General features: G+C 39.5%; 202 protein-coding genes, 7 tRNA genes, 1 other RNA gene and 8 pseudogenes (2 of these 218 cut by a window edge). 111 read left to right on the forward strand and 107 right to left on the reverse strand.

Annotated features, from left to right (window positions below):
• A protein-coding gene (locus tag H3299_RS08195; RefSeq protein ID WP_210276089.1) for an autotransporter outer membrane beta-barrel domain-containing protein crosses the window boundary here: on the reverse strand, positions 1-2,362 show its 5' portion. Its footprint begins 1,313 nt before the window's first position; 2,362 of the gene's 3,675 nt are visible here — the first part of the coding sequence; the start codon lies at positions 2,360-2,362; its stop codon lies beyond the left edge, outside the window.
• Positions 2,363-2,718: 356 nt separating this feature from the next.
• Positions 2,719-2,895: a DDE-type integrase/transposase/recombinase gene (locus H3299_RS08200; protein WP_182417214.1), complete on the reverse strand. Its 177-nt coding sequence runs from the start codon at positions 2,893-2,895 to the stop codon at positions 2,719-2,721.
• Between the two features lie 529 nt (positions 2,896-3,424).
• On the opposite strand from H3299_RS08200, the gene H3299_RS08205 reads away from it, so the two are divergent.
• The 3 genes from H3299_RS08205 to H3299_RS08215 all read left to right on the forward strand — a co-directional run bounded on the left by H3299_RS08205 (position 3,425) and on the right by H3299_RS08215 (position 5,849).
• The gene (locus H3299_RS08205; protein ID WP_182417215.1) at positions 3,425-4,312 is read left to right on the forward strand and encodes a hypothetical protein; all 888 of its coding nucleotides are present in this window, start codon (positions 3,425-3,427) and stop codon (positions 4,310-4,312) included.
• Positions 4,313-4,770: 458 nt separating this feature from the next.
• The gene (locus tag H3299_RS08210; RefSeq protein WP_182417216.1) at positions 4,771-5,217 is read left to right on the forward strand and encodes a MarR family winged helix-turn-helix transcriptional regulator; all 447 of its coding nucleotides are present in this window, start codon (positions 4,771-4,773) and stop codon (positions 5,215-5,217) included.
• A gap of 191 nt (positions 5,218-5,408) precedes the next feature.
• Positions 5,409-5,849, forward strand: a complete 441-nt coding sequence (locus H3299_RS08215; RefSeq protein WP_182417217.1) for a hypothetical protein — start codon at positions 5,409-5,411, stop codon at positions 5,847-5,849.
• A gap of 35 nt (positions 5,850-5,884) precedes the next feature.
• Here the strand turns inward: H3299_RS08215 and thrC are convergent, their stop codons facing one another.
• Positions 5,885-7,282 (reverse strand): threonine synthase, encoded by a 1,398-nt coding sequence (thrC, locus tag H3299_RS08220; protein ID WP_182417218.1) that lies wholly within the window; start codon positions 7,280-7,282, stop codon positions 5,885-5,887.
• A gap of 361 nt (positions 7,283-7,643) precedes the next feature.
• Here thrC and H3299_RS08225 point away from each other — a divergent pair, with 361 nt between their 5' ends.
• The 15 genes from H3299_RS08225 to H3299_RS08295 all read left to right on the forward strand — a co-directional run bounded on the left by H3299_RS08225 (position 7,644) and on the right by H3299_RS08295 (position 24,935).
• Complete coding sequence (locus H3299_RS08225; protein WP_182417219.1) at positions 7,644-8,216, forward strand: hypothetical protein; 573 nt, start codon at positions 7,644-7,646, stop codon at positions 8,214-8,216.
• A gap of 291 nt (positions 8,217-8,507) precedes the next feature.
• A complete protein-coding gene (locus H3299_RS08230; RefSeq protein ID WP_182417220.1) occupies positions 8,508-9,113 on the forward strand; it encodes a L,D-transpeptidase in 606 nt (201 codons plus the stop codon).
• Between the two features lie 295 nt (positions 9,114-9,408).
• A complete protein-coding gene (locus tag H3299_RS08235) occupies positions 9,409-11,037 on the forward strand; it encodes a CTP synthase (protein WP_182417221.1) in 1,629 nt (542 codons plus the stop codon).
• A gap of 268 nt (positions 11,038-11,305) precedes the next feature.
• Positions 11,306-12,148: a 3-deoxy-8-phosphooctulonate synthase gene (kdsA, locus tag H3299_RS08240; protein ID WP_182417222.1), complete on the forward strand. Its 843-nt coding sequence runs from the start codon at positions 11,306-11,308 to the stop codon at positions 12,146-12,148.
• A gap of 83 nt (positions 12,149-12,231) precedes the next feature.
• Entirely contained in the window at positions 12,232-13,506 is a 1,275-nt protein-coding gene (gene eno, locus H3299_RS08245) for a phosphopyruvate hydratase (protein ID WP_182417223.1), read from the forward strand.
• Positions 13,507-14,081: 575 nt separating this feature from the next.
• Positions 14,082-14,861, forward strand: coding sequence for a tetratricopeptide repeat protein (locus H3299_RS08250; RefSeq protein WP_182419708.1), 780 nt, complete (start codon positions 14,082-14,084; stop codon positions 14,859-14,861).
• 553 nt (positions 14,862-15,414) lie between these two features.
• The gene (locus tag H3299_RS08255; protein WP_182417224.1) at positions 15,415-16,332 is read left to right on the forward strand and encodes a metal ABC transporter substrate-binding protein; all 918 of its coding nucleotides are present in this window, start codon (positions 15,415-15,417) and stop codon (positions 16,330-16,332) included.
• Complete coding sequence (locus H3299_RS08260; RefSeq protein WP_182417225.1) at positions 16,329-17,189, forward strand: manganese/iron ABC transporter ATP-binding protein; 861 nt, start codon at positions 16,329-16,331, stop codon at positions 17,187-17,189. Before H3299_RS08255 ends, H3299_RS08260 begins: the two co-directional genes overlap by 4 nt.
• Positions 17,186-18,049 carry a metal ABC transporter permease gene (locus tag H3299_RS08265; protein WP_182417226.1) on the forward strand — a complete coding sequence of 288 codons (864 nt, stop codon included), beginning with the start codon at positions 17,186-17,188 and terminating at the stop codon, positions 18,047-18,049. The genes H3299_RS08260 and H3299_RS08265 overlap by 4 nt, the downstream gene beginning before the upstream one ends.
• Complete coding sequence (locus H3299_RS08270; RefSeq protein WP_305852515.1) at positions 18,036-18,878, forward strand: metal ABC transporter permease; 843 nt, start codon at positions 18,036-18,038, stop codon at positions 18,876-18,878. Before H3299_RS08265 ends, H3299_RS08270 begins: the two co-directional genes overlap by 14 nt.
• Before the next feature lie 191 nt (positions 18,879-19,069).
• The gene (recJ, locus tag H3299_RS08275) at positions 19,070-20,875 is read left to right on the forward strand and encodes a single-stranded-DNA-specific exonuclease RecJ (RefSeq protein WP_182417227.1); all 1,806 of its coding nucleotides are present in this window, start codon (positions 19,070-19,072) and stop codon (positions 20,873-20,875) included.
• 169 nt (positions 20,876-21,044) lie between these two features.
• Positions 21,045-23,156 (forward strand): S9 family peptidase, encoded by a 2,112-nt coding sequence (locus tag H3299_RS08280; protein WP_182417228.1) that lies wholly within the window; start codon positions 21,045-21,047, stop codon positions 23,154-23,156.
• A 66-nt stretch (positions 23,157-23,222) separates the two neighbouring features.
• Positions 23,223-23,540: a hypothetical protein gene (locus H3299_RS08285; protein WP_182417229.1), complete on the forward strand. Its 318-nt coding sequence runs from the start codon at positions 23,223-23,225 to the stop codon at positions 23,538-23,540.
• Positions 23,541-23,648: 108 nt separating this feature from the next.
• The gene (locus tag H3299_RS08290) at positions 23,649-24,569 is read left to right on the forward strand and encodes a DMT family transporter (protein ID WP_246708044.1); all 921 of its coding nucleotides are present in this window, start codon (positions 23,649-23,651) and stop codon (positions 24,567-24,569) included.
• A gap of 102 nt (positions 24,570-24,671) precedes the next feature.
• The gene (locus H3299_RS08295) at positions 24,672-24,935 is read left to right on the forward strand and encodes a hypothetical protein (protein WP_182417231.1); all 264 of its coding nucleotides are present in this window, start codon (positions 24,672-24,674) and stop codon (positions 24,933-24,935) included.
• Between the two features lie 64 nt (positions 24,936-24,999).
• Here H3299_RS08295 and H3299_RS08300 read toward each other — a convergent pair whose 3' ends face one another.
• The 4 genes from H3299_RS08300 to H3299_RS15790 all read right to left on the reverse strand — a co-directional run bounded on the left by H3299_RS08300 (position 25,000) and on the right by H3299_RS15790 (position 28,436).
• Positions 25,000-26,274 (reverse strand): NAD(P)/FAD-dependent oxidoreductase, encoded by a 1,275-nt coding sequence (locus H3299_RS08300; protein WP_182417232.1) that lies wholly within the window; start codon positions 26,272-26,274, stop codon positions 25,000-25,002.
• A 325-nt stretch (positions 26,275-26,599) separates the two neighbouring features.
• Complete coding sequence (locus tag H3299_RS08305) at positions 26,600-27,316, reverse strand: YafY family protein (RefSeq protein ID WP_182417233.1); 717 nt, start codon at positions 27,314-27,316, stop codon at positions 26,600-26,602.
• Positions 27,317-27,424: 108 nt separating this feature from the next.
• Positions 27,425-27,685 (reverse strand): hypothetical protein, encoded by a 261-nt coding sequence (locus tag H3299_RS08310; RefSeq protein WP_182417234.1) that lies wholly within the window; start codon positions 27,683-27,685, stop codon positions 27,425-27,427.
• A gap of 535 nt (positions 27,686-28,220) precedes the next feature.
• A complete protein-coding gene (locus tag H3299_RS15790) occupies positions 28,221-28,436 on the reverse strand; it encodes a hypothetical protein (protein ID WP_371739385.1) in 216 nt (71 codons plus the stop codon).
• Positions 28,437-28,641: 205 nt separating this feature from the next.
• On the opposite strand from H3299_RS15790, the gene H3299_RS15795 reads away from it, so the two are divergent.
• Together H3299_RS15795 and H3299_RS08325 are read left to right on the forward strand one after the other, a co-directional pair.
• Positions 28,642-28,809 (forward strand): LysR family transcriptional regulator, encoded by a 168-nt coding sequence (locus H3299_RS15795; protein WP_371739837.1) that lies wholly within the window; start codon positions 28,642-28,644, stop codon positions 28,807-28,809.
• Positions 28,810-29,236: 427 nt separating this feature from the next.
• Positions 29,237-30,277 carry a GlxA family transcriptional regulator gene (locus tag H3299_RS08325; RefSeq protein ID WP_182417236.1) on the forward strand — a complete coding sequence of 347 codons (1,041 nt, stop codon included), beginning with the start codon at positions 29,237-29,239 and terminating at the stop codon, positions 30,275-30,277.
• Positions 30,278-30,334: 57 nt separating this feature from the next.
• Here H3299_RS08325 and H3299_RS08330 read toward each other — a convergent pair whose 3' ends face one another.
• The 18 genes and pseudogenes from H3299_RS08330 to H3299_RS08415 all read right to left on the reverse strand — a co-directional run bounded on the left by H3299_RS08330 (position 30,335) and on the right by H3299_RS08415 (position 47,667).
• Positions 30,335-31,138, reverse strand: coding sequence for a biotin--[acetyl-CoA-carboxylase] ligase (locus tag H3299_RS08330; protein WP_182417237.1), 804 nt, complete (start codon positions 31,136-31,138; stop codon positions 30,335-30,337).
• Between the two features lie 34 nt (positions 31,139-31,172).
• Positions 31,173-32,666 carry an NADH-quinone oxidoreductase subunit NuoN gene (gene nuoN / locus H3299_RS08335; protein WP_182417238.1) on the reverse strand — a complete coding sequence of 498 codons (1,494 nt, stop codon included), beginning with the start codon at positions 32,664-32,666 and terminating at the stop codon, positions 31,173-31,175.
• A 14-nt stretch (positions 32,667-32,680) separates the two neighbouring features.
• Entirely contained in the window at positions 32,681-34,216 is a 1,536-nt protein-coding gene (locus H3299_RS08340; protein WP_182417239.1) for an NADH-quinone oxidoreductase subunit M, read from the reverse strand.
• A complete protein-coding gene (nuoL, locus tag H3299_RS08345) occupies positions 34,216-36,198 on the reverse strand; it encodes an NADH-quinone oxidoreductase subunit L (RefSeq protein WP_182417240.1) in 1,983 nt (660 codons plus the stop codon). The genes H3299_RS08340 and nuoL overlap by 1 nt, the downstream gene beginning before the upstream one ends.
• Before the next feature lie 6 nt (positions 36,199-36,204).
• Positions 36,205-36,513 (reverse strand): NADH-quinone oxidoreductase subunit NuoK, encoded by a 309-nt coding sequence (gene nuoK, locus H3299_RS08350; protein ID WP_182417241.1) that lies wholly within the window; start codon positions 36,511-36,513, stop codon positions 36,205-36,207.
• A 13-nt stretch (positions 36,514-36,526) separates the two neighbouring features.
• Positions 36,527-37,141, reverse strand: coding sequence for an NADH-quinone oxidoreductase subunit J (locus H3299_RS08355; protein WP_182417242.1), 615 nt, complete (start codon positions 37,139-37,141; stop codon positions 36,527-36,529).
• A 202-nt stretch (positions 37,142-37,343) separates the two neighbouring features.
• Complete coding sequence (gene nuoI / locus H3299_RS08360; protein WP_182417243.1) at positions 37,344-37,835, reverse strand: NADH-quinone oxidoreductase subunit NuoI; 492 nt, start codon at positions 37,833-37,835, stop codon at positions 37,344-37,346.
• Between the two features lie 12 nt (positions 37,836-37,847).
• Positions 37,848-38,885, reverse strand: a complete 1,038-nt coding sequence (nuoH, locus tag H3299_RS08365) for an NADH-quinone oxidoreductase subunit NuoH (protein ID WP_182417244.1) — start codon at positions 38,883-38,885, stop codon at positions 37,848-37,850.
• 27 nt (positions 38,886-38,912) lie between these two features.
• Positions 38,913-40,991, reverse strand: coding sequence for an NADH-quinone oxidoreductase subunit NuoG (gene nuoG / locus H3299_RS08370; protein WP_182417245.1), 2,079 nt, complete (start codon positions 40,989-40,991; stop codon positions 38,913-38,915).
• Positions 40,992-41,045: 54 nt separating this feature from the next.
• Positions 41,046-42,351, reverse strand: a pseudogene (nuoF, locus tag H3299_RS08375) (NADH-quinone oxidoreductase subunit NuoF).
• A 64-nt stretch (positions 42,352-42,415) separates the two neighbouring features.
• On the reverse strand, positions 42,416-43,063 hold the full coding sequence (nuoE, locus tag H3299_RS08380) for an NADH-quinone oxidoreductase subunit NuoE (RefSeq protein ID WP_182417246.1): 648 nt from the start codon (positions 43,061-43,063) through the stop codon (positions 42,416-42,418).
• Entirely contained in the window at positions 43,063-44,253 is a 1,191-nt protein-coding gene (locus tag H3299_RS08385; RefSeq protein WP_182417247.1) for an NADH-quinone oxidoreductase subunit D, read from the reverse strand. The genes nuoE and H3299_RS08385 overlap by 1 nt, the downstream gene beginning before the upstream one ends.
• Before the next feature lie 2 nt (positions 44,254-44,255).
• On the reverse strand, positions 44,256-44,702 hold the full coding sequence (locus tag H3299_RS08390) for a GFA family protein (protein WP_182417248.1): 447 nt from the start codon (positions 44,700-44,702) through the stop codon (positions 44,256-44,258).
• On the reverse strand, positions 44,699-45,310 hold the full coding sequence (locus H3299_RS08395; protein ID WP_182417249.1) for an NADH-quinone oxidoreductase subunit C: 612 nt from the start codon (positions 45,308-45,310) through the stop codon (positions 44,699-44,701). The genes H3299_RS08390 and H3299_RS08395 overlap by 4 nt, the downstream gene beginning before the upstream one ends.
• 9 nt (positions 45,311-45,319) lie before the next feature.
• Positions 45,320-45,898: an NADH-quinone oxidoreductase subunit B family protein gene (locus H3299_RS08400; RefSeq protein ID WP_182417250.1), complete on the reverse strand. Its 579-nt coding sequence runs from the start codon at positions 45,896-45,898 to the stop codon at positions 45,320-45,322.
• Positions 45,889-46,254, reverse strand: a complete 366-nt coding sequence (locus H3299_RS08405) for an NADH-quinone oxidoreductase subunit A (protein ID WP_182417251.1) — start codon at positions 46,252-46,254, stop codon at positions 45,889-45,891. The genes H3299_RS08400 and H3299_RS08405 overlap by 10 nt, the downstream gene beginning before the upstream one ends.
• Before the next feature lie 780 nt (positions 46,255-47,034).
• A tRNA-Asp gene (locus H3299_RS08410) sits at positions 47,035-47,111 on the reverse strand.
• 479 nt (positions 47,112-47,590) lie between these two features.
• Positions 47,591-47,667 (reverse strand) — tRNA-Asp (locus H3299_RS08415).
• 224 nt (positions 47,668-47,891) lie between these two features.
• Here H3299_RS08415 and H3299_RS08420 point away from each other — a divergent pair.
• From H3299_RS08420 to uraH, 9 genes and pseudogenes are all read left to right on the forward strand, one after another.
• Positions 47,892-47,967, forward strand: a tRNA-Val gene (locus tag H3299_RS08420).
• Between the two features lie 41 nt (positions 47,968-48,008).
• Positions 48,009-48,084, forward strand: a tRNA-Val gene (locus H3299_RS08425).
• A gap of 279 nt (positions 48,085-48,363) precedes the next feature.
• Positions 48,364-48,789, forward strand: a complete 426-nt coding sequence (locus tag H3299_RS08430; RefSeq protein WP_182417252.1) for a hypothetical protein — start codon at positions 48,364-48,366, stop codon at positions 48,787-48,789.
• 101 nt (positions 48,790-48,890) lie between these two features.
• Positions 48,891-49,646: a competence/damage-inducible protein A gene (locus H3299_RS08435; protein ID WP_182417253.1), complete on the forward strand. Its 756-nt coding sequence runs from the start codon at positions 48,891-48,893 to the stop codon at positions 49,644-49,646.
• 144 nt (positions 49,647-49,790) lie between these two features.
• Complete coding sequence (locus H3299_RS08440; protein ID WP_182417254.1) at positions 49,791-50,390, forward strand: DUF4291 domain-containing protein; 600 nt, start codon at positions 49,791-49,793, stop codon at positions 50,388-50,390.
• 379 nt (positions 50,391-50,769) lie between these two features.
• Positions 50,770-52,446 carry a hypothetical protein gene (locus H3299_RS08445; RefSeq protein ID WP_182417255.1) on the forward strand — a complete coding sequence of 559 codons (1,677 nt, stop codon included), beginning with the start codon at positions 50,770-50,772 and terminating at the stop codon, positions 52,444-52,446.
• 743 nt (positions 52,447-53,189) lie between these two features.
• Entirely contained in the window at positions 53,190-53,432 is a 243-nt protein-coding gene (locus tag H3299_RS08450) for an Imm74 family immunity protein (protein WP_182417256.1), read from the forward strand.
• A 513-nt stretch (positions 53,433-53,945) separates the two neighbouring features.
• Positions 53,946-54,371, forward strand: a complete 426-nt coding sequence (locus H3299_RS08455) for a hypothetical protein (RefSeq protein WP_182417257.1) — start codon at positions 53,946-53,948, stop codon at positions 54,369-54,371.
• 302 nt (positions 54,372-54,673) lie between these two features.
• Positions 54,674-55,000, forward strand: a pseudogene (gene uraH, locus H3299_RS08460) (hydroxyisourate hydrolase).
• A gap of 70 nt (positions 55,001-55,070) precedes the next feature.
• On the opposite strand, the gene H3299_RS15670 reads toward uraH, so the two are convergent.
• Positions 55,071-57,968 carry a DNA translocase FtsK gene (locus H3299_RS15670; protein WP_246708045.1) on the reverse strand — a complete coding sequence of 966 codons (2,898 nt, stop codon included), beginning with the start codon at positions 57,966-57,968 and terminating at the stop codon, positions 55,071-55,073.
• Between the two features lie 449 nt (positions 57,969-58,417).
• Here H3299_RS15670 and H3299_RS08470 point away from each other — a divergent pair, with 449 nt between their 5' ends.
• From H3299_RS08470 to H3299_RS08485, 4 genes are all read left to right on the forward strand, one after another.
• A complete protein-coding gene (locus H3299_RS08470) occupies positions 58,418-58,942 on the forward strand; it encodes a DUF1134 domain-containing protein (RefSeq protein WP_371739838.1) in 525 nt (174 codons plus the stop codon).
• A 113-nt stretch (positions 58,943-59,055) separates the two neighbouring features.
• Entirely contained in the window at positions 59,056-59,862 is an 807-nt protein-coding gene (locus tag H3299_RS08475; protein ID WP_182417259.1) for a hypothetical protein, read from the forward strand.
• Positions 59,863-60,129: 267 nt separating this feature from the next.
• The gene (gene fumC, locus H3299_RS08480; protein ID WP_182417260.1) at positions 60,130-61,521 is read left to right on the forward strand and encodes a class II fumarate hydratase; all 1,392 of its coding nucleotides are present in this window, start codon (positions 60,130-60,132) and stop codon (positions 61,519-61,521) included.
• A 185-nt stretch (positions 61,522-61,706) separates the two neighbouring features.
• Positions 61,707-61,783 (forward strand) — tRNA-Arg (locus tag H3299_RS08485).
• Positions 61,784-62,051: 268 nt separating this feature from the next.
• Here the strand turns inward: H3299_RS08485 and H3299_RS08490 are convergent.
• Entirely contained in the window at positions 62,052-62,396 is a 345-nt protein-coding gene (locus H3299_RS08490) for a hypothetical protein (RefSeq protein WP_182417261.1), read from the reverse strand.
• A gap of 104 nt (positions 62,397-62,500) precedes the next feature.
• Here H3299_RS08490 and H3299_RS08495 point away from each other — a divergent pair, with 104 nt between their 5' ends.
• The 3 genes from H3299_RS08495 to H3299_RS08505 all read left to right on the forward strand — a co-directional run bounded on the left by H3299_RS08495 (position 62,501) and on the right by H3299_RS08505 (position 64,787).
• Entirely contained in the window at positions 62,501-63,010 is a 510-nt protein-coding gene (locus tag H3299_RS08495; protein WP_182417262.1) for a hypothetical protein, read from the forward strand.
• Between the two features lie 14 nt (positions 63,011-63,024).
• Entirely contained in the window at positions 63,025-63,750 is a 726-nt protein-coding gene (locus tag H3299_RS08500; protein ID WP_182417263.1) for a hypothetical protein, read from the forward strand.
• A 464-nt stretch (positions 63,751-64,214) separates the two neighbouring features.
• Positions 64,215-64,787: a hypothetical protein gene (locus H3299_RS08505; protein WP_182417264.1), complete on the forward strand. Its 573-nt coding sequence runs from the start codon at positions 64,215-64,217 to the stop codon at positions 64,785-64,787.
• 50 nt (positions 64,788-64,837) lie between these two features.
• On the opposite strand, the gene H3299_RS08510 is transcribed toward H3299_RS08505, so the two are convergent.
• Both H3299_RS08510 and H3299_RS15800 read right to left on the reverse strand, forming a co-directional pair.
• Entirely contained in the window at positions 64,838-64,990 is a 153-nt protein-coding gene (locus H3299_RS08510; RefSeq protein WP_371739839.1) for a hypothetical protein, read from the reverse strand.
• Positions 64,991-65,033: 43 nt separating this feature from the next.
• Positions 65,034-65,158, reverse strand: a pseudogene (locus H3299_RS15800) (deoxyguanosinetriphosphate triphosphohydrolase); the annotation flags it as partial.
• A gap of 244 nt (positions 65,159-65,402) precedes the next feature.
• Here H3299_RS15800 and H3299_RS08515 point away from each other — a divergent pair.
• From H3299_RS08515 to H3299_RS08530, 4 genes are all read left to right on the forward strand, one after another.
• Complete coding sequence (locus H3299_RS08515) at positions 65,403-67,424, forward strand: site-specific DNA-methyltransferase (RefSeq protein WP_182417266.1); 2,022 nt, start codon at positions 65,403-65,405, stop codon at positions 67,422-67,424.
• Positions 67,425-67,428: 4 nt separating this feature from the next.
• Positions 67,429-70,074, forward strand: coding sequence for a DEAD/DEAH box helicase family protein (locus tag H3299_RS08520; RefSeq protein ID WP_182417267.1), 2,646 nt, complete (start codon positions 67,429-67,431; stop codon positions 70,072-70,074).
• Positions 70,075-70,162: 88 nt separating this feature from the next.
• Positions 70,163-70,306, forward strand: a complete 144-nt coding sequence (locus H3299_RS15805) for an ADP-ribosylglycohydrolase family protein (protein ID WP_210276161.1) — start codon at positions 70,163-70,165, stop codon at positions 70,304-70,306.
• An 811-nt stretch (positions 70,307-71,117) separates the two neighbouring features.
• On the forward strand, positions 71,118-71,684 hold the full coding sequence (locus tag H3299_RS08530) for a recombinase family protein (protein WP_182417268.1): 567 nt from the start codon (positions 71,118-71,120) through the stop codon (positions 71,682-71,684).
• 236 nt (positions 71,685-71,920) lie between these two features.
• Here the strand turns inward: H3299_RS08530 and H3299_RS08535 are convergent, their stop codons facing one another.
• The 5 genes from H3299_RS08535 to H3299_RS08555 all read right to left on the reverse strand — a co-directional run bounded on the left by H3299_RS08535 (position 71,921) and on the right by H3299_RS08555 (position 78,119).
• Positions 71,921-73,216, reverse strand: a complete 1,296-nt coding sequence (locus tag H3299_RS08535; protein ID WP_182417269.1) for an McrC family protein — start codon at positions 73,214-73,216, stop codon at positions 71,921-71,923.
• A gap of 11 nt (positions 73,217-73,227) precedes the next feature.
• Positions 73,228-75,549 carry an McrB family protein gene (locus H3299_RS08540; RefSeq protein WP_182417270.1) on the reverse strand — a complete coding sequence of 774 codons (2,322 nt, stop codon included), beginning with the start codon at positions 75,547-75,549 and terminating at the stop codon, positions 73,228-73,230.
• A gap of 332 nt (positions 75,550-75,881) precedes the next feature.
• Positions 75,882-76,616 (reverse strand): hypothetical protein, encoded by a 735-nt coding sequence (locus H3299_RS08545; RefSeq protein WP_182417271.1) that lies wholly within the window; start codon positions 76,614-76,616, stop codon positions 75,882-75,884.
• Between the two features lie 206 nt (positions 76,617-76,822).
• The gene (locus tag H3299_RS08550; protein WP_182417272.1) at positions 76,823-77,917 is read right to left on the reverse strand and encodes a site-specific integrase; all 1,095 of its coding nucleotides are present in this window, start codon (positions 77,915-77,917) and stop codon (positions 76,823-76,825) included.
• Positions 77,918-77,936: 19 nt separating this feature from the next.
• Positions 77,937-78,119, reverse strand: a complete 183-nt coding sequence (locus H3299_RS08555; protein WP_182417273.1) for a helix-turn-helix domain-containing protein — start codon at positions 78,117-78,119, stop codon at positions 77,937-77,939.
• Positions 78,120-78,678: 559 nt separating this feature from the next.
• Here H3299_RS08555 and H3299_RS08560 point away from each other — a divergent pair.
• Positions 78,679-79,374 carry a helix-turn-helix domain-containing protein gene (locus H3299_RS08560; protein ID WP_182417274.1) on the forward strand — a complete coding sequence of 232 codons (696 nt, stop codon included), beginning with the start codon at positions 78,679-78,681 and terminating at the stop codon, positions 79,372-79,374.
• A gap of 108 nt (positions 79,375-79,482) precedes the next feature.
• Here the strand turns inward: H3299_RS08560 and H3299_RS08565 are convergent, their stop codons facing one another.
• Positions 79,483-79,827, reverse strand: coding sequence for a hypothetical protein (locus H3299_RS08565; RefSeq protein ID WP_182417275.1), 345 nt, complete (start codon positions 79,825-79,827; stop codon positions 79,483-79,485).
• A gap of 296 nt (positions 79,828-80,123) precedes the next feature.
• Here H3299_RS08565 and H3299_RS08570 point away from each other — a divergent pair, with 296 nt between their 5' ends.
• The gene (locus H3299_RS08570) at positions 80,124-80,438 is read left to right on the forward strand and encodes a conjugal transfer protein TraJ (RefSeq protein ID WP_246708047.1); all 315 of its coding nucleotides are present in this window, start codon (positions 80,124-80,126) and stop codon (positions 80,436-80,438) included.
• A gap of 812 nt (positions 80,439-81,250) precedes the next feature.
• Positions 81,251-81,415 (forward strand): hypothetical protein, encoded by a 165-nt coding sequence (locus H3299_RS08575; protein ID WP_182417276.1) that lies wholly within the window; start codon positions 81,251-81,253, stop codon positions 81,413-81,415.
• A gap of 339 nt (positions 81,416-81,754) precedes the next feature.
• Here the strand turns inward: H3299_RS08575 and H3299_RS08580 are convergent, their stop codons facing one another.
• The 4 genes from H3299_RS08580 to H3299_RS08595 form a co-directional block, all read right to left on the reverse strand.
• Positions 81,755-83,800: a UvrD-helicase domain-containing protein gene (locus H3299_RS08580; RefSeq protein ID WP_182417277.1), complete on the reverse strand. Its 2,046-nt coding sequence runs from the start codon at positions 83,798-83,800 to the stop codon at positions 81,755-81,757.
• A gap of 29 nt (positions 83,801-83,829) precedes the next feature.
• Entirely contained in the window at positions 83,830-86,073 is a 2,244-nt protein-coding gene (locus H3299_RS08585) for an AAA family ATPase (protein WP_182417278.1), read from the reverse strand.
• A gap of 804 nt (positions 86,074-86,877) precedes the next feature.
• The gene (locus tag H3299_RS08590) at positions 86,878-87,150 is read right to left on the reverse strand and encodes a hypothetical protein (RefSeq protein WP_182417279.1); all 273 of its coding nucleotides are present in this window, start codon (positions 87,148-87,150) and stop codon (positions 86,878-86,880) included.
• 10 nt (positions 87,151-87,160) lie between these two features.
• Positions 87,161-87,583, reverse strand: coding sequence for a helix-turn-helix domain-containing protein (locus H3299_RS08595; protein WP_182417280.1), 423 nt, complete (start codon positions 87,581-87,583; stop codon positions 87,161-87,163).
• A 97-nt stretch (positions 87,584-87,680) separates the two neighbouring features.
• On the opposite strand from H3299_RS08595, the pseudogene H3299_RS15810 reads away from it, so the two are divergent.
• From H3299_RS15810 to H3299_RS08610, 5 genes and pseudogenes are all read left to right on the forward strand, one after another.
• A pseudogene (locus tag H3299_RS15810) lies at positions 87,681-87,833 on the forward strand (hypothetical protein); the annotation flags it as partial.
• 23 nt (positions 87,834-87,856) lie between these two features.
• A complete protein-coding gene (locus H3299_RS08600; RefSeq protein ID WP_182417281.1) occupies positions 87,857-88,699 on the forward strand; it encodes a hypothetical protein in 843 nt (280 codons plus the stop codon).
• 13 nt (positions 88,700-88,712) lie between these two features.
• Positions 88,713-88,967 carry a tyrosine-type recombinase/integrase gene (locus H3299_RS15815; protein WP_371739840.1) on the forward strand — a complete coding sequence of 85 codons (255 nt, stop codon included), beginning with the start codon at positions 88,713-88,715 and terminating at the stop codon, positions 88,965-88,967.
• Between the two features lie 610 nt (positions 88,968-89,577).
• Positions 89,578-89,885: pseudogene (locus H3299_RS15675) on the forward strand (IS1595 family transposase); the annotation flags it as partial.
• A gap of 42 nt (positions 89,886-89,927) precedes the next feature.
• Positions 89,928-90,585, forward strand: a pseudogene (locus H3299_RS08610) (IS1595 family transposase).
• Positions 90,586-90,787: 202 nt separating this feature from the next.
• Here H3299_RS08610 and H3299_RS08615 read toward each other — a convergent pair.
• The 10 genes and pseudogenes from H3299_RS08615 to H3299_RS08655 form a co-directional block, all read right to left on the reverse strand.
• The gene (locus H3299_RS08615; protein ID WP_182417282.1) at positions 90,788-91,522 is read right to left on the reverse strand and encodes a hypothetical protein; all 735 of its coding nucleotides are present in this window, start codon (positions 91,520-91,522) and stop codon (positions 90,788-90,790) included.
• Between the two features lie 21 nt (positions 91,523-91,543).
• Positions 91,544-92,098 carry a DUF4123 domain-containing protein gene (locus H3299_RS08620; protein ID WP_182417283.1) on the reverse strand — a complete coding sequence of 185 codons (555 nt, stop codon included), beginning with the start codon at positions 92,096-92,098 and terminating at the stop codon, positions 91,544-91,546.
• A gap of 133 nt (positions 92,099-92,231) precedes the next feature.
• Positions 92,232-92,849: a hypothetical protein gene (locus H3299_RS08625; RefSeq protein WP_182417284.1), complete on the reverse strand. Its 618-nt coding sequence runs from the start codon at positions 92,847-92,849 to the stop codon at positions 92,232-92,234.
• 17 nt (positions 92,850-92,866) lie between these two features.
• Complete coding sequence (locus tag H3299_RS08630) at positions 92,867-93,517, reverse strand: hypothetical protein (protein ID WP_182417285.1); 651 nt, start codon at positions 93,515-93,517, stop codon at positions 92,867-92,869.
• 15 nt (positions 93,518-93,532) lie between these two features.
• Positions 93,533-94,285: a hypothetical protein gene (locus H3299_RS08635; protein ID WP_182417286.1), complete on the reverse strand. Its 753-nt coding sequence runs from the start codon at positions 94,283-94,285 to the stop codon at positions 93,533-93,535.
• 248 nt (positions 94,286-94,533) lie between these two features.
• Positions 94,534-95,736, reverse strand: a complete 1,203-nt coding sequence (locus tag H3299_RS08640) for a type VI secretion system tip protein TssI/VgrG (RefSeq protein WP_182419712.1) — start codon at positions 95,734-95,736, stop codon at positions 94,534-94,536.
• A 99-nt stretch (positions 95,737-95,835) separates the two neighbouring features.
• A pseudogene (locus tag H3299_RS15730) lies at positions 95,836-95,973 on the reverse strand (hypothetical protein); the annotation flags it as partial.
• Complete coding sequence (locus tag H3299_RS08645) at positions 95,922-96,797, reverse strand: type VI secretion system tip protein TssI/VgrG (protein ID WP_182417287.1); 876 nt, start codon at positions 96,795-96,797, stop codon at positions 95,922-95,924. The gene H3299_RS08645 and the pseudogene H3299_RS15730, both read right to left, overlap by 52 nt.
• 223 nt (positions 96,798-97,020) lie before the next feature.
• Complete coding sequence (locus H3299_RS08650) at positions 97,021-97,536, reverse strand: Hcp family type VI secretion system effector (protein WP_182417288.1); 516 nt, start codon at positions 97,534-97,536, stop codon at positions 97,021-97,023.
• 1,148 nt (positions 97,537-98,684) lie between these two features.
• Positions 98,685-98,825: a transporter gene (locus H3299_RS08655; protein WP_182417289.1), complete on the reverse strand. Its 141-nt coding sequence runs from the start codon at positions 98,823-98,825 to the stop codon at positions 98,685-98,687.
• A gap of 228 nt (positions 98,826-99,053) precedes the next feature.
• Between H3299_RS08655 and H3299_RS08660 the strand changes: the two genes are divergently transcribed.
• Positions 99,054-99,710, forward strand: a complete 657-nt coding sequence (locus H3299_RS08660; RefSeq protein ID WP_182417290.1) for an IS1595 family transposase — start codon at positions 99,054-99,056, stop codon at positions 99,708-99,710.
• A gap of 171 nt (positions 99,711-99,881) precedes the next feature.
• Here the strand turns inward: H3299_RS08660 and H3299_RS08665 are convergent, their stop codons facing one another.
• The 4 genes from H3299_RS08665 to rtcR form a co-directional block, all read right to left on the reverse strand.
• Entirely contained in the window at positions 99,882-101,849 is a 1,968-nt protein-coding gene (locus H3299_RS08665; RefSeq protein ID WP_182417291.1) for a hypothetical protein, read from the reverse strand.
• A gap of 262 nt (positions 101,850-102,111) precedes the next feature.
• Positions 102,112-104,199, reverse strand: coding sequence for a hypothetical protein (locus H3299_RS08670; RefSeq protein ID WP_182417292.1), 2,088 nt, complete (start codon positions 104,197-104,199; stop codon positions 102,112-102,114).
• Between the two features lie 212 nt (positions 104,200-104,411).
• Positions 104,412-106,070 (reverse strand): SulP family inorganic anion transporter, encoded by a 1,659-nt coding sequence (locus tag H3299_RS08675; RefSeq protein ID WP_371739841.1) that lies wholly within the window; start codon positions 106,068-106,070, stop codon positions 104,412-104,414.
• A gap of 321 nt (positions 106,071-106,391) precedes the next feature.
• Entirely contained in the window at positions 106,392-108,008 is a 1,617-nt protein-coding gene (gene rtcR / locus H3299_RS08680) for an RNA repair transcriptional activator RtcR (protein ID WP_182417294.1), read from the reverse strand.
• A 266-nt stretch (positions 108,009-108,274) separates the two neighbouring features.
• On the opposite strand from rtcR, the gene H3299_RS08685 reads away from it, so the two are divergent.
• Positions 108,275-109,834, forward strand: coding sequence for an RNA-binding protein (locus tag H3299_RS08685; protein WP_182417295.1), 1,560 nt, complete (start codon positions 108,275-108,277; stop codon positions 109,832-109,834).
• Between the two features lie 976 nt (positions 109,835-110,810).
• On the opposite strand, the gene H3299_RS08690 is transcribed toward H3299_RS08685, so the two are convergent.
• Positions 110,811-111,104 (reverse strand): hypothetical protein, encoded by a 294-nt coding sequence (locus H3299_RS08690; RefSeq protein WP_182417296.1) that lies wholly within the window; start codon positions 111,102-111,104, stop codon positions 110,811-110,813.
• A gap of 452 nt (positions 111,105-111,556) precedes the next feature.
• Between H3299_RS08690 and H3299_RS08695 the strand changes: the two genes are divergently transcribed.
• The 4 genes from H3299_RS08695 to H3299_RS08710 are packed head-to-tail and all read left to right on the forward strand — an operon-like array spanning position 111,557 to position 115,384.
• A complete protein-coding gene (locus tag H3299_RS08695) occupies positions 111,557-112,594 on the forward strand; it encodes a sulfate ABC transporter substrate-binding protein (RefSeq protein ID WP_371739398.1) in 1,038 nt (345 codons plus the stop codon).
• A 13-nt stretch (positions 112,595-112,607) separates the two neighbouring features.
• Positions 112,608-113,471: a sulfate ABC transporter permease subunit CysT gene (gene cysT / locus H3299_RS08700; RefSeq protein WP_182417298.1), complete on the forward strand. Its 864-nt coding sequence runs from the start codon at positions 112,608-112,610 to the stop codon at positions 113,469-113,471.
• Positions 113,464-114,315, forward strand: coding sequence for a sulfate ABC transporter permease subunit CysW (gene cysW / locus H3299_RS08705; protein ID WP_182417299.1), 852 nt, complete (start codon positions 113,464-113,466; stop codon positions 114,313-114,315). Before cysT ends, cysW begins: the two co-directional genes overlap by 8 nt.
• A 37-nt stretch (positions 114,316-114,352) precedes the next feature.
• On the forward strand, positions 114,353-115,384 hold the full coding sequence (locus H3299_RS08710; protein ID WP_182417300.1) for a sulfate/molybdate ABC transporter ATP-binding protein: 1,032 nt from the start codon (positions 114,353-114,355) through the stop codon (positions 115,382-115,384).
• 56 nt (positions 115,385-115,440) lie between these two features.
• Here the strand turns inward: H3299_RS08710 and ade are convergent, their stop codons facing one another.
• From ade to H3299_RS08735, 5 genes are all read right to left on the reverse strand, one after another.
• Positions 115,441-117,237, reverse strand: coding sequence for an adenine deaminase (ade, locus tag H3299_RS08715; protein WP_182417301.1), 1,797 nt, complete (start codon positions 117,235-117,237; stop codon positions 115,441-115,443).
• A gap of 69 nt (positions 117,238-117,306) precedes the next feature.
• The gene (locus H3299_RS08720) at positions 117,307-118,803 is read right to left on the reverse strand and encodes an NCS2 family permease (RefSeq protein WP_182417302.1); all 1,497 of its coding nucleotides are present in this window, start codon (positions 118,801-118,803) and stop codon (positions 117,307-117,309) included.
• A gap of 322 nt (positions 118,804-119,125) precedes the next feature.
• Positions 119,126-120,916 carry an adenine deaminase gene (locus H3299_RS08725; RefSeq protein WP_182417303.1) on the reverse strand — a complete coding sequence of 597 codons (1,791 nt, stop codon included), beginning with the start codon at positions 120,914-120,916 and terminating at the stop codon, positions 119,126-119,128.
• 469 nt (positions 120,917-121,385) lie between these two features.
• Entirely contained in the window at positions 121,386-122,543 is a 1,158-nt protein-coding gene (locus tag H3299_RS08730) for an aldo/keto reductase (protein ID WP_182417304.1), read from the reverse strand.
• Between the two features lie 441 nt (positions 122,544-122,984).
• On the reverse strand, positions 122,985-124,046 hold the full coding sequence (locus H3299_RS08735; RefSeq protein WP_246708048.1) for an alpha/beta hydrolase: 1,062 nt from the start codon (positions 124,044-124,046) through the stop codon (positions 122,985-122,987).
• A gap of 175 nt (positions 124,047-124,221) precedes the next feature.
• Between H3299_RS08735 and H3299_RS08740 the strand changes: the two genes are divergently transcribed.
• The 5 genes from H3299_RS08740 (at position 124,222) to H3299_RS08760 (ending at position 129,756) form a co-directional block, all read left to right on the forward strand.
• Positions 124,222-125,139, forward strand: a complete 918-nt coding sequence (locus H3299_RS08740; RefSeq protein ID WP_182417305.1) for a LysR family transcriptional regulator — start codon at positions 124,222-124,224, stop codon at positions 125,137-125,139.
• 138 nt (positions 125,140-125,277) lie between these two features.
• Positions 125,278-126,306 carry an alpha/beta hydrolase gene (locus tag H3299_RS08745; RefSeq protein ID WP_182417306.1) on the forward strand — a complete coding sequence of 343 codons (1,029 nt, stop codon included), beginning with the start codon at positions 125,278-125,280 and terminating at the stop codon, positions 126,304-126,306.
• A gap of 131 nt (positions 126,307-126,437) precedes the next feature.
• Positions 126,438-127,634, forward strand: coding sequence for an MFS transporter (locus H3299_RS08750; protein ID WP_182417307.1), 1,197 nt, complete (start codon positions 126,438-126,440; stop codon positions 127,632-127,634).
• Between the two features lie 82 nt (positions 127,635-127,716).
• On the forward strand, positions 127,717-128,070 hold the full coding sequence (locus H3299_RS08755; RefSeq protein ID WP_182417308.1) for a cyclophilin-like fold protein: 354 nt from the start codon (positions 127,717-127,719) through the stop codon (positions 128,068-128,070).
• A 282-nt stretch (positions 128,071-128,352) separates the two neighbouring features.
• Entirely contained in the window at positions 128,353-129,756 is a 1,404-nt protein-coding gene (locus tag H3299_RS08760; RefSeq protein WP_182419714.1) for a Do family serine endopeptidase, read from the forward strand.
• A gap of 64 nt (positions 129,757-129,820) precedes the next feature.
• Here H3299_RS08760 and H3299_RS08765 read toward each other — a convergent pair whose 3' ends face one another.
• Positions 129,821-130,525, reverse strand: a complete 705-nt coding sequence (locus H3299_RS08765) for a glutathione S-transferase family protein (protein WP_182417309.1) — start codon at positions 130,523-130,525, stop codon at positions 129,821-129,823.
• A gap of 321 nt (positions 130,526-130,846) precedes the next feature.
• On the opposite strand from H3299_RS08765, the gene H3299_RS08770 reads away from it, so the two are divergent.
• Positions 130,847-131,002: a hypothetical protein gene (locus tag H3299_RS08770; RefSeq protein WP_182417310.1), complete on the forward strand. Its 156-nt coding sequence runs from the start codon at positions 130,847-130,849 to the stop codon at positions 131,000-131,002.
• Between the two features lie 87 nt (positions 131,003-131,089).
• Positions 131,090-132,037 carry an endonuclease/exonuclease/phosphatase family protein gene (locus H3299_RS08775; protein WP_182417311.1) on the forward strand — a complete coding sequence of 316 codons (948 nt, stop codon included), beginning with the start codon at positions 131,090-131,092 and terminating at the stop codon, positions 132,035-132,037.
• Between the two features lie 115 nt (positions 132,038-132,152).
• Here the strand turns inward: H3299_RS08775 and H3299_RS08780 are convergent, their stop codons facing one another.
• Entirely contained in the window at positions 132,153-133,583 is a 1,431-nt protein-coding gene (locus tag H3299_RS08780; protein WP_246708221.1) for a M48 family metalloprotease, read from the reverse strand.
• Positions 133,584-134,046: 463 nt separating this feature from the next.
• Positions 134,047-134,589 carry a DUF924 family protein gene (locus H3299_RS08785; RefSeq protein ID WP_182417312.1) on the reverse strand — a complete coding sequence of 181 codons (543 nt, stop codon included), beginning with the start codon at positions 134,587-134,589 and terminating at the stop codon, positions 134,047-134,049.
• A gap of 329 nt (positions 134,590-134,918) precedes the next feature.
• Between H3299_RS08785 and H3299_RS08790 the strand changes: the two genes are divergently transcribed.
• Positions 134,919-135,563: a TetR/AcrR family transcriptional regulator gene (locus H3299_RS08790; RefSeq protein WP_182417313.1), complete on the forward strand. Its 645-nt coding sequence runs from the start codon at positions 134,919-134,921 to the stop codon at positions 135,561-135,563.
• A gap of 161 nt (positions 135,564-135,724) precedes the next feature.
• Entirely contained in the window at positions 135,725-136,744 is a 1,020-nt protein-coding gene (ilvC, locus tag H3299_RS08795; RefSeq protein ID WP_182417314.1) for a ketol-acid reductoisomerase, read from the forward strand.
• A 111-nt stretch (positions 136,745-136,855) separates the two neighbouring features.
• Here ilvC and H3299_RS08800 read toward each other — a convergent pair whose 3' ends face one another.
• The 3 genes from H3299_RS08800 to H3299_RS08810 all read right to left on the reverse strand — a co-directional run bounded on the left by H3299_RS08800 (position 136,856) and on the right by H3299_RS08810 (position 137,922).
• On the reverse strand, positions 136,856-137,098 hold the full coding sequence (locus tag H3299_RS08800) for an Imm74 family immunity protein (protein ID WP_182417315.1): 243 nt from the start codon (positions 137,096-137,098) through the stop codon (positions 136,856-136,858).
• Positions 137,099-137,257: 159 nt separating this feature from the next.
• Positions 137,258-137,572, reverse strand: coding sequence for a hypothetical protein (locus H3299_RS08805; RefSeq protein ID WP_182417316.1), 315 nt, complete (start codon positions 137,570-137,572; stop codon positions 137,258-137,260).
• 8 nt (positions 137,573-137,580) lie between these two features.
• Positions 137,581-137,922, reverse strand: coding sequence for a BA14K family protein (locus tag H3299_RS08810; protein WP_182417317.1), 342 nt, complete (start codon positions 137,920-137,922; stop codon positions 137,581-137,583).
• A gap of 283 nt (positions 137,923-138,205) precedes the next feature.
• On the opposite strand from H3299_RS08810, the gene H3299_RS08815 reads away from it, so the two are divergent.
• From H3299_RS08815 to H3299_RS08830, 4 genes are all read left to right on the forward strand, one after another.
• Positions 138,206-139,111, forward strand: a complete 906-nt coding sequence (locus tag H3299_RS08815) for a PhzF family phenazine biosynthesis protein (RefSeq protein ID WP_182417318.1) — start codon at positions 138,206-138,208, stop codon at positions 139,109-139,111.
• Between the two features lie 355 nt (positions 139,112-139,466).
• Positions 139,467-139,739 (forward strand): metal/formaldehyde-sensitive transcriptional repressor, encoded by a 273-nt coding sequence (locus tag H3299_RS08820; protein ID WP_182417319.1) that lies wholly within the window; start codon positions 139,467-139,469, stop codon positions 139,737-139,739.
• A 96-nt stretch (positions 139,740-139,835) separates the two neighbouring features.
• Entirely contained in the window at positions 139,836-140,861 is a 1,026-nt protein-coding gene (gene dmeF / locus H3299_RS08825) for a CDF family Co(II)/Ni(II) efflux transporter DmeF (protein WP_182417320.1), read from the forward strand.
• 74 nt (positions 140,862-140,935) lie between these two features.
• Positions 140,936-141,880, forward strand: coding sequence for a metallophosphoesterase (locus H3299_RS08830; RefSeq protein ID WP_182417321.1), 945 nt, complete (start codon positions 140,936-140,938; stop codon positions 141,878-141,880).
• An 80-nt stretch (positions 141,881-141,960) separates the two neighbouring features.
• On the opposite strand, the gene H3299_RS08835 is transcribed toward H3299_RS08830, so the two are convergent.
• Positions 141,961-143,118, reverse strand: a complete 1,158-nt coding sequence (locus H3299_RS08835; protein WP_182417322.1) for a DNA recombination protein RmuC — start codon at positions 143,116-143,118, stop codon at positions 141,961-141,963.
• A gap of 330 nt (positions 143,119-143,448) precedes the next feature.
• Between H3299_RS08835 and def the strand changes: the two genes are divergently transcribed.
• Genes def through truA form a run of 3 tightly spaced genes read left to right on the forward strand, consistent with a single transcriptional unit; the run spans position 143,449 to position 145,662 of the window.
• Positions 143,449-143,973 (forward strand): peptide deformylase, encoded by a 525-nt coding sequence (gene def / locus H3299_RS08840; RefSeq protein ID WP_182417323.1) that lies wholly within the window; start codon positions 143,449-143,451, stop codon positions 143,971-143,973.
• Positions 143,973-144,896 carry a methionyl-tRNA formyltransferase gene (gene fmt / locus H3299_RS08845; RefSeq protein ID WP_182417324.1) on the forward strand — a complete coding sequence of 308 codons (924 nt, stop codon included), beginning with the start codon at positions 143,973-143,975 and terminating at the stop codon, positions 144,894-144,896. The genes def and fmt overlap by 1 nt, the downstream gene beginning before the upstream one ends.
• Before the next feature lie 22 nt (positions 144,897-144,918).
• A complete protein-coding gene (truA, locus tag H3299_RS08850) occupies positions 144,919-145,662 on the forward strand; it encodes a tRNA pseudouridine(38-40) synthase TruA (RefSeq protein WP_182417325.1) in 744 nt (247 codons plus the stop codon).
• A 15-nt stretch (positions 145,663-145,677) separates the two neighbouring features.
• On the opposite strand, the gene H3299_RS08855 is transcribed toward truA, so the two are convergent.
• Positions 145,678-146,346 (reverse strand): hypothetical protein, encoded by a 669-nt coding sequence (locus H3299_RS08855; protein WP_182417326.1) that lies wholly within the window; start codon positions 146,344-146,346, stop codon positions 145,678-145,680.
• A 232-nt stretch (positions 146,347-146,578) separates the two neighbouring features.
• Here H3299_RS08855 and H3299_RS08860 point away from each other — a divergent pair, with 232 nt between their 5' ends.
• Positions 146,579-147,796 (forward strand): YeeE/YedE family protein, encoded by a 1,218-nt coding sequence (locus H3299_RS08860; protein WP_182417327.1) that lies wholly within the window; start codon positions 146,579-146,581, stop codon positions 147,794-147,796.
• An 82-nt stretch (positions 147,797-147,878) separates the two neighbouring features.
• Here H3299_RS08860 and H3299_RS08865 read toward each other — a convergent pair whose 3' ends face one another.
• From H3299_RS08865 to H3299_RS08890, 6 genes are read right to left on the reverse strand one after another with little or no spacing between them, the layout of a single operon-like run.
• Positions 147,879-148,865, reverse strand: coding sequence for a Rieske 2Fe-2S domain-containing protein (locus H3299_RS08865; RefSeq protein ID WP_182417328.1), 987 nt, complete (start codon positions 148,863-148,865; stop codon positions 147,879-147,881).
• Entirely contained in the window at positions 148,862-149,932 is a 1,071-nt protein-coding gene (locus H3299_RS08870) for a DUF3419 family protein (RefSeq protein ID WP_182417329.1), read from the reverse strand. The genes H3299_RS08865 and H3299_RS08870 overlap by 4 nt, the downstream gene beginning before the upstream one ends.
• Positions 149,933-149,965: 33 nt before the next feature.
• Complete coding sequence (locus H3299_RS08875; protein ID WP_182417330.1) at positions 149,966-151,249, reverse strand: F390 synthetase-related protein; 1,284 nt, start codon at positions 151,247-151,249, stop codon at positions 149,966-149,968.
• Positions 151,249-152,088, reverse strand: coding sequence for an MBL fold metallo-hydrolase (locus H3299_RS08880; RefSeq protein WP_182417331.1), 840 nt, complete (start codon positions 152,086-152,088; stop codon positions 151,249-151,251). The genes H3299_RS08875 and H3299_RS08880 overlap by 1 nt, the downstream gene beginning before the upstream one ends.
• Positions 152,085-153,080 carry an NAD(P)-dependent oxidoreductase gene (locus tag H3299_RS08885; protein ID WP_182417332.1) on the reverse strand — a complete coding sequence of 332 codons (996 nt, stop codon included), beginning with the start codon at positions 153,078-153,080 and terminating at the stop codon, positions 152,085-152,087. The genes H3299_RS08880 and H3299_RS08885 overlap by 4 nt, the downstream gene beginning before the upstream one ends.
• Before the next feature lie 54 nt (positions 153,081-153,134).
• Complete coding sequence (locus H3299_RS08890; RefSeq protein ID WP_182417333.1) at positions 153,135-154,142, reverse strand: 3-oxoacyl-[acyl-carrier-protein] synthase III C-terminal domain-containing protein; 1,008 nt, start codon at positions 154,140-154,142, stop codon at positions 153,135-153,137.
• Positions 154,143-154,358: 216 nt separating this feature from the next.
• On the opposite strand from H3299_RS08890, the gene H3299_RS08895 reads away from it, so the two are divergent.
• Together H3299_RS08895 and H3299_RS08900 are read left to right on the forward strand one after the other, a co-directional pair.
• Positions 154,359-154,979: a LemA family protein gene (locus H3299_RS08895; protein WP_182417334.1), complete on the forward strand. Its 621-nt coding sequence runs from the start codon at positions 154,359-154,361 to the stop codon at positions 154,977-154,979.
• A gap of 14 nt (positions 154,980-154,993) precedes the next feature.
• Positions 154,994-155,899 (forward strand): YgcG family protein, encoded by a 906-nt coding sequence (locus H3299_RS08900; protein WP_246708049.1) that lies wholly within the window; start codon positions 154,994-154,996, stop codon positions 155,897-155,899.
• A gap of 33 nt (positions 155,900-155,932) precedes the next feature.
• Here the strand turns inward: H3299_RS08900 and H3299_RS08905 are convergent, their stop codons facing one another.
• The 6 genes from H3299_RS08905 to H3299_RS08930 all read right to left on the reverse strand — a co-directional run bounded on the left by H3299_RS08905 (position 155,933) and on the right by H3299_RS08930 (position 160,803).
• On the reverse strand, positions 155,933-156,934 hold the full coding sequence (locus H3299_RS08905) for an ABC transporter ATP-binding protein (RefSeq protein WP_182417335.1): 1,002 nt from the start codon (positions 156,932-156,934) through the stop codon (positions 155,933-155,935).
• Between the two features lie 24 nt (positions 156,935-156,958).
• Complete coding sequence (locus tag H3299_RS08910; protein WP_246708050.1) at positions 156,959-157,753, reverse strand: ABC transporter permease; 795 nt, start codon at positions 157,751-157,753, stop codon at positions 156,959-156,961.
• The gene (locus tag H3299_RS08915; RefSeq protein ID WP_182417336.1) at positions 157,753-158,565 is read right to left on the reverse strand and encodes an ABC transporter permease subunit; all 813 of its coding nucleotides are present in this window, start codon (positions 158,563-158,565) and stop codon (positions 157,753-157,755) included. Before H3299_RS08915 ends, H3299_RS08910 begins: the two co-directional genes overlap by 1 nt.
• Positions 158,566-159,363, reverse strand: a complete 798-nt coding sequence (locus H3299_RS08920; protein ID WP_182417337.1) for an alkaline phosphatase family protein — start codon at positions 159,361-159,363, stop codon at positions 158,566-158,568.
• A 94-nt stretch (positions 159,364-159,457) separates the two neighbouring features.
• The gene (locus tag H3299_RS08925) at positions 159,458-160,519 is read right to left on the reverse strand and encodes an ABC transporter substrate-binding protein (RefSeq protein ID WP_182417338.1); all 1,062 of its coding nucleotides are present in this window, start codon (positions 160,517-160,519) and stop codon (positions 159,458-159,460) included.
• Positions 160,520-160,727: 208 nt separating this feature from the next.
• Positions 160,728-160,803: transfer RNA gene (locus tag H3299_RS08930), tRNA-Ala, on the reverse strand.
• A 631-nt stretch (positions 160,804-161,434) separates the two neighbouring features.
• On the opposite strand from H3299_RS08930, the gene H3299_RS08935 reads away from it, so the two are divergent.
• From H3299_RS08935 to H3299_RS15820, 4 genes are all read left to right on the forward strand, one after another.
• Complete coding sequence (locus H3299_RS08935; RefSeq protein ID WP_182417339.1) at positions 161,435-161,719, forward strand: hypothetical protein; 285 nt, start codon at positions 161,435-161,437, stop codon at positions 161,717-161,719.
• Positions 161,720-161,877: 158 nt separating this feature from the next.
• Positions 161,878-163,002 (forward strand): Mrp/NBP35 family ATP-binding protein, encoded by a 1,125-nt coding sequence (locus H3299_RS08940; RefSeq protein WP_182417340.1) that lies wholly within the window; start codon positions 161,878-161,880, stop codon positions 163,000-163,002.
• Positions 163,003-163,063: 61 nt separating this feature from the next.
• Positions 163,064-163,252 carry a hypothetical protein gene (locus H3299_RS08945; RefSeq protein ID WP_182417341.1) on the forward strand — a complete coding sequence of 63 codons (189 nt, stop codon included), beginning with the start codon at positions 163,064-163,066 and terminating at the stop codon, positions 163,250-163,252.
• A gap of 9 nt (positions 163,253-163,261) precedes the next feature.
• On the forward strand, positions 163,262-164,035 hold the full coding sequence (locus tag H3299_RS15820; protein ID WP_315973308.1) for a lytic transglycosylase domain-containing protein: 774 nt from the start codon (positions 163,262-163,264) through the stop codon (positions 164,033-164,035).
• 76 nt (positions 164,036-164,111) lie between these two features.
• Here H3299_RS15820 and H3299_RS08955 read toward each other — a convergent pair whose 3' ends face one another.
• Entirely contained in the window at positions 164,112-164,885 is a 774-nt protein-coding gene (locus tag H3299_RS08955; protein ID WP_246708051.1) for a transporter substrate-binding domain-containing protein, read from the reverse strand.
• A gap of 433 nt (positions 164,886-165,318) precedes the next feature.
• Here H3299_RS08955 and H3299_RS08960 point away from each other — a divergent pair, with 433 nt between their 5' ends.
• Positions 165,319-166,368, forward strand: coding sequence for an ornithine cyclodeaminase (locus tag H3299_RS08960; protein WP_182417342.1), 1,050 nt, complete (start codon positions 165,319-165,321; stop codon positions 166,366-166,368).
• 148 nt (positions 166,369-166,516) lie between these two features.
• Entirely contained in the window at positions 166,517-167,449 is a 933-nt protein-coding gene (gene ctlX, locus H3299_RS08965) for a citrulline utilization hydrolase CtlX (protein WP_182417343.1), read from the forward strand.
• A 307-nt stretch (positions 167,450-167,756) separates the two neighbouring features.
• On the opposite strand, the gene H3299_RS08970 is transcribed toward ctlX, so the two are convergent.
• Positions 167,757-168,173: an Lrp/AsnC family transcriptional regulator gene (locus H3299_RS08970; protein ID WP_182417344.1), complete on the reverse strand. Its 417-nt coding sequence runs from the start codon at positions 168,171-168,173 to the stop codon at positions 167,757-167,759.
• Between the two features lie 171 nt (positions 168,174-168,344).
• Here H3299_RS08970 and H3299_RS08975 point away from each other — a divergent pair, with 171 nt between their 5' ends.
• The 7 genes from H3299_RS08975 (at position 168,345) to H3299_RS09005 (ending at position 179,544) form a co-directional block, all read left to right on the forward strand.
• Entirely contained in the window at positions 168,345-169,118 is a 774-nt protein-coding gene (locus H3299_RS08975) for a transporter substrate-binding domain-containing protein (RefSeq protein WP_246708052.1), read from the forward strand.
• A gap of 268 nt (positions 169,119-169,386) precedes the next feature.
• Positions 169,387-169,824 carry an amino acid ABC transporter permease gene (locus H3299_RS08980; protein WP_246708053.1) on the forward strand — a complete coding sequence of 146 codons (438 nt, stop codon included), beginning with the start codon at positions 169,387-169,389 and terminating at the stop codon, positions 169,822-169,824.
• A gap of 225 nt (positions 169,825-170,049) precedes the next feature.
• On the forward strand, positions 170,050-170,751 hold the full coding sequence (locus H3299_RS08985) for an amino acid ABC transporter permease (protein WP_246708054.1): 702 nt from the start codon (positions 170,050-170,052) through the stop codon (positions 170,749-170,751).
• Complete coding sequence (locus H3299_RS08990) at positions 170,748-171,512, forward strand: amino acid ABC transporter ATP-binding protein (RefSeq protein ID WP_371739412.1); 765 nt, start codon at positions 170,748-170,750, stop codon at positions 171,510-171,512. Before H3299_RS08985 ends, H3299_RS08990 begins: the two co-directional genes overlap by 4 nt.
• 86 nt (positions 171,513-171,598) lie before the next feature.
• Positions 171,599-173,266, forward strand: coding sequence for a M20/M25/M40 family metallo-hydrolase (locus H3299_RS08995; RefSeq protein ID WP_182417346.1), 1,668 nt, complete (start codon positions 171,599-171,601; stop codon positions 173,264-173,266).
• 180 nt (positions 173,267-173,446) lie between these two features.
• Positions 173,447-175,951, forward strand: coding sequence for an ATP-dependent helicase HrpB (gene hrpB, locus H3299_RS09000; RefSeq protein WP_182417347.1), 2,505 nt, complete (start codon positions 173,447-173,449; stop codon positions 175,949-175,951).
• A 461-nt stretch (positions 175,952-176,412) separates the two neighbouring features.
• Positions 176,413-179,544, forward strand: coding sequence for an autotransporter outer membrane beta-barrel domain-containing protein (locus tag H3299_RS09005; RefSeq protein ID WP_182417348.1), 3,132 nt, complete (start codon positions 176,413-176,415; stop codon positions 179,542-179,544).
• A 442-nt stretch (positions 179,545-179,986) separates the two neighbouring features.
• Here H3299_RS09005 and H3299_RS09010 read toward each other — a convergent pair.
• Positions 179,987-180,060 (reverse strand) — tRNA-Gln (locus tag H3299_RS09010).
• A 210-nt stretch (positions 180,061-180,270) separates the two neighbouring features.
• Between H3299_RS09010 and H3299_RS09015 the strand changes: the two genes are divergently transcribed.
• Positions 180,271-181,170, forward strand: a complete 900-nt coding sequence (locus tag H3299_RS09015) for an MBL fold metallo-hydrolase (RefSeq protein WP_182417349.1) — start codon at positions 180,271-180,273, stop codon at positions 181,168-181,170.
• On the opposite strand, the gene H3299_RS09020 is transcribed toward H3299_RS09015, so the two are convergent.
• The 5 genes from H3299_RS09020 to H3299_RS15735 form a co-directional block, all read right to left on the reverse strand.
• A complete protein-coding gene (locus H3299_RS09020) occupies positions 181,155-181,940 on the reverse strand; it encodes a DUF1499 domain-containing protein (RefSeq protein WP_182417350.1) in 786 nt (261 codons plus the stop codon). The genes H3299_RS09015 and H3299_RS09020 overlap by 16 nt on opposite strands.
• Positions 181,941-181,942: 2 nt before the next feature.
• Positions 181,943-182,695, reverse strand: coding sequence for a polysaccharide deacetylase family protein (locus H3299_RS09025; protein WP_182417351.1), 753 nt, complete (start codon positions 182,693-182,695; stop codon positions 181,943-181,945).
• A gap of 152 nt (positions 182,696-182,847) precedes the next feature.
• On the reverse strand, positions 182,848-185,523 hold the full coding sequence (ppdK, locus tag H3299_RS09030; RefSeq protein ID WP_182417352.1) for a pyruvate, phosphate dikinase: 2,676 nt from the start codon (positions 185,521-185,523) through the stop codon (positions 182,848-182,850).
• Positions 185,524-185,727: 204 nt separating this feature from the next.
• Positions 185,728-186,624, reverse strand: a complete 897-nt coding sequence (locus tag H3299_RS09035) for a DMT family transporter (protein ID WP_182417353.1) — start codon at positions 186,622-186,624, stop codon at positions 185,728-185,730.
• Positions 186,625-186,628: 4 nt separating this feature from the next.
• On the reverse strand, positions 186,629-186,760 hold the full coding sequence (locus H3299_RS15735; RefSeq protein ID WP_256434226.1) for a hypothetical protein: 132 nt from the start codon (positions 186,758-186,760) through the stop codon (positions 186,629-186,631).
• A 109-nt stretch (positions 186,761-186,869) separates the two neighbouring features.
• Between H3299_RS15735 and H3299_RS09040 the strand changes: the two genes are divergently transcribed.
• The 5 genes from H3299_RS09040 to H3299_RS09060 all read left to right on the forward strand — a co-directional run bounded on the left by H3299_RS09040 (position 186,870) and on the right by H3299_RS09060 (position 192,003).
• A complete protein-coding gene (locus H3299_RS09040) occupies positions 186,870-187,736 on the forward strand; it encodes a LysR substrate-binding domain-containing protein (protein ID WP_182417354.1) in 867 nt (288 codons plus the stop codon).
• Positions 187,737-187,880: 144 nt separating this feature from the next.
• Entirely contained in the window at positions 187,881-188,834 is a 954-nt protein-coding gene (locus tag H3299_RS09045; RefSeq protein ID WP_182417355.1) for a choline ABC transporter substrate-binding protein, read from the forward strand.
• A gap of 652 nt (positions 188,835-189,486) precedes the next feature.
• Positions 189,487-190,233: an ABC transporter permease gene (locus H3299_RS09050; protein ID WP_371739842.1), complete on the forward strand. Its 747-nt coding sequence runs from the start codon at positions 189,487-189,489 to the stop codon at positions 190,231-190,233.
• Positions 190,234-190,264: 31 nt separating this feature from the next.
• Positions 190,265-191,296 (forward strand): glycine betaine/L-proline ABC transporter ATP-binding protein, encoded by a 1,032-nt coding sequence (locus H3299_RS09055; protein WP_182417356.1) that lies wholly within the window; start codon positions 190,265-190,267, stop codon positions 191,294-191,296.
• A gap of 383 nt (positions 191,297-191,679) precedes the next feature.
• A complete protein-coding gene (locus H3299_RS09060; RefSeq protein WP_182417357.1) occupies positions 191,680-192,003 on the forward strand; it encodes a metalloregulator ArsR/SmtB family transcription factor in 324 nt (107 codons plus the stop codon).
• Positions 192,004-192,172: 169 nt separating this feature from the next.
• Here the strand turns inward: H3299_RS09060 and H3299_RS09065 are convergent, their stop codons facing one another.
• Positions 192,173-192,460 (reverse strand): GNAT family N-acetyltransferase, encoded by a 288-nt coding sequence (locus H3299_RS09065; protein ID WP_182417358.1) that lies wholly within the window; start codon positions 192,458-192,460, stop codon positions 192,173-192,175.
• Between the two features lie 399 nt (positions 192,461-192,859).
• Positions 192,860-193,759, reverse strand: coding sequence for a phosphoserine phosphatase SerB (serB, locus tag H3299_RS09070; RefSeq protein ID WP_182417359.1), 900 nt, complete (start codon positions 193,757-193,759; stop codon positions 192,860-192,862).
• Here serB and miaA point away from each other — a divergent pair.
• The 3 genes from miaA to H3299_RS09085 all read left to right on the forward strand — a co-directional run bounded on the left by miaA (position 193,758) and on the right by H3299_RS09085 (position 195,368).
• Positions 193,758-194,702 carry a tRNA (adenosine(37)-N6)-dimethylallyltransferase MiaA gene (miaA, locus tag H3299_RS09075; protein ID WP_246708055.1) on the forward strand — a complete coding sequence of 315 codons (945 nt, stop codon included), beginning with the start codon at positions 193,758-193,760 and terminating at the stop codon, positions 194,700-194,702. The genes serB and miaA overlap by 2 nt on opposite strands.
• A 10-nt stretch (positions 194,703-194,712) precedes the next feature.
• Positions 194,713-194,964 (forward strand): hypothetical protein, encoded by a 252-nt coding sequence (locus H3299_RS09080; RefSeq protein ID WP_182417361.1) that lies wholly within the window; start codon positions 194,713-194,715, stop codon positions 194,962-194,964.
• Between the two features lie 80 nt (positions 194,965-195,044).
• Positions 195,045-195,368: a hypothetical protein gene (locus H3299_RS09085; RefSeq protein ID WP_182417362.1), complete on the forward strand. Its 324-nt coding sequence runs from the start codon at positions 195,045-195,047 to the stop codon at positions 195,366-195,368.
• Between the two features lie 108 nt (positions 195,369-195,476).
• Here the strand turns inward: H3299_RS09085 and H3299_RS09090 are convergent, their stop codons facing one another.
• Positions 195,477-195,824: a hypothetical protein gene (locus tag H3299_RS09090; RefSeq protein ID WP_182417363.1), complete on the reverse strand. Its 348-nt coding sequence runs from the start codon at positions 195,822-195,824 to the stop codon at positions 195,477-195,479.
• 500 nt (positions 195,825-196,324) lie between these two features.
• Between H3299_RS09090 and H3299_RS09095 the strand changes: the two are divergent.
• The 3 genes and pseudogenes from H3299_RS09095 to H3299_RS09105 all read left to right on the forward strand — a co-directional run bounded on the left by H3299_RS09095 (position 196,325) and on the right by H3299_RS09105 (position 199,471).
• Positions 196,325-198,122, forward strand: a pseudogene (locus tag H3299_RS09095) (acetolactate synthase 3 large subunit).
• Positions 198,123-198,214: 92 nt separating this feature from the next.
• Positions 198,215-198,787: an acetolactate synthase small subunit gene (gene ilvN, locus H3299_RS09100; protein WP_182417364.1), complete on the forward strand. Its 573-nt coding sequence runs from the start codon at positions 198,215-198,217 to the stop codon at positions 198,785-198,787.
• A 354-nt stretch (positions 198,788-199,141) separates the two neighbouring features.
• Positions 199,142-199,471 (forward strand): DUF2262 domain-containing protein, encoded by a 330-nt coding sequence (locus tag H3299_RS09105; RefSeq protein ID WP_182417365.1) that lies wholly within the window; start codon positions 199,142-199,144, stop codon positions 199,469-199,471.
• A gap of 85 nt (positions 199,472-199,556) precedes the next feature.
• Here the strand turns inward: H3299_RS09105 and H3299_RS09110 are convergent, their stop codons facing one another.
• Both H3299_RS09110 and H3299_RS09115 read right to left on the reverse strand, forming a co-directional pair.
• Positions 199,557-201,137 carry an alpha/beta hydrolase-fold protein gene (locus H3299_RS09110; RefSeq protein WP_182417366.1) on the reverse strand — a complete coding sequence of 527 codons (1,581 nt, stop codon included), beginning with the start codon at positions 201,135-201,137 and terminating at the stop codon, positions 199,557-199,559.
• 5 nt (positions 201,138-201,142) lie between these two features.
• Positions 201,143-203,344 carry a TonB-dependent siderophore receptor gene (locus tag H3299_RS09115; protein WP_182417367.1) on the reverse strand — a complete coding sequence of 734 codons (2,202 nt, stop codon included), beginning with the start codon at positions 203,342-203,344 and terminating at the stop codon, positions 201,143-201,145.
• A gap of 145 nt (positions 203,345-203,489) precedes the next feature.
• Here H3299_RS09115 and H3299_RS09120 point away from each other — a divergent pair, with 145 nt between their 5' ends.
• Both H3299_RS09120 and H3299_RS09125 read left to right on the forward strand, forming a co-directional pair.
• Positions 203,490-204,365 (forward strand): helix-turn-helix transcriptional regulator, encoded by an 876-nt coding sequence (locus tag H3299_RS09120; protein ID WP_182417368.1) that lies wholly within the window; start codon positions 203,490-203,492, stop codon positions 204,363-204,365.
• Between the two features lie 172 nt (positions 204,366-204,537).
• Complete coding sequence (locus H3299_RS09125) at positions 204,538-205,557, forward strand: hypothetical protein (RefSeq protein WP_182417369.1); 1,020 nt, start codon at positions 204,538-204,540, stop codon at positions 205,555-205,557.
• A 75-nt stretch (positions 205,558-205,632) separates the two neighbouring features.
• Here H3299_RS09125 and H3299_RS09130 read toward each other — a convergent pair whose 3' ends face one another.
• From H3299_RS09130 to H3299_RS09160, 7 genes are all read right to left on the reverse strand, one after another.
• Entirely contained in the window at positions 205,633-206,862 is a 1,230-nt protein-coding gene (locus tag H3299_RS09130; protein ID WP_182417370.1) for a cytochrome b/b6 domain-containing protein, read from the reverse strand.
• Between the two features lie 277 nt (positions 206,863-207,139).
• A complete protein-coding gene (locus tag H3299_RS09135; RefSeq protein WP_182417371.1) occupies positions 207,140-208,246 on the reverse strand; it encodes a serine/threonine protein kinase in 1,107 nt (368 codons plus the stop codon).
• 156 nt (positions 208,247-208,402) lie between these two features.
• Positions 208,403-208,723, reverse strand: coding sequence for a ribbon-helix-helix domain-containing protein (locus H3299_RS09140; protein ID WP_182417372.1), 321 nt, complete (start codon positions 208,721-208,723; stop codon positions 208,403-208,405).
• A gap of 37 nt (positions 208,724-208,760) precedes the next feature.
• Positions 208,761-208,952, reverse strand: coding sequence for a DUF4169 family protein (locus tag H3299_RS09145; RefSeq protein ID WP_182419723.1), 192 nt, complete (start codon positions 208,950-208,952; stop codon positions 208,761-208,763).
• A gap of 57 nt (positions 208,953-209,009) precedes the next feature.
• Positions 209,010-209,570: an SspB family protein gene (locus H3299_RS09150; protein ID WP_182417373.1), complete on the reverse strand. Its 561-nt coding sequence runs from the start codon at positions 209,568-209,570 to the stop codon at positions 209,010-209,012.
• Between the two features lie 390 nt (positions 209,571-209,960).
• Positions 209,961-210,331, reverse strand: a transfer-messenger RNA (tmRNA) gene (gene ssrA, locus H3299_RS09155).
• Between the two features lie 50 nt (positions 210,332-210,381).
• On the reverse strand, positions 210,382-211,188 hold the full coding sequence (locus H3299_RS09160) for an NADAR family protein (protein ID WP_182417374.1): 807 nt from the start codon (positions 211,186-211,188) through the stop codon (positions 210,382-210,384).
• Between the two features lie 167 nt (positions 211,189-211,355).
• On the opposite strand from H3299_RS09160, the gene H3299_RS09165 reads away from it, so the two are divergent.
• On the forward strand, positions 211,356-212,150 hold the full coding sequence (locus tag H3299_RS09165) for a thymidylate synthase (RefSeq protein WP_182417375.1): 795 nt from the start codon (positions 211,356-211,358) through the stop codon (positions 212,148-212,150).
• A 14-nt stretch (positions 212,151-212,164) separates the two neighbouring features.
• On the forward strand, positions 212,165-212,665 hold the full coding sequence (locus H3299_RS09170; RefSeq protein ID WP_182417376.1) for a dihydrofolate reductase: 501 nt from the start codon (positions 212,165-212,167) through the stop codon (positions 212,663-212,665).
• Between the two features lie 14 nt (positions 212,666-212,679).
• On the opposite strand, the gene H3299_RS09175 is transcribed toward H3299_RS09170, so the two are convergent.
• From H3299_RS09175 to H3299_RS09185, 3 genes are all read right to left on the reverse strand, one after another.
• Positions 212,680-213,468: a MerR family transcriptional regulator gene (locus H3299_RS09175; RefSeq protein ID WP_182417377.1), complete on the reverse strand. Its 789-nt coding sequence runs from the start codon at positions 213,466-213,468 to the stop codon at positions 212,680-212,682.
• A gap of 203 nt (positions 213,469-213,671) precedes the next feature.
• Complete coding sequence (locus H3299_RS09180; protein WP_182417378.1) at positions 213,672-215,384, reverse strand: thiamine pyrophosphate-dependent enzyme; 1,713 nt, start codon at positions 215,382-215,384, stop codon at positions 213,672-213,674.
• 320 nt (positions 215,385-215,704) lie between these two features.
• Positions 215,705-216,361 (reverse strand): antibiotic acetyltransferase, encoded by a 657-nt coding sequence (locus H3299_RS09185; protein ID WP_182417379.1) that lies wholly within the window; start codon positions 216,359-216,361, stop codon positions 215,705-215,707.
• A 195-nt stretch (positions 216,362-216,556) separates the two neighbouring features.
• On the opposite strand from H3299_RS09185, the gene H3299_RS09190 reads away from it, so the two are divergent.
• Genes H3299_RS09190 through H3299_RS09200 form a run of 3 tightly spaced genes read left to right on the forward strand, consistent with a single transcriptional unit; the run spans position 216,557 to position 219,893 of the window.
• Positions 216,557-217,129, forward strand: coding sequence for an SCO family protein (locus H3299_RS09190; RefSeq protein ID WP_182417380.1), 573 nt, complete (start codon positions 216,557-216,559; stop codon positions 217,127-217,129).
• 4 nt (positions 217,130-217,133) lie between these two features.
• Entirely contained in the window at positions 217,134-218,003 is an 870-nt protein-coding gene (locus H3299_RS09195; RefSeq protein WP_182417381.1) for a 50S ribosomal protein L11 methyltransferase, read from the forward strand.
• Between the two features lie 51 nt (positions 218,004-218,054).
• A complete protein-coding gene (locus tag H3299_RS09200) occupies positions 218,055-219,893 on the forward strand; it encodes an aminopeptidase P family protein (protein WP_182417382.1) in 1,839 nt (612 codons plus the stop codon).
• Positions 219,894-219,901: 8 nt separating this feature from the next.
• On the opposite strand, the gene H3299_RS09205 is transcribed toward H3299_RS09200, so the two are convergent.
• The 4 genes from H3299_RS09205 to H3299_RS09220 all read right to left on the reverse strand — a co-directional run bounded on the left by H3299_RS09205 (position 219,902) and on the right by H3299_RS09220 (position 223,455).
• Positions 219,902-220,855, reverse strand: a complete 954-nt coding sequence (locus H3299_RS09205) for an L-threonylcarbamoyladenylate synthase (protein WP_182417383.1) — start codon at positions 220,853-220,855, stop codon at positions 219,902-219,904.
• Between the two features lie 111 nt (positions 220,856-220,966).
• Positions 220,967-221,629 carry a ribonuclease HII gene (locus H3299_RS09210; protein ID WP_182417384.1) on the reverse strand — a complete coding sequence of 221 codons (663 nt, stop codon included), beginning with the start codon at positions 221,627-221,629 and terminating at the stop codon, positions 220,967-220,969.
• A 133-nt stretch (positions 221,630-221,762) separates the two neighbouring features.
• Entirely contained in the window at positions 221,763-222,122 is a 360-nt protein-coding gene (locus H3299_RS09215) for an MmcQ/YjbR family DNA-binding protein (protein WP_182417385.1), read from the reverse strand.
• Between the two features lie 148 nt (positions 222,123-222,270).
• Complete coding sequence (locus H3299_RS09220) at positions 222,271-223,455, reverse strand: PA0069 family radical SAM protein (RefSeq protein ID WP_182419724.1); 1,185 nt, start codon at positions 223,453-223,455, stop codon at positions 222,271-222,273.
• Positions 223,456-223,737: 282 nt separating this feature from the next.
• Between H3299_RS09220 and H3299_RS09225 the strand changes: the two genes are divergently transcribed.
• Positions 223,738-224,601, forward strand: a complete 864-nt coding sequence (locus H3299_RS09225) for a siderophore-interacting protein (protein ID WP_182417386.1) — start codon at positions 223,738-223,740, stop codon at positions 224,599-224,601.
• Positions 224,602-224,677: 76 nt separating this feature from the next.
• A complete protein-coding gene (locus H3299_RS09230; protein ID WP_182417387.1) occupies positions 224,678-225,436 on the forward strand; it encodes a siderophore-interacting protein in 759 nt (252 codons plus the stop codon).
• 103 nt (positions 225,437-225,539) lie between these two features.
• Here the strand turns inward: H3299_RS09230 and H3299_RS09235 are convergent, their stop codons facing one another.
• Positions 225,540-226,253, reverse strand: coding sequence for a L,D-transpeptidase (locus tag H3299_RS09235; protein ID WP_182417388.1), 714 nt, complete (start codon positions 226,251-226,253; stop codon positions 225,540-225,542).
• 653 nt (positions 226,254-226,906) lie between these two features.
• On the opposite strand from H3299_RS09235, the gene H3299_RS09240 reads away from it, so the two are divergent.
• From H3299_RS09240 to ftsZ, 4 genes are all read left to right on the forward strand, one after another.
• On the forward strand, positions 226,907-227,827 hold the full coding sequence (locus H3299_RS09240) for a D-alanine--D-alanine ligase (RefSeq protein ID WP_182417389.1): 921 nt from the start codon (positions 226,907-226,909) through the stop codon (positions 227,825-227,827).
• A 20-nt stretch (positions 227,828-227,847) separates the two neighbouring features.
• Positions 227,848-228,723, forward strand: coding sequence for a cell division protein FtsQ/DivIB (locus H3299_RS09245; protein WP_182417390.1), 876 nt, complete (start codon positions 227,848-227,850; stop codon positions 228,721-228,723).
• Positions 228,720-230,048 (forward strand): cell division protein FtsA, encoded by a 1,329-nt coding sequence (ftsA, locus tag H3299_RS09250; protein ID WP_182417391.1) that lies wholly within the window; start codon positions 228,720-228,722, stop codon positions 230,046-230,048. Before H3299_RS09245 ends, ftsA begins: the two co-directional genes overlap by 4 nt.
• A gap of 150 nt (positions 230,049-230,198) precedes the next feature.
• Positions 230,199-230,686, forward strand: the 5' portion of a protein-coding gene (gene ftsZ, locus H3299_RS09255; protein WP_182417392.1) for a cell division protein FtsZ. It continues 1,396 nt past the right edge of the window; the window shows 488 of its 1,884 coding nt (coding positions 1-488); its start codon is at positions 230,199-230,201; its stop codon lies off the right edge, out of view.

Here is a 230,686-nt window from a genome sequence, read left to right on the forward strand (position 1 = left end):
TCATATCCGCAACGGTATGTTTAGTATCGGTTAAGTCAACAGCTGTACCACCAGTCGCAATTGACACAAGTGTGTCGCCATTGACTACGTCACTTGGCAGTGTCCAGTTATAATTTTCAAAATTATAAATACCTGATACAGTACCACGATAGCCAACAAGATTGAGCGTATTACCAGAAAACACATCAGCAATACTTATAGTATTGTCGCCATTCAAGCTATAACCACCATAGATAGAACCATATTTGGTAACCTTGCCAGCACTGTCACGTTCGCCAATCGTGATGTCTCCACCTTCCAGTGTAACAACGTTGCCTGTAGCCGAACCGCCAACGCCATCAACTGCGTCATTAATAGTTCCTTTAGCCCCTCCATGGCTATAACCTCCGTAGATATCGCCCCAGATTAACGAAGTGCCAGAAACACTGACCTCGTTGCGGTTAACATCGCCGCCAGTGCCGCCAGTGCCAGTGCGGCCAGTGTCAAAGCCAGCGCCGCCAGCGCCGCCAATACTCAAACCACCATAAACCGAACCGCCACCCATACCACCTACACCGCCGCCGCCAGAGCTGGCAGGGCCAGAGCCGCCAGCGCCGCCAGAGCCGCCCTGCGATCCAGTCAAATGCACATCCGTTAATGTAACTGTATTGCCGCTAACATTGCCGCCATTGCCGCCATTGCCGCCATTGCCGCTATTGCCATTGCTATCGCCATAACCGCCAGTGCCACCAATGCTCAAACCACCATAAACCGAACCACCACCCATACCACCTACACCGCCGCCGCCAGTGGTGCTAGAGTTGCCAGTGCCAGAGCCGCCAGTGCCGCCCTGCGATCCAGTCAAATGCACATCCGTTAATGTAACTGAATTGCCGCTAACAGCACCGCCAGTGCCGCCATTACCGCCAGTGCCATTGCCATTGCCAATGCCGACGCCGCCAGTGCCGCCGATGCTCAAACCACCATAAACCGAACCACCACCCATACCACCTACACCGCCGCCAGCGCCATTGCCGCCAGTGCCGCCCTGCGATCCAGTCAAATGCACATCCGTTAATGTAACTGTATTGCCGCTAACATTGCCGCCAGAGCCGCCAGAGCCGCCATTGCCACCATCGACATGGCCATAGCCGCCAGCGCCGCCAATGCTCAAACCACCATAAACCGAACCACCACCCATACCACCTACAATGCCGCTGCCATAGCGAGAGCCAGAGCCAGAGCCGCCCTGCGATCCAGTTAAATGCACACCCGTTAATGTAACTGTATTGCCGCTAACAACACCACCAGAGCCACCAACGACGACATTGCCATTGCCAATGCCAATGCCAGAGCCGCCAGTGCCGCCAATGCTCAAACCACCATAAACCGAACCACCACCCATACCACCTACACTGCCGCCGCCATAGCCAGTGCCATTGCCAGCGCCAGAGCCGCCCTGCGATCCAGTCAAATGCACATCCGTTAATGTAATTGTATTGCCGCTAACATTGCCGCCAGTGCCGCCATTGCCGCCAGTGCCGCTAACGACATTGCCGCTAGTGCTAGTGCCGCCATCGCCAAAGCCGCCAGCGCCGCCAATGCTCAAACCACCATAAACCGAACCACCACCCATACCACCTACACCGCCGCCGCCATGGCCATAGCCATAGCCAGCGCCAGCACCGCCCTGCGATCCAATTAAATGCACATCCGTTAATGTAACTGTATTGTCGCTAACATTGCCGCCAGAGCCGCCAGAGCCGCCAGAGCCATCGCCACCAGCGCCGCCAATGCTCAAACCACCATAAACCGAACCACCACCCATACCACCTACACTGCCGCCGCCATTACTATAGTTAGTGAGAGGCGCGCCATCTGGCGCTTTGTTGTCGGCGCCATCAATTCCGCCCCAATCATACTCGATGTTTTGCATGATGATTGTATTATTAATAATACCTTTACCGTCGCTCCCGTTTGTGTTTTGTTGATTTCCAGCTGTACCAACACTGACCCCACCATAGATAACGTAAGGAGCCACTGGATCAGAAAGATTTGCTTGCGTGCTCCACACCTGACGGCCACCGGTGGCTGTTAAATCTGCACCATCAGCTGGCTTAATTGTTATTATATTGCCTGTATAAATATTTTGGCCTGCACCGCTATCATAACCAAAAAGGCTTTTATAGGAACTGCTATTACCCGTTGGGTCTTGATGGAGTTTAGATGAAGCATCATCTGGACTACCAGTATAAACAATATTATTCTCTGCAACGGCTCCTGATAAACCTACGGTTGCGATTACAGCTGTACTAACTGCTATAGTTAAGGCAAAGCGCGATGCCGAGCATTTTAAATTAAAGCATTTATCTAAACGAGCCATAATGGAATTTTTCTCTCTTTAAAAAATAATAATACCCGATATTACTGGTTATAAGCCTTATAATTGCTGAACCTAAATATTGAGATAACTTAAAACGGTAATTTTATTAAAAGTAAATAACAAAGGTTACAATTTTCAGTGAAGTCCTTATAATATATGCTTTTTACATGCTTATATACCAAATATAGAAGATATAAACTAATTAGATCATTCTAATTTATCATTGAAACGGGCATATAATATTCTGCCTACTTGAAATATTTGAACCCCATCCAAATTAATTCTACGCTAAAATTAGCTTTATTAAAATTTAGGACCTTGTCGCAAATTATAGTTCGCTTGGCCGTCTTGAATGATTAAATTTTACCACTTTGTGAAATTGGTCTTTTAAGCCGAGAATGATCGCTTTCAATGCCTTGTTGTAGTTTCTTGATCGCATAATGAATGTGCTTTTTAGAAAACACATTATCTCCAGTCAATGACTGCAAGGCACTAGGAAAAGCTTTTGCTTTATCTGTTCCAATTTTTGCCAAGGGGGATTAAACTGCAAAGAGCCGATCATCTATGAAAGCCTTGCTAAAAAAGCGTATGGCCGCACCTTTATCCCTCGATGCTTTTGTCAAAAAATCAATGGAGACGCCGTGTTTATCATGAGCTAAGATAGAGATATTTCCGCAAATCTAACCCTTGGCCTTTAACCTTGATAGTGGTCTCATCAATACGAACTGAACCGCAATGAGCTTTTCTAAAATTCCGCAAACATTTTTCTTGTTTGGCGCATATTTTAATATCCCTATAGCTTAAACAATAACGCAGATACTTGTTTGTAGCCTGAATAATGATCATTGCGTCAAAGTGCCGAACTATTAAAATCATTCCTTGCACAATGAAATAATTTATTCTTTAATCTTTCTAGCATCTATGTCTCCCTAAAACAGGAAAGCATAGTCTCAATCTTTCATATTTTTTACGTTAACTGAGAATTACAATTAATATTTGCGACAAAGCCTTATTGTTACAGCAATAAAGGCGAAATTTGGTAATTGTAACGAGAGGTAGAAAATGGCAAATTTGTTTGAAGTTCATGATGAAAGGACGGAAGAAAATTTCTCTGGCCCAATGGTTGAAATTACGGATAGTTCCAATCGAGATATTTACAAAAAAATATCAGCGCGTTTCAATCTTCGAGGATTTGAAGATTATTCAGATAAAATAGACGAGTATGAATGTAATTCTATACAGATTTATACTGAAAATATTTTAAAAAATAAGTTTAAATTTAACCCGAATTTCAGCCATATAAAAAATAAAGAAAAAATTGAATGTTTCACTATTGCTGGTGAAGGGAGTTTTGCCCCCGATTTCAATATGATTACAGAGTTTAACCAATTTCCAAATGTAAAAAGTTTTTTAGCAGGATTTAAGTTTGGAAAAAATATTACATCACTTTTTCCTTCACTTGAAGCGTTATGTATAATGGGTTGGCGGTTTAGTAAGTTTAAAACACTTGGTGATGCATGGCCTAATCTTCGGTATTTAGCGCTTACAGGTTTTAGTGATGATCTTGAAATTTTTGCAGGCCGCGATTTAAGACGTATTAACTTACAAGAATCTACTCAAGAAGATTTTGAAAAATTTTCATTATTTCCTAATCTAAAAGCTCTTGGATTTACCTTTCCAAGAGGTGAGGCAGATATTTCAGCACTTTCTGATATGAATTCACTGGAAGCACTCAATATTGAAGGTGGTAAGAAGCTTTTTGGTTGGAAAAATTTTTATAGTTCCACTTTAAAGCGTCTTTATGCGAATTATTGTCCATTAGAAAATTTAAAAGAACATTTTCCAAATCTTGAAGATTATGCAATTAACTTTCGAATGGATGGGCCAAGGGTCAATCAACAAAGAGGTGGTGATATGGGTAAACTGCAATTGTGTTATACAGAAAAATAAATATTATATTTTATAAATTATTATCAAGATTTAGAATAGCTTTGTCTTTTATTAAAAGGATGTTTTTTCAAGCCTGCAAACTAATTTGCATAAACTTTATTTAAATATAGTCAATCATATATTGTTCAAACATCATATTAAAGCGGCTCATTGTAGCTTCCCAATTTGGGATAGGACATTGTCCATTTTTGCAAGCTGCTATGATCGCGCGCATATCACTTTTACAGCATCAGCAGTTAAGAATGTCTTTTTCTTTTTGCTAGCAAGGCAAATGACATTAACTAAAGTTTTAAGCACCTGATTTTAATGGATATATAGACAGTAAACTGCAGTTATAAAGTTTCTTATAGATCCTTCTTGAGTTTTATTCTCAATTAATTCGCTAATACCAAGTTGTTGGCAAATTAATTAGCCAATTTTTGATTGACAATACATTGTCATTATGACAATATATTACCATGAATAAAAATTTAGATCCCATGAGTAGTTTTGCGATAAGCTTGTTTCGCGCCCACCAAGCCTTGATGGATTGTGGCGAGGCAATTGCAAACAAGCATGATATGAGTGCGGCAAGATGGAAATTTCTTGGCGCGCTAGCATTAGCACAAGCACCATTAACCGTTCCGCAAATTGCACAAGATATGGGACTTACCAGACAAGCAGTGCAACGCTTGGCCGATGAGATGAATGAGCTTTTATATGTAGAAGTTCATATAAACCCAATTCATAAACGGTCAAAACTTTATAGCCTAACCAGACTTGGTGAAGAATTATATAACCGCATCAATGATGATTGGTTAAAGATCGCAGAGCAATTACAAGCAAAATTCAGCCCACAAGAAGTGAGCCAAAGCATTAATAATTTGGATAAGTTTTGCAAGGCGTTTGAGGATTTAGCAAAATGAAATAATCGATTAGGGCTAATCGCAATCACTATTAATAAAAGTCTGATGTTGGCATGAATTAACAACTTAGCCAACGCGATAAATATAATGTTAAAATTCCGCTGAGTTAAAAATGACAGTCGCTTTATAAGCGTGCGAATAATATCGCATCGCTGCTTGTTAAGCTCGCCCTCAATATAGGATATTAAAAAATGAAGAAAATTGCCCTCTGCCATAGATTGGCGGCAATGATGAGTTGCGCCTTATTGCTAGCGTTTTGGCTTTCCACCATATTATCAGAAATTTTTGGCAGCCTAGCCTGCATTATTGCCGTAAAATACTTAATCAGCTATGCTATTTTTCTGCTTATTATATGCTTTATGATGACAGCTATAACCGGTATGAAATTTTCACAAAAATCAAATAATCCAATCATAAAAAAGAAGAAAATACGCATGCCATTTATAGCATTAAATGGCCTATTTATTTTAATGCCATCAGCATTTTTCCTAAAAAATGCGGCCTTACATCAACAATTCAATACAGTTTTTTGGTTTGTACAAAGCATTGAGCTTATCTTCGGCGCAATCAATATTATTTTAGTATTCCAAAATATCAGCTTTGGCATAAAGTTAAAGAAACAGCGCAGCTAAATAAAAAGCCCGGCTTTTTACCGGGCTTTTATAATTTACGCTAAAACACGTGATGTCTTTTTAATATAAGCCTTCAAAGCATTTTCATCATTTGGAAGCACCTCAAAATGCTCCTTGCGCTCCATCAAATCATCAAGCCAAATGGGTAATTGTGGTGTGACTGATGCCGCGGCTTCCACTGCTTCAGGGAATTTCGCCGGATGCGCCGTTGACAAAATCACCATTGGAACATTGGCATCAGCAAACTGGCGCGATACTTTAACCGCAGTTGCCGTATGAGGATCCGCAACATAATTATTGCTTTGGTAAATATCATGAATAAGGGTTGCTGTTTCCGGCATAGTGCTGCTACCAGCGGCAAAAAGCGCGGATATTGCCTGCATTTGCTTTTCTTCCAAGGTAAAAGCACCTGATTGCTTTAGCGAATCCATTTGCCGTTTAATAGCAGGTGCATCACGGCCATTGCTTTCAAACAATAGGCGCTCAAAATTTGACGATACCTGAATATCCATAGATGGCGATGTGGTATGGATAATGCCTTTTGTCTCATAGACGCCCGTTTTTAATGTGCGCGCTAAAATGTCATTATCATTGGTAGCAATGACCAGTTTAGCAATTGGCAAGCCCATGCGAGAAGCAACAAAGCCTGCGAAAATATCACCAAAATTACCTGTGGGCACTGCAAAGGATACAGCACGATCTGGCGCACCAAGGGAAACAGCCGCTGAGAAATAATAAACAACCTGCGCCATAATGCGCGCCCAATTAATGGAATTAACACCAGAAATAGCTAATTCATCGCGGAATTTATGGTCGTTAAATAAAGCTTTTACCAAAGCCTGACAATCATCAAAATTGCCTTCAATCGCAAGAGCATGAACATTTGCGGCTTTACTGGAAGTCATCTGGCGTTGTTGTACAGGAGATACACGCCCTTTGGGGAAAAGAATAAAAATATCAGTACTTTCACGATTGGCAAAAGCTTCAATTGCCGCGCCGCCAGTATCGCCTGAAGTCGCGCCAATAATTGTGGCACGCTTGCCATTTTCGCCCAATATGTGATCCATCAACCGCGCAAGTAATTGCATTGCAACATCTTTAAATGCCAATGTTGGACCGTGAAATAATTCTAAGATGAATTCATTGCTTGAAGTTTGCACTAAAGGGCAAGTTGCTGGGTGATGGAATGTTGCATAAGCTTCATCAACCATCATATCAAAAACACTGCGCTCAATCTCGCCTTCAACAAAAGGCCACAAAACTGCTTTGGCTATTGCTGAGTAAGATTTTCCGCGTAAAGCACGAATGGCACCTGGTGAAAATTGCGGATAAGTCTCTGGCACATAAAGGCCGCCATCATAAGCAAGCCCTGCCATAACCGCATCTTTAAACCCAAGAATGGGAGCCTCTCCCCGTGTGCTTATATATTTCATATTATTTAAAAGCTCCTGATATAATTTTCATCAAAGATATCAATTAGCTTGGTTCTAAAGCCAAGCCCCGTCAACTAAAACTCGGTTTAGCACAAGTTTACCTTGTGCTTCCACACCCAATTATAAAAAAACACTATTGAAAATAATTTTTCATAAATATCAAGCGCAACAAGCGACCAAATTGCAACCATTAGACAAAAAAAGAGCTTAGTTTTACAAATGTATGATTATTTGCTGTTATTTTTGCCGAAGAATCGATAAAAACCTTGAAAAATGCCATAAATTGCATAAAAAGTTCATAGCGGCGTTTTGGCAGTGCTATAAAAGCCACCAAATAATAGTTTTTTGGAAAGATAATTTTATGATAAAAGCAGGATTGTCACGTTTTGTTTCGAGCAGCGCTGTTATTTTAGCCGCTTGCACTTTTATAGGTGGCTGCACCTCTAATAAGGTTGCAAGTGAACCAACCATCACTGCAGAAGAATTACGTGCTTGGTGCCCAGCTGTTACTATGGATACCGACACTGCTTTTTATAATACCTATACACGCGGTGGCGATGGCAAACCTGACCAAGTAATTTATCAAGCAAATTTTGCTAATGTTACTCGTACTTGCCAATATCCAGCAGGACAAATTTCGATGACTGTTGCTGCAGCAGGACGCATTGTACCAGGTCCCAAATTTGCAGGCGGTACTGTAACTATGCCAATTTTGGTAAAAGCAGTCGAAGGCAACCGCGTTATCTATTCAAAAAAATATAGCTATTCTGTTCCAATTACGAGCCGTACCGAAGCAACGCAATTTATCTTCAAAGACGATCAAGTCTCGTTCCCAACACCACAAGGCAAAAATGTTAAGATATTTGTTAGCTTTGACGTTAAAGCGCCTGCACGCGCTGTAGTTGATACTTTTGGTTCGGTTGTGACTGAATAAGCTAATCCAAACCCAATAATTGACAAAGCAGTCAAATGCGTTTCATTTGGCTGCTTTTGTTGTCTAAACGGAAGTAAATCAGCCTAAAAACGCAATTTTTCAATATTATCGTCGTTAATAGGATTTATTCCATTTTTACAGTGAGCGGAACACAGTAGCTTTACTGTTGCAACAATGCCATAGATAATGAAATTATCTTTTTATACCAATATGATGATTGCATATTTATAGTGTGCGAATTATGGTTGGGCAATCTCCAATCATTGCCCACACCACTGGACTATATGCGTCATGATCAAGCATCTTTTTTTAACTGGCCTTGCCAGTATTATCCTTTCATCAACTGCTTTTGCAGCGCCTGCAACATCAGCATCAACCGGTGATGCTGCAGTATCACAGGTTAAGATTCCTGCAGTTAATAGCTATAATGTCAATGAAAAATATCGCGCTCAAACCGTTGATTTTTCAGGCTACAAACCAGGCACTATTGTTATTGATCCTAAAAATTATTTTCTTTATTATGTTGAATCATCAACCAAAGCACGCCGCTATGGTATCGCAGTTGGTAAGCAAGGTCTTGAATTCCAAGGCTCTGCCAAGATTAAATTTAAGCGCGAATGGCCACGTTGGATCCCAACCAAGGATATGGTAAAGCGCAATCCAACGCATTATGGCAAATTTGCTAATGGCATGGATGGCGGCCCTGGTAATCCACTTGGTGCGCGCGCTCTTTATTTGTGGCAAGGTAATAAAGATACATATATCCGCATTCATGGTACAGTACAGCCTTGGACAATTGGCTCTTCTGCTTCAAATGGTTGTTTCCGCATGGTCAATGAAGATGTGCTTGATCTTTATGACCGCGTGGAACTTGGTAGCGAAGTCATCGTTTTATAAATTCCTGATGCAAAAACACTTTACTGCATTTAACAAAAAGCGGGTTTTTCCCGCTTTTTGTTTTTCAATTAAACATATTTGCACTCACTAAACCTATCACCATAAACTGCACAATCAAATTAAATTAACTTATAAAGTTGATAAGCAGCAAGCTTATTGCCACTAACTATAATTTTAACAAATAATAAATTGGACCATGGCATTTTAGACCATTCAAAAAAACGCAGTTTATAAATGTTAAATTGTCTATTTTCCCCTAGCAGAATCATAAAAAAATCATTATCAAAATAATCCCATGGCGCGATATGTTTTCATTACTGGCGGCGTGGTTTCTTCCCTTGGAAAAGGCATAGCCGCAGCAGCATTGGCTGCACTCTTACAAGCACGCGGATACCGTGTACGGATCCGTAAGCTTGACCCTTATCTTAACGTAGATCCAGGCACGATGTCGCCTTACCAACATGGTGAGGTCTTTGTGACGGATGATGGTGCAGAGACCGATTTAGACCTTGGTCACTATGAGCGTTTTACGGGACGCTCCGCCAACAAACATGACAATATTACCACTGGTCGTATTTACCGCAATATTATTGAGCGGGAACGGCGCGGTGATTATCTTGGTGGCACAGTTCAGGTCATCCCGCATGTTACTGACGAGATTAAGAATTTCGTCACATCGGGTAATGATGACTATGATTTCGTATTATGCGAAATTGGTGGTACTGTTGGTGATATTGAGGCAATGCCTTTCCTTGAAGCTATTCGGCAATTGCATAATGAATTGCCACGTCAAAGTGCAGTTTTCGTGCATTTGACGTTGATGCCCTATATCCCAGCTGCTGGCGAACTTAAAACCAAACCAACCCAGCACTCGGTTAAAGAGTTGCAGGCACTTGGTATTGCTCCCGATATTCTTTTGGTGCGGGCAGATCGTCCTATTCCAGAAGCTGAACGGCGCAAGCTTTCACTCTTTTGTAATGTTCGTCCAACTGCAGTTATTCAAGCTCTTGATGTTACGTCTATTTATGATGTGCCTATTGCCTATCATAAAGAAGGCCTTGACAATGAAGTTCTAGCAGCATTTGGCATTGATCCAGCACCTAAACCTCGGCTTGAGCGTTGGCAGGAAATTATGACTCGTACCCATAATCCTGAAGGTGAAGTAACCATTGCCATTGTTGGTAAATATACTGGCCTTAAAGATGCCTATAAGTCGTTGATCGAAGCGTTATCCCATGGTGGCATGGCTAACCGTGTGCGTGTAAACTTGGAATGGATCGAATCGGAAGTATTCGAGAAAGAAGATCCAAGCCCCTATCTTGAAAAAGTGCATGGCATTTTGGTTCCAGGCGCATTTGGTTTGCGTGGTGCTGAAGGCAAAATTGCTGCAACTCGTTTTGCGCGTGAGCGTAAGGTGCCGTTTTTTGGCATTTGCTTTGGTATGCAAATGGCATGTGTAGAAGCTGCTCGTAATCTTGCTGGCATTACTGATGCATCATCAACCGAATTTGGTACAACGGCCCACCCTATTGTTGGTCTTATGACCGAATGGGCAAAGGGCGAAGCTTTAGAAAAACGATCTGCGGCAGGTGATCTTGGTGGCACAATGCGCCTTGGTGCTTATGAAGCACGCTTAAAAGAAGGCACGCATATTGCCAGCATTTATGGCAAGCCGCTTATTTCCGAGCGTCATCGTCACCGCTATGAAGTCAATGCTGATTATAAAGAACAACTTGAACAACATGGCTTGGTATTTTCTGGCATGTCACCTGATGGTCTCTTGCCTGAAACGGTGGAATATGCTGATCATCCTTGGTTCATTGGTGTGCAATATCACCCAGAGCTAAAGTCACGGCCATTTGAACCGCATCCACTTTTTGCGTCTTTCATCGCCGCTGCGATTGATCAAAGTCGTTTGGTCTAATTTTATTTAAGCCAATTCTTTTAGGCTTTAAGATTTTATCAACTTTAAAAAGCGGCAGAAATTGCCGCTTTTTTTATTGGTTCTATGGCTAACATTTTCAGCTTTACAAACTCATCGCTTTTAGCTTCAAATCTTTTATTAAAGCTTTGGCGATTGGCATCACAGCAAGTGTGGGAAAACCCTTCATTAAAATGAATATAGCCTTTTAAATGTCATGGGAACGTATTATGTTAGCCTTGAAAAAATCGAAAAGATTTATGGAGCAGGTATGCAAAACCCTAATTCCACTATTCAAGTTGGAAATGTAACATTTGATAATCACGCACCTTTAAGCCTTATTGCTGGCCCTTGCCAAATGGAAAGCAGAGATCACGCTTTTGACATGGCTGGTGCGTTAAAAGAAATCACTGATCGTTTGGGAATGGGGCTTGTTTATAAATCAAGCTTTGACAAAGCCAACCGCACCTCGCTTAAAGCCCAGCGCGGCTTGGGTCTTGAACAGGCACTTGAAATATTTGCTGACCTTAAAAAAGAATTTGGCTTCCCTGTTTTAACCGATATTCACACTGAAGAACAATGCGCGGCAGTTGCCCCTGTTATTGACGTGTTGCAAATTCCCGCATTTTTATGTCGCCAAACCGATTTATTGATTGCAGCAGCCAAAACTGGTCGGGTTATCAATATTAAAAAGGGGCAATTTTTAGCTCCTTGGGACATGAAAAACGTTCTTGCCAAGGTAACTGAAAGCGGCAACCCTAACGTTATGGCTTGTGAGCGCGGTGTTTCCTTTGGTTATAACACGCTCGTTTCCGATATGCGCTCCTTGCCGATTATGGCAAGTTTTGGCGCACCAGTGATTTTTGATGCCACCCATTCGGTGCAGCAACCTGGCGGGCTTGGTGGCTCATCTGGTGGGCAGCGCGAATTTGTTGAGACTTTGGCACGCGCAGCAATTTCCATTGGTGTTGCCGGTGTCTTTATTGAAACGCATCAAGACCCAGATAATGCGCCATCCGATGGGCCTAATATGATTAAATTATCTAATCTTGAAGCCTTGTTGGAGCGTTTAATGGCATTTGATGCTTTAGCTAAAAAGTTTCAAAACCAATAAGGCGCAACCATAATAACCCATTATTATGACCATAACCGTCATTTTAACTTAAAAGAGCCAATCAATTAAAAAGGATTTTCCTAATGACTGCTATTATTGATATTGTCGGGCGTGAAATTTTAGATAGCCGTGGCAACCCAACAGTTGAAGTTGATGTTTACTTGGAAGATGGCTCTTTTGGCCGTGCAGCGGTTCCATCTGGCGCATCAACTGGCGCTCACGAAGCGGTGGAATTGCGTGATGGCGGCAGCCGTTATCAAGGTAAAGGCGTATTGAAAGCCGTTGCCGCAGTTAATGGTGAATTGCTTGAAGCTTTGGGCGGTATGGACGCTGAAGATCAAATTTCTATTGATGAAACCATGATCGCCTTGGATGGCACACCAAACAAAGCACGCCTTGGCGCAAATTCCATTCTTGGCGTTTCGCTTGCAACTGCAAAAGCTGCGTCAATGGCGTGCAACTTGCCACTTTATCGCTATGTTGGTGGTACTCAAGCCCATATTTTGCCAACCCCAATGATGAATATTATCAATGGTGGTATGCATGCTGATAATCCAATTGATTTCCAAGAATTCATGATTATTCCAGTTGGCGCACCAAGCTTGAGTGAAGCTGTGCGTTATGGCGCTGAAATCTTCCATACTTTGAAAAAGCGTTTGAAAGGTGCTGGACATAATACCAATGTTGGTGATGAAGGTGGTTTTGCACCCAATATTATGAGTGCAGAAGCTGCTCTTGAGTTTATTGTGGAATCAATTGAGCAAGCCGGCTTTAAACCAGGCACTGATGTTGCCCTTGGTCTTGATTGTGCATCAACCGAATTTTATAAAGACGGTCAATATGTTTATAGCGGCGAAGGTAAAAGCCGCAATGCACAAGAGCAAGCTGAATATTTGCAAAGCCTTTGCAATGCTTTCCCAATTATTTCAATTGAAGATGGCATGGCCGAAGATGATTGGGACGGCTGGAAATATCTTACCGACCTTATTGGTAAAAAATGCCAGTTGGTTGGCGACGATCTTTTTGTTACCAATTCAGCTCGCTTGCGCGATGGCATTAAAATGGGTGTCGCCAATTCAATTCTTGTTAAAGTTAACCAGATTGGCACATTGAGCGAAACCCTCGATGCCGTTGAAACAGCCCATAAGGCCGGTTATACTGCGGTTATGTCGCATCGTTCTGGTGAAACTGAAGATGCAACAATTGCTGATCTTGCAGTTGCAACCAATTGCGGTCAAATTAAAACTGGCTCGCTTGCGCGTTCCGACCGGCTCGCTAAATATAACCAGCTTATCCGCATTGAAGAAGAACTTGGCAGCCAAGCTCGTTATGCTGGTAAAAGCGCATTTCGCTTCTAATCAAATATTACACCATTAAAGTTTAAAAGCGGGGGAAACCCCGCTTTTTTGTAATAATACCTTAATGCATTATAAACTGCATTTTCGACTAACTTGCTTACATATTAATAATAAACCCATTAAATAACAATAAGTTGCCTTAATCCATCAATGCCCTATTGATTCGCTTTCAATTACATTACGAATCGCTAATTAAAGGATTACCTAATTATTAAAGCAACCTATGGTTTTAAGCGCCAAACAGCATAAATTAACTATAAACCCATAGGATTTTATGGCTGAATAGCTATAATTTTGTGTTGTTTGTGCAACAGAGTCATTTTAAGCAACATAGCAGATAGCGCAACGCACAATTTTGCCTAGTTCCCGCCACAAAAACCAAGCAAGATGAATATATCGCAAGATATAAGATTGTAATCTTGTGAAAAAAACAAACAAAAATATATATCTTAGGTAGCAATGAAGTTTGTGTTTTTGAAAATAGTCTAATTTTACTCATAGATAAAACACAAACCTAAATTATAATAGTTCAAAAGAAGCATAAAACTATTAGAGATGTTGGAAAGCAGTATATGATGGTTTATTTCAAAAAACAGACATTACCGGTTATCGGTGTCATCCTTGCATTAGGGATGTCGTCTGCTTTTGCGCTTGACCCATCAATTGACACTTCTAACGAAAATCCTTTTGAATTTTTTAAAACTGGCGTTACCGCCTATAAAAGTGGCCATAAGGATGAGGCGATCAAGTCCCTGCGTTATGCCGCCGATATGGGCCATACAGGTGCTAAGTGGAAGCTTGCCCGCATGTATGCAGATGGTGATGGCATTCATGAAAACGATACTGAGGCTTATGATTTATTTACAAAAATTGTAAATGACTCTATTGATCCTGGCTCGCAAAACGAAACTTATGTTTCTGATGCTCTTGTTGCCCTTGCTGATTATAATCGCAAAGGTATTCCCGGGAAATTGCGAGCTGATAAGGCAAAGGCGCGTAGCCTTTATGTGCAGGCAGCCTCCAATTATGGTAACCCTGAAGCACAGTATAAGCTTGGGCGTATGCTGATTGACGGTGAAGGCGGAGACAAAAATCCGATGCAAGCAGCGCGCTGGTTCCAGCTTTCTGCTCGTAAAGGTAATCCTGCAGCGCAAGCTATGCTTGGCAATATGTTATTTCAAGCTGGTAAAACGGTACGTGGTTTAGCGATGATGACTGCCGCTTATGACCGTGCATTACCTGAGGACCGTGAGTGGATCCAAAAAATGCAGGAAAGCGCTTTTGCTATTGCAGGTGAGTCAGACCGCCGTACCGCGATTACTCTTGCTAATGACTTAATTAAAAAAGGCCAATAGGTTTTTATATAAGCGCTGAACAACATCGCCCGAACCATTTTTCTGGCATTTGGAATACTCAAGACGGTTTCTTCTTTTATTGGATTTTCAAAATACATCAATATTGATGAAAATTGTTGCTTGCAACAACGGTTCCCACCTGTGTTATCGATACGCAATTGCGGTGCGTTGTTCAATTTAGTCTCATTTTTAAAAAACAATTGGATTAGCAATTTACAAAAGCTTCTTGCTATAAATTGCAATTAAACCGACTCATCAACGCCTTTAAACCCAGTTCACATTTTATTGAGCCACGCTTATGAAGCATCATCCGCAAATGAGCGCCCTGCTCTACAAGAGTTATATTGCGAATGGTTTTGCGCTAAGCAATCTTTTATAGACTGCGTTAACTGGTTGATTTATAACTATTTTACAAACTCATATTCAAACTGTGATGCGGCTTACTAGCCATTTCAAACTGCATCAATATGCGCCTTAAAGTTGGCGCTTGCATAAATGTTGAAAATTTTCTACATATTGTAAATGCAAATCATTAGCAATAAGGACTCATTTGATGAAAAAACTACTTCTTATGTTGGCGGCTGCCTCAAGCCTTGTGCTTATTAATAGCGCAGCTTTTGCTGAAAAATTTAAAGCCGTAACCACCTTTACAGTTATTGCCGATATGGCACGCAATGTTGCCGGCGATGCTGCAGATGTTGAATCTATTACAAGACCCGGTGTTGAAATTCATGAATATGAACCAACCCCTGGAGATTTGCGCCGCGCCCAAGGTGCGGATCTTGTTTTATGGAATGGCCTTAACCTTGAATTATGGTTTGAAAAATTCTTTGAAAATGTCAAGGATAAGCCAAGCGTTGTGGTAACTAATGGTGTTGTACCAATGAGCATTAGCGAAGGCCCTTATGATGGCAAGCCAAATCCTCATGCTTGGATGTCGCCCACTAATGCGCTTATCTATGTTGATAATATTCGTGATGCTTTTGTAAAATACGATCCTGATAATGCTGAAATCTATAAGGCCAATGCCGAAAAATATAAGCAAGAAATTCGCGCTGCAATTGATCCTATCCGCGCTGAATTTGATGCATTGCCAGAAAGCCGCCGCTTTCTTGTCACCAGTGAAGGCGCATTTAGCTATCTTGCCCGTGATTTTGGTTTGAAAGAATTTTACATTTGGCCAATTAATGCCGATCAACAAGGTACGCCTCAGCAAATCCGCAAGGTTATTGATGAAGTTCGCACCAATAAAATTCCAGCCGTATTTTCAGAAAGCACTATTTCAGACAAGCCAGCCAAACAAATTGCTAAAGAAACAGGTGCGCTTTATGGTGGCGTATTATATGTTGACTCCTTGAGTGAAGCTGATGGTCCTGTGCCAACCTATATTGATCTTTTGAAAGTAACCAGCGCAACCGTTGCCAATGCTCTTAGTGAAAAATCTTCCAAGGAAGGCGAAACAAAGAAATGAATAATACCGGAATCGTTATGAGTGATGTCACCGTCACTTATCGCAATGGTTTTACTGCTCTTAAAAACGCAAGTTTTGATAGCCCAGAAAAAAGTATTACTGCTCTTGTTGGGGTCAATGGTGCTGGTAAATCAACATTGTTTAAAGCGATTATGGGATTTGTACAAGTGAGCCGTGGGACCATATCGGTCCTCGGCCTTCCTGTTAAAACAGCCCTTAAACAAAACATCATTGCTTATGTTCCGCAAAGCGAAGAAGTTGACTGGAGTTTTCCTGTTCTTGTCGAAGATGTCGTTATGATGGGGCGTTATGGCCATATGAATTTTCTGCGCATTCCCCGCGCAATTGACCGCAAGGCAGTTGATGATGCATTAAAGCGTGTTAACATGCTGGAATATCGCAAAAGGCAAATTGGCGAATTGTCAGGCGGACAAAAAAAACGTGTATTTTTGGCACGCGCCATAGCCCAAGAAGCAAAAGTAATTTTACTTGATGAGCCTTTTACTGGTGTTGATGTTAAAACCGAAGATCAAATCATCACCCTATTGCGGCAAATGCGCGATGAAGGCGCAGTGATGTTGGTTTCAACCCACGATCTTGGTAGTGTCCCGGAGTTTTGCGACCGTACAGTATTGGTTAAGAAAACCATTCTTGATTTTGGACCAACAGAAAAAGTTTTTACCCCGCAAAATTTGGAAAAAGCCTTTGGCGGCGCACTCCGCGCCCGTGGACTCGGCAGCATGGGCGAGCATAATATCCATATTTTAAGCGATGATGAAAAGCCGCTAATATTTGCATCCAATAAGGTACACGCTAATAAAGACAGCGATGAAAGTGATAAGGAAACAGCAAGATGATTGATCTTTTGCTTGAACCTTTTACTTATGATTTTATGTTTACAACCGTTTACGTTACCTGCCTAATAGGAGCATTATGCGCGTTTTTATCGGCATTCTTGATGCTCAAAGGCTGGTCTTTAATGGGAGATGCGCTATCCCACTCTATCATTCCAGGTGTCGTAGGCGCCTATATGCTTGGTCTACCATTTTCGCTTGGTGCATTTTTTTCTGGTGGTCTCGCGGCCGGTGCTATTTTGTTTCTTAATGAGCGAACAAAGCTAAAAGAAGATGCAATTATTGGCCTTATCTTTACCTCGTTTTTTGGGATTGGGCTTTTCATGCAATCCAAAGCATCTATTCCCATTAAACTTGATGCAGTCATCCTTGGCAACCTTGGTAGTATTGCCACAGAAGATATTATTCAATTGGTCATTATCGGCGTTGTTTCCATTGCCATTATGCTGGTCATTTGGAAAGATTTATTAGTCACATTTTTTGATGAAAATCATGCCCGCTCTATTGGTATTAACACAAAATTGTTGAAAATTATTTTCTTTACGCTTCTTGCAGCATCAACCGTTGCTGCGATGCAAACCGTTGGCGCATTTCTAGTTATTGCTTTAGTGGTTACCCCTGGCGCGACCGCTTATTTATTGTCAGACCGTTTTTCACGGCTTTTGCTTATTGCCATTGCCATCGGTATTTTCACCAGTTTTTTCGGCTCGTATATAAGCTATTTTTTAAACGTACAGCCCGGAGGATTTATCGTTCTTTTGCAAACGGCTTTATTTATTATTGCCTTTTTCTTTGCGCCCAAGCACGGCTATATTGCTGCACGACTAAAAGCCAAACAGGCATTGGAGGATGATCATGCTTGATATCCTATTAGAGCCATTTCAATTCGACTTTATGGTCAAAGGCCTATTGATTACGGTTATCGTTTCCATTCCAATGGCGTTTTTATCATGCTTTTTAGTGCTAAAAGGTTGGGCATTGCTTGGTGACGCACTTTCACATGCAGTTTTCCCCGGAGTTGTCATTGCCTATATGGTGGGTTTACCTTTTGCGGTGGGTGCGTTTAGCGCCGGTATTTTGACCGCTATGGTTACTGGTTTTTTACAAGCCAATAGCCGCGTTAAACAAGATACTATTCTTGGCATTGTTTTTTCGGGCATGTTTGCCCTTGGGCTAGTTCTCGTTACCACGATAGAAAGTGATGTTCATCTGACCCATATCCTATTTGGCAGCTTACTTGGTGTTAGCTGGAATGATGTTTTATCAACCCTTGGCATTTCTGTCTTTATTACTGTTATTTTAAGCATCAAATGGCGAGATTTCCAACTATTTATCTTTGACCCGATTGAGGCGAAAGCGGTTGGTCTTACTTTATGGGTTTTACATTATGGTTTGCTTATCATGATATCGCTTGCAATTGTGGCAGCGTTAAAAAGCGTTGGCATTATTTTATCGATTTCACTCCTTATTGCACCAGGTGCTATTGCCTTTTTATTAACGCGTAAATTATCACACATGGTGTTAATCGCCGTAAGTCTTGGGGTTGTGGTAAGTTTTTGCGGCATTTATGCAAGCTTCTTTTTTGACAGCAGCCCCGCCGCAACAATAGTGTTTTTTGAAACAGCTATTTTTATTCTTGTGTTTATTTGGCAAAGTTTAAAAAATCGCCGCAATACATTAATCGAGGAATAATTTAAAAGGCATTTTTGAAAAAACACTTGTTGTTTTATAAAATGCCTTTTGAATCTATAAAAAACTAAGATTTCACTCTTGCTCTTGTTTTCAATCAAAAAACACAATTTAAGCGCTCATCAATTTGATTTGTAGTTACGAAATATTCTAAACCACTTCACAGATGGAATAATTTACACTACATATAAATTATGAAGAATATAGATATTGCTGATAAGAAAAACTGCTTTTTAGGTGTTGAACGCTCGGTACTTGGCTATCGCTGGGTAGATCGTTTAAACAAGGCTAATTTAAACGCTGTTTTAGCAATGACGCAAAAATATGGCATTCCTGACATGCTAGCACGTGTTTTGGTAGGGCGCGGCATTGAAGAAGGCGATGTCAATCAATTTCTTGATCCAACCTTGCGCGATTCTATGCCTGATCCTTCCAGCTTTACTGATATGGATAAGGCCGCAACACGCATTGCCGATGCCATTATCAAGCGTGAAAAAGTTGCAATTCTTGGTGATTATGATGTTGACGGCGCATGTTCATCTACCATATTGGCACGTTTTTTACGTAGCTTTGGTCTTTTAGTTGAAATTCATATTCCTGACCGTATTGTCGAGGGCTATGGCCCCAATGATGATGCAATGGCACAACTTGTTCATAATGGCGCAAGCCTCATTGTCACGGTTGATTGCGGCTCTTTAAGTGAAGGGCCTATTGCGGTTGCTGCCGATCTTGGTGCAGATGTGGTGGTGCTTGATCACCACCAAATGGGCGATGTTTTGCCAAGCAAGGCATTAGCAGTAGTTAATCCCAACCGCCCTGATGATTTTTCTGGCCATGGGTTTTTATGTGCGGCAGGGGTGGTTTTCATCACTCTTGCAGCTATTTCCCGTAATTTACGCGAGCGCCAATTTAAAGGGCAAATGCCCGACCTGTTGGCATTGCTTGACCTTGTCGCCCTTGCCACCATTTGTGACGTTGTGCCGCTGATCGGGGTAAATCGTGCTTTTGTGGTTAAAGGCTTACAAGTCGCCCGCAGCATGAATAATGTTGGGTTTGCCGCTCTTGCAAAAGCTGCGCGTATTGGTGAACCATTAAACACGTTTCATCTTGGTTTTTTAATTGGTCCACGCATTAATGCAGGCGGTCGCATTGGCAATTCTGCCCTTGGTAGCATTTTGCTTGGTACCGATAATGGCGATCAAGCAACACAAATTGCCCTTGAACTTGAAGGCTTAAATAGCGAAAGACAAGCATTAGAAGCGGTGCAGCTAGAAGAAGCAGAAGCGCAAGTTTTATTTGAGCTATCGCAGCAAACCACCGAGCCATCGGTGATTGTTGTCGCAAGCCCTGACTGGCACCCCGGTATTGTTGGGCTTTTAGCATCACGTTTGAAAGAACGTTATCAAAGACCAGCCATTGCCCTTGCCATTAAGCCAGATGGGTCGGCAACTGGCTCTGCACGCTCTATCACTGGTTTTGATGTGGGCGATCTTATACGCCGCGCAGTTGAAGAAGGTTTGATTGAAAAGGGCGGCGGCCATATTATGGCGGCGGGCCTTACCATTAATGCCAGCAAGATCAATGATTTTAGAATTTGGTGTAATGCAGAAGCCAATAAGCGCGTTTTAACCTTACGCCAATCAGCAACTCTTGCCATTGATGGTGCAATTTCTGCAAGTGGCGCAACCAATGATTTTATCAAATTGCTAGAAAAAGCTGGTCCTTTTGGTGCTGGCAATGATCAGCCTATTTTTGCAATTCCATCCCACTGTCTTGTTGATGTGCGTGAGGTTGGAAAGGGACATATTGCTGTAACTCTTGCCAATGCTGAAGGAAGAAAACTCAAGGGCATTGCGTTTCGTAGCGCCAGTTCTGACCTTGGCACATTTTTATTGGCTAATCGCGGCAATTACATTCATATGGTTGGCAATTTATCACTTAACTATTGGAATGGCTCCTATTCTCCGCAAATACGCATTATTGACGCTGCCCCTGCCTGATAATGTCAGTGACAAACGCTTTAGCTTTGCACATAAAGTGCTTGTGAAACCTGTACTTAATCCCCATCTATAAAAATAATAATCATTGCAAAGGGCAATGATTATTCTTAAAGTTTTATAGACATTGCATTTTTTCATATAAATTTCTGTTCACCCTATAAGGTTTATCATGGCAAAAACATTTCCAGCTATTGCAGCACCTGAAACCGCAAAAATTGCACAAAAATCTGTGCATCATGGCATTGAAAAAATTGATGAATATGCATGGCTACGCGCAGATAATTGGCAAGAAGTGTTTCAAGATCCATCAAAGCTTGATCCAGCTATTTTAGCGCAATTGCAGCAGGAAAATGCCTATCAGGCCGAAATGATGACCGGCACTGAAGAATTACAAGCCAAGCTTTTTGCAGAAATGAAGGGCCGCATCAAGGAAGATGATTCATCAGTTCCTGAAAAAGATGGTGAATTTGCTTATGGTTCAGCCTTTGCAATTGGTGGCGAGCAACCTTATTTTTTCCGCACCAAACGTGATGGTGGCGACCAATCTATTTATCTTGATGGCCATAAGGAAGGCGAAGATAAAGCTTATTTCCAGCTTGGCGGCGTTAGCTATGCGCCAGACCATAAAAAATTTCTTTGGAGCTATGACGATAAGGGATCAGAATTTTACAATATTAAAATTCGTGATTTTGGGCACGATAGTGACCATGATGAAATTTTGTCGCACACCAGTGGTGATGGGGTTTGGGATGCCAATGCACAAGGTTTTTTCTATAGCAAATTAGACGAAAACCACCGCGCAAGCGAAATTTTCTATCACCGTCTTGGCACACAGCAAAGCGAAGATAGACTTATTTTTAAAGAAGAAGATACCCGCTTTTTTGTGCAAGTTTCAGGCTCTGCCTTGGAAGATTATATTTTTATTAATCTGCATGACCATGAAACATCTGAAATATGGTATTTGCCAGCCAATGATCCATCAGCACAACCAAAATTAATTAAGGCGCGCGAAACCGGTGTTGAATATGAAATTATTCCAGCCGGCGAGCAATTCTATATCTTGACTAATATGGATAAGGCGCGTGATTTTAAAGTGATGGTAACACCATCAGCGCAGCCAGAGCCAGAAAATTGGCAAGACTTCATTCCCCATGAAGAAGGCCGTTTGATTGTTGGCTTTGATGCTTATGAAAATTATCTTTTATGGCTAGAAACCCAAAATTGCTTGCCTGCAATTAAGGTTTGGAACCGTGCAACCAAAGATGTTCATTCCATTGCCTTTGATGAAGAAGCCTATTCCTTGGGGCTGCATGGCGCAGTAGAATATGATAGCGATATCATCCGCTTTTCCTATTCATCACCAACCACACCGCGCCAGCTTTTTGAATATGATTTGAGCTCGCGTGAGCGCAATTTGCTTAAAGAGCAAGAAGTACCATCAGGACATAATGCCAGCGATTATGTTGCCCGCCGTCTAATGGCTAAAGCGCATGATGGCGAATTGGTACCATTAACCCTGCTTTACCGCAAAGATATTGCCCTTGATGGCTCTGCGCCATGTCTTTTATACGGTTATGGTGCTTATGGCATGAGTATGCCTGCAAGTTTTAGCACTACGGTTCTATCACTGGTTGATCGCGGTTTTATCTATTGTGTAGCGCATATTCGTGGTGGCAAAGAAAAAGGCTATCATTGGTATGAGAATGGTAAGTTAAAGAATAAAACCAATACATTCCATGATTTTATCACTGCCGGCCGCTATTTGGTTGAAAATGGTTTTACGTCCCATGAAAAATTAATCGCTTTTGGTGGTTCTGCTGGTGGTATGCTGATGGGGGCAATTGCCAATATGGCACCCAATGATTATGCCGCCATTGTTGCATCCGTGCCTTTTGTTGATGTGTTAAACACCATGCTTGATGCAAGCCTGCCCCTCACCCCACCAGAATGGTCGGAATGGGGCAACCCAATTGAATCTAAAGATGATTATGAGTTAATTGCTTCTTATTCGCCTTATGACAATGTTAAGCAACAAGCCTATCCGCCAATTTTGGCACTTGCTGGCCTAACGGATCCACGCGTTACCTATTGGGAGCCAGCCAAATGGGTTGCACGCTTACGTGAACGCAAAAGTGACTATAATCCTGTTTTATTCCGCATTAATATGGATGCAGGACATGCTGGCGCATCGGGGCGTTTTTCACGGCTTGAAGAATGGGCCTATATGTATTCTTTCATGCTAAAAATTGTCAATTATGACATTTTGGCAGAAAAAATCTAATTATAACAATTAAGCTAAACCTATTTTTTGGGATATTTTAGCTCATAAATTAAAGGAGAAAGTGCAATGATAAACAAAATAAAAGTAATTTTTATAAGTATCTTCGTTGCACTTCTTCCGCTAACGTCTTTTGCAGCAGCGCCAGATAGGCAAAATGAATTTTTAGGCAAGCGCTGCAATACACCGCCCAAAGGCAGCGGCATTGTTGCCGGTTTTTTCCGTGGTTGGGAACAAACACCATTTCAATATTATGGCTCTGGCTATATGCCGGTAGAACGCTATCGCTGTTTTCAAACTATGAATGAGTGTAAAACATGGCTTTTCACCATGAATTATTATTATAATGAAAAAACACCTGATGCCTCGCTCTGCACGCAGTTTTAAGCGCATTTTCAGCAAAAATTAAAACAACTTTTGGGTTAAATTAATACCCAAATATAAAGATTAAAAAGTCACCGCTTCCACTCTCTTAATTAATCCATGGGATGCCGCATGTCTAAAGACTATTATTATGGCCTTGGTGCTGTTTTCTTCGCGGCACTTTTATGGGGAACAACAGGAACGGCTGCGGCTATGGCACCACAAGTTGGGCCTATTGCCATTGGTGCTGCGGCTATGGGGCTTGGCGGATTAATCCAAGCTTTTATGGCACGCAAAAAAATATCTGCGCAACTATCTGCCCTCAAACACCATTGGGTTTTATTATTGGCAGGAGGCATTTCAGTTTTGGTTTATCCGCTTGCTTTTTATGCTTCTATGCGGCTTGCCGGCGTTACTATTGGTACGGTTATTTCCATTGGTTCAGCACCATTATGCTCGGTTTTTATCGAGCGTATTTTTGAAAAGCACCCAATTTCCATGCGCTGGCTCATTGGCATTAGTGTTGGTCTTATTGGCATTATTTTACTTTGCCTTGCGACACAGCATGGCGCATCTACCCATAAGGGCGATGAAAATGCCCTGCTTGGTATATTTTTAGGGCTCGTTGCTGGGCTTACCTATGCTGGCTATTCTTGGACATCCCGTCAGCTTATGCAAAAGGGCATAGCCTCATCGGCAGCTATGGGCGCAACCTTTGGGCTGGGTGGCCTTATGCTCATGCCAATACTTTTGGCAACTGGCGCACCTTTCTTGCTATCATGGCAAAATTTTTCGGTAGGGCTTTATATGGCTCTTATCCCAATGTTTTTAGGATATCTGTGTTTTGGCTATGGGCTTGCACGCATTAAAGCAAGCCTTGCCATTACCATTACACTGATGGAACCAGTTGTTGCGGCATTTTTGGCAGTGCTTATTCTTGGGGAGCGCTTACCACTTATCGGCTGGCTCGGCGTATTACTAATTCTTGCATCATTGGTGTTTGTAACCTTACCCAGTAACCTATTTAATAAAAAAACAAAAACCGCATCTTGATATTTTCATAATTATGCGATTGGCAAGACCATGATTTCACCGTCGATATTTTAAAAAACTAAAAGCATATTTTTAAATATAAACGGTTAAGGATAAACCGCCATGAGCGATGAAAATTCTCAAAACCTATCGGCAAAAGAAAGAATAATAGCTCTACGCAATATTATTCAACAAAATAATGCTGAAAAGCTGTTTTTGATAGATAACCCAGATAAATTTGATAGCTATAGTATTAATTTTAACTATCGCGGCGGCACAATCACTTATTGCGATTGGCGTGGTCCTGAAATACGATTTGAAACCAATAACACCGACAAATTAATCAGCTATTATTTGCAATTAATAGCTAATTATAAAAAAGATTAGCAGCGATAAGGTACAATACATTATTGCTGCAGCTATATATATTACCCTTTAAAGCGGCAAAATGCTACATTTGTTGCTCGTCAGTCCGGCGGGTTTCACGTTGGGTAATAAGACGAGCGGAACGGCGGCCTGAAATGGAAAGCCACAACCAATTTAAGGCAACGGCTAACCGACTTTGCGCGCCAATTAAGAAATAAATATGGGCAACACCCCAAATCCACCATGCAAGAAAACCGGTGAGCCGAATTTTACCAAAATCAATCACCGCAGAATTGCGGCCAATGGTTGCAAGATTGCCAAGGTGGCGATAATGAAAAGCGGGCGGCGGCGTCAAATTTTTGCGGCGATGATTAATAACCTTTGCAACATATTCGCCCTGTTGCTTGGCGGCAGGTGCAATACCGGGAACTGGATTGCCATTTATTTGCTTTACCGATGCCGTATCACCAATAATGAAAATTTCTGGATGGTTCTCCACCGAGAGATCATCCTTAACAAAAGCGCGACCAGCTCGATCTTTTTGCGTATTAATCCAATCAGCAGCATCTGATGCTTTAACCCCTGCCGCCCAAATAATTGTACGGGCAGGTATAGCTTCATCACCAATGGCGACACCATCTTCATGACACTCGGTTACTGGTTTGCCCGTGCGCACATCAACGCCCATTTTTTCCAAGGTTTTCTTGGCATATTCAGATAATTCTTCAGGAAAGACTGGTAAAACACGGCTACCTGCTTCAACAAGCAAAACCTTAGCTTTGGTTGTATCAATATTGCGGAATTCTTTTGGCAAAGTTTTATGGGCAAGTTCAGCAATAATACCGGCAAGCTCAACACCTGTTGCACCGCCGCCAATAATCACAAAAGTAAGCAGCGCTTCACGCAGTTTAGGATCTTTTTCCATTTCAGCTTTTTCAAAAGCCACCAACATGCGCCGTCTTATAGTTGTTGCGTCTTCAAGATCTTTAAGACCGGGTGCAATATCTTCCCACTCATCTTTACCAAAATAGGCATGCCGCGCGCCAGTTGCTAAAATTAACGTGTCGTAGGATAATTGCTTACCATCCGATAGACTAACTTGACGTGCTTCCTTATCAATTGCTGTTACCTTACCAAGATAGGTGGTAATATCTTTACGCTTGCGCAGTAAATGACGAATAGGCCACGCAATTTCTGATGTTGCAAGAATGGTAGTTGCTACCTGATAAAGCAGTGGTTGAAAAAGATGGTGGTTACGTTGGTCAATCACGGTAATCACAGTATTTGGGCATTTTATTGCTTTGGCTGCAGAAAGCCCCGCAAAACCGCCACCCACAATAACCACACGATGATCAGACATTACTTACTCCTTAAAAAGGCAATTCCAAAATAGCAACAATTAATGCCTTTAAGCTACTATGTAGCTCTAATTTATTCGGGGTATATTAGCAGACAATGAAAAAATAAAAATCATTAAATTTTGATTTCAATCAAATAATATTGAAAACTAAATTGTTTTCAATAAAAATCTGTTGTTGTTTTGAAACACTATAAATCGCACTAAAATTTATCATCGAATAAGGCATAAAATCTATTTAACCTGCCCTATAACACTACCATTACATTAAAAAACAGGCCGCACTGGGCGCATGGTCAAATTATAGCCAAAAATGATTCACCTTTGATTAAAACTGCTCCAGTTTGAAATCCTCGCAGCTTTCTTTCATCATTTCTGCCCAGTCGCGAAATAATTTACTGCGGCTTTGGGGATAGCTTTGTGGCAATGCATTACAGCTCAAAATCCTATCGGTTCTAAAATGCCTAAAATCATCGCGTTCCTCGCAATGGGCCAAGATGATACGGCTTTTTGCAAAAAAAGCTAATCCAAAAGGCCAAATAATCCGTTTGCTAAATTTACCATGGGCATCACAATAGGTAATCGCAAGTTTTTTATGATCGCGAATGACTTTGCGCAATAATGTGACTACTTCCATAGTTTCGGGCTGGTTAAACCGCGTATCAGGCGGAACATGTAGTGCAACAGCTTGCATTGAATCGGCTAAGGCTTTGGGCAAACAAGCCGCAATTTTTGCCATGGCAGAGCGCGCATCTTGCAACAATGCGCCCTCGCCCAAACTTGCAACCAAGCGCGACCCAAGCACCAAGGCTTCCAATTCGTCATGGCTAAACATTAAGGGCGGCACATGAAACCCAGGGCGTAAAACATAGCCAAGCCCTGCCTCGCCCTCAATTGTTGCACCTTGCGCTTGCAAACTTGCAATATCGCGATAAAGCGTCCGCAAACTTACCTGTAATTCATTGGCAAGCACAGCTCCCGTTACAGGATAACGGTAACGACGCAACAGGTCTAATAGAGCAAGTAGACGTTCTGATTTGGTCATAAAAAGCTAAATGGCAAATGAATAATCGGTTTAAAAAATGAAATTGGACCATATCACCCAATATCCAGAAATTCTATAGCTACTTAGACTAGAATGTAGCAAAAGCAATTATGGACATTGATAAGGGCTTAAACCAGCCATGTCGTGACCCGTTTGGGTATTTTTAATTGTAACAACGGATTTTGGATTAAACTTGCAAAGCATTCGCCGATATTTTCCAAACATATCGCTTGTAGCATCTGTTAAATTAATTTTTGGTCCTAACTCTTTACCATTAACATCATGTGAAACAATACGGTAAGTTCCTGATACAGTTGAACATGCAGAAATAAAAATAAAGATTAATAAAACACTTATATTTTTCATCATATACACCACCATTACACAACAAAATAATAAATAAAAGGTCTTGCCTATTTAAACGGGTTTAACCTTAGCTATTGTAGCAAGATTTTTGCTTTATCGTAAGATAGGTTGTTAAACATCCATTCTCATTCTTTAAGATGCAGATGGAACGTCTTTTCAGGAATGCTTTTGAATTTGCTGAGCCTTACTTTTGCTAATCCCCAAAAACCTTCAATACCCTTGATATAAACACGCCCCTTTCAAATTCGTCTTTGCAAATGGTTAACATGGAAATGTCGGTAACCAAAATCAACCAAACCATTATATCCGCGCCACCCATTAGAGTTTATGATCAAGGCAATATCCACTTTTCTTGCGCCATAAAGCCCTGTAAGGTAGCTTTTGAGCAGTTTGGTACAATTTCAGTATAAACTTACCCCCTCGTTCAAATGTACCCAAAACTATTGTTTTACCAAAAGAGCCACGCCCATGTTTGCCTATTAGACGACGAGAACCGAATAGTTTTTCATCAACTTCAACAATACCAAACACGGGACGTTTAAGCTTCACAAGCTAGATAGATGGGTTCGCGCAGCCCCTGATAAATGTGGTTAATGATATTAAGGTTTAGCCCAGTCAATCGTGAGGTTTGAAATCCAGTTAAATCAACCACAAAACAGCGAACAACATCACTAATTTTCTGTTTTAAAATTCTACTACAAATGGAAAGCTTATTTTCACGTCTTATCATAGCCTTATGACGAATAATTGTCATTTAACTAGGCAAGACCCTATTATATTTTTTTTAATTTATTAATCGACTACATAGAATAAAAATTCTAAATATTATGACTATGTCATTTAAATTCTTTATATTAATAATTATAAATATATCGCAATTTAAATTCTAATGGAAACGCAAACATACGCATTACTTTAAGACAAGTTGAATATTCTATAGCTAATGCGGAAACTGGTACATTAGTCTTGCGTCTGAACCTTTTAAGGTGTCCTCGCCATTAATACCAACTGCGATTGCCAATCTTGAGGAAGAATTGCAAGCAAAATTGCTCATTCGACGGCATGCTCAAAGGCTGGCTTTAACTCCAGCAGGTAAAAAGGCGCTTATTCAAGCAAAAAAATATTGATGAAACTGAAAACTTTATAATGTAACGGATGATATAACAAACTAGTTGCGCAAACAAATTGTCGTAGGCTGCATGGTGACCTTTGCGCCGATGAATATGCCGAAAGTTAGCAAAGGATTATAAAGAGGCGACAACCTCATCACCCATTTGAGCGTTAATCTCAAATAAAGACATATGCTGATACCTGATAGTTATCAGTAAAAAATATAAAAAGACAATCACTCTGTAAAAAAACAAATAGCGGCTAGCTATCCACATGCGATAAATCACCGCAATCTCAATCAAAAAATCCCACAATCACAGACTTACTTGAATTTGTATGGATAGCTTCGGTACTTATCGAGAAATAAAACTATTGCAATTTAGAATTATTCGATTGAATATATCTATCCAACTCGCAAACGAGATAGTTATGGAGAGATTGTGCATGGAGAGGCAAAATCATATCGCCGATCAACAAACAGCAACTCCCAAAGCTGCAAATAATAAATCCCTTAAGCAGCCAAGATTTTCAATTGGATTTATTCTTGCTAACGACTTTGCCTTGAGCGCATTTGCAAATTTTATTGATGTTTTAACCCTTGCCAATAATAAGGTTGCACGCATTAATCAAACGTCGTGTCATTGGTCTGTTTTATCCAATTCCCTGAACCCAATTTTTTCAAGTAGTGGTATTGGCGTACAACCCAACCAGACACTCATTGCCCCACAAAATTTTGATTATATAATTGTGGTTGGCCGTTACACTGATAGCTTAAGCGAACTTGATAGTAGCTATGTTGATTATCTCCATCTTACAGCACAAAGCAAAATTACGCTTGGTGGTATCGGTACTGGCAGCCTTATCATCCATGCTGCGGGTCTCATGGAAGGTTATCAAACTTGCCTTAGCCCATTGCGCGGTCAAACTTTTTTAGAAAAATATAGTGGTTTGCGCTCTGTTGTGGATAAAAGCTTTATCATTGACCGAGACCGCTTAAGCACCGATAGTGCGGCAGGTACCAGCCAACTTGCTTCCTACATTGTAGCAAAACATATCGGGCGAAGCGAAGCACGTAAGGCTTTGCATACATTGGCGGCTAATGAACCGTTCCCCCCAGATAAAACGCAGCCAACTATCCCCCAAGAATGGCATAGCGATAACCCTGTCGTTGCGAAATCATTGCATATGATGCAGCAAAATATTGATTGTCCATTATCTATAGATGATATAGCCAAAACAATAGGCCATAATAAACGGCAAATAGAGCGCCATTTTCAGCAAGCCCTTGCAACTTCACCACAAGCGGCATTTATTGATATGCGGCTTAATTTTGCCCGCACACTTATTGAAACCACCAACAAGCCCCTTGCGGAAATTGCAATCCAATGTGGCTTTTGCGACTCATCGCATTTAAGCCGCATGTTTCGCCGTCGTTTTGGTAAAAAGCCCTTTGACCTGCGTGCTAAAAACAAGGATATAAATTAAACCTTGGAAATCTAGCAAAAAGACACTCGATTTTAAAGATGCTAACTGACTTTTTGATTATTGTTTGGCGGAAAATACTTGGTTGGTAAAATGCACTTCACCGGCAGATATTGTTTTGCGCACGCCATTATCTTGGTAAATAACCAACTGGCAATTTTCATCAATGGTTTCAAAAACGCCAGTGATTAATTCACCATTGACCATGATATTAACCCGCCCACCCAGATTAGCAGCATGTTGCAGCCATTTATCGCGAATTGCGCTAAGGTTTTTTCCCTTATCCCATAATTTATAATTGGTTGCCCATGTATCCGATAGGCTTTCAAACCATTGTGCTGCATCAATATTATAGCCAATATTGTGCAAGGCGGCAGTAGGGTAAGGCATATTATCGGGCGAGCTGACAATATTGCCACCAATACCAATAATGATTGCGTGATTTTGGTTTGGTAAAGTCACCAGTTCCAATAAAATACCAGATAATTTGGCATCGCCCACCAAAAGATCGTTGGGCCATTTTAATTTGACAGGTTCATTGAAAATGCCAAAGCCTATTGAGCGTTTGTGTTGTTCTAACGCTTCGATTAATGAGACGCCGGTTACAAAACCTAATGTTGCGGCATTATGCGGCGCAAAATCATCCACCAATAATAGTGAAACAAAAAAATTACCTTTGGGACTAACCCATTGGCGACCACGCCGCCCACGCCCTGCTAGCTGCTCATCTGCAACTATCCATAATTTTCCTTGGTCGCCGTTCTTTGCAAACTCAGTGGCTAGTTGATTGGTTGAGTCTAAAAGTTCATAAAACTCAACCCGATAACCAGCTTTTTTTGCTTGCGAAGAAAGGCGAACAACCATTTGAAACTTTACTTAATTATTGTCTACTTAGTAATTATTGTGCCATGAAAAGGGATTGTGCGGCTGTTGCTGCCCATGGTGTAATCCATACAGCAAAGAACACATAGAACAATCCAAATACACCGCTCAAGAATAAAACAATGCGTAATTCACTTGGCAAAGCTAAGAAGCCGCCCTTGGATTCATCAAACCACATGACTTTGATAAGGCGCAAGTAGTAAAAAGCACCAACCACAGATGCCATCATACCAATGACAGCGAGTGGCACCAAGCCAGCACCAACGGCCGCTGAGAATGTGTACCATTTACCAAAGAACCCAGCTAAAGGCGGAATGCTGGCAAGTGAGAACATATGCATGGTCATGATTGCTGCCATAAAAGGATTGCTCCAAGCAAGGCCCGCAAGGTCACTGATTTCTTCAACATTACCATCGCGATTACGCATAGCTAGAATAAAGGCGAATGCACCAAGCGTCGTAACAAGGTAAATCGTCATATAAATGATGATACTTTGTACACCAGCTGTAGCAATTTCCAAAGACCCTGCTCCAGCAGCAGCAGAAAGACCAACAAGCGCGTAGCCCATATGGGTAATAGATGAATAAGCCATTAGGCGCTTAATGTTCTTTTGGCCAATACCAGCAAAAGCACCAAGGATCATCGACGCAATCGCAATGAACACAAGAATTTGCTGCGCTGCAGGCATAATGCTTGATTGTGCACCAATATGGTCTGGACTAAAGCCCATAACCACAATACGACCAATAAGCGCAATAGCTGCAACTTTTGGAGCACCGGCAAAAAAGGCAGTTACAGGTGTTGGCGAACCTTCATAAACATCGGGCGTCCACATATGAAATGGAACAGCAGAAATTTTGAATGCAAGACCCGCAAGCACAAATACCATACCAAAGATAAGACCAAGTGGCGGATGACCACCTGAGAAGCTTTGGGCAATTTCCATGAAACCAATATGTCCAGTATAGCCGTAAACCAGTGAAATACCATAGAGCAACATGCCTGAAGACAAAGCACCCAAAACGAAATATTTAAGACCAGCTTCAGATGAGCGGGCATTATCACGGTTAAAGGCTGCAAGCACATAAAGGGCAAGAGATTGCAATTCCAAGCCCATATAAAGTGATAGCATATTGCCAGCTGAAATCATGAGCATCATGCCAACAGTTGAAAGCAAGGCTATGATTGGAAATTCAAACTTATCAAAACCGTAATTCTTGGCATAGCCAACCGACATAACCAGTGCGACAAGCGCACCAATCACGGTTAGAACTTTCATGTAACGACTATAACTATCCATAATCAAGGCATCGCCAAACACGTTACCATAGGGCGGAAACACCACTAATAATACAAGAGCCGCAGCCAAAACAACAACGGCAAGCGTGGTTATCATTGTATAAGATTGCTGTTTTGAATATACGCCCACCATGAGCAACACAAGAGCACCCACTGCGATCACTAGCTCTGGAAGCATGAGCGTCAATTGAGCCATCAAATCAATCTGCATCAGATTTGCCTCTTCTATTGCATCAATGTTGCACTTGAAGCGATTGCCTGCAGTGCATCATTATAATTGGTAATAAGGTTGTTTACGGCACCTGAAATAACATTCAAGATAGCCATTGGATAAATACCGAAGAAAATAGTCAAAACAACCATTGGGTAGAGAAGGAATTTTTCCCGTGGCGATAAGTCTAGCAAAGCCTTCAAGCTTTCTTTTTCCAGCGGACCAAAAATGACCCGGCGGTAAAGATAAAGCGCATAAGCAGCCGAGAGAATAACCCCAGAGGTTGCAAAAACTGCAAACCAAGTATTGACTTGGAAAAGTCCAATCAGCGTCAAAAATTCACCAATAAAGCCCGAAGTACCCGGTAAGCCGACATTGGCCATGGTGAAAATTAAAAATACGGTTGCATATTTTGGCATGTTATTGACAAGACCACCAAATGCCGCGATCTCGCGAGTATGCAGGCGATCATAAATGACACCCACACAAAGGAAGAGTGCACCTGATACAAAACCATGCGAAATCATCTGATAAATCGCACCTTCAACGCCTTGGGCATTGGCGGAGAAAATACCCATTGTCACATAGCCCATATGAGCAATTGATGAATACGCAATGAGCTTTTTCATGTCCTCTTGCGCAAGAGCGATCACCGAGGTGTAAATAATTGCGGCAACTGACAAGAAAAAAACGAAATTTGCAAAATATTCTGATGCAACTGGGAACATAGGCAGCGAGAAACGCAAGAACCCATAGCCACCAAGCTTCAACAAAATACCTGCAAGAATAACCGAGCCTGCCGTTGGTGCTTCAACGTGTGCATCTGGCAACCAAGTATGGACTGGCACCATTGGCATTTTAACTGCAAAGGACGCAAAGAAAGCAAGCCATAACCACGTCTGCATGGAAGCAGGGAAATGGTGATTGTTTAACAATTCAACAATATCAAGTGTACCAGCATTCCAATACATTGCCATTAAGGCAACAAGCATGAGAAGCGAACCAAGCAAGGTATAAAGGAAAAATTTTATACTTGCATAAACGCGGCGCTGACCACCCCATACGCCAATGATGATAAACATTGGAATAAGGCTACCTTCAAAGAAGATATAGAATAGCACACCATCAAGCGCACAAAATACACCAATAACCATTGTTTCTAGAATAAGAAACATAATCATATATTGCTTTACACGCTTTTGAACTGTTTCCCAACTAGCAAGAATACAAAATGGCATAAGAAATGCGGTAAGCACCACAAATAAGATGGAAATACCATCGACACCCATATGGTAGCTAATTGCTGGTTTACCTTCAGAATTGGTAAGCCAAACAAGTTTTTCAACCATTTGGAAGCCTGCATTGCTGCGATCAAAACCTGCCCAAACGACAAGCGAAAGTACAAATACAAAAATAGTGGTTAATAGCGTTACATTACGAATATTGCGCTTGGCAGCCTCGCCATCTTCTTTAATCAAGAGGATAAGCAATGCGCCGAGTAACGGCAGGAATGTAACCGTTGAAAGAATTGGCCAATAATGCTCACTCATCAGTTTACACTCCAAAATGTTCCAAACATCATCCAAGTGATGAGGGCTGCAACACCGATAAGCATCGCAAATGCATAATGATAGAGATAGCCGGTTTGCATGCGTACAGCGACCTTATTGGTAATAGTAAGAACAAGACTGGCAAGACCATTTGGTCCTAGTCCGTCAATTATTTTTCCGTCAACGACCTTCCAGAAGAAACGGCCAATGGCAAAGGTGGGACGAACAAAAATAGCGTCATATAATTCATCAATATACCATTTATTGAGCAGGAATTTGTAAAGGCGTGGCATTGCTGTTGCAAGTGCCTTTGGAACGGCTGGCGAAATGATATAGAACCAAAAAGCAAGAACGAAACCAAGAGCCATAACAATAAAGGGTGACCATTTTACCCAAACTGGCACGCCGTGAGCATCATGCATCACATGGTTGTGCTCGGAAGTAAATAATGCACCTTTCCAGAAAGCGTCATAATGATCGCCGAAGAAATAAGGCATAAAGATAAAGCCCGCAAGCAAAGCGCCAACTGCCAAAACAAACAATGGCGCTAACATGACAGGCCCAGATTCATGCACATGATGCATAACGTCAGCCGTTGCGCGTGGTTTACCGTGGAAGGTAAGGAAAATCAAACGCCATGAATAGAAACTGGTCATAAAGGCGGCAATGACAAGAAGCCAGAAACCATAGCCTGATGCAGCATTATGGGCAGCATAAGCCGATTCAATAATTGCATCCTTGGAGAAGAAACCAGCAGTACCAATAACGGTTCCTGGAATACCAACGCCAGTCAAAGCGATTGTACCGATAATCATCATCCAATAAGTGGTTGGAATATATTTACGCAAGCCACCCATGTGACGCATATCTTGTTCATCAGACACAGCATGGATCACTGAACCTGCACCAAGGAACAATAATGCCTTGAAGAAAGCATGAGTGAACAAATGGAATACTGCCGCGCCATAAGCGCCAACACCAAGAGCCACAAACATATAACCAAGCTGCGAACAGGTTGAATAAGCAATAACGCGCTTAATATCATTTTGCACAAGGCCAACAGTTGCCGCAAAAAATGCAGTTGTCGCACCAATAAAGGTAATGACTGTCAAGGCTGTAGGCGAAAGCTCAAAGATTGGCGACATACGTGCAACCATGAACACACCAGCCGTCACCATGGTAGCCGCATGGATAAGAGCAGATACTGGAGTTGGGCCTTCCATCGCGTCTGGCAACCAAGTATGCAACAAAAACTGCGCTGATTTACCCATTGCACCAATGAATAACAATAAGCAGGTAATCGTCAATGCATTGGTGCGGTCAACTTCCCAGCTTAAGAACGTAAAAGTATTAGCATAGTCGCCACTACCCGCACGGGCAAAAATATCTTCAAACCCAACAACACCGAAAATCACAAAAATGCTAAACATGCCAAGTAGGAAGCCAAAGTCACCAACGCGGTTCACCACGAAAGCTTTCATGGCTGCCTTGCTAGCTGAAGGTTTTTGATACCAAAAGCCAATAAGCAAATAAGATGCAAGACCAACGCCTTCCCAACCAAAAAACATTTGGACGAGATTGTCAGACGTGACCAACATCAACATCATAAAGGTGAAGAGCGAAAGATAGGCAAAAAAGCGTGGACGGCTTGGATCATGGTGCATGTAACCGATGGAATAGATATGCACAAGCGCCGATACGGTATTAACAACAACCAACATAATTGCGGTTAGAGTATCAACCCGAAAAGCCCAATCAAAGTCCAATCTACCTGATAAAATCCAGCTAAGCACCTCCACATGCTGGGTTTCACCATTTGCATTCATTGCAATTGTAATAAATGCAACCCAAGACAATATGGCAACAACAACCATCAAGCTACAGGTGACTAATTCACTTGCACGCGCACCGATGCTATTGCCAAAAAGACCAGCAATGAGAAAACCAATTAGTGGAAGGAAGACGATTGCGTCAAATAACATGATGCGTCAACCTTTCATCATATTGACATCTTCCACCGCGATAGAACCGCGATTACGGAAGAATACAACAAGTATGGCAAGACCAATTGCTGTTTCTGCAGCAGCAACTGTTAGCACGAAAAGTGCAAAGACTTGGCCTACCAAATCATTTAAAACAGCAGAGAATGCTACGAAATTTAAATTAGCCGAGAGCAAAATAAGCTCTACCGACATTAAAATAATAATAACATTCTTACGATTTAGAAAAATACCGAAAACGCCAATCGTGAACAAGATCGCCGAAACGGTCAGATAGTGAGCAATTTCTATATGCATTTTTTTCTTCCCGTTAAATACCTTTATTGGATTCGACTTTTTTAATCTCAATGGCAGTTTCAGGTGTACGTGCAACTTGGGCAGCAATTGATTGGCGCTTAACATTAGGGCGGTGACGCAATGTCAAAACAATTGCCCCAATCATAGCAACCAAAAGCACCAAACCGGCTAATTGGAAATACAATACATAATCAGTATAAAGTATTTCACCAAGCGCTTGTGTATTGGTTTTAGCAACATCACTTGCCGCTTTTGCAGCAATGGCAACATCTGGAATGATCGAGTTCGAAGTAAAAACAACCACAAGCTCAATAAGCAAAATAAGACCGACAAGCGCACCAATTGGTGCATATTGCAATGCACCGCGCTTTAATTCGGCAAAGTCCACATCAAGCATCATGACCACAAACAAGAACAATACCGCAACGGCACCGACATAAACCACAAGCAAGATCATGGCCAAAAATTCAGCGCCGGTGAGCAAAAATAATGCTGCGGCATTGAAAAAAGCCAAAATGAGGAAAAGAACCGAATGAACGGGGTTACGTGCCGCCACCACCATTACGGCACTTGCGATCAAAATGAACGAGAACAGATAAAAAAACGCAACCACAGGACCAGTTAGCATGGGGTTCCCCAAGATAATTCAACGCAGTGACGTGGAATGAAAGCGCCACGTCTTCGCCTGAAAGAAGCTAAATTAAAGCTTCCGATGACAAGAGGGTCAAACTTTTGCCCCTCGAAAAGCTGCCTAAACAGCCTTAAATAAAACCCTATAACCGCATACAAAACAAATAGTTACAATGTGATATTAAGGTTATACTAAATTATTAACGATACGGTGCATCAAGCGCAATATTGCGAGCAATTTCGCGCTCCCAACGATCACCATTAGCGAGCAACTTTTCCTTATCATAATAAAGCTCTTCGCGGGTTTCGGTCGCAAATTCAAAATTTGGTCCCTCAACAATCGCTTCAACTGGGCATGCCTCTTGGCAAAAACCACAATAAATGCACTTTACCATGTCAATATCGTAACGCACTGTACGCCTTGTACCATCATTACGGCGTGGGCCAGCTTCAATGGTAATAGCTTGTGCAGGACAAATAGCTTCACATAATTTACAAGCAATGCAGCGTTCTTCACCATTTGGATAACGGCGCAGCGCATGTTCACCACGAAAACGTGGTGAAATACGACCTTTTTCATAAGGATAATTGATGGTTGGCTTTGGTGCTACAAATTGCTTGCAGGCAAGAAAAAAGGCACTTACCAATTCAAGTAGCAATAAAGATTTAGCAGCTTGGAAAAGACTTGACATTATCTTAAACTCCTATGCCAGACCAGTAATTTTTAAGAATGCAGCCGTAAGCACGACCATTGCAAGTGAAATAGGCAAGAAGACTTTCCAACCAAGACGCATGAGCTGATCATAGCGATAACGTGGAACGAAAGCTTTAACCATCGCAATCATAAAGAATACAGCGCAAACTTTGAACAAGAACCAGAACACACCCGGTATCCAATTGAGCCACCAAACATCAAGCGGCGGCAACCAACCACCCAAGAATAAAATCGTAGTCAAGGCGCACATCAAAACAATCGCAACATATTCACCAAGCATATAAAGAAGATATGGGCCTGAAGAATATTCAACCATGTGACCAGCCACAAGTTCAGATTCTGCTTCGACCAAATCAAAAGGTGGGCGATTTGTTTCAGCAAGTGCTGAAATAAAGAAAATCACGAACATTGGGAAAAGACCTAACCAATGCCAATCAAGAAATGATGCAAATGGCAAACCAGCCATAGTGCCGATACCATCTTTTTGTGCAAGCACAATTTGAGTAAGATCGAGCGAACCTACGCAAAGTAGCACAGTCACAATCACAAAACCAATGGACACTTCGTAAGATACCATTTGCGCGGCAGAGCGCAATGCACCAAGAAATGGATATTTGGAGTTTGATGCCCAGCCGCCCATAATAACACCATAAACTTCTAACGAAGAAATAGCGAATACATAAAGCATGCCGACATTAATATCAGCAACTGCCCACCCTTCATTAACTGGAATAACCGCCCAACCACAAAGGGCAAGGCCTGCCGAAATGAATGGAGCAAGAAGGAAAATACCTTTATTTGCGCCGGCTGGAATGACAGGTTCTTTAACAATAAACTTAATCAAATCCGCAAAAGATTGGAAAAGACCAAATGGACCAACAACATTGGGACCGCGACGCAATTGAACCGCTGCCCAAATCTTACGATCTGCTAAAAGCAAGAATGCAATGATAACCAACAGCGCTACAATAAATAATAGCGACTGCCCGATTGGCAACAATATCTGCATCAAGAAGAAATCTAACATTTTATATCACTCTTCCTCTTGTAACCATTATTCTGCTGCTTGCGGAATGCGACCGCTTGCAAGCGCCGAACACTCAGCCATAATAGCAGATGAGCGTGCGATCGGATTGGTAAGATAGAAATCTTGTATAGGTAAAACGAATTTTGCTGAACCAAGGGTTTTAAAGCCATTAGCCAAAGTGGTAATATCTTTAACGTCACCCACCAGAATATCATCAATGGCGGCAAAGTGTGGATACTCATTATAAAGCTTACGTCTTAAAGCACCAAGTGAATCATAAGGCAAACGCACACCCAAAACATCAGATAATGCGCGTAAAATTGCCCAATCTTCTTTTGCTTCACCAGGAGCAAAAGTTGCACGATTGGTCATCTGTACGCGGCCTTCAGTATTAACAAAAATACCTGATTTTTCAGTGTAAGCTGCACCGGGCAAAATAATATCTGCATTATGCGCGCCATTATCGCCATGGCTACCAATATAAATTGTGAAGCCTTTTTTAGCATTCAAATCAATTTCATCAGCGCCAAGCAAGAATAACACTTCGCTATCACTTACTACGTCTTTTGCCCTTGCATTATCTTCGGCAACAAAACCAAGATCAAGTCCGCCAACGCGTGAGGCTGCAGTGTGAAGGACATTAAAGCCATTCCACTCGTCATTAACCGCACCAATAATTGTAGCAAGCTTTGCAGCCGCCTTTGCAATATTAGCACCATTCTCGCCGCTAAGTGCACCCTGACCAAGTATAATCATAGGTTTTTGAGCAGTTTTCAATTTTTCAAGGAATGAAAGCTTGCCATCAATAAGTTGACTGAGTGTTTCTTCCCCTGCCCCAAGATATTCGAAAGGATAGCGCATTTCACCACGCTCGCCAATCACAGCAATTGGATAATCGCTCTTTCTTTGGCGTTTACGAATACGGGCATTAAGAACCGATGCTTCAAAACGTGGATTACTACCAATGATAATCAATGCATCGGACTGCTCAATACCGGCAATCGTTGTATTGAAAATATAGCTAGCGCGACCCGCTTTTGGATCATGGGCTGCGCCATCTTGGCGGCAATCATAATGGGTGGAACCAAGCGCATTAAGCAATGATTTTAGCGAATAGATTTCTTCAACTGTCGCAAGATCACCAGCAATAGCACCAATTTTGGTGGCATTTGCCTTATCAATCGCAACTTTAATCGCCGCAAAAGCTTCTTGCCAACTTGCTGACATTAACCGACCTTGGCCATTGCGAATATAAGGGCGATCAAGACGCTGGGTTTTTAAACCATCCCAAATGAATCGGCTCTTATCTGAAATCCATTCTTCATTAATCGCTTCATTAACCCGTGGCATAATACGCATAACTTCGCGTCCACGCGAGTCAACACGGATAGCTGAACCAACCGCATCCATAACGTCAATAGTTTCAGTCTTGCTAAGTTCCCAAGGACGTGCATTGAAAGCATATGGGCGTGATGTCAAAGCACCAACAGGACAAAGATCGATAACATTGCCCTGAAGCTCTGATGTCATTGCCTTTTCAAGATAGGTGGTGATTTCAGCGTCTTCGCCGCGACCAATAAGCCCCAACTCAGAAATACCTGCAACTTCGGTGGTAAAGCGCACACAACGTGTGCAGTGAATGCAACGCGTCATCACTGTCTTTACTAACGGCCCAATATATTTATCTTCTACCGCACGCTTATCTTCTTGATAACGTGAGAAGTCACGACCATAAGCCATTGCTTGATCTTGCAAATCACACTCGCCGCCCTGATCGCAAATGGGGCAATCAAGCGGGTGGTTGATAAGAAGAAATTCCATGACGTTTTCACGCGCGCGCTTTACCATAGGTGTTTTTGTAAAGATCTGCGGTGGCTCACCATTAGGACCGGGGCGCAAGTCTTTTACGCCCATTGCACAGGAAGCCTGTGGCTTAGGTGGCCCACCTTTTACTTCAACCAAACACATGCGGCAATTGCCGGCGATAGACAAACGCTCGTGAAAACAAAAGCGGGGCACCTCGGCTCCGGCCTCTTCCGCTGCTTGTAGCAACGTATAGTGATCGGGAACCTCGATCTCCTTGTCGTCAACTATGATCTTTGCCATCGTTTTTCCAAACCGGCGGCCTCGCCGCCTATCCTAGAAATTAAACCAAAAAAACTATTCAGCAGCTTCAAGCGCAATATTACGGCTTTGCACTGCATTATGGGTATATTCATCAATCCGCTTTTCAATTTCAGGGCGGAAATTACGAATAAGCCCCTGAATAGGCCAAGCAGCAGCATCACCGAGCGCACAAATCGTATGCCCTTCAACCTGCTTAGACACATCAAATAAAAGGTCTATTTCGCGCTTTTGCGCGCGCCCTTCAACCATGCGCCCCAAAAGACGCATCATCCAACCAGTACCTTCACGGCATGGTGTACATTGGCCACAGCTTTCATGCTTAAAAAATGCTGCAATACGCCAAATAGCTTTAATAATATCGGTCGATTTATCCATAACAATCGCGCCGCCAGTACCAAAAGAAGACTTAACTTCCCTTAAACCGTCAAAATCCATGATCACATCGATCATGGCTTCGCCGCGAACGACAGGACAAGATGCACCGCCTGGGATAACGCCTAAGAAATTATCCCATCCACCACGGATACCACCGGCATGTTTTTCAATAAGCTCACGGAAAGTAATGCCCAAAGCTTCTTCAACGGTGCATGGTGTATTTACATGACCTGAAATCATGAATAATTTGGTGCCCACATTATTAGGACGACCAATAGCTGCAAACCATTCTGCACCGCGGCGTAAAATTGTTGGCGCAACTGCAATGGATTCAACATTATTAACGGTTGTAGGGCAACCATAAATACCCATATTAGCTGGAAATGGCGGCTTCAAACGTGGCTGGCCTTTTTTGCCCTCCAAGCTTTCAAGCAGCGCAGTTTCTTCACCACAAATATAAGCACCGGCACCATGATGCACAATAATATTGCAAGGATGGCCATGTTTTGGATTTTTACCCAAAAGTCCTGCATCATAGCATTCATCAATAGCTGCTTGCAGCGCTTCACGTTCGCGAATATATTCACCGCGTACATAAATAAAAGCAGTATGAGCGCCCATTGCAAAAGTTGCTATAACACAGCCTTCAATCAAAGTATGTGGATCGTGACGCAAGATCTCTCTATCTTTACACGTACCAGGTTCGGACTCATCGGCATTGACAACCAAATAATGAGGGCGACCATCACTGACCTTTGGCATGAATGACCATTTCATGCCAGTCGGGAAACCCGCACCGCCACGGCCACGCAAACCAGATGCTTTCATCTCATTGATGATCCAATCACGACCTTTTTCGATAATGCCTTTGGTGCCGTCCCAACAGCCACGAGACATTGCACCTTTAAGAGATGTGTCTTTTAATCCGTAAATATTGGTGAATATGCGATTTATCAGCTAGCATGTCTCACCTATTCCTTTCCGTCCGTAACCATCGGCTTTTAAAGCAATCTCACTCATTAGCATAACTACTCTTTAGGCTTTACAGCTTGAGCTTTTACCTGATCACCATCAAGCAATGACGTTAATCCTGTGATTGGTTCTGATGACTTGCGTGAATTTTGCGGCCCAACAGGGACTGACGCACCTTCACCACGCTCAAAAGCATCAATAATTTCTTCTAAACGCTCTGGTGTTAGGTCTTCATAGGTATCTTTGAAAATCATCACCATTGGTGCATTAACGCAAGCGCCTAAGCATTCGACCTCTTCCCATGAAAGCGTGCCGTCTGCATTGGTTTCAAATGCATGTTCGTTGATCTTATTCTTGCAAAGTTTGATCAGTTCACCTGAACCGCGAAGCATGCAAGGAGTTGTACCACATATTTGCACATGGGCTTTTGTACCCACTGGCTTTAACTGGAACTGCGTATAAAATGTTGCTACTTCCAAAACACGAATATAAGCCATACCGAGCAAATCAGCGATATACTCAATTGACGCGCGTGTGACCCAACCATCTTGCTCTTGCGCACGCATGAGCAAAGGAATAACCGCCGATTGCTGGCGACCTTCTGGATATTTAGCAATGGTTTTTTCAGCCCATGCCATATTTTCAGCATTAAAAGCAAATGTATCGGGCTGTACAGATTCATCAGCGAGACGGCGAACAGACATTAGCGATCAACCTCTCCAAAAACAATATCAAGGGAACCAAGGATAGCAGCAACGTCTGCAAGCATGTGACCCTTACACAAGAAATCCATTGCCTGTAGATGTGCATAACCCGGCGCACGTAATTTAACACGATATGGCTTATTGGTACCATCTGCGACGAGATAGACACCAAATTCGCCTTTTGGCGCTTCCACTGCTGCATAAACTTCACCCGCAGGAACGTGGAAACCTTCAGTAAAGAGTTTGAAGTGATGAATAAGCGCTTCCATTGAACGCTTCATATCACCGCGTTTTGGCGGGGTAATTTTTTGATCAACACTCGAAACAGGGCCAGTCTTTTCTGAACTCAACAAGCGCTCGACACATTGGCGAATGATACGGACTGACTGGCGCATTTCTTCCATGCGGACAAGATAACGATCATAACAATCGCCATTTTTACCGACTGGAATATCAAATTCCATCTCTTCATAGCATTCATAAGGTTGGCTTTTACGTAAATCCCAAGCCGCGCCCGAGCCACGCACCATAACTCCAGAAAAACCGTAAGCCCATGCATCTTCAAGCGAAACCGTTGCAATATCAACGTTACGTTGTTTGAAAATACGATTAGGTGTAATAAGCGCATCCAAATTACCAAGCGCTTCAAGAAACGGATCAAGAAATGCGCCAATATCTTCAACCAACTGCTCTGGCAAATCTTGATGAACACCACCTGGACGGAAATAATTGGCGTGAAGACGAGCACCACAAGCGCGCTCATAAAATACCATCATTTTTTCGCGCTGCACAAAGCCCCAAAGTGGTGGCGTTAAAGCACCAACGTCCATGGCTTGCGTGGTAACATTAAGAAGGTGGTTCAAAATACGACCAATTTCGGAAAAAAGCACACGAATGAGCTGGCCACGCTTTGGCACCTCAACTTTGAGCATTTTTTCAATGGCGAGCACATAGGCATGCTCTTGATTCATTGGCGCAACATAGTCCAAACGATCAAGATAGGGACCTGCTTGCAAATAGGTCTTAGTTTCCATCAACTTTTCTGTACCGCGATGCAGAAGCCCAATGTGCGGATCAACCCGCTCTACCACTTCACCATCGAGCTCCAATACCAAGCGCAACACGCCGTGCGCTGCTGGATGCTGCGGACCAAAATTGATATTAAAATTACGGACATTGACCTCAGCCACGATCAAATCCCTCCGTTTGAAAAGAGCGCCTCAATGTCCTTACCGGTCATCTTACGCGTTTCATTTGCAAATTCATAAAAATGCGGTTTTTCGTCGTAATAAATTTCACTTTTCAATTCAAAACCACTTTGATCGTCAAATGCAGCAGCACTTAAATAGACCATTGATCCATCACGCATACGCCAACCAAGCGAACTTCCACATGATGAACAAAACAGCCGCTCGCCCCAAGAAGACGATGGATAAACTGAAAATTCAACATTACCCAGCACTTCAATCGCTGGATCAACCGCTAGGGACATAAAAACGCCACCAGACATTTTCTGGCACATATGACAATGGCATATGCCGACATCTATACCAGATAGCTTTGCCTTAAAATGCACATCACCACAAAGACATTTACCCTCGCGAATGAAAGTGCTTTCTTCTGGCTGACCTAGATTCATTTGCGCTCTCCTGCTTTTTCATCACCAGGCAGAACATAATCTGTACCTTCCCAAGGCGACAAAAAGTCAAAGCTGCGCATTTCTTGACGAAGAACAACGGGTTCATAAACTACCCGCTTTACTTCATTATCATAGCGACATTCTACAAAACCAGTGGTTGGAAAATCTTTACGCAATGGGTGTCCTTCAAAACCATAATCGGTCAAGATACGACGCAAATCTGGATGATCTGAGAACAAAACGCCATACATATCGTAAACTTCACGCTCATACCAATCCGCACCTGGATAGACACTGAAAGCTGACGGCACATCTTCATCTTCACTGACCTGAACCTTAACGCGAATGCGCAGATTCTGACGTGGTGACAAAAGATGATAAGATACATCAAAGCGCTTTTCACGCGATGGGAAATCAACGCCACTAACGTCAATAATACAGATGAATTGACACTGCACATCGTCACGCAAGAATGTCAATACACCAAGCAGCTCGGCAGGATCAACCAAAAGATTTAACTCACCATAAGCAATCTCTTGGCTCAACACCTTAGAACCTATACGCTCAGCAAGATAGCTATTGAGATCTTCAATTGCTTCAGAAGCCATAATACTCTCCTAGCGCTCGATCGAACCGGTACGGCGTATCTTCTTCTGCAATAGAAGCACACCATAAAGCAGCGCTTCAGCAGTAGGAGGACAACCAGGAACATAAATATCTACAGGAACAATACGATCACAACCACGCACAACCGAATAGGAATAATGGTAGTAACCACCACCATTTGCACATGAACCCATTGAAATCACATAACGCGGCTCAGGCATCTGATCATAAACTTTGCGCAATGCGGGAGCCATTTTATTGGTAAGCGTACCAGCAACCATCATAACATCTGATTGGCGCGGTGAAGCGCGCGGAGCATAACCAAAACGCTCATTATCATAATGCGGCATTGAACAATGCATCATCTCAACTGCACAGCAAGCAAGACCAAAGGTCATCCACATCAATGAACCAGTACGCGCCCAAGTAACGAGCGCATCTGTCGATGTAACCAAGAAACCCTTATCAGAAAGCTCGGCATTAATATCCTGGAAGAACTTGTCGTCAGCACCAATAAGCTTGCCAGTATTAGGATCAATAATTCCTTTAGGCTGCGGCGCGACCAAAGTCTTATTTCCGGTCAATTCCATTCCAGAGCCCCTTTCTTCCATTCATAGATAAAGCCTACAGTCAAAACGCCTAAAAACAGCATCATTGACCAAAACCCGAACATCCCGATATCGCGGAAAGCAACCGCCCACGGGAAAAGAAAAGCTACTTCAAGATCGAAAATAATGAATAGAATTGAAACAAGATAAAAACGAATATCAAATTTCATGCGCGCATCATCAAACGAGTTGAAGCCACATTCATAAGCAGATAATTTTTCTGGATCGGGCGAACGATAAGCCACAATATAGGGCATAATCAACAAAGCACCTGCAATCACCAATGATACTATAATAAATATCAATACAGGCAGGTAATTCATCAGAATATCAGGCATATCCTTTAACACCTTTTCAAACGAGGCAACGCCATTAAACACTTTGCATTTAAGAAAACAGCTCAGTGCACCAAAGAATCTCTTTAGACATTTTCCTCGCCCAAACAGCTTCAAGGGCATGCTGCGCGAAATTTGTCGCAAGGGTTAACGCAGAGTACACAAACAAGCAATAGTTTTATCACAAAAAAGATAATTTATGCGACATTTTGCTTACTGTTAACAGATGAAACAGAATTATCTAAAAACCCTACTTCACAACTCAACTTTTCCCTAACACCATAGAATTTACGGTATTTTTGCTATAATATCTTTCAATATGGTTTCTCAAACTAAAGATACAAGACACTAATCTTCACTTTATTGAGAAGCCACCATATTTTCGCCAAAACTAGCAAATTTAAGCAAAAATCATGATGCAACCATAGAATCATTCTAACACAAGTTCAACTCAATTTGTTACAATTTAGATGATAGTCACAGCATAGGTAGCTGCTCATTTTGCATTCCCTTGCAAATATCACCACCCGATGGAGTAATGACAAATTAAATAGAACAAGTGGAATTACCAGAGTTAAATCTAAACGCTTTTACAAGAGCAAGATGAGCGGATAGCATTAAGCGCTAAATAGAAATCACCACAAAACATTAACTGAACAAGCAAAGCTACAATGAGCCAATATTGCAACTAAAGCAAAAAGTAACAAAGCTAGCATGAACCAGAATCATAACATATTATTTTATGTAGGGAAAATTAATAGCGCCACTAAACTTAAAGTTTAGTGGCGCGAGTGACGGGACTCGAACCCGCGACCTCCGGCGTGACAGGCCGGCACTCTAACCAACTGAGCTACACCCGCGCATTTGACGAAACCGTTAGTTACTGAACTTTCTTATTATCGAATTTTCATCACCATTTCATCTGGCGTGAGCGGTGTCTAAGACGTTCAAACAAAGAAGTCAAGCGCTTTAATTGAAATAATTTCAATTTATCCATTTTTTATTGTTAAATGCCACAGTCAGCCAAACGGCCACTACCTCACCCCATAACAAAAGGCATAAAATACTAAGAAAGCCTTTTGAATAATAATGACTTTCACCAAAACGTTAAATGTAGACAGGAATGCAGTTTGCGAGGATAGCAAAAAACAACCAAGATAAAATGAATGAGAATTAACCTATATAATAGGGCGCAAAAAGCAGGCAAAAACACCAGCCAACTTAAGCCAATAGATAGTAAAACTAAACATAAAGGAAAAGAGAACAATCAGCCATTGATTAAACAGTGCAGCAAAGCCACCAAACCCAATTAATCAAAAAACATTTTTGAAAGGTTAAGTGGCGCGAGTGACGGGACTCGAACCCGCGACCTCCGGCGTGACAGGCCGGCACTCTAACCAACTGAGCTACACCCGCGCACTTATCAACCAAGCCAATAAACTATTTAAACAACAGCTATTTGTTTGGCGTTGGCACCGTTTAAAAGGTTAAAATGGATTCGTCAACCACATATTTTAGAAAATCGACACAAATTTCACTTTTCTTCGTTTTTTTCTAAAATTTACAAAAAAATGCAATTTTTCATTTTTTTTGCTTGCACTTTGCAAAACTATCAATTAGAGAGTGCCTACCCTTAACGGGGGCGATTAGCTCAGTTGGTAGAGCGCTTCGTTTACACCGAAGATGTCGGGAGTTCGAGTCTCTCATCGCCCACCATTATTTCTTATTATAAATGTAAGAAATAGAAAGTTATAAAAGGGCGATTAGCTCAGTTGGTAGAGCGCTTCGTTTACACCGAAGATGTCGGGAGTTCGAGTCTCTCATCGCCCACCATTATTTCCACTTTGAAATCTTAGAGTAATTTTACTACCAGCTGCTTCGCAATAACTTGGCTTTATATCCGCTTGTTTAGTTACAATGGTCAATTTCCATAAGGTTTAAAAATAAATCTACAGCAGCTAGTTTTTTCGTTACTTAAGCAAAAGCGTAATATCCTGCTTAAAGCCTAACTTTAAACACACTATTATCTACTTAATTTCTTATTTGATTCTTTAAATAGAGTTTCATAATTTAATGAATATGATGGATATTTAAACAGATGAGGAATTTACAGTGAAAAAACTCGGCTTTCTTTTTTCAGCGCTCGCAGTTTTAACTGCCTGCAATAGCACGTTACCAGCGCAACTATCACCTGATAATACGTCAGCAGAATTTGAAAGCCGTTTTTATGATGGTGGTGACATTCAACCGCAAACTTTAACAAGGGCTGCCGGAATTGCCCAAAGACGAGGCTTTGATTATTTCACCCTTGAGACAAAACGGCCAGAATCATCAAGCAGGCCACGTTTTACCGTAGATTATGGTCGCAATCCCAATGGCTTTGGTGACGCTGGTGCATCTACCCCCAACGGATTGAATGCTGGAATAACTGCTGGTGGCGCGACAAGAACCCATTGGTTAGTTCGATTCTATAATGGTAATGACCGCCCAAGCCATTTAAATGTCTATTCAACCAAAGAAATATTAAACCGCCGCTAATTATCACGGGACTATTGGGGGCAGTTTGCCCTCACATCATGTAACGACAAAATGGCAATAACAAACAGAATCAATTTTATTGAGCTGCATAGGAAATTACCATGAACAATAACTCAACTTATTCATATACAGCTGCCATGCTTGCCATTGGCGACGAATTGCTTTCAGGCAGAACAAAAGACAAAAATATTGCGCTCCTTGCTGAAACTTTAACTCAAGTCGGAATTGAATTAAAAGAAGTACGTATTGTCGGCGACGAAGACACTGCAATTATTGCTGGCATTAATGCTCTTAGAGCCCAATATGATTATGTGTTTACCAGTGGCGGCATAGGGCCAACCCATGACGATATTACCGCAGAATCAATATCAAAGGCTTTTGATCTTCCTTGTATTTTCAATCCCGAAGCCGAATTGATTCTTAGTGATTATTATAAAGAGCGTGATGTGCCTTTTACCCCTGCCCGCCGTTTGATGACAAGAACACCGCAAGGAGCAAGCTTAATAGCAAACTCGGTGTCAGCAGCACCCGGCTTTAAAATTAGCAATGTTTTTGTACTTGCCGGCGTTCCCAATGTTTTTAATGCGATGCTCAATGCAATTTTGCCAAGTTTAGATAAAGGTACACCTTTTCAATCCATTTCAATTAACTGCCCCTTTGGTGAAGGTGTCATCAGCCAAAAACTAGGCGAAATACAAAAAGCCAACCCACAAACAATTATCGGTTCTTACCCCAAATTTTCAGAAAATAAAGAAAATCCGTTTTCTGTTGAACTCGTCATAAAAAGTAAGGATGCAACTGCATTAGATAAAGCAAGTGCGGAAGTATTAAGCATGATCAAAGAGTTAGAAAAATAAGACATATTTTTTTTAAAATACTGATTTTACATTTATATATTGCGATATTTATGATGTTCTATAGAATTTAAAAGCAAGTTAGGGCAAAAAATCTAACTTGCTAAACTAAACAATAATAAAAATAGTTAAAAAAATTTAATAATAATGAACAAACGACAAATTCGTGCAATTTTTAACCAAAACACTATTCGTGTATATCAAGCTTTTAATAATGGTATTGCTGATGCAGCAATCAAAAAAGGGACTTTTAGCTCTCCCCCCTTTAGCCTTACCCGTATGACATGGATTAAACCATCCTTTTTGTGGATGATGTATCGCTGTGGCTGGGCGGAAAAAGATGTTGGGCAGCAACGGGTTTTAGCAATTGATATTACCAGAGAGGGGTTTGAATATGCGCTTTCCCACTCCTGCCTTAGCCATTTTGACGCTGAGCATCATCAATCCCATGACGAGTGGAATCAACAGTTAAAAATTAGCCCTATACGCATTCAATGGGATCCTGAGCGCGATATTTACAGCAAACCGCAAGACCACCGCTCACTGCAAATTGGCATATCTGGGGCAATGCTTGAAAAATATGTTAACGAGTGGATTGTTGCCATTAGCGATATTACGTCGCAAGTAAAGCAAATGAAAAAGCTACTCGATGCGGGTAAAGAAGACGAACTATTGCAACAATTACCGCAAGAAGCTGTTTATCCATTGCCACAAAAAATTCAAAAAATAATTAGCATGGATAACTAAGTTTAAATATGATCTTTAAGACGAAAAATAATAACATCTATTTTTGTCTGCAAAAGATGTCTTTTAGGTCGAGCAACTAAAAATTAGCCCGCGCCCTTATCTCCATCTATCAAATTAATTAGATTTAACGGTAAGCCGCAGAATTATGAAACCATTATTTTTGGCCAAGTTAATTTATTATATAGGTAATTAATGCCTTAATATTGGTTTATAAAACCGTTGCAGCTTGAAAATAGGTATAAAATTGTTTTAAAAGCAATTTATTATCATAGTAAAACCATATTAACATGGAAATGCAAAAATTCAAATAATGAGATTAGAGTATGAGGCTCATCTCCATTATTTTCGTATATCCATTACTTCTAAATGAGAGAACAACATGGCATCTGTTGGCAATTGGCTAAAAAGATTTATATTGCGTAGTTTTATCTACCTGTTTGGGATAATCATTGTTTTGGTTGTTATTGGCGGGGTTGCTTTTGTTGTTGCAAGACCGCAGATTAATGATTTCGTTAATAAAGAAATCAATAAATATGGCGTTGAATTAGAAAGCTGGAGCATTGGATTAACCGGCAAGGCTAATCTTTATAAAGTACGAATTCCCCTTTCTGATGGAACAATTATTACAGTTCGGGAAATATCTGCCCGTCCACCTGTTAGCAGTTTTAAAGGCGTTGCCGATCTTTATGATGTAAAGGTTGAGCATGGTGGAGTAAGCTTGCAAATTCCGCAGCTTCATGTCGATGGCATTGTACAAAATGGCAAGGATGTGACAATTCAGTCAAAAAAGTTGCAAATGTTGATGCAAATTGGCCTGTCCTCTATACGCGCAAGTGATATTAATCTTGTTTCTAACTTAAATGGTGCACAGGAAACAGCAACTATAAAAGGTTTTAAGCTTGATAATCTTGATAAGGGAAAAATCGCCTTTATCGGTTTTGATTCAATGCAAACCACATCAAACTTCACACAAGGTGAACTGTCCGGCTTACGCATAGAAAGCGGTGCCGCTAGTGCAAAAAATATTGATGTTGCTTCAGCCTACAGTTTCTTAGAAAATACTCTTTCACAAAATCAATCCGTAGTGGATTTATTTGGCCCTCTAAATCTTTCGAACGTAAAGTTAGATGCAGGATTAAGCGATGGCAAAGAGTTTCATGCTAGTTTAGGCGCACTTAAAACTGAAGGCTTTTCCTTGCGCAACTTGGGACAAAACCCTATTGGACAAGCCAAAGCTGCAATGGCTGTTTTAAAAAATAGCAATGCGAGTAAAGAAGAGCGCAGTACTGCAACCAAAACACTTGTGCAATTGCTTCAAAATATCGCAAAAATAAATGGAAGGTTAGAAAATCTTGTCGTTGATACAGCAAGTGGCAAATTGTCCGTTGGATCATTTGAAATAACCCCAAGCAGTTGGAACAGTGTCATTCCAGAATCGCTTTTGATCAAAGCTGACAACGTTCTTTTTGATTTAGCCGACTTGCCAAGTAAAGAAATCCAGACACTAAGAGATATGGGGTATGCCCAGATGGATCTTTCCTTTGTCATGAGCCTAAATTGGAACCGTGATGACAATTCGTTAAATATTAACGAATTAAGTTTTACCGGCAAAGATATGGGACAAGCCCAAATATCAGGTAAATTTAAAAACGTCGCCCCCGCATTTTTTTCGGGTGATTTGCTTCAAATGACTATGGTGGCTTCAGGCATTACCTTGCAAAGTTTAGATATTGCATTTAGCGATTATGGTGCATTTGAACGGATCATTAAATCTGGTGCACCATATGGCGGCGTGAGTGAAGCCAATCTGCGTGCCGACATACGTGAAATCGCAGTTAAAAGCCCACCAGCACTTTTGAAAAACCATAAGGATGCAAATGCGATTTCTGAGGCCTTAGGAAGCTTTGTGGACAACCCTGGCACCGTTAATATCCATATCGTTTCAAAAGCACCGGCTGGGCTTAGCCTACTTGATTTATTAATTTCGCAGGCGGACCTACCTGCAATTTTAGATAAGCTTGATTTTAGAGTGACATCAACAGGCAAACCTCATTAATTAGCCTGTCAATTTAATTACATGGAAAGCGGAGTGATACAAAATCACTCCGCTTTTTTATTTTTTTAAATATTCAATGTTACACAATGTAATTGTTTTAATTGATGGCTTACACTAACCCATCATTTGCAACAAAATATTACAGGTAGAAGATTGCGATATTGCTTTTAAAAACACTTTTTGCCGAATTATTCTAACATTCGCTTGAAAATGAATATGACTAACTACGCAAGTTTAATGCTAGTTATTATTTCGCGGTTTCTCCTTATCACAAAAGCGTATGTTTAAACTCGTTTTCCATTTTTTGATGCGTATATAATACGTTTTTAAAAGATCAGCTTTGAATTTTCTAAACCAAACTTTGACCAATCCACAAAATCGACCAAAGCATTAGGCCGGCGCGCTCCATCTAAATTTATTATCAAGGCAAAATCTACTTTACCACATATTACGCCCTGTAACGTTCTTTCGAGCAATTGGCACAATTTCGTTATAAACTTGTCCATCTTGTTTAAACATACCAAAAATTGTTATTTGTCATTAAGCCCCCGTTTGCGTTTTTACGACGAGTATGGAAGATTTATCTGGACTAGCAAGAGCTGTTATTATTCAATTACTTTGTCTACTAAATATTTAAACCAATATGGAGTTGTCCAATCTGATTGATACCGCTAATGTAAATAAAATCATTACAATTGATCTTTAAATGGATATAGAAACAATATTTTTGTAAGAAGAAACTAATGATTATTCAAATATCACGAGGTTCTTTAAGGGTAAAATTAGCAAATAAAATAGCTTATATTGAAGGCGAATTATGCTTTCCCCCAACGGAAAATTTTGAATTTATAGTTTACGTTAACAGCATAAAGAATTGGGAAAAGCCTTTTGATAATATAGAAATTACTGAAGAGGAAAAAGAACAACTTATAAATGATATAAAAAATGAATTTAGACAAAAAAGAGGAAAAGTTGTTTTTGATTAAACCTTTTCATATTAACTTAGATTTTTTTAAATTCGTACTTTGGTGTAAAATGTTTTCCTTATCTTTGCAGCCCAATATCTCATATGCGGAGCATTGCTAAAAGCTAGCAAGCAGATAATTACAAAGATATTCGTAGCCTTATATCCATCACTACACAACGGTGAATTAATTGCGGTAGGAATTAATTTTCAATATGAAACTGATTGAAATGATAATCGATTACTAGGGGCAGATCCCATTAAGTTGAACGAAATAGTATTTATCGATTAAATGAGGGAGTAAATACTCATTTTCAAACTGGTTAGATATGTGAAAAGATATTACATTTTTATTAGCTTTTTTAATCATGATAAAAATTTAATCTCAATCGGCATATAACTAATCATGAAGGACTACATATCAAGATAGAAGTTCTTAACGGAAAAAGCGGCGAAAAATGCACGATAAATATTTTATTGAAAATTGAAATGGATATAACGTAGCTTCTGATTGCTGATGATAGTGTGGATTATAATGACTGACGTAGACTATATTTGCCTTATTTTTTCTGATGCTAATAAAATATTAAAAAAATATATTGGCTATGACATAAGTATTTTTTCAAAAATAGATCAAGTTAAAAAATTCCATGAAATATGTAGGATAGATGATTATTCTTCTAAAAGCGATATAGAATTACTGGATAAATTAAATATTAAAAAATATTTAATTGGGAACGTATTTATATACACAGAGGATTATTCCCTTGATAATAATATTATATTTGAAATAAATTATTCTTTAATTGAGGTTTTTGTTCGTCAGTTTCATAAAAATTTCAATACTCCTTTTTTCAAAGATAAGACTATATTTATTTGCCCCAACACACAAAAACTTTTACTTTATTTTGCAGAAGGTTGGTGGTTCTATTATGATTTACCGTTGGAATTTTCAGAATAATTTTTACACATGACATGATAATTAAAAACCCAAATGAAATAATTGAGAATGTGCATAAGGCGCAATTTTCATCGCGAAACTTTATAGGAACATGTTGAAGCAGTTTTTTCATCTCAAGTAATTTTTACGTTGGTCAAGATTTTTGTATCAATAGGTTATAATGGTTAATAGCGAGCACATTTATTTAAAAAATTTAATTAATCAGAGATTAGGCGACACATGATAAAATTAGTAACATCAATAATTGGTCTTTTCTTCTGTTTATAACCGGCCTAGTTTTAGCTGCCGATAATCCACTTAGTGTGCATGTTTTAAACTTAACTGCCGCTCTGCCCTCGCCTAACATTGAAGTCAACGTTAAAAAATTAAATGGTGATAAATGGGAACTTTTAAATAGCGCAACGGCCAACAAGAATAGCCGTATCACCGCCCTTTATCCTCCTAGAAAAGAAATTTTTTCTGGAATTTACAAGGTGACATTTCAAACTTAAAAATGGTTTAAAGAAAACAACCGAGAAGCATTTTTTCCAAAAGTGCCAGTTATCTTTACCTTCAATGAAAAAGTCGATCATCCTCACATTCCATTACCGCTAAGTCCCTTTGGATGTTCTACCTACCGAGGTAATTGATTATTTTCAGATAAAATAAAAAAGGCGGGGCATGAACCCCGCCTTTTTTTATTTAAAAATCATTTTAATCTTAATGATTATTGATTAAAATTTCACGCTTGCCAACATGGTTTGCCGCGCCAACAAGGCCTTCTTTTTCCATGCGCTCAACAAGGCTTGCGGCTTTATTATAGCCAATACCGAGGCGGCGTTGAATATAAGAGGTGGAGCATTTTTTGTCACGCATAACCACTTTTACACCTTGCACGTAAAGCTCTTCAGCATCATCACCAGCATTAGCAACGAGTTCTGCGATATTGTCGCTATCATCTTCTGGCTCATCTTCTTCACTGTCGGTAACCGTTGCAAGATAATCCGGTGTGCCTTGGGTTTTAAGATGGGAAACAATATGTTCAACTTCGCTATCTGAAACAAATGCACCATGAACACGCACGATGCGGCCGCCGCCAGCCATATGTAGCATATCACCTTGGCCAAGAAGCGTTTCTGCGCCTTGCTCGCCCAAAATGGTGCGGCTATCGATTTTAGATGTTACTTGGAACGAAATACGGGTTGGGAAGTTGGCCTTGATTGTACCAGTAATAACGTCAACGGATGGACGCTGGGTTGCCATAATCAAGTGGATACCAGCGGCGCGTGCCATTTGGGCAAGACGTTGGATAGCCCCTTCAATTTCTTTGCCAGCAACCATCATCAAGTCCGCCATTTCGTCAACAATAATGACGATGTAAGGCAATGGATTAAGATCCATAGCTTCTTCATTGTAGAGAAGCTCGCCAGTTTCTTTATCAAAGCCTGCTTGTACTGTGCACATAATGGTTTCACCATTTTTAAGGGCTTCAGTCACACGTTCATTAAAACCATCAATGTTACGAACGCCTAATTTTGCCATCTTGCGATAACGATCTTCCATTTCGCGTACGGCCCATTTAAGCGCGGTCACTGCCTTTTTAGGATCTGTTACAACAGGGGTAAGCAAATGCGGAATACCATCATAAATGGAAAGTTCAAGCATTTTAGGATCAACCATGATCAAACGGCATTGATCAGGAGTAAGATGATATAAAAGCGATAGGATCATCGTGTTAATGGCAACAGATTTACCAGAACCAGTGGTACCTGCAACCAAAAGATGCGGCATTTTTGCAAGTTCTGCAATGACCGGTTCACCACCAATATTTTTACCAAGAGCTAAAGCAAGTTTAAACTCTGATGTTTCAAAGGCTTTTGACTGCACGATTTCGCGTAAGAAAACCGTTTCACGTACAGCATTTGGCAATTCAATACCAATGACGTTGCGGCCAGGTATAACCGCAACACGAGCCGATACAGCTGACATTGAGCGGGCAATATCATCAGCAAGACCAATAACGCGTGAGGATTTTACACCAGGAGCTGGCTCAAATTCATAAAGTGTAACGACAGGACCTGGGCGGACATGAATAATTTCACCCTTGATGCCGAAATCTTCCAAAACGCTTTCTAAAAGTCCAGCGCTACGTTCTAAAGTTTCTTGTGAGATTACCGCACCATCTTTGTAAACAGGTGGCTGCAACAAATCAACGGATGGGAATGTGTAATCATGACCGGTTGCTTGCTTAGTTATCCGCAAGCCCGACTGTAGGTCGGTAACGTGACGAGGTGTAATCGCCACACTCTTAGTTGGCATGTGCTCTGGCTCATCGGCCTTTACATCATCTTCAATGGTTTCAACTTCAACCATATTGGTTGCAGTTTCAATATCTTCATGGCTTTCCGCTTCGATGGCGATGATGTCGTCATCTGCGGCTAAAGTCTGTTCAACAAAGGCTGCGTCAGAAAGGGGATTTTCAACGGCAACAATATGATCTGCTGCTTTTTCGTGTTTTTCAATGCTTTCAGCCTTTTCGATGCAATCCATTGCATCAAAATCCATATTATTATCATTGGCACTAGCAAATGCATGAGAATACTGAATAGCTTGATCTTCTGTTGATGCAACTTCTAATATTTCAGATGCTGGCACATCAATAAGGGCTGCACCTTCATTAACAGCTACGGTCTCAATATCTATGTCACCAACAACATCTTCGTTAAACTCATTTGCTGGAATTGCGACTTGAGATTCAGCTTCAATATTTGCGACTGCGGCTTCTTGATTGTCAGGTACATGAATTGCGGCTGCTTTAGCCTGTTCAACAGCTTCCATACGGCCAGATTTTGAAAACTTGCATTCAAGCACACGGAAAAGCTCGGTAATGGATGGTTGCGGTGCTTGCGGCTCATTTTCAAGCTCTATCTGTGCCTCTGCAACCATATCAGTTTGTTGATTGCTTGGTTCAATATCAAATGGACCAAATTCGAAAAAGGCGAAATCTGAAATGGCTATTGGCTCGGATTTGACAGCCTCAATCTTATTATTCGCAACTGGTGCATTAGTTGTAACAGGGGTTGTAGTTTCAACTGTTGCCGGTGTTTCGATGGTGTTTATTTTATTCGCAAGCATGGTATCACTTTCCGGCCGTTCGAGTTGTATTGATTGATTAACAAGTGGTGATTGGGCTTCAGTCGTTGATTGAACCTCAACGGTAATAATTTCCTTCGCATTTTCTGGGGCTTGACTGATATTCAACAAATCAGCGGTTGGAAGTTCGGTTTTAAGTAAAGATTCAAAATCTTCCTCACCTGGCTCGATTTCACTGCCGCCAATTATAATCGGCTTTTTTTGCTGACGCTCATAAATAGCTTGCAATTGTTCAGCATAAGCAGGATCGCTTTCAGCTTTTTTACGAATAATTTCGATATCTGGCGTGCGCGTAAAACGAACATTTTCCGCCAATGCAAAGGCCTGCCGCCAAATGGGTGGATAATCTGCCAGCGATTCTAGCAAAAGTGGTTTTGAAATAGGTTTTCCATCCGACTTTTGGGTCGGATCAGCCTTAATTGTTTGTTTGTAACTATCATAAGTAAAAGATTTTATATTACGCATAACACTCAAATACACCATGTTTCAGCCAGAATCGTCAGGCTTAATAAACTTATCGATTTTGGTTGATTGCCAACAATCATCAAGCTGCACTGTAATGGGCGAAAGTTAATAAGTTTTTGCCATAATGATTTTCATTGGCACTTTCCTACAAGAAAAATGCAGTGTGGTTTTTTGCCAACAGATAGTGTGGTTTTTTGCCAACAGATGTTGAATGACGTAATTTTCAATCAAGTTAAATAAAAGTTCAATTCTTAAGGATTTGAATATTTTTCAACGTTAATATCATTCAAATAGTAACCATATACATCTTGATACAAGGTGAAAGACAGCAAAGGAAAGTTTCAATGTTCCATGCCATTTTATCCTTTTTTTCTAGACAAAAGGGCTTTTTGCACTTGCGGCTTTTAAATCCTATTGCTGCGATACTTATATTCTTATCCTGTGCGAGCATAGCAACACCAACAGTGGCGCAAAATCGCAATAATAGCAGCGAGCATTATACCGCGCAGGAAATTATTGATTCAGGTCATCGTTTTTTTGGTGATACATCGGGTGGACTTGCCACCGCAATTCAAAATATTTTTTCACGCCACGGACTTCCTAATGGCTATATTCAAGGTGAAGAAGGCTCAGGTGCTTTTATTGGCGGTTTAACCTACGGTGAAGGAGCACTTTACACAAAAAATGCTGGTGATTATCGCATGTTTTGGCAAGGCCCATCTATTGGTCTTGATTATGGCGGCCAAGGCTCACGCGTTATGATGCTTGTCTATAACCTTGATAATGTGCGTAATATTTGGGGGCGTTACGGCGGTGTTTCAGGTTCTGCCTATCTTGTTGCTGGCGTTGGCTTTAATGTATTGAAGCGTAAACAAGTGCTTTTAGTACCTATCCGCACTGGGCTTGGGGCACGCCTTGGTGTTAATATTGGCTATTTAAAATTAACGCCAAAGCCAACATGGAATCCATTTTAAGAATGGTGGCTGACATTAACAACCTTCACTGGCAAATTTACCATAAATTTACATAACATTTATGGAAATTATCAAGCCACTACAAGTCTTATTTCAATTAATGAGTAGCTTCTATGATTTGGGTACAATCCATTTTATTTTTCATTTTTGGTAGTGCCGTTACCGGTTTTTTGGTGATGCTTGTTTTTCCGTTGGTTTGGCGAAGGGCACTTTTCCTTGCCAATAAAGCGGTGCGCATGGAAGTGCCCGTTTCATTAAATGAAGTTGAGGTAGAGCGCGATTTTTTGCGGGCTGAACATGCAACAACTGTGGCAAGGTTGGAAGAACTGCTCAAAATATCTGAAAATCGTTATGCAGAGGCTTTACTTCATGCGAGCAAAATGCGCGAGCGTAATTATTACCTCGCATCTTTTGAACAACAAACGCAGGAATTAATAGATTCAAATAAGCAGCTTAGTCATGAAATAGTTACTTTGAAGCAAGAATTAAATGTCGCAAAATCTGCGCTGCTTGAACAAAAAGCTTTGACAATTGGATCAACTATGGCTGAAAGCAACGATAACGAGACCTCAGCAACGGTTGAAAACTTTAACAAAAACCTTTCCACTGACAACCAACAAGATTTTAAAAAACTAAATCTACGTGGTGAAGGTGATATGCAAAGTCTCACGGCATTAACCGATCAAGAAATATCCCATTTTTATGAAGAAAATAAAAAACTATTGGTAGCCAAGGAACAAACGCTGAATGTATTGCGCGAGCAAATTAAAACTATGGCTGCAATATTAGTTGCCAATGTAGCCGCTAACGAAGGAGCAGACTCGCCAATTTTCGGACTTATATCAAAAGATGAAAATGCAAATAGTCTTGCTAGATTGATTAAAAGGAATTCGGCTAATGTTTCTAACAAAACAGCTTAGGCATTTTGGGTTTAGAATAATATTGCCAATTTTTCCTAAAGGACAGCTTAAGCATTTTTTAAGTTCAAATAATCATTATCATAACCATTTTAACCATGATAATGATTAAATCGATTAAAATATATATAAGTCATCAAAATATTGTACGATGTCTTGCCAATGATAGCGTGTAGCAAGTACAAGAAAACTATCGCGCCTGTTTTATGCAGTGCGCCATAAGCACTTACACCGGTTTCCCGGCCATGTAAAATCAGAAGGATTGCAAAAATGAGCAAAACCCGTACAGAAACTGATACCTTCGGACCGATTGAAGTTCCCGGCGACCGCTATTGGGGCGCACAGACAGAGCGTTCAATCCACAATTTTGAAATTGGTACCGAGCAACAACCTTTGCCGCTTGTTCATGCTTTAGGGCTTGTTAAACAAGCTGCTGCTGAAGCCAATATGGTTGCTGGCAAATTATCACCCGAAATTGGACGCGCTATCATTGCTGCTGCCGAAGAAGTGGTTGATGGCAAGTTTGATGATAATTTTCCATTGGTTGTCTGGCAAACAGGCTCTGGCACACAAAGCAATATGAATGCTAATGAGGTTATTTCAAACCGCGCTATTGAAATGCTTGGTGGCGAAATGGGCACAAAAAAGCCCGTTCACCCAAATGACCATGTCAATATGAGCCAATCTTCAAATGACTCATTTCCAACAGCAATTCATGTTGCAACCGCCATTGAAACAGTAACGCGTCTTTATCCGGCGCTTGACCATCTTATCTTGGCACTAAAAACAAAAGAGGATGAGTTTAACGACATTATCAAAATTGGTCGTACCCATACACAAGATGCGACACCAGTCACCTTGGGGCAAGAATTTTCAGGCTATCGCGCTAGCCTAGAACATGGCAAATTGCGTGTTGAAGAAGCGTTAAAAAGCGTGCTTTATCTTGCGCAAGGCGGCACCGCCGTTGGTACGGGTCTTAATGCGCCGATTGGGTTTGATAAAGAATTTGCCGCGCAAATGACAACCATCACTGGCATTCCGTTTAAAACCGCAAGTAATAAGTTTGAAGCCTTGGCAAGTCATGGTGCGATTACTTATTTCCATGGCAGCTTAAATGCTTTGGCAACTGATTTGTTTAAGATTGCCAATGATATTCGGTTCTTAGGTTCCGGCCCTCGTTCTGGCCTTGGTGAATTGAGCTTGCCTGAAAATGAGCCGGGTTCATCAATCATGCCGGGCAAAGTCAATCCAACCCAGTGCGAAGCGCTTACAATGGTTGCATGCCAAGTCTTTGGTAATAATACAACTGTTACTGTTGCATCATCACAAGGGCATTTTGAGCTTAATGTTTATAAGCCAGTTATTGCTTATAATGTTTTGCAATCTATTCGTTTGCTATCAGATTGCATGCGCTCCTTTGCCGATCATTGTGTTGATGGTATCGTTGCTAATCGCGCTCGCATCCAAGATCTTATGGAACAATCCTTGATGTTGGTCACGGCATTAGCACCTGCTATCGGCTATGATGCGGCTGCAAAAATTGCAAAAACCGCCCATAAAAACGGCACCACCTTGCGTGATGAAGCACTAAAAAGCGGTCTTGTAAGCGAAGAAGATTATAATCGTCTGGTTCGTCCAGAGGATATGATCCACCCTAAATAAGCAGCTTGCTCATTCTATTTAACAAATTGACAAGCAGAAAGTCTATTCAATGAGGCTTTCTGCTTTTTATTTATCTTATCAATCGTTACATTTATTAATAAAATTGGTTTTATATAAAATTGCTAGTTGAAGGCTACGCTTTGATAGGTTAGAAAGCAAAAATTGATTTTTCAGGAATCAATTACGCACCCGTAGCTCAGCTGGATAGAGCGTTGCCCTCCGAAGGCAAAGGTCACAGATTCGAATTCTGTCGGGTGCGCCATTAAAATATAATAAAATCAATATTTTAAGGCATTATTTACTGTATTTTTTTTCGTTCAATTTTAAATTTGTAGCAGTTTTGTAGCAATTGGCGTGAAAATGTGTTTTAAACCAGCGCATTGATCCTTTTGAGCGCAGTTAAATTTGTTATTATTTTCACTTGTTTTAAATGTACTTGATAGGCTTGAAGAGCGAATCTTTAACGAAGCTTCGCCGACAATTGACTAGCTTTTATCATGGAAGTGGTTTGACCATGAAAAAAACGCGCCTTACTCCCCTTCATTATCGCCATCATATTTACCAGCTTTATAATTTTTTTCAATTTGCTTAAATGCGCTGGTGGTTAGCGTGTTAACTTCATAAGCGCATTGCTGGTCTTCCATAAATTCATGGTTGGCAACAATTTCAATATAAGGCTTGGCTTTTTCACTTGCAGGATTTTTATAATAATAAGTGCAGACCTCTTCTTGGCAAAATTTAACTAAAACATTTTGCTTGTTTAATTTAAAGCTTTTGAGCACTTGTGCAATTGGCTTGCAATCTTGCGCATGTGATGATGTTATTAAAAACGTTGATATACTGGCTATAAGCACTGCTGTATAAATCTTTTTCATTTAAGAGCCCCCATAATTCAGATGTAATTTAATGCGTTTACAAATCAGCTATTTTCACCGTAACTTAAGCCATAGAAAAAGTCATTTTAATTGGAGGATGTTTAATGGCAAAGTTTAATATATCTTTTAAGATATTGGGCGCATTGTTTGTTACAGCATTTTTATTGATAAGCCCAGCGCAAGCACAAAAATTTGAAAATTATCCAGCCACTCAAATTTATAAAGGCAAGCAAGCCAAATTGCAGCTCACCAAGGATAATGGTGGCTTAACCTTTAAAACAAGAATTACTGAAGCTGCCAAAAAGGGTGTTAATTTTGCTGGACAATATAGCATTGTTGAAATTGGCTGCGGCTCGTCCTGCCTTATTGCGTATGTGGTGGATTTAAAAAGCGGCAAATTATTTAGCTTTCCTCTTGGTGGGGAGGAAAATTATCAAATGCAATTGCAATATAAGCCCAACAGCCGCCTTATCAAAGTGGTGTGGAATGATATCAATGCCGCCCAAAATAAAGCTTGTGTGATTGAATATTTGGAAATGCAAAAAGATAAATTTAAAACCATAAACCGCACAAGAATGCCATCTGATGGTTTCTGTGATGCTTATGTAGATTAATGAGAGATAAACAAATGATAAAAGTTGACGATAATTATATAATAAATTCAATACAGAGATATAAAAATGAGTTATCGCTGAATAGTGATAGAGCGCATTCTTTTGATTACTGTTTTAATTATTTTAAAAGAAACTGTAATACCTCCAGATATTCCTTTGCAGATAATATGGAATTAAGTTCCTTACATTTAGGTTTTTACCTAGCAAGTTGGGGAATGTATCGAGGTTCAAGTTATTTATTACAAAATAGTCTCTCAATTTATGAAAAAGTTATTGAATATTTTGATGTTTTGAAAAAAAACCATTTAGAGTTAAATCATTTGTCACCATGGGATATAGACGTAAGTAGCTATAATGAAGATAGCATAAAATTTTTATTAAATCTTCATAAGAATATAAAAGAGTGCTTAAAAATAAATACAAAAGAACCTTCAGATATTTTGATTACAAAAATTATGCTAGGTGTGTTTGGAAATGTACCAGCTTATGACGCTTATTTTAAAAAAACTTTTAAATTGATATCTAAAGATCTGAATTACGATTGTGCATTTACTTCGTTTAATAGTAAATCATTAAAAGTAATTAAAAAATTTTATGATAAGCATAAACAATCCATAGACACGATAGCTCAAACCTATACAACAGTAGATTTTAGTTCAAAGAAAAAAACAGATATAAATTACACAAAAGCAAAAACTATTGATATGTTTGGATTTATGTGTTCGTTTCAAAATAAGTGATATTTATTGTTAGACTCAATCTATTTGGGGCGATGATCAAGCAGACGCATGTAGTTCGTGGTTTATTTGATATATTTCAAAATGTTGCTCAACTGACTATAATTTCGCGTATTACCCCTGTTGGACTTTGTTGCGAGTAGATACTTTTCACTACGAACATCATTAGATTTATTGGAAGCGCATAACTCCTGTATAAATTGGATTGTTATTATTTACATAAAAATGCATAAAATTGGAAGATTACGATAGAGCTTTTAAAGCACTGTTAAATTTCGGATTGACTAATGTGTTTTGTCACTTATAGTAACCTTATAGTTTTGAAAGCTACATTATTTTGCTACAAGCTTTGAGTCCAAATCTCATAAATTCATAAACGCAAATCAAATAATCAAAATTTCTGAAAACGAATAAGTAAGCGCTTACAGTGTTTGCCTTCAAGTCGTTTTAATTTAATGAGGTAAAATATGACATCTTCAAAAGATGATAAATGGAATGAGCCTTTTAATCCAATGATTGAAGAGGAGTTTTTAAAAAAATATAATATAAAAAAAACAACTAAAAATACTCTATTTATTGATATGGATGGTGTGCTTGTTGATTTTGATAAAGGTTATGAAAACTATTTTGGCTATAAACCGACTAAAGTTGATGACAATGTCGATTGGGCGTTGGTGAATGGTGTAGAAAGTTATTATGCGAATATTCCGCCTATGGAAGATTTTAAGGAATTATGGGAGGGGATAGCACATTATAACCCTATTATTTTGACTGGTGTTCCTAAAGAAGTGCCGTCGGCTGCTGATGATAAAAGAAAATGGGTTGATAAACATATTGGTAAAAGCCAATTAATGATTACCTGCTTGTCAAAAGATAAAAGCCTTCATATGAAAAATAAAGGTGATATTTTAATTGATGACTGGACAAAATACCAACATCTTTGGATTGAGCGCGGTGGACGCTGGATCACACATATGAGTGCAGAACAATCACTTGCTGAATTAGAAATGTCTATTTTAATGGACGATATATTTGTGTAACAATTATTGTACTCTGTTCAATAGGATTGAATAGTAGCTATTCAATCAACTTACTGATCATAAATTGAGCCAATATCAGGCATAAATAAGCGTTGATATTTTTTAGACGCATAGTAATCTGTTATGCCTGCAATATAATTGCAAACAATACGATGTTTGATGCCTTTTTCGTTCTCATAGAGTTCAAGATGATATTCACCCATAAATAAAGGATTTTCACAAAAGACATCAAAAAGTTGACGGATTAATTTGCGCAACTTCTAAACTATGCGTCAATCGATTACGGTAAAAATCACTTTCACGATGCTTAAAACCTGTCTTTTTCCTTGTAATCTTCTAAAAGCAGAGGAATTTATCACTCTTGCGCGGTCAAAATGGGCAACTTCTTATAATAATTGGTCTTTAAAGGAAGGAAGCTCTCTTCCTTCATAAGATTTGCGCATTTTCCACAGTTTCATAGCAATTCCTTTGATTTGATAGAGGGTACTTTAATGAATTGTATTCATTATATAATCATAAATAAAACATGATGACAAATGCTTTTTAAATGTATTTTTATGAGTTTTTATCATATATAAATGATGATTAATTGAAGCCATTATTTAAGGGTTAGTGATGCAAACAGAATTAATTAATGCTCTAAACATTGTGTTAAAGCAATTTCCAGAATATTGGGAAGCTGACAAGTTGCACCGTACAATGGTGATTGAAGATATTCAAAATAAAAAGCCTGAATTGATAAAAGCATTCATTCAAAATGAAAAAATAAAATCTCTTTACGGTATTGATATTGGAGGTGTTTTAGTTTTTGATTTTAATGGCTTAATTTCTATCCTTAAATATAAAGAATATTGGGCAGATAGCTTTACAAAATATCGCAATAAAATTGGCTTAACGACAGATGGGCGTTACCTTGAATATAATTCCGATGTTGTATTAGATTTTCCTTATAAAGATTGTGTGCTTGAAGGTGGAATGAGCACAGAAGAGCAAGGTAAGAATGAAATTTATTATAATGAAATTATCGCTAAGGATGAAATTGACCGCCTTTTTGGACCCAAAGTTTTGACCAATGCGAAGCGCTATAACAAAGATGGTGTTGAAGAAAGTATCACTAATTTTAATGATGAGGATAACTTAATTATTAAAGGCAATAACTTAATTGCGCTACATTCATTGAAACAACGCTATGCTGGCAAGGTGAAGCTCATTTACATCGATCCACCTTATAATACAGGCAATGACGGCTTTAAATATAATGACCGCTTTAGCCGTTCTACTTGGCTAACATTTATGAAAAATCGGCTTGAAGTGGCAAGAGAATTGTTAAGCGATGATGGTGTCATATTTGTGCAATGTGATGACAATCAGCAGGCATACTTAGTTATTTTGATGGATAGTATTTTTGGGCAAACGAATAAAATTAATGTAATTAGTGTTAAAATGTCAGAGGCAACGGGAGTTAAAATGTCCCACGCTGACAAAAGATTTCCAAAATTAAAAGAATACATTTTATTTTATAAGAAAGAAAACTTAACATTTTTAAATCCTGTAAAAATACCTATCGACGCTTGGAACAATGAATATAAAGAAATTATTTTGAATGTTAACAAAGATGATTTGGAAACAATAAAAGAAATAATGGAAAAAAATAAATCAACTATAGATGAAGTAAATCTTGTAAATGAGATTGTCTCTTTAGCAAATATAAAAAGTCTTTCCAGCTATTTTAATGAAAATGATATCAGTAAAGACCAACAAGATAAATTTAAATGGGAGAATTCTTGGCGCATAATTCAAGCAGTCGGAGCAGGAAGTATTAAAGAGCGTGCCATCAATGCAAGAACAAATAATGAAATATCTGCTTTACTTACATCAACTGGTAAACTAAATATTTTTAAAAATAATTTTGATGAAACTTCAAAAGATCCAAGAATACGAATTATATTTGCAGATAAATATCTTGAATATAATCCAGGCGATTTTTGGACTGACATTAAAACTGCAGGCGGTGTTGGAAAAGAAGGTGGAGTTCTTTTTCCAAAAGGTAAAAAACCTGAACAATTACTGCAACGTATAATTAATAGCGTGACACTATCAAATGACATTATTCTCGATTTCCATCTTGGAAGCGGCACCACTGCTGCTGTCGCTCATAAAATGGGACGGAGATATATCGGCGTTGAACAAATGGATTATATAGCTGATATCACAGTACCACGTTTGCAAAAAGTTATTGAAGGTGAACAAGGCGGTATTTCTAAGGATGTTAGCTGGCAAGGTGGTGGTAGTTTTGTTTATGCGGAGTTGAAAAAGCTTAATTATGAATTTGCAGATGTCATAGATGCGGCAACAACTAGTGATGATTTAAAAATCATTTATGAAGAGATGCGGCAAAAAGCGCATCTTAACTATCAAGTAGAATTAGATGGCATTTTAAACAAAGTATATGAAGTGGATGGTGTTGACCATTTTCTCTCGTTTAATGAATTGGATTTGCAAGAACAGAAGAAGCTATTGATTGAGCTTTTAGATAAAAACCAGCTTTATGTAAACGCTTCAGAGATGGAAGATAAGCAATTAAATTTTTCTATGGAAGAAAAAGCATTTACAGCAAGTTTCTATAAAAAGGATTAAGTTAATGGCAAAGGCTGTAAAAAAACAGAAGCTTGACCTGCTTTTTAATCAATGGGAAGATGATAAACAATTAAATTTGTTTATGAAAACCATTAACGTATCTGATTATATAAAAGATAATTTGAAAGATGACTTGCGTCCATATCAAGAAAAAGCGTTGCGAAATTTGCAATATTCGCAAAATGAGCAAGGTGCTGATTTCCGCTATAATCATCTATTGTTTAACATGGCGACGGGCTCAGGTAAGACAATGGTGATGGCTGCTGTTATCCTTTATATGTTTAAAGAATTTGGATATCAAAATTTCATTTTCTTTGTACATACAGATGCTATTATTCAAAAAACGAAAGAAAACCTATTAAACCCCACATCTTCAAAATATCTTTTTGCTGATACTATAGAGATCAATGGTCGTCAAATAGAGATTAAAGAAGTTGATACATTTCCTGCTCAGCCAGATAAGCATACGATTTATATTAAATTTTCGACTATTCATAAGATTCATGATGAATTTAGAAACCGCCGTGAAAACTGCGTGAGTGCAGAAGATTTAAAGGAATTCCCACTCGTTTTATTAGGCGATGAAGCGCATCACTTCAATGCTGCCACTAAAAAAAGTGATGACAAAGAGGATGATGAGAAGACTTGGGAAAATACCGTTGAGGCGATTCTTCGTTTGCAGCCTAAAAATCGTTTATTTGAATTTACTGCAACAATCGATTTAGAAAACAAAAATTTATATGACAAATATAAAAACAAGATTGTTTATCAATATGATCTCAAGCAATTCATGTCGGATGGTTACTCTAAAAAAGTAATGCTGTTAGAAGCGGATCAAAATGATGACGACAAAATGCTTGATGCTGTTTTGTTAAGTCAATATCGTAAATTAGTGGCAATGGATAACGGTATTAAAAATTTCAAACCTGTTATTTTATTTAAATCAAATCTCATCGCTGTTTCCAAAGCAAAACAAGAGGATTTTATTCAGATGATAGAAGCGCTATCGCCTAATAAAATTGAACAGCATTTAACGGATAAACAATCGCAAATAAGCATTACAAGTATATGGAATAAAGTTATTGAGCGTTATGCGAAAGGTAATTTGCTTAATATTGTTCAAGGCATTCAAAAAGATTTTGATGAAATGAATTTATTGAATGTCAACAAAACTGATTTGATGGAAGAGCGACCTGTTTTATTAAACACTTTAGAAGAAATGGATAATCCTATTCGTGCAGTCTTTGCCGTTGCAAAAGTCAATGAAGGCTGGGATGTATTAAACTTATATGACATTGTTCGCATTAAAGAAAAAGCCTCGAGCTCTAAAACTGGAGCAGAAGCCGAAGCACAGTTAATTGGACGCGGCGCAAGATATTATCCATTTATTTACAATGGTGAAAAAAGTTATATCAGACGTTTTGATAATAGCGTCAGTGATTTAAGTGTATTAGAGCAGCTACATTATCACACAATTAATGATCCAAGTTATATTACGAATTTACATGCTTCCTTAGAAAACGCCAATGTTATTTCTCAAGTTGATGGTTCTGGAAAACGAGTAAATGCCAAATTAAAAGAAGAATTTAAAGAGTCAAAAATCTATCGAGAAGGCAAACTTTTCTTTAATAAGGTTGAAGAAATAAAAGATAATGAAAGAACATGGGAATCCTATTCATTAGATAAAATATTTGAAGTGACGTTTAAAAATCTTTCGGAAGTGAGTTTAGATAAATTATCCAATCATGAAGATGTTGAAGTATATTCTTTGACATTAGAAGTTGATAAAAGATATTTTCAAAAGGCAATTCAATCAAATGATTTTTATCAATTTGATAACCTAAAAAAATATTTTCCTACTCTCGAAAGTATTGAAGAGTTTATTGTAAGTGATGAATATCTAAAACAACTGACTATCATTGTGCAGTTGCCTTCAAAAGTAAAATTAGAAAATTTATCTGCTAAAGATAAGTTGAAAATTTTAAATGAGGTCATGGATAGAATTGCAAACAACATAAAAAGAAATAATAAAAAATATATAGGTACTTATAATTTTGTTAGTAAGCCTCTTAAAGAAGTTATCACTGATTATAGCATGATCATTGATGAAACTTCGTTAAGCGATGTAAGCCAAATTATAACTGCTGAATCTTCTATTGGAAAAACGTGGTATGTTTATGATCAGGCAATATTAAACCAATTGGAACATAGATTGATTAAACTTCTTGAGGGTTTTATGTCAAAACTTAAGGAAGATTATAGCGAAATTTATGTTATCAGAAATGATGAACGATCAACGCGTTTTAAATTAACCGAGTTTAATGCCGTTAGGGGCTTTATGCCTGATTTTATTATGATTATGACGAAGAAAGAAAGCAACGAATATTATCAAGTATTTTTAGAGCCGAAAGGTGGCAACAGATTATTAGAAGATCAATGGAAAGAAGAAATGCTTGAAACTATCAATAGTGATAGGATTATCATTATTGGTGAAAATGATAATGTCAGATTGGTAGGTATTAAATTTTATAATGATGATGCAAAAGGCAGAAAAGACGAGTTTGTAGAAGACTTTGAACGAAGACTTTATGATGGGAAAAAACTACTCAATACTGCACAGAGAGAAACTCAGCCAAACTTATTAGATTAAATATGATGTAATAAAGAACTTATGGAAAAACCTCATGCGTAAATCGAATGGATTTAATAAAATGCAAGATTAATTTAGAGGTTGTCTTATAGGTGGTGCAATTGGTGATGCTTTAGGTGCACCTGTTGAGTTTGTGGGTTATGATGAAATCATCAATAAATTTGGAAAAAAAATACCGAATATTCACATGCTTATGGTGGTTTGGTTAAAATTACTAATGATACTCAAATGACACTTTTTATTGTCAAGGGTATCATTTGTGTTGTATTTTGTGATTAAGAAAAAAGCATTGATACATTATTGTGTCAATTAGCAGCTTCTTATTTGCGTTGATTTGACATGCAAGGGATAAACAATACTGCTTTAAATGTTGATTATTCATATATGTTAGAAGGTGTTTTGTTTAATCAAGTATATAGCAAGAAATGCTTCTGCTACCGTAAATATGCATTGAAAAATGGTTTACATTTAGTTGCTGCAATTAATGAGACTTGTAATATACAGAAACTTATACCAACAAAGAAACGAATGAGAAAATTACGCAAGGTTTGCTGCTCGCTTTTGAATATCTTCTTACCTATGAAGGAATTAAGCTTATAGGAAAAGGCTGGAAAGCAGAAGAGGCATTAGCTATTTCCCTATATTGTGCACTTACTGCAATTAAATTGAAGATGGCATTATAAAGTTATTAATCAAAGCGGAGTTTCATATCCAGAAGGTTCAATAACAGGCAAGATTTTAGGGCACATTTACGGCTATCAGCCTATCAATGATTGTTTGCTCGATGACTTTGAACTCAAAAAGGTCATAATTGAACTATCCGATTATCTTTTTACAGTTACAACAAGAGGCATATCGTTTGAAAAAAGGTTCGTTATTATCCCTTTCGATTTAAAAAACATTCAAATCAGAATTAGCTTTTAAGTTTTATATTTGGTGTGCAAAAACGGTCATTTATGCCCATGCGGGCAATAAGGGTATTTAAATAATAAAACACATGCGCTATATTATGGTTACCCTTATTGCGCATGGAGATTAAAACTATGGCTATTTTTGCATATTTGCGCGTTTCTACTGAAGAACAAACAACCGATAATCAGTTAAAAGAAATAAAAGATAGATTATCTGTCTCACCCGACTATATTTTCTCTGAGCATATTAGCGGTAGCGTACCGGTTAATAAAAGACGCATGTTTTTAGAGATGATTGGTAAAATGCGAGCAGAGGATGTTTTGGTTGTTACCAAGCTAGATCGGCTTGGGCGTGATATGATTGATGTTGTAACAACTATTCGTAAATTAAGCGATCAGGGGATTGCACTTAAATGCCTTCAATTAGGTGATGTAGACCCAAATACAAGCATAGGTAAGCTAACCTTGGGTATTCTATCCATGGTTGCCGACTTTGAGCGTGATTTAATTATCGAGCGTACCAAGTCAGGATTAGCAAGAGCCAAGGCACAAGGCAAGAAACTAGGGCGCCCAAAAGCCTTAACTGATAAGATGATTAAAAAAATTCAAAGCGATGCTGCAAAGAAAATGAATATATCGCAAATAGCTCGTGAAAATGGACTATCGAGACGTACGGTTAATAGAGCTTTGGAAAACTAATTTGGTGAAATCATAATTGACGCATATAAAAGATAATAATTCATTTTAGATATGAACTTTTATTCAAATATTTTTCCTGATCCTAAATTATTTTAAACCATTAAGACCAAAATAACTAAGTCGTTTTTAAATTAATAACATTAAAATACTTATTTTAATTTTGCATAAACATGTAGTCTGATAAAAAGCCTCTATTAGAATTTAAGGAATTTTGTTATATTCTATGATGAGGAAAATTAAATAAATAAAAAATTTTTAATATTTTGAGGATTTTCAAGTTCAAAAGGGACAACTCTTATTTTAGCTGAACCAGCTTGAATATTAATTTGAAAATCGAGTAATGGTTTGTCAAATTTTTCTTTCATAAAAGGATAAATCAAAATAACTTCACTTGTATGTTTTAAATAAAAATAACTATAGGCAAACATTTGCTGAATATCACTATCTTTCAGTCCAAAACGATTTTGAATATCATTTTGATTTAAAAGTTTCCATTTTGTATCTAAAACAACTTTTTTCTTTGTTTCTTTATTTTCAATATGAATATCAGGGCGTAACCGAAAAATTGGCTTGCCGTCATATTTGCATATATGTTGGCTAGAAAATTGTGTTTTTACATCCCAAGCTTTGAGTTCACGGCGCAAGTGATAGGCAACATAATATTCAAATAGCTTTTCCATAGGGAATAATAAGCTCATACCATGCCAATTACCTTGTGTGGCGACAGGGATATATTTCCCAAGTATCAACTCTGTCCATGGTTTAATATTATCGTAAAGTGTTAATAAGCGGTTTGATTGCCATTTTTTAAAATCTTGTTGGATAGCGTCACTTTTTGGTATTTCATGTGTCATTAATTGAAGTTCATGCGCCATTTTCCAATTGCTTGCATCGTTTGTCTTTTTACACACGATTTCTAGGGCAGTTTTGATAAGCCGATTTTCTGCGCGATTTAGTTCATAGATATCATGTTCAATTGGGAATATATGCTTTTGTGTTGGCGATTGTCGCATATGTTTTACATAACGCAATTGTCCGCGTAAAAATTTCTGATCCTCTTGCACGCGGTTATAATCAAAACGTAAGCCTTTTTGTACTAAGGTTTTAAAAGCTTTTAGAAATTGCGTAATAATCCATTCGTGCAACGGGTGCCTAAAATTCTTTAAATTTGCACTTCCTGCTTCTCTATAAGGTAAATGTAAAGAGACCTTGAGCATATTCTGAAGGAGGTTTCGCTCTTTGTTAATAATCTCTTGTTTGTCTTCAATTGATGTTATCTCAATATGTTTAGGCAATATTTCGATTATAACGCCACATGGTGTTTCAATAATTCCGACATATTGATCTAGCTTGATCTTTTTTCGTCCAGCCAATTCAAATAATCGCGTACCATCTGCTTTAAAAGATCCTAATAGTTTACATAAATGATTAAACGCACTTTCAGAAATATAAGCATGCTCTAAGCTGGACTCAGGGCATCCCTCGTAAGCAATGCTTATAAAAGCATATTCTCGTACTGTGAAAATGGGCATAATATCCTCTATCAACTATTAAGGATTTTAGAAAATGCTTCAATGGATTGTAATGCCCTATCGTCTATCTCCCAAATAGTTTGTTCTTCAATAAAGCTTCCGTTTTCAATATCAATATTTGAAAATAATTGAGCATGTTCAATGTCTTTTTGTTTTAGCATGCCATTAGCATTTAAAACCATGTTGATCTTTGACCAATCATCGAAAAAATATTCTTGAAGTTGTGGAATGATTTTATGTTTGAATATGAGAGCTAAGTCTTCAACTGATGGTGTTGTTTTTAGGGACAAGAAATTAGCATGACCAATACAATGATCGCGGTCTAATAGAACTTCAATACGCTTATTCATGATGTCTAAAAGATCACCAATATTCAAATTACCAATTTTAACGTCTTTTAATAGCTCTGGCTTTGGAGGCATTTCGATAAAAGTAAAACGACGACGTAAAGCAATATCCAAACCAGTCAAAGAGCGATCAGATAAATTCATTGTACCAATAAGATAAACATTCTTAGGCACAAAAAATTCTTGCTTAGAATATGGCAGCGTTACTGATAGCTCTTCTTCCGATCCTTGGCGCTTTGTATCCTCAATAAGCGTTATCAATTCCCCAAAAATACGCGAGATATTGCCACGATTGATTTCATCAATGATTAAAACGTAGTTTTGCTTTTTACTAGAATGAGCGTCGAGATATTCACTTAAAAATGGGATTAATCTTGCCAAAATGGAATTATAGCCATTGATTAAATATGGCTCTAACAATATATTTTTACCCAATTTATCAATGACTTGCTTTTCAGAAAAATCATTTGCGGTGATTTTATTTTCTCTATATGCGTTTAATAATATATTTATTAAATCGCGTGATAGATGGATTATATTGCCATTAGGTTTTTCTATTTCAAGCAACTCTTTGGTTATCTTATTTAAAGTGTAATCACCAAATTCGGTTGCCACTTGGAAAAGCATTAAACCATCTTGAATGTTTAAGTCGCAAATTTCCTTAAAAATGCCTGACTTAATGTTATATGTTAATTGCCCAAGCGCATTTGTCTCGGCACGTATGCCTTCGACAAAATCTTCATAACTAAAACTTTGATGAAAGGTGACAAATTTGATTAAACCTTGCTCTTTATATTGGTCAAAACGATGTTTTAAAGTTTCACGATTTTCATCGTTTAGTGCATCCAATGTTACATTTTCAATAATGGACAAAGCATGATTGATCGTGTGATAAGTTTTACCTGTGCCAGCCGCGCCATATAAAATACGGTTTAAAGGTTGGTTTAGTTTACTTTTATCTGTGTTTTTGTTTTTCAAAGAAACATCAGGGGATTGTATGATTTCTAACTTACCTTCATACCAATCACAAAAAATTTCTAACTCTTCAAGGCTGTTTATACTTAATAAGTACGCTTCTTTGCCTTCTGCTAAAGTTTTTGCGCGTGAATTTAAATTACTATTTCTTGTTTCTGTAGCAGCATAATGTCTTTTAATTGTTAAATTTAATACTACAGGTGGAAAGGTGTCACAATATATTGTTACTTTATTCTGGTTGGAATTTAAAGCTAACTCTTTTCCATTATTTGTATTATAAACTTTTATATACTGAGTTCCATCTCTAGTTCCTGGATATCTTTTATCTAAATATTCTATTGCTTCTTCTACGGAGCAAATTTCACTCACCTCCTTTTCATATATATCCCATATGAAAATATTTATATCGAACATGTCTATCGCATTATTTTTAATTTCATCTGCAAAAGCGTCTCGGACTTTTTCAACTAAGTAAATGTTTTTTTCAAACCAGTTTTCTTGATTTATATCTTTTGGAAATTCAATAATTTGCTTTTCAATTAAAAAATTAACAAGTTTAGTTAGTTTTTCCTCATGCACGACGCTTGAAACATCTAATGTACATGAAGCACATGCACGATTAAATAACAAAGGTGCATTGCTTTTTTTTATTTCGTTTAATAATGATTTACCATGTTGCTGAAGTGCATTATAATTATCAAGATTTGGATTTAATATTAGATTTTGTACAATAGTTATAAATTTAGTATCGTTAATTAAATATTCAAAGGCATCATTGGTGATATTAGATTGACCATTCGTGCTTACGCCATTTCTATCATCTTTCAATAATTCACTTAAAAAATCTTTATCATTTTCAACGGTTAAATTATATCTATTTTGTAATTTTTCTTTATATTCTTTCACTCTTTCATAAGTGTGGCTATAGTCACTTTTCCACTTAATTGTAGGTGCAGCGGCACGTTTTTTCGTATATTTTGCAAATAATTTATGTAGAATGTCTATATTCATGATTTTATTTAAGCCTAAATTTAAAAATATGTTTGTTTTATAGCATATTTTTTGCGTGAAGAGAGTTTTATCTATTTTACACGCACTAAATTTTGGAATGATTCTTACTGTTAACGTAAAGTAATATAAGTAAATAATTTTATTGGTTGATTAGCATAGAAATTGAGTGATCGCAGGTGCGTCGTTTAAAATGTGTTATAAAATACAATGTTTAAATTTTTAAGTTTCCACTTAGTAAGGTTAAGCGAATTCTAATATTAATGGTCCACTTGAATTAAGCATTTGCTAGGTAATATCTATTCATTATAGTATTCAAAAATGGAAGATTCAATTTAATGATAAAAATCTAAGTTCCCATTGCTGTATCGCGGTAAAAATTCTTGATCTATTTTACAAATTAGTTGCTTCGCATTTTGTGGTATGAATTTACTTGCATAGGTAAGCAGATAAGGGACAGTATTAAGCCCTAATCCATAATCATAGACCTTTTGAATATCAACACTATCAAATGAAAAATGCTTTTGGTTCTTTGAGTTTTTAAAAAATGCATTATTACAATTTTTAAATTCCAAATGCTTATTTTCAGGTATGACCATTAAGGCATGTAAATGTATATTGTTGTATTCATTTTTAAATGTACCCCATCGTGTTCCTTCAGCATCTAAAAAACCATATGTAATAGGTCTATCTTTATGAGGCTTAAGGGTCATGAAGTTGCGGTCATTTGTAAATTTCCTTGTAAATCTATTATAATAATCACGGAACTCGTAAACGAGCAATGCTGACAAGTCAGCATTGGAGCTAGTTATCGGTGAATTTAATTGACTTAATTTAGAATTTTTAAATAAAAGATTATTATATGAATATGTTATTGTAATAAAATAACTATTAAGTAATATATATTCTAAATTTGACTCTAAATTATAATTATAATTAATTTCATTAATGATATTCTTCGAATATCCATCTATTCTTTTTTTATTTTTATAATAATTATTGTTAAATTTAAATTCATTTAATTCTGTAATAAATTCATTTTTATAAGTTTCATTAAAATTAAAATTCATATTTACCTCAAATTTTAGACACTATTAAACATCCACCGATAGAAAAACCTATCGGTGTTAATGGCTTCAAAATATGCTGATAGAGTTTTGAAGGGATAAGCCTCAACAAAATGCGATCGCACTATACTACTTTATACTATTTATAATAATTGAAATTCTGGTGATTAGCCAAATAGCTTCAAGCTTAATATTAACTAACAAAAATGCTAATCGATACGGAATGAATATGCATCCGCTTGCTTAAGATATTCATTGGCGATAGCCACGCTAGGATTAATATAACGATTAACAGATCGTACATCACGATGTCCCGTAATTTTTTGAATTACATGTGGAGGCGTATTGGCATTCGCAAGAGATGTAATTCTTTCATGCCTTAAATCATGAATCCTATAATTAGGGATGTCAGCTTGTTTTGTAGCACGAGCAAACATGCGTGTTATTGCATCGCCAGTTATTGGAAAAATTCTATCGTCTATTGCTGATGCTTTTAAATCATTAATTATTTTAACTGCAACCGAGCTTAATGGAATAACTTTATTTATAACCTGATTGGGTTTTCTAGAGTTTTTAACATCACGTATAAGAACTTGAACGGTATTATCAGCGTTTACCTTTACATCGCTAAAATTAAGGCTTGTTAATTCACCTCTGCGTATTCCTGTCTCAAGCAGGAAGTTCACCACATAAGTTAACCACTTTGATTTTGATTTTTTGCAGGCTGCGATTAGCTTTTCTCTTTCCTCAGAAGATAAAATTCTATCCCTTGGCTCAGATGGTGCTGGACGATCAATAAATTCACTATTGAAGGGATTATCTTTTATACGCAGACGGCGCATTGAATATCTAAATACACCTTTAAGCAAGGTAAGCTCACGCAAAACAGTATCGAAGGTAACGGCTTTCTTTCGAGAGGATATAAACTTATTAATATCCATATCGGTTATATTGGATGTAATGAGGCTACAGAACCACTTTTCACGTTTTAAAAAGCTATTTAACCTACTCATATCAGAAATAACAGAATGTTCTTTTCTTCTAATAGAATGTAGGTCGTCTCTAAAGCGTTTAATTGTATCACGAAATCGTTCAGTGGAATTTGGTTTGGCAACAGGATTTGTATTTTCATAAGATTCATGTTGACATCTATCTCTGTAAGCCTTGGCTTCCTTTAATGTATTAAATGTCTTAGCAGGATAGCGGTTGCCGTTTTGTCTAATTTGTACCCTATATGTATCAGATCCATTTATATTTTGAATAACAGTAATATTCTTCATATCAGCTTTTTTATTATAATTCATTTCCTTTCATCTCTTTTTGTTAAATTTCAACTTCGTTTTGCTCAACCCATTCACTTATACGTTGATAAGAAAATCTTATACTTTTTCCTATTTTGCTAAAAATTGGTGCGTCCCCATTTGTAATCATTCTTCTAAATGTAGAGACACCAATATTTAAAAATTTTGCAGTCTCCGTAATGGTAAGCAATTTATCTTCAAGCATATATCCATTAAACTCCCTTTCTTTAGGTAAAGATTAAAACAATACATTATTATAGCACAATTATATATTGTTGTAAACATTAAAATTGATTTTTTTTAGATTTAACTTATTGATTTAGATCGTTAAATCGATCATGAGTATTTTTAGTATATTGATGTTTAGCTATTAAATAAAACGCCTTAAAAATAGCTTTAAATTTGTAGCAGTTTTGTAGCAAAAATATAGCGAAATTTGATTAAAATTGGCAAATTCTTATCGTTGTGATTTTCTAATGTTGCAATTATATCAATGAGTTAAGGTGATATGCAATGATACTTTCTGCCCTCCGAAGGCAAAGGTCACAGATTCGAATTCTGTCGGGTGCGCAATTTTTAACAAATAAAACAACTGGTTACTTTTTTAAGGCAATGTGCGCAAATGCAATAGTTTCGCACTATGTTCGCTATATAGTAATTTATAAGGCTATTGGTTTTGCTTCATTTTTTTATGAGGTGGCATAATAGGAATTTTAGCTACTCTATGGGCGCGGAAACAAAAAATTGGCAACCCAGTCGGTAAAATGGTTCTCATTTGCTTAGCAAATTTTTCAAACGAGTTCGGTGAGTGTTGGCCGTCTCAAGCAACCATAGCACAGGAAACTGAACTCTGTGTAAGGACAGTGCGTGATTGGCTTAAAAAATTAGAAGAACGCGGTTTAATAAGCAGATTAAGGCGCCATAGGTGTAATGGTTCACGTACGTCGGATATGTTTCAATTAAATATTGCCGATATTAACTCAGTTTTATCTATGAAAACAGAGACGCATGTTGCTTCAAAGCATGAGGCATCTCCTTCCGGTACGAAATTACAAGCGTCAGCTCATTCACAGCCTAGCGGCAGCTTACGCGCTACCTACAGGCATGTCTTGCCGAGCAATGATAAAATCAGAAAATATAAAAAGAAAAGCGGCAATTTTTCAAATTTGTTAAATCCAAAAATACAAATTGATGAGCCATTGAGGTTAGAGCATAAAACTAAACGTTATTTTGCAAAAATATTCATTTCAATTTTTGAGACTGATAGAGCTGCGGCTTGGCAAACTTGGCTTCAACGCAATCAACTTCCTAATCTTGAGCATAGTGGTATTCCAATACAAAAGGGAGAAAGCAAAGGTTATTACTTGCTTTCACGCTGGCCTCCATCTGTTGATAGCGAAGCGTATACAAATTGTTTATACTTGTTTAAATTAAAAATTTCAAGATTTTTTACAGTCTGATGCGATCAAGCTGAACAGGAAACCAGCAAATGATGCAATACACAAATTTTGAATTGAAGTGATATCGATTTTTTTAATAACGCTGCTGTAAAACTTATTAGCTTACATCTAAATCAAGTCCTCTAATTTGTAGTCGGAAGGGTTGTAATTAAAACTTGGCATTTCGGGGCGTTTCCAAACTTTCGGAGGAATTTTTGTGATTGTTTTATCTGGAGTGGTATCAGCTGGTGTATCAGTGGTTTTAGGTAACAGAGTATTTTTAATATCTTTATGTCTGTATTGGCTTACGAAACGATAAAATGTTGTCCGATGTACAGGTAGTTCTAACATATTAATTATCATTAAAGCTGTGTATTTTTGATCTAAAAGAGTAAAAATTTGCTCTTTGTTTTTATGCAGAAGAAGTCTTGCAATACCCCATTCAGTGCGTTTGGATTTAACGGCCTTTTCCATTGCAATAACACCTTATTAAAATGAGAAGTCGGATTAATCTATGCTAAAATTCATAGCCTCTTATATAAAAATTATATACAACATGTTTATATTTGGCAATATTATTGTTTATTCTTAATGAGTTAACGAGATATAGCAAAGGTTCTATGAGGTAGTGTAAATATTTTTTAAAAAAAATTGGCAAGATGTGTAATGTAGGCCTACAGCCGAAACATTACTCCTGTTATTCGCATGAAATGCTCAACAGTTTTCTTGCTCTACGAGGTTTAATTGCTGCCGCAATAAAGGAGATTTTAATGACACGACCACGTAGTTGTCATATCAAGGTTTGGTGTACGGAAGAAGAGAAGAAAAATATTGAAAATAATGCTCAGCTTGCATGCATGTCTCTATCTATGTATTTACGAAGCACAGGTTTGTTGGAACAGATCAGGGCTCCCATGGATTATCATGCAATTAAACCACTCGTTTCATTACATGGCGATCTAGGACAGGTAGCAGGGCTATTAAAGCTATGGCTGGTCACCAATGGCGGAAAAGGTTCATCCCCAAGCGATATTACAGAATATGATGACAGAGTTTCGTGTTTTGCAAAGATCAATTTTCGATAAAATCGCAGATTTATGAATGATCTTTACCTATCCGGCAATTAGCTAAGAACAATCAAGCAATGCACGCTTTAAAGGTGTTATAATTTGTAATCATAAATATCAAATTTTCTAGTCTTGGTAGAAGCTATCGTGAAGTGCAGAACTAAATTATTTGAAGCATAATTTGATATCAGTTTCAAATTTTTTCATGAAAGCTTGAAGTGATATTTTGAAGCTGAGACATTTTCTTGGGTGTTGTGTTTATGGTGATGATAATGTCCTCGATATCGTTGTCGGTTATAGCATCCTAATTGGTGTAACGTACCAGTCATCGCTTGATATGTACGTTGATATTTTCAACGCCGATTTTTTGACGTGAGGCATATGCATCATAGAATTTGTTTTTTAGGTTTGAGCTTTTGGCTAACAGATTATGTTTGGCAAAGGTCATTTCATTATCTATGTTACGGATTGAGGTTGCATACGGCTTTTTCTCTCATTGATAGCCAATAAGGAGGATAACCAAAAGCGCGCGATTTCTATTGCAGATGACAAGATCACTTTCCCAATAACCAAAGGTCGAGCGATCATTGATATGATCTGGCCGCTTATGGATAAAGCGGCGTTCATTGATCCTATCGCGTGAAGCCTTATTTTGTCATGCAGGTCTTAGCACATTGTTTTTTGATCTTATGATGGTTGGCGCATGAGATATTTCCATAACTTGTGCACTTTCTGAAAAGTGCATGAGACAATGCTTTAGGTAGTTTCAAAAGTAATGGCACATAGGTCTTTCGCCTTGCCTTCCCTCAGCCAGCCGCTGATCTGTTCCAGTGACCAGCCTTGCGACAGGCGCTCAACAACAAACGTATTCAAGGCGCTGTCCTTTTCCAGAAGGCACAACCTTTGGCGATGTTGCAGGTAGTCCGCTTATGTCACAAGGGAGAATAACCGGTATGTGTCAGGCGATTGCGATTGATCTCGTGGCAAATCGTTGAACGATGACGTGACTGCGTTTTACAATCGCGTTCAAACTATAACCTGAAATATGTAAAAACTGGATTTCTGATCTTTCTTCAAAATATGAAAAAGAATAAGATATCATGGCAATACTCCCAGTTTGCAAACAGAGCAATAGCATATTACGTGAGTGTGCTGCACTTCCATTTAAAAATCACTAAGTACTAAGATTAATAGTCCAAAATAAAGCAAAGCCTTTGGTGAATGGATTAACAAGTATTTGCCGATGCTTTATGAGGATTATTTGAAAAACAAAGCTCAAAAATCTATAGTGATAAATTTGACATATTAAAGCAAATTTTAATATGCCAAACTTGCTAAATTGTGGTTATATCAATGACGTTATCTTCACCGAACCATTCTTTGGCAGTTTTTAAAACCGCATTTGATGGTTGATGATAATAGCAAACAAGGTTTTCTTTTGCCCTTGTGCAACAGACATAAAATAGCCGTGCAGTTCTTTTTTTTACTGTTTCATTTGGTAAAATTTTGCCTGCACTATTGGTATCGTCACCGAAAAGTTTTTTAAAATTATAGTTATTCCACTTGCCGTTATCTAAGACTACTAAAACATTATCAAATTCCGCACCTTTGGTTTTATGCTGGGTAGAAAATGAAGTACCACCGGTTACATAATCATAAAGCTTGATAAATTGTGAATAGCTTAATGTCTTTATACTTTCAAAAATGAAGCTTTTATTTTTGATGAAATCATAAAAATTATCATCTTTGCGACATAGACCATATTTATCAGCATCATCGATAACCGCGCCAATAGTTTGACTGCCACTATTATTTTTTAGAATATCGATAAAATTTTGTAATTTTTTTCGATCTTCATGTTTAGTAATTTTAAAGTCAGTCTTTCGCATAAATGCATTATAATTTTGTTTTTCTGTAAGTGAAATAAGGCTTTGTATTTTAAATAAATGCTCGATCAAGGCATCTCTTTGCGATTGGCTATTTTGTGTGCCGTCTTCATTTTCACCAAAATCACTAATCAATTGCTCTTTTCTGGTATAGAGTTTAAAAAATGCCTCCACTGGTTGACTTCGAGCATTTTTAAATAGGTCGGGATTGTTTTGAATATAATTCTGTTGGGTCGCTGTCGGTTGTATTTTAGTTAACATTGTTTTTTCGGCCTTATATTTCGTTTCCAATGCACCAATCACATCACCAAATGTTTGGCCAAGATTATTTACATCTAGACCATGCTCTCTAATAAAATCTTTAACGCGGTTTCTATAGTCCAATATTTTATTATTATTATAAACTTCCATTAAGCTTACAAATCCTACCTGTGCAGCAATAAGATTATGCGTAAGGTTTAACTCTTTAGTTGTTTTAGCATTGTTAAACGACCAGCCTAAGGTTTTCTTGAGCTTTTTTAAATGATCGTCAGCTTGTAAAATTTCGGCGGACGTCGCTGTCGACGAAGGCGAATAGTAGAATTTTATTGATCCTTCTTTAACCGTGGGGTTAATTTGCTCTCTCACCATATTAGGTGCATTTGGATCATCGGAGTGAATTTGATTTAAGCCATCAAAATTTCTCCGCAATTGATTGCCAAGCTCATAAACAAGACGCGGATTGCGGCGATTTTGACGTTTTTCGACTTTTTGAAGAACTTTGTCTTTGATATAGCTTGTGATGCTGTTAGCATCACCATCATCAAGATTGCCAACCCCCTCATCATAGATGGATTGCATAGCATCACCAAAAAGGCCAATGATGTTTTTCTTTTGGCTTTTTTTTTCTTGCAAATGTTTAAGCAAAATTTCAATGACTAAAGGAGCCGTATCTTGATATTCATCTAGGAAAATATAGTGATATTTATCTTTTACTATTGCGCATAATTTAGTATATTTCTTAAATAAGTGTTTGGCGATAGCCAACACTTCATCATGGGAAATGATTCCCTCATTTAAGCGTTTAAACCCCTTATATTCAATGGCGTTATTGCCAAGTATTGTCTCATCAAAATCTTTGAATTGATTCTTTTTATCATCTTCATTTGCAATAAGTGCATTTTCAGCAATTTCAATTTGCGCTAATTCATTTAAAGCTAATTTCATTTCTCGTTGAAATGGCTTAATATTATTCCATAAAAATTCATGTATAGTGCTGATAAATACATTGGAGTTCTCAATACGGCTTTTGATTTCATTTGTGGCGGCATTGGTAAATGTTATCACCGCAACTCTTTCTTGCGGATTGGCTGTTAATATTTTTTTAATAATTTGGACTAGCGAATAGGTTTTGCCGCTGCCTGCGCCGCCGCTTAATAAGAAATTATTTCCGCTTTGTACGATATCAAAAATGTGATCTTCTTCACTTTGAGGGTCTAATTTAGTTGCAGCCATTTTAAGCCCTCCTCTATGTAAGATGGCGTTTACCAATCACTGTTATCAGGGCAGCTTGCAGCACTATGAAGCAAAATATCAATGGCAAAAGCAGCTTTCTTTTTAATGTCACTTGTCACAGTATAAGCATCAAAATCATTGTTATTTCGAATTTCATCAAGTTCGCTCACTCGGAAATTCTGTGTAAATCGATCTTTAATTACCGCATTTTGAATAAATGATCGGTTTATATGTATGAATGCATCTTCAAAACTGCGCCCGCAATAACCACTTTCTTCGGTTTGGAAGCTACATTTGACAATGCCTTTAGCATCCGTTTTCCAATTTAATTCAGTTATCTTTTTTACTTTTTTTTCAACCGCTTTAAATACTGTATTGGAGCCTAACTCGCTATATAGTCCTATTTTAAAGAAAGATTTTAGGGTTGGATTGCCTATGGCTGCATCAGTTTCTTTAACTGGGCAGGCCTTTGGTCTGCTCTCACCAGCTTTTTTCAAAACTGTATCGAGATCAGTGATTATTAATGTTCTAATTCCAATAAAATTGATAAATTTATCAAATAAATGAAAATGACTGCCGCCAATATCAATGATCGATATATTTTGAGATAGAAGTGCTAGCGCTCCCTCGGAAAGTGTGGCATCTATTTTTTTCATCATAGCGGGCAATAAAATGCGCTCTGTGTCACCTTCAATAAATATTGCTTTATCGGCAAAAAACAAATCTGCGCGATGAAGAGTGAGATATTGTTTTAAAAACCGATAGCTGTCCTCATCTTTTTTATAATATTTGGCTAAATCTTTTAAGTTTTTGCAGGTAATAAAATGATCATTGCGTTTTAAATACTTAATGTCATCAAAATCGCTTTCAGCGACAATATGCGGCGAATGGGTGCTTAAAATGGTTTGCAAGTTATAGCTATTGTTAACTTCTTTTTTTAAAAGTGTTTTGATGTTTTTTATAAAGACCGCTTGCATTTGCGGGTGCGTATGGGCCTCAGGCTCTTCAATAAAAAACAAATTTAAATCGGCCGGCTTATTTTTATTAGCAGTTTTAAACGCTTGTAAATGATGGGCAACATCTAAAATCATGCTAATAAGGTTCATATAACCAAGACCGTTATAATATTCTGGCAGCGAATGGTCTGTTCCTGCAACATAAGTTACAACTGTATTTTTGCTTAACAGATCCCTATCATTAAGCGATGATGCAATTTTTATACTGCTATCATCTTCTTTTATGCCCCCAAATTTTTTTATATTTTCCAATAATGGATTAAAAACCGTATCATAGGTTTCGCCTAATTCTACATCCATTTCGCTTAATTGGGCTTGCAATTGTGTGACATGATCGCCGTGGTTATCTTGGTCTGCAAGAGCATTATAAATTTTTGCCGATAAGAGCGATAAATTACGATCGCTATCCTTATTATCGACATTTCGTTTTGCTCCAATATACTTAAAAGAAATAATCGGTGCTAATGAGATTTTGGGGCTATCTAAATCAGTAAAATGTGTTTCATCAATTTCACCATCTGCATATGCTAAACTCTTTTTTGAAATTTTAAAAAATTTGGCTTGATTGTCTTTTAAAAATTTTAATATTTTCTTATTGTTTTCTTCTAAAGTTTTACCATCTTCGGAATTGTCAATTTTAACCTTATTTAGGGCTTTTTGGTAGGTTTTTAGGCTTTCGATCAGATTTATGTATTTTTCTGGTGATATATAATATTCAAAATTGTCTTTTAAAAATTTAAATATTTTCTTGTTGTTTTCTTCTAAAATTTTACCATCTTCGGAATTGTCAATTTTAACCTTATTTAGGGCTTCTTGGTAGGTTTTTAGGCTTTCAATTAGATTTATGTATTTTTCTGGTGATATATAATATTCAAAGGATAAAAGTATTGTTTTATTATTGGGATCCAGCGACATAATAAGGCCTTTGCCAATATTGCTTAAATCGTCGCTATCTTCATACTCAATAAACAGTCGCAGTGAAATTTTTGGTAAATCTGGTTGATCGCCTGTGGGGGGACTAACTGCTTTTACATCATTTAAAATTTTCTCCTTAAAATTTTTCGCACAATCAATGCTAAAATCATCAAAGCAGAATGAGTTAGCACTTGGATTATTTAAAAATTTATCAAGAAGGAGTAAGAGCGATGTTTTACCGCAATTGTTTTTGCCAATAATAACCGAAAGCTCTTTTTCTAAACTAAGACTGAATTTTTTCAGTAAACGGAAATTGCTAGCTTCAATCTTGGTAATCTTCATTATAACCTCGAGATGATAACATCATTGATAGTAAGTATTAATAATATACAAATATCATATAATATTAAAAATATAATTCTATCATTTTATTTGATATAATGGATTTAAAACTATTCAAGCTTGGATCCACCGTGAAGTGCAACACTGTATTATTAAAAGCATAATTTGATATCAGATTCAATTTTTTTCATGAAAGCTTGAATTGATGTTTTGAAGTTGAGGTATTTTTTTGGTGTTGTGTTTATGGTGATGATAATGTCCTCGATATCGTTGTCGATTATAGCATCCTAATTGGTGTAACCTACCAGTCATCGCCTGATATGTACGTTGATATTTTCAATGCCGATTTTTTAACGTGAGGCATATGCATCACAGAATTTGTGTTTTAGGTTTGAGCTTTTGGCTAACAGATCATGTTTGGCAAAAGTCATATCATTATCTATGTTACGGATTGACTTACCTGCGGTTGAATACGGCTTTTTCTTTCATGGATAACCAATAAGGAGCATAACCAGAAGTGCGCGGTTTCTATTGCAGATGACAAGATCACTTTCCCAACAAACAAAGGTCTAGCGATGATTGATATGATCTGGCCGCACATGGATAAAGCGGCGCTCATTGATTGTATCTCGTGAAGCCTTATGATGAGTGGTAGATTTAAAAGCTTACTTTTATTTCAGTCCAGAATGCTAAGCGATTTTTTGATGTAAATTATTGGTCTATGTCCCAGTATAAAAATATTTTTAATTCGTATGATGATACTATTTAGGATTTACTTTTTATATTTATTCTCGAAAAAATATTTTAACAATTTAAAATCAAGAGCTCGGTAATATATTGCTTATTGATTTCACCATTTCTCAAAATGATACGCCACAGTAAATCTCCAATTACTAAAAGTACTATGCCAAAATAAATCATAAAGCTAAAAATGATTAATGAAATATCAAACAAAACTGGCATTAAAAAATAGGATAAAGGTAGGAAAAACAAACCTAAAACGCAGGCTATCAAACCTATGCGGCGAATACTGTTAGCAAATTTATTGATTTCGATTTCAAATTCTAACTGGTTCATATTAATAACCTTAGTTGATAATGATGCTAGCTAATGATTTTGCTTCTTCCTCGATTGAGGTGTTTTTTTCTGTTGATTGCCTAATTATATATGATACTTGCTTGGCAAATTGATGAGCGGGAATATGTTTTTGTTTTATAGTAATTTCCGCATTCATTGCATCAAGCAATGCTTCTATAGTTTTTTCTCTAATATCTACGTCATTTATTGTGTCCATAACGCCATTCCCTAATAAAAGCCATTCGGGGGCAACGGCACATATTTCACAGAACTTAAGAGCTGTAGATATAGGAATTTCCCGGCGGCCAAGTTCGTAAAACTTGTAAGTGCGGTCAGCTATATAGAGTTTTGCAGCAATTTTAGCTTGCGTGTAACCGGTTTTGTTGCGTGCTTCTCGCAATCTATCACCAATTCTATTCAATAATGTTGACAAGGTATCAAAAAATCCCTAAAGTATAAAAAAGATAACTTTTGTGTTGTTTTGTTTTCTATTGTTATCTTTTTTATATTATTTTTAGGTAGGAGTCGAGATGGAAATTCCAAAATTATATTCTCCAAGAGAGTTATCAAGGATTAGTGGTTGGTCTGAAAGCCGAATAAGGCGCTTATTAACAGCCGGACTTCTCAAACACATTAGAACCGACGGAAATTATTATATTCCTGATGATGCACTGAATGATTATATAAAAAGGAATATGTTTGAGCCATGTCAAGATATTACGAAGGCACAAAGCTTGTCAGAAAAACACGACGGAATAGTAAATCTGGAAAGATCGAAAAATCCAAATACTACTATGTCCGCTACAAGGATGCAAAAACAGGAAAATTTGTGTACGTCTCAACAGGCGAGGATAACCTTAAAAAGGCTGAGGAATACTTAGCAAATTTTATTAATCGAACGCATAGCTATGGGCAGACTTCTTGTTTGCTACCATCTGAAATGCCTATCCTCCAAGTGCTAGATGATTATGCACGTTTCAAAATTGGTCAGCCTAGCGCAAAGCGTTTGAGTTATTCAATGGAGCATTTGCTAAATTTTTGGGGTGATAATGTCGTATCGTATATCAATGTCGAAAACATACGCCGTTATTGTACCGTAAATAAAAGGGCATCTGGAACCTTAAAACGCGAGCTTACAGATCTTCGCTCCGCAATTAATCATGCAGTGGTGATGAGCCGACTACATGCATTTAATTTTCCCAAAATACCGCTTAATACTCGTAGAAAAGAATGTTATTTGACACGTGATGAAGTTGCTCAGCTGTTGCGTGAAGCGCGAAGGGAATACAGTTCGAAATTTACGTTAAGCTTATTTATTATTATTGGTTATTATTCTGGTGCACGCAAATCGGCAATTTTTAATTTAAAGTGGGAACAAGTTAATTTTGTCACTAATATGTTGGATTTTCGAGATCTTGAAGTCGATCGGGGAAATAATCACCGTGCGCGGATACCTATCCTCCTAAATTACGCGATTTTCTATTTAGACGATAAAAAAATATGGCAGGTTATCTCAATACATATTTCACCAGAAAAACACCCCCTCTAATCCCGTAAGACACATAGAAAAAGGGTTTCGAGCGGCAGCTAGACGCGCCGGCTTACATGACGTTACTCCCCATACTTTGCGTCACACTCGCGTAAGTGAATTGGCACAAAGAGGAGAAAAAATACCTAATATATCTGCACATATGGCAATGAGTGAGCAAACGATTTGGGGTATTTATGCCCATGTCAATAATGAAGATTTGCAAGATATGGCAACCAGAATAAGGCGTTCGCAAAACGTTCGCAGAAAACCTCACAACGATCAATAAAATAACGACATCATTTTTCTTGTTCAATTTTAAATTTGTGGCAGTTTTGTAGCAATTGGCGCGAAAATGTGTTTTAATCCAGCGCATTGATCCTTTTGAGCGCAGTTAAATTTGTTATTATTTTCACTTATTTTAAATGTACTTGATAGGCTTGAAGAGCGAATCTTTAACGAAACTTCGCCGACAATTGACTAGCTTTTATCATGGAAGTGGTTTGGCCATGAACAAAAACGCGCCTTACTCGCCTTCATTATCGCCATCATATCTACTAGCCTTATAATTTTTTTCAATTTGCTTAAATGCGTTGGTTGTTAGCGTGTTAACTTCATAAACGCATTACTGTTCTTCCATAAATTCATGGTTGGCAACAATTTCAATATAAGGCTAGGCTTTTTCATTTGCAGGATTTTTATCATAATAAGTGCAAACCTCTTCTTAGCAAAATTTAACTAAAACATTTTGTTTCAGTTAAAGCTTTTGAGCACCTATGCAATTGGCTTGCAATCTTGCGAATGAGATGATGTTATTAAAAAAGTCGATATACTGGCTATAAGCACTGCTGTATAAATCTTGGGGCTGGCATAGATGGCTAAAAAAATAATGGTGTCAAATGGATAAGTTACGTCGCAAAAGTCGTCTTTTGCGACGTAAAACAAGAAGAACTCATTAAGTATTTCGTAGTAGGCTCAACGGCTCGTTCTGCTGCCGTTTTAGCAGGAGTAAACAGGAACACAGCGACCCTTTATTTCCACAAGCTGCGAGAGGAAATAGCCTCCCGCCTTGAACAAGCCCCCCGAACTCATGTGAGATGCAATTGAACTTGATGAGAGTTATTTTGGTGGGGGGCGTAAAGGCAAAAGAGAGCGCAGAGCTGGTGGGAAAACACCCGTATTCGAATTGTTAAAACGTAATGGAAAAGGGGGCTGTACCAGATAACTGAGGAAGTTTTCTGGTATAAGTATGAGAAAGAGCCGATTATCGAAAGTTAAACAAGATCGATTAATGGAGCATTTTGTAGCAGGCACAACTGCACGATGCGCTGCTGATTTAGTTGGCGTCAATTTCAAGACATCTGCCTATTATTATCAAAGACTTCGCGAGCTGATTGCCTATCAAACAGAGCAAGAAGCGAGTGAAGTTTTTGACGGTAAGATTGAGGTCGATGAGAGTGATTTTGGCGGTCACCGCAAGGGGAATCGTGGACGTGGAGCAGGTGGCAAATTTCCTGTGTTTGGCGTGTCTCAAGCGCGGTGGGCCTGTGTATACGAAGATTATTTCTGATGCATCAAGTGCCAGTTTATTGCCCATCATTAAACGTAAAGTTGTGCGGAAACGCATTGTCTATAGCGACTGTTGGCGTGGATATAATGCTTTGGATGCATCAGAGTTTAAACATTATCGCATCAATCATTCGAAACTGTTTGTAGACAAGGGCAATCACATTAACGGCATTGAGAACTTTTGGAACCAAGCCAAGCGCCATATGCGCAAATTTAATGGTATACCCAGACAGAATTTTGGACTATTTTTAAAGGAGTGTGAGTGGCGTTTTAATAACCCATCGCCTCAAGCACAATTAAGACAAATCAAACAATGGGTTAAACAATTTATGGGCTAATTAAATGGTACAGCCCCGAAATAATTATACTTAACCCTTATCTATGCCAGCCCCTATTTTTAACATTTAAACTGCCCAACATGGAATTATTTCGCTACAAATAAAAAGAAACCAAATTAAATCTTCATGATCCTCAAATAACATTGAACTATTTGCAAAAAATTATTCGAATTCTGAATTTTGGATGACTTTTGAAAAATAGTTAGATGCGCCGACCAAAAATCGCTTTATGCGTTCTTGTTCGTCGATGTGTGGTTTCTGAAAGACATTTGGCCCAAGGGAAAATAGGGCTTAAATGAAACCCATATCCAAAGTAAACAGCTGCTACGGTATACATAATGGAATTATTTGCGGATAAATTCAATTTTTTAGCAATATCTAGGTTGTTATTAATTGTGGCTAATTGCTCGTCAGATGATAATAATGACCAACGTCGCTCGAAAAACACAGCGAGAAAATCATTAGCTTGTTTTACTGGATCAGCTCGTTCTAAAGTCCTATTCATTGTCAATTCTTGATAATAATTTGATAATTGATTTATCTTTTCATGAAATGGACCATGATCATCACCAATGCTAGGGACAAAAAACTTCATAAAATCATACATATTGGCAATGCGTACATCAATAGAGCCATCTTCCCAATGATATTGCTCTAAATATTGAGCATATTGGGGATCTACATCAAAAAAAATGCCAAGATAAATACAAAACACTGTATAATGCCATATATTTCGCTCAGTTAAAAAATCTGAACGTTGGCCACGTTTTTGGACAGCCTCAACAATCGCAACCAACTCTTGTTCAGTTAGTGTTGCAACAAGTGAAGGAAATCCTTCTTTGATAAAATTTTCCGTTCTAAACACAAAAAGCTTATATTGCTCTTTCTTGAAAGATGTTGAAATATCATTTTGACTTTTAATGTTTTGTGCAGTCATTTTTTTACACTTTAAAAGAGGTTAATTTGTCAAAAGATAAAGAAAATCGAAAGATTTTTCTTCCTTTATTTTGTCTAATTCTATAGTATTAAAAGTAATATCTTCATTTAAAAAAGAAAATGTATAAATATTGTTTTTATTATAAAAATCAAACACTAATATAGATTTTGAACATTGCTCAAATGAAAGCTTATCCTCGTTTGATAAGCTTTTGAAAAAAGTGAAAAAGATGCGTGGATCAAATACTCTGAAATATGCTCTAATGTTGTTATTCGTGTAATCAATATTAATATATCGCCTTATGACATTATAAATAGTATAAAAACTATCTTTAGAAATAAGAAAAATCCCCCATTCTGCAAATTTAGGTTGGTCGAATAACCATTGGTTAAAATGAGTGATTGTTGGATCGATATTATTATTGTTTTTGCTTAAATCAAATAAATAAGGTGATACCTCTTTGAAACTCTGCGGTAAAATACATTGATATTCGCAAGGTTGATAAGACCCTGCAGCAGCAACTAAATCGCTAGTTTGCCCATTGATACTTTTACCAGCTTCAAGAATAGCTATCAAATGATAATCCTTATAATTATCATCTTCCAAATAATTCAAAAGTTGCTTAAAAAAATCTTTTTTTTTCCATATATGCGCACCAAGATAATATAATTAACGCTTTGTATTTATTCTAAATTTGTATTTTAAAAAGCTAATTTAACAATCGAACAAATCCCTCCTTTTTCAATGCATCACAAGCAGAAATCGTTGGTAGCCAACCACCATCATATTTATCAAAAAAGGGTGATGAATAAGCATAAATTGTGCAAGAATTTTCACCCAATAATGATTGTAAATTATCTTTACGTGAATCAAATATAATTGGGCATGTCTCTTCACGGCATTTGCGGTATTGAAAAGGCTTGATCACTTTTGAAGGATGGCTTCCGGAAAAGGATACAACTTCAAAAGTGTTAAAGGGATATAAAGTATTATCATCTTTTATATACCCATCAAATCGTTGATTGCGATCTTCATCTTTCACTGTAGAAACTCTAAGGCAAGAGTAGCTTTGTATCCGTATAAAATTATCATAGCCCTTTTCATCATCAAAAACCTTATGGTAATATTCAATGACACAATATTGCGGTATTGTTTGTATAATTTTACAATCTTCAGATGGGCATTCATAAATATCTGCAGGCCTATCTAGCAGCGCCCTTCTAATTTCAAACACAAAGGGGAACTCCACATCCTTATCACTTGCTTTTGCAGTAAGGTTTGTTGCAAAAATTACTGAAATTACTAAAATATTGCGTAAAATATCCATATTTTTTGCCTTAAAATTTAATTTTCCAAAAATTTGATAAAACTAGTAAACAAATACTCATCTGTTTGCCGAATTTGGCAACTTGAACTGCTAATAGGCATCCAACCACCACTTTGTTTTTTAATAAATGGGCTGTCATGAACTATTAACAAACATGTTTTTCGTGCCTTTACTTCCGGTTCAAATACTTCGGATGAATCCATTAAAAACTGGTAGATATCATCTTTTTGAGAGTCAAACGCAATTGGGCATTGCGGCTCTAAACAATGGCGAATTTGAAAATGTGGTATAGATGGAAATTTACCAAAACTTAAATCAGGCACGATAGTCGGCTCAAACATTTTTATTTCAGCTATATCTATATCTTTAACCTGCACATAACCAGACATAGAAATTGATAAATTACTGAAACAATAAAAATTTGATACCTCATACCATTCATCACCCTTTGCATCAGTTTGGCGGTTACTCACAGGAACAATGCAGGGCGGCCGCAAAATAATACGTTTTCGGCAGGTTGTTGACATACAAGAATAAATTGCAACATGGCCTTTAACATAACCAACATCTACCTTAACGTCGTGCTGGCCACCAATTACTTCTTCAGCAAAAGCTGTTGATACAAAAATAATATTTAAGAAAATTAAAATATATAAGATATATTTCATCGTAAAACCCTGCAATTATCTTGTAGTAAAACCTTTAACAGTTCTATCCGGATTTTGACTATACCAATATTTTACCCATTTGGTATCTTCCAGTTGTTCATCTTTTTTACACCATTTATAACCTTTAGGCACTTGAATTTTTTTAATATTAATATCTCCAATGGGGAAAGGTGTTATATTGACTTCTTGACTTTGATTACCTCCCAACAAAAAATAACACATTTGTTCTTTAGGAACTAAAGGCTTTGGACAATCTTTATTTGTCCGCAATTTTTTATTTATCGCCAAATATGCTTTTATCTCCTTATTGTACTTACGTATCTCATCACGTGTATTGGTGATAGCCATACCTTTCCCGACTATAAATCCCATATGATTTTCGATTCTATATGCTACTGCCCCAAGACATGGCGGGTTTGCCACATCTCCCCAATCTCGTTGCCAGAGCGGCGATGAAACAATGTATTCATCCTTTCCTGTCTTAGGAGGTGAATATCCTTTAACCTTTGATTTTTTAAAACAATAATGCACAAAGGCCGCGCACCAAGCATGGGGTGAATCATATGTACGCACACCTGAACCAGCGTTATAATTATCAGATTCTTTGAAAAACTCTTTTACATCCTTGCTTTCACCTTCACTATTATATTCAAATATTTTTTCATCTGGTGTGCCTTCATTGACTTTAACAGTTCGGTCGCTATAATCATAGCGCGGACCATCGCCATCATCGTCATTTTTTCCACCTGACTTTCGAACATTATCCACGCCTGATGTGCCATTGCCCCCTCATTTAAACCTAAATACTGAATTGCAATATTTAACCAGATCGGCTTTTGACATTCCTCACTACCGCTTTTACCTGTGCATTTCGTCCCGTCACAGACAACATTATCATCTATGCGCAAATTCCTCCCGGCATTAGCCATTGCTTTATGTCTTTCAATTGCTTGCTCAAGAGTGTTGTCCCGTCCCGGTGGTGTATCTAAATAGCAATTCATAATATACCTATTAAATTATTTAGAGGGAGTGCTTTCTATGCACCCAGCTGTCATTGGTAGCTCATTTTTGATGGCGGATTTAATTGCTTCAACTGAATCAGCAAAGCCATTTTCAACATTAACCGCGCCTTTTAAATTAATCGTTGGAGATTCAAGCGTGATTGAATTCTCGTTGATAATAATTTTTCCGCCTGGACCGCGTATTTGTATCCCTGAGGAAGCGTCAATATTAAGATTTGCTGTCTTAACAATATAACGATCACCAATAATTATTTCATAAACGCCCTGTATTGTTTCTTTTTGATTGCGGCCAACTTCAATTAGCCTTGAAGCTCCAATCGTTTCTTTTAATATATTGCCAGTTTCAAAAACTGTATCACGCTCAACATATTGATTTAAGGTTTCACCAATATGCAGTTGTTTTGATTTACCAATTTGTGTTGACTGCTCATTTTGAACATAAATAGTTTTATTATTAGAAATATTTTCTTCATAATCATGGCCAACATATCGGGTTTCATCATGCCTGATGCGCTCTAACTTATCATTATTAATTTCAATAGTTTCATCCTTTTGGGCATAGATATAAATTTGTTCTTGGTCAGCTTCATCTTCAAAGGATATTTCGTTAAAGCCTTCGCCCTTATGTGTATCAGAACGGATAACCATTTTGGTTTTGTTTTCTGGTAACTTATAAGGCGGTTGGTTACTAGCATGATAGGTTCGCCCAGTGATAATTGGCTGATCGGGATCGCCTTCCAAAAAGTCAACAATTACTTCATGACCAATGCGTGGTAAGGCGACATGACCATATTTACCACCGCCCCAATTCATCGACACCCTTATCCAACAAGATGAATCTTCTGCCTTTGGATCTTTGTGGCGGTCCCAAGGGAAGTGAACCTTAACGCGGCCATATTGGTCGGTATGGATTTCTTCACCCTCTGGGCCAACCACTGTGGCAATCTGTGGGCCATCGATGAGTGGCTTCACCGTCTGCGGTGCGCGGTAAGGCAAATGCGATGGCTGAACACTAAAGGCATTGGCATAAACGGTGGCATTGTCTGAACCGTTATTGTTGCCTTGAATAGAAAGGTTCATACGGCGATTTAAGCTCTGGGTGAGCAGATTAGGACTATGCGATGAGGTCGTGCCAAAGCTTAAACCCGACAGCGTTGTGCCATGCAAGCCAGGTGCAACAATGCCGGTATCAGCCATACTTGCCCCTTGCGCATCCTCGCCCCACGCTTGCGGCTGCAGGCCCTCATGACGAATGGTGAGGAGCCGCCATTTTTGATTTAAACGATCATCGGGATGCTCAAACAATGTAATCGCATGACCGGTTAGCAAATGCGGTGCATTGGATACACCATAGCCAAGTGACGCATCAACACGGGTTGCTTCTAGCTTATAGCGGGTGAAGGCTTTACCGGCACTATCCTTCTTATAACGACCTGGATAATCATAAAGCTCATAATCATGCTTTTCACCATTAGGATTAGCGGTGCGTTCTTTATGCTCTTGATTGTAGACTGGTTCTTGAAGGTGTAATCGCGCTGCACAACCGTTGTGGCGCGCAATTTCTCACGATAAGAAAGCGATGAGCAAAACAATCCCTTAACTGATCCTGATGCGAGAGAATTATATTCAATCTCTTTTAAGCCTGGGCAATCATGCAAGACATTGGGCTTGTCGGAGATAATAAGCTTTAACAGCCCTTCCTTGTCATGCTCAAAGTAATAGAAAATACCTTCTTCGGCCAAAATACGCTCAACAAAACCAAGATGGCTTTCACGATATTGCACGCAATATTCCCGCGCATCATGGCTACCTTCATCAATATCCCATGTGACATTTTCAATGCCATGCTCTGAGAAGAGTTCTTTAACAATATCGCCAACTTTTTTGGTCTGGAACACACGGCAATCAGAACCATGATCCAAACGATAAAGGCTTGGCATTAAAACAAGACGATAGGCGGTACGGTGATGACCTCTGTCACCGCGCTCAGCCTCTACCACAACGCCGGAGAAATGGCGCAAGGTTTCCATATATTTATGATGCACGGTTAAAGTGCCCGGACTATCAAGCAAGGCTTGCAAATCAATATTATCATCACTGCTTGAAAGCATGACTTCTATTCTGGTCATGCCAAAGATCGCTTCATCGACCGCAAAGGCAGTGACGACAAAGGTATCATTAGGCGCTTCTTTCATCCAATAGCTAAAGGCAATATCCTGCTCTTGGAATTGTTTTGGAAGTTGCATTATTGGATTCATCTCGAAAGCCCCATTGTCTTTATTTAAAAAGTATTATTTAATTTTAATAAGCCTTAAGCACATAGCTAATGGCTTAACATCATCGGTATGACTATGCCCCGCAAAGCCATACCGATGCTTCTTCCCTCATTCATAGCTCTGATCTTATCAATGAGGGCGATAAGCAAAAGTGAAGCGTTTATTTTTTAACCCCATATAAACGCTTCATCCCTTGCCTAATGGCTTAAACCTTAGGCGCACGCCAATCGTCAGCACCTGATGTGCCTGCAACTGCATGTTCCCACTCAATCTTACGATAGCTTAAAGACACTGTTACCAATTGGGTAAAGTCTGCATTTTTTGGGTCTTGGCAATGAGGCATGTTGCAATCAATATCAACAATGATCGCATCGGTAAGCTTGGTGGTGAAGAAATGCTCTTGCTTACCTGATGTGCTGGTGCGATACCATTTAACTTCACAGGTGCTGAGCATTTCGCCTGAAGTAAGCGCATTATAAAGCAAAGGGGTTGCTTTGCTCAAAGCTGCTGTGAACTTGAAAGGCTTATGGACGCGCTGACCTGAAGGCTGACCAGATTGTGGATCACGAGGAATGGTTACAACATGATCAATGGCCTGAACAAGGATTTCGTCTTCATGGCCTTCTTGCCAGATATTGCCGATTGAATCTTCAGACGCTGCACCTTGAGTGATTGGACCCTGTGTTGTACCTTCGATTTTAATATAGGCTGGTGTTGGCATTTCTTTATCCTTTTATATAAACAAACAAACTTACATTTTAAAAACTGACGGCACTTAAATCCCCCTCAATTGAGAGCTTAAAATGATGGTAGCCAACAGTCCTGTGAGCAAAGAAAGTTCAAAGGAGAAATGAAAACCCTTGCCCACAGTAAATACAAAGCAAGTTTCATGCCAACTCGGAGCAATAACAAAAATAAAATGACAAGTGATTGAAAATAAAAAGAAAATTAAATTATCACCGTCATATATTTAATATTTAGCAAATACTAATAACTGCAAAAAATTGCAGTCTTTTTTGGCCGCAAACAGCTAAAAATGCACCTAAACATCAGAAAACAAACAGAAAAACACCCGACTGCAAGAAATTGCAGTCGACTGCAATTTTTTGCAGTAATTAGAATATTATTAATACTCTAATATAAAAAATCCTTGATATTTATCAAATATTCTTAGTGCAACCGCGGAAAACCTTAGAGAATAGCCAATCTCGCTTAATACCCTTTAAGCATTGATGTCTTCAGTGTAGTCTATCCTGCACTATTATAAATAGTTCTATCTTCATTAACCTAAACATTAAGCTCACCTGTTATTTTATCAAAAATGCTAAATAAACCGTTCCGTTTTAATCTCTAAGCTATCTAGCATTATAACCAACTTACTTTAAAAACATCATATATCGCTTTAGTTATATCCTTTGGTTGCACTGCCTTAACATTTTAGACGCTTGCCTGAAGTGTATTGATATTCATTTGGAATTTATGACAGCAGCACAAGATTTTAATGAGAGCTGCAAATTCTGATCAGTTTTTCTGATCGCATAGCAATATATTTAAACTCTTTGAGCTTACAAAAGAAATTCTCTATTAAATGCCGCTATTTATAGATTTCCAAGTCGATGATGAGCTTGTTTTTACGTCTGGTACTTTGTGCAATAACAATTTTGCTGCGTCGTTTGTTTATATCCTCAATAATCCAATTTGCACTACTGACTTTATCGGCAAGTACAGCACCAAACTAAAAATCCTTTATAAGAATTGCAATGCCAATAGTATCAAAACAATGACCTAGTAAGTGATGAAACCGTAGCAAATTGCCCAAAGCATCCCTGAAAACGAGGATCTTGGTTATCGTCCCACCCTTTGATATACCTATAGCTTGATTTTAAGTTCCCCCTTTGCGCCATATCCATTTCGATGGACTGGAACAATGATCGCATCAATCATGGCGTATTCCATATCAGTGTCGCCTGAAACGGCTTCAAATAATCGCTCTCCCTTTTGCGTGACCACGCATCAAAATACTTGAATACTGTATCAGATTTATCGAACTCTTCTGGGAAATCACGCCAAGGACTATTGGTGCGAGCCTTCTAAAGACAGCTTCAATAAATAAGCAGCTGTCGCTGCAACCAAGATCGATCTTTTTGCCCAAGTTATATAGCTCAATAAGTAACCACAATTGATCGGTAAAACTAAAGGGGCTGTACCAGATAACTGAGAAAGTTTACTGGTATAAGTATGAGAAAGAGTCGCTTATCGAAAGCTAAACAAGATCGATTGATGGAGCATTTTGTAGCATGCACAACTGCACGATGCGCAGCTGATTTAGTTGGCGTCAATTTCAAGACATCTGCCTATTATTATCAAAGACTTCGCGAGCTGATTGCCTATCAAACAGAGCAAGAAGCGAGTGAGGTTTTTGACGGTGAGATTGAGGTCGATGAGAGTTATTTTGGCGGTCACCGCAAGGGCAATCGTGGACGTGGAGCAGGTGGTAAATTTCCAGTATTTGGCCTTCTCAAGCGCGGTGGACGTGTATATACGAAGATTATTCCAGATGCATCAAGTGCCAGTTTATTGCCCATCATTAAACGCAAAGTTGTGCCCGATAGTATTGTCTATAGCGACTGTTGGCGTGGATATAATGCTTTGGATGTATCAGAGTTTAAACATTATCGCATCAACCATTCAAACTTGTTTGCAGACAAGGGAAATCACATCAACGGCATTGAGAATTTTTGGAACCAAGCCAAGCGCCATATGCGCAAATTTAATGGTATACCAAAACAGAATTTTGGACTATTTTTAAAGGAGTGTGAGTGGCGTTTCAATAACCCATCGGCCCAATCGCAATTAAGACAAATTAAACAATGCGTTAAGCAATTTATGGGTTAATTAAATGGTACAGCCCCAAACTAAAATAACATGATCTTCATCATCAAAAGATCATAAAATCAAAGTTTAAATAATGAGGCTGCCATAGATAAGGGTTAAGTTTAAGGGGCTGGCACCAACAGTTTTTTTAGGGATCTATACAAAATCGAAATTTAAATAAATATTGGCAATTTATGGAATTGATATAAAATCAATATCATAAAGTGACCAAAACAATGGCATATCCTTCTCTAAAGCCGTTCTCAAGACCGCAATATATCCGGTATTAGCTCGCTTTTCTTGCAGTTTAAGTTGTAATCTATCGCCATCATGCATATAGGCATCGTAAATACTTGCAAATTTTTCAGCCTTTTTGTCCTCTAATTGCAACCCTAAGAGCATTTGCTTAACAACGCCCTTCATCTGAAGCTCATTCATTGAACTGCCCGTTAGCCCAGCGATGTATAAAAGATTTCGACCTTTCAACCCACGTGCTTCATACTGAAAAACCAATTTATTGACTATAACATCGAATAAATTGGCAAAAATATCTTTTTGCCGCCCCGAAAATAATGACTGATTAACATTAGAAAACTCAGCGCCAACCGTTAAATGACCCAATTGTTTGCTTTCAATAAAACTATCATCAATTTTTAAGGCATTCAACTTGCTATTCCAAGTGGCCTCGAAGCGTAAATTGACATTTAAAGCCAAGTCTTTAAATCGCGGCATATCCATTTGATTGATTATCTTTTTAGGAAGTGTAAAATTATCGATTTCAAATGCAACTTTTGTTGGAATGGGTCCACTGGTTTCATAATCGTTTTTCAATGATACGTTATCAAGCTTAAAAATTTGCACGAACGCATCGTTACTATCATTTAAAAATTTTGATGGGGCATATAAAGCTAAATTGTTAATGGAAAAACTATCAATTTTTGGAAAATTCTGCCAAATTTGGGATATAAGCACTTTCGAATAATCAATATTAGCATTTTTCTTCAAACCATCCTTATCCAACAATCTAGAAAATTCGCCATCAATAAGATTGTAGAAATTAGCCAAATCTATATTTTCGGCCTGAACTTTATCAATTTGCCATTCACGAGGTAAGCTAAAAAGCACTATTGATCTTGGATGCTCCAAATCTGTAGCGACATCATCAATTTGATTGAATTGCAATGTAATCTTATTATTTTGATAGGAAATATTGCCATTTTTAATTATAAACTGATACTCCATCATACCATCTTCGAACTCTTTGACATAGTCTTCAAAATCCAAATCAACAGCTTGAACCATATCCAAAAGATAAAAATAGCTGCGCATTAATTTGATGTTTTTATAATCTGCTAAAGGATCTTCAACTAATGGTTGGCCATCTTTACCGCGCTCGACATCACTCATTGCTAAAACAGCAATTTGATTATTAATTAAATCAGCAAGGGTTTCACGATTTTGCAGTAAGAATAACCGCGATAGATTAACCTCTTCAAAATCAATACTCTGGCGACTATCGTAATAATTTATGTGACGAATATTTGCACTCTTCGCGATGGAGATAGGCGCATCTTTTTTATTGTTGTGGGGCGCGAAAAACAAATCAAAAACTTGCCAATAATTTAAATCACGAAAATTTATATGGTCGATTGATAAATTGACAGAATTATTATCGTAGCTAATCGAATTTTTGCCAATTTCAATCGCCGATCCCCAAAAATATTGCGATTGTATGATGCCTTTTGATACCATCTCAAAAGAACCTGCATCCATCGTAAATTTGATAGAATATGAGGTATTACCAATAGATGATATTAACGACATTTCCTCAAAATCAATTTGGTTAATATCCATATTGAGGAAAGAATTTATAATAGCTGGAAAATATAATAATTTAAGCGGAGATGAAGATTCTTCTTCAAATTTTAAATCAGAAATTTTTAAACTATTAAGATTAAATTCAAAACTATCCTTATAATTTATATTGCTTATATCAAAATCAAATCGGCTATTATTTTTAGGTATAATCAGCAAGGTTTCGATATTAATTTTTGCGCTATGACCAACTGCAAGATAGGCGTTTTTAATGCTTATTACGCCGTCATCACGCTCCTCCACATGGTCGAAATATAAACCATTTTGCTTCAAAAAGGTAAGCATTGGTTGGGTTTTTTGTGTTGCTGCATGCGAAAATTGATAACAAAAAGCAGCGAGTAGAAAAAAGGCTACAAACGATAAGCGCATCAATTTGAAAAACACGAATAAACCTAGGTAACAATCGTTTAAATTATACTGCAATCTTAGCATTTGCTTCCCCTTCATTCCACCAAGCAAAACAATAACGTTGAAAGCATAAAAAAACCATTGGTATGTTGAAATTTTAACAACACACCAATGGCTATTCAACGCCTTTAAAACTGTTTTATTTTACAGTGACGGCAATATCAAATAGTGACCATAATGGATCAAGGTTATTGCTTAAATCCATCATAGCTAAACCTGGGATCCCAACACCAAAATTAGTTTTTGACTTTGCATCAAAAGCAATAACACCGCCATTGTTGATAAACTTTGCGATAGGCGCAACGACGCTAGCACGATTTTCACCATCTTCGATATAATTTTGCATGGTAGGAACCAAGCTTGAAATCAAACCATAGCCAACTTCTTCGACAGAACTGCCCTCTTCTTTTGCTACGCGTTCTTTAAAGGCGCTAAGCTTTCCCTTATCGTCAATGCTAATTTTAAAATCTTTTACAGTTAAACCCGATGCGGCAGCTGCCATTTCTATCATATTACCTGAAAACAGATATGGCTGTACTTGACCAATGGTTGCGCTTGCATCTACACGACCGAAAACATTTGTTTCTAAAAAACTATCATGAAGTAAAATTTGTTTTTTTTCTTCATCCCAGTCAGCTTTAATGTGTGTAGATAACTTTAAGAATCCATCACTTAAGCCAAGGCTCTCCGGCAAATAAATAAAGTTTTTGACGAATTGCTGGTAATTAGCAATCTTAAAATCAATAGATGTTGGGATTGGACCAGATACCGCATATTTATGGTTAAGCGATATTTCATCAAATTTAACTACAGCTTCTACGGTTGGTACCTTTATATCAAAGTCCTTTATTTCAAAGCGTTCAATTCTGGGATAAATCTTACCAGCATTAGTCCATACTCCCAACCAATACTGTTTACTATCGTCAGGAACCCTTTCAAGTTTCGATAATTTATCTAGCTCAGTAATAGCAAAACCATATAGAGATGAAAAATCTACGCCGACAAAGCCAATCAGTCCTATTTTAGCTTTCAGCAATTCATCACTATCTTCTGCTGAAGATTTACCATTGACCATAATTCCCTTATATTGAAGCGCAACATTAAAAGGTTTATAGTCGAGTGACATTTCATCAACATTCATCTCTAGCCATAGACCTGGAGAGTGCTGGTGATTAGATAAATTTTTACCGACTTGCTTAGTAGGACCGACCATTTCGATTAGATAAAGGCTATCGCGTATTAAACCAAATAATTTTGGATAACTGACATCATATTTTTCACCTTTTTCACTCGCATTATAAAACGCGCGTGTCAGCTCAATCCAATCATCAACCACATCAACTGGTGCTTTTTGACCGTACCGCAAAGAAATACCATCGATAGTTACCTCTTCAATGGTTTGACCTTGGATAATATATCCAGCGGTGGCTTGCTCAGTGTTATAATTTTTATATGTAATAGAGCCTGATACTTTTTCATAAGGCTGATCAGGCTTATCATTGTTAATAAACCACATTAACATTTGCAATCGCAAATTGTTATCCTGGGCTTCAATATGCTCAAGAGACGATGTCTGCTTAATCTGCGACACCGCCTCATTGTCAATGAAAATGTCGGCCGTCATTTCATATTGATCAATAATTTGCGTGCCAACTATGCCTTTATAATAATCGAGAAGCTGGTATTTTTTAAAATGAAACTCAGCTCCTATTCCCACTTCATCCATTGAAAAAGCTATTTTAACCGCTGAATTATCAACGACCATTGATTTAAAATCATTGCTTAGTAAATGCAAGGCAAAGGGCGTCATCCTGTCCTTGAGACGAGCATCGAAAACATCCTTACTCAGCTTATAACCAGTTATGGAAATAGTAGGTAAAGCAACTTCTACAATCTCACCTTTATAGCTGACATTTTTTAGGGTTAAATCCAGCAAACCATCATCTTTGAGTGCTACATCAAAGCTTTCAACATTAAGCTGCGTAGTTGCACTAACTTGCAATTTTGGCTCAACAAGAGAATAGGTTTTATCAGAATTTTTCTTCCATTCCTTAAATACGACCCCCTGCTCTTTCAATTGTTCAAAAACAGCATTTATTTTCTTTTGCTGCAAGCCAAGATAATAGTAGATGCCGCCGCCTATTAATAGAACAAGAATAATAAGGGTGACAATAAGTTTGCCCTTATTTCCTTTATTCTTATTGTCTGTGATACCCTCTTTGGACATATTCCCAACCCTATTTAATTGTCACAAATTGTTAAACTCTCATTGCAAGATCATTTAACTGCAAGTAATTTATCGCCGTTCTGAAATGATCTTAAAGCTTGCTTGACATAGTGCATTTATTTTTAAAAATAGAAATAAACAAAGGGCGTTATACACATGAAATTATGTCTTTTTAAACTTTTATTTCTGCAATAAATTTTAAATCTATTCTATTATTCTTCTGCGCTTTTAGTTGTTTCAAGGGCGCTCACAACATCACTATAAAACTCCACCAAGGGTGGGCGAATATTATGAGCAAGCATTTCCTTGCGCAGTGCAATAGAAGCACCGCAGATTATCAATCTCATCTGGCGTTTTTTAGCCGTTTGCGCTAGATTTTCAAGTATATGCGCCCCTGTTGCATCAAGCAATGGCACTGCGGAAAAGTCAAGTATCATTACCTTATAGCTATCAGCGATTTTATCAAGCACCGAGCCAATATTAGCGGCGGCGCCAAAGAAAAAAATGCCAGAAATATGGTAGATAACAACTTCATTATTCAAACGACTATCATCATAGGGCCGAGGCGTACTATTAGCACCATCTACTCTATCTTCGCCCACAAAGGGAACATCCATTTCAACCTTGCTTAGGCTTGACATTCGTTGAATAAATAATAGCGCGCCAAGTGCAAAGCCAATAATAATGGCTTCCGCCAATCCCCAAAATATGGTTAGTAAAAAAGTGACCGTCAAAATAAAAGCTTCGCCCTTTGATGCGATAAATAAGGTTTTTATCGCACCACGCTCGATCATATTCCAAGACACAATGGCAAGTACGCCAGCAAGCGCCGCGAGCGGAATATAGCTAATGAGCTGAGCTGCAAACAGTATAAACATCAAGATAAAAATGGCATGCATGATACCAGCCATTGGCCCATGAGCACCTGCGCGAATATTAGTAGCAGTGCGTGCAATGGTACCGGTGACACAAATACCATGAAAAAACGCCGTAATAATATTGGCAAAGCCCTGCCCTACTAATTCACAATTAGAGCGATGGTGGCGTCCACTCATGCCATCGGCAACCACTGCCGATAACAGCGATTCAATCGCCCCAAGCAAAGCAAAAGTAATGGCTGCCGGCAATATCTCGACCATTTTATCAATCGAAAAAACTGGCATCATCGGCATTGGTAACTGCGATGGCATAGCACCAAAGCGGCTACCAACCGTTGCAACATCAAGCGCACCCCAAAAAGCCGCAAAACTTGCCAATGCAATTGCTATGAGCATTCCTGGCCAATGAGGGCGCCATTTTTTCAAAGCAATAATAATAATGATTGTGAGCGCGCAAAGGGCAAAGCTTTGAACATTAAAAGTTGTTATTACGTTATATATTGCCGCCATTTTTGCAATGATCGGGCTTGGCTCTCCTCCCTGCAACTCTAAGCCCAATATATTAATCAATTGGCTGCAGAAAATTATCACGCCAATGCCGGCGGTAAAGCCGATTGTTACGGGATAGGGAATAAATTTAATATAGGTACCAAGACGTGCATAGCCCATAATGGCTAAAAATACTCCGGACATTAGCATCGCCAGTAATAGTCCATCCATGCCATGCTCGTTAATTGTGGTGGCGACCACGACAATGAAAGCGCCTGCAGGCCCACCAATTTGAAAGCGACTGCCGCCAAGCAATGAGACAAAAAAACCGCCGATAATAGAAGTATAAAGCCCTTGAATAGGCGAAGCGCCAGACGCAATGGCAATGGCAATAGAAAGCGGCAAAGCAACGATAGCAACGGTTAAGCCAGCTAAAGCATCAGCTTTGAAGTTGCTAAAACTATACCCTTCACGCAAAACCGTAATAAATTTTGGTGTAAACATTTGCCAAAAAATAGAACTTTGCTTTGAGCCATCATTATTAGATTTATGATTATCTATCCCCTGCCCCGACATTAGCTTTCCCCCTCAAGCCATAAAATTGCCGACCAACTTTCCATAATACTATAGCATTTTTAAAAAACTGTGAAGCGATCTTTAAAAAACGCACATTTGCTATCAGTAAAAAATATGCCAAATATTTTTAAATTTTCGGCGATCGCCCATCAACCCAACGGATTGTAAATGGCGATTTCATCGCCTAATCAAAGCTTCGCAAATAATCCTTTACAACTAATGAGATATGATATCCTCATCAGAGGCTCTTTAAAAAGATGATATGTCCTGCACCATTTCAAAACTTAAATCAAAACGAGCGAGGTATTTGCGTAAGCGGTCGGCATCATTGCCAGTTTTTTTCTGCGTTCTCGAAACGGCAAATAGTGCCCTTCCCGCTTCACTAATAGTTTTATAACGCTTACATTCGCGCACGACAAAATCAAGCTGCGGAATATCAAATGGATCAATCATCGCCAATTTATCCTCGCCTAAAACAGTTGCAAGCAATTGTTGATCTTTGTCCAAATTATCACGGCTCCAACTATATTTTAACCGCTTAATTTCCTCCGATACTGTTTGCTCAGTAATGCGCGACTGCGGTGCAAGGGTTGACATGCGCAAAACTGCTGCCCACAAGTCACGAAAATTACCGCACCACTCGGCATTGCCAGACATGGCAAAATCTAAAAACAAATTACGTGCTTCTTTATTAAAAGTAACTTTTCGCCCCTCATCTCGCTGATAATTATCAAGCTCATAATCAAGATTAGGCTCAATATCTTCACGGCGATTTTTTAATGCAGGCAATTCAAAAGTCCAAAGGTTAAGCCTTGCATATAAATCTTCTCTAAATCGACCTTTCGTTACCTCTTCACGCAAATCTCGATTAGTGCCGGCAATGAGTTGAAAATCTGATTGGGTTTCAACATCGGCGCCAACTGCAAAAAACCGCTTTTCTTCAATAGCACGCAAACACATAGCTTGTTCATCAAGCCCAAGTTCGCCAATTTCGTCTAAAAACAAAAGTCCTTGATCGGCGGCTTTCATCAAACCTTGGCGGCTGCTAGCTGCCCCTGTAAAAGCACCTTTCTGGTGGCCAAACAAGGTTGACATTGCTTGATCGCCGCGCAAGGTAGCGCAATTCACTTCGATAAGTGAACCTTCAACCTGACGCTGCATTTTCTTTAATTCATAAATGCGTCGCGCAAGGCGTGATTTACCCGCGCCCGTTGGCCCAGTTAACAAAATTGGTGCTTTTGAGCGAATAGCCACTTTTTCTATTTCGTCTATAATATTATTAAAAGCATCGTTACGGGTAGCAATGCCTGACTTTAGAAAAGATGTCGCCGATTGGCGCTCCTGCGCAAAACGCCGCGCAATTATGTCATAGCGCGATAAATCAAGATCGATAATTGAATAAGAACCAATAGAGCTTCTATTGCCACTTTCATCCCTCAAAGACGGCGAAAGCTGTAACAAACGCCCCGGAATTGTGCGTGTCTCCGTGAGCAAAAACCAGCAAATCTGCGCAACATGGGTACCGGTAGTGATATTTACATAATAGTCTTCATTTTCAAGATCAAAATCATAATTGGTAACAATGGAGCGTAATTGCTCATAGACCTCAGCAAAATCCCAAGGATTTTTAATGTCGACAAAATTTTGAATGACTTTTGTCTTGGGTGAAATCTCAGCAATATCCTTAATAATAACTTCGGCGAGCTGGTTATCATTACTGTGATTGATCATCTCTATCCGATCAACAGGAAAATCAACCTGCTGACAAAGCGCAACCGTTGGCCGCCATTTTGACCAGCGTTTTGCAAAAGCACCAATATCAAGGGTTGTACCAAGAACTGAAAAGATAACCGTTTTTTTATCCATAATTATAAATCTTTATAAAAAAATATCACTGATAATATTATGCCCGTTTTAACACAAAAAGGAATACAATATTTTTACAAAAATATTTTAGCAATAAAATCAATAAGATAAAAAATAAATTTTTGGTTTTCAGTTATTTTATCGAAGTTGGCACGCCTTATGCTGAGTCAATAGGTGCAGGCAAGATAATTTAACCAAATACCTTGTCAGAATGTCAATAATAATAAGCATGAAAAAAGCCATGCTGAAAATAAAGAGGAAATACAATGGCAAACTTTAAACTTTTTGCTTCCCTACGCGGAAAACTTGTTCCTGCAACCAATAGCCATAACCATCATGGCGCACCAGCCTATGAGCTTTCACCAAATGAAGCCTTGGCACAGCTTGCAGTGACTGGCACCTTTAACAATACATTTTACGCCAATGGCTGCGACCAGTTGGATAAGATTTTAGAACTTAGCGAAAAAGTTGACGCGGAGTTTCTTGCAAAAACTGCCATCTATGCTTTTGAAAAAGGCTTGATGAAAGATATGCCTGCTTTATTGCTCGCAATTCTTTCTAAAAACGAGAGCACTTATTTCAACCAAGTATTTAAAAGGGTTATCCGCAATGGTAAGATGCTGCGTAATTTCGTGCAAATTATGCGCTCTGGCACCATTGGTCGTAAATCACTTGGTACTCGCCCTAAACGGCTTGTGCAAGAATGGCTTGAAAATGCCAGCGACATTGAAATTTTGCGTGCCAATATAGGAAATAAACCTTCGCTTGCTGATGTCATCAAAATGGTGCATCCGCGCCCAAAGGATAAATCACGAGAAGCACTTTATGCCTATATTATGGGAAAACCTTATAATATTGACGAACTTCCAGCTATTGTCCGTGAGTTTGAGGAATTTAAGTTAAACCAAACTGGCAAAGTGCCAGAAGTGCCTTTCCAAATGTTGACCTCGCTTAACCTTACTAAGGAGCATTGGGCAGAAATTGCCTACCATGCCGGATTTCAAATGCTGCGGCAAAACCTTAACACTTTTTTACGTCATGACGTATTCTCAGTGCCTGGTTTTACGCACTTTATCGCGGGTCGCCTTTGTGATGAAAATGAAATTCGCAAGGCTCGCGTTTTTCCCTATCAGCTCATGACAACCTATCTTATGGCTGATAAGGCACTACCAGGCATGGTAAAAGATGCATTACAAGCAGCTATGGAAATAGCTCTTGATAATGTGCCTAAGCTAAACGGCTATGTCGTGCTATGCCCTGACGTTTCGGGGTCAATGTCATCGCCCATTACTGGCTATCGCCACGGCGCAACTTCAGTTGTGCGATGCATTGACGTTGCAGCATTAATATCGGCAGCAATTATGCGTAAAAACAAATACGCGCGTATAATGCCCTTTGAATTTGATGTTGTTGATATTGAACTCAATGCTCGCGACAGCATTATGACCAATGCCAAAAAACTTAGCAGCATTGGTGGTGGTGGCACAAATTGTTCCGCTCCACTTAAAACATTGAATGTAGAAAATGCAAAGCCCGATGTCGTTATCATGATTTCTGACAATGAATCATGGGTGGATGCCAATAATTTAACTCGATCAGGTCCAACCAAGATGATGGAAGAATGGGCCAAGATTAAAAATCGCAACCCAGATGCAAAGTTAATATGTCTCGACATACAACCTTACATCACAACACCTGCAGCAAATTTTGATGGTGTTTTCAATATTGGTGGATTTTCCGATGCAGTGTTTACACTTATCGGAATTCTGACAAAACAACAGGAAATAGAGCAATGGACAAAAATGATTGATGCAATCGAGCTATAAGCATTAACAATATGCTATCTTCAGCTAGCAACTATAAGCTGAAGATAGCATAAAATCAGCCAAGCATTACAAATGGCCATAATCATCAAGTTTTAAACAAAGCTTGAAATGGTCTTTTATACCCTTAACACAAATCTTTGTTTTCATTTATTTTTTTAAAATAATACTTTACAAAACAAAAAATAAATGCTAAAAAAGACTCACCAAATTAAATTCATGGCAAATGCCAGTGGAACTACATTAGGTCGCGGGTTAAAGTCCCACCTTGTTCATATACATGAACATGAGCTCAGAAAGAGAGTGCAGACTACTGTTTCACTACAAACTTGTTGCTATCATTTTTATTAAACTTTAGATATGACAAATGCCGACGGAACTACATTCCAAGATCTAGGTCGCAGGTTCAAATCCTGCCAAGCCCGACATTATGGGCTTGTAGCTCAGTGTTAGAGCGAGATAGTTTGTTTCGTTACTTCCTTGTTGTCATAGCAATACAAATTTCATTTTTGATATTTGTGGCGAATGCAGAATAAGAATACATTTTTGTTCTATACGTAAATCTCTTATTCACTCCTTGTCGCCACAACTTCATTTTGCCATAGCAAATGCCGATGGAACTACATCTGGTAAAGCTTATAGATGTGAACCTTTGGCTCTCATATCAAAGCGAAGCAGTTCGAATCTGCCCTATTTCAGTGCTAACATACCACTTTTGGAATAGGAATATTTCATCAATCCTTGTTGCTGTGGCTTTTAATATTGCCCCATATTGTCTCCACTGTATCATTTAACAAAAGTTAAGCTAACAATTGCAAAGATTAATAGGTTTTAAAGTACAAAGCTAATAATAAGCAAAGCAGTGGATAATAAATCAATACACAAAAATTTCCTAATATTTGGCATAATCTTTTAAAAATAAGGGCGACTTCAAATATGAAGCCGCCCCAAAACTTTAATCATAAATCAAGATTATAGATTATTGTTTGTTTTCAACCGAGCCGTCACCAAAATGACGACCTTCTTTTGGTGGGGCTTTCGTTTCTACTGGTGAGCCGTCCTTTTGGCCTTCAACATAAGAATTTTCTTGTGAGCCATCGCCAAAATGACGACCTTCTTTTGGTGGAGCTTTCGTTTCTACTGGAGAACCATCTTTCTGGCCCTCAACATATGTATTTTCTTTGGAACCACCATTTATGGTACGCTCTGCTGCAAAAACATTGCTTGCAGCTAATGACAACATTGCAACTGATACTAATAAAAGCTTTTTCATTATCTTCGTCCTCGTTTTACCGCTAATATTTTAGCGAAAATTTCAAAATATTATCTAACAATATCTAGGACGGTATCAAGGAAGGTCAAGATCGTCTAATCAAATAATATTGTATTTATAAAGGGATAGATAAATTAAATGTTACTAAGCATTTTTAGTCTGCCATATTTTTACAAGCCTTTGAATTGGTGTTTTCCACTTTTTGCAAGATAAGATTTCAATAAACTAAATTTCCATTTCAATAACATTTGAAACAATTTATTTTTACTATTGGCCAGTGAGCATTGACTTTTTAACGCAAAATATTGCTATTTAATTTAGCGTAAAAACCATAAAGAGTTTAGAAAAACTCAAAAATATGTGTTTTATGAAAAGATTTTTCATAAAATCTGCGGATTAGCATAGTTTATATTTTCACATTTTATTTAATTCCGTTACATTGTCGTTAATCAATGGAGGTGACGATGATTTTAAAACGCAAATTGGTAACTGTGCTCGCTTCACTTATTGCAGCAACAGCAAGCCTCGCTCCAATACATGCGGCGCAAGCTGCTGACCGCATATTGAATGTTTCCTATGATCCAACCCGCGAATTTTATCGCGAATATAACCAAGCCTTTTCCGACTTTTGGAAAAAAGAAAAAGGCACAGATGCAGTGGTTCGCACTACCCATGGTGGTTCTGGCTCACAAGCGCGATCAGTGATTGAAGGCTTAAATGCTGACGTTATCACTCTCGCACTGGAAGCGGATATAAACGAAATCGCAGCTCGTACCGGCAAAATTCCTGAAAACTGGCGTGGTACACTCGCCCATAATAATGCCCCTTATACGTCAACGATTGTATTTTTGGTACGCAAGGGCAATCCACAAAACATAAAGGATTGGGGCGACCTTACCCGCTCTGATGTAAAGGTTATTACCCCAAACCCCAAAACTTCTGGCGGTGCACGGTGGAATTTTTTAGCTGCCCTTGCTTGGGCGCGCAAAAATTTTAATGGTGATGAAGAAAAAGCCCGCGAATATGTACGTAACCTTTATCGCAACGTCCCTGTACTAGATACTGGGGCGCGTGGCTCAACCTTAAGTTTCACCCAACGTGGCCTTGGTGATGTGTTGCTTGCTTGGGAAAATGAAGCCATCCGCACATTGGAAGAAAAACGCGGCGAAAATTTCGAAATTGTTGTACCATCAATCTCTATCCTTGCCGAACCACCTGTTGCCCTTGTTGATGGCAATGTCGATAAAAATGGTACAAGAGAAATAGCCACCGCTTATTTACAACATCTCTATAGCCAAGAGGGGCAATCTTTGGCAGCAAAATATGGCTACCGCCCATCAAATCCTGAGCTTGTCGATAAAGCACTTTTGCAAAAATTCCCACCTTTGACATTGGTAAAAATTGAAGATTTTGGCGGTTGGAAAAAAGCACAAGCAGAATTTTTCGATGAAGGCAGTTTCTTTGACCAAATTTTTAGTGGCAACCAATAGGAGCCAATAAAATATGGCATCAACAACAGCAAAGCCTAATTCATGGAAGACACCAAGCATTATACCCGGCTTTGGTTTAACCTTCGGGATTTTTATGACCTATATGTGGATATTGATATTGCTGCCAATTGCGGTGATATTTTTCCGCACCTTTTCGCTAAGTTTTAGCGAATATATAGATATTATCAAAACGCCCACCGTTAGCCATGCCATTTGGCTAAGCCTTTGGACATCAATGCTTGCTGCATTAATTAATGTATTTTTTGGGCTGCTCATTGCTTGGGTTCTGGTGCGTTATAATTTCCCAGGTCGCCGCCTTGTTGATGCCTGTATTGATTTACCCTTTGCCTTGCCAACCGCTGTTGCAGGTATTGCTTTTGCAACGCTTTATTCACCTATTGGCTGGCTTGGATCGCTACTCAACAAACTTGGCATCAGCATTATCAATACCTCAACCGGTATTGTTATTGCGCTTATTTTCATTGGTATTCCCTTTGTTGTGCGCACCATTCAACCGGCGATTGCCGAGTTTGAAAAAGATGTTGAAGAAGCCGCAGCAAGCCTTGGTGCAAACCGTATTCAAACCTTTATTAAGGTTATTTTGCCGGCCCTCTTACCATCAATTATGACTGGTTTTGCCCTTGCTTTTGGTAGAGCAATTGGTGAATACGGTTCGGTCATTTTTATTGCTGGGAATTTACCACGCGAAACGCAAATTGCCCCATTGATGATTGTTATTCAGTTAGAGGGCAATGCTGCTAATAAATATGCCAATGCCGCAGCTATTGGCGCAACCATGCTTGTTATTGCCTTTATCATTTTGTTGGCTATTAATCTATTGCAAGCCTATAATCGCAGGAGATTTGGCAATGGCTAATCATAGCACACCACAAAATCCGACAAGCGATAATATTTGGTTTAAATGGATAGCTATAGCAGTTGTATTACTATTCTTGACCATTATGCTTTTTTTGCCTTTGGCAATTGTCTTTGTTGAAGCTTTTGGTGAAGGCTTTGATGCCTATTGGCAAGCCATCAGTGAGGCAAGCACGCTAAACGCGATTAAACTTACACTTATTGTCGCTTTAATCGCGGTAACGTGTAACAGTTTGATTGGCATTTTGGGCGCATGGGCAATTACCAAATTTCGTTTTCGCGGTAAGGCGTTTGTCATAACTTTAATTGATTTACCTTTTTCCATATCACCTGTCATTGCAGGGCTTGCACTGATTTTGGTTTTCAGCATGGATAGTGTCTTGCGCCCTTTGCTTGAATATTTCAACATTGAAATTATCTATGCAATACCCGGAATGATTCTTGCAACCATGTTTGTAACCTTTCCCTTTGTTGCTCGTGAACTTATTCCATTGATGCAAGACCAAGGCACCAGTGATGAAGAAGCCGCCCTTTCCCTTGGTGCAAGTGGTTTTAAAACCTTTTGGCTGGTAACTTTGCCTAATATTAAATGGGCGTTACTTTACGGTATTTTGCTCTGCAATGCGCGTGCTATGGGCGAATTTGGTGCAGTTTATCTTGTTTCTTCACGCATTGAGGGGGAAAGCATGACACTGCCCCTGCAAATTGAGCTTATGTATTATTCCGACATTACGGCTGCCTGCGCGATAGCAACACTGCTAACCTCGCTTGCATTGGTAACACTTGTCTTAAAAACATTAATTGAAAAAATTTACGCCCGTAAGGGAGCACGCACAGGCCATTAATATGAGCTGATGCAAAATATAGTTTCGAGGATTGACTATGGATGTTCGCCTAAATTCCTTAAATAAAGAATTTGACGGCTTTGCTGCGTTAAACGATATTTCACTTGATATTCGCTCAGGCGAATTATTAGGCCTGCTTGGACCATCCGGTTCCGGTAAAACCACGCTTTTGCGCCTTATTGCTGGCCTTGAATTCCCAACTTCTGGTACTGTTTATTTTGGCGATAAAGATGCATCCTTACACTCAATACGTGAGCGTAATGTCGGTTTTGTTTTTCAGCATTATGCGCTTTTCAAGCATTTAACCGTTTTTAACAATATTGCATTTGGCCTCAATGTTCGCCCTTCAAAAACGCGCCCATCAAAAGCCTTTATCAAAAATAAAGTGATGGAGCTTTTGGATCTTGTACAGCTAACGGGACTTGAAAACCGCTATCCCAATCAATTATCGGGTGGGCAACGTCAGCGTGTTGCCCTTGCCCGCGCCATGGCAATTGAACCGCAAATCCTGCTTCTTGATGAACCCTTTGGCGCATTAGATGCGCAAGTTCGCCGCGAGTTACGCCATTGGCTGCGTGAAATGCATGATAAAACTGGTTTTACCACCATATTTGTTACCCATGATCAGGAAGAAGCACTTGAACTTTCTGATCGCGTTGCCATTATGCATAAGGGCACAATCGAGCAATTAGGCTCGGCTGACGATATTTACGACAACCCGAAGACCCCATTTGTCTATGACTTCATTGGCGAATCCAGTAATATTATTATTGAGATAAAGTCAGGGAAATTTCTATATAACGGTAACGAAATTAACATAAAAAGCGATTTACCCGATGGTGAAGCCAAGCTGTTTTTCCGCCCGCATGAAATTGAACTTACAAATGCCGATCAGCAAAGCCTTAATGGTAAGCTCATTGCCCGGCGCCGTGTTGGATCAGCAAGGCGCGGCGAAGTAAAACTTGATAGCGGTGATATGGTAGAAATTGAATTGCCGCGCGATTATCAAGGACAAATTGGCGATATTGTTCATTTTATACCGCGCTTTTATAAAATTTTTAATATTTAAAATATTTCAGCATAACATTAAGGCCACCACTTCATTGAAATGGTGGCCTTTTTTAATTATTGCGCCATTTTTTCCATTATAACATCAACAATTTCAAAGCGGGTTACATCAACCAGTCCTTTGTCAGAAATGCGCAATTGCGGAATAACCACCAATGCCAAAAGCGAATGCTGCATATTGGCATTATTTAAAGTACAGCCACATTCCGCCATAGCATCAACAAGCTTTTGCGCTTTAGCTGCAACAATTTCGGCGCGCTCATCAGACATAAGGCCAGCAATTGGTAATTCCACCATAGCAAGCTCTTTGCCTTCAGATATCATCACCATACCGCCGCCAACTTCTCCCAGACGATTAGCTGCCATTGCCATATCATCCTTATTGGTACCAACAACAATCATATGATGGCTATCATGGGCAACAGTTGACGCCAAAGCACAAGGCTTATTATAGCCAAAACCTGACACAAAAGCATTGGTGACATGGCCTGTTGCACGGTGGCGTTCAACCAGCGCAATTTGGCAAACATCATTGGCAATATCCATGCTAACAATGTTATCTTCAACTGGCAATATGGCTTCAAGTGCCTTGGTAGGTGCTTGGTTTTCAACCATACCAATAACGCGCACCCGCACCTTTGCAGCATTATCAGCAACAACATCAAAATCATCGCCTTTTAATACTTTGCCAAGATGCACAGTGTTTTTTACGTGAGCTGGATATTGTGTGGCTGGAATATTAACAACAAGATTGCCATTTTCAGCCAAAAGTTTACCTTGGCCGATAACCACTTCAATCGGCAATTCTGCTAGGTCAGATGTGATAATAATATCAGCACGGCGACCTGGGGTGATTGAGCCCAAATCACGTTCAAGACCGAAATGCTGCGCTGTGTTTAAGGTTGCCATTTGAATAGCGGTAATTGGCTTTAAACCTTGCGAAATGGCATGGCGGACAACGCGGTTCATGTGGCCGTCAAATACCAGTGTGCCAGAATGGCTGTCATCGGTGCAAAGCAAGAAGTTGCGAGAATCCAAACCATGTTCGGTGATAGCTTTAACCTGTGATGCCACATCATACCAAGCAGAGCCAAGGCGCAGCATAGAGCGCATGCCTTGGCGAACACGTGCCATTGCATCATCTAGGGTTGTACCCTCATGGTCATCGGCAGGGCCACCTGCAATATAGGCATGGAAAGCACGGCCGCGCTCTGGTGAAGCATAATGGCCGCCAACGGTAAGACCAGCTTTTTGAGTAGCTGCAATTTCAGCAACCATTTTCGCATCATTATTAGCAACACCTGGGAAATTCATCATTTCGCCAAGACCAATAATATTAGGCCAAGACAAGATTTCGCTGATATCATTCGCACTAAGCTCGGCGCCAGCTTCTTCAAGCCCGGGTGCGCTTGGCACACAGCTTGGTGCCTGCACAAAAATATTAATTGGCATTTGTTGCGCTTCATCATTCATTAAGCGCACGCCTTCAACCCCAAGCACATTGGCAATTTCATGGGGATCAATAAACATGGTTGTTGTACCATGGCCAATAACCGCACGGGCAAATTCGGTTACATTGACCATGCCGCTTTCAACATGCATATGCGCGTCACAAAGCCCTGGCACCAAATAGCGACCATTAGCTTCAATCACCTGCGTTTCAGTGCCGATTGTATAGGTGGCATCTTCACCAACATAAGCAATGCGCCCAGCACTCACGGCAACATCAATATTGGCAATAATTTCACCAGAATGGACATTAACCCATTTACCGCTTTTAACAACCAAATCAGCCGCTTTGCGTCCCATGGCGACATCAACCAATTGCGGCGCAACTTCATGCCATTGTTTCATTGTTCATTTCCTTAAATTATTTCAATCATTCTTTAAAATGCGGATTTGGCGTTATAAGCCAAACCCAAATTACAATACTAAACCGTTATTTAATGGGCTGATTAGCTGACTTTGTTCTGTCGGCTTTTCAGGCGCGGTAGGCGCAAACTTATAAGCTTGAATTTGTGCAACGAGCATAACAGCAATAAGTGCTACAAACCACATGACAAGACGAATTTCGCGTATTTTTCCTGTAACAATTTTCATCAACACATAGGTAATAACCGCTAAGGATAGGCCAAGGGTAATCGAAAAAGTAAGCGGGATAAGCAAAACAGCCAAAAATGCTGGCAAAGATTCCTCAAAGTTTTTCCAATCAATACGCCCCAATGGTTCTGCCATGAAAAGTCCGGTTAAAATTAATACCGGCGCAGTTGCAATAGATGGTACTAAAGATAGTAATGGCGACAAGAATAAAAACGGTACAAAAAGCAAACCTGCAACGACTGCCACAAGACCCGTGCGCCCGCCTTGTGAAATACCAGCGCCCGATTCAAGATAAACAGTGGCTGGACTTGTGCCAAGCGGCGCGGAGATTAATGCTGCGACCGCATCAACATGCATGGATTCACGAATATTATGCGGCATATCATTTTCATCCTTTAGACCAGAAGCTTCAGCAAGCCCCATAAAGGTGGAAAGCGCCTCCACAAAATTGGTAAAAAGAAAGACAAAAATAAAGGGGATATATAGAATTTGCAACGAGCCAATAAGATCAATTGTACCAATAAAACTAAAATCGGGCGCTGCAAAAACACCGCTCCAATTCACAATAGTTTCAAGACCGCTACCATAGGTATAGGCACTACCATCGCCCCAAATCCGGCCAATAGGAATAGCAAGCAAAGTCGTAATAATCATGCCAAGCATCAGCGAGCCTTTAACGCCGCGACTAACCAAACCAACAGTGATAATAAACCCAGCAATAAAGGTAAGGGTTACTGGGGTAATCGGTGTTAAAGCAACGATCGTATCAGGGTCTGCAATAATAAATTTTGAGCCTTCCAAGCCGATTAAAGCAATGAAAAGCCCAATACCGCAAGCAATACCATAACGAAGATTAACCGGAATGGCTTCAATCACCACGCTGCGCAAATTAAAAAAAGCAAGAAGAGTAAATAAAACACCGGCCCAAAGCACACAGCCAAGCGCAATCGGTAATGGTACATTTGCGCCACTTACCAAAGTATAAGCAAAAAGCGTGTTGATGCCCATGCCGGGTGCCACAAGAATAGGGCTTTTGGCATAAAGCCCCATGGCACAGCTACATAGAAAACTAACTAAAACGGTGGCTGTTAAACCTGCAGAAAAAGGAATGCCTGCCTTGGTCAAAATATCGGGATTAACCACAATAACGTAAGAGGCTGCTAAAAAAGTGGTGAGCCCTGCTAATAACTCAATGCGTATCGACGAACCGGCCTTACGTATACCAAAATAGCGGTCTAAAAATGCAGCAAAGCCTTTATTTTGATGATTTGCAGATTGTTGATTATTGTGTTGTACGCTGCCTTGTTGCTCAACGGCCATTTGGCACCCTTTCATCTATTGCACTTGCAGCATGTTTTTAGCTGCAGTTTAAACCAGCGCCCCCAATGGTATTGAAAGTCACATTGTTGGTTTTTTAATTTAAAATAAAATGAAAAGCATATTTTGTCTTAGCATTTACTATGACAAAATATGCTGGTGTTGTTCTTAGAGCGTTTTCCGAAAAGTGTGAAGCGGTTCTCGGACAAAAAACGCGGTGTAAACAATGGATTAGAGCGCCGATCTGATCCAATCAGATCGAAATGCGCTCGAATATTGATTTGAAACGAAAAAAGGCATTTACGAATAAATGCCTTTTAAAAACTTAAACATTATGGGTGGTTTGCACTGGTTCACCATAAGGGGTAATAACTTGCAAATTGACACAATCCACAATGCCAAGATCAGTCATGGCGTAATCTGGAATTGCGGTAATCTGCAACACAAACATATACATAAATGGCCAAGGCAGCTGACAACCAAGGCTGCGTGCGGCATCATCAAGGCGGGTTTCAAATCCCATCATTTCTTCAGGCTCAATATCTGAAACAATACCACCAATTGGCAGATGCAAGAATTCAATCACCTTGCCATCTTTAACAACAACTTGTCCACCTTGCTTTTCAATCAAGGTATTAATCGCAAGTTCCATGTCTTTTTCATTGGCACCAACGCAAATAATATTATTATCATCAGGCGCAGTTGATGATGCAATGGCCCCAGACGTTAAGCCAAAGCCAGAAATAAACCCAACAGGGCGATTACGGGTTTTGCCATAACGCTCAACAACAGTTAAATTTTGAACATCTTGTGCAGGATCTGCTTTTACAAAACCATTTTCAACGGGCAATGTTACCATGCGTTTGGTGCGCACAAAGATTTTCTCAGGTGTAACATTAATTGCCATAAGCTCGGTTTTGTCACCATTACCTTTAGCTTCAACGCGAATTTCACTTGCTACAACTGGCTCGGCTTTCATGCTTTGCAACAAAGATGGACTGCGCGTTGGCGCAACAAGCTTAACGCTCATTTTGCCGCCCTTTGCAACAAGGCTACCATTAGCGATAACACCATCAATGCGGAAATTACGCAAATCATCAACAAGAAGAATATCCGCAATGCGTCCTGGTGAAATAGAGCCTACCTTATGGTCAATACGCAAAGCATCGGCACCATTAATGGTTGCCATTTGAATAGCAGCCATTGGTGAAATGCCCATAGCAATTGCCATACGCACCATATTATCAAGATGGCCGCGAGTAAGAATATCACTTGCAACCACATCATCAGTACAAAAACTAATGCGGCGTAGGGCTTTAACGCCCATTTCAGTGACAATACGTAAATTATCGGTCAAGAAATGCGAAATCGACGATTCACGAATGACAACATGCATACCATTGCGTAGCTTTTCCAGCATTTCTTCAGGGCTATAGCTTTCATGATCCGAACGCACGCCTGCTGCCAAATATTGATTTAATTTAGAGCCGCGTGTCATTGGGCAGCAACCCAAAGCTGGTAAGCGATTGGCAGCACCAATAGCCAATGCTTCTAAAACATCGCTGTCTTCTTCCTGAATAAATTCACGAACTGTTTCCCAAATACCAACGCATTCAGGCCAATGATGGGTATTGCGGTGATCTTCAGGGCTAAAATAATGGCCAACGGTTGAACGAGGCATTGTGTAAGGGGTTTTGCAAGGCGCACCCCAAAAGACTTTTAATGGCGTATTTTTTGCTTCATCCAAAAATTCACGAGCAGCATCTGGGCCACCAACAACAATAATTTGATCAAGACCGGTAACAATTGAGGTCGTGCCAAGTGGAACAACTGCTTTTGCAAAACTAGTTAAGGATAACTTAGAGCACTCAACATGAAGGTGACCATCAATCATGCCTGGGCAAAGATAGCGACCTTTCGCATCGATTATCTCAGTATTAGGACCAACATAATCTTCAATATCACCAACTGCGATAATCTTGTCTTTATAAATGGCAATATCTGCATCATAAATTTCTTCTGATACAACATTGACGAGTTTGCCACCCTTAACCGCAAGAGTTGCCTTCATTTCAAGGCCGGCAGCCGCCCGAATAAATTCACGAATATCGCTCACATCAATTCTCCAAAAGCAATGAAGCGCAACAGTGAAAATCATCACTTTGCGCTCACTGCTCAAATAAAAGCTTAAGAGTTTTTTGGCTTTTGCACATGCAAAAGCACTCTATTTATTGGCGTTCTATAAAGTGGATGATGAGTAAATACAAGAATTTGATCACAAAAAACTAATATTCACAAGTTATCGACAACTGAGATAATCTTTTATATTTTTTCAGTCCATGGTAATTTATTTTTACTCCCATGAGAAAATAACACAATTTTTTCAAAGAATTAAAACCATCATAAATATTTCACTAAAGGTTGCGATATAATTTTTAATCGTGATTTTTAGCGAAACTAAATAAAATTTAAGCGGTGCGCCAAGAGTAGCCCGACAAATATTTCAAGCAATTATGGAATCACATTGCAACAACTTTTCTCACAAATTAAACTATCGCCAGCTTTAACCAAATGCGCCTCTCCCGCTATCTGCTCATGATTGGTGCTTCAACATTGGAATAGGCAAGGACATTATCTGGCAAGCGTTGACCTTTTATCTTGATTGCCAATAATTGCTGATTAAATGCTAAAAGCTCATCATGGTTAAATTGTACCTTAACAGCACCGCAATTTTCAACCAAATGTGCCATTTGCGTAGTTCCAGGAATTGGCACAATCCAAGGCTTTTGCGCCAATAACCAGCTAAGTGAAATTTGTGCTAGTGTTGCTTGTTTTATTTCTGCCCATTTTCTGAGTAATTCCACAATCTTTAAATTATGGGGCAAATTTTCTGATGAAAAGCGTGTTTCAACTTTACGAATATCACCATCAGCAAAACGCGTCCGCTCATCAATTGCACCGGTTAAAAAGCCAACGCCAAGCGGGCTCCATGGTACAAAACCAATGCCGAGTTCTTCGCAAATGGTTAGCACTTGCTGTTCTGGTCCTCGCCAAAGCAATGAATATTCGCTTTGCACAGCGCTTAGCGGTAATACCGTATGGGCACGACGCAATGTGCCTGTACCCATTTCGCTTAAGCCCCAATGCAAAACCTTGCCTTCATTCATAAGATCTTTTACCGCGCCAGCAACGTCTTCAATCGCGATATCTGGATCAACGCGGTGTTGATAGAGCAGATCAATATGATCGGTTTGTAACCGTTTAAGCATGGCTTCAACCGCGAGTTTAATGTGCTCGGGCCTACTGTTTAACCCTGGTTTACGCTCGCCGGTATTACGGTCAATATTCCAGCCAAATTTTGACGCAATTACAATCTTATCACGAAATGGCTTTACTGCTTCACCCAAAATGCGCTCACATTCAAGCGGACCATAGGCTTCTGCCGTATCAAATAAAGTTATGTCATTATCATATGCCGCTTGAATAAGTTTAATCATATCCGCGCGGTGTGGTATGGTGGTTTGATAGGTACGGTGCATATTTTGTACACCTAAACCAATGCTTGAAACGTCAAGCGCACCTAATTTTCGCCGGCGATTATTCTCTATTTTTTGTGGCGTATCGCGAGCTAAAGATTGGTTATTTTTTCCAGCATAAGCAGCTGACAAAAAGGGCAGCGTTGCAAGACCTACAGTTACTCCTAAAAATCCGCGCCGCGTGGTATTTTGAATAGGTTTTGACATTTTTATTCCTTAGGTGAAAAAATCAAAGTGAACAATTTTGAACACCTTATTTTCATTGATATGAAGGTGACAATTATTATTTCATTGCTTGTTGGAGCGCATATTCAAAGCGGTTTGCCGCTGCTTCTTCAAGATGCTGGCGCAAAATCTTGGCAAATTCTAATATCTGCTTTTGGCTATTACCTTGCCGCAAACTTGCCCCACATGAAAACGTAATTGCGCCTAGACACCTTAGATGTTTGGCATATGGCTATAAAAGACACTGAAAACTAATTTAACTAATTTATGCGTCACGAAATCTCCCCTTTAAAGCGCAGGATAAATAATATTGCCAATTTTTAGGATGTTTGTGGAGCCTTATATATGCCCGGCTATCTTGCTCTTTACGATGAACGGCAATTGCATAGCTCTAAAATGGGCTAAGAGCTATGCAATAATAACTTACAACTCCTTATTAAAAAAATTGGTCAAATCTTGCGCGATTTCATTGACATAAGGCTGCTTCCAATAAGTCTCTATATGAGTCGCACCATTAATTTTGATAAGGTTTTTATTGCTTGTGCCAGCGGCTTTTGCCAGTGCCTGTTCGCTCATATATAGGGTGTCTGCATTAGAGCCAGCAATAAGCAATAATGGCTGCCCGATGAGATCCATATGATCGGTTGCATCAAAGGTCATAAGATCAAGCAAACTGCTTGTTGTATATTTAAAGGTAGAATTGGGGTGATAATGACTTCTGCCATAATATTCCAATCCTTCGCGGTATAGTCCAGCAGGAGCCTTGGCAATATCTTGATTGGTTGTGGTTTTTAAATCAAAATTGGCAGTATATTGCACATCACCTAGAAATTCTTTTGCCCGTGCTTCACTTGCCTCGCTTAAACGTTGTTGGATTGTGCTGACCTGACTATCTTGCATGCCATTACGGCGCACAAGACCTGAATTGAACATGCTGATAGTCGCAACTGCTTTTACACGTTTATCACTTTGTACGGCGGCAAGAGTGTAACCACCACCGCCACAAACACCCAAAGCACCAATGCGCATTGTGTCCACACTAGGATAGGTGGCAATAAAATCAATCATGCCATGAATGTCATTAATGCGGTTAAATGGCTTATCAACATTCCGTGGCTCACCGCCACTTGCCCCTTGATAGGCAGCATCAGCAGCTATTGTAATATAGCCTTGCTCTGCTAAAAGCTGCGCATATAATCCGGCGACTTGTTCCTTAACGCCGCCATTAGGATGGGCCACAACAATTGTTGGATATTTTTTTGCTGGATTATAATTAGCAGGCGTATAAATATTTGCGGCTATTTCAATACCATTAACCTTATAGTGCACCGCATGAATATTGACTTTTCCAGCCGCATTTTTAGTAATTGCCCCATCATAGGTTAGTGTAAACGGATTTTGTTGATAATCATTGGCCATAACATTTCCTGTCAATATAAGTGTAGCGGATAAAAGAAGCGCTGATAAAAGCTTTTTAGATCGCAAGGGGTTTATCCTTAAGTTAAGGCGTAAAATTCACTTTTCACACCGTTTTGCTGATTAGCCAACTATAATTGATTAATAAAATTTGACAATTAACGATGTTATTCATAGCCTGTTGAGCAATTTTCAATAATCTATTAATTTATATCCTACATTCAGCATTCTAGGAAAAAACAGCATGTCGCGTATTGCACTGCCAGAACTCAGCATTTTTATCACTGTTGCCGAGCAACGCAATTTTAGTGCTGCTGCACGTGAATTAGGCGTTTCAACATCTGCTTTAAGTCACTCAATCCGAAAACTTGAAGAGCGGCTTGGCATCCAGCTTTTTATCAGAACCACAAGATCTGTTGCTTTAACCGAGGCTGGTGAGCAGTTATTTCTGCGTTCAGTTCCTGCAATTAATGATTTAGAGCAGGCTATTCATGATTTAAATTCTTCGCGCAATCGCCCATCGGGAACTATTCGTATTAGCAGTGCCGAAGCTGGTGCAAAGCTGCTTATTCGCCATATGTTACCAAACTTCTTTAAAACCTATCCCGATATTCATGTCGAATTTGTTGTCGATACGCGTTATATTGATATCGTTGCCGATGGCTTTAACGCCGGCATTCGCCTTCTTGAAGATGTGCCGCTTGATATGGCTGCCATTCCTTTTGGCCCCGATGAAATCCGTATTGCTGCGGTTGCATCACCGGATTATCTTGAACAGCATGGCACGCCAACGTCGCCAGATGATCTTAAAAAACACCAATGTATCCGCTTTCGTTTTTCAAGTGGTGCGCTCTATCATTGGGATTTAGAACAGCCGGAGCGCAGTATGAATATTGATGTGAATGGCCCAATGACGCTTGGCAATACTAATCTAATGGTTGAAGCAGCATTAACTGGTATTGGCATTGCATGGGTGCCTGATTATCATGTCCATGAACATATCAAGCAAGGCCGATTGGTGCAGCTGCTTGCGGATTGGAGCCCGAAGATCGGCAGAACATGTCTTTATTATCCGCTTAACCGCCAACAGCCGCAGGCGCTCAAACTCTTTTGTGATGCTTTACGTGCCTGGAGCAAAAATTCTAATAAGGCGCAAGACTAATTTTATAGATTAACAAATTGGCCATATTTATTTATGAGTAAATCTCATAATAGTATGCAATATTAATGCAATTATCACACCTATCAACTTGTGCCATAATCTTCTTGAATTTGTATTTTCATTTAAGGAGAAAGGACCATGCGAACACTGATTGTGTTGCTAACACTAATTTTCAGTGCGTTCCAGGTTATGGCACAAGATATGTCAAATGGCGCAAATAATTTTTATAAAAGCAATGAAGTCACACTTCAAAAAGTCCATTTTAAAAATTTATATAATATGGATGTGGTTGGTAATCTCTTTATCCCTAACAATCTTGATCGCAACAAAAAGAATGCAGCGATTATTGTTGGTCACCCAATGGGTGCAGTTAAAGAGCAAGCATCCAATCTTTATGCACAAAAACTTGCTGAGCAAGGCTTTGTAACCCTCGCAATTGATCTTTCTTACTGGGGAGAAAGTGCAGGTGAGCCACGTAATCTTGTTTCCCCCGAAATTTATGCCGATGATTTTAGTGCAGCAGTCGATTATCTTAGCACACAAGATTTTGTCGACAAAAACCGAATTGGCGTTCTAGGAATTTGCGGCAGTGGTAGCTTTGCAATTAGCGCGGCAAAAATTGATCCAAGATTGCGGGCGGTTGCAACGGTTAGCATGTATGATATGGGCGCAGCCAACCGTAACGGCATCAATCATGGTGTAACGCTTGATCAGCGTAAAGCAAACATTCAAGCAGCCATCGAACAACGCCAAAAAGAGTTTGAAGGCGCAAAAACCGAATATACCAGTGGCACGGTTGATGCTTTAACCGAAAATTCTAATCCAATTGAACGCGAATTTTACGATTTTTATCGCACGCCACGCGGTGAGTTTACCCCACAAGGCCAATCGCCTAAACTTACCACCCATCCAACATTAACTAGCAATGTCAAATTCATGAATTTTTATCCCTTTAATGACATTGAAACCATTTCACCACGACCAATGCTGTTTATCACCGGCGATCAAGCTCATTCTAAAGAATTTAGCGAAGATGCCTATCAACGTGCTGGTGAACCTAAAGAACTATTTTATGTAAAAAATGCCGGCCATGTCGATCTTTATGACCGCGTTGATCTCATTCCTTTTGGCAAATTAACCAGCTTTTTTGAAAGCAATTTGAAGTAAATAGCCACGTTTTTTAGCAAAAGACTATTAAAAGAAAGTCAGATTGCCAAGGTAAATGCCTTGGCAATCGTCACATTAAATCAATGACATATTTTACCTATTTTGAAATTTATAAAGAGATGTAATCCACCATGGCACTCAACCAAAATGAAACAGCAATTATAGCCCCGCAATGGTCAGCAGTTTTTTCGCTTTTCCTTGGCGTTACCGGTCTTATCACTGGTGAATTTTTATCAATTAGTTTGTTAACACCTATTGCCCATGACTTATCGATCAGCGAAGGTTTAGCTGGACAAGCTGTAACTGTTGTAGGGCTTTTTGCCGTGACCACGAGCATTCTGCTTAGTCCGCTGACCAAAACTATCGATAGACGGCTCGTTTTACTTTGCCTATCGGCCTTGTTGATTGTTTCCAATGCGCTAGTTGCCATTGCCCCCAATTACATTGTCTTACTTGTTGCCCGTGCTTTACTTGGCATTTGTGTTGGCGGCTTCTGGTCTATGTCATCGGCGGTTGCCTTGCGGCTTGTGCCTGCAAAAAATGTATCACGCGCATTAAGTATTATTTATGCAGGTGTTGCTGTTGCTACAATTATTTCTATTCCGGTAGCAAGTTATATTGGACAATTTATCGGTTGGCGCAATGTGTTTTGGGTAGCAGCACTGCTTGGCACAATTGGCTTTATCTGGCAATTTTTATCTTTGCCATCCATGCCAGTTAAAACTGTAAGTCGCTTTCGCGATATGGGGCAACTTTTAAAAACCACTTGGGTGATTGCTGGCCTTGGCGGTATGATTTTCAGCTATGGCGGTTACCATGTGTTTTTTACTTATTTGCGCCCTTATATTGAACAATATCTGTTTTTGAATAGTGCTAAGCTATCGCTAATCTTGCTTGGCTTTGGCATTGCTAATTGTTTGGGCACATTTTTTGCCGGAAAATTATTAGGTCAAGGTTTCCGCATTACCATCATTGCTATCCATGCCATATTAGCATTTATCGCCATTAGTTTCTATTTTAGCAATGGAAATCTTATTGAAAATATAGTGTTGATTATGATGTGGGGCTTCATGTTCGGCATTATTCCAGTTGCTTGGTCAACATGGATTGTTCACACCCTTGCCGATCGCGCTGAAATTGCTGGTGGACTTATGGTTGCAGCCATCCAGCTTTCCATATCAATTGGCGCGGCAACTGGCGGCGCTGTTTTTGATGGTGGTGGCGCTAAGAGCATATTTGCCATTGCAACGCTCTTTCTTGGCTGTGCCATCACTCTAATTTTAATCAGCTTCCAACTATTTTATAAAAGGACAGGCAAGCATGCTTAAACTCTTTAGAACAGTGCTAATCCTTGTCCTTGGTTCAATTTTTTATCTCAATATTGCGCATGCTAACCAGAAAGGAAATATTATGGCCATTACCTTAACCATTGATGGTGAAATTTTAACTGCTGAAATTGAAGATAGTCCAATTGGTCATGATTTTTTATCGCTATTACCGATTACTTTGACACTTAATGATTACGCATCAACCGAAAAAGTAGCCAATTTACCTAAGCGGTTAAACCTAGAACAAGCACCTGACGGTTTTACCCCCATTATTGGTGATATTGCTTATTATGCGCCTTGGGGCAATCTTGCAATTTTTTATCAAGACTTTTCCTATTCTAAAGGTCTTGTCAAAATTGGCACAGTTCGCGGTTCTATTGATAAATTGCTAAAAGATGGCCCCTTTGAAGTGCGAATAGACAAAACACCGTCGTGATTTTATATCAAGAATTCTTAAAACAACCAAACCATGCCGTATTTTGGTCATGCAATGCTTGCAATGTGTTTATACCTATTGTTATCTATTTGCCGCTATATAATATTATCAAGTGCCCGATAGGGGTGATGATAGTTGAATTATAAGACATTTTAAGGAATCGGTATGACCAGACTGCGCCGCCTTTTACCTCTTGCTGTAGCTTGTACCCTGCCGCTTTCTAGCGGTGCTTTTCAAACAGCTGCATGGGCACAAAATGCATCAGCAACTGCGCCGCGCGATATGACGAGTGCCCCACAATCGGTGTCAAATCTTGCTTCTGGTCTGCTTGATGCGGTGGTTAATATCGCCACCTCACAAAATGTCAAAGGAACTGAAAGCGGTGATAACCCACCTGTTGTCGACATTCCAAAAGGCTCGCCTTTTGAAGATTATTTTCAAGATTTCTTCACTGATAAAGACGGCAAGGCTCCCCAACAATCACGCAAGGTTGAGTCGCTTGGTTCAGGATTTGTTATTGATGCGAAAGAAGGGCTGATCGTGACTAATAATCACGTCATTGCCGATGCTGATGATATTGAAGTTAATTTTACCGATGGTTCAAAGCTAAAAGCTGAATTGCTTGGAACAGACCCAAAAACTGACATCGCTTTGCTGAAAGTTAATCCAAACAAAAAAAAGCTCACTGCGGTTAGTTTTGGTGATTCCGAAAATGCCCGTATTGGTGATTGGGTAATGGCGATTGGTAATCCATTTGGTCTTGGAGGGACGGTAACCCTTGGTATTATATCAGCGCGCAACCGCGATATTAGCGCTGGCCCCTATGATGATTTCATTCAAACCGATGCCGCAATTAATCGTGGTAATTCTGGTGGACCACTTTTTGATATGAATGGCAAAGTGATTGGCATTAACACAGCAATCATTTCGCCAACGGGGGGTTCTATCGGCATTGGTTTTGCTATTCCTGCCGACATGGCAACTGGCGTTATTGCGCAATTAAAAGAATTTGGTGAAATTCATCGTGGTTGGCTTGCCATTCGTATCCAACCGATCAATGAACAAATTGCTGAAACTCTTGAGCTGCCAAATACCGATGGCGCAATGGTTGCCAGTAAAATGGAAGCTGAAGATGTGGATAATAAAGCGCTTAAAGAGGGCGATGTTATTTTAAAATTTGGCGATAAGCCGATTAAAAATGCCAAGGATTTACCGCGTATTGTTGCTGAAAGTCCAGTTGGTCGCGATGTAAAAGTAACTATTTTACGTGATGGTAAGCAACAGGTGGTTAACGTTAAGCTTGGGCAGCTAAAAGAAGAAGAAAATGAGCCTGCAATTGATGATACCAGTGATGGGACTGAAGATACGACAAGTGCTGATAATGCACCAAAGCCGCTTCTTGGTATGCAAATTACAGCACTTGACGAAAATTTACGCAAGAAATTTGGCATTGTAGAAAGTGTTAAAGGCGTAATCATTACCGATATTGAAACCAACTCGATCGCCTCTGATAAGCGGATCCTTATTGGCGAAGTGATTATCAGCATCAATCAAGAAGTTGTCTCCAACCGCGAAGATGTGGTTAAGCGTATAAAAACCTTGCGTGATACGGGCCGCCAAAACGCCCTCATCATGGTTGCAAAGCCCAATGGGGATTTACGTATGGTAACACTGCCATTAAATTAGGTCAAAAATAAAGGGAGAGCAGATTTTAAACCGCTCCCCTTTTTAAAAATAATGTGTTTTAAGCTTATTTATTTTCCTGTTGGCCAAAGAGGATTTTTTGCGCTTCCTGATCATGAGATAAATCATTTTTCATTTCACGACCAAGTTCAAGTCCGCGCTGTACAGCAGGACGCTCGCGCATGGTGCGCAACCAACGTTTTAAGTTTGGATATTCTAGCAAATCAATTCCGTAGGCATCATATTTTGATACCCAACCAATTGATGCAATATCAGCGATAGAATAATTATCGGCCAAATATTCCTGCCCTTCAAGGCGTTTATTCATCACACCATATAAGCGGCGCACTTCCTTGGTATAACGCTCAATAGCGTAAGGGATTTTTTCATTGGCATAAACAGCAAAATAACCAGCTTGCCCTGACATTGGCCCAAGGCCAGATATTTGCCACATCAACCACTCGTCAACCGCAACCCGCTTTCTTTCATCAGTTGGATAAAAACGCTGAAATTTACGGCCAAGATACATTAAAATTGCGCCTGATTCAAAAACCGAGATTGGTTCGCCATCTGGTCCTTCTGGATCAATAATTGCCGGCATGCGGTTATTAGGTGAGATCGCTAAAAAATCTGGCTCAAACTGTTCGCCTTTGCCAATATTTAAATAGTTAACATTATAAGGCACACCGAGCTCTTCAAGCATGATGCTAATTTTCCACCCATTTGGGGTTGGCCAGTAAAAAAACTGTATTGGTTTATTCTGGCTAGGCATCGTCGATAACTCCGTAAAATAGGTTGCTAATTGGGCTTTTTGATCTATCCCAATTTGTTTACACATAATCGCTGACAAAGGCTTCATGAACTTAGAAACCATTATTGCGAAATTTTAAAGCTGCTTTTTAATACCACACTTTATAAACAAATGTAAATTATCGTGTTTCATGGTTAAATTATAGCCCAAATTTTAGTCTGAATTAACCATTTTTTTTAATAATTCCTTAAGATCAATAAATAAACTATGAATGGCTCGCTCAGCCTTCATTCAATGAACACCAGTTAGATTATAGTTATTAATCTCATATGGAATATTACAATGAATGACAGTTACGCAAAACGCATGTCGATCTTAAGTCTTAGCATTTTTGCAACGGCGCTTACTTTGGGCTTTGCCATTTATTATGCTAAAATGCCGGCCTATGCAGCACCGCTTTATCAAAACAGTCAAAATATGAATGGTAATAATAGTTAAACTTTATTGTTAGCATTTAAATTATACTGGAAATTTTGCCGTATTTACTCGCTCTAAATGTATTGTGATAAAACATTTGGAGACAATATGCGCAAAAATACCCAATCTAGCCTTTTTAGCCTTATCTGGATGCTCTTACTAATTGCAGCGACAGTACCATTATTAATCAGCTATTTCGGCGCATTGCATCCAATGCTGGATTCCGTTGCTCATTTTAGACGCCATATGGCATTTGTGCTTATTATAGCAACTATTCCAATTTTTTTCACAAGCTTTAAACGTTTTCGATTAGCAATTATTACATTTAGCTTATTTTGTGTTTTATCCACCTATCAAACACAAGGTTTGAAACCAACAAACATCAGCAGCACACGGCACTTTAAACTCATACAGACAAATTTGCGTTATGATAATCCCAACACCCAAAAACTGATTGATTTGTTGAATTCAGAAAAGCCTGACTTTATTACCTATCAAGAAGCATCAAGCCACTGGCAAAAAGCCTTAAGCGAATTTGCACGAACCAACAACTATTATACTTATAAATGTGAACGCGCCCAAATATCAATGATTGGTGCAACCGGATTTTTATCACGCTATCCTTTCATTAGCACCATGCCAGAAGAAGCATGCCCGCATGATGCAGGCATAGCTACTGCGATGGTTGATATTAATGCAAAAACGCCGCTAAAACTATCATCTCTGCATTTATTTTGGCCTTGGCCTTATCGTCAAAAAAGCCAAATAATTGCACTCCCCCTAACAAAAGAACCGTTACAACTTATTGGTGGCGATTTTAATGCAACCAGTTGGAGCTACGCAGTGAAATTTGTTGAAGACAAAACTGCAACGCGCCATGTCAATGGCATTGCTTCAAGCTGGCTAAGTTACAGTTTCCCTGATAGCATAAGACCAATTTTAGGACTGCCAATCGACCAAATATTGCTCAGCGATGAATTTAAACTCAACAAGGTCGAACAACTTCCTTCAATTGGCTCAGACCATCTGCCCATGAAAGTAGAATTTTCACTATAGGCAGCATCACTGTTATAATCTGCAACAATGAAATTTCATACAGCCCTAACCCCGATTACAGATTTTAATAAATCGTTGGGTTGCTATATCAAAATGGCGATACAAGTTAAGATCATTACTCAGCAATGATCTTAACGCGGTCACCAGCAGATACCACCGATGTTGGTGACAATGCATTTAATATGCGAAACAATGCAACCTTTTTATCGGTTCCTTGCATTTGATTAGCAAGCGATGCAACAGTGTCTCCCGGTTTTACCGTTACAACATGAACGCGAAGCGGTTTTAATGCAGCAATTTGTTGACGGCTTAATATTTTAAACGAGTTTATTGTCGTGCTCGTAATGCTTGGCAGCGAATTGTTATTTTTAGGTGCTGCAATTAAAAAACGGAAGATCTTATTTTTAACAAGAATGACAATAACATCAAATTGCCATTTAGGGCTTTGTGCGCTAGCGGTTGCTGCTGGATATCCGACAATATCAACCGAGCGCACACTATCTACATCAAGACCTGATACCCAGCCACTTTGAATGTAATTCTTAGCACTGCTAATATCGTCTGGTTTATTAATAGCATCAAAGCGAATAGCGGTATCATCAGCGCCGCTAGCAACCACTGCAGCACTAGAATTATCAATTGTAAAGCCATTAGGTACGGTAAAAGCAACCCCAAGTTCAGGATGAATAAAGTTTTGACCTCTAATATAACCTTCTTTGGCGGTATCACCAAATACCATATCATCGATACCTTTTAAAAATGAATCGCGATCTGTTGAGCCAACGCCTGGTGCACTTACCAAGCGTGCCTGCCCAAGAGCTAATTGGACACGTTGCGGTGTTGCTGGGTGGGTGGCCAAAAAGTCAAGCTTGGCATCAGTTGCACCTGATACGCTTCTAAACTGGGAATAGCCTTCCATGGTCTGTAAAAACCTTGCTGATGCAAAAGGATCATAGCCTGCCTCGGCAACGGTTTTAATGCCAATCTTATCAGCCTCCAATTCCTGATTGCGCGAAAACTGCGCCAAAGACATTTTACCGCGCAGCTGCGTCTGGCGCTCACGATTTCTATCCGATAAAACTTCAGAGACGACCTGATTGCTTAATTCAACTTCAGCCTCTTTACGCAAACGTTGTACACCGTGATTAGCGGTCACATGCGCCATTTCATGCGCAATTACTGCAGCAACTTCAGATGAGTCATTGGCAAGAGCCAACAGACCACGCGTTACGTAAACATAACCACCTGGCAAGGCAAATGCATTAATATTGGGGGAATTCAAAATAGTAATGCGATAAGTTTGGTCAGAACTGCCAGCAGCAACAGTTAGTTTACCAACAATTTTGGCAACCATACGTTCCAATTGCGGATTATTATATTCGCCACCATATGTAGCAAGAATGCGCGGATGTTGGGCGGCACCAAGCTGCGACATTTGATTATTTTTATCGACAGTATCAACAATATAGGGATTAATAGATGGCTTTAACCCACCATCAGGTTTACTATAATCTATCAATGTGCAACTACTTAACAGTGGCAACATCAATAGAGCAAATTGAACGGAAAAACGCTTTAAAGAACGTTGTTTGCCTTTTGTTGATATAGTTTGACTAAAAGCCATTGCCATTATTTTTCTCACTGCACATATTTAATATAATATATTCTAATTAAAATATATTTTTATATTTTTGCTTAAATTTCAATAGACATGTATCAATTGAAAACCACACTTTAATAAGCCAAGCCATTAGACTTCTGTAGCTATAAATCACAATTTTCAATCTTTAAAGCCAATTTCCATAAGGCTATATTATTAACAACAACTATTTGCTAAATACTTACCTTTTTGTTGCGATAAATTACTGAATAATATACGCAATATTATATCTGCGATAAACCTGTTTTTTTTAACTTAAAGCATTTACAACTCGTTTTTTTATGTCTGTGACACAAGAGGCACGGTTTTCATCTTCATTTCAAACCAGAAAACTAAGTAAACAACGACATCAGCCGGCAAAACCACCACTATCAAGAAATTTTTGTTCCTCGGTGGTCGTCTTCCGATGCAATACCCCATTGCGGTGAGGGAAACGTCCAAAACGTTTAATAATATCTTGATGGATAAGGGCATATTGATAAAAGCTATCATCACCCAACTTTTTAAATAATTTAATACTTTCCTCTTGATCGTCAATATCTTCAGAATGCTCATACGGCAAATAAAAAAACGCCCGCAAAGCTTTTTCTATTTTTTGATCAAAGCCTAATTTTACAGCATTTTTGGCAATTTTTAAGGCCTTGGAATCACAAGAAAAAGCCTTTGCATCATTGCGAAACATATTGCGTGAGAACTGGTCAAGCAGCAGCAATAAGGCAAGTGAACCTTCTGCCGTTTTTTGCCAATCATCTAACTCACCATTGGCTGCCTTTTGCCAAAGATCATAAAATTTTTGGCGGATTTCCTCATCAAAGGCATCACTCTTCTTAAACCACTTTTCATGGCCAGCATTTTTCCAAAATTCGATCACTGCATGCTCATTATCAATCATAGCAATCCTCCCTATTGGCCGCCACGAACATTTAACCAAAGTGTCAACTAATCCAATCTTACGACTTTTATAATATGTAAGCAATCTTTACCAAATCAACAAGCTGCACAAATTTTTAATTTAGCATAATTGCTGCTTTTGAAAATGAACGGGACCAAGTACAACCACAACAAGGCCATTTTTACGAGCACATAAAATCTTCTATTGATTTACCAAAGATTCCACTTGCTAAAGCTAAAATTATTGTGCATGGTACCGAACGGTACGGTACATTGACACTTATCGAATAAAGCAAATTTAGTATTTTATATTTATTGAGTAAGGCATTCATGCAAACGGTAGAAGCAACAGTTGAAGCGCTGACGGAACGTCAAAAAGACGTGCTTGATGCGGCTTTGCATTTACTGGTTACCGGTGACAAAGCCCTTACCATGGGGCGGATCGCTCAAGAAGCAAGTTGCTCTAAAGAAACACTTTATAAATGGTTTGGTGACCGCGATCATTTTCTTGAAGCCATGGTGCAATGGCAAGCAGCCAAAGTGCGGATTATGCCAATAAAGAAAGAAGCGCTTGATTTAGGGTCGCTTTTTTCTAGCCTTGAGCATTTTGCACGTGACTGGCTGATGGTTTTATCATCACCAACATCCATTGCTTTAAATCGCTTAGCGGTAGGCTCAGCGTCACCTGACAATGCTCGACTTGGTCAAATTGTGCTTTCTAATGGACCTTTTGCAATGGCAAAGCGAGTTAAGCCCCTTTTAGAGCTTGGTCGTGACGCTGGCTTACTAGATATTGAAACCATTGACCAAGCCTTTAGAACGTTTTTTGGTCTTGTTGTGCGGGATATGCAGATAAGGCTATTATTGGGCGATGAGATTGAAATGAATGATGACATCATCATTAAGGAGGCGCGCAATGCGACCCGTCATTTCTTCCATCTATATGTAGCTGAGGAGTTTAAAACTCTTTTGTAATAAGTTTCACAATTATTCGCTAAATTCCTGATATTTGGCGAATGGTTGAAATAAATTTGAATGGGTGAAGTATTGCCTAATCAAAACTAGTCAAAACCAAAACAAGCATTTTGTTTAAATGCTTGCAATAAACACCAAACAGACCGCAAGAGGAGAGTTCCATGCGCGTATATTATGATCGTGATGCAGACGTTAATTTAATTAAGTCAAAAAAAGTTGCTATGGTTGGTTATGGTAGCCAAGGCCGTGCCCATGCCCTTAATCTTAAGGATTCAGGCGCTAGCGAAATTCGCGTGGCTCTTCGTGAAGGTTCACCAACAGCTAAAAAAGCTGAAGCAGATGGCTTCCAGGTGATGAGCGTTGCCGATGCTGCAAAATGGGCTGACCTTATGATGATGGCAACCCCTGATGAATTGCAGGCTGAAATCTATAAAGACCATATCCATGACAATTTACGCGATGGCGCAGCAATTGCTTTTGCTCATGGTCTTAACGTCCATTTTGGCCTTATTGAAGCCAAGAAAACCGTTGATGTTGTGATGATCGCCCCTAAGGGTCCTGGCCATACAGTGCGCGGCGAATATCAAAAAGGCGGCGGTGTTCCTTGCCTCATCGCAGTACATCAAGATGCATCTGGCAATGCCCATGACCTAGCCCTTTCTTATGCTTGTGGCGTTGGCGGCGGCCGTTCAGGCGTTATTGAAACCACATTCCGCGAAGAATGTGAAACTGATTTGTTTGGTGAACAAGCCGTTCTTTGTGGTGGTTTGGTTGAACTTATCCGCGCTGGTTTTGAAACCTTGACTGAAGCCGGCTATGCACCTGAAATGGCTTATTTTGAGTGCTTGCATGAAGTAAAGCTCATTGTTGACCTTATCTATGAAGGCGGCATTGCCAATATGAACTACTCCATCTCGAATACTGCCGAATGGGGTGAATATATGTCAGGTCCACGCGTTATCACTGCCGAAAGCAAAAAGGCAATGAAAGACATTTTGACCGAAATCCAGAACGGTAAATTCACCTCTGATTGGATGCAAGAATATAAGGCCGGCGCTGCACGCTTTAAAGCAACACGTCGTCTTAATGACGAGCACCCAATTGAGCAAGTTGGTGAAAAGCTTCGTAATATGATGCCTTGGATTAAATCAAACGCATTGGTTGACAAAGACCGTAACTAATTTGCGTTTATAGCACAAAAGAAAAGGCTGCCTTAGCAATAAGGCAGCCTTTTTTTGTACACCGAAATTCTAAGACGTGCCGTTGGTCCTCGCTCCTCTAAGCAAAGCAGCTTACTCGAAAGTTACATAGCGATCTTTCGATAAAAACTCTTTTTTTATATCTTCAATGATCAAATCACGATCTTCAGCGGTTATTTCTTGGTTAGCGTGCGGTGGTTGCCATTTTATTATTGAAGATAAATGAACAGCAAAGGCAATTTTTGTTTCTTCTGGAAAATATAGTTCGCCAGCGATTTTCGCAGTTTTATTGCCAATTTTCACCCAAAGATAGCCGGTATTAAATTTTATAATCATCCCCTACCCTTTTAAAATATCAATAAGTAATCTATTGCTTTACAAAACAAGCTGAGATATTAAAAAAAGAATAAAACATATAAAATACAACAACTTGCAAACCTTCAAACCATAACTATATCAATCAATGTTTTCTTTTGATAAAAGTTTTTTCGGCGGCTAAGCCTCATCCTTATCAACTAATTTCTCGTTAGCAACATTATAAAGATGTTGGTTAATGTATTTTTTAAACAAAGCATGCGTACAACATAATTTCTTTATAAGATAAATATCAGAGTTATTATCTTTAATGATGTTATCTATCACATAATCCTCATATGGCTCCTCATGAGGATAATCGATTAAAAAGCTCATAATATCAATGCATAAACCTGGTTCAATGGATTTACCATCAAACAAAGGGCATGGGCGATTGTCGTATAAAGCCCGCATCTTACTTTTATATTTACTGTGATTTTGATGTTTATTTTTCATGAATAGCATTAAGGCTGATAAAAAGGAGACGAGCATGAACGCCTTTGACCGCCGCCTAAGGGTAAATAAGTATTATCGGTGCGTTTATAACTTTGATACTGATTATTGCACCATTCAATATGCTTTATATCTAGCTGCCCATTTGACCTTTGTTGGCGTGAGGGTACTTCAATCGGGCTTGGATTATAAGGTTGACGCGATTGCCCTGCCCGATATTGCGGACTTGGTACCACCATACGTGGCGGTAGCGGTTTTACATAAGGATTATTAATATCAACCGCCCAACTATTGCCGGTGCTGCTCGCCAATATCATTGCAAGAGAAGATAATAAAAAACAAAGCTTGGTCATTATGGCCTCCTCTTTTCAATATAGTGTTGTTTAGCAAGCAATACGAGAATTTTAAAGAAAATATCAATAATTCAAAATTTCTTTTTACATAGCCATTGTCAATAACGTATTTCTTTTATATCAACAGTTTGTAAATATTGTGCAAAATTAAGTGGTGTAATCAAAATGCATTAAGGTTAAAAGATCCTATGCAGGAAAACGATTACACAGATTATATAAAAATGTTATTTGATAAAAGTTCATTTTATTTGGGTTTGACTAAAAAATGTAGTGGGGTAAAAATATGAAAAACACGCATCGTTATGAAATATTTGATGTTTTTACTAATGCCGCTTTTACCGGAAACCCTTTAGCTATTGTTTATGATGCACAAGACTTAAATGACGAGCAAATGCTCAAAATTACTCAAGAATTTAATCTTGCTGAAACAGTTTTTGTACTACCTGCAGAAAACCCTATTCACCGAGCAAAGATTCGAATTTTTAAACCAAGCGGGGAGATGCCCTTTGCAGGTCACCCCACCATTGGAGCTGCAAGCGCATTAGCCAATCTATCAACATCACAACAAACTGAAACCCTGATGATATTGGAAGAAAAAATTGGTATTGTGCGTTGCGCTGTAAAACTTTGCGGTGATACATCGTTTGTTGAGTTTGACCTACCCAAATTGCCACAGTCACTCCCCCTAACCTTAAAAAGTGAAGTTTTTGCCGTAGCCTTTGGCGTAGAAAATCGCGAAATTGGCTTTGAAAATCATCGCCCAAGCCTCTGGTCTGCCGGTGTGCCATTTTATTTTGTACCAATTGATCATTTATCAACAATTGCTGGGATTTCTGCGGACCCTTTGTTTATTGCACAAAATTTTGCTGATGAAGAAGGCAACATACCGTCATTTTACCTTTATTGCCGCGAAACGCAGCGCATCGATACAGCTTTTCATGCGCGCATGTTGCGTGCTGATGGCTCAGAAGATTCAGCAACCGGCTCGGCAGCATCAGCCTTTATTGGGCTTGCCCATCATTTTGACCAATATCAAAATGGTGACCATGAATTATGGCTAGAGCAAGGGCTTGAAATGGGGCGGCCATCACGTATCAAACTTGGCTTCCACATCCATGATGATAAAATTGCCAATGCCCGTATTGGCGGAAAATCAGTAAAAATTGCACAAGGCGAAATCTTTTTCTAAGCGCTTTGATCACATATAGCCTAAATTGCCCCATTGATATTAGTGCATAATGTGAGTGCGCAAATTCTACCATTAAGCGTTAAATCGTTGCATTGTTGAAATAGCAACCGCTTAGCTATTCTGTTTGACGAATTTTCCCATTTTCAATATTTAATTTCCGTTCAAAATAAAATTTATAAATTAAAACAGCTACTTCCAAGTTATTTACTTCTTCACCCCAATTTAGACCGTAACAGAATTTTCTTATTTTTTTAAAAATTAAGCCCAATTTTACTCTCGCTTTGTTTCTTTGCGCCTTGTTGAAACTTCGTAAATATAGTATAGGGGGGTATATTATTTTACTGAAAGAGCTATTATGGCCCATACTATCAAGCAAAAAGACCGACTCATTGCTCGCATTCGGCGGATAAAGGGTCAATTAGAAGCAATAGAGCGAGCTTTGGAAAATGAAGCACCTTGCGCTGATATTTTGCGACAAACAGCATCGGTACGCGGTGCCGTTGGTGGATTAACCGCACAATTATTAGAAGAGCATCTTATTGCCCATGTGCTTGAAGCCGACAATGAACAAGAGCGCAAACAAGGCGGCGATGAAATGATAGAAGTTATACGCACCTATATGAAATAGTAATATTTTTAATGTGTTAGATAAATAAATCACATTAAAACATTGAGATAAAGCTGCCCCCCACAAATTGTTGATTATCATCTATTGGAGCTTAAGATGACTATACAACCAATTACTGCCAATCATGACCATATTTTTTTAGGACGTGATCATAATCGCAACGAAACCAAAGTATGGCTGGTGATTGCGCTTACCGCTTCGATGATGGTTGTTGAAATCATCGCTGGCACGATATTTGGCTCAATGGCGCTTGTTGCCGACGGTTGGCATATGTCCACCCATGCTGGCGCCATGTTGGTTACCGCTCTTTCCTATTATTATGCACGCCGTTTTGTAAAAGATCGCCGTTTTACTTTTGGCACTGGAAAATTTGGCGATTTAGCTGGTTTTGCGAGCGCGATTATTCTAGCACTCGTTGCGGTGATCATTTGCTTTGAAAGCCTTTTGCGCCTATTTAATCCAATAGAGATTAGTTTTGGCCAAGCGATTTTAGTAGCAGTTGTAGGATTAATTGTTAATCTCGTTTCTGCCTATTTATTAAAAGATGATCACCATCATCACCTTGGACATAGCCATCAACACAGCCATGCTCATGAACATGATCACGGGCATAGCCACGATCATGTTCATAATGATGATTATCATCAAAGCAAAAATGCAAAGGATAATAATTTACGCGCTGCCTATTTACATGTTTTGGCCGATGCCTTGACTTCAGTCCTTGCAATTATTGCTCTTATTTTTGGTTGGATTTATGGTTGGTTATGGGCGGATCCCTTAATGGGCGTTGTCGGCGCGATTGTGATTGGCCGGTGGTCTTGGGGGCTTATACGTGATACTGGCGGCGTGCTTGTTGATGCAGATCCAGAAAATAGCCAACTAACAACAGAAATAACCACTGCATTAAAAGATGAAAATGCAACAATCACCGATTTGCATATTTGGCAGTTAGGACCCGGTCACCATGGAGCGATTATCGCTTTAAATAGTGAAGTGCCGCAAACGCCCGATTATTATAAAGGGCGACTACATGGAATTCATGAATTATCGCATATTACCATTGAAGTGAACAACCATAGTGAAAACTTACTATTGGCAAAATATGTAACAAAAACGCAATAAAATAGTCACGCGGATGAAACCTCAGCTTTTTAAAGAATGCACATTCAAAATGTGCATTCGAGAGGGAAGATAAGATGATTAATCGGCGTAATCTTTTACAAACTATTTCAGCAGCGGCGGTTCTCGCCCCTTTTACCAGTATCAAGCCAGTAATTGCGGCAAACAAACAAGGGTCATTTTCTTTTGGCGTATTAACCGATCCACAATATGCGGCAATCGCCTCCAACGGCCAAACACGTTTTTATGCCAATAGCCTTTGGAAATTGGAAGAATGTATCAATCATTACAATAAGGAAGAGTTGAAATTTGTTATCACCCTTGGTGATATTATTGACCGCCATTATACTAGTTTTAATGATATTTTGCCAATTTATGACCGGTTAAAACATCCAAACTTCTTTGTCTTAGGCAATCATGATTATGATGTGGCAGGCGATTATATCAGGTCTATCTCCCGCACCCTTGGACTTACCAAAAACTATTATGATTTTAGCGGTGGTGGCTACCGTTTTATCGTCATTGATGGCAATGAAATTAGCCTATTTGCTCCACCTAAAGGTAATAAATACCTCAATATTCCTGATGACCCACGGTTGGAAATTGCTCAAAAACGTTTAGACGCATTAAAAGCCAAAGGCGCTGATAATGCACAGATTTGGAATGGCTCTTTGTCTGATGAGCAGTTTCAATGGTTGGAAAATACCATACAAGCTGCGGAAAAAGCCAATGAACGCGTTGTCGTCTTTGGACATTACCCAATTTTTCCAGCCAATATGCATAATATGTGGGATAGCGAACGGTTGCTTGATCTTTTGACAGCCCATAAAAATGTTATCGGCTATTTTTGTGGCCATAATCATCAAGGCAATTATGGCAAAAAAGGCGGCAAATATTTTGTTAATCTAAAAGGCATGGTGGAAACACCTGATACGACTGCTTATTCGATTTTTACCGTTCATGATGACCGCTTGGAAATTAAAGGTTTTGGCCGCGAAGAAAGCCGCACTTTAAAATATTAATGATAACTGCCAAGCGCATTGGCCAAGTCGCCAATTTGGAAAAGTCATCAATGCGCTTGGCTTTCAGGCCTATTAATAAATTACAGTAAACTATCCGATGGCAAACCATCATCGGGCGGTTTATTATGCTTTATTTCACCCAGTTCCAAAGCCTCAATGCGGCTACCGCGCCGCAATAGTTTTGATGAAGAAATAAGAATATCATCAACATCTTTTTCGGCCATTTGAAAATGACTTTGCAATTTGCGCACCCGTTCATCAAGGCGGTTAAGATCTTGCATCAATGCCCAAACCTCTGCCTGTATTAAATGAGCCTGCTCACGCATGCGCGCATCTTTTAAGACTTGCTGCACCACATCAATGGCAAGCAATAATAATGACGGCGACACAATAATAACGCGAGCACGATTGGCTTTTTCAACAATGCTTTCAAAATTTTCATGAATGGTTGCGAAGATTGATTCTGATGGCACAAACATAAAGGCTGTGTCTTGGGTTTCGCCACTAATGAGATATTTTTGCGAAATATCACGTATATGGACATCCATATCAGTGCGAAAACGTTGCTCGGCTCTTTGGCGAAGCTCATCGGTTGTTGCTTCACGCATCGCATTCCAAGCTTCCAGCGGGAACTTTGCATCAATAACCAAATGAGGCGCAGCATTGGGCAAATAAATCACGCAATCAGGCCTTGTGCCATTAGATAAAGTTGCTTGAAATTTATAACTAGTTGGCGGTAATGCATCGGATATTATAGCTTCCATCCGCCCCTGACCAAAAACACCGCGTGTTTGTTTATTGGATAAAATTGACTGCAATTCTACAACCTGCCCCGCAAGGCTTTGAATATTGTTTTGTGCGCGATCAATAACCGCAAGCCGCTCTTGCAAACGCACCAGATTTTCATGGGTTGTGCGGGTTTGTTGACCAATAGACTGCCCTAAATGCTGACTTAAACCATCTAAACGCTCGCCAATTGCATGGTTAAGCTCGGCTTGGCGTGTTCCAAACAACTCCGCCATGGTTTGCATGCGCCCTTGCATTTCCGCTTGGGCTTGCAGCAATGCATTGATATGATAATCATTATGGCGCGCGCGCTCATCGGCCTCAATCTCAATACTTAATTTTTGTCGTAGATTAAGCCTAGAGACGATAATTGCGATAATGATGACACCAATAAGCACACTGCCAAGCCCAAACATCGCCAGTTCACTTGAGGAAAAATTGCTAATTGGCATGGAGTACCAGTCTTTCAAATTGTAAAATACGAATCAAATTGTGTAACAATATTAAATAAAACAGAAACAAAAATCGATCAAAACATGAACATAGTATTTTAATTATTGTTGACAGACTTGATAACAGCTAATATGTGCTCAAACTTTACACTTGCAACATGTTGGGGTAAATTCGCCAAACTTTATATTCTGTCCATTTTAAAATTTGAGTGGCAGACTATATGGATTGCACTTAAATATTCATCTTTTTCATTTGGTTTTACGCAAAATCAAATGCGCTCACTTTAAAACATATAAAATTGCTTATTTGCAGTTGGTTAGCTGAAGGCCATGTCTATAAAACCGATTATTATTTTGCCCGATCCAATTTTGCGGGAAATATCAAAACCAGTTGAAAACATTAATGACGCGTTACGCCAACTTGCTGATGATATGCTTGAAACCATGTATGCAGCGCCGGGCATTGGCCTTGCGGCTATACAAATTGCTGAGCCTATACGCCTTTTAGTCATGGATGTTGCTGATAAAGACCAGCCTAAAGCACCAATGGTGATGTTTAACCCTAAAGTCATTTGGTCGTCGGATGAGCGTAATACTTATGAAGAAGGTTGCCTTTCCATTCCTGATTATTATGCCGAAGTAGAACGCCCTAAAATGGTGCGCGTTACCTATATTGATCTTAATGGCAAGGCACAAGAAATTGCCGCTGATGACCTTTTAGCCACCTGTGTCCAACATGAAATAGACCATTTGGATGGTAAGCTTTTTATCGACCATTTATCACGTATCAAGCGCGAGATGGTGGTAAAGAAATTTAAAAAGCGGGCAAAAGAACAAGGCGAAAAGGTATTATAATGCGGCTATGTTTTATGGGCACACCCGATTTTTCGGTGACGATTCTTGATGCTTTGGTCAAAGCTGGTCATGAAATTGTTGCAGTTTATAGCCAACCGCCGCGCCCAGCCGGTCGCCGTGGGCTTGAATTTACGCCATCACCCGTACAAAATCGCGCGGAAATTTTAGGGCTTCCGGTCTTTACGCCAAAAAGCTTGAAATCTCAAGAAGAGCAACAAAAATTTGCGGCCTTAAACTTGGATGCCGCGATAGTGGTTGCCTATGGTCTATTATTACCCAAAGCTATTTTGGATGCGCCACGTCTTGGCTGCTATAATGGCCATGCGTCCCTTTTGCCGCGTTGGCGTGGTGCTGCCCCAATTCAACGTGCGATTATGGCTGGTGACAGCGAAACTGGCATGATGATTATGAAAATGGATGAGGGGTTGGATACTGGCCCTGTTGCCCTAACGCAATCGATTACCATTGGCGAGGAAATGACTGCAGGACAATTGCATGATGCATTATCGCAAATAGGTGCAGACTTAATGGTGAAAGCCATGGACTTGCTGGATAAAGGTGAACTTCCCCTCACCCAACAAAGCAATGAAGGCATCACTTACGCACAAAAAATTAGCAAGCAAGAAACCCGTATTGATTGGGCGCAGCCAGTACGCAGCGTACAAAAGCAAATTTGTGGCCTTGCGCCTTTTCCAGGTAGCTGGTGCGAAATGGATATTGGTGGCCGTGTTGAGCGCGTAAAAATTCTTGGTGCTAAACTTGGTGAAAAAGCGCTAGGTGAAATTGCAAGCTTTGATCGCCAAGACTGCTCGGTTCAATGCCAAGATGGCAAAGTTATTTTGACAAGATTGCAAAAAGCTGGTGGTAAACCATTAAATAGTGATGAGTTTTTGCGCGGCAATGTTGTAACAAGCATCATTTAACTAATAAAAATAGGATTGTGATTTGCCTCGCTATAAGCTTTTAATTGAATATGATGGCACGCCTTACGCTGGTTGGCAAAGGCAGGATAATCTTGCAAGTGTCCAAGGGGCAATTGAAAGCGCTATTTTTAAATTTACAGGCGAAAATCCAACCATTACGACAGCAGGACGTACCGATGCAGGAGTGCATGCTTTAGGACAAATTGCTCATGTTGATTTGACCAAGGAATGGCGCAGTGACACGGTGCGTGATGCTTGTAATGCCCATCTCATTCAAAATCGCGACACGGTATCAATCCTTGCTGTTGAGCTTGTTGATGAAGAGTTTAATGCACGGTTTTCAGCTTTAAAGCGCCATTATCATTATCGTATTTTAAATCGTCGCTCCCATACCTCTCTTGATGCCATGCGCGTTTGGTGGGTGCCAAAACCACTTGACAGCGATAAAATGCATGAGTCAGCGCAAAGGCTTTTAGGAAGGCATGATTTTACCACTTTTCGCTCGACCCAATGTCAAGCCAAAAGTCCTATTCGAACCCTTGATCGATTAGATGTAATTCGCAATGGCGACTATATTGATATTTATGCCAGTGCGCGTGCCTTTTTGCACAATCAGATAAGATCTTTTGCCGGCACGTTAATGGATGTTGGCACATTGCGGTTTACCGCTGATGATGTTGAGGCAGCATTACTTGCTAAGGACAGGCAACGCTGCGGTGTTGTTGCCCCACCCCATGGGCTTTATTTAACTGGTGTTGATTACTGATAATTTTTGTCACCGTTAAGCATAAAGATTAAATGCTTTTGAAAAGCCAATTGGATCAGACAAAAAATCATCAATCTTGTCATTGCTATAAAGTGAAATACTCAAAGCTAATGTTCGCGCCTGACAACTAAATGATTTTTTGGGATTAAATTCAATATCGCTAAATGCATCATAATTTTTATTAGCAAAATTGTCTTTTAGCGCAGCATTATTTTCTTCGGTAAAGAGTATTTTTGTGTAAAGCCAATCATAAAAAAGACTGGTTGGATTTAGGGGATAATCTTTACCATCATAGCTAAATTTTATCATTTTTCCTGATGTTTTTAGTCGCGGATCTTTTTTAGCCTCTCGCGGTGTTACACTCAGAAGGTCTTTAAACTGAATATCTCCTTCAAAGACTTTGCTGCTTTGAAAAAGATTTTCAACTGCAATCCCCTTATCATTGCGTAAGAAAAAAGCACTTAAATCCAATCCAATAGCTTCATCTGACTTGCTTGATGCTTCCAAAACAGACCTTATACCAGCCTGCCCTGCTTTTTCATGTAGGCTGGCAATAGAGCGCTTTCTAACCGCGCTACTCATACCCATATGCCAATCAAAAGTAATTTCCTTGGTTATAACCGCAGGACTATTTCTATTAGGAATAAAAATCGGCCGCTTTGCTGAACCAATATTTTTTTGCATGACAAATCCTACTATCAAATCTATTGGAAGTTTTAATTAATGAGAATAGTCCGTTTTTTTGCTTTAATGTAAATATTTTTGCAATGGAATGCATTTTATAGATACATGGCGTAAAGTCTATTCATTTGTAAGCAAAATACTTATTTCAATATTAACAATTTAAAAAATCAATACTCGACAACTACATGCAATATGCCTAAAAGATCATCATTATCAAATGAAAGGAACTGCCATGTACACGGTCGTGTCTGGTCAGACAAAAAAGCTGTCAGCTTATCTGACTTTTTCTAAAATCATCTCAATTCTATTTCTTCTTTTAAGTGCCGCTTTTATCGCTTTTACCTATGGTTGGCGACAAGGCCTATTATTATTGGTGGGCGGTGCACTTGGCATTACACTTTATCATGCAGCCTTTGGCTTTACCTCCGCATGGCGGGTTTTTATCCGCGATGGACGTGGGCGCGGGTTAAGAGTGCAAATGCTTATGCTTGCCATTGCTGTTTGCTTATTTTTTCCAACTCTTGCAGGTGGAAGCTTTTTTGGCATTCCCGTTGTTGGAATAAGCGCACCGTTAAGCCTTGCGGTTATTATCGGCGCATTTATGTTTGGCATCGGCATGCAGCTTGGCGGCGGCTGTGCCTCTGGCGTTCTCTTTACCGCAGGCGGCGGGAGCGCCCGCATGTTGGTTGTATTGTTTTTCTTTGTATTAGGGGCACTTATTTCCACTGCCCATGCGCCTTTTTGGAATGCGGTTCCTGCTCTTAAAGCCGTTTCGTTACTCACAAGCTTTGGCCTTTGGGCTGGCATGACAATTTCGCTTGCTTTGTTTGCTATAATATCGCTTTTGACCCTTTGGGTGGAAAAGCGTAAATATGGCATAGTTGAAACAGAAAAGCCTTCTAACAGCCACGGATTTTTACGATTTTTACGCGGTCCTTGGCCTCTTATATGGGGGGCAATTGCCCTTGCCTTACTCAATTATGTAACACTTATTGTTTCTGGCAGGCCATGGACGGTTGCTGGTGCTTTTCCTATATGGGGCGCAAAAATTGCTACTATGTTGGGTGTTGATGTTGGCTCATGGGCTTTTTGGCAAAATCCAAGCAATGCAAAAAAACTAACTTCAAGTATTTTTACCAATGTGCAAACCGTCATGGATTTTGGCATTATTGTTGGCGCAATGTTAGCTGCAACCCTTGCAGGGCGGTTTAAACCAACCCTAAAAATGTCTTTTGGATCTTTTTGTGCGGCTATCATTGGCGGTTTATTGCTGGGCTATGGCGCAAGAATTGCCTATGGTTGTAATATTGGCGCTTATTTTTCTGGCATTGCCTCGGGCAGCTTACATGGTTGGCTATGGCTTATTGCAGCCTTTTTTGGCAATATTGTTGGTGTCTATGCCCGCCCATTATTTGGACTTGAGGCTAAGGCTGTAGCGCAAAGCTGCTAATTTAGTTTCATCCGCAATGCAAAAAAACGAGTACTTTTCTTGATAGTTAAGTGCTCGTTTTAAAATTCATTAAATTACCGTTTTATATTAATAACGTCATTTGACCTTCTGGCAAATTAATCAGCTCGTTTGGCGTTTCAATGATACGGTCAATCATTGGACGAAAAAGATCGAGTGGTGATTTTGCATAAGGCGGATTGCCAGCAAGGTGGCGGTTATTGGTTGCGTCTTTCATAATGTCTTGATCTTGTGAAATGACTTTACGCATAATCGGTATGAGAAATAATCCTTTAACATAGCCAAGACCATGCTGCTTGGGACCACGAAAGACAGCAAAGCCCTTATATTGGTTATCAATTTCGCGGCTAAAATAAGCGGTTAAACACAAGCTTAAACCTTGCTTGCCATAATATTCAAGGCTTACTGTGCCGGGCAATTCAAAACGATTAATGGCATGGCTGCGTTGTGGTTCTAATAGACGGGACAAAAAGCCATTTTGCTTTTCTTCACCTTGATGGCGAATAATTAAAACACTGTTTTCAACGCTTGCGGTAAATGTCACCGAATTTTTGCTTGCATTGGATCCGCGCACGATACCCTTATGGACAAAAAGTGTATGGATGGGATCAAGGACATTTTCCACCACATCCGCTAAATTTGAAATGGCATCATTTTCCATAATATATTGGGCATAGGGTTGATCGTCCCAAATAATTTCTGGCAAATTACCGGCGCTTTCTTCATCTTGGGTAATGAAGATAAGCCCATTATGCTCTTTAGCGGTGAAATTGCGTAAAAAGCGGCGTGGCAATTCACCATCATAAAGCGGCACTTCTTTGCATGCACCTTTTTTATCAAAGCGCCAACCATGATAGGGGCATTCTACCGTGTTATCGACAACGCGCCCTTTTGATAGTGATGCACCGCGATGCGGACACATATCTTTTAAACAGCCAATACCTTCCTTGCTGCGAAACAGCACTAAAGCCTCGCCCTCAAACATAATACGGACGGGCTTTTTCTTTAACTTATCGGCTATATAAACGGCATGCCAAAAATGTTTTGTCATAATAGGCTCCCAATAGTTCCAACTCGGATATCATAAATAATGGCGCGATCTTGACGGGTAAGCTCGCATGATAATTCTTCATTTATGTGGATATTTTCAAAGGGTAGTGGCAATGGATTAAGCAAAATGCGCTCACAAAATATGGCATCTTTACTCGCGCTGCTAATTACACCTTGCCAGCAAGCCTTATAGGTTTCTAATGTGCAATAAGAGCCAAAATCAGAAATTGAAAAGCCATCGATTAACCCCAAATTCATTTCCGGTAATTGATGAAGTCCGCCATTTACAATTTTCATTTTTGGTAAATTATCGCGCAATGATTGATAGCGATCTTTCGCCATATGATAGGGTAAGCCTTGGCTAACATCATGATACCCACGCAACATTAACGAGGCAAAATCACTATCGCGAAAGAAAAATTCGCCTGCACTATTTTGAAACTTTTGTGCAAGTTGTTTTTCTACCTCTTCACGCGATGGAATAAATGCACCGCCCGGTTCACCAATAATATGGGTCCAGATGAAGCGATGGGACAAAAATTTAACACCGCTGCGCCAAATACCTTGGTTAAATTCGCGGTTCCATATTGCTTGTTGTTCTTCAAGTGTGGATGCGGCAAATAAAGCATTAACCGCCTTACCTTTCATGACGCGCAATGTTTTTGCGGTAAAATTCAAGACTTTTTCCCAGAGCCCACAATACCAAATACCATTTTTAATGAGTTTGGTATTTTTATCCCAATAGTCGCGTGCTTCAGCCGTTAATTCACCTCGCAATAAATGATAAGTATTAAGGCGGCCTTTAGCGGGTAAAAGCCCGACAAAGCTTAAATAATCATCATAGTCTAGGGTTTTAATTGCTAGCATCTTAAGCATAAGCATGGCATTTTGGGCAAAGCTTAAATCAAGAGCAATGACTTCTTGTGCATTGGTAAAAAGCATATCAAGCGGCCGTGTACCTGAACCGGTCAAGCATAAAAGACTTTGAGATACATCTTGCAGCGCTTGTAGCTCGCTTTTTCCATCCTCATTTGAGGAGGAAAAATTAAGGTTGTTAAAAAAGCTCATATCATCCCCACTATTTCAATAATAACGCTATATTTATTTGTGATGTTGATGTTGGTTGATAATGCGCCGCAACTTCCCCTTTGGCGGCGGCGTTAAAACTTGTTGTTCGATAATAAATGTTTGTGAAATATTAAACCTGTCCAATAGGTTTTCAAAAGCAAAGTTAAGATCTATCAGGCTTTGCGCATCAATATGGGGCGGCAAAGTTATGACAATTGCGCCATCTTTGCGGTAAATAAGCCTAAAATCTTCGATTTGTTTTGATGCATCAAGGATAGAGTTGCGCATAATATCTGGTGTTAAAGTAACAAGCCGCCCATCACGTGCGCGCAGTTTAAAAACATCATCCATACGGCCAACAACTTCGCTAATGCGGCGCATGGGTGAACCACAAGGGCATGGTCTTTCATCAAGGCGCAAAACATCATTCATGCGATAACGGGCCATAATTTGCGTATTGCGAATAAAATCTGTAATGATTGGCGTAACCAAGCCATCATCACTAACGGCTTCGCACTCAAAATGCATGCTGTCTTCGCAAAGATGAAGATTGCCATGCTCGCACGGCGTTGCCAATAAGCCTTCCGATGCCATATAGATTTCTTGGCACTTAACGCCAAAGGCTTCGTCAATAATTTTCCGGTCACATGGATCCAACACCTCTGCACCGCTAAAGACGCGTTTTAGCGGCAACTTAAAGCCACTATCCACCAAAAAGCGCAAAAGATGTGGCGGTGCAATTAATGTATCAGGGGCATAGGCCGCCAATTTGTCGGCGACACATTCCAAGCCGTCATTTAAGTTAAAAAACTGCAATTGTAACCGCCATAAATGATTGGCTGATTGATAAATTGGCGTTGCGGTGGGTAAGGCAACTGCAATTTTTGCGCCTTGGCGTGGATATCGGGGTAACAGCTTTGCAAGAATAGTGCCAAGCCAAATATATTTTTCACGCTCGCTAATAGTATAAAGGCTGCGATTGCCACTCGTGCCGGTACTCATACCAATGGTGTAATTTTTCGGCTGATCATTATCATGCAATTTTTGCCGCAACTCATCGCCGCTCATTTTGAGGCGATTGAAATCGGCAAAATTATCCATCATGATTTTTTTGTCGATAATCGGTAAATCCTCTAAAGCCCTAAAATTTTTGTCCTTATAAAAACCAACCTTACCAATATCTTTACTAATTAAACGCGCTAAATTTTTGTCTTGCCATTTCGTTAATTGCTCTTCTGTCTTAAGTGCCTTTTTTAACTTTAAAACCTGATAAAAGCTTTGCAACGCAAAACGTTTGGTAAATAAATGCTCAAACATCACGCTTCCCCTTTTTCAACATAGTGATGAGTTAATGCGAGATGAGAACTGTCATAGGAGTTGGTTGAGGGATCATGGCACAAAACAAGGCTATAACCTTGTTGAATAAAATCCTTGACGGTTGCATGACTGAGCTGAGCCTCATCGCAATTAAAACTCACCATGCGCATGGCAAAACTTTGTCTTCGATCTTGTAAATTGCAAGCCAACCAATCAACATCAACCGCATAAAGCAAAGGTGGTGATAATTTTGGCCATAAAAGCCCAAAATGGCCAATATCATGCCCGGGCAAAGGCAAGGCGAGCAACGAGCCATCACCCAAAATATCATAGGTTTGATGGTTGTTTATCGTAATGATCTCGCAGTCTTCGATAAAACAAAGTCGCTCTTCAAAATCATCCGGCAATAATTCACTAAAGTGGCCATGGCGCCATTGGTTGAAATTTGACGCTCGTTTAAATTGCTCAAATCCTATGCGGCTTGCTAAAAAACATGAATTTGGAAAATCCTTAACGCCGGCAATATGATCGGCATGAAAATGCGTTAAAATAACAAGGCTAATATCGCCTTTCAGCTGACTTAAAACTGTTTCACATAGACCTAACGCATGAAGCTTAGGGCGCAAAAGCGCATTGTAAATTTTTAATGGCAATGAGCGGCTCTCACCCCGTGTAACTCGGTGGCTATAACCGGTATCAATAACAATATTGTCATGATTTTCTGTTTCATATAGTCCCCAACGCACGCAAAAATGTTGTTTTTTAAAACCACCATGGCGTGCGACCATGCCTTTCGGGGCGCTGACCCATGCGCTATTAAAAAAACGAGGCGCCTTCATTGTAAGCCCCCATTATGATGAAATGTTTTATCCAATCCTTCCGCAAAATCAATTTGCGGTTCAAAGCCTAAAATTTGTTGTGCTCTTTTGATGGATAGGGTTTGTGAATAGGCAAAAACGCCAAGGCTGTAACTGGTCAATAAGGGCTCAATATTGGGTAAAAAACTACGATGAAATTGCTCCATCATGTAAATTAAAGGTCTTGCAACTGCTAGCGGTGTCTTTTTCCAACGCACATTGCAATCCAGCCTTTTTGCCGCTTCATTAACGATTTTGGTGATAGGCAAAGCCTCTTTGCCTGCAATATTGAATATATTTTGTGGTAATTGCCGTGGTGCTAAAAGGCTTGCCCAAATAGCGCGAGCAACATCTTCCACATGGGTAAGATTGGTAACAGCTACACCATTGCGTAATAATGGCAATGGTCGCCTTTGTGCAGCCTTGATTAAGCGTGGCAGCAATGCTGTATCACCTGCGCCATAAATGGCTCTTGGCCGCAAAATAATCGGTGACAAATCGGCATAGCTAAGAGTTAAACGCTCAGCCTTTACCTTTGATGCCGCGTAATTATTGATGGGCTTTGGTAACGGACTATATTCATCAAGATCAAGCTGATCCGCCCACGTAAAATAAATGCTTGGCGATGATATGAAAATGAAACGGCTAATAGCACAGGATTGAGCTATTTTTAATAAATTCTCGGTCACCTCGACATTGGCACGATAAAAATCTTCTCGCCTCCCCCAAAGCGATGAAAGGGCAGCGGCATGGACAAGACCATCAATGGTTTCATTTTGTAACCTTTGGTGCAATTCTTGCATATCTTGCAGGTTTTCAAGATTAAATCGCCAGAAAGTACAACCTAGCTGCGTTAATAATTCGCCGCGCTTTAAATTGCGCCCAATTGCGATCACATCGCATTTTTTGTCGCGTAATAAGCGGCAGGTTTCAAGCCCAAGAAAGCCTGTTGCTCCTGTAACAATAACACGCATGGTTCCCTCGCTCACATAATCTTAATGATAAATGAAATAGTCTAGGGTCAGGACCTAAAACTTTAACAAAATACCGCCGATTGATAGGCCTGCAGATGTTCCAATCAGTAAGACCTTGCTACCTTGTTTGATTAATCCATTTTCAAGCCCATGGTGAAAGGCAATGGGAATGGAGGCAGAGATTTGATTGCCATGATTGGCCAAAATATTGATGAATTTGGCATTTTTAAATGGCGCCATTTTTATGATATGGGCAAGACCTAAAGGGCTTGCTTGATGAGGCACCACAACGTCAATATCATCGGCATGCCAACCGGCTTTTTCTAATAGATCAGAGATAAAGCGGTTAAAATGATCACGAACTTGGCGAAAAACAGCCTTGCCTTGCATACGGAAAAATACATTTTCATTAAAGCCGCTATTTTTATCTTGCGGATTAAAGCGCGTGCCACCTGCCCCCAATTGACAATGCTCATAACCTTCTGGCCAAGTTGCCATTAACGCGGCGCTAATGCCTTGGCTTGCATCTTCTGAACCGCTTACGACCATTGCCGCCGCACCGTCGCCAAATAGCGCTGCCGTTTCAGCATCATCATGCCAAGGTAAAGCCATTGAAGCAATTTCTGATGAAACAATAAGAATAGTTTTATAACGTTTGCTATTTAAAAAACATGCGGCCATATCGAGGGCGGTTACAAAACTAAGGCAGGTTGAGTTGACGTCAAAGGCGGCGGCTTGACCACTTTTAATATTTAGCCCGCGCATAATAAGCGGCGCCGTTGCAGGTATTGACTGATAGCCAACGGCAGACGCAAAAAGAATAAGGTCTATATCTAATAAAGAAATATTACTTTGTTCAATTGCATTTTTTGCAGCTTTTACGCCAAGGCTAATTTGATCCTCACCATTAGAGCGAACGGGACGCGAGATCACCCCGACTTTTTTCTCAAGCGTCCCGCCGCCTATACCGAGCTGCTGCTCGATTTTTTGTGTGCTAATTGAAATCTGCGGTAAGCACGTTCCAACCCCTAAAATTTTTAATGGTAATGTCACCTTTTCCATATCCCCACCCGTACGCTGTATCACTTCACAAACAATAATGAACAACGTTCAAATAAAAGTCAATGGTATTTTTTGGACAATGTTCATTTTTTTAATTATAATTTTTAAAATTCACTAAAAGATATAATTATCAACATCATAAATAATTGCTTTCCAATTACTCTAGCGAAATGTTAAAAGGCTAGTGTTCTTAATCAAAAACACGGAGCTATATCAATGCGGGATAATAATCCTACCCCATCATCTTTTGGTCTAACGAAAATAATCCTGCTTATTTTTATAGCCTTAGCTGTTTGGAGTCTATTTAGCTTCAACACAATTCCTTCAAATGAGGAAAAAGCCAAAGCAGCTTGGAGCGAAGTATTAAATCAATATCAGCGCCGCAGTGATCTTATTCCTAATCTTGTGCAAACAGTTAAAGGCTATGCAAGCCATGAGCAATCAACCCTTAATAGCGTTATTGAAGCTCGTGCTAAGGCAACCCAAACCACCATCAATGTTGATAGTCTAAATAATCCTGAAGCTATGCAGCAATTTTTGAGTAATCAAACAAACCTTACTGGTGCATTATCACGCCTAATGGCAATTAGCGAACAATATCCAGATTTGAAGGCAAATCAAAATTTTCTTGCCTTGCAGTCGCAATTAGAGGGAACGGAAAACCGAATTGCAGTCGCAAGACGCGACTATATTGAAGCGGTTAGGATTAATAATACAGCTTTAAAAACAATGCCAACAATAATATGGACGTGGATTTGGTACCGCGATGCAAAACCATTGCCAAGCTTTACCATTGATCCTGTAGCTCAACAGGTACCAAAGGTTGAGTTCAATTGATAAAGGTAGGCTCATTGATAAAAAGCCTTTTCTATGCATTAGTGGCACCATCCATTGTGGTGGTGCGCGCTTTTATATGGACATTACTTGTCTATTTGTCCTTTTTATCTTTGAGTGCCTATAATGCGGCATTTGCACAAACCAACGTTCCACAATTAAGTGATCGTATTGTTGATTATGCCCATTTGCTTAACCAAGATTCGATTAATCAACTTTCACGCTTACTTGCTCAGCAAGAAGAAAAATCCGGCGACCAAATTGTTATAGCAACCCTACCAAACCTTGATGGCCGCGATATTGAAAGCTATAGTAATGCATTATTTCGTTATTGGAAACTTGGGCAAAAAAATCAAAATAATGGCGTTCTCTTTCTAATTGCTCCTAATGATCGCGCCGTCCGTATCGAAGTTGGTTATGGCTTAGAAGGTGTTTTGACCGATGCCGCGGCAAGCGTCATTATCAACACTATTGTTTTGCCTAAATTTAGAGCCAATAACTACCAGCAGGGAATTATTGACGGCACTACAGCGATTATCACCGTAATAAGTGGTGAAGAAAGTGAATTATTAAGCCGCATTCGTGAAAATGAAGCACGGATAAAGAGTGAAAAATCTATTGAAGCTCGTAATAACTTCATCATTATAACCATTATTGCGTTGTGTTTTCTGGTTTTAATTGTGTTACCGATGCTTGCATCCATATTCGGTACACAAGTCGGCCCCAAAAGATATCGCTGGCTTGGAATTGTATTTTTCCTTTGGTATCAGGGGTTATTAGAAGGCGGAGGACCAGGCAATGGCAGAGGTCCTGGCGGCTTTGGTGGTGGCGGTTTTGGCGGTGGACGCGGTGGATCTAGAGGCGGCGGCTTTAGGGGCGGTGGCGGCTCATCAGGCGGTGGCGGTGCATCTGGTCGTTGGTAGTCGCCTACTAAGTTAAGCCATTACCGCACTCCATCATTGAATATTATGTAGATCGCTTAAACGACAAGAAAGCGTCATATCGCTACCCTTTTGCGGCGGTTGCAAACCATATTGGTTGATTTTGTCATAACGCAGTTCTAAATCCTGATAGCGAATATTTACCCGCAAAAACTGGCCGATAATTTGGCAATCCTCAACCTTGCCGGTAAAGCTCAAAGCTGCATCAGCAATTTCACCCTCGATAAAATTGGCAGGGTGGATAATATAAGCCCCACTGCCCTTTTGCGCAGCTTCACCGCTAATATAATTGGGCGGAATAATATTGGCATCCCCCAAGAAGCTCGCGACAAACATATTTTGCGGCCGATAAAAAATGTCTTTAGCACTACCTGTCTGTGCAATTTTGCCCTTATCTAGCACTGAAATATAGTCACCAAGCATTAACGCCTCATCCTGATCATGGGTGACAAGAATTGCGGTGACACCAAGCTGCATTTGCAGATTTTTAAGCTCAAATTGTAATTTTCGCCGAATTTGCGCATCAAGTGCCGATAATGGTTCGTCTAGCAACAATATTTTAGGCTCCAATATAACCGCACGCGCTAAGGCAACCCGCTGCCGTTGCCCACCCGACAAATTGGCAGGTAAACGATCCGCAAATTCGGTTAATGCCACCATATCAAGCATCTTATCTACGCGGCTGCTAATATCTGCCTTGCTTAACTTTTTTTGCGCTAGGCCAAAACTTAAATTTTTACGCACACTCATATTAGGAAATAGCGCATATTGTTGAAAAACCATGGCCAATTCGCGCTCGCTTGGTGGCAATTGATCTATTTGGCGTGATGCCATCAAAATGCGCCCCTTTGCCACCTGATGCAAACCAGCGATACAGCGCAACAAGGTGGTTTTACCGCAACCTGACGGCCCTAAAAGCACATGAAATTCGCCTTGAGCAATTGACAGTGATATGCCGTCAAGAATGGTTTTATCGCCATAATTTGCCTCAAGATTTTCAATCACCAAACCGGTCATTTTAAACTTTCCTAATTACGTTCTTTAGTTTTGGCTTTTTGCAAGACGCGCGTTTAAAGCCAGCGTTAAGATAGTCAAAACCAATAAAAATATAAGATAAATAAAGACAATAGTGCTAGCAAAGCGCCCTGTTTCATTGCGGTGCGCATAGATATAAATTTGCACAGTTTCAAACTGGCCGCCCACCAACAAATTGGCATAAACAAACTCGCCAATTAAAATGCTAAAATTTAACAATATAGCTAGCAATAAGGCGGGCGTTAGTAGCGGTATAATAATCCGCATTAAAATAGTTTCATCCCTTGCACCAATGAGGCGGCCAGCATCAAGCAAATCATCAATTGCTATGCCATTAAGGCTATTTTTTAAAGCAATATAAAGCATGGGAAAGCAAATAGGCACATAGGCAAAGATCAATATCCATATTGTGCCATTAATCTGCAATGGCGGTACTGAAAAGATCTTTAAATAGCCAACCACCAAAACCACACTTGGAATAGCATAAGGCAAGACAATTAAACGTGCCATCCATTTATCAAGACTTGGCCAATAAATGTGGCCTACCAAAATAGCGGGCACAATAAGCAAAACGGCTAGAGCAATAGCGCAAATGGCGACAAAAACACTGCGTAAAAAAGCCATTTGAAAGCGCGTATCCGTGAGTACATCACCAATTGTTACCAGAGTAAAACCGCGTGGCAAAAAGCTATCTGACCAATCAACCGCAAAAGCATTGATTATAATTGCCAAAAACGGCAAAGCCATTAGCAGTGCAAAAACTATTAACAAAATGCGGGCAATAAAGGATTGTTTCATCATTACCTCTTTTTGCCAATAAGTTGATTAACCGCAATGGGAACAAGAAGCACAACCAGCAAACAGATTGATAAGGCATTGGCAAGACCGGGATTGGCAAAAACATCGCCTGCCACCAACTCACCAATACGAACGGTGACAATGCGGGCATTGGTACCAACCAGCGCATAGGCGGTTGCATAGGTGCCCATGGCATTGGCAAAAAGCAAAATACTTACCGCGACCAATTGCCTAAAAATAATTGGGAAACCAATAAACCACCAAAATTTGTGTCTTGTTGCACCGATTAAAAAAGCCGCTTCTTCAATATCTTGTGGCACGGCAATGACCACAGGTAAAAGCAAAACAATTGCTAAAGATATTTGAAAAAAGCAATAAGTTAAAACAAGGCCGGTAAAGCTATAAATATTAAGTTCACTTATAATGCCCATATCAATTAAAATTTTAGTTAAGACACCATTTGCACCAAGCAAAATGACAAAAGCCATGACCGATGGAACGCCGGCAAAATTAGAACCCAAATTTGCAAAAGCAGTGGCAAAACGCTTGGAAAGATAAGAGCTTGCCCGTAAGCTAATACAAATCGGAATGGCAAAAACCATGCCGATAAAGCTTGTAAGCAAAGATAATTCAATGGTTGCAATAAAGGAGTTAATATAAAATTTGCTGGTTAAGATTTTTTGGTAATAAAAAAGAAAATCACCAATATAATTAAACGAGCCAATAAATACACTTACCAAGGGAGCGGCAATGATAAAGCCTAAAAAAACAAGCCAAGGCAAAGCATAGAGCCGCATATATTTTGCACTTTTCATTTAGACTAATTTTCCGCTAAAGGGTGTGAGACTTGCAACATCTACACCTAAGACAGCACAGCAAAGCGCCGCAATTTCCGTTTGGCGTAACGCCTCCACACTCATATCAAAACCAAACCAATAAAACGGTACTTCAGATTCACTTGGTAATGGTCCACTATGGTTGCCATCATCGCCCATTCCATGATCGGCGGTGACAATGACTTTATAGCCTTGCTCTAGCCAATTGGGCATATATTGCGCCAAAAGATCACCGGCCTTACGAGCTGTATTGCGATAAGTAACCGAATTACCACCACTTTTATGACCTGCGTCATCAATATTCATAGGATGCAATAATAAAAAGTCCGGCGCAAAGCGATCTATCAGGTTTTGCGCATCTGCAAATAAATGACTGTCAGGATAGCTATCATCCCAATAAAACATACCGTAATTAATGTCTTTAGTTTGATCAATTAAAATGCGGTCTTTTTTATTATCAAATGGTGCATTGATATAAAGCTCACTCACCCAATAATAGGCAGCAGCGGCAGTGGTTAAATTAGATTTACGACAAAGCGCAAAAATATTATCGCCATTAGACCTGCGAACAATTGCATTACTTACCACGCCATGATCAGCAGGGCTGCGACCAGTTAATAAGGTTTCATATAAGGGGCGTGACATTGCAGGTAATTCACATCGCAATTTTGTAACATTGCCGCGCTTTAAGTCAATTAATCCTTCCAAATAGCCTAAACATTCGCGCGCTGTATCATAACGCAGACCATCTAGCACAACCAAAATTAGCTTGGACATAACGCACCTTTAAATAGCGTAATTGAAAAAAATACGCCTTTGCCGAGCTATTCATTTCTCGGCAAAAGCTCAATTTAACTGAGTTAGCTGCGCATTACATTTCAGAAAGCACGTTTTCTTGCCAAAGTTGAGTAATGGTTGGTGCTGTGTTTTTCCAAATTTCTGAGTTAATAACGCGTGCAGCCTTATATTGTTCGGAAGGTAAAACACGGTCTGCAACATCTTGCGGCAAAGTGATATGGTCAATGCGAATTGGACGCGCATAACCACGAGCAAGGTTAATCTGCCCCTCATCAGAGAAGATATATTCACGCGTTAATTTTGCAGCATTTGGATTTTTGGCAAATTTATTAATAACTGTGGTATAACCAGAAATAACTGATGCATCCGATGGAATGAGCACGGTATATTTTCCACCGCCCACAGCATCACGGTAATTAAGCGCGTTAAAATCCCAAATAGCTGCGACTTCAATTTCTCCGCGTTCAAGATTGGCGGGAGAAACCGAATTAGACCGCAAGCGCCCTTCTTTAGCAAGCTTGGCAAAAAGCTCGATACCGGGTTGCAAATTTTCTTCATTTCCCCCCATAGCAATAGCAGCAGCTAAGATTGACGCATTTTCTTGCGCCCCGCTACCTGGCTTAGCGATCGAAAATTTGAAATTACCGTTTTTTAGCTCTTCCCAGCTTTTGGGTGGGTTTGGCAAATCGCTCTTGATAATGAAAGCAATGGTACCTGTATAAGCGAGCGCCCAATTACCATCCTTATCCTTAGCCCAATCAGGAATTTGCTCCCAAGTGGTTGGCTTATAAGGCTGGACAAGATCACGAGCAACCGCAATCGGACCAAATTCTAAGCCGACATCACCAATATCAGCCGATGCATTAGATTTTTCATTTTCAAACTTGGAAAGCTCTTCAGCTGAACTCATATCCGTATCAAAATGGCTAAGGCCATATTTTACTTCTAAGTCCTCCCAAGTACCTTTCCAATTGGCCCAGCTATCAGGCATACCAACAGAATTAACCGTACCTTCCTTTTTAGCCGCATCAACTAGCGCAGAAATGTCTGCAGCAAAAAGCGTGTGGCAAGAAAAAAGAAGCGCTGTTGCACCCATTGATAAATGAGCAAGAGTTTTTAAAAAAGGGTTCTGCATTTACAACCTCAAATAAAAGCAACTAGATTCCCCATCAAAAGGGCTTGCCTATTCGGTTTTCATAATTGGGTTGCAAAAAATTGACATTTAGATGACAGTTTTATGAAATGCTTGTAATCAAGACTTTTGTAGGCAAATAATGGTAAAGTAAAAAAACAAGATTGCAGCGCATGCACAATAAAAAGAATTCTATTTAAATTGAGAAATTTGGTGGAGCTAAGCGGGATCGAACCGCTGACCTCCTGCATGCCATGCAGGCGCTCTCCCAGCTGAGCTATAGCCCCATAATCAATGTGCATGACTTTTATAAAGCTGCCTTTTGATTTGGTAGAAGCTGTAAATTAACTTCGTGTGCGGTTCATTAAAGATAGATTCCACAAAGATCAAGCAAAAAATTGATATTTTACCAATATTTTTTACATAAGCACAAATTGCATGAGTTTTTGGAAAAAATCCGCCTATTGGCATAAATTTTACTTAACCTTCTCATATTAACAAGCATCTTCACGAAATAAGGATAATTTTATAAAAATACACTTTTAAATCTAGAATGTATACAAATCTACTTTTTTGACAAATTGTGCTAACATACTTTAAAAATTTAATCTTATATCGATTTAGCGCTGCCCGAACAAAAGGATAAATCATGACCGAAGAAAAAATTTCAATCCATGTTAGGGGCTTAAGTGTAGAAGACAGAGAAAAAAAATTACGATTTGATGCAAAAAACATTATCAAAAATACGTTTCTCAAAAAATAAAGCTCATTATACAACTTCTAGTTTTTATACCCGTTATTGTTATCATTGGCTTAATATTTTCAAAAGAACTTGGCGTCAGCAAAATCCCTTATACAATTGAATCTTCTATTATTTATTTTCTATTTGGCATTAATATAGGTATTTTATTATATTCAATGGCATGTAAAGCTGCAGCTAACTGCCAATACAAAAATTTCTATGCAGATAATCCAGAGGCACAAAATGGCTACCAACTTATTCTTGATAAAACACAATTACAGATAAAATCTGACTGGAACACTACAATTACTAACTATAATCAAATTAGCGAATGCATCAAGCTCACTGATGAAATTTGGTTGATAAATTTTAGAAATCAAACATTCATTTGGATATATATTAACGAACTCGGCGATGAAGAAACGACGAAACAGGTAAAACAGTGGCTTGGAATTGCGTAAAACAAATATTTAATACCCAATAGAGTTAAATTCAAAAGACATTTAACAATGTTTAATGAAAAGCCTTGCCACTCAGGAAACGTTTCCATATATCCTAGTACACAAATGGCTAAACAAGCCGTAAAACTTTAATACTCATTTTCAATTGGAAAAATATCATGTCCGCACTTAACCAAGACATTGTTCTTTCGCATTTACGCGCCGTTAAAGGGCCCGATTTTGAAAGTGATATTGTAAGCCTTGGCTTGGTATCCGAAATTTTTATTGCTGATAAAAAAGTATTTTTCTCAATTAATGTACCGGCTAACCGTGCAGAAGAGTTGGAACCCTTACGGCTTGCCGCTGAAAAAACCGTTTTAGCGATTGACGGGGTAAAATCCGCAATTGTCACCCTTACTGCTGAAAAGCGTGCGGGCGACCATTCGGGCGAAGTAAAACGCCCAACCAAGCCAATTGTGCAAAAATCCACACCTGCGAGTAGTCCCCCCCATAAAAGTTCTGATATTCCGCCGCGCACCCCCATCCCCGGCGTTAAACACGTAATTGCCGTTGCATCTGGCAAGGGCGGCGTTGGCAAGTCAACAACGGCAATTAACTTAGCCCTTGCATTAATGGAACAAGGATTAAATGTCGGAATTATGGATGGCGACATTTATGGTCCATCATTACCGCGTTTGACCGCAATATATGACAAGCCAGAAGCGGTTGAAGGTAAAAAATTGTTACCGCTTGAAAAATATAATTTAAAATTAATGTCGATGGGATTTCTTGTTAGTGAAGATACACCAATGGTTTGGCGTGGACCAATGGTCATGTCTGCTATCACCCAAATGCTGCGCGATGTGCTATGGGCACCCCTTGATGTATTGGTTGTTGATATGCCGCCAGGCACTGGTGACGCCCAACTTACCCTTGCCCAACAAGTGCAATTATCAGGTGCAGTTATTGTATCAACCCCGCAAGACCTTGCACTAATTGATGCGCGTAAGGGTATTGAAATGTTTAGTAAAGTAGGAATTCCTATTTTAGGAATCATTGAAAATATGAGTTATTTTATAGCGCCCGACACTGGTAAACGATATGATATTTTCGGCCATGGCGGTGCAAGACAAGAAGCTGAAAAACGCAAATTGACATTCCTTGGCGAAATTCCGCTAGATCCCGACATTCGTGTCAGTGGTGATGATGGCAAACCAATTATTTTGGCAAGCCCAAATGGTGCTCATGCAGCAGCTTATCGTAACATTGCGGAAACCATATCTGCGAAACTTCAGCTTACATAGCTTTTCATTTCAAAAAAAATGTGCTAATGAGGCATATTGTCAATTTTTATGGGTGTCGTTTATGGCTCTGGAAGATATCAAGGCAGAGATAGCAATATTGCTTCAAGATATGGTGAATCAACCTCAAGATAAGCACCAATTAGCCGAGCAATTGCAAGAAAAGCTAAATATCATGAAGGCTGAAGGCCTACCCCTTCCTGAAGATCTAGTAGCTCTTGAAGAAGAGCTTGCAAATGGAAAAAGGAACTAGGGTTAAGCCATGAAGACTAGCATCAAAACTTTTTTACCAGTTGCTTTTATTTTATCTGCTGCAGCACTTACAGGCTGTAATTCTGTTGATAAAACACTTACAAGTTCAATTACTCCACAAGCGATTGCAGCAAATTCAGTATCTCCCAAAGCGGTTTCTCGTCTTGGAACCAGTATGACACCATTAGGCTACAGCCAATTTAACCTTGTACGGTTAGATGAGCAATATCGCCAAATTGAGCAATCAAAGCAAAAAACATCATTGCTTGGTTACAGCAAGATTGAAACATCATCAAATGCAGCAAGCGCTGTTTTGACTACGCCAAAGGTAACAAGAGTTAACACGGCAAATCTTGGTCCACGGGTTAAAACCACTTACCACCTTCCTAATGCAACTGCTGAGGTTGAGCAGCTGATTGGTCAATATGCCAGTGCCTACAATGTTCCTGAGCGCCTTGTTCGCCGGGTTGTTTTACGTGAAAGTGGCGGCAATCCACAAGCAAGAAATGGCCCTTACTGGGGCTTGATGCAGATTTCGCACCCAACGGCACAAAGCATGGGCTATAGTGGTCATGCACAGGGTCTTTTAGACGCTGAGACCAATCTGCGTTATGCAGTAAAATATCTTGCCGGTGCTTATCTTGTTGCGGACGGTGATGAGTCACGCGCTGTACGTCTTTATGCACGTGGTTTTTATTATGATGCCAAAGCAAAAGGCGTATTAGAGCATACTGGCTTACGCCCTGGCCCATTATCCATTGCAACAGCTTATAGCGCGCAATAATTTTAAAAGTTTGCATTTTAAAGCCCCCTTTATGTTTTCATAAAGGGGGCTTTTTTATGGGCTAAATTAACTTTAACTATTCACTTTGCCACTCTTTAGCAAAGCCTTTATATTCGCCATTATTTTTGGTAATGTGCAGCCATTGATCGACATAGTTTTTCCAAACAATATCATTTCTTGGTAGCATATAGCCCTTTTCGGCAAAGGTGAGTTGCTGTTCAGGATTTACCGGACAAAGGGTTGGATAAAAGCGCTTTTGATATAAGATTTCCGAAATATCAGTAATCATGACATCGGCTTTATTATCAACAAGGTTTTGGAAAATAATATTATTGTCATGGAAAAGTTCAAGCTGTGCTTTTGGCATATATTTGCGAACATATTTTTCATTTGTGCCACCGGCTGGCTCAATCGCACGTACATGTGGCTGATTTAACTGCTCAACAGTTGCGTATTTTTCAACCTCCTCGCATCGCACAAAGGGTACTTTACCATCAACACCAAGAGCATCAGAGAAAGCAACCTTTTGTTGGCGTTCTAATGAAATGGAAATGCCGCCCATAGCGATATCACATTTACCGGCTAAAAAATCAGGCATGAGCTCTTTCCAAGTGGTGGGAACAAATACCACCTTGGCATCAAGGCTAGCAGCTAATGAGCGTGCCATATCAACATCGATACCCGTATAATCACCATTTTCTTTTAAAAAAGTATAGGGTTTATAATCACCTGTTGTGCACACACGCAGTGTCTTATTTTCCAATACATGATCGAGGTGCGATGGGCTTTCTGCCCATGCAGACAATGGACACAAAGCAGATGCAAGTAATATTAATAATATTTTTTTCAAGGAAACCTCCTTTTTGCCGCACTTTTTAAAATAAAAGAAGCCATAATTACCATAACAATATTTATTGGCAATGTGATTTCATTTTTTAAATATCGATTTATAATCTTCTAACTGCAAGTAAAATGTAAACTACCAATAATTTTACTAATCCACTCAAAAAACTATTTACATAAATTTGGCACTTTTTTGCGATTTTGCACAAATTGACTGTTAAATTTTATAATTTTATGCGTAATATTTATAATAATTTGATATTTTTTACTAATATTTTTTATTTTATAAAAGAAGGGAAATTGATTACGACGAATGTTTTGCTAAGGGATTTCTCGTAAAGACCAAATTGGAGATTTTGCAAAACATACGCGCTAATACCAGTGATAACACTGGCACTAAAAGATCAATAATTGGGTTTATTAAGTATCGAGGAGCTATAATGAACAAAACAACCCCTTCTACCAAAGCACTTGTTCCTTTTGTAAGCGTTGACCATATGATGCAGTTGGTGCATCACATTGGAATCGAAACATTTCTAATAGAGTTATGCGCTGTAATTGAAGAGGACTTTAAACGCTGGGAAATTTTCGACAAAACTCCACGCATTGCAAGCCATTCGGATGAAGGTGTCATTGAGCTCATGCCTACCTCTGATGGCGATATTTATGGTTTTAAATATGTCAATGGCCACCCTAAAAATACCAAGGAAGGCTTACAAACTGTAACTGGTTTTGGTTTGCTTGCTGATGTCGCAACTGGTTATCCGGTTCTTTTCACTGAAATGACCCTTTTAACAGCGTTACGCACTGCTGCAACTTCAGCTCTTGCAACACGCTACCTTGCGCCAAAAGACGCTAAAACACTGGCGATGATTGGCAATGGTGCGCAGTCAGAGTTTCAGGCTCTTGCTCTTAAAGCAATTTGTGGCATTGAAAATATTCATCTTTATGATATTGACCCCTTGGCCACTCAAAAAGCATTTAACAATTTGAAAAATAGCGGACTAAATATCGTTGCCTGTGATAGCGCCCAAAAGGCAATTGAAGGCGCGGAAGTTATCACCACCTGCACGGCTGATAAGCAATATGCCACAATTCTAACTGATAATATGGTGGGTGAAGGCATTCACATTAACGCTATTGGAGGTGATTGTCCGGGTAAAACTGAATTGCATAAGGATATATTGCTGCGGGCTGATACATTTGTCGAATATCCGCCACAAACTCGTGTTGAAGGTGAAATTCAACAAATGCCGGCAGATTACCCAGTAACTGAATTATGGCAAGTCCTAACCGGCCAAGCAAAAGGGCGCACAGATAAACGCCAAATTACACTTTTTGATAGTGTTGGCTTTGCAATTGAAGATTTTTCAGCACTTCGCTACATCCATGCTAAAATCAAGGATACAGAATTTTTCGAAGAACTTGATATTCTTGCAGACCCAGATGATCCACGTGACCTATTTGGCATGTTACAACGCGCCCATTAGCAACTGAATATTGAATGAAATACGGCCTTGTAAACTAAAAGCATAAATAAACTTGACATGGTTATAAGGCCTTAAACTTCCATATGCCAATTGCTGTTACAAATTAAATAAATTCCTAAAAATAATACATTCATTTGGAGGATGCGACATGGCTCGCAAACAATCTTTTTCTGTTCAAGCACCTGCCGCTGTTGTTATGATCCGCCCTCATCACTTCACGGTGAATACAGAAACCGCTACCGATAATAGTTTTCAGATCAATGTGCCTTTAAGCGAACAGTTAGCGCCCACCGCCTATAATGAGATTACAAAGGCGGTAGAGCAATTATTGGCCGTTGGAATTGGCGTACATCTTTATGAAGACGAAAGTAAAAAAACCCCAGATTCAGTTTTTCCAAATAACTGGTTTTCGACCCATGCGGGTGGTTATATTGCTATTTATCCAATGAAAGCACCAAACCGCAGGCTTGAACGCCGTTACGATATCATCGAGGATTTAAAGCGCAATTTTCGTGTACAAGAAGTAATTGATTATTCTGGACTAGAACCTGATGGGCTTTTCCTTGAAGGAACCGGCGCGATGGTTCTTGATCATATCGACCGCGTTGCATATGCGGTTAAATCAGATCGTACCGATCCAATTGCACTTGAACGCTTTTGCACCCAATTTAACTTTGAACCAATGACTTTTGATGCGGTTGATAAAAACAATACACCAATTTATCATACCAATGTACTTATGTGTATTGCAACCGAATTTGTTATGATTGGTTTAGATATGATTTCAAATAAAGCGAGAGCTCAAGAAATCATTTCGCGTTTCGAACAATCTGGCCGTAAGATTATAAATCTAACTTCAGAACAAATACACCAATTTGCAGGCAATGCCATTGAGCTAAAAGGAAAAGATGGACGTTACCTTGCATTATCTGGTACCGCTTATCGCTCCTTAACGCCTAATCAAATTGCAATTATTGAAGAAAGTGCAACGCCAATTGTTTTAGAAATCCCAACAATTGAACAAGCTGGTGGTTCAGTACGCTGTACAATTGCGGGCATACACCTATCCTCACGGTTCTAATCAGTATTGCCCCAATAAATTGGGTGTTTTATATAAAATATCGCAGTTATATTGACGGCTGACCCTAGCTTTTAAAAAAAGTTTTCAGTAAATCTGAAGTGGTAAAAAACAACTACCACTTCAGCCAACAAAGCCCAGCAAAAGAACGACTTATTCATTGAAATGAAAGGTTACAACAATAGCTATCATCAACGCTGTCGTAAAGCTCAAATTGCTGTATCCCCTTCTCGCTTAACTCCCTTTTATAAATCAAAAGTGTATATTTTTGCGATTTAATAGGCTGTTTCTTTAACTTAATGGATTAACATTAAGCCGGGCCAAGAATAATAAATGTCTCACTTTTAGCAACACCATCGATAGAACGTATTGTTGAAATCACGTCATTTAGTTCAACAATATTAGATACTTCAACAATTGCAATAATATCCCATTTACCATTAGTGTTATAAACATCAAGTAAGCCTGGTGTGCGTTTTATTCGGGCGATAATATGTTTGGTTGACGGACTATTAATTTCTATGACCATAAATGCGCGAATACGTTTTTCATCGACATCATCTTTTAATTTTATTGTAAAGCCTTTGATATCGCCATTGTCTATTAAGCGGTCAAGCCGCTTTTGCGCAGTTGCGCGAGCGACACCTAACAGCTGAGCGAGCTGTGGAATTGAAGCACGTCCATTTATTTTTAACTCGGCAATTAATTTACGATCTAACTCATCCATAATGTTACTTTTTCGCCAATTTTCTACCTAAAAAGGCAATATATGGCAAAAATAGGCATTTTGCACTCTATTATTTTACAGAAAAATAAACCAATATATACTTTTATACTGCCAATAAAGGGACAATAATGCATTAAAAATTTCGGTACTTGTTTATAAATGGAGGAAATTATGAACATAAAAAAAATTGCCGTAATGAGCTTATCTTTACTCATCCCATTCTTAAGCTTAAATATCAGCCATGCTGACGAACTTGATAAGATCAAGTCAAATGGTGTTATGAAAATTGCCGCATCTGGCGTTTTTCCGCCATTTAGTTTTGTGGATACGAATAATAATGTAGTTGGCTTTGATATTGATATTGCCAATGAAATTGCTAAGCGCCTTGATGTAAAATCTGAAATTGTTACAACACCATTTGATGGTATTATAGCTGGTTTGGTTACCGGCCGCTATAATGCAGTTATTGGTTCCATGGCAATAACCGAGGAACGCAAAAAGGCAGTTGATTTTGTTGGCCCTTATTACCGTTCAGGTATTGGCATTTTTGTCAAAGAGGGATCGGCTTATAAAACACTTTCATCTCTTGAAGGAAAAAATGTTGGAGCAATTTTAGGGGAAACCTCTGAAAAATGGGCGCGCGAACAAAATAAATTCAACCTTCGTACCTATAAAGGCTTGCCTGAAATGTTGATCGACTTAAACTCAGGTCGTGTTGATGCAATAATATCTGATGATATAGTTGTTTATGTCGCAATCAAGAATAATGACGCAAAAATAGTTCAGATTGAAGATGACAACCTACCAAAGTTCGATATTGGCATGGCCATCCGCAAAAAGAACCCCGATCTTGCGGCTGCCATGAAAAAGGCACTTGATGATATGATGGCCGATGGCACCTATGAAGCTATTTCAAAAAAATGGGTTGGTACTGATATCCGTTAAGCTAAGTCGTGGCAATGGTGTTTTTCCATATAATTTAGTCGTCCAAAAGGCTACCAGATGATAGTTGGAAGCTGGTTAACAACTGATATTGACGGCTAATTTAAGCGTTTTGTAAAGCATAGCAAAGAGCACTTTTTTGTTTGAGCTTAATCTAAAGTGCTCTTATTTAAAATCTTGTAAAATATGCAATTTTGTTGCGCTTATGCGATGATGTTACAAGCTGCGCCGCTGTTTAATTTCCAATTATTTCATGTGTTAGTGAGGTGTCATGGATTTTGATCTTATTGCACAATTATTGCCATTTACCGTCCAAGCCGGTTGGATAACCATACAACTAGCGTTTGTCTCTTTAGCAATTGGCCTATGTGTTGCCTTTGTTGTGGCTGCCTTGCGGTCCTCCAAACATATTTTAATTTGGCCTTTGGCAGCATTTTATGTCAGCATCATGCGCGGTACGCCACTTTTGATCCAAATTTTTCTTGTATATTATGGTGCCTTTGCTTTTGGATTTGATACTACACCGTTTTTTGCTGCAACCTTAACAATGGGTTTTAATATTGGTGCTTATATGTCTGAAGGCATCAGAGGGGCAATACAATCGGTTGATAAAGGCCAATATGAAGCGGCACGAGCACTGGGTTTTGGCAAAATACGCACTTTATTTTATCATTCCGCAAGCAGCAACAGTTATGATCCGGACGATTGAAATAAATACTATTATATTGACAAAAAGTACAGCTCTTGCCTCTACGATCGGCGTTATTGAGCTTACCTATACAGCCCAAAGATTTGTAACTTCCAATTCTGGCAATTCATTTGAGATATTTGGTTTAGCAGCAATTGCCTATATCATAATTTTAAGTGCAATTCTCCAGCTATTTCAGTTACTTATTTCTGCATTCAATAAAACCAAAATAAGTGGAGCATCCTGATGTTACAATCATTTATTGATGGATTTTGGCAACGTATTGATGAGATTCCGCTTGATTTTTCGGTTATTCCACCTTTTGGTAGTCTTCTATTAACGGGACTTTTGTGGACCGTGATTATCACAATTCTTGCCGGTCTTATTAGTTTTTTCGGCGGTATCATTATCGCTTTGATTTTAAACTATGTGCATAAAATTTATAATTGGCCATTGCGGTTTATTTCTTGGCTTTTTATGACTACACCACTTTTGCTGCAACTTTACCTTATTTATTATGGCCTTTCGCAATTGAAAATTCTTTTACCCGCCTTTTGGACTGGTGTTATTGTTCTTGGTTTTCATTATGCAGTCTATAATGCAAATATTTTTCGGGCAGCTTTGCAATCAATCGATAATGGACAAATGGAAGCGGCAAGATCTTTGGGGTTTAGCTACTTTCAAGCTTTACGTTATTTCATCACACCACAATCAGTATTTGTAGCCTTACCGCAGGTAGGCAATAATACAATCATTCTTTTGAAAGATACCGCCATTGTTTCCTTGATTGGCATTGCCGAATTAACCCTAAATACTCAGCAAGCAATTGCTGAAACCTATAGATCTTTTGAATTTTATTTGGCTGCTGCCCTACTCTATTACATTATCAATCTAATTATGGAATTCGGATTATATGTCACCACTCGTAAGATAGGAGCCATGCAATGAATACAAATATTATGATTGATTTGCGCAATATCCATAAATCTTACGGCGCCCATAAGGTCTTAAAGGGAATAAATTTTAGCGTAGATCGCGGTAAAATCGTTTCAATTATTGGCCCAAGCGGGTCTGGAAAGAGTACCTTATTACGCTCAGTCAATATGCTTGAAGAAATTTCACAAGGCGAAATTTGGTTTGATGGCAATCAAGTTAATCTGCCCCTTAAAGGCCGCGCCTTTGAAAAACATTTAAATTATATGCGCCAACAAATTGGCATGGTTTTTCAGCAATTCAATTTATTTCCTCATCTTAGTGTCTTGCACAATATTACCATCGGACCTCGTATATTAAAAAATATCCCCAAACATGACGCGGAAGAAATTGCCCATTCCTTATTAAAAAAAGTCGGATTAGCAGACAAAGGCGATTCTTACCCCGCGCGTTTATCGGGGGGGCAAAAGCAACGCGTTGCTATTGCTCGTGCTCTTGCTATGCAGCCAAAAGCAATGCTGTTTGATGAGGCAACCTCTGCGCTTGATCCTGAATTGGTAGAAGAGGTCAACCAAGTAATGAAACAGCTTGCGGCTGAACATATGACCATGATGATTGTTACCCATGAAATGCGTTTTGCAGCGGAAGTTTCTGATTACGTTGTTTTTATGGATGGCGGCGTCATTGTCGAACAAGGGACTCCTGATGATATCTTGAAGAACCCCAAAGAAGAGCGAACGCGCGAATTTTTACGCAAACATTTGCAAGGACATTGATCTTTCAAAACAAAAAATGATTAACGCTCTGCCTATGGGTGTTGAGAGATATAATTTAATTAACATAAAAGTTACTCGAGGTAAAAATGCCGCAAGTTACCGATAATAATAAACGAAATAGTCCCAATCTTTATAAAAATAAATGTTCAGATTTAGCAACAAGAATGGTTGCTTTTAACAGTGAGACAGGCAGTAAAGGCGAAGCCGAATTTGCCGACAAATATATTGGGCTTTTAAAAGAAATACCCTATTTCAACCAAAATCCGCACAATATTGTTAAATCACCAAGCCATGGCGAACCATTAACCTCGAATGTCTTAGCGCTAGCAAGAGGGAATGGAAAAAAAACGCTGATATTAGCGGGGCATTTTGATACAGTATCAATTGATAATTATCATGAATTACAAAACCTTGCTTGCGAAAGTGAAAAACTTGCCGAAGCCTTGATCGAAACCTTGGCGAATAAAGTGCGTTCTGAACAAGAAGAATGTGCTTATCAAGACTTTTTAACCGGTCAATTTTTGCCCGGCCGCGGTATGCTTGACATGAAAAGTGGACTTGCCGCTGGCATCGTATGTGTTGAAGAATTTATTGCTGATACCCAACGCAAGGGTAACATTATTCTCGTTGCTACCCCAGATGAAGAGCGTGAAAGTCGTGGCATGCGCTCACTGCGTGCTAGCCTTGCAACTTTTGTTAAAGAAAATGACCTTGAAATTGTTGGTGCCATTAATCTTGATGTAACATCCGATCAAGGCAACGGCAGTGAGGGGCGCGCAATCTATGCCGGCACAATTGGTAAATTATTACCCTTTGCATTTGTTGTTGGTTGTAGTGCCCATGCAAGCTACCCTTATGAAGGAGTAAGTGCTTTAGCAATAGGTGCTAAAATTCTTAGCCATTTCGAAGCCAATGCAGCCTTAGCCGATAAGAATGAGGATGACATTTCACCGGCCCCCATATGTCTTGAGGCAAGAGATTTGCGTGATGCTTACGAAGTAACAACGCCAGAGCGTTTTTGGTTGGCTTTCAATTGGCTTTACCATTCTATGAGAGCTGAAACATTATTTCATCATTTTAAAGAAGCCGTAGAAAAATGCGCAAACCAAGCTATTGAGCAATTTACCGAGCAAGCTAAAAACTACAGCTATATGGTTGGCAAAAAATCTGGCGCAGTGCCAGCTAAGCCAAAGATTATCGAATATGCAGAGCTACTGCAACAAGCCAAAGCGACTATAGGCGCAAATTTCGATGCACTGTATGAGCAAAAACAAAATGAACTAAACCAAACTGATAACCCGCTAACCGTAAGTCGTTTACTAACAGATTGGCTTATAAATCAAGCAAAGATAAATGGTCCTGCCATCATTATTGGTTTTGCTGGTTTACATTATCCTGCAAGCCATCTTGACCTCAAGCTCGATAAGGATAAAGCTTTCCACGCGGCAATTGATCATGCCAAGGAATCTTATCAAGACCTTGCAGATCAAGTGCTTACTTGGAAGCCTTATTTCCAAGGCATATCGGATATGAGCTTTTTGGGGCAAAAGGCCGATAAAAATAATTTAATTGCCAATAATACGCCCATTTCTCGTTTACAAGATAATCCGCCAAGCCAAAGCCTTAGCTTTCCTGTGGTTAATATTGGACCTTGGGGACGAGAATTTCATCAAAAACTTGAGCGTGTTTACGCACCTTATGCATTTGATCAATTGCCTAAGTTATTGGGCCAAATCGCTCGAGAAATTTTATAATCCCATAATATCAACATACTAATTTAGAGCACATTTAGCTTTTATTAAGCCGTTAATGTGCTCTAAATCGTTTATACGTAAAAGTGCCAATAAAATTGATACATGCAAACATGGGGTATTTAAATTTTTTGTATTTACAATATCCTTGCCAAAGCTATTGATGCTTTTTATAAAACACGCATGATAAATTTGCCGCCTTTACCCGTAACTGAAATTTTTGGATCGCTTCACGAGTGCATGAAAATGCATAATCGTGCAGTAATAGTTGCACCGCCCGGGGCAGGTAAAACGACACTTATCCCATTATTTTTACTGGATAAACTTAAAAAAAATCCTAATGGCAAAATAATACTTCTTGAACCGCGCCGCTTGGCTGCACGCGCGGCAGCAAGGCGCATGGCCGATTTAATTGGAGAATCTCTTGGGCAGCAAGTTGGCTACATTATGCGAATGGACCAAAAAATTTCCAAGGACACACGCATAATCGTTGTGACCGAAGGCGTTTTTGTTCGCATGGTGCTTGATGACCCAGAACTAAATGGCATTAGCGCCGTTATTTTTGATGAATTTCATGAGCGCAATATTGATGCCGATTTTGGTCTTGCACTAGCTATTGATGTACAAGAAGGTTTGCGTAATGATTTAAAAATCATCGTTATGTCAGCAACTCTTGATGGCGCACGCGTTGCCAGCTTGCTAGATAATGCGGAAATTATTGAAAGCAAAGGCAGAAGCTATAATGTTGATATTCGTTATAGCCCAAAAGCTAATGATGAACGCATTGAAGACGCCATGAGCCGCGCCATTATCAAAGTCTTAAAGGAAGAAGATGGCAGTATTTTAGCTTTTTTACCCGGTCAAGGTGAAATTGAGCGAACAAAGCAAAGGCTTCAAAATAGCTTAGGCGACAATCCAACCATCAACGGCAACAACATTATTATTACTCCGCTTTTTGGAACACTTGATATAAAAGATCAAGACAATGCTATTCTACCCGCCCAAAAAGGTTCGCGCAAAGTTGTGCTTGCAACCTCCATCGCCGAAAGTTCAATAACTATTGAAGATGTGCGCATTGTCATAGATAGTGGTCTTGCTAGAGTGCCAATATTTGAACCAGCAAGTGGTTTAACACGACTTGAAACGGTGCGTGCCTCACGAGCATCCATTGATCAACGTGCTGGGCGTGCAGGACGTACCCAGACAGGCATTGCTATTCGCCTTTGGCTACAAGGGCAAAATGCAGCTCTTCCTGCCTTTGCAACACCTGAAATTCTAAATGCTGATTTATCCAACCTTGTTTTGGATTGCTTAGCCTTTGGTGTACAAGATCCCGCCAACTTGCGTTTTTTAAATCCGCCTCCCCTGCCATCGATAAAAGAAGCACGCGACTTACTTATTAAATTAGATGCAATTGATGAAAATGGCAGACTAACCCTAATGGGGCAAGCCATGCGTGCCTTGAGTTTGCCTGTACGCTATTCGCATATGGTATTAAAAGCCGCAAAAAGAGGGCAAGCTCAAGCGGCGGCAGAACTTGCACTATTGCTTGTAGAACGGGGACTTGACGGCAACAACATTGATATTGATGAAAGACTGCGTTTTTTCCAACGTGATCGATCAAAGCGCGCCCAAGATGTGAAGCGACTTGCAAAATCCCTTGCCGATGAAGCAGCTCAATTATCAACAAAAAAGCAAAAATTGCCAAACAATAGCGATATTATACTAGCAAGCGAGTTTTTGATGGACGCGTGGCCGGATAGAATCGCCAAAGCACGCGGTAAAAAAGGACAATTTTTGCTGTGCAATGGGCGCGGAGCCTATATGGATGCTGTTGAACCTTTAGCCAATAGTGCATTTTTAGTTATCGCCGACTTGACTGGTAGCGCTGAGCGCACACGCATATTAGCGGCGGCAAACCTTAGTGAAGATAGCCTTTATGCCCAACAGGGCAGCTCAATAAGCCAAGAAACACTGGTTTGTTTTGATGAGCAAAGCCGCACTCTTCGTGCATTAGCGCGCGAAAATCTTGGCGCTATTTCTCTAAGTGAAAAGAATCTACCCAGCCCTAAAGGCGATATTGCCAACCAAAAATGGCTTGAAATAATACAACAAAAAGGTCTTAGCCTTTTAGCTTGGAGTAAAGATGCCAAGCAAATGCGGCAAAGACTATTTTGGCTATTTAAAGGATTGGGCGAGCCGTGGCCCGATGTAAATGATGACGCATTGCTTCAGCAATTAGATGAATGGCTTTTACCATTTTTAAATGGCAAGGCAGAGCTTAGCGCAATAACCAGTAAAATGCTAAGCGACGGCTTATATTCTTTGATCCCGTATCATTTGCAACGCGATTTTAACGCCCTTGCACCCACCCATTTTACCGCGCCGACTGGCTCAAAAATTGCAATTGATTATGAGGGCGAAGAACCAACTATTTCATTGCGCGTACAAGAACTATATGGCTTAATCACCCATCCAACAATTGCGGGGAATAAGATTCCCCTTATTATTGAACTCTTATCACCAGCGCATCGCCCTATCCAAATTACGCGTGATTTACCAAGCTTTTGGGCTGGATCATGGAAAGATGTACGCAGTGACATGCGTGGGCGCTACCCAAAGCATTTATGGCCTGAAAACCCAGCCGAAGCTGTGCCAACAACACGGGCTAAACCACGCGGCAGTTAATGTGTTTCTGCCGGTGTGAATGAAATCTATCTAATTAAGACTTTAAGCTTTTAGGATTATATAAAAAAGATATAATTTTCTTAAATATTTAATTATTGGCTAAAAAGGATTTTAATGGTGTACTCGGCCTAATACTCGTTGTTTGCAGAATATATCAATTCCTATTTTTAAAATAGAAAACCAATTTCTTGATTGGTTTGAAATCGCTTAAACTTATCTCCCCAATTACCATTCAATTTAATTTTTTATTTATTTAATTCGAATATTAGTTTATAATAATTTAACTTTATAAATTTCTCATATTCTCATGTTGTGTTTTTTCGGAACAAAATATGGCTTTTATATGAATAGTTTAGTACCTGTTACTTTTATTATTTATTGAATAGCCGTCAAAATATTGACTAATTTAAATAATAACTATGTAATTAAATATAAATATAAAAATATAATAGGTTCAAGCGATGTACAAGCTGGAATCTGCGGTTGGGTCTCCTTTAATGTCGAAACATGTCTTTAAAAATCAACCATGGTTGATTAATACGCCAATTACCAAATTACTAATTTTCGGACTAACTTCGTTTTTTTTAAGTACTACCATACTATCCTCAAGCTATGCAGAGGATGTGATTTATGATGGCACTGACAAATCAATATTACGAACAGATCCGACAGGTGGTAATTTAGGGCGCAGCCTATTTTCAGGCAACGGCACGACCACCAATCTTATTGGCAACACAATATCTGTAAATGATTTAACCACCGATGGCAGCTATGAAACACCCGGTTATATTTATGGCGGTATTAGCTATTTAACATCGGGTACTGGCAATGATGTTACCAATAATAATGTCACTATATTTGGTAGCGCTAAAGCAGGGTCAGTTTATGGTGGTTATAGCTATTTAAGGACTGGCAATAGCGGCAATGCAACTGGCAATATTGTTACTATAAGCGACAACGCGCAAATAAGCCGAGGCGTTTATGGTGGGTATACATTTGGAAGAAATGCTGGATTTGCCAATGAAAATAAGGTTATTATATCTCACTCCGCGATAATTGGCGGTGATGTATATGGTGGCTATAGCTCAACTTTTTATGTCTCCACTGGTGAGACCTCAAGTAATGAAGTAACAATCTCGGGTAATGCAAAAATTAGTGGTATTGTTGCAGGTGGTGGGAATACTACGCAAAATGGCATAGCTAACAATGCCCTAAACAATAAAGTAACTATTTCGGATAATGCAGTTATTACAAGCTTTGTTTATGGTGGGTTTAGCCAAAATACAGCTGGCGCATCGGGCAATACAAATAATAACATCGTTACGATAACCGGCAATGCACAACTCAATAAGAGCGTTTATGGGGGATATACCGAAGCCACACGTGGATTAGGAGGCGACTCAACCAACAACACGGTAACCCTTAATGGGACCAATGCGGTTATTTCAGCTGATGTCGTGGGTGGCCGTAGCTATGGTACTATTGCTGGACAAGTCACCAATAATGAAGTTTTGATTAGCGGTCAGAATACAATTTCAGGATCTGTTTATGGGGGTAATTCATACAGCTATGCCTATAATGGAACATCAACACAGGTAGCAAGTAACAAAGTTTCTATATCTGGTGATACGGCGATAACCGGGAGCGTTTACGGTGGCATGGGGACAACTAGCCTCAATTCTAGCACCCCTACAACGACAACGGGCAGCAATATTACCAATAACAATGTTGAATTATCTGGAAAAGTTAATATTAAAGGCGATGTTTATGGTGGTTATAGCAATGCTATGAGCGGCTTTTCAGGCAATGCAACAAATAATACAATAACACTTAATGGTGAAAATCTTAACATTACAGGCCGAATTTTCGGTGGCTTTGGTAATCGCTCAAATACAAGCTCTGATTTTTTTACGGGTAACACATTAAATCTTAATGGCTATCGTGGCAGTGTTTGGGGCATTTATAATATTGAGAATTATAACTGGATTTTACCCAAAAATGTCGTCAATAACGACACCATTATCAATATTACAAGCCGGAATAATGTTGATCTTAATGGGACCAATCACACCATTGCTATGGAAAATGATGGTAATCGCCTTAATGTTGGTGATGAAGTTACATTGATCAGCAATGCGACAGGAACGCCATCCTCGGTTCCCACTCAAATAGAACAAGGGCTCTTTCTTATTTATGATGTCGAAGTAACAGTCGATGAAAATAATAAGTTTGTCTTAAGAATTAAAGATGAAAATTCAGATAGTGGCGGTACAGACACTGGCGGAACCGATACTGGAGGTACTGACACTGGCGGCACAGATACCGGAGGCACTGACACTGGCGGCACAGATACTGGTGGAACCGATACCGGAGGTACTGACACGGGCGGCACAGATACTGGTGGAACCGATACCGGAGGTACTGACACTGGCGGCACAGATACTGGTGGGACCGATACTGGAGGTACTGACACTGGTGGCACAGATACCAGCGGAACCAATACCGGAGGTACAGACACTGGCGGCTCTAGCACCACAGAAGAGACCACAGAGCCTGAAGTTACCTTACCCAAACCCGCAGGGCACATTAATCCGCGCACTAAGGCTTTTTCGGAAGGCCGCATTGCAGCAATGGCATTTTTAAACCAAGGCAGTGATCTTATTGCTGATTATGGTATACGCGCGGCACGCTCTGCTATTCGCCAAGCAGCTGAAAGCGGGCGCCCAACCAGCCTCATACCGTTTGCAATTATCAATGGTGGTTCCAGCCGATACAAAACAGGTTCCCATGTCGATATTGACGGTGTTAATGCAGCCATAGGTCTAGCAACGGGATATGAGTTTAAAAATACTAGTCTACTCACCATTGGCGGCTTTTATGAATATGGCAAAGCAAGCTATGATAGCTATAACTATTTTAGCAATTATAATGCGGTTCATGGTGATGGAAATATCAATTATAATGGTGGTGGTGTTTTATTTCGCATAGATTTTGCCAATACTGGCTTAAACCGCGTGGCAAAGCTTGATATCAATGCTGCTGATGGGCTTTATATGGAAGGTTCATGGCGCGCCGGCACCATAAAATACGATTTTGATACAAATGATATTTTCGATGGTGAAGGCTATCGCGGCACTTATAACAGCCGTTCTAACTATCAAAGCGCTCATATTGCAACGGGCTATGTTTTTAACTTTGATGAAAAAAATAGTCTTGATATTTATGGTCGTTATAGCTGGTCAAGGCTTAAAGGCGAAGACGTAAAAATTGGCAAAGATGGTTTAAATTTTAAAACGGCAGAATCTTCTCGCTTACGCGTTGGCGGCCGCTACAATTATCACTACAGCCAACAATTCCAGCCATTTGTCGGTGCGGCCTATGAATATGAATTTAAGGGAGACATTGCAGCCACAGCCTATAAGTTGCAGCTAGATAGGCCAAGCCTTAAAGGTGGTACCGGTATTTTCGAATTAGGACTTAACTGGCAGCCATTACATCACAATAAAGACTTTATCATTGAATTTGTTGGTCAGGGCTTTATTGGGGAACGACGCGGCGGTAGCGGCGGCATAAAAATTAAATATGACTTTTAAAGTGATCAAGGCGATTTTAATGAAATGCAAATCATTAAAATCGCCTTTAAAAGGTTATCATACTTGATATTATATCTTATTTTTTACGTTTTATCATAGCCTTAAATTGAATAATTATCACTTAGCTAGACAAGAGCCTAAAATATTAAACAGCTTTTGATTATTTGATTTAAATAATGTCAGCATAAGTTTAATGCAATAAAATGGCGGGAGAAGCTCATTGTGAGAATCAAAAAATTTGCGCTTAAGAACAAATCTTAAAAATTATTATTATTTTAAGGCTCATAAACTAAGGTCTAGAAAAATTTAATTACTCTGCAAGGGCATCAAAAATAAAGCCAACACCGCGATAAATTAACAATTGCAACAATAAACCAGTTGCAAATATAAAAGAATTTAACTATTTTTTATGGAAGATCATTTTTAGCTTTAAGCTTAAAAATGGCTGGGGTACCTGGATTCGAACCAGGGGTGCCGGTACCAAAAACCAGTGCCTTACCGCTTGGCTATACCCCAACATCATTTTTAAAGGACACTCTATCATGTCCTTGGCGCGTCTTATAGCTGCTTGATTTCATATGTGCAATATCTATTATTAAAAAAAATGCATATTTTTTGATATTTTTTTATTTTCTCTGCTAACCTATTTTATTCATTGCATAATTTTGTGCAATCTTTACAATATTTTTATTAACAACCTAAGATCAAGCCAATGAATGTGACCAAATGAGCATCGATTTCGATAAGGAATTTTTTCCAAATTACGATAAGGCAGTAAAAATCACCAATAATATACAATTACTTACCGCAAGAAATCCGAGCCCCTACACATTTCATGGCACCAATACATATATAATCGGCCAAAAAGATTTAATGATTCTAGATCCGGGACCAAATAATGACCAACATTTCGAAAATTTAATCAAAACGGTTAATGGTCGTCATGTCAGCCATATTATACTCACCCATAGCCATGCGGATCATAGTGACCTTGCCTATCGAGTAAGCCAATATTTTTCAGCCCCCATTGGCAAAGCACCTCTTACACCTAAAAAAGATCAGCCTAACCAAGGCAAACAAAGCGGCGAAGCAACGAGCAGCGATATAGAGTTTGATATTTCCCTTAGTGACGGCATGGTAATCAGCAATAGTGAAATAACATTGCAAAGCATTGCCACGCCCGGCCATGCTAGCGATCATATCGCTTTTGCACTCATGGGTTGCGATATGTTATTTTCTGGTGATCACGTCATGGCATGGGCAACCACCGTCATCATTCCCCCAGACGGGGTTATGCAAGACTATATGGCGTCACTTGAAAAATTAATGGGTCGCAGCGATAGCTATTATCTGCCCGGCCATGGCGGCGTAGTTACAAACCCTCAACAATTGATACGTGGCTTTCGTAGCCACCGAAAATTACGAGAAAACGCAATTCTTAAGCGGCTGCAACAAGGCGATACAACGGTTACAGAAATTGTTGCATCAATTTATCAAAAGCTGGACCCAAGATTAAAAAATGCAGCCGCTCTTTCCGTTTGGGCGCATCTTATTGATTTACATCAGCGCAATCTTATCCATTGTGAGACATCGCCGCTAATTAATAGCAGTTACTCTTCTCGTTGATCGCTTGGCGTCAATAGAACTTTAACATCAAGTGCTTCCATAAAGTTTAAAATGAAACGTGCATCAATGCCAAGATCATGGCTTAAATAGCGTGATGTTGCTCGCATATCAACAAAGGTTGTATCACCTTCATCATTAAGACGAATTATGATATCAGACACAAAACCCAATACTGGTGTTTTGGCGGTTGCCTCAACTAATAGCATATTATCTTTGCCAACCTCTCCCGCTTGGCTAACATGCTTCCAACCCAAATCATCTATCACGCTTAACACCGCAGGTAAAATCTTATCAGGCGATCCGTCATACCGCCTACCGCTAAGCTCTGGCCACATGGCAAGCTGCTCATTAGCCTGATAATAAAGGGATTGTTGCACAGGCAAAGCATCGCTTGGTCGGTTATTAGCAATAAAATGCGGCGGTGTTTCACTGTCGGTGGCAATATCGTAAAAGGGTGGAAAGACAAAATAAGCAACAGCTGCAGCAATAATCGGCAACAAGGCTAAAAAGGCCAAAATCAATCCTTTAATCGATTTACCGCCGCCTTTATCAGCCCTTTGCCAAAGGTCTAAAAAGCCCTTCAGTGCCAAAATAAATGCAACTAACCCTAAAAATGCTACACACCCAACCATAACAAAAAAATAGTCACTGGCAAGCACACCAAAGCGATGGCATATGGCAGCCAAGATTAGCAAAACAAGTGCCAGCCAACCAAAGCGCGGTGACCATCTTGCTGCCTTAGACGGCATTCTTTGAAATTTTTTACGCATATTTATTGAGTACCCTTAAAAAACTCGGCACAAGATTGTAGTGTTGGTGCACCTTGATTAACTCCAAGTCCTTGCGAAAGCGTTACAAAATGCATGCCTTGCTTTTTTAAATCTTGCAAAGCTTCGGCAACGCCTGCCCCTGAAGCGCGCGTTGGTTGATTCATATGGGCAATAGTAACATCGCCATCCTTTGCCGTTTTTAGCCGCCTTAAAACCATACTCGCTGAAAGCGATGCGCCTTGGTCACCATTGATTGAAAAACCTGCAACATGAAACCCTAGATCTTCAATTAACTTTAGCGATCTTGTTGTATAGCGTGCTGCAGCTCCCCGATAAAACGGCTTAAACTGTGACATCAAACCCGATTTTTCAATGGCTTGCGCTCCACCTTCTATTTCTTCGCAAACAGCACGTAAACTGCCTGCCGTCTTTAACCCATAAATAGTTCCGGGCTCATCAATGGCTGGAATATGATTTTGTCCATGATTGCCAATTTCAAATAATTCGGGATGAGCCTTTATTTGTGCAATAACATCTGGATTTTTAACCAGCCAGCGCGCAGTTACAAATAATGTTGCAGGAATTTTTTCAGCAATCAAAACATCAAAAATACGCCGATCCGTCTTCCCCATACATAAATCAAAAGTAAGTGCAATGCGTGGTGGAACAATATCCTTTTTAATTGCAAGATATGGCTCAATTGAAGATGTTTTTTCTACTGCCCAGCTTGGCGCAATTAGGATTGTACTGGTCATTAAAACCACAGCTGTACATATAAATTTATTAAAAGCTTTTTTTATCATTTTAATCAATGCGCAATCCAAAAACGCTTCACTTGTTTTAAGGCAAACCCTTAAGGTCAGAGTCTCGCACAGGTGAAGCGTAATTAAGCTAAAAGTCAACTTATTTAATATATTTTATGGGTCTTACCTTTTAATGCAGCTTGTGCCGCAGCTAATCGCGCTATTGGTACACGAAAAGGCGAGCATGAAACATAATCAAGCCTTTGCTTTTCGCAAAATGCAATTGATGCGGGATCCCCCCCATGTTCGCCGCAAATTCCAAGCTTGATATTGGCCCGTGCTTTTCGACCGCGTTCTGCTGCAATCGCTACCAGTTCGCCAACGCCATCAATATCAATGGTGATGAATGGATCTTGTTCTAGCAAGCCTTTTTGCAAATAGGTATTAAGGAAGGGCCCAGCATCATCGCGCGAAATACCAAAGGTTGTTTGGGTTAAATCATTGGTACCAAAGGAAAAGAACTCTGCACTTTGCGCAATATCACTAGCCCGTATTGCCGCACGCGGTAGCTCAATCATAGTACCGACCATATAGGAAAGCTGCATTTTCTGCTCACTCATCACCGCTTTGGCGACATTGTCAATTTGCGCTTTCACAAAATCTAATTCGCTCTTCAAGCCCACCAAAGGCACCATAATTTCAGGCATTACCGCACTATTGGTGTTTTTAGCCGCAATAATTGCAGCTTCAAAAATCGCTCTTGCCTGCATTTGGGCAATTTCGGGATAAGTAATTGCAAGACGGCAGCCTCTAAGCCCGAGCATGGGATTAAATTCATGTAACGCATTGGCACGCTCGCTTAAATGCTTTTCATCAACTCCCATAACACTTGCAACCTCAGCAATTTCCTCTGCCGTTTTGGGCAAAAACTCATGCAATGGCGGATCAAGTAAGCGAATAGTAACAGGAAGCCCTGCCATAATTTCAAACAATTCAACAAAATCTGAACGCTGCATTGGTAGCAATTTGGCAAGAGCTGCCTTCCTGCCATTTTCATTATCTGCAAGGATCATTTCACGCACCGCAACGATCCGTTCGCCGGAAAAAAACATATGCTCAGTACGGCAAAGGCCGATACCTTCCGCACCAAAAGAACGTGCAGCACGCGCATCATTAGGTGTTTCGGCATTAGCGCGCACTTTCATCCGGCGCGCTTCATCAGCCCATTGCATGATAAGCGCAAAATCACCCGATAATTCAGGTTGTAGCATGGCAACGCGGCCAAGCAAAATTTGCCCGCTACCGCCATCAATAGTAATAATGTCACCTTTTTTAAGTTCAACACCACCAGCAACCATTTTATTATTATGATAATCAACCTTAATACTACCAACACCGCAAACACATGGTTTACCCATACCGCGTGCAACCACCGCCGCATGGCTAGTCATACCACCGCGGGTGGTTAAAATAGCTTCAGCGGCATTCATACCATGAATATCTTCAGGACTTGTTTCAATGCGCACTAATATAACTTTACGCCCCTCAGCAGCGGCAGCTTCTGCGTCTTCTGATGAAAAAACAATTTCACCAACTGCAGCTCCGGGGGAAGCAGGTAGGCCAGAGGCTAAAATTTTACGCTCGGCCTTTGGATCAATCGCAGGATGCAATAATTGGTCAAGGGATGCCGGCTCTATCCGCAATACCGCTTCTTGGCAAGTAATCAGCCCCTCTTGGGCCATTTCAGCCGCAATTTTTAAAGCAGCATTTGCTGTACGCTTACCGCTACGGGTTTGCAACATCCATAACTTACCTTTTTCAATTGTAAATTCAAGATCTTGCATGTCATGATAATGAGCTTCAAGCTTATGGGCAATATCAGTAAAATGGGCAAAAGCCTCAGGCATTAGTTTTTCAAGCGATGGCTTATCTGACCCCGCAGCAATGCGAGCAGCTTCGGTAATATTTTGCGGCGTTCGAATACCAGCTACAACATCCTCACCCTGCGCATTCACCAAAAACTCACCATAAAGCTCATTAGCGCCAGTTGATGGATTTCTTGTAAAAGCAACACCTGTTGCAGAATCATCCCCCATATTGCCAAATACCATGGCTTGCACATTAACCGCTGTACCCCAATCTTCTGGTATAGAATGAAGCTTACGATAAATAATCGCCCGCGCAGTCATCCAACTAGAAAACACCGCGCCAATTGCACCCCATAATTGCTTTTGCGGGTCTTGCGGAAAAGGTTCACCCAATTCTTCTTCAACAGCATCCTTATAAAGTTCGATCAAAGCTTGCCAGTCAGCTGCTGTCATTTGCGTATCGGCTTCATAATTATGGGCCGCTTTGGCATGATCCAACAATTCTTCAAAAACCGAATGGTCAATATCAAGAACAACATTAGAATACATTTGGATAAAGCGACGATAGCTATCATAAGCAAATCGCTCACTTGCATGCTTGGCAAGTGCTTTTACGGTTTCATCATTAAGACCAAGGTTTAAAACTGTGTCCATCATACCGGGCATGGAAGCGCGTGCACCAGAGCGCACCGATAATAATAGCGGATTTTCACGGTCACCAAATAATCGGCCAGTTAAAGCGCCAATTTCTGCTAAAGCCTTATCTACATCAGCCATCAACCCAGTTGGATAACCGCGATTATTGCTATAATACCAAGTGCAAACCTCAGTTGTAATAGTAAAGCCAGGCGGTACAGGCAAACCAAGATTGCTCATTTCAGCAAGGTTTGCACCTTTACCACCAAGAAGATCGCGCTGACGAACGGAACCTTCTGCCTTGCTATTACCAAAATTGTAAACCCACTTGGTCATTTTGGAAGATCCTTAAAATCGCGATTATCTATAATTGCGTAACATTATTAAAAGGCTATCAAACATAGTGAAAACTATAATTAAATGCTTTTAAAAAAACAGCACTATGTTTTGGCTTTGAATAATGAAAAGAATACTTTCTATAAATAACAATGGTCAATAGCTAACTTTTAATTTATAACCATTCTATGATAAAACAGTGGGCTAAATATTAGATCCACCCATATTTTTTGGTTTAAATTGTAACAATGCAACACCAAGTAGAATAAATACCAAGGCAAAATAGGCTAAAATACTTATTTTTTCCCCAGCCAGAAACACACCAATAAAAAGCGCAATGATAGGCGGAAAATAGGTAACACTTGCAGCCGCAACCGCGCCGAGCTTTGCAACTATATAATAATAGGAAATATAAGCAAAGCCCGTTCCCAGTAACCCCAAACCCAAGACAAGCGACAACCACACTTTAGGGTATGCCCAAACAATACCAATATTATTCATATCGGTAATAAAATATAAAAATATTGATGCAAGCCCAATTTGATAGGTGGTTAAAGCACTCGCAGGCAAGTTAAGCGGACTTAAATATTTCTTAGCATAGACAAATGATACGCCAACACTAAGCGAACCTAAAACCATCAAAAAAACGCCTTTCAAATCAACCTCTCCTTTTAACGACCAAGGCTGGGCAATAAGAACAACGCCAATAAAGCCGAAAAATACCCCTAAGCATTTTAAAGCGGTGATTTTTTCTGCCTTTAAAAACAAAAAGGCACAAATAAAGGTAAAAATGGGAATCGCCCCACTTAACAACCCTGCCATACTTGAGGGTAAAAGCGCAGTACCTGCCGCATAAGCATAGTAATAAAGACTTGTTGCCAAAAACGACATAACAAGAAAATGATGAAGATAAAAAATATGATGCAGTTTTATTGAACGGGTTATAAGTGCAAATATAAAAACGGGAATAAATCCAAAAACGCAGCGCATGAAAACAATTTGTTGCGAATTAAGATATTCAGCCGACCATTTGACAAAAATAAAATTCGTTCCCCAAATAATCGCTATAAACACAAAGGCTAAAAGAGCTTGCTTTCTCATTATCCTACCGCCTTTGGCAACCCAGCATCATCGAAAATAGCAAACCTGCCCAATTGGCTGTTAAAAGCAATGGCAATAAATTGCGCTTCATATCAATCTGACTAAACAATAAACGAAGTATATTTTCTATTGTCATATTATTATCCTTTTGATAAAAATCGTTTTATCTCAGTTTATTAACTCGATAAACAAAGCCTAACAAATCATATTAACTCTTATCGACTGTAGATTTTCTATTGGACAGCATGAAAATTCCCTCACTTAACGGTCTTCGTGCCTTTGAAGTATCGGCGCGTCATCTCAATTTTCGGCTCGCGGCTGAAGAATTATCGGTAACTCAAGGTGCAGTTGCCCAAAAAGTGCGTGCGCTTGAAAAAGAAATCGGTATTCATCTATTTGATCGCTTGCCGCGCGGGCTTGCACTAACAAGTGCCGGCACAATTTATGCCGAAAAAATGCATGCTATTTTTTCGCAAATTAGCGAAGCAACTGAAAATATAAAACCACAGCCTATGCAGCTAACATTAAGCGTCACCCCGACATTTGCATCTAAATGGCTATTGCCGCGCCTACCAGATTTTACAAAAGCCCATCCTGATATCGACCTTATTATTCTTGCAACCGATAGATTATCCAATCTTGCAACGGATAATGTAGATATTGCTTTACGTTATAGTGCGCCGCCTTTTAGCAAAGAATTAAATGCGGTAAAATTTCTCGATCATAGTTTGGTTGCAGCGGCGAGCCCAATTTTATTGACTAAGATTGGCGATCCTCAAGTGAAGGATAACTTTGTGCAATATCAATTATTGCATGACATTCATGACGCATGGCCACAATTTATTGATACGTTTTTTGATGCACCGCGCCCGAATATAAGGCGTAATTTGCATTTTAACCAAACATCGCTTGCGATAGACGCGGCCCTTGCTGGACAAGGAATTGTGTTAACTAGCTTTGGCTTTATAAAACAAGATTTAGATGCCGGCCGGCTGGCTCTTGCATTTAACCATCAATTACTGATGGAAAAAGCTTTTTATATTGTTTACCTTAAACATAGTACCAAAAGACGTATTATTGAAAAGGTGAAAGACTGGATAATCTCGCAATAGCCGCGATAAATTGAATTAATCATAGCTATTTTCATAGATAGGAATAGAAAGCTTTTCGTGATAAAGTCTTTTTCGTTTGTAATTCTTTTACCATCCGAAACTTGTAAAGCTTGCTAAAATTCACAAAACAGGAACTCCCAGCCCATGAATTTACTTAAAATATTTGGCATTGCACTCACTTGCTGCTTAACCACGCCTGCATTGATTTCATCCGCTCTTGCCAATGATCCGCAAGCCTGTAAGACTGTTCGCTTTGCTGAACCAGGCTGGACCGATATTTCTGCGACAACGGCGGTAACATCACATATTTTACAAAAACTTGGCTATGAAACCAAAACAACATTTTTGTCTGTTCCTATAACTTATGCAGCACTCTCACGCGGTGATATCGATGTATTCTTGGGCTATTGGTCTCCATCAATGGCGGCAGATTTAAAGCCTTATGCTGATAAAGGTAGCGTGGAAACCGTAAGGGTGAACCTAACTGGTGCAAAATACACCCTTGCAGTACCACAATATGCTTACGATGCCGGCTTAAAAAGCTTTGAAGATATTGCAAGATTTGGCAAAGACGTGAATTACGCAATTTACGGTATCGAACCTGGCAATGATGGCAATCGCATTATTATTTCTATGTTGGAAAAACATGCCTATGGGCTTGACCGATTTAAAATTATTGAATCATCTGAACAAGCCATGCTATCAAAAGTGCAAGGCGACATTGCTAAAAAGAAAGCGATCATTTTTTTAGCTTGGGAACCCCATCCAATGAATACTCGCTTTGACATTGCCTATTTAAATGGCGGCGACGAGTATTTTGGACCAGATTTTGGCGGCGCGACAGTTAGTACCAATGTTCGCAAGAATTATACCAATGAATGCCCTAATGTTGGCCAATTATTGAACAATCTAGAATTTTCGCTTGCCATGGAAAACGAAATTATGGGCGACATTTTGGAAAAACACATAAAGCCAGAACTCGCGGCAGCAAGTTGGTTAAAAAACAACCCCAACGTTCTCGACCAATGGCTTGAAGGAGTTACTACATTTGATGGCAAAGAAAGCCTTCCATTGGTAAAAGACGCCATTAGCAAATAAAGCAACCAATAAGTCAAAATTGGTATATTTAAGGTTATTGAGATATTCTTAACATAAAAGCATTATCAGCATGTTTTAATCGCCAATTAACTATTATGTTGGTTATGGTTTTAAAAAACAAAATTTGCGGTATATAAGCCTCGATATAATTTACGTTAAATCCCGTGGATAGTTTATGACATTCACGGGAGATTGCCTATGTGTAGAAATGGAGATACCATTGGACTATTCTAATGCGGAAAAAAACCCAATTTTTGGTTTTTTTGAAATGGTTTTCACATGGCTACAAAATATTTTTGCTATAAAAATACAGATAGGTGATTATTGCGAGTGGCTATTTACTTGGCTTAAAGATAGCTTTAGCTTTCCTCTTGATTATTTTAGCACTAGCCTTGATGCAGTATTGCAATGGACATTGGAATTTTTAATGGCTCCGCCATTGCTGCTCTTATTTATAATGCTTTTTGCGTGGGTAATGGAAAAAACTTGGCGTTATAGAATTTTGCTTTTAACTGGCTTAATAGCCCTTGCAATTATTGATAGTTTTTTTACCCCCCTTTATAATACCATTCTTATTGCTGGCTTTGGCATCACGCTCGTTTTTTACCTTATAACTAGCCGCAATTTATCAAAGCAGCTACCTCGCCTATTATTGGGCGCAGTTGTTCTTGCTCTTACAATTATTACAAGATTGGTCAATATGGATTTTTGGCCACCAGAGGCTACACTTATTTTGATTTTCGCCTTATTGGGATGGTTTATGCAAGAACGTATTAGCGTGGTTGTTCTCGTTGTTGTTGCTTTACTATTCATTATTAATCAAGGTTATTGGCAAGATACGATGGAAACACTTTCAATCGTTTTTTGGTCTTGTCTTATTTGCATGTTTATTGGCGTCTCAATCGGCATTTATGCGGCCCACCACCGGCATTTTTATCGGTTTATCCAGCCTATTCTTGATCTGATGCAAACTATACCTTCGTTGGTTTATCTTATACCGGCTTTAATGTTTTTTGGTATCGGCATGGTACCAGGTATGATTGCAACAATTATCTTTGTTATACCTGCCCCCATCCGTCTTACTGAGATTGGCATTAGAACCACTCCCCATATATTGCTTGAAGCTGGCCGTGCCTTTGGTGCAAGCCCTTGGCAATTATTATGGAAAGTTGAGCTTCCATCAGCTCTACCACAAATACGTGCAGCAATGACCCAAACAATTATGTTGGCATTATCCATGGTGGTGATTGCAGCTTTTGTTGGTGGAGGCGGCATTGGCGTCAAGGTTGTCCGTGCCCTTAGCACGGCCAATCTATCCCTTGGCTTTGAAGCAGGCCTAATGATTGTAGTTATTGCCGTTCTCCTTGACCGCATGTTCCGCCCCGGCAAAACACGCTGACCATAAAAAGCGCATTGAAAGGTAAATTTAAATGACCCGCGTTATAATCGACAATGTGTCAGTAGTTTTTGGCAAAAATAGACAGCAAGCTTTAGCTTTAGCCGATGAAGGCGCTAATAGAGGCGAGGTTGAAACAGCAACCAAAGGCATATTAGGCGTTCACAATTGTAACCTTGCCATTGAGCAAGGTGAAATTTTGGTTTTAATGGGGCTTTCAGGCTCTGGAAAATCCACCCTTTTGCGAACAATAAACGGGCTTATCGCTCCGGCGCGCGGCCAAGTCATTATTGAAGATGAGAATAATGCTTATGATGTTGCAAAATTAAAAAAGCGTGAACTACAGTTTTTACGCACCAAGCTTGTATCTATGGTATTTCAACAATTTGCTTTGCTACCATGGCGAAGCGTTGCAGAAAATGTAGGACTTGGCTTGGAAATAGCTAAAACTCCAAGACTCACCCGCGCAGAAATTGTAAAAGAACAACTTGCTCTCGTCGGTCTTGAAGAATGGGCCGACCACCCCATTAGTGCCCTTTCAGGCGGAATGCAGCAAAGAGTTGGTCTTGCGCGAGCTTTTTCCACAGGCGCACCGATTCTTTTAATGGACGAGCCATTTTCAGCTCTTGATCCGCTTATTCGCACTCACTTGCAAGACCAGTTAAAAGAAATTCAAAAGCGCTTAAATAAAGCGATTATCTTTGTCAGCCACGACCTAAATGAAGCGATGCGCATTGGCACCCGCATTGCCATTATGCGTGATGCTCGCATTGTCCAATATGGCACTCCACAGGAAATTGTCTTATCACCAATTGATAGTCATGTTGCTGAATTTGTTCAACATATTAACCCTTTGACATTTTTAACAGCACGCGACATCATGCTTCCCTTCAACCGTGAAACAGCACGTGTTCGTGTCTCGGCCATGGCTAAAGCGACAACCCCTCTTAGCGAGCTTATCAATGCTTTAGCAAGAAGCCCAGGAGAGATTGGAATCGTTGAAAAAGGTCAAATCATCGGTAGTGTTTCCAACAGGGAAATCCTCACGCATCTTTCTCGGCGTTAATGTATTTTATGACTATACTTAGAAAAAAACCCATATTTTAAGTTTAAATTTTAGCACCTATTAAATAAGAATGCCTTTTTACGCAAAAAAAATAAAATAGATGTCGGTAATTGATAAACTTCATTTGACAATAATACACGAATTAAATATCAATAAGATTAGTTAATGTTTTTTATCGGGGCAATAGGAATAGCTTATAATAAAGGCTATTTTAAAAAACATTAATTAAAATTGGCTAGCGGTGGGGTGTGCTTTTTAGTACATAAGCCTTTATTATCAATTCACTTGTTTTAGTCATCTGAATTGGGGGCTAGTTATCTTGATGGGATGTCTATGCTTGTGCATAGCCATTCATTGAAACATTCTGCTTGATGGATAACTGAATGACAAACAAACTTGCATTTAAAAATTTGGTTTTGAACACGGATAAGGCCAGCGGCCTTTTGACGGCAATGGCCAATGAAAAACGACTACAAATATTGTGCGAATTATCAGATGCGGAGCTTTCTGTTGGAATGCTTGCCGAAAAAGTGGACTTAAGTCAGTCTGCGCTTTCGCAGCATCTAGCTAAATTGCGTGCACTCAAACTCGTTACAACACGACGTGATGCGCAAACAATTTATTACTCAGTTGCATCACCAATGATCACACCAGTATTAACGACATTGGAAACAATGTTTGCACGCAAACCATCTGTTAAAAATTAATTTTTCAAGCAAAAATATATTTTTTAAGATGACCGTTTATCCGTGTGTAAACGATAACAATATTGCCCAGCATCTTTTTGTTGGGCAATATTATTTGCCTGCACATATACTCATTACAACAATATCTATCCTTCATTTTCCTCAAAGTTAAGACAATTCAAAGCCAATATCATTTATGGATCGCAAAAATGCGATGAGGCTTTAAATGGGCATGGCAATCAGGAACCTTGGGATGACTAAAGTGCTTTTCTAATAATTCACGCATGCCCAATTTTTGCATTAACCCAAGTGAAGGCAAATTGACAGCAGCAGTAAAAGCAACAATCTCATCGACAGCAAGACGCTGAAAGCCATCATTCATGATATGTTGGGCTGCCTCAAAAGCAAAGCCTCGGCGCTGAAATTCAGGCAAAATAGGCCATGATATTTCAATTTTTCCAGCTGGTATTATTGACATTAAGTGCACCTCTTGCAATCCATATAGGTCAATAAGTCTACCAAATGCCTTGTCTTTTAAGGCATAGATCAAAAAACTAGTTTTTCATTATTTTCGCGTATTTGGTAAAATTTTTCAAATGCTTCGTGCTCATCTAACCGCTTTGGGAAAAAAACCATGACATTTGAATCATTATTTAAGCGATAAAAGGCTAAAAAATCAGCATCCTGCTAATTACGAATAATCAAGCGAGCTGTCTCCATTTATCTTATCTTTCTATTATTCTATATCTTTATCGAAATGCAAAATATTGATGAGATTGATTTTCTACACTCTATGTGGTGAAAAAAGCAGCTAATGTTTAACTACTCCAAATTAGCGTAAGAGCGCATTTTACCGCGCTCTATTTTTCAAAAATAATTAACCTTTAAAATCTGCCTTGCGATAACCTTGAATATATAAAAGTGCAGTAAGGTCGCTATAGTCAATTCGCATGGAAGCAGCTTCTGCAACAACGGGTTTTGCATGTAGTGCAACGCCAGAGCCTGCGGCTTGCAACATAGCAAGATCATTAGCGCCATCACCGACTGCCATTGCTTCAAGCGGGGTAATACTCAAGCGGTTACAGATTTCTAATAATTTATCAAGTTTTGCTTGTTTGCCTAAAATCGGTTCTTGTACAATACCAGTGAGATTTTCGCCATCATGCAATAATTCATTAGAATTATGCTCATTAAAGCCGATTTTTTCGCCAATGACAGAAGTAAACAACGTAAAGCCACCCGATACCAAAGCAGTATAAGCACCATTTGCCCGCATTGTTTGTATGAGTTCGCGACCACCTGCCATGAGGCTAATGCGCTCATTAATAACTTTGTCAATGATTGTAAGCGGTAAACCTTTTAATAAAGCTACACGCTCGCGTAATGCGGGTTCAAAAGCAATCTCACCATTCATTGCACGTTTTGTAATGTCGGAAACATGATCGCGAAGCCCTGCTTCCTCTGCAAGCTCGTCAATACATTCTTGCTCAATCATGGTAGAATCCATATCAGCAAGTAACAATTTCTTGCGGCGCTTTTCTACTTTTTGCACAACTACATCGATTGGCTCCCCATCAAGACTTTCCAGTAAAGTTTGATAGGCTTCCTCTTGCGATATGCCTTGCTTTAATGGCATATCAAGAGCAATATTATCAGCAAGCCAATAAATAGCACTTGCATTAACACTTTGTGAGGCTTTTTCAGCCAATGCAGGTGTTAAAACTGGATCAACCGGATTGGCAATGAGCGTAGCAATAAGAGGTTCACTATTAGGCATGGATCAGAACTCCGCGAACACGCAAAAAAACAATGTTATTTTGATAGCCGGTCCGACAGCCAGCGGCAAGTCACAATTAGCAATTGATCTAGCTTTAGCCTATGATGGTGTCATCATTAACACAGATTCCATGCAGATTTATGATGTTTTAAATCTTTTAACCGCACGCCCCTCGCCTCGCGAACTCGCGCAAGCACCTCATCATCTTTATGGACATGTTTCCCCTAAGCTATTTTTTTCTACTGGCCACTGGTTAGAAAATGTTCAACAACTTTTATACGATAATCAAATCGCCAACAAAACGCTCATTTTTGTAGGTGGTACAGGTCTTTATTTTCGCGCGCTAATCGGCGGCGTTGCACAAATGCCAGAAATACCAAATCATATTCGTGAAAAATGGCGTAATGCTTTACTTGAAAAAGGCGCTCCAACTTTACATGAAGTTTTAAGTAGGGAGGACCCAATAACCGCAGAGCGCCTTAATCCAAATGACGGACAACGCATTGCAAGGGCTTTAGAAATCGTTGAGGCAACCCAAAAATCTATAACTTGGTGGCAGGCACAAAAGACACAGCCCTTAATCAATGCTGAAAATGCGATTAAAATTGTCTTGGCACCCGAACGCCAAAGCAATAAAAGCCGCATCAGCCTGCGCCTTGATCAGATGGTAAAATTCGGCGCATTGGACGAAGTCAAGGCGCTTTTAGCTCTTGACCTTGCGCCCTCAATGCCAGCGATGAAGGCTATTGGCGTGCGTGAGTTTTCTAATTTTTTAAGTGGCAAAGCCCCATTGAATGAAGCGGTTGAACGGGCAAAAATTGAAACCTACCAATATGCCAAACGCCAAATGACATGGTTTCGCAATCAATTTAAAGAGGATTGGCAGCATTTTGAAAGTAGCGACAAAGCTTTTATTTCTTTAAAAAATCTGATGGGTAGTTAAAGCGCTAATTATGGATGCAATCAATCTTGGCAGTGAAACCGATAAAGCATTAATATTAAAAATCAAACGATATTTGCATGATAAAAATGCTACTCTTGTAAAACATGATTGGGCGCTTGCGGGATCTCAAGAAATTGAGACATGGCTATTTTGTATTGATAATCAAGAAATTAAAATAGAGCTTGAGACCTATGAAGGAATTATGGCTTATGGTACCCCCCAAACTTTGAAAGCTTTACTTACCTATTTAGTAAAAGGGTAAAATATTTTTAAAAATAAACCTTTGATGTAAAATATTTTGCTATATAAGATTTAAATATATTATGAACAGAGAGTAATTTTATGCGTCATATAATTGGGTTCATTTCTATATTAGTGCTTTTAGCTGGTTGTGGAATATTCCGTTCTTCTTTTCCGCCTGAAATTCAAGATAAATGGCGCGGACAACCTATTGAAAATTTACAAAAAATAACGGGGTTTGGTTCTTTTAAAACTGATCGCAATGGCGAAAAATTTTATTACTTGCGACCAGTTGTTTATGAAAGAGGTGGAATGGCATATTGCGAATTTCGCGCCTATGTGGACGAGCATAACCGTATTACAAGACTGTATAATTATAAACACGGTTTAGATTGCATGTGGGGATATTTAGATGATTTAAAATGAACCAATTATCAGAATTCATTTTCTAATATTGGCACATAATGCCCCCAAACAGCATATTTACCTAACTGTTTAGAGGCATTGTATCCTTGCAGCTTTGATAACTCAAATCTATTTAAATACACCACGAGCAATACAAACGGGCAATTTTATTTTTAATGTTTCCTGATAATAACGCCAACAGGCCTTGACTGCAGTAAAACCATCTGGCTCAATAAAACCTTTGTCTTCCATACAAAACCGTACTCTAGTCGATTCGTTAACCATTATGGCAAGTGGTGTAGGATGAGCTAATAGCTTCCTATTCTGGCCGCATTTTTCCAATTCAGCACGCGTTTGTGGTACATCGTAACCCGGTTTTTTATAATATTCTGCATTTGATGGAGGCGGTTGGAAATAGGCTCGTGAGCAACCAATTAGCCCCAATGCAACACATATAAATATAATATATTTACACATTATAATTACCCCTTATCTGTTGTTTGCCTTGATGATAGTGGTTATTGGTAGCCCATAGTCTTTTGCACAATCATCTTGTTGTAAACCATAACAACTATGAACGAAATATGCGGCCTTAAAAAGACAATATGAATGCTTTTTCTTCGAACTGGTGAAAGTAGTTGGTATTTGAGCAATGTAGCTAGCTTTTTCGCTGAAATATCCGTGTAAAAACTAATAAAAATGCTCATCCTATGATTGTTTTATCTTCAGCTTAATCACAAAATATTTTTAACCAAATAGATTTATTCAAATAATAAAATTACATAAAAATAGTTATTGACGAATGGAAATTACGCGAATATGTTATTTTCATGAAAAAGTTTCTTATTATTCTTGTGGTGTGGATGCGCATGGAGCTGGTGGTGTAACCACCCGGCACAAGCCTCCCATGCGCAAAACCAGGCTCCCACAAGGGGGCCTTTTTTATTTTTAATATCAGCAAAAAACGAGTAACAGCAATGATAAACGACCAAAAACCGAAAAAGACAAGAGATGGGCAGGAAATGTCAGGGGCGGAAATCGTAGTTCAGGCGCTTATTGATCAAGGTGTCGAACATATTTTCGGTTATCCGGGCGGTGCTGTACTTCCAATTTATGATGAAATTTTCCAGCAGGAAACATTCCAACATATTTTGGTTCGCCACGAACAAGCAGCAGGACATGCTGCGGAAGGCTATGCGCGCTCAACAGGTAAAGTCGGTGTCATGCTGGTAACATCGGGTCCTGGAGCAACTAACGCCGTCACACCACTACAAGATGCTTTAATGGATTCTATTCCCCTTGTTTGTATTTCAGGTCAGGTGCCAACTTTAATTGGCACAGACGGTTTTCAAGAAGCCGATACCGTTGGCATTACGCGTCCTTGCACCAAGCATAATTGGTTGGTGAAAAATGTAAATGATCTTGCAAAAACAATCCATGAGGCATTTCACATTGCCCGCACTGGCCGCCCCCGGACCTGTACTTATTGATGTGCCAAAAGATATTCAATTTGCAACAGGTATTTACACAGCACCAACATCTATGCCGCGCACTAGCTATCAGCCCGTGCTTGATGGCGATGCTACTGCCATTGAATATGCGGTTCAGCTTCTTGCAGAAGCAAAGAGGCCTGTAATCTATTCAGGCGGCGGCGTTGTGAATTCTGGGCCCGATGCGATTCGCCTATTGCGCGAAATGGTGGAATTTGGTGATTTTCCTATCACGTCAACCTTGATGGGGCTTGGCTCTTATCCGGCAACTGGTAAAAATTGGCTTGGCATGCTTGGTATGCATGGCACTTACGAAGCGAATATGACCATGCATGATTGTGATGTTATGGTAGCGATTGGTGCGCGTTTTGATGACCGTATCACCGGCCGGGTTGACGCTTTTGCGCCCAATGCCCGTATTATCCATATTGATATTGATGCGTCATCTATTAACAAAAATATCCGTGTTGATGTGCCAATCATTGGTGATGTTGCCCGCGTATTGGAAGATTTGATGCGCCGCTATCGCGCAGTTCAACCAAAACCCGATGCACAATCACGCGCACAATGGTGGCAAGAAATTAACAAATGGCGCCGCCGCAATTCACTTGCCTATCGCGAAAACCGCGATGTCATCATGCCGCAATATGCGATTGAGCGCCTTTATGAGCTTACCAAGGAGCGCACCCCCTATATCACCACTGAAGTTGGTCAACATCAAATGTGGGCAGCGCAATATTTTGGTTTTGACAAGCCAAAGCATTGGATGACTTCAGGTGGGCTTGGCACCATGGGCTATGGTTTTCCTGCGGCAATTGGTGTGCAAATTGCCCATCCTGATGATTTGGTTATGTGTATTGCAGGTGACGCATCTATCCAGATGAACATTCAAGAATTAAGTACCGCTATCCAACATAATGCCGCAGTAAAAGTATTTATTTTGAACAATCATTATATGGGCATGGTGCGCCAATGGCAGCAATTATTGCATGGCAACCGCCTTTCCAACTCCTATACTGAGGCTATGCCAGATTTTGTGAAACTAGCTGAAGCCTATGGCGCAAAGGGCATTGAATGCAGCAAACCAAGCGAACTTGATGATAAAATCATTGAAATGATCGAGACTGATGGTCCGGTTATCTTCAATTGTAATGTGGTTGCGCTTGAAAATTGTTTCCCGATGATACCATCAGGGCGCGCGCATAATGATATGCTCTTGCCAGATGAAGCAACCGATGAAGCTGTAGCCAACGCCATTGATAGCGAAGGACGCGCACTCGTCTAATATTGAAACACAAAAGCCTTGGCGCTGATCAATTTGGCGCCAACACTGTTTTTCAAAACCTATTTATAGCATTTGCTAGAAAGAATAAGACCATGAATACCCAAAGTCTTAAATTCGGTTCAGCTTATTTCATCGAGGCTGATAATGATCCCTTGGAAAAGCACACATTAGCGGTTTTGGTTGATAATGAGCCCGGAGTTCTTGCGCGTGTCATCGGCCTATTTTCCGGTCGTGGTTATAATATTGAGAGCCTTACCGTTTCTGAAACCGAGCAAGAGCAACACCTATCGCGCATCACGGTGGTAACACGCGCAACACCGCATGTTATTGACCAAATTCGCCATCAATTAGAACGCATCGTGCCCGTTCACCGCGTAATCGACCTTGAGGAGCGCGCTAAGGAATTGCGTCAAGATGCACCGATCGAGCGCGAGCTTGCCCTTGTTAAGGTGTCTGGCAAAGGTGTTGACCGCGTTGAGGCCTTGCGCCTTGCCGATGCGTTTCATGCCAAAGTCGTTGATGCCACCGTTGATCATTTTATTTTTGAAATTACCGGAAAATCATCAAAAATTGACCAATTTATTTCAATCATGCGCCCATTGGGGCTTATTGAAATTTGCCGCACAGGTATTGTTGCGATGAATCGCGGCGTGCAAGGCATGTAGTTTTGCTTAAATAGCCTAAGATTGACATAAATATTAAAGGAGTGTTTTTTGATAAGATCAATGAACACTCTTTTTTTATAGTGAGCGCATTTGATTTTTAAAAAATCAAATGAACAAGACGAATGATGATAAATAATGACACACCTCTCTTTCAGGCTTTCAAGTGCAATATCTATATGGGTGAGGTTTTAAAGTTTTATAAGGGGAAAAGTGATGCTTGATGTTGAAGATAAAAGAGATTTTACTGCCTCATATTTTTGAACTTTTAAATATGATGAAAGCCTTGAATGTTTGGAAACTTGTCGAGCAAACGGGAAATATGGCTATGGTTTAAGTATTCCTTCTCGTGGATTTTTGGAAAAATTGCATAGTCTTGCAGATCCCCAATCCACAAAGATAGAAGAAGCAAAGATTTTTGCCTGTAGCAAATTATTAGAGCTTACCAATCAATGGGCACAACAGGCAGCAGAATTGGCCAAAGAAGAAGGCAATGAAGCCAATAGTATACCGTTAATTATCGATCAAAAATCTTTTGTCGAAACACTCATTATAACCCAGATTTGTATTAATGAACCTGATGAGTTTGTTTTCTGGTTCAATTGTAAAAATGAAATGTTCACCGATCATGGCATATTGGTAAGCGGTGATATTGAAAATGACTTTATGGATGCCGATATCGTTTAAAATTTTTATTCGTAAGCAATATTTCAAGCCGCGGTCAATGATCCATTGGCCGCTACTTTTGTTGGAAACTTAAATCATCATGATTTTATTTGGTAAATAAGGCAATAAGCCCATCTGAAATAGCCCCTTGCCAAACAATATAATCATGCCCGCCTGCATATTCGCGATAAAAATTTTCAATATTTTTTGCCGTTAAGACATGACGCAAATGGCGGTTTGCATCGAGTATGGATGCAGTGCCTCCGCTATGTCCCCCTTCAAATAGGCCCGCGGATAAAAACACCTTAATATGAGGTTTAGGATTTTTCGAAATTTGGCTCGCTATATATTCATTATCCTTAAGCGGAGCATCCTTTGGATGCCACCAATAAGAACCTGACATGCTTATAACATTGCCAAATAATTGCGGATAACGTAGCGCTGCCGACAGAGCCGCCAACCCGCCATAACTTGAGCCTGCCAAAACCGTATGAGATGGCTTTATTGTAAAGCCAGTTTTTTCATGGATAAAAGGTGATAATTCTTTAGCCATAAAATCGGCAAAATCTGGGTTAGCAGGCAATTCAATTGCTCGCGTTTCCCGATCAGGGTTTTCTATAAATACCGCAATGATCGGGGCAATTGCTTTTTGTGCAATCATATTATCTAAAATTTGCGGAAGGTCTACTTTGGTTTGATATTCACGACCATCAAAAACATATAATAATAATGGCTTACTATTTTTATCGACATTGGGCGATTGGTAAATACTAATAATGCGTTCATTTTTTAAGATATTGCTTTTAAAATTATAATTGGTAATTTTCCCTTTTTTTGCCCCTTGTTCATGAATAAAGGGTTGGGTTTCGGCACTCGGCAATTCAATGATAGATTCTTGACTATAGGCATCAATCGCGCGTGCAGGAAAGTGCCGCAGATTATAAGGATCAGCCTTAGCAGTTGCAATAATCGCCATGCGTTGTTCACGCGCATCACTTTCAATATAAGGAACATCAGCAGCAAGCTGGTAGGTTAAGCGCGTATCGCTTGGCACTTCAAAACTTTTATACCAAAGATCACTTTGGCCAAGGCGCAATAAATCCTCATGATCGCCAGAGGGGGCACCGAATAAGCGAACATTATTTTTGGCACCATAATAAAGAAAGGTCAAAATAAATCTATCGCCTTTCCCTTTTTCAATAAGCGGTGTTCCTTTATGCTTCTGCTGCTGCCAAAATTGCAAAACATTGTTGTTTTCATCGGCAGATTTTGCCAAATTTTTAATTAAAGGACTTAAATAGGTCTCGCTGTCACTTGGTAAAACTGCCTTTGGCTGCGGCGCTAAAAATCGTGCCGTGGCTGAAAAATCTCCCTCATCTAAAATAGATAGTTCAAGCTTAGTTGCCTTATCTAAAATAAAGCGCCGTGATATAGATCCGCTTTGCGCACTGGCAAGTTGGCGCAAAATATTATGATGATCATCAATAATATTAAGCTCAAAGCGGCCTTGTTTGCTTCCAACTTCTAAAATAACGTAATCACCATTTTGAGCTGATAAAGTTAAAATACAACTTTCGCCCTTTTTTAAATATTCTTGCAAAAGCAAGTCTTGGCAATGCACTAAAACCGGTAGGGATAAGACCAAAATTGCTGATAACAAAGGTAATGTAATAGCTTTAAACATCATAGCATTTACCATGTCTTTTTAAGGCTAGCGGTAATTGTTCTGCCATCGCCATAAAAGCATGCAAAATTATTGGCGCATGATGCAATATATTTTTTATTGCTAAGATTTTTACCATTTATTTGCAAAGACAGCCCTTGTAATTCCGGTTTTATTTCGCCAAAATCGAAGGAAATCATTGCATCAACCAGTAAAGTTGAATCAACCTCAAAGGTGTTTTGATTATCTCCCCAGCTTTTACCAATATAGCGCAATCCACCGCCAAGTTTTAAACCCTGCAATTTTGTTTTATTGAAATCATAATTTGCCCATAGGCTTGCTTGATGCTGCGGTATGCGTGATGGTGTTTTGTCAAGTTCGCTTGCTGTAATTGTTTCTTCAATAGTTGACTTAACATAGGAATATGAACCAATAAGCGCGAAATTTTGCGTAACCTCACCCCGCGCTGATAATTCAAAACCCTTATTGTGAACTTTACCAATTTGTTGATAAAGAGTTTCAGCTAATTGCGAATTCCACGAGCCTTGAACAATATTTTTTTGGGTTAAATCATAATAAGCAGCTGTCAGGGCTAGTGGTAAGCTATCTGGCACATATTTTATTCCAACCTCAATTTGTCTAGCATCGACAGGATCAAAAGCAGCCTGCCCAGCTTTAGGAGTGGTCAATGATGGTTCAAATGAGGTCGAATAACTAACATAAGGCGAAATACCATTGTCAAAGGCATAAAGTGCGCCTAAACGCCATGTGAAAGCTTTGTCTTTATAGCGATAGTTTTTGTCATTTAAGTAATCATCAATATTGGTATTAGCCCAGTCATAGCGCATACCACCCATGAAATTAAGGCGTCCAAAGGCGCTTTGGTCTTGTAAATAAATTCCTGTTTGGCGTGCTGATAGGTGCTCAAAACTGCTCAAAGGCATATCAATATTATTAAAGTCATAGTCACCATAAATTGGGTCAGTTAATGAGATGGAAGGTACATTGCGATTACGTTGCCAAACGTAACTGCGCTTACGATAGCGGCTATCAATGCCAGCCAAAATTATATGCTCAAAATCACCTGTATTGAATTTTGCTTGAAGTTGATTATCACCCGCAAATTGCTTCCACTCGTCGCGGCCAGACGAGGCGACCCTTGATATGAGTGTATTTAATCCTGTTTGTGGATCATTCATTAATGAACCCCAAACCAATAGGTTTTGGTCCATTTTAATTTCATGGTAGCGAATTTTTTGGCGGACAGTAAATATATCATTGAACTCATGTTCAAATTCATTACCTACCCATGCTTGCTGCCTTTTAAAACGTTCAAAACTAGGATCAGATACAAAAAAATTACGCGGCACATAACCATAGCCATTAATCGGCTTTACAGTACCGGCAGCTTCTAAAAAGTTTCGAAAACCTGCTTTAGGTTCATATTGGTAGCCAGATAAGATTGTTAAGGTCGTTTGGGCATTTGGTTCCCAGCGAAGTGAAGGTGCTATTGCAAAGCCTTTTTTTCGGGCAAATTGCTCCTGTAAATCTGTTGTAAACCCCGTGCCAACTAAGCGATAAGAAAAATGACTATCCTTAGTAACCTTATCGCTAAGGTCAAACGACAATCCATAAGCGTCGCGATTGCCAATGGATAATTCCATTTCACGTAAAGGCATATCGGTTGGTTTTTTGGATATAGCATTAACGAGACCACCGGGATTGGTTTGCCCGTATAAAACGGAACTAGGCCCCGAAATTAACTCCACTCTTTCAAGTAAATATGGATTTATTTGCGCATAGGAAGAATCCCCCGATAATAATAGCCCATCAAGATAAATTGGCACATATGAAAAACCGCGCACAAAAACTTCATCGCGCAGATTAGATGCGCCACGATATTCGGCAAAAACGCCGGGGGAATATCTTAATGCTTCAGCAACCGATTGCACCGCTTGATCTTGCATTTGTTGATTTGTCACAATGTTGATAGTTTGTGGCGTTTTACTAATCGGCGTATCGGTCTTCATGGCCGACGTGCTTTGGCGCGCCACATAGGTTTTAACACCATCATCGCTTTCGTTATTAATAACAATTGTATCAAGCGCTTGATTATTTTCCAAATTTTCTTGTGCTTTTGATATTGCCGCAAAACTACAGCTTATTGCTAGAGCGACCACTAAGGCTGACATATGCCGAAGATTTTTGACGCGATTTATATTTTGTTTCATCTTTTACCCCGATCTATTTTCTGACCTTATCAGAAACTTGATCAAACTTGATTGACTTTATCAAGTATAAGCGTAAAGTTTACACCGTCACCCAAATATTATTGTTCGCAGGCGGCAAATAATTATTCAATAACGGCATTAGCTCATGAATTTTGTAAAAAAAGTGCCACAGCATATTTTTGTAGGTAGCCTTAATGGCGTTACATCGTGCAGTTCGGACGAAAATTACCACGAAATTTGGCCGAAATTCATGATAATGGTTTTCTTTACAGGAAGCCAAAAATTTGAAATCGATGGGCAATTATTTTGCATTGATGCTGGCAATATTAAAAATAATTCACCAATTACCTTTATGATAAATATTGCACAGTTTAGTCAAATTCGCTTTTTTAATGATAGCCAAATTCCATTAAAAAAAGTTTTGATCTCTGCGCCTTTACCTTGGGTTGAAACTGTTTTTGACAAAAATTCGCCTGATATGTCTTTGATTACAGATTTTTTACAAGGCCACCTTAATCATTTTTCTTTTGCGCCTAATAATAGGATTATCGCCGCCGCCGAGCAAATTATTACGCCAACTCAATGCGTGAATAGTGAATTGATGAATTTGCGCAATAATACCCTTGGTATGGATATAATTTATGAAGCGTGCACTCATTTTGTTACCAGTAAAAATAGCCAAAATGGTATAAAACCTATCAACAAGCGCGACCAAGCCTTGGCAGAAAAGACCCGTGATTTTTTGCTTATACATTTGACCGATTGCTTAACCATGAACGAAATATCAAAGGCTATGGCGGCGAATATATCAAGCCTGCAGCGCTCTTTTAAAGCCCATTATCATGTGACGATTTTTGACTTTATTCGTAAAGAGCGACTGGAAAAAGCACGAATTCTACTAGAGACCCGCGGCATTGCAGTATCGCAGGCCGCCTATCTTACTGGCTATGATAGCCCAGCAAGTTTTACCACGGCCTTTCGTAAAGAATTTGGTGTAAGCCCTAAATATCACAAATCTTAACTATAAAATAGTTCAGGAATTATGCAACTTGGAATTGCTATTTTTTAAATTTAAATTGACTTTTGTTTTGCAGCAATACAAAAAATTAAATAACTTAATGAGCGTAATAGTAAATAAACATCTATCATTTTATTGTTTAGTATTAATTTCAATTGATATTGCGGGAACTCTTATGAATTTTTTAAAAAAATTATTTAATAAAAAGGCTTTAACGCAGAAAAATACATTAAAAATCATTGATCAATCTGCACCCAATATCTTCATATTCGATAAAGATATCAAAACAGAAGCGTTAAATATTTTAACATTTCGGGATAATTATCCTCTACTTAAAGAGCAATCCATCATTCATATGCAGGATTTGCTTAATCAAGCTGAACTGCAAGATTTCAACCGCCAATTGACAATTTTTTGGTTGCTGCATTTGCGCGATAGTTTGGGCATTGATTATAAGCTTTATCAAAGCGATGAAGTCTTTTTACTCTCCAGTCAAAATGAGCGTATCATAAAGCTAACTATGGACTTTTTAAAAAGTGGGCGAGAGCGTGTTTTAAAAGCCTTACCGGGCCTTACAGCAGCCTTTGGCGATCTACTAGCAATTATGATCAATGAAGGGGAACAGTATTACGACTATACTGGCAAATATAATAGTGGCAAAGGACAAACAATTTTAAGTGCCGGCGTCTTTATAAAATCAGTGCTACCGCATTTTGTTACCAATGAAACGCAATTAACTTTAGCTGAACCAACCATTATTCACGAAATGACCCATTACCACTTAGCGCACCTTGAATTACCACTGTGGCTTGATGAAGGGCTTGCGGTTAATGTTGAGCGCGTTATTGCAAAAAACGCGCCACCGGCTGAATATCTTGTTGAACTTTATGAAAAGCATATAGCCTATTGGGACCACCAAACTATTCAAAATTTTTGGTCTGGTGACACCTATAGTCATTCCACTAAAGCAGAACTTGCTTACGATTTGGGGCGCATGCTCGTTTATCATCTTGCAAAGCATAAACATGCATTTAAACAATTTGTAGAAGACAGCAATCGCTTAGACAGCGGTGCTAAAGCCGCTATGACCCATCTTGACATGACGCTTGGGCAAATTGTTTGCTCATTACTAAACAAGCCCTATAATACGCGCTGGGAACCAAAGGCCTATGATCTGACAATAAGCTATCATTAGCCTTATTTTCATATATTTTTAAAAAAATGCCCCTCACAAAATAAGGGGCACATATTTTTAATTCTTAATTTTAGATTATTTCTTTTCTTCAGCTTCTAGCGAAAAGTTAACATTAATCACTTTACCTAGCCAAGAACCATCACCATCATTTTGCGCACCAATTCCAAATAATAGGCGTTCAATCTTGGCACTTCCTGAAACTTTGGCAATGCCATTATTATTAGTGAAACTAAATGGTACTTCAATTGGCTGGCTCACACCACGAATAGTAATTGTACCTTTGCCAAGGAAATTTTCCCCATCGGCACTAAATTTATCAAGTAAAACACGAATTTCGGGATATTTCGTTGGGTCAAGCCCATCAGGATCCGCAATACTACCCGACACAAAAGAATCTTCATAACTAATTGAACTTGCAGCAAGAACGATTTCGGCCTTGGCGTTTTCGAGTTGGTCGGGTGCAAATGTTACATCAGCATGCCAGTTGCCAACCTTACCTTGTTTCGCTGTGCCGGAAAAATCAAGACTATAGCCAAGTGTTGATTTATCCATATTGATTACCCAATTACCAGCATTTGATTGACTAGCAATTGGTGCGGCGCTTGAAGCAGCGCTTTGATTTTCCAACTGATTAATGGTTTGACGTTGTGCAATGATAACGCCAATTAATGCAGGCACAATAACAACCAACAACATAACAGGCCAGCTAAATGCTTTAGCTTTTAAATGCGCAAGACGCTTGGTGGGCAACATACGTGAAAACTCCGCTTGACGGTCAATAAGGGAATGCTTTACTGCACCTGCAACATGTAAAAACAACAAAAGAACAAAGGCATAGGCAAGCAGCATATGGGCATTTAATGCAAGGTGGGAAAAAGCTTCATTCCGCATAAATGGCAGGTTTGGCCAAGGTAAAGATGGGCTTAAAAATAGGAATGTTGGAATGCGTACTGTGGTTGTAGAAACAACAACCCACCCTAAAAGCGGCACTGCAAGCATTAGCCCATAGAAAAAAATACTAACTGCACTTGCTGCCAATGCTTCAATTTTTAACATTGGGCCTTTTTTAGGCGGCTTATTCATCAACCGCCATGCAATACGAGCAAGGGTTAAAAATAATACTAAAAGACCTAGAGTTTTATGCCATTGGAAAACATAAAAGCGTGTACTATCTGAAATACCGCCAAGACGTACCATTAAGAAACCACCCGCAATATTTAGTAAAATAAGCGCAGCGATAAGCCAATGCAATATCATAGCGCCAGTGCTATAGCCTAAAAGCTTAGTTTGCGAGTGATTTGACATGGTCAAAATATCCTATAGATGCAATTTTAAAAAGCCACAGATTAATTGTGGTTATTAAAATTAGGATATACCCTATTTCAAACGAATAATAAGTGCGTTTTTTGTGAACAATATGTCAACATAGCTTATATTATTTCTAAAAAAACCGAAAATAGTCAGCAATTAAATGTACAATAAAAAGGCTTGTCTTAATAAATGGTGCCATGCCACTGTTATTCACAAGCGGCATTCTTTCATAACGCTTTTTTGTAAAATATTTGAGGTAGACAATAAAAATCTAGCCTTCACTGCGCTCTTTTTCAAATTCATAAACGCGCCGATCGGTGAAGTTTTTACGTTCATCTACAATGGGTTGAATAATATCACGCAATTGCGGCTCACGAATAAGCATGTCATCCAACTCGCCCAATTCATTCATCGCAATTAAGCGCAATACATCATCACGAATTTCGCCAGTTTCACTGCGCGGTAACGTTGTAACTGGCTGCACTGCCTCAACCTTTTGGCCTTTTAAAAGATTGCGGATTTGCTTTTCGTCAAGATTATCAGTTTCGGCAAAGACATAAAGACCAACGCCCTTTGCAGGCAATGAATAGACCGAAATTGCCACGTCTTTAATGTCAGGATTATCTGCTAAAACTGCGCAAATTTCTGGCCCTTGCGATTGCAAGCGATCGCCAGTGCCTTCACCATCAGACCAGTTAAATAGGCCCTTTGTCACAAAATTATAAACTTTTTTACCCGTTGCCAACCAAAGGGCTGAAGGCCATGACCGTTTACGCAAAATGCGCCACTCGGTAGGTGTCATCAAATCTGGTGCAAAGCTGCGCTTTTGCTTGATAAGGTGGCGAAAATCTTCATAGGCCAAATAACGGTAAAACGCACCGCGCCGCTTATGAAAGCTTGCTAATTGAAAATCAATTAAGGATGCATCACCCTCTGGCGTCATCAACCAGTTTTGCGGTTTGGCTAGATCATTATGGGTGACGCCAATGCGGCGCAAATCGCGTAATATTTTATGGCCAGTTTTATAAAAATGCTTTGTGTCAGGGCGGGCAAGATGCAAGGGTGTACCTTCACTCCAAGAACGGTAAAGCCCATGCTTATCGACTGCAATAAGCTGCGGTACACCAGTAAGACCGCGTATATTATGCAATGCCTTAATTTCACGCTTTGCTAAAATCCATGCCAAAGGTCGTGACCACCATGGCGAAGCGGTAACAATACGGCGTACAATACGTGTTTCAGGATCACCGGTAAAATAGCCAACCCGTGTTTCGGAAAAAACATCGCGCTTTAAAACAGCAGTCACATTGAAATCATTTAGCGAACTTGCATCTTTAAGCGGATTAATTGGACGGGTACTATCTTCAAAATCTTCCATAACTACTCAACAAACAACCAAATGATTCATCATATTGCGGCACTTTTTCGCTGTCACCATTTTGTAAAACAGGACATAATGATGCCTTATAATGCAAACAATGAAAATAATATAGACCAATAAAGTTTTTATAATCATAAATTCATTAAAACAAAGCTAGAAATTTATTGTATAATTGGATTGATTTTTTAAAATAGCCAAAGCTACCAGCCGTAAAGCCGATGACAAGTTGATATTGGTTGGCCGTTGATCATCAATTATGCGCACCAATTGGGCAAAGGGTATCTGTCTTAACCGTGCCTCACTCTTCAAAATATCTAAAAATGGATTTTCCAATGAAAAGCTGGTTGAATGGCCAGCTAAGTTTATCGATATTTTACGTAAAGTCGCATCTTGCCAATTGATACATTCATCAAAATTTGCATCAATTGGGTTATGGCTAGCAGATTGGGCTGCCCTCTTATTATCTGGCAACATAAGCAGTTTTCACGTAATCTACGCCTCACATAAAAATTCAATTCTTACTATCATCATGGTGCAAGCGATTATTGTCCAAGAATTGATCTGCCTTTTCATGGTGACGCTTATCAAAATTCTTTTCAATTTTCGTTCGCCCATGAATTTGGCGGTTTTCATCTGCTAATTGTTCTTTACTTTTACGCTCTTTTTGTTTTTTGAAAAGACGTAAATTAACAATATCACCCATAACCAATTGTCCAACTGCGATAAAACTCAATTAAACTCTATATGACCACAAAACTAATTATTTCTTACGAAAAGAATCAAGCGAAACAACATCGGCTGAAGCCTTTTCCTTACTTTCACTGGCAATATTATTTTCAGCTTTTTCTAATGTTTCAGTCGCAGGCTTTTCAGGTGCTTTAATAGTGATAACTGGAACAGTTACGCCATCTTCCTTTTCAATCATCACCTCCTCTTCATCATCATCAAGACTAGAGATAACCAATTCAGGAAGATCAAATGAGGCTTCAAATGCAGCCGCAGGATCATAAAAGCCCTGCACAGCAATAAAAGGAATTTTTATATATTCTGGCACATCGCCGAAAGATAAAGTGACGCTAAACTCTTTATCATCGACCTTTAAATCCCAAAACTGATTTTGCAAAACAATTGTCATCTGTTCGGGATAGCGCTCTTTCAAGCGCTTGGAAATTTCAACGCCGGGCATATTGGTTAAAAAGGTAATGAAAAAATGGTGTTCACCTGGCAAACCAGATTTTGCCACTTCGGTCAGTACACTGCGGATAACATTGCGTAATGCATCCTGCACAAGCACTTCATAATGGATACGATCTGTTGCCATTTGCGACTCTTCTTTCAAAACTTTTCCTGCCGAGTATATAGACAGAACATTGCATAATTAAAAATCTTTTTAAAGCGACAAATTATCTTAACGCACGTTTTTGTTAGCCGAAGAAAATCAAACTTTCAACTAAAAAGTACCGATTAAAATTTAGAGGTTAACTAAGTTATAGCTCTTTTTAAGGGTTGTTTATAGCAAATAATAAGGATAAATTTGCAACCATCATTAAAATGAAGATTTTTAAATCATCTATAAATAGGTTTACTTACCATCAGCATGTTTAAAGTCATTGACAATACATTTTAGACATTATCTCGCAAAAAGCAATTATATCAAATCAAGCATATTGATGGATAAACAATATCTAATATTAAAAATGAAGAATTTGAAAGTGAAGGCTTCTGTTGCCAGGTGCCTCCGAACCCCGCTTATACCTGCGACGGCATAAGACTTAATTTGAAGCTATCGCACTGCATTAAGCAGCGAGACGTGCCTCCGCGTAATTGTCATTTGCAACTACTACTTTAGCCCGATAACGGTGGTACAATGCCGAGTGAAAGATCAATCTTTACGCCCTTGTCGATCCTATTTCGCCCCCATCATAAAGCGGACAACAACCAAAATGCCAATTGTCCGATTTATGGTGGAGGCGCCGGGTACCGCCCCCGGGTCCAATAGGTTTATTACAAAGCCCATTTATCACCATAGCCCCTTATAGAGGCAATCTCTATATAAGAGAAAATTTAGGCAAAGAAAAGACCAAAGACAAAATTATTTTGAAGTCCTCAAATTTAGGTATATACTAGCGTAATTATTGGGTAACAGATGCTAAATCCTCGCGTATTTGCGTTAAAGCAAAACCAAGCAAATTCTCACCACGCCAAAATTTAGGGTTATCGACATTTTCATCCCTTTCTTGAAGCCCTATACCCCAAACCTTATCATAGGGACTTGCCTCCACCAAAATACGACTGCTTGTTGAAAGGATAAAATCCAATAAGGGCCTATTTTGCAAAAACTTATAATAATTGCCATTGCTCACAATCGAATATTTGAACCTATCCCAAACACTCTCATCAAATCCACGGACACCACGCCCCAAAGCCTTAATTGATTTTGGATCTTTGTTCGCCATAATCAATAGTCGCATGTCTTCATCACCAAATAGCCGCGCTTTTGCCGCCATCATATATTGCTCCATGCAGCAAAATTTTTCACCATTAATGGTAAATTCATCAATCCACCATTGGCTAAAACAAGATTTGGTTATAAGTGCATTGGCGGCTGGGCGATGCCCCCAAAAGAATAAGAACTTTTGTTTTTTAGCACTTTGACCAATTGTTTTAACAGTCAAATGAAATTTTCGAAATTTTTGCCAATTAAAAATCCTATAGTCATTATGAATGAGATAATCCTCATCATGATTTGAGCCGCCTTGTTGATAAATATTACGCAAGGGCAAAGGCGGATAAAAACGCTTTTCATAAGCTTGCCGCTGATCTATTGGTAAAGAATTCAACCAGCCAATAAACTCAACTAATTCTGCTTTGCAGCTCTCTTGCTCAAAAGCCATGCCTTTTTTGAGTAGCCATGGCGGTTGATTTACAAATGGCGACATAATTATTCCTATCTTTTCTTCAACCCACCAAATTTTAAAAGACAAATTTATAATAATTTATATGCGATACAACTATTTTTTTTAAGCTGATAGCTATTCTGATGGTAGCAGAATCGTATGAGAATATATAAAGTTTTGCAATCTTATAAATTAGAGTAAATGATTTCATGCAGACTTATCTTGATCTTCTTTCCCATGTCATCGATACTGGCACGGATAAATCCGACCGCACCGGAACGGGTACACGCTCAGTCTTTGGCTATCAAATGCGTTTTGATTTGAATGAGGGCTTTCCTCTTCTTACAACCAAAAAGCTGCATTTAAGATCAATAATTTATGAGCTTTTATGGTTTTTAAAAGGCGACACTAATATTGCGTGGCTTAAAGAAAACCGCGTTTCTATTTGGGATGAATGGGCTGATGAAAATGGTGATCTTGGTCCGGTTTACGGCTACCAATGGCGTTCATGGCCAGCACCCGATGGCCGCCATATAGACCAGATTAGCAATCTTATCCATATGATCAAGACCAATCCAGATTCTCGCCGGTTAATTGTTTCGGCTTGGAACCCTGCCCTAGTCGATGAAATGGCCTTGCCGCCTTGCCATTGCTTATTTCAATTTTATGTCGCAAATGGCCGTCTTTCTTGCCAGCTTTACCAACGCTCGGCCGATATTTTTCTTGGCGTTCCCTTTAATATTGCGTCCTATGCTTTGCTTACCATGATGATCGCTCAGGTAACGGGACTTCAACTGGGTGAATTTATCCATAGTTTTGGTGATGCCCATCTTTATTCCAACCATTTTGACCAAGCCAAAGAGCAATTAAGCCGCACGCCAACCGCTTTGCCAAAAATGCATATCAATAAAAATATCCATGATATATTTGCCTTCCAATTTGAAGATTTTACGTTGGAAGATTATATTGCCCAACCAACAATCAAGGCGCCAATTGCGGTTTAAAAGGTTATTAAATCATGGATATTAGTATTATTGTAGCAGTTGCGCAAAATGGTGTCATTGGTTTTGATAATGATATGCCTTGGCGGCTATCAACCGATTTAAAGCGTTTTAAAACCCACACCCTTGGTAAACCGATCATTATGGGGCGCAAAACTTGGGACTCGATTGGCCGGCCCTTACCGGGGCGGGAAAATATTGTTATTAGCCGTGATGCAAATTTTAAAGCAAGTGGAGCAACTAGCGTCACCAATTTTGATGACGCTAAAACTATTGCAATTGAAGCGGCAAAAGCTAGTAATATTAATGAGATTTTTGTCATTGGCGGCGGCGAGATTTTTAAAATTGCTATGCCTTTTGTCACCCGCATTTATTTGACTGAAATATTAAGCACTATTGATGGCGACACGTTTTTTGAACTTCCAGATTTAACCAATTGGCAAACTATTGAAACATTTGATGTTGCAGCAGGCGAAAAAGACAGCCACCCTACCCGCTTTACCATTTTTGAGCGATAGCTAAGCTTTTTAGACTACTTTGATTGAGCATGAACAAAATGGCGGATTGCGGTTGTTAAAAACACTGTAAACCCGCTAGCAATTGCTTCATAACGAGCAATAAAATCAGGATGATTTTCATAACTATCGGCCAGTGCAAGATAGGCATCATAAGGCGCTTCACAACGCCATTGTTTTAAGACCCACGCCCAATACTGAGAAATTAGTTTTTGAACAATTGCGGCATCAGGCTTTTGTTTATTTATAAAACTATTTGCAAGCGCAGTTTCAATAAACTGTAATTCTTGCATTGTTTCTTGATTAAAAATCTCGCCGTTGTTATTTTCTGGCATAGAATTTTTTATAATTTTTGTAGCCTCTTTGCCGTAATGTTCAATCAATTGGCTTTCATATTGAGCTTGTTTATCAGGCTCGATATAACCAGAATATAAATCTATTATTTTCAACTCTTTATCTCCTTCTAGTGCTTCAAGCGTTGCCTGAACGGATTGAAGCATTTTTTGAAAAGATGCTATTTTTTCAACCAGTAACTTCTTTTGCCCTTGCAATAGTTCAACTTGGTTATTTCCATCTAAAAGCTGTTTAATGGTTGCAAGGCTGAGATCCATTTGTCGATAAATTATAATTTGTTGCAAACGCACTAATTCATATTGGGAATAGAACCGATAACCATTAGCTCCCACATGGCAAGGCTTTAACACGCCAAAGGCATCATAATAATGTAATGTCCGTACCGACACCCCCGATAATTGGCCAATTTTTTTAACACTATAAAGCGCACAATCCCTTTTTACTTTTTTCATAAAAAGTCCTTAGATAAATAATAAACTAACGAAACCGATTTGGATTATATCTTGGCATAAGCTTGTTTTAATCGTAGTTTTTCACTGCATAAGCTTTTGTAAATGATGACGTAAGGTGAGAGTCAAGCATAAAAAAACACCCTTTCATAAAATGAAAAGGTGTTTTTAAATCTATTTTTAAGCTAGAGTTTTTATTTTAACTATTAGCGAACAAAATTATCTACAAGTAGATCTTTAACTTCTTTTACGCGTCCTTTTAAAACGGCTTTTACACCATAAAGCGCCATGTTTTTTACTTCACTAACGCTAACTTCTGGTGGCATAACCAATTCATAGCCACTAGTTAAAACGTCAAGAAGCGCAGGCCCATCATAGGCTAAAAATTCTTTTATGGCATTTTCAAGTTGCTCTGGCTTTTCAACGCGCCAAGCACCAAAACCAATAACTTCTGCCATTTTAGCAAAATCTGGATTTTTTAAATCCGTATATTCATTAACTAGCGATTCAGCCTTTTGCTCCAATTCAACGAAGTTAAGGGAAGCATTATTGAGCACAACAATTTTGACATTGATTTTTTCTTGCACCGCCGTCAATAATTCACCCATAAGCATTGAAAGACCACCATCACCAGAAATGGAAATGACTTGGCGATCGGGATAGGCTTTTTTAATGCCTAGTGCCTGTGGCATAGCATTTGCCATTGAACCATGTAAAAGGCTGGATAAAGTGCGCCGTTTACCATTGGTTTTAAAATGACGAAGAACCCAAACCATAGCAGTTCCGCAATCTGCTACAGCTACCGCATCATCATCAGCATGTTCGCTAATAAGGGAAACAAGACGCTGAGGATGGATAATTGACTTTGCTTCTTGAACCTCTTTTTCCTGTTCTTTTTTATGCTCCTCATTTATTTTCAAACAATGGTCAAGGAAATTAGCGTCGGATTTTTCTGCAACGATTGGCAATAATGCTTCAACGCTGGCTTTAATATCGCCTACCAAACCAAGCTCGACAGGATGACGATGACCAAGACGAGATGCATCTTCATCAATCTGGATTAATGTTGCCTTATTGGGATAAAACTGGCTAAAAGCAAAATCTGTACCAAGCAATAAAAGCGTGTCACATTCTTCCATCATGGTAAAGCAAGGCTTGCCACCTAACATACCTGTCATACCAATATCATAGGGATTATCATATTCGATGAAATCCTTAGCGCGGGTTGAATGACCGATTGGGCTTTTTAATTTTTTGGCAAGTGCAATCACTTCATCATGGGCGCCCTTTACACCTGCGCCAACAAAAATACCAACCTTTTTACCCTTGGCCAAAAGGCTTGCAACTTCAGAAAGTTCGCTATCACTTGGGCGAATAACTGGATGGGTACGATAGGTTTTAAATTGCGTTTCATTTTTAATAAAAGCCTCAGATATATCCGATGGTAAAATGATAACCGCCACACCTTTTTTAGCAATAGCTGCTTGGCAGGCTTGCGCAGTGATACGCTGGGCATCTTCTGGATTTAATACCTGCTCACAAAATACCGAGCAATGAGAATAAAGCGCACGAAAATCCACCTCCTGTGGATAGGCTGTACCTAAAGTACCACTTGCCAATTGGCTGGCAATCAATACCATTGGTGCGCGATTGCGATTTGCTTCAAAAATACCGTTAATAAAATGCAATGAACCTGGCCCACAAGAACCTGCGCAAGCAGCAATTTCACCAGTAATATAAGCATCAGCACCAGCGGCAAAAGCCCCAGCTTCTTCATGGCGCATATGCACCCAGCTAATTTTGCTTTTTGAAATCGCGGTTGTCACATAGTTTAGGGTATCGCCAACAATACCATAGCACCGCCGCACGCCTGCATCTTCCAGTGTCTTTACGACAATATCTGCAACTCTCTTGGACATAATGCAATCTCCTTGATTAGAGCGTTTTCCGAAAAGTGTGAAGCGGTTTTCGGACAAAAAACGCGATGTAAACAATGCATTAGAGCGCCGATCTGAGACAATCAGATCGAAATGCGCTCTAAATGGTGATATGCGCCATAAGCATATCGTGGCCATAGAGTGCTACAAATTTAAAAAAAGGAAACAGTAAAAATAGATTATCACGTCACTGTGAAAACCTTGCAACAAAAATGCAATATTTCAGGCAATATTAGAATGAAAATGTTTCTAAAATCAAAAACTCATAACTTTGTTTTATTTACGGCAAATATTTGACAATACTATGCTTGCCATTTTGCGATAAAATCTTCAATAACCATATTTTGCATATCAGGAATTGCTTCATAAAGCTTTTCCAATGGCCAATCCCACCATTGAAGTGCAAGTAAATCTTCAACTACGGGCTTTGAAAAACGCATTTTTATGCTTTTTGCCGGTACTCCAACCACAATTTCATAATCCCCAACATCTTTGGTTACAACAGCATTGGCACCAATCACCGCACCATGACCAATTTTGATATCTGGCATAATCACCGCGCCATGACCGATCCACACATCATGGCCAATTAACACTCTTTTATTTTGCCGCCGTGCACGAAAATCGCTATCGAGCGGCAAAAAACGGAAATATTCATTGGGGCGATAGCTAAATTTGTGAGTACTTAATCGCTCCATCGGATGTTCAAGGGCATTAATCCGCACATTGGCTGCGATTGAACAAAATTTGCCAATATCGGCATAAATCGCCTCGCCATTGCGTTCAAAATAGCTAAAAGCACCAAGATTTACATCGGTGAGCTGCACACGCTTGCCAATTTCACTATAGGGGCCAAGTTTTGTGCCTTTTAGCCGCGCGGTTGAGTGAATGCGCGGGGCCTTATCTTGAAACCGTAAATCAGCCGTTTCAGTCCCTATATCTTTTCCGATATCTTTCATAGTGCGACTTTTTATCTTTTAAAATTGGTTGAATAGCAATCAATGCATGCTTATAGTTATTTTAAATTACTCTAACAGGCAAACAGAGCCTTTTCATCCATAAATTGATGACGTTTTTTAAATTGATTTGTTAAAAAGCAAATTACAGTATTAAAATCAAGCATCGGTTTGCCGCAATTATAACTAGGTTATTCAATGAAAGCACTAACCAAATTTGCCATAATTACTGCCCTATTTTTTGTGGCAATATTTGCTTGGGCGCATTTTACCAAACCAAAACCCTTTGGTGATGATTTTAGCCTTACCGATTCCAATGGTAAGAGCGTTACGCAAGATGATATTCGTGCGCAACCATCAGCCGTATTTTTTGGCTATACGATGTGCCCCGATGTTTGCCCAACAACACTTTTGGATATTACCGAATGGTTAGAGGCTTTAGGCCCTGATGCGGATAAAATTAAAGTTTGGTTCTTTACCGTTGACCCAGAGCGTGATACGCCACAAGTTATGCATGATTATATTTCCAATTTTTCTGATCGTATTATTGGCATATCTGGCGATCCGCAAAAGGTACATGCAGCCATAAAGAGTTTTAATATTGTGGCTGAAAAAGTACCTGGCAATGATGGTGATTATACTTATGACCACACTGCTGCGGTTATCTTGCTTAGAAAAGGTGGGCGCGTTCGCACCACTATTCCTTACCAGCAAGATAAGGAAGTTGCTGTAGAATGGTTAAAAGAATTGGCAAAAAGCGCAGGAAACTAATATTTTGTCACAGATACGCCTATTTATAACCCATACAAAATTCGATGCCGAGGCAATCTATGCCAAGCTTGAGCCAGCTTTTGAAGAAGATGGCTTACCAATTTCTATTGCAGAAATTAATGAAGATGAAGAAATTTTCGAGGTTTCGCTTTATTGTGAAGATGATGACCTTGAGGATATGCGCACGCGCTTTGCCAATATTTTAAATATTGATGAAAATAGCATCACGGTTGAAATTTTACCTGAAATTGATTGGGTTCAACACAGCCTTGAAGGGTTAAAACCTGTACGTGCCGGCCGTTTTTTTGTGCATGGTAGCCATGACCGAGAAAAAATTGCCGCTAATGATATTTCCATTGAAATTGATGCAGGCCAAGCATTTGGTACCGGCCATCACGGCACAACTGCCGGTTGCCTTGAAATGATTGGCATGGTGATGCGCAACGAGCATCCACAAAACATTCTTGACCTTGGTACAGGCAGCGGCGTGTTAGCCATTGGCATGGCTAAGCTTTACCCCGTAAAGATTGTCGCCAGTGATATTGACCCGATTGCGACCAAGGTTGCTAAGGAAAATATTAAATTAAATGGCGTTGCATCGCGCATTGATGCGGTAACCGCAGCAGGTTTCCACCATCGTGAATTATTGATGCGTGCGCCATTTGACTTGATTGTTGCCAATATTCTTGCTCGGCCATTAATGATGCTAGCGCCGCGAATGTCACGGGCGTTAAAACCCAATGGCTCCATCATATTATCGGGTATTTTAGATAGCCAACGCGACCGTGTTCTTGCAGCTTATCGTGCACAGGGACTCTATCACCAATCAACATTTCACCGTAATGGTTGGGTAACACTACATTTAAAACGATAAATCAAATAGTAATTAATCCAAGCGATAAAGCCAAATCTTGCAAGGTGTAAAATGTTTCAGACCTTTGATGTTGCAACCAATCCTGACAATGGCAAGCCAAGACTGGCACTATTGCGTAAAGAAATGAGCCGCTTAGGGCTTAATGGCTTTATCATACCCCGCGCCGATGAGCATCAAGGTGAATATGTACCGCCACATGCGCAACGCCTTGCTTGGCTAACCGGTTTCACCGGATCGGCGGGAAGCGCACTTGTCTTGCAAGATAAAGCCTATATTTTTACCGATGGGCGTTATAGTTTACAGGTTCGCCAACAAACCGATAATAATGTTTTTGACTATGAAGATTTAATATCAAATCCACCATCAAAGTGGTTGAGTGAGCATGGCAAAGGTCTAACAATTGGCTTTGACCCTTGGCTCACCACTATTGCAGGAGCACGTCAGCTGCGTGAAGCTATGGCAAAGACTGCTGGCAATTTGCATAGTTTAGATTATAATCTTGTTGATGTCATTTGGGATGACCAGCCAGAGCCACCACTTGGCCGCGTGACCATTCAACCGCTTTCCATGGCTGGTAAAGAAGCAGATATTAAACTTGCAGAAATGCAGGAGGATATTAGGCAGAAAAATTGCACCGCCACTATTTTAACCGATCCATCATCAATTGCATGGCTATTTAATATTCGCGGAACAGATGTATCAAATACGCCATTGCCATTATCTTTTGCTTTTATATCAGCATCTAGTAAGCCCTATTTATTTATTGATCCAAGAAAACTCGGGGTCGAAGAAAAAGCCTATCTAGACCCGCTATGCCATATTGTGGCTCCAAGCCATATGATTGATAAATTGAAGGAAATTATTGCCGGCAATCAAATAATATTGCTTGATGCCAATTTATGTGCTGAAAAAATCCGCACACTTATTGAAGATGCTGGTGCAAAGATTGTTGAAGGGCAAGATCCGGCAAAATTACCAAGGGCAATTAAAAACGCAGTAGAACTAGAAGGCGCAAGACGGGCGCATTTGCGTGACGGTGTTGCCTTGGTTAGATTTTTCTCGTGGCTAAGCCGGCAAAGTGCAGGTACTCAAAACGAAATTTCCGCCGCTATTAAGCTTGAAGAATTTCGCGCAAAAACCGCAATTGAGCACCATTCTAAGCTTGAAGATTTATCATTTGACACAATTTCGGGCGTGGGCAGTGATGGCGCTATTATCCATTACCGTGTTAACACCAAAACCAACCGCAAATTAGAACCGCATGAATTATACCTCGTTGATTCAGGCGCGCAATATCGCGATGGCACCACAGATGTTACCAGAACCGTTGCCATTTGTGCTAAAGGCGGCAAGCCAGATGCAGAACAAATTCGCTGTTTTACACTGGTGTTGAAAGGCATGATCAACATGTCATTGGCACGTTTTCCTGCCCATTCACGCGGGGTTGATCTTGATATTTTGGCACGCAGCGCCTTATGGAAAGCTGGCCTTGATTATAAGCATGGTACAGGGCATGGTGTTGGCTCTTTTCTATCAGTTCATGAAGGGCCGCAAAGCTTATCACGCGCTAGCACACAAGAATTAATGGCAGGCATGATTATTTCCAATGAGCCCGGTTATTACCGCGAGGGAGCCTTTGGCATACGCATTGAAAACTTGCTTATTGTGCAAGATGCAGAACCAATTGATGGCGGCGAAATTGACATGCATAGTTTTGAAACCTTGACCCTATGTCCAATTGATCAAAGCTTGATTGATAGCACTATGCTCACTTTAGAAGAACGCCAATGGCTCAACGCCTATCATGCAAAGGTTTATGAAAAGCTTTCACCATTTGTAAGTGGTGACGATTTAGCCTTTTTAACCAGTGCCACAGCGGAATTATCATAACAGAGTTTTTATTTTGGTGCAGCGGCGCGGTTAAGCCGGTCATTAATTGCCTCACCAAGACTCGTCAACGGTATTGGTGCAACCGCAATGGAACTTGCGCCAACAAGATCAAGGCGCTGCATATAATCAAATAAATGCACTGCCGCTTCTTTTAAATCTCCACTTTCGCTCAAATTTAAAATGGCTTTTGCATTTGCCTGTCCCTTAATTGCTGCGTCACCAAAGTGTAAAAACGCTTCCCCTTCCATGACTTCATCAACATTTAAACGCATGGTTGCATTGGGCGCATAATGAGACTTCATCATACCCGGTGCTTCAATAGCTGCACCATGGTCCAATTGTTTCAATGGCCGCTTTATAATAGCCTCAATCGCTTCACGCTCTAAACCACCAGGGCGCAGTAAATAAACATCATCACCATCAACTTTGATAATGGTAGATTCAACCCCTACTTCACATGGACCTGCATCAATAATTAATGGCACACGACCTTGAAAATCATTTTCAACCGCAATAGCACTTGTTGGGCTAATTCGACCAGAACGGTTCGCACTTGGCGCTACAATAGGACGGTCAAGAGCTTGCACAATATCTGCAAAAATTCCCTTTGGGTTGCGCAAGGCAAGGGTCGATAAGCCGGCCGTTGCCAAAGGATGAATATTGTTGGTTTCTAACAAAGGTAAAACAAGTGTCAAAGGTCCCGGCCAAAATTCTTGCATCAACTTGGCTGACATATCATCAATTGCAACATAACGTGCTGCCATATCCATGGAGGCAACATGAGCAATTAAAGGATTAAAATGTGGACGACCTTTGGTAGCAAAAATTTCTGCCACAGCCTCCCCATTAGTTGCATCTGCCGCCAATCCATAGACTGTTTCAGTAGGTAGAGCCGCCAACTTGCCCTCACGCAAATGCGCAACGACTTGGTTTATAATAGTAGGCGATGCTGAAACAATCATGATATTTTAAACTTTTATAATAAAAAGATGAAGGATAATAATATTTTACTTAAGTTTTATTTTTAGATTTTTTAGATTTATAGCACAAGAACAAGAAATTTTAAAAGCCTGCTATTTAATATCCATATTTTTTATCGGCGCAAAACTATAGCGATGTAATTTTTTAACTGGCCCATGACTGCCAATGGCTTGCCGATGAGTGACAGTTGCATAACCGGCATGTTTTTCAAACCCATAATGGGGATGTTGACTGGCTGCTAAAATCATCATTTTATCACGCATTTCCTTAGCAATGATCGAGGCTGCAGCAATAGAGACGGAGCGTTGATCGCCTTTTACCCAAGAATCGGCAGCACAAGGTAAGCCATCAGGTATATCGCGGCCATCGATTAAAATATAATCGGGCTGTACTGCAAGGCCTTGGCATGCACGGCGCATGGCTTCAAGCGAAGCTTTACGTATATCACTAAGATCAATGGATAAAGCACTCACGCTGCAAATACTAACGCTAAAAGCGCTATCCAAAATTTGTTGATACAATTTTTCGCGCTGCTTATGCGACAATTTTTTAGAGTCATTGAGACCAACAGGGATATTATCTGGGTCTAAAATAACCGCAGCAGCAACTACTGGCCCAGCTAAAGGCCCGCGTCCTGCTTCATCAGTACCCGCAACAAATTTTGCCCCATGGCGCATTAAACGCTGCTCGCCAGAAAAATCTGGTTGCTTAGGAATATCAAATAAAAGCGGTAAAGGATTAATTTTTTTTGCCATAAAGCCTTGTGACATTACCGGCAAATTTGTGCAAGCATTTTGAGAAAATTTGCAGAATTGCCCCAATATTTATGATTACAAGATTATTTATGTATATGGTTTTAAATCTCTTTATCGTATTGTCTTAAAAGCTCTAATCAAGCCCGCATTCTTGGCGCTTTTTTCTCGTTAAACTTTTAGCAACAATATTATAGGAACGCGCGATATAGATTTTTAATTCATCATCAGTTAGTTCTGAATTATTATGTACGGCTGGCCAGGTGCTTGATGTATAAGGCGCACGTTTTATACCATCTTGCTCAAGCATCATAAGATAGCTTGAAGGCGCTACCTTAAAAACCAAACAATCAACCCATAAACCACCTTTACCTCCAAGCGCGGCAAAAAATTTACCACCAATCTTGGCTACTCTTGCATGCCATTGGTCGTGCAAGGTGACAGATTTTAACGAAGTTACAAATTCATCAAAGTCCTTAACATCATAAAGAGACAAGAGCATAATTCCAATTCAAAATAATTAAGGCAATTTAAACAACCCTCAATGACCATGTTAACATACTAACCTAGCAATTGCCGATGAGTTATTTTACGATAATTTTTGCTTAAATAGTTTACTGCATAATATCAAAGCCCCTTATGTTTTAAAACAACGATAATTGTACGGGCGATTTTATTGGTGGCTGGAAATTTTCAAATGAAAGAGGAATACGACGCTTGCCAATGTCTAACCTTTGACATGTTATAGCAAAGCGGCGGGCAACCAGTTCGGCAAAGGGGCCTGTGCCGCGCATCCGGCTTTGCCAATCGGCATCATAATCTTTGCCACCGCGCATGGATCGTAAAATTGAAATAATTTTACGATAGTGATTGGGATATTCGCGCAAAAGCCAATCTTTAAATAAAGGGGCAACCTCATAAGGCAAACGCAGCATGACAAAATCTGCGTCATGAACACCAGCTTCTTTTGCAGACTCTAATATATTTTCAATCTCATGATCATTTAAACCGGGAATAACCGGCGCAACCAAAGTAGAAACCGGTATATTGGCTTGATGCAATTGCTTTATAGTTTCAAGGCGGCGCTTTGGCGTTGCAGCTCTTGGCTCCATTGCCCGTGAAAGCCTACTATCCAATGTGGTAAGTGAAATACAAACCCGTACCAACCGTTTTTGCGCCATTTCGCTTAAAATATCAACATCACGCAAAATCAAAGCTGATTTTGTCACAATACTTACCGGATGATTGACCCTATTTAAAACGGTCAAAATTTCTCGCATAATCGCCCATTTTTTTTCAATCGGCTGATAAGGATCAGTATTCGTACCAATGGCAATGATTTTCGGTTTATAGCCAGCTTTTGATAATTCCTTTTCTAGCAATTTTGCTGCATCAGGTTTTGCAAAAAGCTGTGTTTCAAAATCCACCCCTGCCGACAAGCCCATATAAGAGTGGCTAGGACGGGCAAAACAATAAATACAACCATGCTCACAACCACGATAAGGATTGATAGAGCGGTCAAACCCAAGATCAGGCGAATTGTTGCTTGTAATAATATTGCGAGCTTTTTCAATTTGAACAATTGTTTTAAGCGGTGCTATTTCTTCATCATTTTGCCAGCCATCATCAAAGGAACAAACTGATTTATCTTCAAAGCGCCCTGCAGGATTAAGCCCTGCTCCACGCCCTTTTATACGCTTTGCTTGAAGCCGCATATTGCTATCTTCAATAATATCGTTAGCGTGCGCTTGGCGACCAACGCCAAAGGCAGCCTTATCAGCCTTGGCAAGATTATCAGCAAGATTATGATTAATCCGAATTTTTAACATTGCACCACTGCCAAAAACTTGCTGAAATGCCATAAAGCAAATGAGCAACCATACTTGATTGAAATAGCTTAATAAATAAATGGCATTTACTTGCCTATAGGCATAGCTAAACATCCATTCCCTGACAAAAATACAATATCAAAGATTAAAGAACATATCAAGAACATTATTGCAAAAATTATTTTCATTATTTAATTTGAGTATTTTTATCATGTTTTATTTGTCATTGTGAAATATTGCCATTATACCAATGCTGACAACAATATTTTGGGTAGGTGCAAAATGGCAAATATGGACACAAAAGCCAGTTCTAAAAATGCAAGTGAAACCGCAAAAATGTCGGGGTACAAAATCATACGTAATAGCATGACAATTACTGAGATTACAAAACCGTTTGCTTCAGTGATACGTGTAAGCGGCATTGTCAAAGATCCAAACCAAGATCAATGGTTACAGGAAAATAATGCTGTCCGAATTGAAATGGATGCCATTGGTAGTGCAAAGCCAATCACCCGTGTTTACACCATTCGTGACTATTATGCCGCAACCAATATTGCAGAAATCGATTTTGTAGTTCATCACGGCCAAAGCTTGGCTATGGACTGGTTGAGCAAGCAAAAAATTGGTGACACGATTTATCTTATGGGGCCAAAGCAGCATTACATGCCTGATTATAAAAATGGTCATGATAATATGTTTTTTGCCGACGATACGGCAATTCCTGCGCTATTTTCTATTTTTAAAAATTGGCCACAAGGTTTAAAAGCCACAGCCTATATTGATTGCGCCCATCAATCCGCAATAGACGAATTACCGAAGATCGCAGGTGTAGATTATAAAACCTTTATTCGTCAAGATGATTGTGCTGCCGGCACTTCTGGTTTTTTAGTCAAAGAAGCTCTTTCCATCAATCCAACCACCAAAGCCAATCTTTGGATCGCCTGCGAGCGTGAAGAAGCGCGACAAATACGCGACCACTTTTTAAGTGGTGGGCAAGTGGCGAAAGCCGACATAAAAGCGATTGGCTATTGGAAGCGCGGTATGACATCAAGCATTGTAGATGAAAAGCGCATGGCCCATTACATAGACCTTACTGCACAAGGTAAAGGTATTGAACAATTTGATGAGTTCGATGTAAAAATATAAGAGACAAATACAATATTATGCAGCTATAATAGCGGTAAAATCAAGCAAAATAGAACAAAAATTTTTAGGAAAAGTCATGACCCAAGAAAATGATACAGCACCGCATATTGAGCGTGTACGTCACGAAACCAAACGCCGCATATTGAAAGTTGAAAAAATTGAAGATGTAACCCCCTTGATGCGCCGGGTATTCGTTGGTGGGGATGATCTTACTGGCTTTGTTTCAGCAGCTCCCGATGATCATATCAAGCTATTTTTTGGCGAGAATGAACTAACCCAGCAAAGCCGCGAATATACACCACGTTTTTATGACGAACAGGCCAACCTATTAGCGATTGATTTTGTGTTACATGATGCAGGACCAGCAAGCACTTTTGCATTAAATGCAAAACAAGGTGATGAACTTGTCATTGGCGGTCCACGCGGTTCAGCCGTTATTGGCGGCAATATTAATGCCTGGCTATTAATCGGCGATGAAACGGCTTTGCCAGCCATTGGCAGACGGGTTGAGGAAGCCGCTGAAGGCACGGACATCACCGTTATTGCGACGGTTGCCAATGAACAGGAAGTGCAAAAATTTAACACCAAGGCCAATGTAACCTATCATTGGGTTTACCGCTCGGTTGAACTTGCTGATGAACCCAAATTTCTGCTTGAAAAAGTTAAGGAACTAAGCTTGCAAGAACGGACATTTATCTGGATTGCCGCCGAAGGAAAGGTAACCCGCCATTTACGTATGTTCTTTAATACCGAACGTCATGTGCCACTTAACTGGATTAAGGCTGCAGGTTATTGGGTAAAAGGCTTTGCCAATTCTAAAGAAAAATTCGATTAAGCCACTTTAAATGCAAAAACAAAGCTGAAAATTGATTAAACATGTAAAAAGGGCAGGAAAAGAAAATCTCTTCCTGCCCTTTTATTATACAATTTTTTGTATCTTAGCGCACGATAACTTTAGCACCTGTACGCACACGGGCAAAAAGGTCAATCACGTCTGGATTTGCCATGCGGATGCAGCCAGCAGAAACCGATTTACCAATGCTTGATGGTTGGGTTGTACCGTGAATGCGATAGTAGGTATCAACATTATTTTGGTAAAGATAAAGTGCGCGTGCTCCGAGTGGATTACTTGGACCACCATCAACACCATTTTCAAACTTCTTATAGCGTTCTGGCGCACGCGCAATCATATCCTTGGTTGGAATCCAACGCGGCCATTTACGTTTTACTTTAAGATCTGCTTCGCCTTGAAAACCAAGACCGGCGGCACCAACACTCACACCATAGCGAATAGCTTTGCCATTGCCAGCAATGAAATAAAGATAGTGATTGGCTGGCTCAACGATAATTGTGCCAGGCGCTTCGCGTGATGGATAAGCAACAACAGTACGCTGGAATTTTTCAGGGATAACACCATTAGGAATTGGTTTAATTTTAAAGGGTTCATCTCTATCAGGGCCATAACGCTCATCAAGCGACTTATTTCCTTCAATAAAACTTTGTGGCTTGATGGTTGTTTTAGTCGTTGGCTGTCCATCAACTGTCGTTGTACCAGTTGTCGTACATGCCCCCAAGCCAATTGCTAATACACCTAAAAAGAGAGTGCGAAAAATCGTCGACCTGATTGGCCGTAAACCAATGCTATTATGCATTTTTTGTTCCTTGATTATAAAGTCAATTCATACGCAAAACATTTATTCGTAAATGTGCATAAAGCAGCTTTAACAAAAGATAAAGCTCAAAAAGTCATATTTATCACTATTTGTAACAAATATTAATAAAACTCTAAAAATTAGATATATTCTAATATCGTAATTTACTGATTTTTGATGAAATTAACCTTTTTGGGTAGGAAAAATATCAATCACAACATAAACAATCTTGGGTTAAGCATTCAATGGTGAAATATAAAAAAGATAATTTCATTAAGACTAATATTAAAAAAAATTATCTTAGATCTATATCTGCTCTAATAAAAACTATTACGCCAAATCGACTGCTTTGCTGTCCTTTTTTTACAAAATAATAAAAGACTTTTCGATAGTGCTTTAAAAGACGCAGATTGATAACGACTTTCTAAAAAATACAAAAAAAAATCAAAAAAAATTTTTGAGTCTTTTCAGAAACATGAGTCATAAAAACCGCCTTTGGCAAGCTTTGCCAAGCTAAGGGGACTTGTTTTTACAGCGCCAGTCTGATTCTTATGTTAACCATAATTACATATTTGATTCGTATCATGAATCTTTTGGTAATTGATGATTCAAAACTGTAATTTTTACTGTGCATAATCTGTAGGGGATTTAAGGTGAACAACAAACATGTTGCTGTGCTTATGGGTGGTTTTTCATCTGAGAGACCAGTTAGCCTGTCATCAGGCAATGCTTGTGCCGATGCACTTGAAGCCCTTGGTTTTCAAGTGACACGCCTTGATGTTGATACCAATGTTGCTGATCACCTTGCACAACTTCGCCCTGATGTTGCGTTTAATGCGCTTCATGGTCCTTTTGGTGAAGATGGTACAATTCAAGGTATTTTAGAATTTTTGAGCATTCCTTATACCCATTCTGGCGTACTTGCATCAGCTCTTGCTATGGATAAAGCGCGGGCTAAAATAATTGCTAGCGCGGCAGGCGTTAAGGTTGCTCCGTCTCGGGTAATGGATCGCCATGATATTGGTACTATTCATCCTATTACCCCTCCCTATGTGGTTAAGCCCGTTAAAGAAGGTTCGAGCTTTGGTGTTGTCATCGTTTTGGAGGGACAAAATACACCACCCGCATCACTTAGCGCCCCAGAATGGCCTTATGGTGATGAAGTGATTGTCGAGCAATATATTCCAGGTCGTGAATTTACCTGCGGCGTTTTAGGCGATCGCATACTTGATGTGTGCGAAATTGTTCCTAATGCCAGCTATAAATTCTATGATTATGATGCAAAATATGCACAAGGCGGATCAATTCACGTTTGCCCTGCTGAAATTTCACCAAATATTTACCAAAATATACAAAGAATGGCACTACTAGCCCATCAGGCAATTGGTTGTCGTGGGGTCAGTCGTTCCGATTTTCGTTTTGATGAAAAAACAGATGATCTCATCTGGCTTGAAGTCAATACCCAACCTGGTATGACGCCAACCTCCCTAGTCCCTGATATGGCTAAAGTTTCCGGTCTAACATTTGGTGATCTAGTAAAATGGATCGTGGAGGATGCATCGTGCATGCGCTAAACAGCAATTTCAAGCAGAACTTGAGAACAGTACTCAAAAACCGCGTGATTAAATTTTCACGACGGATAAAAGGTATTGTCTTACGGTTTACGTCTGGACATATTGCTATACCGCGTCATAGCGGCTCTTTTGCTGTATTGGCCTTATTAAGCTCCACAATATTTTATGGCACTTATGCAGGAAACCATAGTGATGATGCAGTAAAGCTTGCGACATCATCCCTCGGCTTTGCCGTAGAAAAGGTTGACGTAAAAGGTAATTATTTTACATCAGAGATTGATGTGCTTGGCGCAATCGGCCTTGATGGCGATACATCTATTATTGGCTATGATGTCGATAAGGTGCGCGATGAGTTGAAAGCTTTACCATGGGTAAAGGCTGTCACTGTACAAAAAATTTATCCTGATCGTCTCAATATTATGCTAAGCGAACATCAACCAATGGCGCTATGGCAGCATAATGGTGAAGTTGATATTGTTGATAAGGATGGCAATGTCATTATTCCTTATCGCGCTGGATTTAGCCGCCACTTGCCGTTGATTGTTGGTACTGGCGCCGAAAATACGGCTCAAGATTTTCTTAATGCGATGGATGAATTTCCAAACATCAAAGAGCGCGTTCGCGCTTATATTCGTATCGGTGACCGCCGCTGGGACATTGTTTTAGATAATGGCGTAAGGGTTAAATTACCAGAAGAAAATTTTGGCAAACGTCTCACCCAAATTCTTGAAATGGATCAAAAGGACGGACTTTTGTCACGTGATATTTTAAGTGTTGATTTACGCCTTGATGACCGTGTCACGGTTGCGCTAACTGATGAGGCATTAAAACGACGCACCGAAACTGTAAAAGAACTAGAAAAGCGTGAAAAAGCACGCAAAGCGGGGCGAGCATGAATTTTATCGCCCACTTAAATGGTTCTTCATCACGTAAAACCCGGCTTTTGACGGTGCTAGATGTTGGCTCAAGTAAAATTGTTTGCATTATTGCTCGTTTACGCCCATTGGAACAAACAGAATATCTCCATGGTCGCACCCATAGTATGGAAGTGCTTGGTTTTGGTATTCAGCGTTCGCAGGGTGTAAAGGCCGGCATTATAGTCGATATGTCCAAGGCTGAAGCAGCCATTCGTTTGGCTGTTGACAGCGCTGAACGTATGGCCGGCCTCATTGTTGATTCAGTGATTGTCAACTTTTCTGCAGGCAAGCTTAAAAGTACACAAGTTAATTCAAAAATTGATATTAGCGGTGATAAGGTTGATATGCGCGATGTGCGCCGTGCACTTTCTGAATGTTCGAAATCAGCATTTGATCTTGATCGTTATATTATGCATTCATTACCTGGCAATTTTAGCCTTGATGGTGAAGGCGGCATTTCTGATCCGCGCGATATGATGGGGCGTGAACTTGGTGCAGAAATGCACATAGTAACGGCCGAAAGTGCGCCGTTGCGTAATTTAGAGCATTGTATCAATCGCGCGCATTTAAGTGTCGAGACAGTTGTCGCAACACCTTATGCAAGCGGCCTTTCTGTTCTTGTTGGTGATGAACCGCGCCTTGGTACCGCCTGTATTGATATCGGTGCGGGCACTACAACTATTTCGATATTTGCTGAGGGTCGTTTTGTCTTTACCGATATGCTGCCGATTGGCGCCAATCATATTACACTCGACATTGCTCGCGGCTTTACCATTCCGCTAGATGAAGCCGAACGCATCAAAGTGATGCATGGCTCGGCTCTCTCGGTTAGTGCCGATGATCGCCATATGATTTCCATGCCACCAATGCGCGACAGTAATGGGCAAGATTCAGGGCTTGCAGGTCAATATCCACGTGCCTTACTTGCACGTATTATTCGCGCTCGCGTGGAAGAAATTCTTGAAATGACAAGAGATAAGCTTACACAATCTGGCTTTGGTAGTTTGGTTGGAAAGCGCATAATTCTAACTGGTGGCGGTTCGCAACTACCTGGTATTGCCGAAGTTGGTCGTCATATTCTTAAGGGTCAATTACGCATAGGCAGACCGCTTGGTATTTCTGGATTGCCAGATATGGCAAGGGGCGCGGCGTTCTCCTCGGCTGTAGGATTATTAATCTATCCGCAAATTAGCGGAATGGAAGAATATAAGGTGCAGGGATCATCAAGCAATGCAAGTGCCAATAGCGGACATTTTTCCCGTGTTAGTCATTGGTTGCGCGGAGGACTTCGCAAAGGTTCTTAAAAAAATTAGCTTGTAAGCTTGTCTTTTAACTTAAGCTTACCGGTTTTAGATCATGGGATGTGAAATTTGGTTTTGGAATGCCTTTTTCATATCTAGAAATAGTCAGTTTACCGCATTGGGCTTGCGGTTTAAGGTGAGAAGGAATAAAATATGTCTATTACTTTACAAAGACCAGAAATAGTCGAGTTAAAGCCAAAAATTACGGTTTTTGGTGTTGGTGGTGGCGGCGGTAACGCCGTTAACAATATGATCAATGCTGGTCTTGAAGGCGTTGAATTTGTTGTGGCCAATACCGATGCTCAGGCACTTGCAATGTCACGGGCTGAAAAAGTTGTTCAACTGGGTGCTTCAGTCACTGAAGGTCTTGGTGCGGGTGCACGCCCAGAAGTTGGGCAGTCAGCAGCGGAAGAATCTCTTGATGAAATTCTTGATCACCTTAATTCTTCCCATATGGTATTTGTGACTGCCGGTATGGGTGGTGGTACGGGTACGGGCGCGGCTCCAATTATTGCACGCGCCGCCCGTGAAAAAGGTCTTTTGACGGTTGGTGTGGTAACCAAGCCTTTTTCTTTTGAAGGCCAACGCCGCATGAAGACAGCGGAAGCTGGTATTGAAGAATTACAAAAAAGCGTTGATAC

The sequence above is a fragment of the Bartonella sp. HY038 genome, assembly GCF_014117425.1.
Lineage (GTDB): Bacteria > Pseudomonadota > Alphaproteobacteria > Rhizobiales > Rhizobiaceae > HY038.

Bases quoted from the DNA above. Each gene is read 5' to 3' on its own strand.
- H3299_RS08205 (WP_182417215.1), top strand. From the start codon at position 3,425: ATGGCAAATTTGTTTGAAGTTCATGATGAAAGGACGGAAGAAAATTTC.
- H3299_RS08210 (WP_182417216.1), top strand. From the start codon at position 4,771: ATGAATAAAAATTTAGATCCCATGAGTAGTTTTGCGATAAGCTTGTTT.
- H3299_RS08215 (WP_182417217.1), top strand. From the start codon at position 5,409: ATGAAGAAAATTGCCCTCTGCCATAGATTGGCGGCAATGATGAGTTGC.
- thrC (WP_182417218.1), bottom strand. From the start codon at position 7,282: ATGAAATATATAAGCACACGGGGAGAGGCTCCCATTCTTGGGTTTAAA.
- H3299_RS08225 (WP_182417219.1), top strand. From the start codon at position 7,644: ATGATAAAAGCAGGATTGTCACGTTTTGTTTCGAGCAGCGCTGTTATT.
- H3299_RS08230 (WP_182417220.1), top strand. From the start codon at position 8,508: ATGATCAAGCATCTTTTTTTAACTGGCCTTGCCAGTATTATCCTTTCA.
- H3299_RS08235 (WP_182417221.1), top strand. From the start codon at position 9,409: ATGGCGCGATATGTTTTCATTACTGGCGGCGTGGTTTCTTCCCTTGGA.
- kdsA (WP_182417222.1), top strand. From the start codon at position 11,306: ATGCAAAACCCTAATTCCACTATTCAAGTTGGAAATGTAACATTTGAT.
- eno (WP_182417223.1), top strand. From the start codon at position 12,232: ATGACTGCTATTATTGATATTGTCGGGCGTGAAATTTTAGATAGCCGT.
- H3299_RS08250 (WP_182419708.1), top strand. From the start codon at position 14,082: ATGGTTTATTTCAAAAAACAGACATTACCGGTTATCGGTGTCATCCTT.
- H3299_RS08255 (WP_182417224.1), top strand. From the start codon at position 15,415: ATGAAAAAACTACTTCTTATGTTGGCGGCTGCCTCAAGCCTTGTGCTT.
- H3299_RS08260 (WP_182417225.1), top strand. From the start codon at position 16,329: ATGAATAATACCGGAATCGTTATGAGTGATGTCACCGTCACTTATCGC.
- H3299_RS08265 (WP_182417226.1), top strand. From the start codon at position 17,186: ATGATTGATCTTTTGCTTGAACCTTTTACTTATGATTTTATGTTTACA.
- H3299_RS08270 (WP_305852515.1), top strand. From the start codon at position 18,036: ATGATCATGCTTGATATCCTATTAGAGCCATTTCAATTCGACTTTATG.
- recJ (WP_182417227.1), top strand. From the start codon at position 19,070: ATGAAGAATATAGATATTGCTGATAAGAAAAACTGCTTTTTAGGTGTT.
- H3299_RS08280 (WP_182417228.1), top strand. From the start codon at position 21,045: ATGGCAAAAACATTTCCAGCTATTGCAGCACCTGAAACCGCAAAAATT.
- H3299_RS08285 (WP_182417229.1), top strand. From the start codon at position 23,223: ATGATAAACAAAATAAAAGTAATTTTTATAAGTATCTTCGTTGCACTT.
- H3299_RS08290 (WP_246708044.1), top strand. From the start codon at position 23,649: ATGTCTAAAGACTATTATTATGGCCTTGGTGCTGTTTTCTTCGCGGCA.
- H3299_RS08295 (WP_182417231.1), top strand. From the start codon at position 24,672: ATGAGCGATGAAAATTCTCAAAACCTATCGGCAAAAGAAAGAATAATA.
- H3299_RS08300 (WP_182417232.1), bottom strand. From the start codon at position 26,274: ATGTCTGATCATCGTGTGGTTATTGTGGGTGGCGGTTTTGCGGGGCTT.
- H3299_RS08305 (WP_182417233.1), bottom strand. From the start codon at position 27,316: ATGACCAAATCAGAACGTCTACTTGCTCTATTAGACCTGTTGCGTCGT.
- H3299_RS08310 (WP_182417234.1), bottom strand. From the start codon at position 27,685: ATGATGAAAAATATAAGTGTTTTATTAATCTTTATTTTTATTTCTGCA.
- H3299_RS15790 (WP_371739385.1), bottom strand. From the start codon at position 28,436: ATGACAATTATTCGTCATAAGGCTATGATAAGACGTGAAAATAAGCTT.
- H3299_RS08325 (WP_182417236.1), top strand. From the start codon at position 29,237: ATGGAGAGGCAAAATCATATCGCCGATCAACAAACAGCAACTCCCAAA.
- H3299_RS08330 (WP_182417237.1), bottom strand. From the start codon at position 31,138: ATGGTTGTTCGCCTTTCTTCGCAAGCAAAAAAAGCTGGTTATCGGGTT.
- nuoN (WP_182417238.1), bottom strand. From the start codon at position 32,666: ATGCAGATTGATTTGATGGCTCAATTGACGCTCATGCTTCCAGAGCTA.
- H3299_RS08340 (WP_182417239.1), bottom strand. From the start codon at position 34,216: ATGAGTGAGCATTATTGGCCAATTCTTTCAACGGTTACATTCCTGCCG.
- nuoL (WP_182417240.1), bottom strand. From the start codon at position 36,198: ATGTTATTTGACGCAATCGTCTTCCTTCCACTAATTGGTTTTCTCATT.
- nuoK (WP_182417241.1), bottom strand. From the start codon at position 36,513: ATGCATATAGAAATTGCTCACTATCTGACCGTTTCGGCGATCTTGTTC.
- H3299_RS08355 (WP_182417242.1), bottom strand. From the start codon at position 37,141: ATGCTAACTGGTCCTGTGGTTGCGTTTTTTTATCTGTTCTCGTTCATT.
- nuoI (WP_182417243.1), bottom strand. From the start codon at position 37,835: ATGTCAAGTCTTTTCCAAGCTGCTAAATCTTTATTGCTACTTGAATTG.
- nuoH (WP_182417244.1), bottom strand. From the start codon at position 38,885: ATGTTAGATTTCTTCTTGATGCAGATATTGTTGCCAATCGGGCAGTCG.
- nuoG (WP_182417245.1), bottom strand. From the start codon at position 40,991: ATGGCAAAGATCATAGTTGACGACAAGGAGATCGAGGTTCCCGATCAC.
- nuoE (WP_182417246.1), bottom strand. From the start codon at position 43,063: ATGTCTGTTCGCCGTCTCGCTGATGAATCTGTACAGCCCGATACATTT.
- H3299_RS08390 (WP_182417248.1), bottom strand. From the start codon at position 44,702: ATGAATCTAGGTCAGCCAGAAGAAAGCACTTTCATTCGCGAGGGTAAA.
- H3299_RS08395 (WP_182417249.1), bottom strand. From the start codon at position 45,310: ATGGCTTCTGAAGCAATTGAAGATCTCAATAGCTATCTTGCTGAGCGT.
- H3299_RS08400 (WP_182417250.1), bottom strand. From the start codon at position 45,898: ATGGAATTGACCGGAAATAAGACTTTGGTCGCGCCGCAGCCTAAAGGA.
- H3299_RS08405 (WP_182417251.1), bottom strand. From the start codon at position 46,254: ATGCCTGATATTCTGATGAATTACCTGCCTGTATTGATATTTATTATA.
- H3299_RS08435 (WP_182417253.1), top strand. From the start codon at position 48,891: ATGAACAATAACTCAACTTATTCATATACAGCTGCCATGCTTGCCATT.
- H3299_RS08440 (WP_182417254.1), top strand. From the start codon at position 49,791: ATGAACAAACGACAAATTCGTGCAATTTTTAACCAAAACACTATTCGT.
- H3299_RS08445 (WP_182417255.1), top strand. From the start codon at position 50,770: ATGGCATCTGTTGGCAATTGGCTAAAAAGATTTATATTGCGTAGTTTT.
- H3299_RS08450 (WP_182417256.1), top strand. From the start codon at position 53,190: ATGATTATTCAAATATCACGAGGTTCTTTAAGGGTAAAATTAGCAAAT.
- H3299_RS08455 (WP_182417257.1), top strand. From the start codon at position 53,946: ATGACTGACGTAGACTATATTTGCCTTATTTTTTCTGATGCTAATAAA.
- H3299_RS15670 (WP_246708045.1), bottom strand. From the start codon at position 57,968: ATGCGTAATATAAAATCTTTTACTTATGATAGTTACAAACAAACAATT.
- H3299_RS08475 (WP_182417259.1), top strand. From the start codon at position 59,056: ATGATTTGGGTACAATCCATTTTATTTTTCATTTTTGGTAGTGCCGTT.
- fumC (WP_182417260.1), top strand. From the start codon at position 60,130: ATGAGCAAAACCCGTACAGAAACTGATACCTTCGGACCGATTGAAGTT.
- H3299_RS08490 (WP_182417261.1), bottom strand. From the start codon at position 62,396: ATGAAAAAGATTTATACAGCAGTGCTTATAGCCAGTATATCAACGTTT.
- H3299_RS08495 (WP_182417262.1), top strand. From the start codon at position 62,501: ATGGCAAAGTTTAATATATCTTTTAAGATATTGGGCGCATTGTTTGTT.
- H3299_RS08500 (WP_182417263.1), top strand. From the start codon at position 63,025: ATGATAAAAGTTGACGATAATTATATAATAAATTCAATACAGAGATAT.
- H3299_RS08505 (WP_182417264.1), top strand. From the start codon at position 64,215: ATGACATCTTCAAAAGATGATAAATGGAATGAGCCTTTTAATCCAATG.
- H3299_RS08510 (WP_371739839.1), bottom strand. From the start codon at position 64,990: ATGGGTGAATATCATCTTGAACTCTATGAGAACGAAAAAGGCATCAAA.
- H3299_RS08515 (WP_182417266.1), top strand. From the start codon at position 65,403: ATGCAAACAGAATTAATTAATGCTCTAAACATTGTGTTAAAGCAATTT.
- H3299_RS08520 (WP_182417267.1), top strand. From the start codon at position 67,429: ATGGCAAAGGCTGTAAAAAAACAGAAGCTTGACCTGCTTTTTAATCAA.
- H3299_RS08530 (WP_182417268.1), top strand. From the start codon at position 71,118: ATGGCTATTTTTGCATATTTGCGCGTTTCTACTGAAGAACAAACAACC.
- H3299_RS08535 (WP_182417269.1), bottom strand. From the start codon at position 73,216: ATGCCCATTTTCACAGTACGAGAATATGCTTTTATAAGCATTGCTTAC.
- H3299_RS08540 (WP_182417270.1), bottom strand. From the start codon at position 75,549: ATGAATATAGACATTCTACATAAATTATTTGCAAAATATACGAAAAAA.
- H3299_RS08545 (WP_182417271.1), bottom strand. From the start codon at position 76,616: ATGAATTTTAATTTTAATGAAACTTATAAAAATGAATTTATTACAGAA.
- H3299_RS08550 (WP_182417272.1), bottom strand. From the start codon at position 77,917: ATGAATTATAATAAAAAAGCTGATATGAAGAATATTACTGTTATTCAA.
- H3299_RS08555 (WP_182417273.1), bottom strand. From the start codon at position 78,119: ATGCTTGAAGATAAATTGCTTACCATTACGGAGACTGCAAAATTTTTA.
- H3299_RS08560 (WP_182417274.1), top strand. From the start codon at position 78,679: ATGGTTCTCATTTGCTTAGCAAATTTTTCAAACGAGTTCGGTGAGTGT.
- H3299_RS08565 (WP_182417275.1), bottom strand. From the start codon at position 79,827: ATGGAAAAGGCCGTTAAATCCAAACGCACTGAATGGGGTATTGCAAGA.
- H3299_RS08570 (WP_246708047.1), top strand. From the start codon at position 80,124: ATGACACGACCACGTAGTTGTCATATCAAGGTTTGGTGTACGGAAGAA.
- H3299_RS08580 (WP_182417277.1), bottom strand. From the start codon at position 83,800: ATGGCTGCAACTAAATTAGACCCTCAAAGTGAAGAAGATCACATTTTT.
- H3299_RS08585 (WP_182417278.1), bottom strand. From the start codon at position 86,073: ATGAAGATTACCAAGATTGAAGCTAGCAATTTCCGTTTACTGAAAAAA.
- H3299_RS08590 (WP_182417279.1), bottom strand. From the start codon at position 87,150: ATGAACCAGTTAGAATTTGAAATCGAAATCAATAAATTTGCTAACAGT.
- H3299_RS08600 (WP_182417281.1), top strand. From the start codon at position 87,857: ATGTCAAGATATTACGAAGGCACAAAGCTTGTCAGAAAAACACGACGG.
- H3299_RS08615 (WP_182417282.1), bottom strand. From the start codon at position 91,522: ATGACTGCACAAAACATTAAAAGTCAAAATGATATTTCAACATCTTTC.
- H3299_RS08625 (WP_182417284.1), bottom strand. From the start codon at position 92,849: ATGGATATTTTACGCAATATTTTAGTAATTTCAGTAATTTTTGCAACA.
- H3299_RS08630 (WP_182417285.1), bottom strand. From the start codon at position 93,517: ATGAAATATATCTTATATATTTTAATTTTCTTAAATATTATTTTTGTA.
- H3299_RS08640 (WP_182419712.1), bottom strand. From the start codon at position 95,736: ATGGCTGATACCGGCATTGTTGCACCTGGCTTGCATGGCACAACGCTG.
- H3299_RS08645 (WP_182417287.1), bottom strand. From the start codon at position 96,797: ATGAATCCAATAATGCAACTTCCAAAACAATTCCAAGAGCAGGATATT.
- H3299_RS08650 (WP_182417288.1), bottom strand. From the start codon at position 97,536: ATGCCAACACCAGCCTATATTAAAATCGAAGGTACAACACAGGGTCCA.
- H3299_RS08660 (WP_182417290.1), top strand. From the start codon at position 99,054: ATGAGAAAGAGTCGCTTATCGAAAGCTAAACAAGATCGATTGATGGAG.
- H3299_RS08665 (WP_182417291.1), bottom strand. From the start codon at position 101,849: ATGCTTACCTTTTTGAAGCAAAATGGTTTATATTTCGACCATGTGGAG.
- H3299_RS08670 (WP_182417292.1), bottom strand. From the start codon at position 104,199: ATGTCCAAAGAGGGTATCACAGACAATAAGAATAAAGGAAATAAGGGC.
- H3299_RS08675 (WP_371739841.1), bottom strand. From the start codon at position 106,070: ATGTTTACACCAAAATTTATTACGGTTTTGCGTGAAGGGTATAGTTTT.
- rtcR (WP_182417294.1), bottom strand. From the start codon at position 108,008: ATGGATAAAAAAACGGTTATCTTTTCAGTTCTTGGTACAACCCTTGAT.
- H3299_RS08685 (WP_182417295.1), top strand. From the start codon at position 108,275: ATGGCAAACTTTAAACTTTTTGCTTCCCTACGCGGAAAACTTGTTCCT.
- H3299_RS08690 (WP_182417296.1), bottom strand. From the start codon at position 111,104: ATGAAAAAGCTTTTATTAGTATCAGTTGCAATGTTGTCATTAGCTGCA.
- H3299_RS08695 (WP_371739398.1), top strand. From the start codon at position 111,557: ATGGAGGTGACGATGATTTTAAAACGCAAATTGGTAACTGTGCTCGCT.
- cysT (WP_182417298.1), top strand. From the start codon at position 112,608: ATGGCATCAACAACAGCAAAGCCTAATTCATGGAAGACACCAAGCATT.
- cysW (WP_182417299.1), top strand. From the start codon at position 113,464: ATGGCTAATCATAGCACACCACAAAATCCGACAAGCGATAATATTTGG.
- H3299_RS08710 (WP_182417300.1), top strand. From the start codon at position 114,353: ATGGATGTTCGCCTAAATTCCTTAAATAAAGAATTTGACGGCTTTGCT.
- ade (WP_182417301.1), bottom strand. From the start codon at position 117,237: ATGAAACAATGGCATGAAGTTGCGCCGCAATTGGTTGATGTCGCCATG.
- H3299_RS08720 (WP_182417302.1), bottom strand. From the start codon at position 118,803: ATGGCCGTTGAGCAACAAGGCAGCGTACAACACAATAATCAACAATCT.
- H3299_RS08730 (WP_182417304.1), bottom strand. From the start codon at position 122,543: ATGTCAAAACCTATTCAAAATACCACGCGGCGCGGATTTTTAGGAGTA.
- H3299_RS08740 (WP_182417305.1), top strand. From the start codon at position 124,222: ATGTCGCGTATTGCACTGCCAGAACTCAGCATTTTTATCACTGTTGCC.
- H3299_RS08745 (WP_182417306.1), top strand. From the start codon at position 125,278: ATGCGAACACTGATTGTGTTGCTAACACTAATTTTCAGTGCGTTCCAG.
- H3299_RS08750 (WP_182417307.1), top strand. From the start codon at position 126,438: ATGGCACTCAACCAAAATGAAACAGCAATTATAGCCCCGCAATGGTCA.
- H3299_RS08755 (WP_182417308.1), top strand. From the start codon at position 127,717: ATGGCCATTACCTTAACCATTGATGGTGAAATTTTAACTGCTGAAATT.
- H3299_RS08760 (WP_182419714.1), top strand. From the start codon at position 128,353: ATGACGAGTGCCCCACAATCGGTGTCAAATCTTGCTTCTGGTCTGCTT.
- H3299_RS08765 (WP_182417309.1), bottom strand. From the start codon at position 130,525: ATGCCTAGCCAGAATAAACCAATACAGTTTTTTTACTGGCCAACCCCA.
- H3299_RS08770 (WP_182417310.1), top strand. From the start codon at position 130,847: ATGAATGACAGTTACGCAAAACGCATGTCGATCTTAAGTCTTAGCATT.
- H3299_RS08775 (WP_182417311.1), top strand. From the start codon at position 131,090: ATGCGCAAAAATACCCAATCTAGCCTTTTTAGCCTTATCTGGATGCTC.
- H3299_RS08780 (WP_246708221.1), bottom strand. From the start codon at position 133,583: ATGTTGCCACTGTTAAGTAGTTGCACATTGATAGATTATAGTAAACCT.
- H3299_RS08785 (WP_182417312.1), bottom strand. From the start codon at position 134,589: ATGATTGATAATGAGCATGCAGTGATCGAATTTTGGAAAAATGCTGGC.
- H3299_RS08790 (WP_182417313.1), top strand. From the start codon at position 134,919: ATGCAAACGGTAGAAGCAACAGTTGAAGCGCTGACGGAACGTCAAAAA.
- ilvC (WP_182417314.1), top strand. From the start codon at position 135,725: ATGCGCGTATATTATGATCGTGATGCAGACGTTAATTTAATTAAGTCA.
- H3299_RS08800 (WP_182417315.1), bottom strand. From the start codon at position 137,098: ATGATTATAAAATTTAATACCGGCTATCTTTGGGTGAAAATTGGCAAT.
- H3299_RS08805 (WP_182417316.1), bottom strand. From the start codon at position 137,572: ATGAAAAATAAACATCAAAATCACAGTAAATATAAAAGTAAGATGCGG.
- H3299_RS08810 (WP_182417317.1), bottom strand. From the start codon at position 137,922: ATGACCAAGCTTTGTTTTTTATTATCTTCTCTTGCAATGATATTGGCG.
- H3299_RS08815 (WP_182417318.1), top strand. From the start codon at position 138,206: ATGAAAAACACGCATCGTTATGAAATATTTGATGTTTTTACTAATGCC.
- H3299_RS08820 (WP_182417319.1), top strand. From the start codon at position 139,467: ATGGCCCATACTATCAAGCAAAAAGACCGACTCATTGCTCGCATTCGG.
- dmeF (WP_182417320.1), top strand. From the start codon at position 139,836: ATGACTATACAACCAATTACTGCCAATCATGACCATATTTTTTTAGGA.
- H3299_RS08830 (WP_182417321.1), top strand. From the start codon at position 140,936: ATGATTAATCGGCGTAATCTTTTACAAACTATTTCAGCAGCGGCGGTT.
- H3299_RS08835 (WP_182417322.1), bottom strand. From the start codon at position 143,118: ATGCCAATTAGCAATTTTTCCTCAAGTGAACTGGCGATGTTTGGGCTT.
- def (WP_182417323.1), top strand. From the start codon at position 143,449: ATGTCTATAAAACCGATTATTATTTTGCCCGATCCAATTTTGCGGGAA.
- fmt (WP_182417324.1), top strand. From the start codon at position 143,973: ATGCGGCTATGTTTTATGGGCACACCCGATTTTTCGGTGACGATTCTT.
- H3299_RS08855 (WP_182417326.1), bottom strand. From the start codon at position 146,346: ATGCAAAAAAATATTGGTTCAGCAAAGCGGCCGATTTTTATTCCTAAT.
- H3299_RS08860 (WP_182417327.1), top strand. From the start codon at position 146,579: ATGTACACGGTCGTGTCTGGTCAGACAAAAAAGCTGTCAGCTTATCTG.
- H3299_RS08865 (WP_182417328.1), bottom strand. From the start codon at position 148,865: ATGACAAAACATTTTTGGCATGCCGTTTATATAGCCGATAAGTTAAAG.
- H3299_RS08870 (WP_182417329.1), bottom strand. From the start codon at position 149,932: ATGAGCTTTTTTAACAACCTTAATTTTTCCTCCTCAAATGAGGATGGA.
- H3299_RS08875 (WP_182417330.1), bottom strand. From the start codon at position 151,249: ATGTTTGAGCATTTATTTACCAAACGTTTTGCGTTGCAAAGCTTTTAT.
- H3299_RS08880 (WP_182417331.1), bottom strand. From the start codon at position 152,088: ATGAAGGCGCCTCGTTTTTTTAATAGCGCATGGGTCAGCGCCCCGAAA.
- H3299_RS08885 (WP_182417332.1), bottom strand. From the start codon at position 153,080: ATGCGTGTTATTGTTACAGGAGCAACAGGCTTTCTTGGGCTTGAAACC.
- H3299_RS08890 (WP_182417333.1), bottom strand. From the start codon at position 154,142: ATGGAAAAGGTGACATTACCATTAAAAATTTTAGGGGTTGGAACGTGC.
- H3299_RS08895 (WP_182417334.1), top strand. From the start codon at position 154,359: ATGCGGGATAATAATCCTACCCCATCATCTTTTGGTCTAACGAAAATA.
- H3299_RS08905 (WP_182417335.1), bottom strand. From the start codon at position 156,934: ATGACCGGTTTGGTGATTGAAAATCTTGAGGCAAATTATGGCGATAAA.
- H3299_RS08910 (WP_246708050.1), bottom strand. From the start codon at position 157,753: ATGATGAAACAATCCTTTATTGCCCGCATTTTGTTAATAGTTTTTGCA.
- H3299_RS08915 (WP_182417336.1), bottom strand. From the start codon at position 158,565: ATGAAAAGTGCAAAATATATGCGGCTCTATGCTTTGCCTTGGCTTGTT.
- H3299_RS08920 (WP_182417337.1), bottom strand. From the start codon at position 159,363: ATGTCCAAGCTAATTTTGGTTGTGCTAGATGGTCTGCGTTATGATACA.
- H3299_RS08925 (WP_182417338.1), bottom strand. From the start codon at position 160,519: ATGCAGAACCCTTTTTTAAAAACTCTTGCTCATTTATCAATGGGTGCA.
- H3299_RS08935 (WP_182417339.1), top strand. From the start codon at position 161,435: ATGGCATGTAAAGCTGCAGCTAACTGCCAATACAAAAATTTCTATGCA.
- H3299_RS08940 (WP_182417340.1), top strand. From the start codon at position 161,878: ATGTCCGCACTTAACCAAGACATTGTTCTTTCGCATTTACGCGCCGTT.
- H3299_RS08945 (WP_182417341.1), top strand. From the start codon at position 163,064: ATGGCTCTGGAAGATATCAAGGCAGAGATAGCAATATTGCTTCAAGAT.
- H3299_RS15820 (WP_315973308.1), top strand. From the start codon at position 163,262: ATGAAGACTAGCATCAAAACTTTTTTACCAGTTGCTTTTATTTTATCT.
- H3299_RS08960 (WP_182417342.1), top strand. From the start codon at position 165,319: ATGAACAAAACAACCCCTTCTACCAAAGCACTTGTTCCTTTTGTAAGC.
- ctlX (WP_182417343.1), top strand. From the start codon at position 166,517: ATGGCTCGCAAACAATCTTTTTCTGTTCAAGCACCTGCCGCTGTTGTT.
- H3299_RS08970 (WP_182417344.1), bottom strand. From the start codon at position 168,173: ATGGATGAGTTAGATCGTAAATTAATTGCCGAGTTAAAAATAAATGGA.
- H3299_RS08975 (WP_246708052.1), top strand. From the start codon at position 168,345: ATGAACATAAAAAAAATTGCCGTAATGAGCTTATCTTTACTCATCCCA.
- H3299_RS08980 (WP_246708053.1), top strand. From the start codon at position 169,387: ATGGATTTTGATCTTATTGCACAATTATTGCCATTTACCGTCCAAGCC.
- H3299_RS08985 (WP_246708054.1), top strand. From the start codon at position 170,050: ATGTTACAATCATTTATTGATGGATTTTGGCAACGTATTGATGAGATT.
- H3299_RS08990 (WP_371739412.1), top strand. From the start codon at position 170,748: ATGAATACAAATATTATGATTGATTTGCGCAATATCCATAAATCTTAC.
- H3299_RS08995 (WP_182417346.1), top strand. From the start codon at position 171,599: ATGCCGCAAGTTACCGATAATAATAAACGAAATAGTCCCAATCTTTAT.
- hrpB (WP_182417347.1), top strand. From the start codon at position 173,447: ATGATAAATTTGCCGCCTTTACCCGTAACTGAAATTTTTGGATCGCTT.
- H3299_RS09005 (WP_182417348.1), top strand. From the start codon at position 176,413: ATGTACAAGCTGGAATCTGCGGTTGGGTCTCCTTTAATGTCGAAACAT.
- H3299_RS09015 (WP_182417349.1), top strand. From the start codon at position 180,271: ATGAGCATCGATTTCGATAAGGAATTTTTTCCAAATTACGATAAGGCA.
- H3299_RS09020 (WP_182417350.1), bottom strand. From the start codon at position 181,940: ATGCGTAAAAAATTTCAAAGAATGCCGTCTAAGGCAGCAAGATGGTCA.
- H3299_RS09025 (WP_182417351.1), bottom strand. From the start codon at position 182,695: ATGACCAGTACAATCCTAATTGCGCCAAGCTGGGCAGTAGAAAAAACA.
- ppdK (WP_182417352.1), bottom strand. From the start codon at position 185,523: ATGACCAAGTGGGTTTACAATTTTGGTAATAGCAAGGCAGAAGGTTCC.
- H3299_RS09035 (WP_182417353.1), bottom strand. From the start codon at position 186,624: ATGAGAAAGCAAGCTCTTTTAGCCTTTGTGTTTATAGCGATTATTTGG.
- H3299_RS15735 (WP_256434226.1), bottom strand. From the start codon at position 186,760: ATGACAATAGAAAATATACTTCGTTTATTGTTTAGTCAGATTGATATG.
- H3299_RS09040 (WP_182417354.1), top strand. From the start codon at position 186,870: ATGAAAATTCCCTCACTTAACGGTCTTCGTGCCTTTGAAGTATCGGCG.
- H3299_RS09045 (WP_182417355.1), top strand. From the start codon at position 187,881: ATGAATTTACTTAAAATATTTGGCATTGCACTCACTTGCTGCTTAACC.
- H3299_RS09055 (WP_182417356.1), top strand. From the start codon at position 190,265: ATGACCCGCGTTATAATCGACAATGTGTCAGTAGTTTTTGGCAAAAAT.
- H3299_RS09060 (WP_182417357.1), top strand. From the start codon at position 191,680: ATGACAAACAAACTTGCATTTAAAAATTTGGTTTTGAACACGGATAAG.
- H3299_RS09065 (WP_182417358.1), bottom strand. From the start codon at position 192,460: ATGTCAATAATACCAGCTGGAAAAATTGAAATATCATGGCCTATTTTG.
- miaA (WP_246708055.1), top strand. From the start codon at position 193,758: ATGGATCAGAACTCCGCGAACACGCAAAAAAACAATGTTATTTTGATA.
- serB (WP_182417359.1), bottom strand. From the start codon at position 193,759: ATGCCTAATAGTGAACCTCTTATTGCTACGCTCATTGCCAATCCGGTT.
- H3299_RS09080 (WP_182417361.1), top strand. From the start codon at position 194,713: ATGGATGCAATCAATCTTGGCAGTGAAACCGATAAAGCATTAATATTA.
- H3299_RS09085 (WP_182417362.1), top strand. From the start codon at position 195,045: ATGCGTCATATAATTGGGTTCATTTCTATATTAGTGCTTTTAGCTGGT.
- H3299_RS09090 (WP_182417363.1), bottom strand. From the start codon at position 195,824: ATGTGTAAATATATTATATTTATATGTGTTGCATTGGGGCTAATTGGT.
- ilvN (WP_182417364.1), top strand. From the start codon at position 198,215: ATGAATACCCAAAGTCTTAAATTCGGTTCAGCTTATTTCATCGAGGCT.
- H3299_RS09110 (WP_182417366.1), bottom strand. From the start codon at position 201,137: ATGATGTTTAAAGCTATTACATTACCTTTGTTATCAGCAATTTTGGTC.
- H3299_RS09115 (WP_182417367.1), bottom strand. From the start codon at position 203,344: ATGAAACAAAATATAAATCGCGTCAAAAATCTTCGGCATATGTCAGCC.
- H3299_RS09120 (WP_182417368.1), top strand. From the start codon at position 203,490: ATGAATTTTGTAAAAAAAGTGCCACAGCATATTTTTGTAGGTAGCCTT.
- H3299_RS09125 (WP_182417369.1), top strand. From the start codon at position 204,538: ATGAATTTTTTAAAAAAATTATTTAATAAAAAGGCTTTAACGCAGAAA.
- H3299_RS09130 (WP_182417370.1), bottom strand. From the start codon at position 206,862: ATGTCAAATCACTCGCAAACTAAGCTTTTAGGCTATAGCACTGGCGCT.
- H3299_RS09135 (WP_182417371.1), bottom strand. From the start codon at position 208,246: ATGGAAGATTTTGAAGATAGTACCCGTCCAATTAATCCGCTTAAAGAT.
- H3299_RS09140 (WP_182417372.1), bottom strand. From the start codon at position 208,723: ATGTTGCCAGATAATAAGAGGGCAGCCCAATCTGCTAGCCATAACCCA.
- H3299_RS09145 (WP_182419723.1), bottom strand. From the start codon at position 208,952: ATGGGTGATATTGTTAATTTACGTCTTTTCAAAAAACAAAAAGAGCGT.
- H3299_RS09150 (WP_182417373.1), bottom strand. From the start codon at position 209,570: ATGGCAACAGATCGTATCCATTATGAAGTGCTTGTGCAGGATGCATTA.
- H3299_RS09160 (WP_182417374.1), bottom strand. From the start codon at position 211,188: ATGTCGCCATTTGTAAATCAACCGCCATGGCTACTCAAAAAAGGCATG.
- H3299_RS09165 (WP_182417375.1), top strand. From the start codon at position 211,356: ATGCAGACTTATCTTGATCTTCTTTCCCATGTCATCGATACTGGCACG.
- H3299_RS09170 (WP_182417376.1), top strand. From the start codon at position 212,165: ATGGATATTAGTATTATTGTAGCAGTTGCGCAAAATGGTGTCATTGGT.
- H3299_RS09175 (WP_182417377.1), bottom strand. From the start codon at position 213,468: ATGAAAAAAGTAAAAAGGGATTGTGCGCTTTATAGTGTTAAAAAAATT.
- H3299_RS09180 (WP_182417378.1), bottom strand. From the start codon at position 215,384: ATGTCCAAGAGAGTTGCAGATATTGTCGTAAAGACACTGGAAGATGCA.
- H3299_RS09185 (WP_182417379.1), bottom strand. From the start codon at position 216,361: ATGAAAGATATCGGAAAAGATATAGGGACTGAAACGGCTGATTTACGG.
- H3299_RS09190 (WP_182417380.1), top strand. From the start codon at position 216,557: ATGAAAGCACTAACCAAATTTGCCATAATTACTGCCCTATTTTTTGTG.
- H3299_RS09200 (WP_182417382.1), top strand. From the start codon at position 218,055: ATGTTTCAGACCTTTGATGTTGCAACCAATCCTGACAATGGCAAGCCA.
- H3299_RS09205 (WP_182417383.1), bottom strand. From the start codon at position 220,855: ATGATTGTTTCAGCATCGCCTACTATTATAAACCAAGTCGTTGCGCAT.
- H3299_RS09210 (WP_182417384.1), bottom strand. From the start codon at position 221,629: ATGGCAAAAAAAATTAATCCTTTACCGCTTTTATTTGATATTCCTAAG.
- H3299_RS09220 (WP_182419724.1), bottom strand. From the start codon at position 223,455: ATGTTAAAAATTCGGATTAATCATAATCTTGCTGATAATCTTGCCAAG.
- H3299_RS09225 (WP_182417386.1), top strand. From the start codon at position 223,738: ATGGCAAATATGGACACAAAAGCCAGTTCTAAAAATGCAAGTGAAACC.
- H3299_RS09230 (WP_182417387.1), top strand. From the start codon at position 224,678: ATGACCCAAGAAAATGATACAGCACCGCATATTGAGCGTGTACGTCAC.
- H3299_RS09235 (WP_182417388.1), bottom strand. From the start codon at position 226,253: ATGCATAATAGCATTGGTTTACGGCCAATCAGGTCGACGATTTTTCGC.
- ftsA (WP_182417391.1), top strand. From the start codon at position 228,720: ATGAATTTTATCGCCCACTTAAATGGTTCTTCATCACGTAAAACCCGG.